At 53.7% G+C, this 230,686-nt stretch carries 187 protein-coding genes, 2 tRNA genes and 4 pseudogenes (2 of these 193 cut by a window edge); 119 read left to right on the forward strand and 74 right to left on the reverse strand.

Annotated elements, in window-relative coordinates; all coding sequences use genetic code 11:
* The 3 genes in view from HV127_RS17530 to HV127_RS17540 are tightly spaced (each overlapping or abutting the next) and all read right to left on the reverse strand, a layout consistent with a single transcriptional unit that may run on beyond the window.
* Positions 1 to 858, reverse strand: the 5' portion of a protein-coding gene (locus HV127_RS17530; RefSeq protein ID WP_182237556.1) for a PTS transporter subunit EIIC. The gene continues 450 nt to the left of window position 1, outside the view; 858 of the gene's 1,308 nt are visible here — the first part of the coding sequence; its start codon is at positions 856 to 858; its stop codon lies off the left edge, out of view.
* The gene (locus HV127_RS17535; RefSeq protein ID WP_182237557.1) at positions 855 to 1,211 is read right to left on the reverse strand and encodes a PTS sugar transporter subunit IIB; all 357 of its coding nucleotides are present in this window, start codon (positions 1,209 to 1,211) and stop codon (positions 855 to 857) included. The genes HV127_RS17530 and HV127_RS17535 overlap by 4 nt, the downstream gene beginning before the upstream one ends.
* Entirely contained in the window at positions 1,183 to 1,539 is a 357-nt protein-coding gene (locus HV127_RS17540; RefSeq protein ID WP_220471424.1) for a PTS lactose/cellobiose transporter subunit IIA, read from the reverse strand. Before HV127_RS17540 ends, HV127_RS17535 begins: the two co-directional genes overlap by 29 nt.
* Before the next feature lie 197 nt (positions 1,540 to 1,736).
* On the opposite strand from HV127_RS17540, the gene HV127_RS17545 reads away from it, so the two are divergent.
* Positions 1,737 to 2,468 carry a GntR family transcriptional regulator gene (locus HV127_RS17545; RefSeq protein ID WP_182237558.1) on the forward strand — a complete coding sequence of 244 codons (732 nt, stop codon included), beginning with the start codon at positions 1,737 to 1,739 and terminating at the stop codon, positions 2,466 to 2,468.
* A 17-nt stretch (positions 2,469 to 2,485) separates the two neighbouring features.
* Here HV127_RS17545 and poxB read toward each other — a convergent pair whose 3' ends face one another.
* Positions 2,486 to 4,204 (reverse strand): ubiquinone-dependent pyruvate dehydrogenase, encoded by a 1,719-nt coding sequence (gene poxB / locus HV127_RS17550; protein WP_182237559.1) that lies wholly within the window; start codon positions 4,202 to 4,204, stop codon positions 2,486 to 2,488.
* Positions 4,205 to 4,355: 151 nt separating this feature from the next.
* Here poxB and HV127_RS17555 point away from each other — a divergent pair, with 151 nt between their 5' ends.
* Positions 4,356 to 4,790: a DoxX family protein gene (locus HV127_RS17555; RefSeq protein WP_182237561.1), complete on the forward strand. Its 435-nt coding sequence runs from the start codon at positions 4,356 to 4,358 to the stop codon at positions 4,788 to 4,790.
* A 515-nt stretch (positions 4,791 to 5,305) separates the two neighbouring features.
* On the opposite strand, the gene hcr is transcribed toward HV127_RS17555, so the two are convergent.
* The 4 genes from hcr to aqpZ form a co-directional block, all read right to left on the reverse strand.
* Entirely contained in the window at positions 5,306 to 6,274 is a 969-nt protein-coding gene (gene hcr, locus HV127_RS17560) for an NADH oxidoreductase (RefSeq protein WP_182237563.1), read from the reverse strand.
* An 11-nt stretch (positions 6,275 to 6,285) separates the two neighbouring features.
* Positions 6,286 to 7,938, reverse strand: a complete 1,653-nt coding sequence (gene hcp / locus HV127_RS17565; RefSeq protein ID WP_182237565.1) for a hydroxylamine reductase — start codon at positions 7,936 to 7,938, stop codon at positions 6,286 to 6,288.
* Positions 7,939 to 8,083: 145 nt separating this feature from the next.
* Positions 8,084 to 8,983: a lysine exporter LysO family protein gene (locus HV127_RS17570; protein ID WP_182237567.1), complete on the reverse strand. Its 900-nt coding sequence runs from the start codon at positions 8,981 to 8,983 to the stop codon at positions 8,084 to 8,086.
* Between the two features lie 115 nt (positions 8,984 to 9,098).
* A complete protein-coding gene (aqpZ, locus tag HV127_RS17575; RefSeq protein WP_181482857.1) occupies positions 9,099 to 9,794 on the reverse strand; it encodes an aquaporin Z in 696 nt (231 codons plus the stop codon).
* A 393-nt stretch (positions 9,795 to 10,187) separates the two neighbouring features.
* Between aqpZ and HV127_RS17580 the strand changes: the two genes are divergently transcribed.
* From HV127_RS17580 to macB, 3 genes are all read left to right on the forward strand, one after another.
* Positions 10,188 to 11,846, forward strand: coding sequence for an ATP-dependent endonuclease (locus HV127_RS17580; protein WP_182237569.1), 1,659 nt, complete (start codon positions 10,188 to 10,190; stop codon positions 11,844 to 11,846).
* 166 nt (positions 11,847 to 12,012) lie between these two features.
* A complete protein-coding gene (macA, locus tag HV127_RS17585; RefSeq protein ID WP_182237571.1) occupies positions 12,013 to 13,128 on the forward strand; it encodes a macrolide transporter subunit MacA in 1,116 nt (371 codons plus the stop codon).
* A complete protein-coding gene (gene macB / locus HV127_RS17590; RefSeq protein WP_182237573.1) occupies positions 13,125 to 15,071 on the forward strand; it encodes a macrolide ABC transporter ATP-binding protein/permease MacB in 1,947 nt (648 codons plus the stop codon). Before macA ends, macB begins: the two co-directional genes overlap by 4 nt.
* A gap of 68 nt (positions 15,072 to 15,139) precedes the next feature.
* Here macB and cspD read toward each other — a convergent pair whose 3' ends face one another.
* Positions 15,140 to 15,370: a cold shock-like protein CspD gene (gene cspD / locus HV127_RS17595; protein WP_110275216.1), complete on the reverse strand. Its 231-nt coding sequence runs from the start codon at positions 15,368 to 15,370 to the stop codon at positions 15,140 to 15,142.
* A gap of 324 nt (positions 15,371 to 15,694) precedes the next feature.
* Here cspD and clpS point away from each other — a divergent pair, with 324 nt between their 5' ends.
* Together clpS and clpA are read left to right on the forward strand one after the other, a co-directional pair.
* The gene (gene clpS, locus HV127_RS17600; RefSeq protein ID WP_112214662.1) at positions 15,695 to 16,012 is read left to right on the forward strand and encodes an ATP-dependent Clp protease adapter ClpS; all 318 of its coding nucleotides are present in this window, start codon (positions 15,695 to 15,697) and stop codon (positions 16,010 to 16,012) included.
* A 31-nt stretch (positions 16,013 to 16,043) separates the two neighbouring features.
* Positions 16,044 to 18,326: an ATP-dependent Clp protease ATP-binding subunit ClpA gene (clpA, locus tag HV127_RS17605; RefSeq protein WP_181482853.1), complete on the forward strand. Its 2,283-nt coding sequence runs from the start codon at positions 16,044 to 16,046 to the stop codon at positions 18,324 to 18,326.
* A gap of 94 nt (positions 18,327 to 18,420) precedes the next feature.
* Here clpA and HV127_RS17610 read toward each other — a convergent pair whose 3' ends face one another.
* The 6 genes from HV127_RS17610 to trxB all read right to left on the reverse strand — a co-directional run bounded on the left by HV127_RS17610 (position 18,421) and on the right by trxB (position 25,192).
* Positions 18,421 to 19,218 (reverse strand): ATP-grasp domain-containing protein, encoded by a 798-nt coding sequence (locus HV127_RS17610; protein ID WP_182237575.1) that lies wholly within the window; start codon positions 19,216 to 19,218, stop codon positions 18,421 to 18,423.
* Between the two features lie 162 nt (positions 19,219 to 19,380).
* A complete protein-coding gene (infA, locus tag HV127_RS17615) occupies positions 19,381 to 19,599 on the reverse strand; it encodes a translation initiation factor IF-1 (RefSeq protein WP_002211347.1) in 219 nt (72 codons plus the stop codon).
* Positions 19,600 to 19,877: 278 nt separating this feature from the next.
* Complete coding sequence (aat, locus tag HV127_RS17620; protein WP_182237577.1) at positions 19,878 to 20,582, reverse strand: leucyl/phenylalanyl-tRNA--protein transferase; 705 nt, start codon at positions 20,580 to 20,582, stop codon at positions 19,878 to 19,880.
* A 38-nt stretch (positions 20,583 to 20,620) separates the two neighbouring features.
* Positions 20,621 to 22,342: a cysteine/glutathione ABC transporter ATP-binding protein/permease CydC gene (gene cydC, locus HV127_RS17625; protein ID WP_182237579.1), complete on the reverse strand. Its 1,722-nt coding sequence runs from the start codon at positions 22,340 to 22,342 to the stop codon at positions 20,621 to 20,623.
* Positions 22,343 to 24,109, reverse strand: a complete 1,767-nt coding sequence (cydD, locus tag HV127_RS17630; RefSeq protein WP_182237581.1) for a cysteine/glutathione ABC transporter permease/ATP-binding protein CydD — start codon at positions 24,107 to 24,109, stop codon at positions 22,343 to 22,345.
* A gap of 114 nt (positions 24,110 to 24,223) precedes the next feature.
* Positions 24,224 to 25,192 carry a thioredoxin-disulfide reductase gene (gene trxB, locus HV127_RS17635; RefSeq protein WP_182237584.1) on the reverse strand — a complete coding sequence of 323 codons (969 nt, stop codon included), beginning with the start codon at positions 25,190 to 25,192 and terminating at the stop codon, positions 24,224 to 24,226.
* Between the two features lie 530 nt (positions 25,193 to 25,722).
* Between trxB and lrp the strand changes: the two genes are divergently transcribed.
* The 9 genes from lrp (at position 25,723) to HV127_RS17680 (ending at position 39,525) form a co-directional block, all read left to right on the forward strand.
* Positions 25,723 to 26,217, forward strand: coding sequence for a leucine-responsive transcriptional regulator Lrp (gene lrp / locus HV127_RS17640; protein WP_002439523.1), 495 nt, complete (start codon positions 25,723 to 25,725; stop codon positions 26,215 to 26,217).
* A gap of 135 nt (positions 26,218 to 26,352) precedes the next feature.
* Complete coding sequence (gene ftsK / locus HV127_RS17645) at positions 26,353 to 30,492, forward strand: DNA translocase FtsK (protein WP_182237586.1); 4,140 nt, start codon at positions 26,353 to 26,355, stop codon at positions 30,490 to 30,492.
* Positions 30,493 to 30,626: 134 nt separating this feature from the next.
* Positions 30,627 to 31,238, forward strand: coding sequence for an outer membrane lipoprotein chaperone LolA (lolA, locus tag HV127_RS17650; RefSeq protein WP_110275200.1), 612 nt, complete (start codon positions 30,627 to 30,629; stop codon positions 31,236 to 31,238).
* An 8-nt stretch (positions 31,239 to 31,246) separates the two neighbouring features.
* Positions 31,247 to 32,590: a replication-associated recombination protein RarA gene (rarA, locus tag HV127_RS17655; RefSeq protein ID WP_182237588.1), complete on the forward strand. Its 1,344-nt coding sequence runs from the start codon at positions 31,247 to 31,249 to the stop codon at positions 32,588 to 32,590.
* An 89-nt stretch (positions 32,591 to 32,679) separates the two neighbouring features.
* Entirely contained in the window at positions 32,680 to 33,972 is a 1,293-nt protein-coding gene (serS, locus tag HV127_RS17660) for a serine--tRNA ligase (RefSeq protein ID WP_182237590.1), read from the forward strand.
* Between the two features lie 199 nt (positions 33,973 to 34,171).
* Entirely contained in the window at positions 34,172 to 36,610 is a 2,439-nt protein-coding gene (dmsA, locus tag HV127_RS17665) for a dimethylsulfoxide reductase subunit A (RefSeq protein ID WP_182237592.1), read from the forward strand.
* A gap of 10 nt (positions 36,611 to 36,620) precedes the next feature.
* Entirely contained in the window at positions 36,621 to 37,238 is a 618-nt protein-coding gene (locus tag HV127_RS17670; protein ID WP_182237594.1) for a DMSO/selenate family reductase complex B subunit, read from the forward strand.
* Position 37,239: 1 nt separating this feature from the next.
* Complete coding sequence (locus tag HV127_RS17675; RefSeq protein WP_182237596.1) at positions 37,240 to 38,103, forward strand: dimethyl sulfoxide reductase anchor subunit family protein; 864 nt, start codon at positions 37,240 to 37,242, stop codon at positions 38,101 to 38,103.
* Between the two features lie 273 nt (positions 38,104 to 38,376).
* Entirely contained in the window at positions 38,377 to 39,525 is a 1,149-nt protein-coding gene (locus HV127_RS17680) for an MFS transporter (RefSeq protein ID WP_112214648.1), read from the forward strand.
* 32 nt (positions 39,526 to 39,557) lie between these two features.
* Here the strand turns inward: HV127_RS17680 and HV127_RS17685 are convergent, their stop codons facing one another.
* Genes HV127_RS17685 through HV127_RS17705 form a run of 5 tightly spaced genes read right to left on the reverse strand, consistent with a single transcriptional unit; the run spans position 39,558 to position 43,333 of the window.
* Positions 39,558 to 39,998, reverse strand: a complete 441-nt coding sequence (locus HV127_RS17685; protein WP_182237598.1) for a PTS sugar transporter subunit IIA — start codon at positions 39,996 to 39,998, stop codon at positions 39,558 to 39,560.
* A 55-nt stretch (positions 39,999 to 40,053) separates the two neighbouring features.
* Entirely contained in the window at positions 40,054 to 40,965 is a 912-nt protein-coding gene (locus HV127_RS17690) for a transketolase C-terminal domain-containing protein (RefSeq protein ID WP_182237600.1), read from the reverse strand.
* Positions 40,965 to 41,762: a transketolase gene (locus HV127_RS17695; protein WP_182237602.1), complete on the reverse strand. Its 798-nt coding sequence runs from the start codon at positions 41,760 to 41,762 to the stop codon at positions 40,965 to 40,967. The genes HV127_RS17690 and HV127_RS17695 overlap by 1 nt, the downstream gene beginning before the upstream one ends.
* A gap of 12 nt (positions 41,763 to 41,774) precedes the next feature.
* The gene (locus HV127_RS17700) at positions 41,775 to 43,040 is read right to left on the reverse strand and encodes a PTS ascorbate transporter subunit IIC (protein WP_182237604.1); all 1,266 of its coding nucleotides are present in this window, start codon (positions 43,038 to 43,040) and stop codon (positions 41,775 to 41,777) included.
* A gap of 17 nt (positions 43,041 to 43,057) precedes the next feature.
* A complete protein-coding gene (locus HV127_RS17705) occupies positions 43,058 to 43,333 on the reverse strand; it encodes a PTS sugar transporter subunit IIB (protein WP_181482836.1) in 276 nt (91 codons plus the stop codon).
* A gap of 122 nt (positions 43,334 to 43,455) precedes the next feature.
* On the opposite strand from HV127_RS17705, the gene HV127_RS17710 reads away from it, so the two are divergent.
* Positions 43,456 to 44,304, forward strand: coding sequence for a MurR/RpiR family transcriptional regulator (locus HV127_RS17710; protein ID WP_182237606.1), 849 nt, complete (start codon positions 43,456 to 43,458; stop codon positions 44,302 to 44,304).
* Positions 44,305 to 44,360: 56 nt separating this feature from the next.
* Here the strand turns inward: HV127_RS17710 and pflA are convergent, their stop codons facing one another.
* From pflA to ycaO, 4 genes are all read right to left on the reverse strand, one after another.
* Complete coding sequence (pflA, locus tag HV127_RS17715; RefSeq protein ID WP_110275174.1) at positions 44,361 to 45,101, reverse strand: pyruvate formate lyase 1-activating protein; 741 nt, start codon at positions 45,099 to 45,101, stop codon at positions 44,361 to 44,363.
* 193 nt (positions 45,102 to 45,294) lie between these two features.
* Positions 45,295 to 47,577, reverse strand: a complete 2,283-nt coding sequence (pflB, locus tag HV127_RS17720) for a formate C-acetyltransferase (protein WP_182237608.1) — start codon at positions 47,575 to 47,577, stop codon at positions 45,295 to 45,297.
* A 51-nt stretch (positions 47,578 to 47,628) separates the two neighbouring features.
* Positions 47,629 to 48,486, reverse strand: coding sequence for a formate transporter FocA (gene focA / locus HV127_RS17725; protein WP_110275170.1), 858 nt, complete (start codon positions 48,484 to 48,486; stop codon positions 47,629 to 47,631).
* A 384-nt stretch (positions 48,487 to 48,870) separates the two neighbouring features.
* Positions 48,871 to 50,631 (reverse strand): 30S ribosomal protein S12 methylthiotransferase accessory factor YcaO, encoded by a 1,761-nt coding sequence (ycaO, locus tag HV127_RS17730; protein WP_182237610.1) that lies wholly within the window; start codon positions 50,629 to 50,631, stop codon positions 48,871 to 48,873.
* Between the two features lie 114 nt (positions 50,632 to 50,745).
* Between ycaO and HV127_RS17735 the strand changes: the two genes are divergently transcribed.
* The 14 genes from HV127_RS17735 (at position 50,746) to HV127_RS17800 (ending at position 66,604) form a co-directional block, all read left to right on the forward strand.
* A complete protein-coding gene (locus HV127_RS17735; RefSeq protein ID WP_182237612.1) occupies positions 50,746 to 51,438 on the forward strand; it encodes a DUF421 domain-containing protein in 693 nt (230 codons plus the stop codon).
* Positions 51,439 to 51,625: 187 nt separating this feature from the next.
* On the forward strand, positions 51,626 to 52,714 hold the full coding sequence (serC, locus tag HV127_RS17740) for a 3-phosphoserine/phosphohydroxythreonine transaminase (RefSeq protein WP_112214638.1): 1,089 nt from the start codon (positions 51,626 to 51,628) through the stop codon (positions 52,712 to 52,714).
* 72 nt (positions 52,715 to 52,786) lie between these two features.
* Positions 52,787 to 54,070 (forward strand): 3-phosphoshikimate 1-carboxyvinyltransferase, encoded by a 1,284-nt coding sequence (aroA, locus tag HV127_RS17745; RefSeq protein ID WP_182237614.1) that lies wholly within the window; start codon positions 52,787 to 52,789, stop codon positions 54,068 to 54,070.
* Positions 54,071 to 54,215: 145 nt separating this feature from the next.
* Positions 54,216 to 54,983, forward strand: coding sequence for a M48 family metallopeptidase (locus HV127_RS17750; RefSeq protein ID WP_182237616.1), 768 nt, complete (start codon positions 54,216 to 54,218; stop codon positions 54,981 to 54,983).
* A gap of 171 nt (positions 54,984 to 55,154) precedes the next feature.
* A complete protein-coding gene (gene cmk / locus HV127_RS17755) occupies positions 55,155 to 55,838 on the forward strand; it encodes a (d)CMP kinase (protein WP_182237618.1) in 684 nt (227 codons plus the stop codon).
* A 136-nt stretch (positions 55,839 to 55,974) separates the two neighbouring features.
* Complete coding sequence (gene rpsA / locus HV127_RS17760) at positions 55,975 to 57,648, forward strand: 30S ribosomal protein S1 (RefSeq protein ID WP_110275160.1); 1,674 nt, start codon at positions 55,975 to 55,977, stop codon at positions 57,646 to 57,648.
* 150 nt (positions 57,649 to 57,798) lie between these two features.
* Positions 57,799 to 58,086 carry an integration host factor subunit beta gene (gene ihfB, locus HV127_RS17765; RefSeq protein ID WP_004100704.1) on the forward strand — a complete coding sequence of 96 codons (288 nt, stop codon included), beginning with the start codon at positions 57,799 to 57,801 and terminating at the stop codon, positions 58,084 to 58,086.
* A 206-nt stretch (positions 58,087 to 58,292) separates the two neighbouring features.
* Positions 58,293 to 60,548, forward strand: a complete 2,256-nt coding sequence (locus HV127_RS17770; protein WP_182237620.1) for a ComEC family protein — start codon at positions 58,293 to 58,295, stop codon at positions 60,546 to 60,548.
* Positions 60,549 to 60,593: 45 nt separating this feature from the next.
* Positions 60,594 to 62,342 carry a lipid A ABC transporter ATP-binding protein/permease MsbA gene (gene msbA / locus HV127_RS17775; protein WP_110275156.1) on the forward strand — a complete coding sequence of 583 codons (1,749 nt, stop codon included), beginning with the start codon at positions 60,594 to 60,596 and terminating at the stop codon, positions 62,340 to 62,342.
* Entirely contained in the window at positions 62,339 to 63,319 is a 981-nt protein-coding gene (lpxK, locus tag HV127_RS17780; protein ID WP_182237622.1) for a tetraacyldisaccharide 4'-kinase, read from the forward strand. Before msbA ends, lpxK begins: the two co-directional genes overlap by 4 nt.
* A gap of 43 nt (positions 63,320 to 63,362) precedes the next feature.
* A complete protein-coding gene (locus HV127_RS17785; protein WP_182237624.1) occupies positions 63,363 to 64,592 on the forward strand; it encodes a winged helix-turn-helix domain-containing protein in 1,230 nt (409 codons plus the stop codon).
* 52 nt (positions 64,593 to 64,644) lie between these two features.
* The gene (ycaR, locus tag HV127_RS17790) at positions 64,645 to 64,827 is read left to right on the forward strand and encodes a protein YcaR (protein WP_110275150.1); all 183 of its coding nucleotides are present in this window, start codon (positions 64,645 to 64,647) and stop codon (positions 64,825 to 64,827) included.
* Positions 64,824 to 65,570, forward strand: coding sequence for a 3-deoxy-manno-octulosonate cytidylyltransferase (kdsB, locus tag HV127_RS17795; protein ID WP_182237626.1), 747 nt, complete (start codon positions 64,824 to 64,826; stop codon positions 65,568 to 65,570). Before ycaR ends, kdsB begins: the two co-directional genes overlap by 4 nt.
* A 140-nt stretch (positions 65,571 to 65,710) precedes the next feature.
* On the forward strand, positions 65,711 to 66,604 hold the full coding sequence (locus tag HV127_RS17800; protein ID WP_182237628.1) for a YcbJ family phosphotransferase: 894 nt from the start codon (positions 65,711 to 65,713) through the stop codon (positions 66,602 to 66,604).
* Here the strand turns inward: HV127_RS17800 and elyC are convergent.
* Complete coding sequence (gene elyC, locus HV127_RS17805) at positions 66,581 to 67,360, reverse strand: envelope biogenesis factor ElyC (RefSeq protein WP_182237630.1); 780 nt, start codon at positions 67,358 to 67,360, stop codon at positions 66,581 to 66,583. The genes HV127_RS17800 and elyC overlap by 24 nt on opposite strands.
* A 120-nt stretch (positions 67,361 to 67,480) precedes the next feature.
* On the opposite strand from elyC, the pseudogene cmoM reads away from it, so the two are divergent.
* The 7 genes and pseudogenes from cmoM (at position 67,481) to HV127_RS17840 (ending at position 78,209) form a co-directional block, all read left to right on the forward strand.
* Positions 67,481 to 68,267, forward strand: a pseudogene (gene cmoM, locus HV127_RS17810) (tRNA uridine 5-oxyacetic acid(34) methyltransferase CmoM).
* Complete coding sequence (gene mukF, locus HV127_RS17815; protein ID WP_182237632.1) at positions 68,264 to 69,586, forward strand: chromosome partition protein MukF; 1,323 nt, start codon at positions 68,264 to 68,266, stop codon at positions 69,584 to 69,586. The pseudogene cmoM and the gene mukF overlap by 4 nt, the downstream one beginning before the upstream one ends.
* The gene (gene mukE, locus HV127_RS17820; protein WP_110275138.1) at positions 69,567 to 70,271 is read left to right on the forward strand and encodes a chromosome partition protein MukE; all 705 of its coding nucleotides are present in this window, start codon (positions 69,567 to 69,569) and stop codon (positions 70,269 to 70,271) included. The genes mukF and mukE overlap by 20 nt, the downstream gene beginning before the upstream one ends.
* Complete coding sequence (gene mukB, locus HV127_RS17825) at positions 70,271 to 74,719, forward strand: chromosome partition protein MukB (protein ID WP_182237634.1); 4,449 nt, start codon at positions 70,271 to 70,273, stop codon at positions 74,717 to 74,719. Before mukE ends, mukB begins: the two co-directional genes overlap by 1 nt.
* Positions 74,720 to 74,902: 183 nt before the next feature.
* Entirely contained in the window at positions 74,903 to 76,696 is a 1,794-nt protein-coding gene (gene ldtD / locus HV127_RS17830) for a L,D-transpeptidase (RefSeq protein WP_182237636.1), read from the forward strand.
* A gap of 300 nt (positions 76,697 to 76,996) precedes the next feature.
* Positions 76,997 to 77,548 carry a YcbK family protein gene (locus tag HV127_RS17835; RefSeq protein ID WP_110275398.1) on the forward strand — a complete coding sequence of 184 codons (552 nt, stop codon included), beginning with the start codon at positions 76,997 to 76,999 and terminating at the stop codon, positions 77,546 to 77,548.
* A gap of 13 nt (positions 77,549 to 77,561) precedes the next feature.
* Positions 77,562 to 78,209 carry an MBL fold metallo-hydrolase gene (locus tag HV127_RS17840; RefSeq protein WP_110275134.1) on the forward strand — a complete coding sequence of 216 codons (648 nt, stop codon included), beginning with the start codon at positions 77,562 to 77,564 and terminating at the stop codon, positions 78,207 to 78,209.
* A gap of 65 nt (positions 78,210 to 78,274) precedes the next feature.
* On the opposite strand, the gene HV127_RS17845 is transcribed toward HV127_RS17840, so the two are convergent.
* Both HV127_RS17845 and HV127_RS17850 read right to left on the reverse strand, forming a co-directional pair.
* Complete coding sequence (locus HV127_RS17845) at positions 78,275 to 79,465, reverse strand: amino acid aminotransferase (RefSeq protein ID WP_182237638.1); 1,191 nt, start codon at positions 79,463 to 79,465, stop codon at positions 78,275 to 78,277.
* A 187-nt stretch (positions 79,466 to 79,652) separates the two neighbouring features.
* A complete protein-coding gene (locus HV127_RS17850) occupies positions 79,653 to 80,735 on the reverse strand; it encodes a porin (RefSeq protein ID WP_275944520.1) in 1,083 nt (360 codons plus the stop codon).
* A gap of 756 nt (positions 80,736 to 81,491) precedes the next feature.
* Between HV127_RS17850 and HV127_RS17855 the strand changes: the two genes are divergently transcribed.
* From HV127_RS17855 to ptsP (HV127_RS17875), 5 genes are read left to right on the forward strand one after another with little or no spacing between them, the layout of a single operon-like run.
* Positions 81,492 to 81,818 carry a PTS fructose transporter subunit IIB gene (locus HV127_RS17855; protein WP_112214623.1) on the forward strand — a complete coding sequence of 109 codons (327 nt, stop codon included), beginning with the start codon at positions 81,492 to 81,494 and terminating at the stop codon, positions 81,816 to 81,818.
* A 20-nt stretch (positions 81,819 to 81,838) separates the two neighbouring features.
* The gene (locus tag HV127_RS17860; RefSeq protein WP_182237640.1) at positions 81,839 to 83,086 is read left to right on the forward strand and encodes a PTS fructose transporter subunit IIC; all 1,248 of its coding nucleotides are present in this window, start codon (positions 81,839 to 81,841) and stop codon (positions 83,084 to 83,086) included.
* A gap of 18 nt (positions 83,087 to 83,104) precedes the next feature.
* A complete protein-coding gene (ypdF, locus tag HV127_RS17865; protein WP_182237643.1) occupies positions 83,105 to 84,187 on the forward strand; it encodes an aminopeptidase in 1,083 nt (360 codons plus the stop codon).
* Complete coding sequence (gene ypdE, locus HV127_RS17870; protein ID WP_182237645.1) at positions 84,187 to 85,224, forward strand: aminopeptidase; 1,038 nt, start codon at positions 84,187 to 84,189, stop codon at positions 85,222 to 85,224. Before ypdF ends, ypdE begins: the two co-directional genes overlap by 1 nt.
* 26 nt (positions 85,225 to 85,250) lie before the next feature.
* Positions 85,251 to 87,746, forward strand: coding sequence for a phosphoenolpyruvate--protein phosphotransferase (ptsP, locus tag HV127_RS17875; protein WP_182237647.1), 2,496 nt, complete (start codon positions 85,251 to 85,253; stop codon positions 87,744 to 87,746).
* Positions 87,747 to 87,762: 16 nt separating this feature from the next.
* On the opposite strand, the gene HV127_RS17880 is transcribed toward ptsP (HV127_RS17875), so the two are convergent.
* The 3 genes from HV127_RS17880 to HV127_RS17890 form a co-directional block, all read right to left on the reverse strand.
* Positions 87,763 to 88,617, reverse strand: a complete 855-nt coding sequence (locus HV127_RS17880) for an AraC family transcriptional regulator (protein WP_112214618.1) — start codon at positions 88,615 to 88,617, stop codon at positions 87,763 to 87,765.
* A gap of 158 nt (positions 88,618 to 88,775) precedes the next feature.
* Positions 88,776 to 90,176 carry an asparagine--tRNA ligase gene (asnS, locus tag HV127_RS17885; protein WP_182237649.1) on the reverse strand — a complete coding sequence of 467 codons (1,401 nt, stop codon included), beginning with the start codon at positions 90,174 to 90,176 and terminating at the stop codon, positions 88,776 to 88,778.
* Positions 90,177 to 90,349: 173 nt separating this feature from the next.
* Positions 90,350 to 90,811 carry an Lrp/AsnC family transcriptional regulator gene (locus HV127_RS17890; RefSeq protein WP_112214730.1) on the reverse strand — a complete coding sequence of 154 codons (462 nt, stop codon included), beginning with the start codon at positions 90,809 to 90,811 and terminating at the stop codon, positions 90,350 to 90,352.
* Between the two features lie 339 nt (positions 90,812 to 91,150).
* Between HV127_RS17890 and dpaL the strand changes: the two genes are divergently transcribed.
* The 4 genes from dpaL (at position 91,151) to HV127_RS17910 (ending at position 96,208) form a co-directional block, all read left to right on the forward strand.
* Entirely contained in the window at positions 91,151 to 92,362 is a 1,212-nt protein-coding gene (gene dpaL / locus HV127_RS17895) for a diaminopropionate ammonia-lyase (protein WP_228727532.1), read from the forward strand.
* A 115-nt stretch (positions 92,363 to 92,477) separates the two neighbouring features.
* Positions 92,478 to 93,767, forward strand: coding sequence for an aromatic amino acid transport family protein (locus HV127_RS17900; RefSeq protein WP_182237651.1), 1,290 nt, complete (start codon positions 92,478 to 92,480; stop codon positions 93,765 to 93,767).
* A gap of 26 nt (positions 93,768 to 93,793) precedes the next feature.
* On the forward strand, positions 93,794 to 95,032 hold the full coding sequence (locus tag HV127_RS17905) for a Zn-dependent hydrolase (RefSeq protein ID WP_182237653.1): 1,239 nt from the start codon (positions 93,794 to 93,796) through the stop codon (positions 95,030 to 95,032).
* Between the two features lie 12 nt (positions 95,033 to 95,044).
* Positions 95,045 to 96,208 (forward strand): M20 aminoacylase family protein, encoded by a 1,164-nt coding sequence (locus HV127_RS17910; protein WP_182237655.1) that lies wholly within the window; start codon positions 95,045 to 95,047, stop codon positions 96,206 to 96,208.
* Between the two features lie 234 nt (positions 96,209 to 96,442).
* Here HV127_RS17910 and pncB read toward each other — a convergent pair whose 3' ends face one another.
* Complete coding sequence (pncB, locus tag HV127_RS17915; protein ID WP_182237657.1) at positions 96,443 to 97,645, reverse strand: nicotinate phosphoribosyltransferase; 1,203 nt, start codon at positions 97,643 to 97,645, stop codon at positions 96,443 to 96,445.
* Between the two features lie 328 nt (positions 97,646 to 97,973).
* Between pncB and pepN the strand changes: the two genes are divergently transcribed.
* Entirely contained in the window at positions 97,974 to 100,589 is a 2,616-nt protein-coding gene (gene pepN, locus HV127_RS17920) for an aminopeptidase N (protein WP_182237659.1), read from the forward strand.
* A 65-nt stretch (positions 100,590 to 100,654) separates the two neighbouring features.
* On the opposite strand, the gene ssuB is transcribed toward pepN, so the two are convergent.
* The 3 genes from ssuB to ssuE are packed head-to-tail and all read right to left on the reverse strand — an operon-like array spanning position 100,655 to position 102,834.
* The gene (gene ssuB / locus HV127_RS17925; RefSeq protein WP_112214613.1) at positions 100,655 to 101,428 is read right to left on the reverse strand and encodes an aliphatic sulfonates ABC transporter ATP-binding protein; all 774 of its coding nucleotides are present in this window, start codon (positions 101,426 to 101,428) and stop codon (positions 100,655 to 100,657) included.
* On the reverse strand, positions 101,425 to 102,216 hold the full coding sequence (gene ssuC / locus HV127_RS17930; RefSeq protein ID WP_182237662.1) for an aliphatic sulfonate ABC transporter permease SsuC: 792 nt from the start codon (positions 102,214 to 102,216) through the stop codon (positions 101,425 to 101,427). The genes ssuB and ssuC overlap by 4 nt, the downstream gene beginning before the upstream one ends.
* 42 nt (positions 102,217 to 102,258) lie before the next feature.
* On the reverse strand, positions 102,259 to 102,834 hold the full coding sequence (gene ssuE, locus HV127_RS17935; protein WP_112214611.1) for an NADPH-dependent FMN reductase: 576 nt from the start codon (positions 102,832 to 102,834) through the stop codon (positions 102,259 to 102,261).
* Between the two features lie 248 nt (positions 102,835 to 103,082).
* On the opposite strand from ssuE, the gene pyrD reads away from it, so the two are divergent.
* Positions 103,083 to 104,093, forward strand: a complete 1,011-nt coding sequence (pyrD, locus tag HV127_RS17940) for a quinone-dependent dihydroorotate dehydrogenase (RefSeq protein ID WP_182237665.1) — start codon at positions 103,083 to 103,085, stop codon at positions 104,091 to 104,093.
* Positions 104,094 to 104,260: 167 nt separating this feature from the next.
* Positions 104,261 to 104,803, forward strand: a complete 543-nt coding sequence (gene zapC / locus HV127_RS17945) for a cell division protein ZapC (protein WP_112214609.1) — start codon at positions 104,261 to 104,263, stop codon at positions 104,801 to 104,803.
* Here zapC and HV127_RS17950 read toward each other — a convergent pair.
* Positions 104,800 to 105,909 (reverse strand): YcbX family protein, encoded by a 1,110-nt coding sequence (locus tag HV127_RS17950; RefSeq protein ID WP_182237667.1) that lies wholly within the window; start codon positions 105,907 to 105,909, stop codon positions 104,800 to 104,802. The genes zapC and HV127_RS17950 overlap by 4 nt on opposite strands.
* Before the next feature lie 98 nt (positions 105,910 to 106,007).
* Here HV127_RS17950 and rlmKL point away from each other — a divergent pair, with 98 nt between their 5' ends.
* The 6 genes from rlmKL (at position 106,008) to rmf (ending at position 113,931) form a co-directional block, all read left to right on the forward strand.
* On the forward strand, positions 106,008 to 108,113 hold the full coding sequence (gene rlmKL, locus HV127_RS17955; RefSeq protein ID WP_181482804.1) for a bifunctional 23S rRNA (guanine(2069)-N(7))-methyltransferase RlmK/23S rRNA (guanine(2445)-N(2))-methyltransferase RlmL: 2,106 nt from the start codon (positions 106,008 to 106,010) through the stop codon (positions 108,111 to 108,113).
* Positions 108,114 to 108,125: 12 nt separating this feature from the next.
* A complete protein-coding gene (locus tag HV127_RS17960; RefSeq protein ID WP_112214606.1) occupies positions 108,126 to 110,033 on the forward strand; it encodes an ABC transporter ATP-binding protein in 1,908 nt (635 codons plus the stop codon).
* Between the two features lie 14 nt (positions 110,034 to 110,047).
* Positions 110,048 to 111,316 (forward strand): membrane integrity-associated transporter subunit PqiA, encoded by a 1,269-nt coding sequence (gene pqiA, locus HV127_RS17965; RefSeq protein ID WP_182237669.1) that lies wholly within the window; start codon positions 110,048 to 110,050, stop codon positions 111,314 to 111,316.
* Complete coding sequence (gene pqiB / locus HV127_RS17970; protein ID WP_182237671.1) at positions 111,306 to 112,943, forward strand: intermembrane transport protein PqiB; 1,638 nt, start codon at positions 111,306 to 111,308, stop codon at positions 112,941 to 112,943. Before pqiA ends, pqiB begins: the two co-directional genes overlap by 11 nt.
* Positions 112,943 to 113,506 carry a membrane integrity-associated transporter subunit PqiC gene (gene pqiC, locus HV127_RS17975; RefSeq protein ID WP_181482801.1) on the forward strand — a complete coding sequence of 188 codons (564 nt, stop codon included), beginning with the start codon at positions 112,943 to 112,945 and terminating at the stop codon, positions 113,504 to 113,506. Before pqiB ends, pqiC begins: the two co-directional genes overlap by 1 nt.
* A 257-nt stretch (positions 113,507 to 113,763) precedes the next feature.
* Positions 113,764 to 113,931 carry a ribosome modulation factor gene (rmf, locus tag HV127_RS17980; protein ID WP_110275088.1) on the forward strand — a complete coding sequence of 56 codons (168 nt, stop codon included), beginning with the start codon at positions 113,764 to 113,766 and terminating at the stop codon, positions 113,929 to 113,931.
* A 65-nt stretch (positions 113,932 to 113,996) separates the two neighbouring features.
* Here the strand turns inward: rmf and fabA are convergent, their stop codons facing one another.
* Positions 113,997 to 114,515, reverse strand: a complete 519-nt coding sequence (gene fabA, locus HV127_RS17985) for a bifunctional 3-hydroxydecanoyl-ACP dehydratase/trans-2-decenoyl-ACP isomerase (RefSeq protein ID WP_100685616.1) — start codon at positions 114,513 to 114,515, stop codon at positions 113,997 to 113,999.
* A 69-nt stretch (positions 114,516 to 114,584) separates the two neighbouring features.
* Positions 114,585 to 116,342 (reverse strand): Lon protease family protein, encoded by a 1,758-nt coding sequence (locus HV127_RS17990; RefSeq protein WP_182237672.1) that lies wholly within the window; start codon positions 116,340 to 116,342, stop codon positions 114,585 to 114,587.
* A gap of 185 nt (positions 116,343 to 116,527) precedes the next feature.
* Here HV127_RS17990 and matP point away from each other — a divergent pair, with 185 nt between their 5' ends.
* Positions 116,528 to 116,980, forward strand: a complete 453-nt coding sequence (gene matP / locus HV127_RS17995; protein ID WP_110275084.1) for a macrodomain Ter protein MatP — start codon at positions 116,528 to 116,530, stop codon at positions 116,978 to 116,980.
* Between the two features lie 114 nt (positions 116,981 to 117,094).
* Here matP and ompA read toward each other — a convergent pair whose 3' ends face one another.
* Together ompA and sulA are read right to left on the reverse strand one after the other, a co-directional pair.
* Positions 117,095 to 118,165 (reverse strand): porin OmpA, encoded by a 1,071-nt coding sequence (gene ompA, locus HV127_RS18000; RefSeq protein WP_182237673.1) that lies wholly within the window; start codon positions 118,163 to 118,165, stop codon positions 117,095 to 117,097.
* Between the two features lie 353 nt (positions 118,166 to 118,518).
* Positions 118,519 to 119,028 (reverse strand): SOS-induced cell division inhibitor SulA, encoded by a 510-nt coding sequence (sulA, locus tag HV127_RS18005; RefSeq protein WP_182237674.1) that lies wholly within the window; start codon positions 119,026 to 119,028, stop codon positions 118,519 to 118,521.
* A 472-nt stretch (positions 119,029 to 119,500) separates the two neighbouring features.
* Here sulA and HV127_RS18010 point away from each other — a divergent pair, with 472 nt between their 5' ends.
* A complete protein-coding gene (locus tag HV127_RS18010) occupies positions 119,501 to 120,124 on the forward strand; it encodes a TfoX/Sxy family DNA transformation protein (RefSeq protein WP_182237675.1) in 624 nt (207 codons plus the stop codon).
* On the opposite strand, the gene yccS is transcribed toward HV127_RS18010, so the two are convergent.
* On the reverse strand, positions 120,112 to 122,247 hold the full coding sequence (yccS, locus tag HV127_RS18015) for a YccS family putative transporter (RefSeq protein WP_182237677.1): 2,136 nt from the start codon (positions 122,245 to 122,247) through the stop codon (positions 120,112 to 120,114). The genes HV127_RS18010 and yccS overlap by 13 nt on opposite strands.
* A 17-nt stretch (positions 122,248 to 122,264) precedes the next feature.
* Complete coding sequence (locus HV127_RS18020; RefSeq protein WP_110275078.1) at positions 122,265 to 122,711, reverse strand: YccF domain-containing protein; 447 nt, start codon at positions 122,709 to 122,711, stop codon at positions 122,265 to 122,267.
* A 122-nt stretch (positions 122,712 to 122,833) separates the two neighbouring features.
* Between HV127_RS18020 and helD the strand changes: the two genes are divergently transcribed.
* A complete protein-coding gene (gene helD, locus HV127_RS18025) occupies positions 122,834 to 124,888 on the forward strand; it encodes a DNA helicase IV (protein WP_182237679.1) in 2,055 nt (684 codons plus the stop codon).
* 28 nt (positions 124,889 to 124,916) lie between these two features.
* Here the strand turns inward: helD and mgsA are convergent, their stop codons facing one another.
* A complete protein-coding gene (gene mgsA, locus HV127_RS18030) occupies positions 124,917 to 125,375 on the reverse strand; it encodes a methylglyoxal synthase (RefSeq protein ID WP_112214596.1) in 459 nt (152 codons plus the stop codon).
* Between the two features lie 155 nt (positions 125,376 to 125,530).
* Between mgsA and HV127_RS18035 the strand changes: the two genes are divergently transcribed.
* The 9 genes and pseudogenes from HV127_RS18035 (at position 125,531) to HV127_RS18070 (ending at position 146,824) form a co-directional block, all read left to right on the forward strand.
* Complete coding sequence (locus HV127_RS18035) at positions 125,531 to 125,944, forward strand: CoA-binding protein (RefSeq protein WP_014228669.1); 414 nt, start codon at positions 125,531 to 125,533, stop codon at positions 125,942 to 125,944.
* Between the two features lie 701 nt (positions 125,945 to 126,645).
* Positions 126,646 to 130,236 (forward strand): Ig-like domain-containing protein, encoded by a 3,591-nt coding sequence (locus HV127_RS32025; protein ID WP_275944521.1) that lies wholly within the window; start codon positions 126,646 to 126,648, stop codon positions 130,234 to 130,236.
* 10 nt (positions 130,237 to 130,246) lie between these two features.
* A pseudogene (locus HV127_RS32030) lies at positions 130,247 to 134,315 on the forward strand (hypothetical protein); the annotation flags it as partial.
* 375 nt (positions 134,316 to 134,690) lie between these two features.
* Positions 134,691 to 137,573 (forward strand): type I secretion C-terminal target domain-containing protein, encoded by a 2,883-nt coding sequence (locus HV127_RS18045; protein WP_228727474.1) that lies wholly within the window; start codon positions 134,691 to 134,693, stop codon positions 137,571 to 137,573.
* Positions 137,574 to 137,743: 170 nt separating this feature from the next.
* Complete coding sequence (locus HV127_RS18050; RefSeq protein WP_182237680.1) at positions 137,744 to 139,180, forward strand: TolC family outer membrane protein; 1,437 nt, start codon at positions 137,744 to 137,746, stop codon at positions 139,178 to 139,180.
* Positions 139,177 to 141,324, forward strand: a complete 2,148-nt coding sequence (locus HV127_RS18055) for a type I secretion system permease/ATPase (RefSeq protein ID WP_182237681.1) — start codon at positions 139,177 to 139,179, stop codon at positions 141,322 to 141,324. Before HV127_RS18050 ends, HV127_RS18055 begins: the two co-directional genes overlap by 4 nt.
* On the forward strand, positions 141,321 to 142,541 hold the full coding sequence (locus HV127_RS18060) for an HlyD family efflux transporter periplasmic adaptor subunit (RefSeq protein WP_182237682.1): 1,221 nt from the start codon (positions 141,321 to 141,323) through the stop codon (positions 142,539 to 142,541). Before HV127_RS18055 ends, HV127_RS18060 begins: the two co-directional genes overlap by 4 nt.
* A 188-nt stretch (positions 142,542 to 142,729) precedes the next feature.
* Positions 142,730 to 145,861, forward strand: a complete 3,132-nt coding sequence (locus tag HV127_RS18065) for a glycosyltransferase (RefSeq protein WP_182237683.1) — start codon at positions 142,730 to 142,732, stop codon at positions 145,859 to 145,861.
* 30 nt (positions 145,862 to 145,891) lie between these two features.
* Entirely contained in the window at positions 145,892 to 146,824 is a 933-nt protein-coding gene (locus HV127_RS18070) for a peptidase (protein ID WP_182237684.1), read from the forward strand.
* Positions 146,825 to 146,859: 35 nt separating this feature from the next.
* On the opposite strand, the gene hspQ is transcribed toward HV127_RS18070, so the two are convergent.
* A complete protein-coding gene (gene hspQ, locus HV127_RS18075) occupies positions 146,860 to 147,177 on the reverse strand; it encodes a heat shock protein HspQ (protein ID WP_182237686.1) in 318 nt (105 codons plus the stop codon).
* Positions 147,178 to 147,433: 256 nt separating this feature from the next.
* Positions 147,434 to 148,636, reverse strand: a complete 1,203-nt coding sequence (gene rlmI / locus HV127_RS18080) for a 23S rRNA (cytosine(1962)-C(5))-methyltransferase RlmI (protein WP_182237688.1) — start codon at positions 148,634 to 148,636, stop codon at positions 147,434 to 147,436.
* A 190-nt stretch (positions 148,637 to 148,826) separates the two neighbouring features.
* Here rlmI and HV127_RS18085 point away from each other — a divergent pair, with 190 nt between their 5' ends.
* Genes HV127_RS18085 through yccX form a run of 3 tightly spaced genes read left to right on the forward strand, consistent with a single transcriptional unit; the run spans position 148,827 to position 150,523 of the window.
* Positions 148,827 to 149,381 carry a YbhB/YbcL family Raf kinase inhibitor-like protein gene (locus HV127_RS18085; RefSeq protein ID WP_182237690.1) on the forward strand — a complete coding sequence of 185 codons (555 nt, stop codon included), beginning with the start codon at positions 148,827 to 148,829 and terminating at the stop codon, positions 149,379 to 149,381.
* Between the two features lie 20 nt (positions 149,382 to 149,401).
* The gene (locus HV127_RS18090) at positions 149,402 to 150,190 is read left to right on the forward strand and encodes an AraC family transcriptional regulator (RefSeq protein ID WP_182237692.1); all 789 of its coding nucleotides are present in this window, start codon (positions 149,402 to 149,404) and stop codon (positions 150,188 to 150,190) included.
* 51 nt (positions 150,191 to 150,241) lie between these two features.
* Entirely contained in the window at positions 150,242 to 150,523 is a 282-nt protein-coding gene (yccX, locus tag HV127_RS18095) for an acylphosphatase (RefSeq protein WP_182237694.1), read from the forward strand.
* Here yccX and tusE read toward each other — a convergent pair.
* Positions 150,520 to 150,849, reverse strand: coding sequence for a sulfurtransferase TusE (tusE, locus tag HV127_RS18100; protein ID WP_182237696.1), 330 nt, complete (start codon positions 150,847 to 150,849; stop codon positions 150,520 to 150,522). The genes yccX and tusE overlap by 4 nt on opposite strands.
* A gap of 88 nt (positions 150,850 to 150,937) precedes the next feature.
* Complete coding sequence (yccA, locus tag HV127_RS18105; protein WP_112215297.1) at positions 150,938 to 151,597, reverse strand: FtsH protease modulator YccA; 660 nt, start codon at positions 151,595 to 151,597, stop codon at positions 150,938 to 150,940.
* Positions 151,598 to 151,864: 267 nt separating this feature from the next.
* Between yccA and HV127_RS18110 the strand changes: the two genes are divergently transcribed.
* Positions 151,865 to 153,493, forward strand: a complete 1,629-nt coding sequence (locus HV127_RS18110) for an ABC transporter substrate-binding protein (RefSeq protein ID WP_182237698.1) — start codon at positions 151,865 to 151,867, stop codon at positions 153,491 to 153,493.
* 141 nt (positions 153,494 to 153,634) lie between these two features.
* Positions 153,635 to 153,722 (forward strand) — tRNA-Ser (locus HV127_RS18115).
* A 274-nt stretch (positions 153,723 to 153,996) separates the two neighbouring features.
* On the opposite strand, the gene HV127_RS18120 is transcribed toward HV127_RS18115, so the two are convergent.
* Positions 153,997 to 154,896, reverse strand: coding sequence for a LysR family transcriptional regulator (locus HV127_RS18120; RefSeq protein ID WP_182237700.1), 900 nt, complete (start codon positions 154,894 to 154,896; stop codon positions 153,997 to 153,999).
* Between the two features lie 143 nt (positions 154,897 to 155,039).
* Between HV127_RS18120 and HV127_RS18125 the strand changes: the two genes are divergently transcribed.
* The 4 genes from HV127_RS18125 to HV127_RS18140 all read left to right on the forward strand — a co-directional run bounded on the left by HV127_RS18125 (position 155,040) and on the right by HV127_RS18140 (position 158,905).
* Entirely contained in the window at positions 155,040 to 155,498 is a 459-nt protein-coding gene (locus HV127_RS18125) for a cupin domain-containing protein (protein WP_182237701.1), read from the forward strand.
* Positions 155,499 to 155,927: 429 nt separating this feature from the next.
* Positions 155,928 to 157,136, forward strand: a complete 1,209-nt coding sequence (locus tag HV127_RS18130) for an MFS transporter (protein WP_182237702.1) — start codon at positions 155,928 to 155,930, stop codon at positions 157,134 to 157,136.
* 231 nt (positions 157,137 to 157,367) lie between these two features.
* Positions 157,368 to 158,411 carry an alpha/beta hydrolase gene (locus tag HV127_RS18135; RefSeq protein ID WP_182237703.1) on the forward strand — a complete coding sequence of 348 codons (1,044 nt, stop codon included), beginning with the start codon at positions 157,368 to 157,370 and terminating at the stop codon, positions 158,409 to 158,411.
* A 65-nt stretch (positions 158,412 to 158,476) separates the two neighbouring features.
* Positions 158,477 to 158,905, forward strand: coding sequence for a cyclophilin-like fold protein (locus HV127_RS18140; protein WP_182237704.1), 429 nt, complete (start codon positions 158,477 to 158,479; stop codon positions 158,903 to 158,905).
* 24 nt (positions 158,906 to 158,929) lie between these two features.
* Here the strand turns inward: HV127_RS18140 and HV127_RS18145 are convergent, their stop codons facing one another.
* Positions 158,930 to 159,814 (reverse strand): LysR family transcriptional regulator, encoded by an 885-nt coding sequence (locus tag HV127_RS18145; RefSeq protein WP_182237705.1) that lies wholly within the window; start codon positions 159,812 to 159,814, stop codon positions 158,930 to 158,932.
* 255 nt (positions 159,815 to 160,069) lie between these two features.
* Here HV127_RS18145 and HV127_RS18150 point away from each other — a divergent pair, with 255 nt between their 5' ends.
* Together HV127_RS18150 and HV127_RS18155 are read left to right on the forward strand one after the other, a co-directional pair.
* A complete protein-coding gene (locus tag HV127_RS18150; protein ID WP_182237706.1) occupies positions 160,070 to 161,128 on the forward strand; it encodes an alpha/beta hydrolase in 1,059 nt (352 codons plus the stop codon).
* Between the two features lie 141 nt (positions 161,129 to 161,269).
* Positions 161,270 to 162,397 (forward strand): MFS transporter, encoded by a 1,128-nt coding sequence (locus HV127_RS18155; RefSeq protein WP_182240716.1) that lies wholly within the window; start codon positions 161,270 to 161,272, stop codon positions 162,395 to 162,397.
* Positions 162,398 to 162,442: 45 nt separating this feature from the next.
* On the opposite strand, the gene HV127_RS18160 is transcribed toward HV127_RS18155, so the two are convergent.
* Positions 162,443 to 163,093 carry a DUF4405 domain-containing protein gene (locus HV127_RS18160; RefSeq protein ID WP_182240718.1) on the reverse strand — a complete coding sequence of 217 codons (651 nt, stop codon included), beginning with the start codon at positions 163,091 to 163,093 and terminating at the stop codon, positions 162,443 to 162,445.
* A 47-nt stretch (positions 163,094 to 163,140) separates the two neighbouring features.
* Entirely contained in the window at positions 163,141 to 163,791 is a 651-nt protein-coding gene (locus HV127_RS18165) for a flavodoxin (protein ID WP_182237708.1), read from the reverse strand.
* Between the two features lie 137 nt (positions 163,792 to 163,928).
* On the opposite strand from HV127_RS18165, the gene HV127_RS18170 reads away from it, so the two are divergent.
* From HV127_RS18170 to HV127_RS18185, 4 genes are all read left to right on the forward strand, one after another.
* Positions 163,929 to 164,897 (forward strand): IS5 family transposase, encoded by a 969-nt coding sequence (locus tag HV127_RS18170; RefSeq protein WP_182237710.1) that lies wholly within the window; start codon positions 163,929 to 163,931, stop codon positions 164,895 to 164,897.
* Positions 164,898 to 164,973: 76 nt separating this feature from the next.
* Positions 164,974 to 165,864, forward strand: coding sequence for a DctP family TRAP transporter solute-binding subunit (locus tag HV127_RS18175; RefSeq protein ID WP_182237712.1), 891 nt, complete (start codon positions 164,974 to 164,976; stop codon positions 165,862 to 165,864).
* Between the two features lie 59 nt (positions 165,865 to 165,923).
* Positions 165,924 to 167,138, forward strand: coding sequence for a citrate synthase family protein (locus tag HV127_RS18180; protein WP_182237715.1), 1,215 nt, complete (start codon positions 165,924 to 165,926; stop codon positions 167,136 to 167,138).
* Positions 167,139 to 167,301: 163 nt separating this feature from the next.
* Positions 167,302 to 168,330, forward strand: a complete 1,029-nt coding sequence (locus HV127_RS18185; protein ID WP_182237717.1) for an LLM class flavin-dependent oxidoreductase — start codon at positions 167,302 to 167,304, stop codon at positions 168,328 to 168,330.
* Between the two features lie 51 nt (positions 168,331 to 168,381).
* Here HV127_RS18185 and HV127_RS18190 read toward each other — a convergent pair whose 3' ends face one another.
* On the reverse strand, positions 168,382 to 168,717 hold the full coding sequence (locus HV127_RS18190) for a gamma-glutamylcyclotransferase family protein (RefSeq protein WP_182237719.1): 336 nt from the start codon (positions 168,715 to 168,717) through the stop codon (positions 168,382 to 168,384).
* Positions 168,718 to 168,998: 281 nt separating this feature from the next.
* Between HV127_RS18190 and HV127_RS18195 the strand changes: the two genes are divergently transcribed.
* The 12 genes from HV127_RS18195 to HV127_RS18250 all read left to right on the forward strand — a co-directional run bounded on the left by HV127_RS18195 (position 168,999) and on the right by HV127_RS18250 (position 182,584).
* A tRNA-Thr gene (locus HV127_RS18195) sits at positions 168,999 to 169,074 on the forward strand.
* Positions 169,075 to 169,577: 503 nt separating this feature from the next.
* Positions 169,578 to 170,525 (forward strand): transcriptional regulator LeuO, encoded by a 948-nt coding sequence (leuO, locus tag HV127_RS18200; protein WP_182237720.1) that lies wholly within the window; start codon positions 169,578 to 169,580, stop codon positions 170,523 to 170,525.
* Positions 170,526 to 171,227: 702 nt separating this feature from the next.
* On the forward strand, positions 171,228 to 171,809 hold the full coding sequence (locus HV127_RS18205; protein ID WP_182237721.1) for a hypothetical protein: 582 nt from the start codon (positions 171,228 to 171,230) through the stop codon (positions 171,807 to 171,809).
* A gap of 127 nt (positions 171,810 to 171,936) precedes the next feature.
* Positions 171,937 to 172,485, forward strand: coding sequence for a fimbrial protein (locus tag HV127_RS18210; protein WP_182237722.1), 549 nt, complete (start codon positions 171,937 to 171,939; stop codon positions 172,483 to 172,485).
* 53 nt (positions 172,486 to 172,538) lie between these two features.
* Positions 172,539 to 173,297: a fimbria/pilus periplasmic chaperone gene (locus HV127_RS18215; protein WP_182237723.1), complete on the forward strand. Its 759-nt coding sequence runs from the start codon at positions 172,539 to 172,541 to the stop codon at positions 173,295 to 173,297.
* Positions 173,278 to 175,869 carry a fimbrial outer membrane usher protein gene (locus HV127_RS18220; protein ID WP_228727475.1) on the forward strand — a complete coding sequence of 864 codons (2,592 nt, stop codon included), beginning with the start codon at positions 173,278 to 173,280 and terminating at the stop codon, positions 175,867 to 175,869. Before HV127_RS18215 ends, HV127_RS18220 begins: the two co-directional genes overlap by 20 nt.
* Positions 175,870 to 175,875: 6 nt before the next feature.
* A complete protein-coding gene (gene stbD / locus HV127_RS18225; protein WP_182237724.1) occupies positions 175,876 to 177,216 on the forward strand; it encodes a fimbrial usher protein StbD in 1,341 nt (446 codons plus the stop codon).
* The gene (locus tag HV127_RS18230) at positions 177,182 to 177,931 is read left to right on the forward strand and encodes a fimbria/pilus periplasmic chaperone (RefSeq protein ID WP_182237725.1); all 750 of its coding nucleotides are present in this window, start codon (positions 177,182 to 177,184) and stop codon (positions 177,929 to 177,931) included. Before stbD ends, HV127_RS18230 begins: the two co-directional genes overlap by 35 nt.
* Positions 177,932 to 178,022: 91 nt before the next feature.
* Positions 178,023 to 178,520, forward strand: coding sequence for a hypothetical protein (locus HV127_RS18235; RefSeq protein WP_182237726.1), 498 nt, complete (start codon positions 178,023 to 178,025; stop codon positions 178,518 to 178,520).
* Positions 178,521 to 178,939: 419 nt separating this feature from the next.
* Positions 178,940 to 179,956: an iron ABC transporter substrate-binding protein gene (locus tag HV127_RS18240; RefSeq protein WP_182237727.1), complete on the forward strand. Its 1,017-nt coding sequence runs from the start codon at positions 178,940 to 178,942 to the stop codon at positions 179,954 to 179,956.
* 23 nt (positions 179,957 to 179,979) lie between these two features.
* The gene (locus HV127_RS18245; RefSeq protein WP_182237728.1) at positions 179,980 to 181,554 is read left to right on the forward strand and encodes an iron ABC transporter permease; all 1,575 of its coding nucleotides are present in this window, start codon (positions 179,980 to 179,982) and stop codon (positions 181,552 to 181,554) included.
* A gap of 1 nt (position 181,555) precedes the next feature.
* A complete protein-coding gene (locus tag HV127_RS18250) occupies positions 181,556 to 182,584 on the forward strand; it encodes an ABC transporter ATP-binding protein (protein ID WP_182240723.1) in 1,029 nt (342 codons plus the stop codon).
* A gap of 10 nt (positions 182,585 to 182,594) precedes the next feature.
* On the opposite strand, the gene HV127_RS18255 is transcribed toward HV127_RS18250, so the two are convergent.
* Positions 182,595 to 183,563 (reverse strand): PDR/VanB family oxidoreductase, encoded by a 969-nt coding sequence (locus HV127_RS18255; RefSeq protein WP_182237730.1) that lies wholly within the window; start codon positions 183,561 to 183,563, stop codon positions 182,595 to 182,597.
* A 13-nt stretch (positions 183,564 to 183,576) separates the two neighbouring features.
* Positions 183,577 to 184,614 (reverse strand): molybdenum cofactor-independent xanthine hydroxylase subunit HpxD, encoded by a 1,038-nt coding sequence (hpxD, locus tag HV127_RS18260; RefSeq protein WP_182237731.1) that lies wholly within the window; start codon positions 184,612 to 184,614, stop codon positions 183,577 to 183,579.
* Between the two features lie 124 nt (positions 184,615 to 184,738).
* On the opposite strand from hpxD, the gene hpxR reads away from it, so the two are divergent.
* A complete protein-coding gene (gene hpxR / locus HV127_RS18265; protein WP_182237733.1) occupies positions 184,739 to 185,662 on the forward strand; it encodes a LysR family hpxDE operon transcriptional regulator HpxR in 924 nt (307 codons plus the stop codon).
* 217 nt (positions 185,663 to 185,879) lie between these two features.
* On the opposite strand, the gene hpxO is transcribed toward hpxR, so the two are convergent.
* Positions 185,880 to 187,034, reverse strand: a complete 1,155-nt coding sequence (gene hpxO / locus HV127_RS18270) for an FAD-dependent urate hydroxylase HpxO (RefSeq protein WP_182237735.1) — start codon at positions 187,032 to 187,034, stop codon at positions 185,880 to 185,882.
* A 242-nt stretch (positions 187,035 to 187,276) separates the two neighbouring features.
* On the opposite strand from hpxO, the gene uraD reads away from it, so the two are divergent.
* A complete protein-coding gene (uraD, locus tag HV127_RS18275; RefSeq protein ID WP_182237737.1) occupies positions 187,277 to 187,777 on the forward strand; it encodes a 2-oxo-4-hydroxy-4-carboxy-5-ureidoimidazoline decarboxylase in 501 nt (166 codons plus the stop codon).
* Entirely contained in the window at positions 187,774 to 188,100 is a 327-nt protein-coding gene (uraH, locus tag HV127_RS18280; RefSeq protein ID WP_182237739.1) for a hydroxyisourate hydrolase, read from the forward strand. Before uraD ends, uraH begins: the two co-directional genes overlap by 4 nt.
* A 69-nt stretch (positions 188,101 to 188,169) precedes the next feature.
* On the opposite strand, the gene guaD is transcribed toward uraH, so the two are convergent.
* Positions 188,170 to 189,489, reverse strand: a complete 1,320-nt coding sequence (gene guaD, locus HV127_RS18285) for a guanine deaminase (RefSeq protein WP_182237741.1) — start codon at positions 189,487 to 189,489, stop codon at positions 188,170 to 188,172.
* A 110-nt stretch (positions 189,490 to 189,599) separates the two neighbouring features.
* Positions 189,600 to 191,087 (reverse strand): NCS1 family nucleobase:cation symporter-1, encoded by a 1,488-nt coding sequence (locus HV127_RS18290; protein WP_182237743.1) that lies wholly within the window; start codon positions 191,085 to 191,087, stop codon positions 189,600 to 189,602.
* A gap of 144 nt (positions 191,088 to 191,231) precedes the next feature.
* Here HV127_RS18290 and HV127_RS18295 point away from each other — a divergent pair, with 144 nt between their 5' ends.
* The 3 genes and pseudogenes from HV127_RS18295 to HV127_RS18305 all read left to right on the forward strand — a co-directional run bounded on the left by HV127_RS18295 (position 191,232) and on the right by HV127_RS18305 (position 193,599).
* Complete coding sequence (locus HV127_RS18295) at positions 191,232 to 191,948, forward strand: GntR family transcriptional regulator (RefSeq protein ID WP_112215239.1); 717 nt, start codon at positions 191,232 to 191,234, stop codon at positions 191,946 to 191,948.
* Positions 191,948 to 192,097 (forward strand): annotated as a pseudogene (locus HV127_RS18300) (Asp/Glu racemase); the annotation flags it as partial. The gene HV127_RS18295 and the pseudogene HV127_RS18300, both read left to right, overlap by 1 nt.
* Before the next feature lie 98 nt (positions 192,098 to 192,195).
* Positions 192,196 to 193,599, forward strand: coding sequence for an ISNCY-like element ISKpn21 family transposase (locus tag HV127_RS18305; RefSeq protein WP_001567368.1), 1,404 nt, complete (start codon positions 192,196 to 192,198; stop codon positions 193,597 to 193,599).
* Between the two features lie 28 nt (positions 193,600 to 193,627).
* Here HV127_RS18305 and HV127_RS18310 read toward each other — a convergent pair whose 3' ends face one another.
* Positions 193,628 to 194,260, reverse strand: coding sequence for a hypothetical protein (locus tag HV127_RS18310; RefSeq protein WP_001567369.1), 633 nt, complete (start codon positions 194,258 to 194,260; stop codon positions 193,628 to 193,630).
* 99 nt (positions 194,261 to 194,359) lie between these two features.
* On the opposite strand from HV127_RS18310, the pseudogene HV127_RS18315 reads away from it, so the two are divergent.
* Positions 194,360 to 195,139 (forward strand): annotated as a pseudogene (locus HV127_RS18315) (aspartate/glutamate racemase family protein); the annotation flags it as partial.
* Entirely contained in the window at positions 195,024 to 195,923 is a 900-nt protein-coding gene (puuE, locus tag HV127_RS18320) for an allantoinase PuuE (RefSeq protein WP_228727533.1), read from the forward strand. The pseudogene HV127_RS18315 and the gene puuE, both read left to right, overlap by 116 nt.
* A 180-nt stretch (positions 195,924 to 196,103) precedes the next feature.
* On the opposite strand, the gene hpxZ is transcribed toward puuE, so the two are convergent.
* Genes hpxZ through hpxW form a run of 4 tightly spaced genes read right to left on the reverse strand, consistent with a single transcriptional unit; the run spans position 196,104 to position 199,662 of the window.
* The gene (gene hpxZ / locus HV127_RS18325; protein WP_182237748.1) at positions 196,104 to 196,490 is read right to left on the reverse strand and encodes an oxalurate catabolism protein HpxZ; all 387 of its coding nucleotides are present in this window, start codon (positions 196,488 to 196,490) and stop codon (positions 196,104 to 196,106) included.
* Positions 196,487 to 197,884: an AtzE family amidohydrolase gene (locus HV127_RS18330; protein WP_182237750.1), complete on the reverse strand. Its 1,398-nt coding sequence runs from the start codon at positions 197,882 to 197,884 to the stop codon at positions 196,487 to 196,489. Before HV127_RS18330 ends, hpxZ begins: the two co-directional genes overlap by 4 nt.
* Positions 197,881 to 198,069 (reverse strand): oxalurate catabolism protein HpxX, encoded by a 189-nt coding sequence (gene hpxX, locus HV127_RS18335; RefSeq protein WP_142512370.1) that lies wholly within the window; start codon positions 198,067 to 198,069, stop codon positions 197,881 to 197,883. Before hpxX ends, HV127_RS18330 begins: the two co-directional genes overlap by 4 nt.
* 9 nt (positions 198,070 to 198,078) lie before the next feature.
* Complete coding sequence (hpxW, locus tag HV127_RS18340; RefSeq protein WP_182237752.1) at positions 198,079 to 199,662, reverse strand: oxamate amidohydrolase; 1,584 nt, start codon at positions 199,660 to 199,662, stop codon at positions 198,079 to 198,081.
* A gap of 168 nt (positions 199,663 to 199,830) precedes the next feature.
* Here hpxW and hpxU point away from each other — a divergent pair, with 168 nt between their 5' ends.
* The 8 genes from hpxU (at position 199,831) to HV127_RS18380 (ending at position 207,680) form a co-directional block, all read left to right on the forward strand.
* Entirely contained in the window at positions 199,831 to 200,670 is an 840-nt protein-coding gene (hpxU, locus tag HV127_RS18345; protein WP_182237754.1) for a MurR/RpiR family transcriptional regulator HpxU, read from the forward strand.
* A gap of 214 nt (positions 200,671 to 200,884) precedes the next feature.
* Positions 200,885 to 201,670, forward strand: coding sequence for a transporter substrate-binding domain-containing protein (locus HV127_RS18350; protein ID WP_139541124.1), 786 nt, complete (start codon positions 200,885 to 200,887; stop codon positions 201,668 to 201,670).
* Between the two features lie 9 nt (positions 201,671 to 201,679).
* On the forward strand, positions 201,680 to 202,345 hold the full coding sequence (locus HV127_RS18355; RefSeq protein ID WP_182237756.1) for an amino acid ABC transporter permease: 666 nt from the start codon (positions 201,680 to 201,682) through the stop codon (positions 202,343 to 202,345).
* Complete coding sequence (locus HV127_RS18360) at positions 202,345 to 203,001, forward strand: amino acid ABC transporter permease (protein ID WP_180349658.1); 657 nt, start codon at positions 202,345 to 202,347, stop codon at positions 202,999 to 203,001. Before HV127_RS18355 ends, HV127_RS18360 begins: the two co-directional genes overlap by 1 nt.
* On the forward strand, positions 202,982 to 203,722 hold the full coding sequence (locus tag HV127_RS18365; protein WP_004100907.1) for an amino acid ABC transporter ATP-binding protein: 741 nt from the start codon (positions 202,982 to 202,984) through the stop codon (positions 203,720 to 203,722). The genes HV127_RS18360 and HV127_RS18365 overlap by 20 nt, the downstream gene beginning before the upstream one ends.
* Before the next feature lie 10 nt (positions 203,723 to 203,732).
* Positions 203,733 to 204,974, forward strand: a complete 1,242-nt coding sequence (locus HV127_RS18370; protein WP_139541125.1) for an alanine--glyoxylate aminotransferase family protein — start codon at positions 203,733 to 203,735, stop codon at positions 204,972 to 204,974.
* Positions 204,971 to 206,221 (forward strand): allantoate amidohydrolase, encoded by a 1,251-nt coding sequence (gene hpxK / locus HV127_RS18375; RefSeq protein ID WP_139541126.1) that lies wholly within the window; start codon positions 204,971 to 204,973, stop codon positions 206,219 to 206,221. The genes HV127_RS18370 and hpxK overlap by 4 nt, the downstream gene beginning before the upstream one ends.
* 556 nt (positions 206,222 to 206,777) lie before the next feature.
* Entirely contained in the window at positions 206,778 to 207,680 is a 903-nt protein-coding gene (locus HV127_RS18380; protein ID WP_182237758.1) for a GGDEF domain-containing protein, read from the forward strand.
* Positions 207,681 to 207,691: 11 nt separating this feature from the next.
* Here HV127_RS18380 and HV127_RS18385 read toward each other — a convergent pair whose 3' ends face one another.
* A complete protein-coding gene (locus HV127_RS18385; protein WP_182237760.1) occupies positions 207,692 to 208,525 on the reverse strand; it encodes an AraC family transcriptional regulator in 834 nt (277 codons plus the stop codon).
* Between the two features lie 253 nt (positions 208,526 to 208,778).
* Between HV127_RS18385 and HV127_RS18390 the strand changes: the two genes are divergently transcribed.
* Positions 208,779 to 209,546 carry a phytanoyl-CoA dioxygenase family protein gene (locus HV127_RS18390; RefSeq protein ID WP_182237762.1) on the forward strand — a complete coding sequence of 256 codons (768 nt, stop codon included), beginning with the start codon at positions 208,779 to 208,781 and terminating at the stop codon, positions 209,544 to 209,546.
* 123 nt (positions 209,547 to 209,669) lie between these two features.
* Here the strand turns inward: HV127_RS18390 and HV127_RS18395 are convergent, their stop codons facing one another.
* The 5 genes from HV127_RS18395 to HV127_RS18415 are packed head-to-tail and all read right to left on the reverse strand — an operon-like array spanning position 209,670 to position 214,634.
* Entirely contained in the window at positions 209,670 to 210,011 is a 342-nt protein-coding gene (locus HV127_RS18395; protein ID WP_110277185.1) for a PTS fructose-like transporter subunit IIB, read from the reverse strand.
* Between the two features lie 15 nt (positions 210,012 to 210,026).
* On the reverse strand, positions 210,027 to 210,902 hold the full coding sequence (locus tag HV127_RS18400) for a [formate-C-acetyltransferase]-activating enzyme (protein WP_182237764.1): 876 nt from the start codon (positions 210,900 to 210,902) through the stop codon (positions 210,027 to 210,029).
* Complete coding sequence (locus HV127_RS18405; protein ID WP_182237766.1) at positions 210,868 to 213,165, reverse strand: formate C-acetyltransferase; 2,298 nt, start codon at positions 213,163 to 213,165, stop codon at positions 210,868 to 210,870. Before HV127_RS18405 ends, HV127_RS18400 begins: the two co-directional genes overlap by 35 nt.
* 51 nt (positions 213,166 to 213,216) lie before the next feature.
* Positions 213,217 to 213,537, reverse strand: a complete 321-nt coding sequence (locus HV127_RS18410) for a PTS fructose-like transporter subunit IIB (protein ID WP_004100938.1) — start codon at positions 213,535 to 213,537, stop codon at positions 213,217 to 213,219.
* Between the two features lie 20 nt (positions 213,538 to 213,557).
* Entirely contained in the window at positions 213,558 to 214,634 is a 1,077-nt protein-coding gene (locus HV127_RS18415; protein ID WP_182237768.1) for a PTS fructose transporter subunit EIIC, read from the reverse strand.
* A gap of 306 nt (positions 214,635 to 214,940) precedes the next feature.
* On the opposite strand from HV127_RS18415, the gene ptsP (HV127_RS18420) reads away from it, so the two are divergent.
* The gene (ptsP, locus tag HV127_RS18420; RefSeq protein ID WP_182237770.1) at positions 214,941 to 217,442 is read left to right on the forward strand and encodes a phosphoenolpyruvate--protein phosphotransferase; all 2,502 of its coding nucleotides are present in this window, start codon (positions 214,941 to 214,943) and stop codon (positions 217,440 to 217,442) included.
* Between the two features lie 508 nt (positions 217,443 to 217,950).
* Here the strand turns inward: ptsP (HV127_RS18420) and HV127_RS18425 are convergent.
* On the reverse strand, positions 217,951 to 219,036 hold the full coding sequence (locus HV127_RS18425) for a tartrate dehydrogenase (protein ID WP_182237772.1): 1,086 nt from the start codon (positions 219,034 to 219,036) through the stop codon (positions 217,951 to 217,953).
* Positions 219,037 to 219,118: 82 nt separating this feature from the next.
* On the opposite strand from HV127_RS18425, the gene HV127_RS18430 reads away from it, so the two are divergent.
* The gene (locus HV127_RS18430; protein ID WP_182237774.1) at positions 219,119 to 220,096 is read left to right on the forward strand and encodes a LysR substrate-binding domain-containing protein; all 978 of its coding nucleotides are present in this window, start codon (positions 219,119 to 219,121) and stop codon (positions 220,094 to 220,096) included.
* Here HV127_RS18430 and HV127_RS18435 read toward each other — a convergent pair.
* The 4 genes from HV127_RS18435 to puuD form a co-directional block, all read right to left on the reverse strand.
* Complete coding sequence (locus HV127_RS18435) at positions 220,093 to 221,373, reverse strand: FAD-binding oxidoreductase (RefSeq protein ID WP_182237776.1); 1,281 nt, start codon at positions 221,371 to 221,373, stop codon at positions 220,093 to 220,095. The two genes, HV127_RS18430 and HV127_RS18435, sit on opposite strands and share 4 nt — an antisense overlap.
* Before the next feature lie 2 nt (positions 221,374 to 221,375).
* A complete protein-coding gene (gene puuC, locus HV127_RS18440) occupies positions 221,376 to 222,863 on the reverse strand; it encodes an aldehyde dehydrogenase PuuC (RefSeq protein WP_182240725.1) in 1,488 nt (495 codons plus the stop codon).
* Positions 222,864 to 223,106: 243 nt separating this feature from the next.
* Positions 223,107 to 223,664, reverse strand: coding sequence for an HTH-type transcriptional regulator PuuR (gene puuR / locus HV127_RS18445; RefSeq protein ID WP_004849766.1), 558 nt, complete (start codon positions 223,662 to 223,664; stop codon positions 223,107 to 223,109).
* Between the two features lie 25 nt (positions 223,665 to 223,689).
* A complete protein-coding gene (puuD, locus tag HV127_RS18450) occupies positions 223,690 to 224,442 on the reverse strand; it encodes a gamma-glutamyl-gamma-aminobutyrate hydrolase (RefSeq protein ID WP_167492790.1) in 753 nt (250 codons plus the stop codon).
* A 225-nt stretch (positions 224,443 to 224,667) separates the two neighbouring features.
* Here puuD and HV127_RS18455 point away from each other — a divergent pair, with 225 nt between their 5' ends.
* Both HV127_RS18455 and HV127_RS18460 read left to right on the forward strand, forming a co-directional pair.
* A complete protein-coding gene (locus HV127_RS18455; protein WP_181482739.1) occupies positions 224,668 to 226,086 on the forward strand; it encodes a glutamine synthetase family protein in 1,419 nt (472 codons plus the stop codon).
* A 354-nt stretch (positions 226,087 to 226,440) separates the two neighbouring features.
* Positions 226,441 to 227,832 carry an APC family permease gene (locus HV127_RS18460; protein ID WP_182237778.1) on the forward strand — a complete coding sequence of 464 codons (1,392 nt, stop codon included), beginning with the start codon at positions 226,441 to 226,443 and terminating at the stop codon, positions 227,830 to 227,832.
* A gap of 122 nt (positions 227,833 to 227,954) precedes the next feature.
* On the opposite strand, the gene HV127_RS18465 is transcribed toward HV127_RS18460, so the two are convergent.
* Entirely contained in the window at positions 227,955 to 228,077 is a 123-nt protein-coding gene (locus HV127_RS18465; protein ID WP_110277171.1) for a small membrane protein, read from the reverse strand.
* 272 nt (positions 228,078 to 228,349) lie between these two features.
* Between HV127_RS18465 and HV127_RS18470 the strand changes: the two genes are divergently transcribed.
* Complete coding sequence (locus tag HV127_RS18470; RefSeq protein ID WP_110277170.1) at positions 228,350 to 228,574, forward strand: hypothetical protein; 225 nt, start codon at positions 228,350 to 228,352, stop codon at positions 228,572 to 228,574.
* Between the two features lie 15 nt (positions 228,575 to 228,589).
* Here the strand turns inward: HV127_RS18470 and HV127_RS18475 are convergent, their stop codons facing one another.
* A complete protein-coding gene (locus HV127_RS18475) occupies positions 228,590 to 229,339 on the reverse strand; it encodes an SDR family oxidoreductase (RefSeq protein WP_182237780.1) in 750 nt (249 codons plus the stop codon).
* A gap of 101 nt (positions 229,340 to 229,440) precedes the next feature.
* On the opposite strand from HV127_RS18475, the gene HV127_RS18480 reads away from it, so the two are divergent.
* On the forward strand, positions 229,441 to 229,800 hold the full coding sequence (locus HV127_RS18480) for a helix-turn-helix domain-containing protein (protein WP_182237782.1): 360 nt from the start codon (positions 229,441 to 229,443) through the stop codon (positions 229,798 to 229,800).
* 100 nt (positions 229,801 to 229,900) lie between these two features.
* On the forward strand, positions 229,901 to 230,686 hold the 5' portion of the coding sequence (gene agp / locus HV127_RS18485) for a bifunctional glucose-1-phosphatase/inositol phosphatase (RefSeq protein WP_182237783.1). It continues 462 nt past the right edge of the window; 786 of the gene's 1,248 nt are visible here — the first part of the coding sequence; it begins with the start codon at positions 229,901 to 229,903; the stop codon falls past the right edge of the window.

Genomic DNA, 230,686 nt, shown 5'->3' on the forward strand with positions numbered 1-230,686 from the left:
GCCGAGGAAATAATCCCAGAAATTCGGCGCAAACACGTGTGGGATCGGCGCGCCCGCGGCGAATGCAGCCGCATTTTCAGACAGGTACTGGGTCATAAAGGGCAGAACCACGCCGACGATAATGGCGTAGCCGTTCAGGCCGATAAACCAGAAAATCATCTCCAGAAACGAGATCAGAAAGACGGCCTGCGGGGTATCGATGCTGTTGAAGGCCGGGGCCAGCAGGCTCATCAGCACCTGCGGCAGGATCAACCCTCCGGACAGATTAGCGACCACCCCATGCACTACGGTGGCGGCGATCAGCGAAACCAGCAGTGGGATAATCGATTCAAATGTTTGTGCGATACCTGCGGGCAGGCCGTTGATGCGAATGGTGATGCGCTTGCGAATAAATAGCGCCATTAGCTCAACGGTGCCGAGTGAGGCGATCAGCGCGACGAATAGTCCTCGTGAATCGAGGTAATCCGTCACCATTTTGCCATCGACGATGCTCACGTTCAGCATCAGGGTCGCCATCATCGAACCGGTGATCGCGGGCAGGATTGGGACCTGCATTTGCTGGGCGTGGTGCCACGCTACCGAGGCGGCACAATAAATAGACAGCAGGCCAAAGGTAAACTGAAAAGGGAGGCTAATCAGGTCGTTGTAATGGTTGAACCACAGGCGAACGGCACTATCCTGAGGGAACATGCCGCCAATCCCCATTAACATCAGCGAGATGGAGCCGACCATTAATACCGCCATCAGCGCGATCATGCCATTTTTGATGGAGGAGATATGCCGCTGGCGTTCTATCCGGGCCGCTATCGGCGTTAACCAGTGCTCCAGCCAGGTGATAAAGGTGTTTGCCCGGCTCATGCGTTTATCTCCTGACCCAGGCGCAGCAGAATGGCGGTTTTCAGAATATTGCCGCCGTTTACAGTGCCGTAATCCCGGACGTCGATAACCCCAATCGGCCGCTGGTGTTCACGGCAAATCGCTTCCAGTTCCGCCAGGCGGTGTTTGATTTGCGGCCCCAGCAGCACGACGTCAAACTCGCTGATTTTCTCGACCAATAATCCGGCCGGATGGGCCTCAATATTGATCTTAATGGCGCGTAACTTTTCGCTATCGGCGGCAATAGCGCGCATTTTACTCACCATGACGCCGGTAGACGCGCCCAGGTTACAAACCAGCAGAATATTAAGATGCGTTAACGTTGAAAGATTCATCGCGGGCTCCGTTTAGGTGCTGATAGATTTCGATAAATTCCTGGAAAAGGGTGTGTGCCAGCAGGGCATTCATGAGCGAATCCTGTGCGTGGGCGAGTAGAGTGGAATAGCTTGCGCAGGCACCTTCGCTTTCGGCGACCAGTAAACGCGTATGCGAATTGTGGCCTTCATTCAGGCTTGCGTTGGCCTCCTGCATCAAGCGGGTGGCTTCAGAAAACTGCTGTGCCTTGCTGCACGCCAGCGCCTGATGCATTTTGCTAAGCGCATCACCGGCGCAGGCAATAATCTGGAAACTGATCTCTTCGGTATCAATGGTCGAGGTATTCACGGTGCCTCCTGTATTGCGGTATTTGTTCAAACATTCAAACATCCGAATGTTTGAACAAGATAGAGAATCGGGTATACTGGCGTCCATAGGCTTGATCACATTTTCATCAAAAAGTGGGTGTTAATTCAGCATGAGATGAGTGTGGATCTCTGGCATAACGAAATTCGATAATTAAGACGTGTGGGCGGGAGAGAAACGTGGACGAACTGGAAAGTGCTAACCCATTGTATGTTCAAATAGCTCTGGATCTGAAAGGACGGATAGAACGTGGGGAGTTTAGAGTGGGCGACATGCTGCCCAGCGAAGGTGAGCTGGTGGGGCAGTATAGCGGCGGGCGGGCGACACTGCGGGCGGCCGTAGAGATGCTGGCGGAAAGAGGGTATGTGGTAAAAAAACAGGGGGTCGGGACGCGAGTCACCTGTCCGCCGATTGAAGCCCGACGTCATCAGCCGCTGAGTTTTTCGGAGAATATGGCCCAGCATAGCCTGAAAGCCAGTACCTCTATCCTCACGTTCACGCAGCAGTTGGCGAATGCCGAACAGCAGCAAAAGCTGCATCTTTCGGCCAGTGATTTAGTGATATTTATGGTGCGTCTGCGCTTTACTAATAGTCTTCCTGCGCTGTATGAAGAGACCTGTCTGCCGTTGGCGCTGTTTCCAGATTTACAACGTGAGGAAGTGGAAACGATGGGACTGTATAACGTGCTGGGAGAACGATTTTACTTGCTGAGCATCGCGGCGCAGGAGAGCTATTTCCCCTGCCTGCCGGAGGCGGATATGGCGAAGAAGCTGGATATCCCTTCCGGCCAGCCCTGCATGCGCGTTGAGCGTCTGGCATCCCGGCGCAAAGATAACGTTCCGTTTGAATTTACGCGAGGATGGGCCAATAGCGAGCGCTACCCGCTGACGTTTCGTTTCGTCAGTGGATAAACGCCCGCAGCCGCGAGTTAACGCAGCCAGTTGGTTTTCGCCAGATCGAGTACTTCGTCGCCGCGTCCGCTGATAATCGCCCGAAGCATATACAGGCTGAAACCTTTGGCCTGCTCCAGCTTGATTTGCGGCGGGATCGCCAGCTCTTCTTTGGCGACGACCACATCCACCAGCACCGGGCCGTCGGTGCTGAAGGCGGTTTGCAGCGCTTCGTCAACGTCCGCCGCGTTTTCTACGCGAATGCCTTTGATACCGCAGGCTTCGGCGATGCGGGCAAAGTTGGTGTCGTGCAGCTCGGTACCATCGGTGAGATAGCCTCCGGCTTTCATCTCCATGGCCACGAAGCCGAGAATGCTGTTATTGAAAATGATAATTTTCACTGGCAGCTTCATCTGCGCCAGCGAGAGAAAATCCCCCATCAGCATACTAAAGCCGCCATCGCCGCACATCGCGACCACCTGACGTTCCGGAGCCGTGGCTTTCGCACCGATGGCCTGCGGCATGGCGTTGGCCATTGATCCATGGTTGAACGAACCCAGCAGGCGGCGTTTACCGTTCATCTTCAGATAACGTGCGGCCCAGACGGTCGGCGTACCGACGTCGCAGGTAAAAATGGCGTCGTCGTCGGCAAAGTGGCTAATCTGTTGCGCCAGGTACTGCGGGTGGATGGTTTTCTCGCTGGGTTTCGCCAGATCATCAAGCCCTTTACGCGCATCGCGATAGTGTTCCAGCGCCTTATCGAGGAACTTGCGGTCTGTTTTCTCTTCCAGATGCGGTAGTAGCGCCCTGAGGGTGGATTTAATATCGCCAACCAGCGCCATATCGACTTTGCTATGCGCGCCAATACTGCCCGGATTAATGTCGATCTGAATGATTTTGGCGTCCGTCGGATAGAAGGCGCGATAGGGGAATTGGGTGCCGAGCAGCACCAGAGTATCGGCGTTCATCATGGTGTGGAAACCGGAGGAGAAGCCGATCAGCCCGGTCATGCCGACATCGTAGGGGTTGTCGTATTCCACATGCTCTTTCCCGCGCAGGGCGTGGACGATGGGGGCTTTTAGCTTGGCGGCGAACTCCACCAGCTCTTTATGCGCGCCGGCGCAGCCGCTGCCGCACATCAGGGCGATATTGCTTGAGTAGCGCAGCAACTGGGCCAGCTTTTTGAGTTCTTCTTCCTGCGGGATCACTTCTGGCAGCGGCGCGTGATACCAGTGGCTACTGGCGCTTTCCGGCGCGGCTTTTAGCGCCACGTCGCCAGGCAGCACCACGACTGATACCCCGCGGTTAATTACCGCTTTGCGCATGGCGATAGCCAGCACCTGCGGGATTTGCTCCGGGGAGGAGACCAGTTCGCAGTAGTGGCTGCATTCGCGGAATAACTCCTGTGGGTGGGTTTCCTGGAAATAACCGCTGCCGATTTCGCTGGATGGAATATGGGCGGCGATAGCCAGCACCGGAACGTGATTGCGATGGCAGTCGAAAAGACCGTTAATCAGGTGCAGGTTGCCCGGCCCGCAGGAACCGGCGCACACCGCCAGCTCGCCGGTCAGCTGTGCTTCCGCTCCGGCGGCGAAGGCGGCAACTTCTTCATGGCGCGTGGGCATCCAGTCAATGGTTCCCATCCGGTTCAGGCTGTCGCTTAAACCATTGAGAGAATCTCCGGTAACGCCCCAAATACGCTTAACGCCAGCCTGTTCAAGAGTTTTAGCAATATATGCCGCCACGGTCTGTTTCATGGTTCTCCATCTCCTTTTTGTGATAACGCTTACAAGCTTAGATGAATCTGGCCGTTACGCCCGCTGCTGCCCCTCATTTTCAGCTGGTTTCATTAGGCGAAAATTCCGATAATGTGTGTACACATAAAGTGGTAAACAGGAATCATTTCAAATGGTTAAATCGCTGTTAAATTCAGTTAATAAAATGCTATCCCATGACGACTTCGGCAAACTCTTGTTACGACTTGCCGTCGGCGGGCTGATGCTGTTTCACGGGTTGCATAAGTTATTTGATGGCGTAGGGGGAATCAGCAATATGCTGGTGGCAAAAGGATTGCCGGGTTTTATCGCTTATGGCGTATTAGTGGGCGAGGTGGTTGCACCTTGTCTGTTGATTCTGGGAATTCTGACGCGTCCGGCGGCGCTGGTGCTGGCGTTTACAATGGTCGTCGCCTGGCTGATGGTCGGGACAGGCAAAACCTTCGCGCTGGACGCGGTAGGGGCCTGGGCCATTGAAAGTCTGGTCTATTTCTTTATCGGCGCGCTGGCGGTGGCGTTTCTGGGCGCGGGGCGTTACGCCGTGGCAGGAAATTCGGCCTGGCGGTAGGTTCGATCGAGTCTTTTCCATCACCCTGGCTGCGTCTCGTATGCCAGGGTTTTTATTTATGCTCCCTCAGACCCTCTTTTTGAACGGCTTTATAAGTTATTGATTTTTAACTCTTGTTTGAAGGCGTTTAGAAAAAGGGGGAAAAGGGGTTTTTATTGATTATTGTTTTATTAAACAATAAGGTAGAAGAGTCTGGTTGGAGTTCACTGCCGTACAGGCAGCTTAGAAACGTTGAGTTTCGGGAGCCGCGGTTTTGACGTTGTTCACTGCCGTACAGGCAGCATTAGCCAATGCAATGACAAACCATTGTGCTCGCATCATTGCCGGATGGCGGCTAGCGCCTTATCCGGCCTACAAAAACAAGCAATATCAAAATATTATGCATTACCTGTAGGCCCGTGCAAGCGAAGCGCCGCCGGGCAATTTCAAAAGGGCGCACAGGTGTTAGTCGTTTAGAAGGGAAAATGCTACCCGACGGTTCGCCGGGTAGCATGGGCTATTGTTAACGTGAAGAATCAAGCCAGGACTAAATCGCCCTGCGGGTGACAGGAGCAGGCCAGCACATAGCCATCGGCAACTTCCGCATCGGTCAGCGTCATGGTGCTGCTGACCGTATACTCGCCGGAAACAACTTTCGTTTTGCAGCAGCCGCAAACGCCCGCGCGACAGGCAACGGTCACCGGAACCTTATTACTCTCCAGCGCATCCAGCAGCGTGGTACCAACCGGCGCGTAGAACTCTTTCGCTGGCTGAAGCTTGGTGAACTTCAGGCCGCTGGTGGCGGCTTCGGCTACTGGCGTAAAGAACTGCTCTTTAAAGAAGCGCGTCACGCCAAGCGCTTTCACTTCTTTTTCGACCAGGTCCATATACGGTGCCGGGCCGCAGGTCATTACGGTACGTGAGGTTAAATCCGGCACGCTTTGCAGTAGCTCAGTGGTTAGTCGACCGGGAACAAAGCCGTGGGTTGCGTTGTTTTCCGCCACCAGAGTGACCGGATACTGACGCCATTCGTCGGCAAAAATCACATCCTGCGGCGAACGCACGTTGAAGATCACCTGGACATCGGCCTGTGGGCGGTACTTCGCCAACCAGCGGCGCATTGACATAATCGGCGTTACGCCGCAGCCGGCAGCCAGCATCAGGAACTTGTCTTCTGCTTTATCCTCACAGGTGAATTCACCCATCGCATCAGACAGCCAGATATAGTCGCCGCGCTTCACGTCTCGGGTTAGCCACTGCGAACCGGCACCCTCGTCAATCCGGCGAACGGTCAGCGTAATGTACTCGCTAACGCCCGGCGTTGAAGAGAGGGTGTAAGCACGCAGGGTTTCCGCCGAGTTACGCACGCTGACCAGCGCATACTGTCCGGCACGATACGGGTAGTAATCGTGGCACAGTAACGAAATTGTCCAGACGTCCGGCGTCTCCTGGTGAACGTGATGGACCTGCATCCGCCATGGGCACTGATTGGTTGGCAAAGTCATGCTAATACTCCTTATGCGCTCAGCAACTGCTTCATGTCTTCTTCAACGGTGGTCACGGAACGCAGACCAAATTTCTCGTTGAGAACTGCCAGCAGGTCCGGAGTGAAGAAGCCAGGCGCAGTCGGGCCGGTGACGATGTTTTTTACGCCCAGGGACAGCAGGGTCAGCAGAATCACGATTGCCTTCTGCTCAAACCAGGAGAGCACCAGAGACAGCGGTAGGTCATTTACGCCGCAGCCCAGTTTTTCCGCCAGGGTGACCGCCAGGATTATGGCCGAATAAGCATCGTTACACTGACCGGCATCCACCAGACGCGGCAGGCCTTCGATGTCGCCGAAATCCAGTTTGTTGAAACGGTATTTACCGCAGGCCAGGGTCAGGATCAGGCAGTCGTCCGGTACGCTGGTGGCGAAGTCGGTGAAGTAATTACGTTCACCGCGCGCGCCGTCGCAACCGCCGACGAGGAAGATATGACGCAGTTTTTCGCGGCTGACCAGGTCAATCAGGGTATCAGCAGCGCCCAGCAGAGTTTGACGGCCGAAACCGACGGTAATCAGGTGCGGAATTTCGCTATACGGGAAGCCCGCCATCTGCTGCGCCTGGGTGATAACCGGCGCGAAGTCATCGCCTTCCAGGTGGCTTACGTCCGGCCAGCCGACGATGCTGCGGGTCCAGATACGGTCATCGTACGCGCCAACGGTTGGGTCGATGATGCAGTTAGAGGTCATCACGATAGGGCCCGGGAAGCGGGCGAATTCCACCTGCTGGTTCTGCCAGCCGCTGCCGTAGTTACCAATCAGATGTTTGAATTTACGCAGCTCCGGGTAACCGTGCGCTGGCAGCATTTCGCCGTGGGTGTAGACGTTAACGCCGGTGCCTTCGGTTTGTACCAACAGGTTGTACAAGTCTTTCAGGTCGTGACCAGAGATCAGGATGCATTTACCTTCGGTCGCTTTGACGTTGACCTGAGTTGGTGTCGGGTGGCCGTATTTGGTGGTTTCACCCGCGTCCAGAATGCTCATCACTTTGAAGTTCATCTGGCCGATTTCCATTGAGCACTCCAGCAGAGCGTTCATATCGGAAGGCCAGGTGCCCAGCCACGCCATAATCTTGTGGTACTGGGCGTAGATATCGTTGTCGTACTGCCCGAGAACGTGCGCGTGCTCCATGTAAGCTGCCGCGCCTTTCAGGCCGTACAGGCACAGCAGGCGCAGGCCGAGAATGTTCTCGCCAATCGCCGCTTTGTCTTTATTCGGGGTAAATTCTGCCGCCTGACGCTGCAGGTCGCCCAGATCGTCGCTGACCAGATGCAGGTCGGCCATCGGGTTGGTGACCACGGCGTTGGTATCAATGTTTAGACACTGAGCTTTAAGCGCGTCGCGCATGGCAATAGCTTCACGAGCGTAGCCAACGATACGCGGGGAGTCGAAGTTAACGTTGGTTAGCGTGGAGAAGAAGGCACGCGGCGCAAAGTTATCAATTTCATGATCGATGATGCCGTATTCACGAGCTTTAACCGCCCATGCGGACAGGCCTTGCAGAGAAGCAATCAGCAGATCCTGCAGATCGGACGTTTCGGCTGTTTTCCCGCACATACCCTGCGCGTAAGAGCAGCCGTTCCCTGCCGGGGTACGGATGGTTTGTTCACATTGCACACAAAACATGGTCACACCTTTTTTAAAGTTATATTTAATATACATGTTTAAGGTTATGCCCGAGCGAGCGTAGAGAAAAGGTATTTCTGATACAACTTACAGGGATATTGATTTAGCGCAAAATTGGCGGTAGAGACCTACCGCCAGAGGAGTATTAAGCGGAGAACAATGCCATCAAAATTGGCACCAGCAGGCTGAGGATAAAGCCGTGAACAATCGCCGCCGGGACGATTTCCACGCCGCCGGAACGCTGTAATACCGGCAACGTAAAGTCCATTGACGTCGCGCCGCACAGACCTAATGCTGTTGAACGACTACGGCGCACGAGGCCGGGAATAAGCATAATGGCCAGCAGTTCTCGGGCGAGATCGTTAAAGAATGCGGCACTGCCAATTACCGGCCCGTAGGATTCGGTCAGCAGGATCCCGGAGAGGGAATACCAGCCGAATCCGGAAGCCATTGCCAGACCAGTTTTCAGCGGCAGATCGAGAATAAAAGCGTTGATGACGCCGCCCAATAATGAGCTGACCATCACCACTACCGCGACAATCATGCCGCGACGATTAAGCACAATTTGCCGCAGCGTCATTCCATTATTTCGTAGCTGAATGCCGATGAGGAATAAAAGGAAGATCAGCGTATATTCGCTGGCCTCGGTGGCGTGTTGTAAAAAAGACAGGCCGCTCAGACCAACGAGGAAACCAACCAGCACAACGCCGCACAGTTGAAGGGATTCCAGAGCCATGGCGATACGCGAGGGTAATTTTTCCTGGCGATGCTTATTTTGCCACGGCATTTTCTGCTCCAGCCACATCAGGGCTGCAATATTGCACAGCATAATAATGACCACGCTGACCGCTGCATAATGCAGGATCGCCAGCAGGTTGCTGGCCAGATTATCGAGAAAGGCGAGGCTAATCCCCATGAAAAAGAGGATAACGTAGACAATCCAGCTTAGAAGTCGTGTGATAAGTTTAAGGGCGGACGGCTGATGGAGAGGAATAAGGTAGCCTACGACCAACGGCAGTAGAATGATGAGTAATCCCGAAAACATGAACGACATGGTCCTTGCAGAATGAAAATAGCGTCACTGACACTACCCAAATCCCCGGACTGAGTAAAGTAGTCGAAAGAAAGAAAGGCCCGACAATGCCGGGCCTGGGGGGAAATTAATTGCGTTTTTCCAGCAGGGTGCGATAGAGCACGCCGCCGAGAATGCCGCCAATAATCGGCATGACCCAGAATAACCACAGCTGCTGCAATGCCCAACCGCCCTGGAAAATAGCCACCGCGGTGCTACGCGCCGGGTTAACGGAGGTATTGGTAACTGGAATACTGATCAGGTGAATTAAGGTCAGCGCCAGACCAATAGCGATAGGTGCAAATCCAGCCGGTGCATTTTTATCTGTCGCGCCGTGAATAACCAGCAAGAAACCGCAGGTCAGGACAATCTCAATAACAATGGCGGAAAGCATTGAGAAACCGCCAGGAGAATGTTCGCCGTAACCGTTAGACGCGAATCCGCTGGCGGCGGCGTCAAAGCCGGCCTTACCGCTGGCGACAACATACAGAATAGCAGCGGCGATAATACCGCCGACAACCTGGGCGATAATATAACCAATAACGTCTTTGGCCGGAAAACGACCACCGGCCCATAACCCTAAAGTCACCGCTGGGTTAAAGTGCCCGCCGGAAATATGACCGACGGCATACGCCATGGTTAAAACGGTCAAACCGAAGGCCAGTGCGACACCGGCAAAACCAATTCCCAGCTCTGGGAATGCTGCAGCCAAAACAGCGCTACCGCAACCACCGAATACCAGCCAGAATGTACCAAAGCATTCTGCTGCTAATTTTCTAAACATAACCACCTCAATAAAAAACATAAACAAGCACGAACTATCGTGCCGGCCTTTATTTATCGACACAAAGAATCACGATTAAAATAAAGCGTCGCTATTCTAGGGACGATTGCCATCCGGGGACTAGTTAAATAAATTGATGTAATTTGATTTAGAACAAGGTGATGGTATTCCTTTTGCCATGATGAATTCTTAAAAGTGTAGAGCAAAAATGATTAAAATAACGGTTTTTAATGATGAATTATTTTCTGAAATAAGTGACATCTGCAGAATCACATTCTGAATTCTTACGCCGGGGAGATGGAGTCCCCAGACGCTCCGGGAGTGTCATGTTCCCGCTTGCCTCGCTATACTGCTGATAACTGAAGGAGAAAGTGATCACAGAGCGGAGGATATATGCATCTTGAGCGCGTCGAAATTGTCGGTTTTCGCGGTATCAATCGCTTATCGTTGATGCTTGAGCAAAACAACGTACTGATTGGCGAAAACGCATGGGGTAAATCGAGCCTGCTGGATGCTCTGACGCTGCTTTTGTCGCCGGAGTTTGATCTCTACCATTTTGTCCGCGAGGATTTTTGGTTTCCGCCCGGAGATGTTCAGGGGCGCGAGCGTCACCTGCATATCATTCTGACTTTCCGTGAAAATGAACCTGGTCGCCACCGTGTTCGGCGCTATCGCCCTCTAAGCGACTGCTGGGTACCCTGCGATGATGGCTACCAGCGGGTTTTCTATCGCCTGGAAGGGGAGCTTGCCGATGACGATAGCGTCATGACCCTGCGTAGCTTTATTAACGGCGAAGGGGAAGCGCTGGATCTGGAAGATATCGATGAGCTGGCCCGTCACCTGGTACGACTGATGCCGGTGCTGCGCCTGCGTGACGCGCGTTTTATGCGGCGGATCCATAACGACACCGTACCGCATTCGCCGCAGATTGAGATTACCGCTCGCCAGCTTGATTTTCTCTCTCGTGAACTGGTTCATCATCCGCAAAATTTAACCGATGGCCAGATACGTCAGGGCCTCTCGGCGATGGTGCAGTTGCTGGAACACTATTTCGCCGAGCAAAGCAGCGCGCAATCGCGTAACCGTCTGATGCGTCGCCATTCACATGATGAACAGCGCAGCTGGCGCTATCTGGATATTATTAACCGCATGATCGACAAACCTGGTGGCCGCAGCCATCGGGTGATTTTGCTGGGTTTGTTTTCTACCCTATTGCAGGCCAAAGGCACGGTAAGGCTCGATCGCGATGCGCGACCGCTGCTGTTGGTTGAGGACCCTGAAACCCGTTTGCATCCCATCATGCTGTCCGTCGCCTGGCATTTGCTGAACTTGCTACCGTTGCAGCGAATAACTACCACTAATTCCGGCGAACTGCTGTCGCTAACGCCCGTCGAGCACGTTTGTCGTCTGGTGCGAGAATCCTCCCGGGTATCCGCCTGGCGGCTTGGCCCTGGCGGAATGAATGCCGAAGACAGTCGGCGCATCGCGTTTCATATCCGTTTTAATCGTTCCTCGTCGCTATTTGCCCGCTGCTGGCTGCTGGTAGAAGGGGAGACGGAAACCTGGGTTATCAACGAGCTGGCCCGCCAGTGTGGTCATCACTTTGATGCGGAAGGTGTCAAGGTCATTGAGTTTGCCCAGTCTGGGTTAAAACCGCTAATCAAATTCGCCCGGCGAATGGGAATTGAGTGGCATGTATTGGTAGATGGTGATGAAGCTGGGAAGAAATATGCCGCGACGGTTCGTGGGCTGCTGAACGACGACAGGACTCTTGAGCGCGATCATTTGACGACGTTACCGGCGATGGATATGGAGCATTTTATGTATCGCCAGGGGTTCGATAGCGTTTATCACCGGGTGGCGCAGTTGCCGATGAATATTCCTATGAACATGCGGCGGGTGATAACCAAAGCTATTCATCGTTCGTCAAAACCAGATCTGGCGATTGAAGTGGCAATGGAGGCCGGGCGTCGTGGCGTTGATGCCATTCCTGCGCTGCTGAAAAAAATGTTCTCTCGCGTGCTGTGGCTGGCTCGCGGGCGGGCAGATTAATCTGTTTTATCGGTGCCGGGCACCCGTCCGGCACTCCCTTCTTCTTACCTTTGCTTCAACTCCAGTTAAACAAAAATTAAGCACAGCTAAAAATGAGAGTTATGTTGTTTGCAGGTTTCGATAGAATCGTCGTCTGGATCTGCGGGTTAAAACATCGGGAATTTTTATGAAATTAAATGGAAAGCGCAGGAAAGTCTGGTGGCTGCTGGCGATAGTCGTGCTGGCCCTCGCCGTCTGGGGATGGCGAATACTGAATGCGCCGTTGCCGCAGTATCAAACGCTGGTAGTGCGTAAAGGCGACCTGCAGCAGAGCGTACTGGCGACGGGTAAGCTGGATGCGTTACAAAAAGTGGACGTTGGCGCGCAGGTGAGTGGGCAGCTACAAACGCTGCGCGTCGAGATTGGTGACAAGGTGAAAAAAGATCAACTGCTGGGGGTTATCGACCCGGAGCAGGCGCAAAACCAGATTAAAGAAGTTGAGGCGACGCTGATGGAGCTGCGGGCGCAACTGAATCAGGCGCGAGCTGAACGTAAGCTCTCTGAAGTCACTCTGGGCCGCCAGCAGCAGCTGGCGCAACGGCAGCTGGTTTCACGCCAGGACCTGGATACTGCGGCGACTGATTTAGCGGTAAAAGAGGCGCAAATCGGCACGATTGAAGCGCAAATTCAGCGCAATCAGGCAACGCTGGATACAGCGAAAACTAACCTCGACTACACAAAAATTCTGGCACCCATGTCCGGGGAAGTGACGCAAATCACTACCCTACAAGGGCAGACGGTTATCGCCGCCCAGCAGGCGCCGAATATTTTGACTCTCGCAGACCTCAGCACCATGCTGGTGAAAGCGCAGGTTTCCGAAGCGGATGTGATTCATCTTAAGCCAGGACAAAAGGCCTGGTTTACCGTGCTGGGCGACCCGCTCACTCGCTATGAAGGAACGCTGAAGGATATTCTTCCGACCCCGGAAAAGGTCAATGACGCCATTTTCTATTATGCCCGTTTCGAAGTGCCGAACCCGCAGGGTATTCTGCGCCTGGAGATGACCGCTCAGGTGCATATCCAGCTCTCTGAAGTGAAAAACGTGATCACGATTCCACTGAGTGCGCTAGGCGATGCCATCGGCGATAACCGCTACCACGTGCGTCTGCTGCGAAACGGCGAAGCCAAAGAGCGTGAAATCGTCATTGATGCGCGTAATGACACCGATGTGGCGGTGGTAAAAGGGCTGGAAGAGGGCGATGAAGTGATTATCGGCGAAGGCGCGACTGGAGCGGTGAAATGACGGCGCTGCTGGAGCTGCGTGATATCCGCCGCAGCTATCCATCCGGGGGAGGCAGCGTCGATGTGCTAAAAGGCATCACGTTGAGCATTGCCGCCGGAGAGATGGTGGCGATCGTCGGAGCATCCGGGTCTGGTAAATCCACGCTGATGAATATTCTGGGCTGTCTGGATAAGCCCACCAGCGGCACTTACCAGGTGGCGGGGACGGATGTCGCCCGTCTTAACGGCGATGAGCTGGCGCGTCTGCGGCGGGAACATTTTGGTTTTATCTTCCAGCGTTATCATCTGTTATCACATCTGACTGCGGCACAGAACGTGGAGGTCCCGGCAGTCTATGCCGGAGCGGAGCGTAAAGCGCGCCTTGCCCGGGCTCATGAGCTGCTGGTGCGGCTGGGGCTTGGCGACAGGGCCGAATATCAGCCTTCGCAGCTTTCCGGTGGCCAGCAGCAGCGAGTGAGTATTGCTCGCGCCTTAATGAACGGCGGCGAAGTGATCCTGGCGGATGAACCTACCGGCGCCCTGGACAGTCGTTCAGGTGAAGAAGTCATGGGGATCCTTCACCAGCTGAAAGCGCAGGGACATACGGTGATTATCGTCACCCATGACCCGCAGGTGGCGGCGCAGGCGGAGCGGGTTATCGAAATCCACGATGGCGAAATCGTGCGTAATCCTCCCGCCCTGAGTTCCGCGCAAAGCGGCGTGCTGCGCCAGCGCACAGCGGCTGAGCCTTCGGCATGGCGTCAGTTCAGCAGCGGCTTTCGTGAGGCGCTGGTGATGGCCTGGCGGGCGATGGCGGCGAATAAAATGCGCACCCTGCTGACGATGCTCGGGATCATCATCGGCATTGCGTCAGTCGTGTCAATTGTGGTGGTGGGCGATGCGGCCAAGCAGATGGTGCTGGCGGATATTCGCGCTATTGGCACGAATACCATCGATGTTTATCCCGGCAAGGATTTCGGTGATGACGATCCCCGCTATCAGCAAGCGCTGAAGTACGATGACCTGCTGGCGATTCAGAAACAGCCGTGGGTCAGTTCGGCGACGCCGGCGGTATCAAAAAGCCTACGCCTGCGGGCGAACAATATTGACGTCGCCGCCAGCGCAGAGGGCGTGGGGGCGCAATATTTTAACGTCTACGGCATGACCTTTAGCGAAGGTAACACTTTCAATGAGCTACAGTTAAATAGCCGCGCGCAGGTGGTGGTGCTTGATAGTAATGCGCGTCGACAGCTGTTTCCGCATAAAGCTCAGGTGGTTGGTGAAGTCATTCTGGTGGGCAATATGCCCGCGACGGTGATTGGCGTCGCAGCAGAAAAACAGTCGATGTTTGGCAGCAGTAAAATTTTGCGCGTTTGGTTGCCCTATACCACAATGGCTGGCCGGGTCATGGGGCAGTCGTGGCTAAACTCAATCACCGTGCGCCTGCGGGATGGTTATGACAGCACGATTGCCGAGCAGCAGTTATTGCGTTTACTGGAACTCCGCCACGGCAAAAAAGATGTCTTCACCTGGAATATGGACAACATCTTGAAAACCGCAGAACGGACCACACATACATTACAGCTGTTTCTGACGCTGGTGGCGGTGATTGCGCTGGTGGTCGGCGGGATTGGCGTGATGAACATCATGCTGGTCTCGGTGACTGAACGCACGAGAGAAATTGGCATCCGTATGGCGGTCGGGGCGCGAGCCAGCGATGTGCTGCAACAATTTTTGATTGAGGCGGTGCTGGTTTGCCTGGTCGGCGGCGCGCTGGGCGTGACGCTATCATTGCTGATAGCCTTTGTGCTGCAACTGTTTTTACCCGGCTGGGAGATTGGTTTCTCACCGCTGGCGTTATTAACCGCATTTTTATGTTCAACGCTGACCGGGGTTTTATTTGGCTGGCTACCGGCGCGCAACGCCGCGCGACTGGATCCTGTTGATGCGCTGGCCCGCGAGTAGTGATAAAAAAATGCCAGTCAGAAGGACTGGCATTTTACTGGCGGGATGTACACAATGAAGCAAAAGAGTTATGCGGCCGTTTCCGTTTCTTCTACTTCTACAGGGACAATCACGCTGGCGTGATTACCTTTTGGCCCCTGGTGAACATCAAACCGAACGGCTTGTCCGGCTTTTAGCGTTCTGTAACCATCCATCTGGATGGTGGAGTAATGGGCGAAAATGTCTTCGCCGCCGCCCTCAGGGCAAATAAAACCGAACCCTTTGGCATTGTTGAACCACTTAACAGTACCCATTTCCATACTTCGACATCCTTCGTAAATCTTATAAGTAAGATGGAATGAACCGGTAGTGGAGTGGCGAGTTGTTCATTTGCTCGCCAACTCTCGCCACTACAATTTAGAGAAATCAGGAAATGCGTCAAGCAATTGACGATGGGGAACGGTGAAAAATGCGTCAAAATTTGAAGCAGTTAACGCTATTGCCGGGGAATGTGACAGACATCGCGGATGGAAGTAATAGATGATAGTTATCTATGATCTATTGTAGATTTGTGATGTGCATAGCCTCTGGTCATCGACAGGCGGCCGCCTGTTGGCAACAGCAACCGATGATGAACACTGACGATGAGTAAGAGAGACTGGTTAGACTTCGATCAGCTAGTAGAGGACGAAGTTAAAGATGCGCTTAAACCGCCATCTATGTATAAAGTGATATTGGTCAATGATGACTACACTCCAATGGAGTTTGTTATTGACGTGTTACAAAAATTCTTTTCTTATGATGTTGAACGTGCAACGCAACTGATGCTTACAGTTCACTATCAAGGTAAAGCGATTTGCGGCGTGTTTACCGCAGAAGTCGCGGAAACCAAAGTTGCGATGGTGAGCGAATACGCGAGGGAGAACGAGCATCCGTTGTTGTGTACGCTAGAAAAAGCCTGAATTCAGGCAACGAAAATTGGGGGAGGTGCCTATGCTCAATCAAGAACTGGAACTCAGTTTAAACATGGCTTTCGCCAGAGCGCGCGAGCACCGTCATGAGTTCATGACCGTCGAGCACTTGTTGCTGGCGCTGCTTAGCAACCCTTCGGCCCGCGAAGCGCTTGAAGCGTGTTCCGTGGACCTGGTCGCGCTGCGTCAGGAACTTGAAGCCTTCATCGAACAGACCACACCCGTTCTGCCTGCAACGGAAGAAGAGCGCGATACTCAGCCGACGCTGAGCTTCCAGCGCGTGTTGCAGCGTGCCGTTTTCCATGTTCAGTCTTCTGGTCGTAGCGAAGTCACCGGCGCCAATGTGCTGGTTGCGATTTTCAGCGAACAGGAATCCCAGGCGGCATACCTGCTGCGTAAACATGAAGTCAGCCGACTTGATGTGGTGAACTTCATCTCTCACGGTACGCGTAAAGACGAGCCGAGCCAGTCTTCCGATAACAGCGGAAGTCAGCCCAGCAGCAGCGAAGAGCAAGCAGGCGGGGAGGATCGTATGGAAAACTTCACCACCAACCTCAATCAGCTTGCCCGCGTTGGCGGTATCGACCCGCTGATCGGTCGCGAGAAAGAGCTGGAACGCGCTATTCAGGTACTGTGCCGTCGTCGTAAAAACAACCCGCTGCTGGTGGGGGAATCCGGTGTCGGTAAAACCGCCATTGCTGAAGGGCTTGCCTGGCGTATCGTGCAGGGCGACGTACCGGAAGTGATGGCTGATTGCACTATCTACTCGCTGGATATCGGCTCACTGCTGGCTGGCACCAAATACCGCGGCGATTTTGAAAAACGTTTCAAAGCGCTGCTTAAACAGCTGGAACAAGATACCAGCAGCATTCTGTTCATTGATGAAATCCACACCATTATCGGTGCAGGCGCCGCTTCTGGCGGGCAGGTCGATGCCGCTAACCTGATTAAGCCGCTGCTCTCCAGCGGTAAAATTCGGGTTATGGGGTCGACGACCTACCAGGAGTTCAGCAATATCTTTGAAAAAGATCGCGCGCTGGCGCGTCGTTTCCAGAAAATTGATATTACCGAACCTTCCGTGGAAGAGACGGTGCAGATTATCAACGGCCTGAAGCCGAAGTACGAAGCGCACCACGACGTGCGTTATACCGCGAAAGCGGTGCGTGCGGCGGTCGAGCTGGCGGTGAAATATATTAACGATCGTCATCTGCCGGATAAGGCAATTGACGTGATTGACGAAGCCGGTGCGCGTGCGCGCTTAATGCCGGTCAGCAAGCGTAAAAAAACGGTCAACGTGGCGGATATCGAATCCGTAGTCGCGCGCATTGCGCGTATTCCTGAGAAGAGCGTTTCCCGCAGCGATCGCGATACGCTGAAAAACCTCAGCGATCGTCTGAAAATGCTGGTCTTTGGCCAGGATAAGGCGATTGAAGCGTTAACCGAAGCCATCAAGATGGCGCGCGCCGGGCTGGGTCATGATCATAAACCTGTTGGTTCTTTCCTGTTTGCCGGGCCGACCGGGGTTGGGAAAACCGAGGTGACCGTGCAGTTGGCGAAGTCGCTGGGTATTGAACTGCTGCGGTTTGATATGTCCGAATATATGGAACGTCACACCGTCAGCCGTTTAATCGGTGCGCCTCCGGGCTACGTTGGTTTCGATCAGGGCGGGCTGCTGACCGATGCGGTTATCAAACATCCGCACGCGGTGCTGCTGCTTGATGAAATCGAAAAAGCGCACCCTGACGTCTTTAACCTGCTGCTGCAGGTAATGGACAATGGTACGCTGACCGATAATAACGGCCGCAAAGCGGATTTCCGCAACGTGGTGCTGGTGATGACCACCAACGCCGGGGTGCGTGAAACCGAGCGTAAATCCATTGGCCTTATCCATCAGGACAACAGTCCGGATGCGATGGATGAGATCAAGAAGATCTTTACGCCGGAGTTCCGCAACCGTCTCGACAACATTATCTGGTTCGATCATCTGTCTACGACGGTTATTCATCAGGTGGTGGATAAGTTTATCGTCGAGCTGCAGGTTCAACTGGATCAGAAAGGCGTGTCTTTGGAAGTCAGCCAGGAAGCTCGCGATTGGCTGGCAGAGAAAGGCTACGACCGGGCCATGGGCGCGCGTCCAATGGCGCGGGTGATTCAGGACAACCTGAAGAAACCGCTGGCCAACGAGCTGCTGTTTGGCTCACTGGTTGACGGCGGTCAGGTGACCGTTGAGCTGGATAAAGAGAAAAATGCGTTGACCTACGAGTTCCAGAGTGCGCAGAAGCACAAACCGGAAGCGGCGCATTAATATGCTCTTGTGTTAAATACGGGAAACCGGCCTCAGGGCCGGTTTTTTGCTATTGTCGTCTACTACCGCTCTGGCGCACACGGTTATATACTTTTTATCCTGCTACATAGCCACTGAGCATTTTCACAAAACGCTCAACGGGCCAATCTTTAATATCCGATACTTGCCCATCGCCAATCTCGACAAGTCTTAGAGCCCCGGACTCATCGTGGATAACATCGATTGAATAAAAAGGGCTGCTAATACGAGCTGCGATCTCAGTGACCTCCGTTGGAATATCGTCATCTGGCGAATGGACTTGCCCATGGAGGACAAAAAAACGTTTCTCGCTTTTAGTATCAAATTGCTCCACTCGTCGCAGACAGATACCTCCCTCTATTTCCCCCCGATACTGCTTTAGCAAGCCGATGATTTCGCGAATTTCTTGTGAGTTTCGGGCGATTGAACCACGAGAGGTGGTTAGCGACTTAACGTAGTCCTTCACAAAGTAAGCAGGCCAGTGCCTTTCACTGGTTAGCGCGTCAAAGTCAGCATCGGGGTGAGTCACAATGGTTTCCGGCGTCACGTCCCGACAACTCTCATACCATCCCGGTAAATGGTGGCAGCGCAGATACTCCTGGCTTGAGGTTAACAAGCGGGAGCCTTTCTTATCTACCGCACGTGATAAGCCTTCGTATTCATCCTGACGCAGCATCCATCCGCGCCATAAGACCGGAGTATTGGCCAGGAAGTGCGATGAGAAGCGATATTCCCCCAGCGCTGCGGCCTCTGAGGAGAGCAGGAGGCAGTGGATATTACTCTGGCAAGCATAGGTATATTCGGTTAAGAATGTTTCATCAGGCTGTGACGGATGAAGCATATCGTTGGGGTAGATGATTTGCAGCGCGCTCATGTGCGTATCCTTTCTCACTAAGGCAATATGGCCATAATCCACACTCATTCTATGGGCATAAGGATACGACAGTCAAAACCGGGAAGAAGAGGGAATAGCAGAAATGAAAAGGCCGGGAAATATCCCGGCCTTCAGCATCTGGCGCCTTAGGGGCGAAAACGATCAGCGACTACGGAAGACAATGCGGCCTTTGCTCAGGTCGTACGGGGTTAGCTCAACAGTCACTTTGTCGCCCGTCAGAATGCGGATGTAGTTTTTACGCATTTTACCGGAAATATGCGCAGTTACCACGTGACCGTTTTCCAGTTCTACGCGGAACATTGTGTTAGGCAACGTGTCAAGTACGGTGCCCTGCATTTCAATATTGTCTTCTTTGGCCATCTAGTCCTCTGGGGTATCACTACCGTAGTTTTGAACCGGCAAGATAATGCCGAAGTTCAGCAAGTAAGTAAAGTTTTACGTCAAATCGCCGAAGTAGTTTTGGCGTATTGCCCGGAATTCACGCGGATAAACCGCATGACAGGCGCAAACGTAAAGGGGAGTGACAGAACGATGGGCGTTATCTGACTCTTATTATTCCCAAACGGCGGCGGGGCAACAGGCAGAAGCTACTCTACCGCGCAATTATACCATCCCAACAAAAAATGTGCTGAAAACATTTATACTTCGCCCGTAAATAGCATCCGAGGCACCCAAAATCGCTCTGGAAGACGATAAGTTCGCAGTACAGAGAGATAATCCAGATAATCGCGGCGGGGAATTTCTACCGCGCCCAACGATGCCGTATGATTATTGAGCACCTGGCAATCAATTAATTTTCCGCCTTCCTGCATAAACGCCTGGCTAAATACCAGCAGCGCGGTTTTAGAGGCATTTTCCGCACGACTAAACATCGACTCACCGCAAAAGAGTGCACCCTGCGCTACGCCATACATACCGCCGACCAGCTCATCTCCTTGCCATACTTCAATAGAGTGGGCATGGCCTAGCTCATGAAGCTGGTGATAGGCCTGAACAATAGCGGGCGTTATCCATGTCCCCTCATCGCGATGGTCGGCGCAGCCTTCAATCACCTGCCCAAAAGCGTGATTCAGAGTGACACGATACGGTGAGCGCTGGTGAAAGCGCTTCATGCTGCGGCTGAGGTGAAATTTCTCCGGCCACAGTACCGCACGAGGGTCTGGCGACCACCATAAAATGGGATCGCCGGGCGAAAACCAGGGAAAAATACCGCGCTGATAGGCCATAAGTAAACGCGCCGGGCTGAGATCGCCGCCTAGCGCTAATAAGCCATTGGGTTCGCGCAGTGCGCCTTCCGGCGAAGGGAAGGCGATGGAATGATGAGAGAGCTGAACCAGCCGCATTTTTACCTCAACACATCAGGCGATGATTCAATAGTAGCCTACAGGCGCTGCTTAAACTGGTAGTAACGCCCCTGTTCAGCCAGCAGTTCTGCGTGACTACCTTGCTCAATAATTTTGCCGTTGTCCATGACTATTATCTGATTAAAACGCGCCAATCCGCGCAGTCGGTGGGTAACCATCAACACGGTTTTGTCACGCATCACTTCGGCCAGTAAATCAAGGATTTGGCTTTCTGTCGTCGCGTCGAGGCCTTCGGTTGGTTCGTCAAGCAGCATGAGCGGCGCATCATGTAACAGGGCCCTGGCGATAGCCAGCCTGCGCAATTCGCCGCCGGAAAGTTGACGTCCGCCTTCACCCAGCCAGCTATTGAGGCCGCTGTCTTCCAGTAATTTCCCCAGGCCAACGCGCTCCAGCGTTTCTGAAAGCTGTGCATCGCTGGACTGCGGCGATGCCAGCAGCAGGTTGTCACGCAGCGTGGCGCTAAACAGATGCACGCGCTGCGGCACGACGCTCATTGCCTGACGCAACGTTGTCTCATCAAGCTGAGTTAGCGGCTGATGGTTGAGTAAAATTTCACCCTGAGCCGGATCCCAGGCGCGGGTCAGTAGCTGTAATAGAGTCGATTTACCGCAGCCGGTGCGGCCCAGAATGGCGATATGCTCCCCGGCCTTGACCTGCAGTGAAACATTATCCAGCGCAGGGGAGGGTTGCTGTGGATAGCTGAAGGTGACCTGATTTAAGGTTAACGCGACCTGCTCCAGCTTCTGACCTTCACCTTGCGTAAAGGTCACTTCCGGCTCTTGCTCGGTAATTTGCGTGATGCGTTTTGCCGAGGCGATAACCTGTCCCATATGCTGAAATGCACCGGTTACTGGCGCTAACGCTTCGAATGCCGCCAGCGCACAGAAGACAAACAAGGCAATTAGCGCGCCAGGCTGAGTATTACCGCCGACGCCCGCCGAGGCGAGCCATAGCATAGCGATGATCGCAATACCGCCAATCAGCAGCATTAACGCCTGGGAGAGTGCGGTAAGTTCTGCCTGGCGACGCTGTGCATCCTGCCAGCGGACTTCGGTTTTCTCCATCTGCTCCCGGTAGCGATCGCTGGCATTGAACAGCATCAGTTCAGCCTGGCCTTGAAGCCATGCAGTGAGCTGCTGTCGATACTGGCCACGCAGCTGGGTCATACTTTCACCTGCGGGTTTACCGGCGCGATAGAACAGCGGTGGCAGTACCAGTAGGGTGAGCAGCATAATGCCGCCGAGGGTCAGGGCCAGCGGCACATCCAGTACGCTCAGACCCGCAGTTACCACCAGGATCACCACCAGGGCTCCCACCAGCGGCGATATCACACGCAAATAGAGATGGTCCAGAGTATCGACGTCGGCAACGACCCGGTTGAGTAGTTCGCCCTGACGAAAACGAGCCAGTCCGGCGGGGGAGAGCGGCAGAAGCTTACTGAAGGTAAATACGCGCAGATGCTGGAGAACACGGAAGGTGGCGTCGTGGCTGACCAGACGCTCGAAGTAGCGTCCTGCGGTACGAATAATAGCCGCGCCGCGTACACCAGCGGCAGGCAGCATATAGTTAAAACTGTAGATGCCTGCCACGCCGACAACGGCGGATGCCGACAGGAACCAGCCTGAGAGCGTCAGCAAACCAATGCTGGCCAGCAGCGTAACGATCGCCAGTACAACGCCGAGCATCAGCAGCCATTTGTGCCGTTTGTAGAGCGCCAGGTAAGGCAATAATGCGCGCATTTAAATCTCCTCCTGACGGTGAGCGAGCAGGGTAGCAAAAGGGCCACCTGCGGTTGCCAACTGCGAATAACGGCCCTGCTCGACAATTTGGCCATCCTGCATAACCCAGATGGCGTCCCAATTTGCCAGGCCTTCCAGTTGATGGGTCACCATCAACGTGGTTTGTTGGGTTGAGGCATTGGTGAGGGCCTGCATCACTCGCTGTTCGCTATGCGCATCAAGGCTGGCGGCGGGTTCATCCAGCAGCAGCATACGGCAAGGAACCAGCAGCGCGCGCGCAACGGCGACACGCTGGGCCTGCCCAACAGACAAACGACCGGCCTGATCGCCGACAGAAGTATTAATGCCCTGGGGCAGGAGAGAGACAAATTCGCTGACCCAGGCCTTATCCAGCGCCAGTTGAAGCTGGGCCTCTGTGGCTTCGGGCCATGCCAACAGAACGTTTTCGCGCAGCGTTGCAGCGGGTAACTGTGGGTTTTGTCCAACCCAGCTCAGAAGGCGCCGCCAGCGGTCGGCGTCCAGAGTATGTAGCTCAACGCCATTGACTTTGAGAGACCCCTCATAGGGAAGAAAACCAGTCAAGGTATTGAGAAGAGAACTTTTGCCGGAGCCGCTCTGACCAACCAGGACCACGCGCTCACCTGCGCGCAATGAAAAGTTCAGCGGCCCGGCCAGCACTTTACCTTCAGGCGATTTAATAACCAGATCGCGCGCTTCAAGGCTCACCATTTCATTGTCGCTCAATACTTTTTCACCACGCTCGGCCTGTGCCAGCGGTGCTTCCATAAAGGTTTTCAGGCTATCCGCAGCGCCAATGGCCTGGGCTTTTGCGTGATAGAAAGTGCCTAAATCGCGCAGCGGCTGGAAAAACTCCGGGGCCAAAATTAACGCCAGAAAGCCGGACATTAAGGTCACGCCGACGCCGTAATGGCCAAAATTGAGCTCCCCAAGGTAGGAGAAACCAAAGTAGACAGCGACGAGAGCGATAGAGAGCGAGGTGAAAAACTCCAGAACGCCGGAAGAGAGAAAGGCCAGACGCAGTACTTCCATCGTCCGTTGGCGGAAATCCTGGGAGGCTTCACGAATATTGTCCGTTTCTGCTTCGCCGCGATGAAAAATTCGCAGCGTTTCCATCCCTCGCAGGCGGTCGAGGAAATGGCCGCTTAATCGCGCCAGAGCAAGGAAGTTACGCCGATTGGCATCAGCCGCCCCCATTCCCACCAGCGCCATAAACAGCGGAATAAGCGGCGCGGTACCCAGCAGAATGAGCGCCGCAGCCCAGTTAATCGGGAAAATGGTGATGACAATTAATAACGGCACGCAGGCTGCCAGCGTCATCTGTGGCAAATAACGCGCGTAGTAGTCATGCATATCGTCAATTTGTTCAAGAATCAGCGTGGCCCAACTTCCCGCGGGTTTGCCCTGAATCCATGCCGGGCCTGCTTGCTGCAGACGATCCAGAACCTGGCGGCGGATCTCAACGCGGATGTGTTGTCCTGTTTGAAAGCCGACTCGTTCGCGTAGCCATACCACCCAGGCGCGAAGCACGATGGTCAGCGCTAGCAACGTAAAGGGCAGCAACAGCGCCGTGGCGGGGATATTTTCCATGATCATACGATGGAGTATCCGCGCGAGGAACCAGGCCTGGGCAACGATCAGCAGACCGCTAATGACACCGAGTGCACGGGAAATCATCAACCAGCGACGGGAGATAATACTTTGATCTTTTAACCAACGGGTTAACTCTTGTTGACGGGTTTTATTCATTGCGCGCTTAGCAGGTGTAGTTATGAGTTTTTTGGGCTCGGCAATGTTACAACGGGGCAAAAATAAAGGCGACTTTTCGTCGCCTTCTTTACCTTTGTTACTGACTTGTAAAGATTATTTACAAGCGTCGGCTAAACCATCCAGATAACGCTCGGCATCCAGCGCGGCCATACAGCCTGTACCGGCTGAAGTAATGGCCTGACGATAGATATGATCCATCACGTCACCGGCAGCGAAGACGCCCGGAATACTGGTCTGGGTTGCATTACCGTGGATACCGGACTGAACTTTGATGTAGCCGTTTTCCAGCTCCAGTTGACCTGCAAAAATCGCTGTGTTCGGACTGTGGCCGATAGCGACAAATAGCCCCGCGACTTCCAGCGATTCAACATTGTCAGTATTCTGCGTATCGCGCAGGCGAAGACCGCTCACGCCCATCTGATCGCCCGTTACCTCTTCCAGCGTACGGTGGGTATGCAGCACGATATTGCCACTTGCCACTTTATCCATCAGGCGCTTGATAAGGATTTTTTCCGCACGGAAGCCGTCACGGCGGTGGATCAGGTGGACTTCGGAAGCGATGTTAGACAGATACAGCGCTTCTTCTACTGCGGTATTGCCGCCGCCGATAACGGCAACTTTCTGGTTGCGATAGAAGAAGCCGTCGCAGGTGGCGCAGGCGGAAACGCCGCGACCTTTAAAGGCTTCTTCGGATGGCAGTCCCAGATAGCGCGCGGACGCACCGGTAGCGATAATCAGCGCATCGCAGGTATATTCGCCGCTGTCACCCACCAGGCGGAATGGACGGTTTTGCAGATCGACGCTGTTGATATGATCGAAAATAATTTCGGTCTCAAACTTGGTGGCGTGTTCGTGCATGCGCTCCATCAGCAGCGGTCCGGTCAGATCGCTTGGATCACCAGGCCAGTTTTCCACTTCCGTCGTGGTGGTCAGCTGACCGCCTTTTTCCATTCCGGTAATCAGTACCGGCTGAAGATTTGCGCGCGCTGCGTAGACCGCAGCGGTATATCCCGCAGGTCCAGAACCAAGAATAAGCAGTTTACTGTGTTTGGCCGTGCCCATGAGAACCCCATAATTTATTGGCATACATGTGCTGGATTGTAGGGAATTTGTTGTCGTAAAAAAAGAGCGCAGCGGTTTTGTTAACGATATGTGCAATAGAAGCTGCCGATGAATTGGCGATTTAACGAACGAAGAATATAACTAATTCTACTGTCAGCGGGACAATTATAAGAGGAAAACATGAGAATCAACGGGGGAGGATAATGAATATCTGGCATCTTGTACTAAAAATCGATGTTTTGCTTTGACAATCCCCTGTGCTTTTGCGAAAACATTCATGGAAGAAGAAAAGCAGTGTTTCGCGTGTGGCGAATTTTCATGCACGCAAATGCCATTTTTATCCGGGTCAGCGAAATCTACGCATGGTGTGGACAGACGCCATGCGTGATGTCGGTGGCTGCCTTCAGGCAACGGACTTCTCACGTACCCCTGGGTTACCCAATGTCGTACGGGTAATAACAGGATGGACTCTGGCAGTGAAGGCCAGGGTCAGAACAGGAGTAGGGAAGGAATACAGAGAGACAATAATAATGGTAGATAGCAAGAAGCGCCCTGGCAAAGATCTCGACCGCATCGATCGTAATATTTTGAATGAATTGCAAAAAGACGGGCGTATTTCCAACGTCGAGCTTTCTAAACGGGTGGGACTTTCTCCGACGCCTTGCCTTGAGCGTGTGCGTCGACTGGAAAGACAGGGTTTTATTCAGGGCTATACAGCGCTGCTCAACCCGCATTATCTGGATGCATCACTTCTGGTATTTGTTGAGATTACTCTGAATCGTGGCGCGCCGGATGTGTTTGAGCAATTTAACTCCGCTGTGCAAAAACTTGAAGAAATTCAAGAGTGTCATCTGGTATCCGGAGATTTCGACTATCTGTTGAAAACCCGCGTACCGGATATGTCAGCGTATCGTAAGTTACTGGGCGAGACCTTGCTGCGCCTACCGGGCGTAAATGACACCCGTACCTACGTGGTAATGGAAGAAGTCAAGCAAAGTAATCGTCTGGTAATCAAGACGCGCTAACACGGAACAGGTGCAAAATCGACGTAGTTTGATTACACTCCTGTTAATCCATACAGCAACAGTGCCGGGGAGACCCGGCACTGTTGTCCGTTTTAGCTGCAGGCAGGAAACAGCCTGATACCTGGAGAGCCTTTCTTGAGCCAGGAATACACTGAAGACAAAGAAGTCAAATTTACAAAGCTTAGTAGTGGGCGTCGACTCCTTGAGGCGTTACTCATTCTTTGCTCCCTTTTTGCCATCTGGTTGATGGCGGCCTTACTCAGCTTTAATCCCTCGGATCCGAGCTGGTCACAAACTGCATGGCACGAACCTATCCATAACATAGGTGGAATACCAGGCGCCTGGCTTGCCGATACGCTATTTTTCATTTTTGGCGTAATGGCATACACCATCCCGGTCATCATCATCGGTGGCTGCTGGTTTGCATGGCGTCATCAGGAAAACGACGAATATATTGACTACTTCGCCGTGTCATTACGCTTGATTGGTGCATTAGCACTGATCCTCACCTCGTGTGGGCTGGCGGCCATTAATGCTGATGATATCTGGTATTTCGCCTCTGGTGGCGTGATTGGTAGTCTGCTGAGCACCACGCTAAAGCCGTTGCTCCACAGCAGCGGTGGGACGATCGCGCTGCTATGTATCTGGGCGGCTGGTCTGACGCTGTTTACCGGCTGGTCCTGGGTTAGCATCGCTGAAAAGCTAGGCGGCGCGATCCTTTCGGTATTAACTTTCGCCAGCAACCGTACCCGTCGCGACGATACCTGGGTCGATGAAGGGGAATATGAAGATGATGAAGATGAATATGAAGACGATGATTCTGCGAAACCGCAAGAGTCGCGTCGTGCACGAATTTTACGTAGCGCTTTAGCACGCCGTCAGCGCCTGGCTGAGAAGTTTTCCAACCCGATGGGGCGCAAGACCGATGCGGCGTTGTTCTCCGGCAGGCGTATGGATGATGCCGAAGAAGACGTTCAGTACAGCGCTAGCGGCGCACCCGTGGCGGCTGAAGACGTACTTTTCTCTGGATCCAGCGCTGCGCGTCCGGCGGATGCTGATGATGTACTATTTTCTGGCGCTAGCGCGGCACGGCCGGGTGATTTTGACCCATACGATCCGCTGCTGAATGGCCACAGCGTTGCCGACCCGGTTGCAACCGCTGCATTGGCAACCAGCGCGCCGCAAGCGTGGGCTGAGCCAGTGGCAGGACATGAGGCCCAGCCAACGTATCAATCCGAACCTGCTTACCAGCCGCAGCATGCATATCAGCCGGAACAGGCCCCGATGCAGCAGCCAGCTTATCAGCCTGAACCCGCTTACCAGCCGCAGAACGTGTATCAGCCGGAACAGGCCCCGATGCAGCAGCCAGCTTATCAGCCTGAACCCGCTTACCAGCCGCAGAACGTGTATCAGCCGGAACAGGCCCCGATGCAGCAGCCAGCTTATCAGTCGGAGCCCGCTTACCAGCCGCAGCAGGCGTATCAGCCGGAACAGGCCCCGATGCAGCAGCCAGCTTATCAGCCTGAGCCCGCTTACCAGCCGCAGCATGCATATCAGCCGGAACAGGCCCCGATGCAGCAGCCAGCTTATCAGTCGGAGCCCGCTTACCAGCCGCAGCAGGCGTATCAGCCTGAACAGGCCCCGATGCAGCAGCCAGCTTATCAGCCTGAGCCGTACGCTCCCGCTCCTGTCGTGGAGCCTGAGGCCCCGCAAGAGGAAGTGAAGCCGCAGCGTCCGCCTATGTATTACTTTGAAGAGGTTGAAGAGAAGCGCGCGCGTGAACGTGAACAGCTTGCCGCGTGGTATCAGCCCATTCCAGAGCCTGTTAGCCCGGTAGCGACAAAACCGATCGCGCCGCCAACGCCATCGCCGGTTGATGCCGCAGTAGTCAGCACGCTGGCTGCAGGCGTCCATCAGGCAACTGGCGCAGGTGCCGCTAGCGCTGTGGTGGCTTCCGCCGCATCTGCGGCGTCCAGCGCTGCGCCGTTATTTAGCCCCGTATCTGGTGGTCCTCGCGTGCAGGTAAAAGAGGGCATAGGTCCGAAATTGCCGCGCCCAAATCGTGTTCGTGTGCCAACGCGTCGTGAGCTCGCCTCCTATGGCATTAAACTGCCATCGCAACGAATGGCTGAGGAACGTGCTCGTCAGGCTGAGCACCAGCACTACGATGATGAGCCATTAACCGATGAAGAAGTTGCTGAACTTGAGCAGGGTGAACTGGCGCGTCAGTTTGCCGCCTCTCAAAACCAGCGTTATAGCGAAACCTACGGTGCTGACGTTGCAGATGAAGTAGAGGATGATGAAGATTCTGTCGCTGAGGCCGAACTCGCTCGTCAGTTTGCTGCGACTCAGCAGCAGCGCTATGCAAGCGAACAACCACCGGGTTCTCATCCGTTCTCTCCGGCAGATTATGAATTTTCGCCGATGAAAGCGTTAGTTGATGATACGCCGAGCGAGCCGATGTTCACGCCGATGCCGGAAGTGCAACAGCCTGCTCATCAGTATCAGCAGCCAATCCAGCATCAGCAGCCTGTACATCATGCGACACATCCGCAGATGCCTCAGCAACAGATGCCGCCTCAGCCTGTGCAGCAGCAGGTTTATCAGCCGGTTCAACAGCAACCGGTACAGCATCCGCAAATGGCTCCTCAGATGACGCAGGTTCCAGGTGGTTATCCGCAGCAGCCTGCGCCTCAGAGTCATGTGGCGCAACAGCCAGTACCACAGCCGCAGGAAAGTCTGATTCATCCGCTGTTGATGCGTAATGGCGATAGCCGTCCGCTACAAAAACCGACTACGCTACTGCCGTCTTTAGATCTGCTGACGCCGCCGCCGTCTGAAGTTGAGCCAGTCGATACTTTCGCGCTGGAGCAAATGGCGCGGCTGGTCGAAGCGCGTCTGGCTGATTTCCGCATCAAAGCCGATGTGGTGAACTACTCGCCAGGCCCGGTTATCACCCGCTTTGAGCTGAATCTGGCTCCTGGGGTGAAAGCAGCGCGAATTTCCAACTTGTCGCGAGATTTGGCGCGTTCGCTGTCTACCGCCGCTGTGCGCGTCGTGGAAGTTATTCCAGGCAAGCCTTATGTGGGTCTGGAACTGCCGAACAAAAAGCGTCAGACCGTTTACCTGCGCGAAGTGCTGGATTGTGCGAAATTCCGCGACAATCCTTCGCCGCTGACCGTTGTTCTGGGTAAAGATATTGCAGGCGAACCGGTTACCGCTGATTTGGCAAAAATGCCGCACCTGCTGGTCGCCGGTACCACCGGTTCCGGTAAATCGGTCGGGGTCAACGCCATGATCCTCAGCATGCTCTATAAAGCGCAGCCGGAAGATGTGAAATTCATCATGATCGACCCGAAAATGCTAGAGCTGTCGGTTTATGAAGGGATCCCGCATCTGTTGACGGAAGTCGTTACGGATATGAAAGATGCAGCCAACGCATTGCGCTGGAGCGTTAATGAGATGGAACGTCGTTATAAGCTCATGTCTGCTCTGGGCGTGCGTAACCTGGCGGGCTACAACGAGAAAATTGCTGAAGCCGCACGCATGGGACGGCCAATTCCCGATCCGTACTGGAAACCCGGCGATAGCATGGATGCCACCCATCCGGTGCTGAAAAAAGAGCCTTACATTGTGGTTCTGGTCGATGAATTTGCTGACCTGATGATGACCGTCGGCAAGAAAGTAGAAGAGCTGATTGCTCGTCTGGCGCAGAAGGCGCGTGCCGCAGGGATTCATCTGGTACTGGCGACCCAGCGCCCTTCGGTTGACGTTATTACCGGCCTTATCAAAGCGAACATTCCGACGCGTATTGCCTTTACCGTGTCGAGTAAAATTGACTCGCGCACCATCCTTGACCAGGGCGGAGCGGAATCACTGCTGGGGATGGGCGATATGCTCTATTCGGCGCCAAACTCGACGATCCCAGTGCGTGTTCATGGTGCCTTTGTTCGCGACGAGGAAGTGCATGCTGTGGTTCAGGACTGGAAAGCTCGTGGACGTCCGCAGTATGTTGATGGAATTACCTCCGATAGCGAGAGCGAAGGCAGCGGCGGTGGCTACGAGGGCGGCGAAGAGCTTGATCCGCTATTCGATCAGGCCGTCAACTTTGTAACCGAAAAACGCAAAGCCTCTATTTCCGGGGTGCAGCGTCAGTTCCGCATCGGCTATAACCGTGCTGCGCGTATCATCGAACAGATGGAAGCTCAGGGCATTGTTAGCGAACAAGGTCATAATGGTAACCGTGAAGTGCTGGCTCCGCCGCCTTTCGAGTAACGGCAAAGTTGGGTAAATAAGTGAAAATCAGCCTGTTCTGCTGTTACGCCGCCGTTGGCGGTCCTACATTAGGAGCAGAAGAGGCTCCCGCGTCGGGAGTGACGCACATTAAGGACGCACATTAAGGAATAACAATGAAAAAACTCGCAATCACCTGTGCATTACTGTCCGGTTTTGTCGTAAGCCAGGTATGGGCGGATGCCGCCAGCGATTTAAAAAGCCGCCTTGATAAAGTGAGCAGTTTCCACTCCAGCTTCACGCAGAAAGTGACCGATGGTAGCGGCAATGCCGTGCAGGACGGGCAGGGTGACCTGTGGGTCAAGCGCCCAAATCTATTCAACTGGCATATGACTCAGCCGGATGAAAGCGTGCTGGTTTCTGATGGTAAAACCCTGTGGTTCTACAACCCATTTGTCGAGCAGGCTACCGCCACCTGGCTGAAAGACGCCACCAGCAACACGCCGTTTATGCTGATTGCCCGTAACCAGTCCAGCGACTGGCAGAACTACAACATCAAACAGAATGGTGATGATTTTGTTCTGACGCCGAAAAACGGCAGTGGTAACCTGAAGCAGTTCACCATCAACGTCGGCCGTGACGGTACGATTCATCAGTTCAGCGCCGTGGAACAGGACGATCAACGCAGCAGCTATCAGCTGAAATCGCAACAAAATGGTGCTATCGACGCATCTAAGTTCACCTTTACGCCGCCGCAAGGGGTTACGGTGGACGATCAACGTAAGTAGAGGCGAATGTGGGCAATCTGTCGCTCGATTTTTCCGACAACGCATTTCAACCACTGGCCGCCCGTATGCGGCCAGAAAATTTAGCACAGTACATTGGCCAGCAGCATCTGCTGGCAACCGGTAAGCCGTTGCCGAGGGCAATTGAAGCCGGTCATCTGCACTCCATGATCCTGTGGGGACCGCCGGGTACCGGAAAAACTACGCTGGCTGAGGTCATTGCCCGCTATGCCAGCGCCGACGTAGAACGCATCTCGGCAGTGACCTCCGGCGTGAAAGAGATCCGTGAGGCCATTGAGCGGGCGCGTCAAAACCGCAACGCAGGCCGCCGCACGATCCTGTTTGTCGACGAAGTTCACCGTTTCAATAAAAGTCAGCAGGATGCCTTTCTGCCGCATATTGAAGACGGGACCATCACCTTTATCGGCGCGACAACGGAAAACCCTTCCTTTGAACTCAACTCTGCACTGCTATCTCGCGCACGTGTTTATTTGCTGAAATCGTTAACCAGCGATGATATTGAGCAGGTGCTTCACCAGGCAATGAGCGACAAGACGCGCGGCTACGGCGGGCAAAATATCGTTCTGCCGGACGAGACGCGCAAGGCCATTGCCGATCTGGTAAACGGTGATGCGCGCCGGGCGCTGAATACTCTGGAAATGATGGCCGATATGGCCGAAACCGATGCTTCCGGTAATCGAGTGCTGAACGTTGAGTTGTTGACAGAAATTGCCGGAGAACGCAGCGCGCGGTTTGATAATAAAGGCGACCGTTTCTACGATTTAATCTCCGCACTACACAAATCGGTTCGCGGGAGCGCACCGGACGCGGCCCTGTACTGGTATGCGCGAATTATTACTGCCGGTGGCGATCCGCTGTATGTGGCTCGGCGCTGTCTGGCGATTGCTTCGGAAGACGTCGGCAATGCCGACCCGCGGGCGATGCAGGTCGCCATTTCCGCCTGGGACTGCTTCACCCGCGTCGGCCCTGCTGAAGGCGAGCGGGCGATTGCGCAGGCGATTGTCTATCTTGCCTGCGCGCCAAAAAGCAACGCGGTTTACACGGCATTTAAAGCGGCGATGGCTGATGCTCGCGAGCGTCCTGACTATGATGTACCGGTGCATTTGCGTAATGCACCAACCAAACTGATGAAAGAAATGGGCTACGGGCAAGAGTATCGCTATGCGCACGATGAACCCAATGCTTATGCCGCGGGAGAGCAGTATTTCCCGCAGGAAATGGCACAAACACGCTATTATCAGCCGACAAACCGGGGCCTGGAAGGCAAAATAGGCGAAAAGCTCGCCTGGTTAACCGAACAGGATCAAAATAGCCCGATAAAACGCTACCGATAATTGGGGCGTTGCGGTAAGGTTGTCACAATATTTCCGTGGTCGCATCTGCGGCCATTTTTCTTTATTAATTCGATAAGCACAGGATAAGCATGCTCGATCCCAATCTGCTGCGTACCGAGCCAGACGCAGTCGCAGAAAAACTGGCACGCCGGGGCTATAAGCTGGATGTAGATAAACTTCGCGCTCTGGAAGAGCGTCGTAAAGTTCTGCAGGTTCAAACTGAAAACCTGCAGGCGGAGCGCAACTCCCGATCGAAATCCATAGGCCAGGCGAAAGCGCGTGGGGAAGATATCGAGCCATTACGCCTGGAAGTGAATAAGCTCGGTGAACAGCTCGATGCTGCGAAGGCCGAACTGGATACACTACTGGCGGAAATCCGTGATATCGCGCTGACTATCCCTAATATCCCGCACGACGATGTTCCGGCCGGTCGCGATGAAAACGATAACGTTGAAGTTAGCCGCTGGGGTACGCCGCGTGAGTTTGATTTTGACGTTCGCGATCACGTGACGCTGGGCGAAATGCACGGAGGCCTGGACTTTGCCGCCGCCGTGAAGCTGACCGGTTCCCGTTTTGTGGTGATGAAAGGCCAACTGGCTCGCCTGCATCGCGCGCTGGCGCAGTTTATGCTGGACCTGCACACTGAACAGCACGGCTATAGTGAAAACTATGTTCCGTATCTGGTTAACCAGGAGACGCTGTACGGTACGGGTCAGTTGCCGAAATTCGCCGGTGATCTGTTCCACACTCGTCCGCTGGAAGAAGAAGCGGACAGCAGCAACTACGCGCTGATCCCGACGGCGGAAGTCCCGCTGACCAACCTGGTTCGTGATGAGATCATCGACGAAGACGATCTGCCGATCAAAATGACCGCGCATACGCCATGCTTCCGCTCCGAAGCGGGCTCCTACGGTCGTGACACTCGCGGCCTGATCCGTATGCACCAGTTTGACAAAGTTGAAATGGTACAGATCGTGCGTCCGGAAGATTCAATGGTGGCGCTGGAAGAAATGACCGGGCATGCGGAAAAAGTTCTGCAATTACTGGGTCTGCCGTATCGTAAAGTGGCTTTGTGCACTGGTGATATGGGCTTTAGTGCATGCAAAACCTACGATCTGGAAGTGTGGGTTCCGGCGCAGAACACCTACCGCGAAATTTCTTCCTGCTCCAACGTCGGGGATTTCCAGGCGCGTCGCATGCAGGCTCGCTGCCGCAGCAAGTCTGATAAGAAAACTCGCCTGGTGCACACGCTGAACGGCTCTGGCCTGGCGGTCGGACGCACGCTGGTCGCCCTGATGGAGAACTATCAGCAGACTGATGGCCGCATTGAGATCCCGGAAATTCTGCGCCCGTATATGCGCGGCCTCGAATTCATCGGCTGATTTTCGATAATCGTCCTAAAAGCGCCTTCAGGCGCTTTTTTTTTACCCCCTTCTTGATACCGGGCAATAATCGCCTCAGTGAATACGAAGATACTCCCTTTGGATTAACCAGTATAAAAAACTAATAAAGGCTAATTTAGTTATATATTAATCTATATAGCGGTTTTCAGTTAATTGTGAGCAACCAAAGCGAGTATCTATGAAAACCAAAACCCCCGATGCTTTACTGGCTGCCGAGGTGAGCCGGCGTGGTTTAATGAAAACCACGGCGATTGGCGGGCTGGCGATGGCCAGTAGCGCTTTTACCTTACCCTTCGCGCGCATTGCCTGTGCTGCGGACACCCAAATTCCTGTTAGCGAAACGGTCACCTGGAGCGCCTGTACGGTTAACTGTGGTAGCCGCTGTCCGCTGCGTATGCATGTGGTTGATGGCGAAATCAAATATGTCGAGACCGATAATCTCGGCGATGATAACTATGATGGTCTGCACCAGGTTCGCGCCTGTCTGCGCGGTCGCTCGATGCGTCGGCGCGTCTATAATCCCGATCGCCTGAAATATCCGATGAAGCGCGTTGGCAAACGTGGTGAAGGTAAGTTTGAGCGCATCAGTTGGGAGGAAGCGTTCGATACTATTGCCAGCAATATGCAGCGCTTGATTAAAGACTACGGTAACGAATCGATCTATCTGAACTACGGTACCGGAACACTGGGTGGTACCTTGACGCGTTCCTGGCCACCGGGGAAAACCCTGATTGCCCGCCTGATGAACTGCTGCGGCGGTTATCTCAATCATTACGGCGACTACTCTACCGCACAAATTGCCGCGGGCCTGAATTACACCTACGGCGGCTGGGCTGATGGCAATAGCCCTTCGGATATCGAAAACAGTAAGCTAGTGGTGCTGTTTGGCAACAACCCCGGTGAAACCCGAATGAGCGGCGGCGGGGTGACCTACTACCTGGAGCAGGCGCGAGAGAAATCTAATGCCCGGCTGATCATTATCGATCCTCGCTACACCGATACCGGCGCCGGACGTGAAGACGAGTGGATCCCCATCCGACCTGGTACTGATGCCGCACTGATTTCCGCGCTAGCGTGGGTGATGATTAGCGAAAATCTCGTTGATCAGCCTTTCCTGGATAAGTACTGCGTAGGCTATGACGAGAAAACGTTGCCGGAAGGTGCGCCAGCCAATGGCCACTATAAGGCCTATATTCTCGGTCAGGGCAAAGATGGTATTGCGAAAACCCCTGAGTGGGCGTCGACGATTACCGGCATCCCGCAGGCGCGTATTGTGCAACTGGCGCGTGAGATTGCTGGTGCCAAGCCTGCCTACATTTCTCAGGGCTGGGGCCCGCAGCGTCACGCCAACGGTGAGCTGGTTTCCCGTGCAATCTCTATGCTGGCAATTTTGACGGGCAACGTAGGGATCAACGGCGGGAATACCGGTGCACGTGAAGGTTCATATTCGCTGCCATTTGAGCGCATGCCAACGCTGAACAACCCGATCGAGACCAGCATTTCCATGTTTATGTGGACCGATGCTATTGAACGCGGGACCGAAATGACCGCGCTGCGCGACGGCGTGCGCGGCAAAGATAAGCTCGATGTGCCCATCAAAATGGTCTGGAACTATGCCGGTAACTGCCTGGTTAACCAGCACTCAGAAATTAACCGTACCCATGAGATCCTGCAGGATGACAAAAAGTGCGAGATGATCGTGGTCATCGATTGCCATATGACCTCGTCGGCGAAATATGCCGATATTCTGCTGCCGGATTGTACGGCTTCGGAACAGATGGATTTTGCCCTGGATGCTTCCTGCGGCAACATGTCTTACGTTATTTTTGCCGACCAGGCGATCAAACCTCGCTTTGAGTGCAAGACCATCTACGACATGACGACGGAACTGGCAAAACGCATGGGCGTTGAGCAACAGTTTACGCAAGGGCGTACTCAGGAAGAGTGGTTACGTCATCTCTATGAGCAATCCCGTAAAGCGATTCCTGAGCTATTGCCGTTTGATGAATTCCGTAAACAAGGAATGTTCAAACAGCGCGATCCTGAAGGGCATCACGTAGCCTACAAGGCTTTCCGCGAGGATCCAGTGGCTAACCCGTTAACCACTCCGTCAGGGAAAATAGAGATTTACTCTGCACAGCTAGCGGAGATTGCTGCGACCTGGGAGCTAAAAGAAGAAGACGTTATCGATCCGCTGCCGATCTATAGCCCAGGGTTCGAAAACTATAACGATCCTTTGACTAAAAATTATCCGCTACAACTTACCGGTTTCCACTACAAAGCGCGCACCCACTCAACCTACGGCAACGTTGATGTACTGCAAGCCGCTTGCCGTCAGGAGATGTGGATTAACCCACTCGATGCGAAGAAACGCGGGATCGCCAATGGCGAACGTATCCGCATTTTCAACGACCGTGGTGAAGTGCATATCGAAGCTAAAGTGACACCGCGAATGATGCCTGGCGTTGTCGCGTTGGGAGAGGGGGCCTGGTACAACCCGGATGCAGGTCGCGTGGATCAGGCGGGCAGCATTAACGTGCTGACCACCCAACGCCCATCGCCGCTGGCGAAAGGCAACCCATCGCATACCAACCTTGTCCAGGTTGAAAAGCTGTAAGGAGTGACCGATGACAACTCAATATGGATTTTTTATTGATTCCGCCCGTTGCACCGGTTGCAAAACCTGCGAACTGGCTTGTAAAGACTACAAAAATCTCACGCCGGATGTGAGCTTCCGCCGCATTTACGAATACGCCGGTGGCGACTGGCAGGAAGATAACGGCGTCTGGCAGCAAAACGTTTTTGCCTACTATCTCTCTATCGCCTGTAACCATTGTGAGGATCCGGCCTGTACCAAGGTTTGTCCAAGCGGTGCGATGCACAAGCGTGAAGATGGCTTTGTGGTGGTGGATGAAGATGTGTGTATTGGCTGTCGCTATTGCCATATGGCCTGTCCGTACGGTGCGCCACAGTACAATGTGGCGAAAGGGCATATGACCAAGTGTGATGGTTGCCATGAACGCGTAGCGGAAGGCAAAAAACCGATCTGCGTGGAATCTTGTCCGCTGCGCGCGCTCGATTTTGGCCCTATTGAAGAACTGCGTAAAAAACACGGTCAGTTGGCTGCTGTTGCGCCGCTACCTGCCGCGCATTTCACTAAGCCGAGCATTGTAATAAAACCTAACGCCAACAGCCGTCCGTGTGGTGATACCACCGGCTATCTGGCCAACCCGAAGGAGGTGTGAAATGGGGAGTGGATGGCATGAATGGCCGTTGATGATTTTCACGGTCTTTGGTCAATGCGTTGTGGGGGGCTTTATTGTGCTGGCCCTTGCGCTAATGAAGGGTGACCTTTCGCAAGAGCAGCAGCAGCGAGTGGTGTGGAGCATGTTCGGCCTGTGGGTGCTGATGGGGATTGGCTTTATTGCCTCGACCCTGCATCTGGGGTCGCCGATGCGTGCTTTTAATTCGTTGAACCGCGTGGGGGCTTCGTCGCTCAGTAATGAAATCGCCAGCGGGGCGCTGTTCTTTGCCGTTGGTGGTATTGGCTGGCTGTTAGCGGTGGTCAATAAGCTACCATCGGGACTGCGTAGCCTCTGGCTGGTTATTACTATGGTGCTGGGGGTCATCTTCGTCTGGATGATGGTTCGCGTGTATAACACCATTGATACGGTGCCTACCTGGTACACTGTCTGGACGCCGCTTAGCTTCTTCCTGACGCTGTTTATCGGCGGCCCACTGCTGGGGTATCTGCTGTTGCGCGTTGCAGGCGTTGATGGTTGGGCGATGCGTCTGCTACCTGCAGTGACTCTGCTGGCGCTGGTGGTTAGCGTGACCGTTGTGCTGATGCAGGGGAGCGAGCTGGCCACCATTCATAGCTCTATTCAGCAGGCCTCGGCGCTGGTGCCGGATTACGGCTCGCTGATGGCCTGGCGTGTCGTTGCGCTGGTGCTGGCGCTGGTATGCTGGATTACTCCACAGCTCAAAGGTTATCAGCCTGCCTTACCGCTGCTGGGTCTGGCATTTGTGCTGGTTCTGGTGGGTGAGATGATTGGCCGCGGCGTCTTCTATGGTCTGCATATGACCGTTGGGATGGCTATCGCCAGTTAATAATCTTTATCGCGCCAGAAATAAGTACTCTGGCGCGATAAAAAGTGCTGCTGATTCATGAAATATTTCTACTGACATTCCCGCCTCTTTTTTCTAATAAATTAATAAAAACAATGGAATAATATAAATAACCATTCTGTTGTCGAACCGCTGGATAAAAAACTTCTATCGTTCGCCCGCAAACCGCGTCAGGCCTGACTTCAGGTGGATTGACAATGTTTACAGCAGTGGCATGATGCGCACGAAATCTGAACTCCATCACGGTTTATACCCATGACCATCTACACCCGGCCAGTGCAAATGTTGCTCTGTGGCCTGCTTTTATTGACCCTGGCAATAGCGGTTTTAAATACGCTCGTCCCGCTTTGGCTCGCCCATGAAAATATGCCTACCTGGCAGGTTGGGATGGTGGGATCGTCCTATTTCACTGGCAACCTGGTGGGAACGCTGTTGGCCGGATGGGTGATTAAGCGTCTGGGTTTTAACCGTAGCTATTATCTGGCATCGATGATTTTTGCCGTTGGCTGCGTGGGTCTTGGTATCACTATTGGCTTCTGGACGTGGTTTAGCTGGCGTTTCATCGCGGGCGTGGGCTGCGCGATGATTTGGGTGGTAGTTGAGAGCGCGCTGGTCTGTAGCGGCACCTCACGTAGCCGTGGTCGCCTGCTGGCGGCGTATATGATGATTTATTATGTCGGCACGGTGCTGGGCCAATTAATGGTCAGCAAACTGCCGACGGATTTGATGAGCGTACTACCGTGGGTGACTGCGCTGGCCCTTGCGGGCATTCTGCCGCTGCTGTTCACCCGCGTGGCAAATCAAGCTGATGAGCAACATGAACCCGCACGTATCTGGCCAATGTTAAGGCTGCGCCAGGCGCGTCACGGAGTTAACGGCTGCATTATCTCCGGCATAGTCCTCGGTTCATTGTACGGACTGATGCCGCTATGGCTGAACCATAAGGGCGTCAGCGATTCGGGCATCGGCTTTTGGATGGCGGTGATGGTAAGCGCGGGTATTGTTGGGCAGTGGCCCATTGGTCGACTGGCCGATCGCTATGGCCGCCTGATGGTCCTGCGTGTCCAGGTTTTTGTGGTGATTCTGGGCTGTCTGGCTATGCTAAGCCAAGCCGCAATGGCGCCTGCGCTGTTCGTGCTTGGCGCTTCCGGCTTCACGCTCTACCCAGTCGCTATGGCCTGGGCTTGTGAAAAAGTGGAACGTCATCAGCTGGTGGCGATGAACCAGGCGCTGTTGATGAGCTACACCGTTGGTAGCCTGCTTGGTCCGACGCTTACCGCCATGCTGATGCAAAATTTCTCAGACAATCTGCTGTTTATCATGATTGCCAGCGTCTCCTTTATCTACCTTCTGACGCTGCTGCGCAAAGCCGGACATCATCCGACCCCGGTGGCGCACGCCTGATTCAAGCAATAGTCAGGGGATACATCCCCTGACTATTGGTGAGAAGCGATAAGCGCCGCAAACTGGGCCCTATCCTGAACCGTAGTGAATTGTTGTAGCCTGTCCCCCTCATCCAGCCAGCACACTAACCGCTGGATCGTTTGAATATGCTGTTCGCTATCCGCTGCCGCCAGCACCACTATCAGCCGTATACCGGGATAGCCGGGAAATTCAACGCCTTCTTCGCAACAAAGCAACGAAAGTACACTGCTCTGGCTTAACACGCCTTCTTGCGGACGCGCGTGCGGTAGCGCAAATTCCGGGCTGAGTATGTACCAGGGACCGTGTTGTTCCGTGGCACTGATAATTGCCTGAGCATAACTTTCGGTGATTTTTCCTTGCTGTTCGAGAGGACGGCAGGCGAGATGAATGGCATTGCGCCAGTCCAGACCGCTACTGGCATACTGACAGGCGGAAAATAACGCATTTTCCATATTGGACCTCTTTAATAACGGAGCCGATCGGCAATGCGATCGGCTTGCGTGACGGTTAACGAAGTGCGTTCAACAGCGCCTCGCCCGAGATACCATATTTCGCTTTCAGTTGCCTGCTATTACCCGATTCAGTAAACGTATCCTGCGTCCCCAGTCGTGCAAGACGGGCAGAGTGAGCCGCCTGCGCCATGGTTTCAGCAATCAACCCACCGAGACCGCCGTTGACGCTGTGATTTTCCAGTGTGGCGATGAGCGGGCAGTCTTCGACCAGCTGATAAAATGCCTGCTGATTGAAAGGCTTGAGCGTAGCCACATGAATTAGCTTGCCCTTTTTGCCGCTGGCGAGCAGTTTTTCGTAGCCGTCGGTAGCCTGCTCGAGCACGGTTCCTTCGAAGATAATGGCGAAATCGTTGCCGCTGTCGGCGATGGCGGCGATATCGGTCACCCGCGGGATCGCGCTCTTATCGCGAACCGGCATCGGCTCTCGCGCGACGCGGATATAGACTGGCCCATTAATTTTCGCGGCTTGTTCAAAGGCTTCGGCAATTTCTTCGGCATCAGCAGGCGTCAGAATAGTCAAGCCAGGCAGTACGCGGGTTAACGCCAGATCTTCCAGCGCGTGATGCGATGCGCCGTCCGGGCCATCATCCATGCCGGGATGGCTGCCGACGAGCTTGATATTCGCTTTGGCATAGCAGGCCTGCCGCAGCTGAGTCCAGGCGGTTCCGGTTACGAACATCGCAAAGTTGACATAGAAGGGCATAAAGCCCTCCAGCGCCTGACCGACCGCAAAGCTCATAGCGGAACCTTCCGCAATGCCCATTTCGAAAAAGGCTTCAGGGTAGATTGCCTGAAACTGGTCGGTACGCGTTGAGCTGGCTAAGTCGCTGTCAATGGCAACGACAGGATAGCCTTTTTCTTTCAGGGCAATCAGGGCATTACCGATCTCATCACGGGGTGCTTTCATCACTGTAACTCCTCCATTGCCTGCTGATACTGTTCTTTACTTGGGGTTTTTGAGTGCCAGTCGCCGTTGTTTTCCATGTAGCTGACGCCGGAACCTTTCGTGGTGTGTGCCACGATGGCAATTGGCTTGCCTTTCAGATGGCGGGATAACATCAGGGTGTCGGCCACCTGATGCATATCATTGCCGTTATGAAGCTCAAGTACGTGCCAGCCAAAGCCGCGGATTTTATCCGCCAGCGGTTCGAGGTTAACGATTTCGTTGACCGGATCGTGAGAAGAGAAGCCGTTGTAGTCGATAATGGCAACCAGGTTATCCATCTTCATATGCCCGGCCTGCTGCAAGGTTTCCCAGATTTGCCCCTCATGCATTTCGCCATCGCCAATAATGGCAAATACTCGATGGGGATCGTCGTGCCGTTTTTTTGCCGCTGCCATACCGAAAGCAATGGATAGCCCCTGACCCAACAGGCCGGTCGTTGCATCGACATCCGGCAGCGATTTTATGCTGGGGTGCCCCTGCAGACGTGAGTTAATCTGGCGGAACGTACTAAACTCGCTGCGATCGATTTTTCCTTTTTGGTACAGCATGGCGTACTGCGCAGCGACGGCATGCCCTTTGCTCATCACCACTCGCGAACGTGGAGAGGCTGTCAGATCGACTTCTTGATAATAGAGCCAGGTCAGAATGTCGATGATCGATAACGCTCCGCCTGGATGACCGATTCCGGACTCGTAAATCATGGTGACTATCTCGCGGCGAGCGGCGAGCGCATGAGATTTCAGTTCATCAATGTTCATGTTTTTTCCTTCTTATGGCAGCATTTTACCGATGTAGTACACAACCAGGCCCAGGGCAACGAAGTCGGTTTCCGGGAAGCTGGTGCCTGACAGACCCACGGACTCCATAATCGGGTAAATCAGCGCAGGGCCAATGCCGATGAGGATCCCGGTGACGAAGCTTCCCGCAATCGCACCTTTCCAGCCGCCAGAGGCATTACCAAATACCGCAGCGGTGGCACCGATGAAGAAATAAGGAATGGCTACGGGGATAATGACGGTTTGCCCCAAAATCGCGAGAAAGCCCATCACTACCAGCCCGCCAACAAACGAAGAGATAAATCCCAGAACCGTGGCGGTGGGGGCATACGGGAAGACCACTGGACAGTCGAGCGCGGGTTTGGCGTTAGGAATAAACTTCTCCGAGATCCCCAGGAAGGCCGGGACAATCTCTGACAGCAGCAGACGTACGCCGGTAATAATGATGTACAGCGACGCGGTGAAGGTCAGCGACTGGAAGAGGGGATAAACCAGCCAATGCATTCCACCTGCTGCAGCGGTTACCGCCTCTTTCCCGGCAGCGAGTGCGGCGATGTAGTAGAAAATACTCACCGAGATCGACACAGCGACGATGTAATCCTTAAAGATCCCCAACCAGCCGGGAAGGTTCAGCTTTTCGGTGGATTGTTTAGGATCGCCGACCTTTGAACCGATCCAGCCGGATGCGGCGTAAGCCAGAGTCACGTAGTGCCCCATCGCGATTTCATCGTTACCGGTGATCTTTCGCATCCAGGGTTGCGCAATCGCCGGATAAAGACAGGCCGCCAGACCTAATAAAACGGAGCCGACAATAATGGTCGTCATGTCGCTATAGCCGAGCGCTTTCAGCGTGACGGTAAGCAGCGCGGAGAGATAAAGGTTATGTTGTCCGGTAAGAAAGATGTATTTAAACGGCGTGACGCGTGCAAAGAACAGGTTCCAGCCAAAGCCGATCACCATGATAAGCGACACGCACATTGCGAATTTGGTTTGCGCCAGCCCGGTTAGTGCTTCCGCGAGCGGCATAACACCTTTTAAACCAAATCCATCGCTAAATAACGTCTGAAAATTACCCAGAGAGGTCACCGCGAGCCCGGCACCACCGGCGAACACCAAAAAGCCGACGATAGTTTTGAAGGTGCCGGAAAGGACTTTTTCAATCGGCTTACGTTGGATTAACAAGCCGATTAATGCGATAAAGCCAACTAAAAGTGGGGTTACGCCCAGAATGTCGAATACAATAAATCTGAGGAGATCCATATTGCCTCCGGGAGAGGTTAGTTGCTTTGAACGACGCGAGTGAGGGCAGATTCCATTTCTTCACTATTCATCAGATCGGTAATGCCGATAGCTCTGAATCCGGCTGCTTCGACTTCATCGGTGAGATCGCGCATAGTGATGACGAAATCAATGTCTCGCCAGGTCCTCAGACCCGAAAGGACATCGTGTTCCAGATCGATATCCCAGCCATGTTTGTCGATAATTTTTTGGGCTTTGATTTTGAGCATTAACGAGCTACCCATACCGGTACGACAGACTATGAGACCTTTCATGAGATGTTCTCCTGTTTGTAAAAATAATTATTTTTATTTATTTGTATGAGATAATAATTATTATCTTTACCGCAGGACGAAAGATGTGACTGTGTTTGCATTTTGAGCAAATAAGGCAAAAAATGAGCCAGATAGACAATAACTTGTTGATAAGCATAAGAAATGGAGCTTCGGGGCTAAGCCCGATACTGGAGAAAGTCGGCCGCTTTATTACGGAAAATCCTGATTTTGTGATGCGTCACACGATTTCAGAACTGGCTGACTCCATTGATACCAGTGAGGGGAGTATCACCCGTTTTTGTCGGGCTTTCGGCTTTAAAGGCTTTTCGGATTTCAGAACGGCGCTGGCGATGGAGCAGGGTGCTGCACGCTCAGAAGACAATGGCAATGAAGAGATCGCCCCAGTACTGGCGAGCATCCGCGACAGTAATGCCATTGTTGATAATCAGGAGCTGAAAGCCGCCGCAGACTGGCTTAATTCGCTGAACAACATTGCTATTTATGCTGTAGGTACGGCGGTGCCGGTCGCGTTGTTCCTGCAAACGAATTTAATCAATATGGGTAAAGCGGCAAGTTTTGTCGATCGCTCTTATCCGGCGGCGATGCCGCTGCTGGCTGATAATCAAAAAATCGGCATTATTGTCATTCATACCGAGCAGGCATCGGCGGACATGATGCAGGCCCTGTCTCTGGCAAAACAGCAGGGGGTTAAAATATTATCGCTAACGCGTGGGACGTTTACGCCGTTAGCCCGCCTGTCTGACTGGAACCTTCAGGCAGCCGTTGCTTTGCAAGGGGAAGGGGAATCGGGGTTTGCCGAAATAGCGGGCGCGATGATGGTGGCTGATCGGATCCTGAGCGCGCTGGAAGAACAGGATGAGCGCTATGCCGAATACCGCAAAGCGCACCAGAAACGTATTTTCTCGATTGAGAGCGTGGCGAATAAGCTGTCGGAATATTTTATGTCCTGACGCCAGTCACTTGCAAAATCCCCAGGTAATTCAAGGTTTACCGGGGGATATTTTGTTTAGTACATCACCTTATGACCGTACTGCTCAAGGATACCCTTCACGCGCTCCATGGTCTCTTTCTTCGGCGGATGAACGCCATCTAGCTTGTACTCTTCGCCCATTGCGACCCATTTATGCTTGCCCAGCTCGTGATACGGCAGCAGCTCGATTTTTTCGACATTGCCCATATCGCGGGTAAACTCGCCCAGACGATGAGCGGAGTCGTCGTCGTCCGACCAGCCCGGAACCACAACGTAGCGGATCCAGACGTTAATGTTTTTATTAGATAGATAGCGCGCAAACTCCAGCGTACGGTGGTTAGAAACACCAACCAGGTTCTGGTGGATTTCGTCGTTCATCTGTTTGAGATCGAGCATCACCAGGTCGGTCACTTCCAACAGTTCATCAATAACCGGGTCGTAGCGGCGCACAAAACCGTTGGTGTCGAGACAAGTATGAATGCCTTCTTTCCTACAGGCGCGGAACCAGTCGCGAACGAATTCAGCCTGCAAAATAGCTTCGCCGCCGGATGCCGTCACTCCGCCTCCGGAAGCGTTCATGAAGTGGCGATAGGTCACCACTTCTTTCATGAGCTCTTCAACGGTGATTTCTTTACCGCCGTGGGTATCCCAGGTATCACGGTTATGACAATACAGGCAGCGCATCAGGCAGCCCTGGAAGAAGGTGATAAAACGGATCCCCGGGCCATCGACGGTGCCACAGGATTCAAAGGAGTGAATGCGACCAATAGTTGACATTGCAGTGATATCTCCAGATTCGGCCCGTTCGGGGCCTGTGGATGCACAGCTCAAACCGGCTGTGTTAAGTCTGTTTTGGCGGTTATCCATTGAGTATAGACAGCAGACAAAAGAGACTATGGCAGAGAGGAGTGCTAAAAAGGCCCCACTTGCGTGGAGCCTTTATTGTACGCGTTTTCAGTCAGACAGGGAATTACATGGTCTGAGTGAAGGTACGAGTGATAACGTCCTGCTGTTGTTCTTTAGTCAGGGAGTTAAAACGTACTGCGTAGCCAGATACACGAATGGTCAGCTGCGGATATTTTTCCGGGTTTTCCATCGCGTCGAGCAGCATTTCGCGGTTCATGACGTTGACGTTCAGATGCTGACCGCCTTCGATGGAAGCTTCGTGGTGGAAGTAACCATCCATCAGGCCTGCCAGGTTAGTTTTACGAACTTCGTCGTCTTTACCCAGCGCGTTCGGAACGATAGAGAAGGTATAGGAGATACCATCTTTCGCGTAAGCAAACGGCAGTTTAGCAACGGAGGTCAGAGAGGCAACAGCACCTTTCTGGTCACGGCCGTGCATCGGGTTAGCACCTGGTCCGAACGGAGCGCCGGCGCGACGACCGTCAGGGGTGTTACCGGTTTTCTTACCATACACAACGTTAGAGGTGATGGTCAGAACTGACTGAGTCGGGATAGCGTTACGGTACATGGTCAGTTTCTGAATTTTCTTCATGAAACGTTCAACCAGGTCAACCGCCATGTCATCTACGCGAGGGTCGTTGTTACCAAACTGCGGGTATTCGCCTTCGATTTCGAAGTCAACAGCCAGACCGTTTTCATCACGAACCGGTTTAACTTTCGCATATTTGATTGCAGACAGGGAGTCAGCAGCAACGGACAGGCCAGCGATACCACATGCCATGGTGCGGATAACATCACGGTCGTGCAGCGCCATCAGAGAAGCTTCGTAGCTGTACTTGTCATGCATGTAATGGATGATGTTCAGCGCAGTGACGTACTGTTTTGCCAGCCAATCCATAAAGTGATCCATACGATCCATCACTTCATCAAAGTTCAGAAGATCGCCTTTGATCGGTTCAGATTTAGGACCAACCTGCATTTTCAGTTTTTCATCAACGCCGCCGTTGATTGCGTACAGCATGGTTTTCGCCAGGTTTGCACGAGCACCGAAGAACTGCATTTGCTTACCAACAACCATTGGGCTTACACAACAAGCGATAGCGTAGTCATCGTTGTTGAAGTCCGGACGCATCAGGTCATCGTTCTCATACTGCAGAGAAGAGGTATCGATGGACACTTTAGCAGCGTATTTTTTGAAGCTCAGCGGCAGTTTTTCAGACCACAGGATAGTGATGTTCGGCTCCGGAGACGGCCCCATAGTGTACAGGGTGTTCAGGAAGCGGAAGCTGTTCTTGGTTACCAGCGTACGGCCATCAACGCCCATACCACCGATAGATTCAGTTGCCCAAATCGGGTCACCGGAGAACAGTTCATCATATTCAGGAGTACGCAGGAAACGAACCATACGCAGTTTCATGACCAGGTGGTCAATCATTTCCTGAGCGTCTTGTTCGGTGATTTTACCTGCTTTCAGGTCACGTTCGATGAAGATATCCAGGAAGCTGGAAGTACGACCGAAGGACATTGCCGCGCCGTTCTGAGATTTAACGGCAGCCAGGTAACCGAAGTAGGTCCACTGGATTGCTTCCTGAGCAGTTTTTGCCGGAGCAGAGATATCGCAGCCATATTTTGCTGCCATTTCTTTGATCTGACCCAGTGCACGGTGCTGTTCAGAGATTTCTTCACGCAGACGAATAGTTGCTTCCAGATTTACGCCATTTTCCAGATCGGATTGCAGAGACAGGAACTGCGCGTATTTGTCTTTCATCAGGAAGTCGATACCGTACAGCGCAACGCGACGGTAGTCACCGATGATACGACCACGACCGTAGGCATCCGGCAGACCGGTCAGAACGCCAGATTTACGGCAGTTCAGGATGTCTTTGGTGTAAACATCGAATACGCCCTGGTTATGGGTTTTGCGGTATTCGGTGAAGATTTTTTTCAGCATTGGGTCCAGCTCGCGATCGTACGCTTTGCAAGAACCTTCAACCATTTTAATGCCGCCGAACGGGATAATCGCACGTTTCAACGGAGCTTCAGTCTGCAGACCAACGATTTTCTCGAGAGCTTTCTCGATGTAGCCAGCGTCATGAGAAGTGATGGTGGATGCAAGGGAAGTGTCAAAATCAACAGGCGCGTGAGTGCGGTTTTCCTGTTTAACACCTTCCATTACGTTGTCCCATAGCTTGGTGGTCGCGTCAGTTGCGCCAGCCAGGAAGGACTCGTCACCTTCGTACGGGGTATAGTTTTTCTGGATAAAGTCGCGGACGTTGACTTCTTTCTGCCAGTCACCTTTCGCAAAACCTTCCCAGGCTGTAGCTAACTTTTCATTAAGCTCGGACATGTAACACCTACCTTCTTAAGTGGATTTTTTATTTACTGCCTGAAACAACCCTTAGTGATGGTCGTCGCCACGCAGGTAAATGACCCAGTATGTCAACCCAACCAGCAGACCACCGCCGATGATGTTCCCGATAGTTACCGGAATCAGGTTATCAGTGATGAAGTTCATGACGGTTAAGTGAGAGAAACTTTCCGGAGTTGAACCGACCGCGGTCCAGAATTCCGGGCTTGCAAAGTCGCGGATTATGATGCCCATCGGGATCATAAACATATTAGCGATACTGTGCTCGAATCCGCTGGCAACAAACATTGCCACCGGTAAAACCATGATCATGGCTTTATCCATCAGGCTACGGCCGGAGTAACTCATCCATACCGCAAGGCAGACCATCAGGTTTGCCAGGATACCCAGGCACACGGCTTCAATAAAAGTATGGTGCATTTTGTGGTCGGCGGTTTGCAGGACGTTAAGTCCCCATTGACCGTTGGCGGTCATATATTCGCCTGAAAGCCACATCAATAACACAAACAGTAAGCAGCCGATCAGGTTACCAACATAGACGTTGAGCCAGTTTTTTGCCAGTTGACCCCATGTAATTCGTCCGCTGGCTTTCGCCACGACGATAAGTACGGTTGAGGTAAACAGGTCGGCACCGCAAATGACGCAGAGAATCAAACCTAGTGAGAAGCAGACGCCCCCAATCAGTTTGGCAACACCGAAAGGCATCCCAGCGGCACCGGTTGTTGCCGTAATATAGAAAACAAAAGCGATAGAGATGAAGACACCAGCGGTAATAGCCAGATAAAACGTCTTTATCGGATGCTTTGTCGCTTTATAGACACCCGCTTCTTCGGCAACTTTCGCCATTGCAGCAGGGAGTAAAAGATCAAAAGGGTTGTCAGCTTTCACACTAACTCTCTCTTTATGTAAGTTGGCGGTGAGATACTAACAAAGCATTATAGAAGGGAATTTGATGTAGATCATATCCTACCGGAACTATAGGCCTTTTTAGTGTATGGTTTTGGCTTTGAATGCGTATAACCTATTGTTTTTTATGTGAAAAATAAATTTTAAATTTTGCAAATTATGTTGATATTTTCATTTTTGCCCTCTGTAGCGGTTAATTAAAATGGGGTATTTTTATTAAAACTAACAATATTCTCAGCGATTATTCGTTATTTTTTACTATTAATTAACTTTGTTGCCACAAATAATCGAGGGCTTGCGAAAAACGTAAAAAAACGGGGTCACAACTGACCCCGTGATGCTGACATTCTGATAGATAAAGAGGCGTTATTTAACCCAGAATTCTGCTTTTGCGCGCTGCAACTTTTCATAGGCCTTCAGTAAAGACTGATGAGCCGGGAAAGCCAGCAGATCGCTGTCTACGGTCTGCAAACCGTAGAAAGGAGCTTCGCCGCTAAGCGCGGCGCTGGCGGCTTCTACTGCTTCAACGCCGTACATACGCACAAAGGCGTTCAGGTATTGCAGCGGCTGGCGCTCTTCTTCCTGGCTGAGCAACAGTAGCGTTTGCAGGCAACGGTAGTAATTAGCGCGTTCAGCGCTAAATATTGAAGCATTGAACTCCATGGTCCATTCGGTCCAGATCAAGGCTTGCTCAATATCACCGCCCGCCAGCGCCAGCATCGCTTTTAACTCACCAATGCGTAGCGTGTACCAACCATTATCTTTGCCAGTCGCCAGGCCAAGCAGCTCGCGAACGCGGGTGAAATCATCAAGGCCTTCATCGTCCATTTGTTCGATAAGCGCCAGATAATCTTCTTTTTCCCACTCGCTTCCCGGCAGGGAAAGAATAGTTTCCCGCAGGTGTGCACCCATGCTGTTGTTCGCCAGCCAGAGATCTTCCGCCGGGTAGATATCGGACATGCCCGGAACGATGATTCGGCAAGCGTAGACGCTCAGGTGTTCGTAATCGGCGATATAAACTTCTTTATCTTCTTGTTTGAAGATAGCCATCAGGGTGGCGAACTCTTCATCCGTCGTTCCGGAGAAGCTCCAGTCCACGAATGGGTAGTCGGCATCCTGCTTAAACATATCCCAGGAGATCAGACCGCTGGAATCGATAAAGTGAGTCTCAAGATTGGCGTGTTCGGCAACTTCTTCATCATCGAAGGTCGGCGGCGTAAAGACGTCGAGATCTTTCAGGCTGCGGCCTTGCAGTAACTCGGTAACGGTACGTTCCAGCGCGACGCCGAAATCAGGGTGCGCGCCGAAAGACGCAAAACAAGTTCCGTTAGCCGGGTTAAACAGCACAACGCAGATAACCGGATATTTGCCGCCCAGTGAACCGTCATAAGCGAAAATCGGGAAACCTTCGGCTTCCAGTTTATTAATCGACTCCACAACGCCCGGATAACGCGCCATCACCTCCGCCGGAATTTCCGGCAGGCTGATGCTTTCAGCAATAATGCGATTTTTAATATGACGTTCAAATACTTCTGACAGGCCTTGAACGCGGGCTTCGTTACGGGTGTTGCCCGCAGACATGCCATTCGAAACGTACAGGTTGCCAATGATATTCATCGGAATATAAATCGTCTCGCCGTCAGACTGGCGAGTGAACGGCAGACCGCACACGCCGCGATCGTCATTACCTGATTGCAGATCCACCAGCATGCTGGCAGTTAACTGATCGTCAGGATCGTAGAACGCACGCAGGCGGGCATCTAGCAAGCCTTCCGGCACTTCATCATCGTCGGTTAGCGGGAACCATTTTTCATTCGGATAGTGAACGAAAGGGCCGTTAGCGATGGTGTCGCCCAGCCAGAAATCGGCGAAGAAGTAGTTAGTGGAGAGACGCTCGAAGTATTCCCCCAACGCGGAAGCCAGCGCGGCTTTTTTGGTTGCGCCCTTACCGTTGGTGAAACACAAGGCGCACTCTTTATCGCGGATGTGCACTGACCAGACGTGCGGTACCGGGTTGAGCCATGAGGCCTCTTCAATATCAAATCCGAGGTCGAGCAATTTTTTCTGGAAGCGGGCGATGGAATCTTCCAGGGCGGCATCTTTGCCGGTAATAAATGTTTGAGTCATGGCAATCACTTTTATCGTACGTAAAGCGCGCAATCATACGGGTTTTAGATGACAGGTGCTATCTCCATCGTCTGGCTATGCTTATGTCACTCGATAACTGTTCAGGCGTTAACCATGAAGACTTTTGATTGGCATCGTATGGCACTGGATAAGGTGCCAGTGGAATTTCTTGCCGAGGTGGCGTTACGTAGCCTCTATACCTTCGTGCTGGTATTTATTTTCCTTAAAATCACCGGGCGGCGCGGCGTTCGACAGATGTCGTTGTTTGAAGTACTGATTATTCTGACCCTCGGCTCGGCGGCGGGTGATGTCGCATTCTATGATGATGTCCCCATGCTGCCAGTGCTGGCCGTTTTTATCACCCTGGCGCTCCTGTACCGGCTAGTCATGTGGCTGATGGGGCACAGTGAAAAGCTGGAGGATTTACTCGAAGGTAAGCCGATTGTGGTGGTGGAAAACGGTGAGCTGGCGTGGGAAAAACTCCAGGCGGAAAACATGACCGAATTTGAGTTTTTTATGGAGCTTCGCACCAACGGCGTGGAGCAACTGGGGCAGGTACGGCTGGCTATTCTGGAAACCAACGGACAAATTAGCCTTTATTACTACCCGGATCCGGATGTTAAAGCCGGACTTTCTATTCTACCTTCACGCTTTACTGAGCGTTTTACTACCGTTCCGCAGGATGATGAGTACGCCTGCGTCCGCTGTAGTGCAATCCTTACGCTTCGTGCCGGGGATAAGCAATTATGCCCGCGCTGTGCAAATGCAGAATGGTCGAAGGTCAGTCGAGCAAAAAGAGTCACCTGACAGCAATTATGTCGGTTATATGACGTCAAGCTGGCAGATTCTTTTGTGTGAGCGAGGCCGCATTTTGCCACTGTTCAGTTTTAGCCGTTGCGGTACGTGTCACTGAATGATAAAACCGATAGCCACAGGAATAACTTATGCCCGCGACGGTTCGCGGGCAAATAACATAGCAACGTGGTGAGGGTAAATGGCTCAGGTCTATAACTTCAGTTCGGGCCCGGCAATGCTGCCGGCGGAAGTACTCAAACTGGCGCAGCAGGAGCTGTGCGACTGGAACGGTTTGGGGACGTCGGTGATGGAAATCAGCCACCGTGGGAAAGAGTTCATTAAGGTGGCTGAAGAGGCGGAACAGGATTTTCGCTCCCTGCTCAATATTCCTTCCAACTACAAAGTTTTATTCTGTCATGGCGGCGGCCGCGGGCAGTTTGCTGGCATCCCGCTGAACCTGCTTGGCGATAAAACCGTTGCCGACTACGTTGATGCTGGTTACTGGGCCGCCAGCGCGGTTAAAGAAGCGCATAAATACTGTAATCCGAACGTAATCGACGCCAAAATCACCGTTGACGGCCTGCGCGCGGTTAAACCAATGAGCGAATGGCAACTGACGCCTGGCGCTGCGTACCTGCACTACTGCCCGAATGAAACCATTGATGGAATTGCCATCGAAGAAGCGCCGAACTTTGCTGACGATGTGATAGTCACGGCGGATTTATCTTCGACTATTTTATCTCGTGAAATCGACGTTAGCCGTTATGGCGTGATCTACGCTGGTGCGCAGAAAAACATCGGTCCGGCCGGTTTGACGCTGATTATTGTTCGCGAAGATCTGCTGGGTAAAGCCAACGTAGCCTGCCCGTCGATTCTTGACTATTCCATCCTGGCTGAGAATGACTCGATGTTCAACACGCCGCCGACATTTGCCTGGTATCTGTCAGGCCTGGTGTTTAAGTGGCTGAAAGAGCAGGGCGGCGTCGCCGTGATGGATAAAATTAACCAGCAAAAAGCCGACTTATTATATGGCGTGATTGATCGCAGTGGTTTCTATCGCAATGACGTTGCTGTGGCGAACCGCTCTCGCATGAACGTGCCGTTCCAACTGGCGGATAGCGCTCTTGACAAGTTGTTCCTTGAAGAGTCTTTTGCAGCCGGTCTGCATGCGTTGAAAGGTCACCGCGTCGTGGGCGGCATGCGAGCCTCCATTTATAATGCGATGCCGTTGGCCGGTGTGAAGGCGCTAACTGACTTTATGCAGGACTTCGAACGCCGTCACGGTTAATCGTTGCCTTGTTTTTCATCCCCGCAGCCAGCCTGCGGGGTTTTTATTCTGTTTGTTTGAGAGTTGAGTTTAATGGAATCCCTGACGTTACAACCCATCGCACGTGTAGATGGCACTATTAACCTGCCCGGGTCCAAAAGTGTCTCCAATCGTGCCTTGCTGCTGGCGGCATTAGCTGATGGCACTACGGTGCTGACCAATTTGCTGGACAGCGACGATGTACGCCACATGCTGAATGCCCTCAACACCCTGGGAGTTCATTATACCCTGTCCTCCGATCGTACTCGTTGCGAAGTGACAGGTAACGGGGGCCCACTACAGTCTGACCAGGCGCTGGAACTGTTCCTCGGTAACGCCGGGACCGCAATGCGCCCGCTGGCGGCGGCGTTATGCCTGGGTAGCAATAATATTGTGCTGACCGGTGAGCCGCGAATGAAAGAGCGTCCGATTGGCCACCTGGTTGATGCGCTGCGTCAGGGCGGCGCGCAAATCGATTATCTGGAGCAGGAAAACTATCCGCCTCTGCGTCTGCGCGGTGGTTTCAACGGTGGTCATGTTGAAGTTGACGGCAGCGTTTCCAGCCAGTTCCTCACTGCGCTGTTGATGACCGCGCCGTTGGCTCCGCAGGATACCGTTATTACTATTAAAGGCGAGTTGGTTTCTAAACCTTACATTGATATCACGCTCAACCTGATGAAGACGTTTGGCGTTGAGGTTGAAAACCAGTCTTATCAGCGTTTTGTGGTACGCGGCAATCAGCAGTATCAATCACCAGGCGACTATCTGGTTGAGGGGGACGCCTCTTCGGCATCCTATTTCCTCGCTGCTGGCGCGATTAAGGGCGGTACGGTGAAAGTGACCGGTATCGGTCGTAACAGCGTGCAGGGCGATATTCGTTTCGCCGATGTGCTGGAGAAAATGGGCGCAACCGTTACCTGGGGGGACGATTTTATTGCCTGTACTCATGGCGAGCTGAACGCCATTGATATGGACATGAATCATATCCCGGATGCTGCGATGACTATCGCCACTGCCGCGTTGTTTGCGAAAGGTACCACCACGCTGCGCAACATTTATAACTGGCGTGTCAAAGAGACCGACCGCCTGTTTGCTATGGCAACAGAGCTGCGTAAAGTGGGCGCTGAAGTTGAAGAGGGTGAGGATTACATCCGCATCACGCCACCTGCGAAGCTGCAGTTTGCAGACATCGGTACCTATAACGACCACCGCATGGCGATGTGTTTTTCGTTGGTGGCGCTTTCCGATACCCCAGTCACGATCCTCGATCCGAAGTGTACGGCGAAAACTTTCCCGGATTACTTTGAGCAACTGGCGCGTATCAGCACACTGGCTTGAATGACGCAAGTCCTATAAAAACGCCGGCCAGGAGGTCGGCGTTTTTTTTACGTGCTTGTCGGCAGATAAACTAAATGCTAGCCTTGATTGCTTGTAAATATATGATTTATAAGCAATTAATATGAAAAATCAATGGATGATTGATATGAGAAATACAAAATTAATGCTGGCTTTAGCTGTTTCTGCCACGTTGTTGGCAGGTTGTAAAAATATGCAAGGTGTGGATACCAACGCCCTGGTCAATTCCGGGATGACGGCCTACAAAGCAGCGACCCTCTCTGACGCTGAAGTCAAAACACTTTCCGATGATGCCTGTAAGCAAATGGATGGCGAAAATCAACTGGCGGGCTCTTCAAGCAAGTACACCAAACGCCTGAATAAAATTGCCAAAGCGTTAGGCAATAATATCGATGGCACCCCGGTGAACTACAAAGTTTACGTGACATCAGACGTGAATGCCTGGGCAATGGCTAACGGCTGCGTGCGCGTCTATAGCGGTCTGATGGACATGATGACCGATAATGAAGTCGAAGGCGTACTGGGCCATGAACTGGGTCACGTTGCGCTGGGTCACTCGCGTAAAGCGATGCAAACCGCTTATGCAACTATCGCCGCGCGTGATGCTGTTTCAGCAACTGGTGGAGCGGCTGCGAGTTTGTCTAAATCTCAGTTGGGTGATATCGCCGAGGGAATGATTAACTCAGCCTTCTCCCGTTCTCAGGAATCGGATGCCGATGATTTCTCTTACGACCTGATGAAAAAACGTAAGATCAGCACCCAAGGCCTGGTGGGAAGCTTCGACAAACTGGCCAGCCTTGACGCCGGACATAGTAAATCTTTGTTCGATTCACACCCGCCTTCAGCTGAACGTGCGCAGCATATTCGCGACCGCATCGCCGCTGATAAAAAGTAAAACTTCGCCCCAATTCGGGCTGATGCTCCATCAGCCCGCTATAATTGCGTAATTCTTCTGCATTCCATTTCCTGTTGTCCGTAATTTGCAAGCAACACTCACTTTCCGTCGTATAGATGCGTATAATGCGCGGCGTTTATATATTTATGCGCCTTGCTGAAGGAGAAAAAGATGACGGTAGCTGTTCCGGTAATCACCATTGATGGGCCTGGCGGTGCGGGTAAGGGCACATTGTGCAAGGCAATGGCGGAAACGCTGGGCTGGCATCTGCTGGATTCTGGGGCGATTTATCGTGTTCTGGCTCTGGCGGCATTGCATCACCACGTAGATGTTGAATCTGAAGACGCGCTGGTTCCACTGGCCGCGCATCTGGATGTGCGTTTTGTTTCTACTAACGGTAGCCTGGAAGTGGTTCTTGAAGGCGAGGATGTTAGTGCTGAAATTCGCACTCAGGAAGTGGCCAATACGGCATCAAAAGTGGCCGCTTTCCCACGCGTAAGAGAAGCATTGCTGCGCCGTCAGCGCGCCTTCCGCGATCTCCCCGGCCTGATTGCCGACGGGCGTGATATGGGGACCGTAGTGTTCCCTGATGCGCCGGTGAAAATTTTCCTTGATGCCTCAGCGGAAGAACGTGCTCAGCGCCGCATGCTCCAGTTGCAGGAGAAGGGCTTTAGTGTTAACTTTGATCGCCTTTTATCCGAGATAAAAGAACGCGATGACCGCGATCGTAATCGCACAGTGGCGCCGCTTGTCCCGGCAGCCGATGCTTTAGTTCTTGATTCCACAGAACTAAACATTGAGCAAGTGATTGAAAAAGCGCTACAATATGCGCGCGAAAAACTGGCAGTCGCTTAATTGTTCATCGGTGAAGCGCAATAGCCTCCGAATTTTAGCAGTACCCCCGCAGCAATGGAGTGTTAGCGGGTATGTTAAACAACCCCATCCGGCATGGAGCCAGGTGGACGTTAAATATGAAACCTGAAGATTAAACATGACAGAATCTTTTGCTCAACTATTTGAAGAATCCTTAAAAACAATCGAAACCCGTCCGGGTTCCATCGTTCGTGGTGTTGTTGTTGCTATCGACAAAGATATCGTACTGGTTGACGCCGGTCTGAAATCTGAGTCTGCCATTCCGGCAGAGCAGTTCAAAAACGCCCAGGGCGAGCTGGAAATCCAGGTTGGTGACGAAGTTGACGTTGCTCTGGATGCAGTAGAAGACGGCTTCGGTGAAACCCTGCTGTCCCGTGAAAAAGCTAAACGTCACGAAGCTTGGATCACGCTGGAAAAAGCTTACGAAGAAGCTGAAACTGTAGTCGGTGTTATCAACGGCAAAGTTAAAGGTGGCTTCACTGTTGAGCTGAATGGTATTCGTGCGTTCCTGCCAGGCTCCCTGGTAGACGTTCGTCCGGTGCGCGACACGCTGCACCTGGAAGGCAAAGAGCTTGAATTCAAAGTCATCAAGCTGGACCAGAAACGTAACAACGTTGTTGTTTCTCGTCGTGCCGTTATCGAGTCCGAAAACAGCGCAGAACGCGATCAGCTGCTGGAAAACCTGCAGGAAGGCATGGAAGTCAAAGGTATCGTTAAGAACCTCACTGACTACGGTGCATTCGTTGATCTGGGTGGCGTTGACGGCCTGCTGCACATCACCGATATGGCATGGAAACGCGTTAAGCATCCGAGCGAAATCGTAAACGTTGGCGACGAAATCACTGTTAAAGTGCTGAAGTTCGACCGCGAGCGTACTCGTGTATCTCTGGGCCTGAAACAGCTGGGCGAAGATCCATGGGTAGCTATCGCTAAGCGTTATCCGGAAGGTACCAAACTGACTGGTCGCGTGACCAACCTGACCGACTACGGCTGCTTCGTTGAAATCGAAGAAGGCGTTGAAGGCCTGGTTCACGTTTCCGAAATGGATTGGACCAACAAAAACATCCACCCATCCAAAGTTGTTAACGTTGGTGACGTAGTGGAAGTTATGGTTCTGGATATCGACGAAGAACGTCGTCGTATCTCCCTGGGCCTGAAGCAGTGCAAAAACAACCCATGGCAGCAGTTCGCGGAAACCCACAACAAGGGCGACCGTGTTGAAGGTAAAATCAAGTCTATCACTGACTTCGGTATCTTCATCGGCCTGGACGGCGGCATCGACGGCCTGGTTCACCTGTCTGACATCTCCTGGAACGTTGCAGGCGAAGAAGCAGTACGTGAATACAAAAAAGGCGACGAAATCGCAGCAGTTGTTCTGCAGGTTGACGCAGAACGTGAGCGTATCTCTCTGGGCGTTAAACAGCTCGCAGAAGATCCGTTCAACAACTGGGTTGCACTGAACAAGAAAGGCGCAATCGTAAACGGTAAAGTGACTGCAGTTGACGCTAAAGGCGCAACCGTAGAACTGGCTGACGGCGTTGAAGGTTACCTGCGCGCTTCTGAAGCTTCACGTGACCGCGTTGAAGATGCAACTCTGGTTCTGAGCGTAGGCGACGACGTTGAAGCTAAATTCACTGGCGTCGATCGTAAGAACCGTGCAATCAGCCTGTCTGTTCGTGCTAAAGACGAAGCTGATGAGAAAGATGCTATCGCTACTGTTAACAAACAGGAAGAAGCAGGTTTCTCTAACAACGCAATGGCTGAAGCTTTCAAAGCAGCTAAAGGCGAGTAATCTTAGTCTTTCGGGTTACAACAACCTGAATTATGACGAGTTTACTTGACAGATTGCAGGATTCGTCCTGTAATCAAGCACAAAGGGCGGCTACGGCCGCCCTTGTTTAAGCTGTTAGATAACTTTGCCTTGAAGGAAACCGGAGGAATAATGACCAAGTCAGAATTGATAGAAAGACTTGCCAGCCAGCAATCTCACATTCCTGCGAAAGCAGTAGAAGATGCTGTTAAAGAAATGCTGGAGCATATGGCCTCAACGCTTGCTCAAGGTGAGCGCATTGAAATCCGCGGTTTCGGCAGCTTCTCTTTGCATTATCGAGCACCCCGCACCGGGCGTAATCCAAAAACTGGCGATAAAGTTGAACTGGAAGGTAAGTACGTTCCACACTTTAAACCAGGTAAAGAATTACGTGACCGCGCCAATATTTACGAAGAGTAAGTTTCGCTGAGCGGCGACAACATACTTAAACGTTGAAAAAGCACCTTCGGGTGCTTTTTTTTGTACTTTCTCCATCTCTCCTCGCAAAACACAGGTCGTTTTCTGGTAACAGAGTAAATTCACTGGAAAGCACCATACAACTCATCTACGCCGTGTGAGACATATCTTCTATTTGGCGCGACACTTCTGCCGACAAGGAGGTGTCAATGCGTTTACCACAACTCGCTGGCTGTGTGATTGTCGGTATCTTACCGCTGCTCTGGTTACCCGTTTTGCCCGGACGCTTTGTTGTCTGGGGACTCATTGCCCTTGCATTACTTATTGCGCAATGCCGTCACGGCACTGCGCAATATGTCGCGTTGATAATGTTGTTCCTGGTTTGGGGGATACTCAGTGCCCGACAGGTGTTATGGCCAACCGAAACATTACTAGACAGAAATCGACAGGTTGAAATTGAACTTACCGCAACCGATGGACAGACAGCCCATCTGGGAAAGATCGTTCGTCTGGATGGGCGGCGGCTATTTCCCGCTCCTGGAGTGAGTCTCTACGGCAACTATCTACCTGAAACACCCTGCGCGGGTCAGGTCTGGGCAATGACGCTTCGCGCTCGCCCGGTTCACGGACAACTCAACGATGGCGGATTTGATAGTCAACGCTATGCCTTGTCGCAGCATCGCCCGCTGACTGGACGATTTCTTACCGCCGAAGCCCGGGACAGACGCTGTAGTTTGCGGGCACGCTATCTGGCATCGCTAAACCAAACACTTGATACATTACCATGGCGGTCGGTGATACTAGGATTAGGCATGGGAGAGCGTCTGGCCGTTCCTCGTGAGATTAAGACTTTGATGCAGGAAACCGGCACGTCGCATCTGATGGCGATTTCGGGTTTACATATTGCGCTGGGGGCTTCGCTTGGTTGGTTATTACTGAGAGGGCTGCAGTTCTTTCTCCCATGCCGCTGGCTTAGCTGGCGGGCACCGTTGCTTATTGGCCTGGGATGCGCCATCTTCTACTCCTGGCTGACGGGTATGCAACCGCCTGCATTGCGTACCTGCGCCGCATTAGCCGTCGGCTGCTGGCTCCGGTTATCCGGTAAACGCTGGTCGCCGTGGCAAATATGGTGTTGCTGCCTTGGCGCGATTTTGTTCGCTGACCCGTTAGCTGTTTTATCCGAAAGCCTGTGGTTATCAGCGTTTGCCGTCGCTGCGTTGATATTCTGGTACCAGTTGGCGCCGATTTCACTTCGTGAAAGGCATTGGTTGCTACGTCAGATACTTGCGCTGTGTCATTTGCAGATTGGATTGATGTTCTTACTTATCCCCATCCAAATTGCTCTCTTTCATGGCATCAGTATGACTTCCATCATCGCCAATCTGATTGCTGTGCCCTTGGTTACCTTCGTTGTTGTCCCGCTGATTCTGGTAGCAATGCTGTTGCATCTTTGCGGGCCGATATTTGTAGAGATGGCCTTGTGGCAACTGACGGACCGGATTCTGGCCGCGTTATTCTGGTCATTACGCCAGCTGCCACCCGGTTGGTTGGGCCTGGATGTTCGCTGGCTTGGCGTAAGCATAATACCCTGGCTGGCATTGATAGCCTGGCGCTTTCATGCCTGGCGGACGCTACCTGCGCTTTGTTTAGGGTGCCTTGTGTTATTGAGTCGGCCTTTTGGGCGTAATACCGACGCTAATGAATGGCGAGTGACGATGTTGGATGTGGGGCAGGGGCTGGCTATGGTTATTGAACGTCAGGGAGCGGCGCTTCTCTATGATACCGGGCTGGCGTGGCCTGACGGTGATAGTGGTCAGCAAATTATTATCCCCTGGTTGCGTTGGCATCATTTGCAACCGGAGGGGATCATTCTGAGCCATGAACATCTCGATCATCGCGGTGGATTGAATTCGATACAGAAAGCATGGCCGCAACTATGGGTTCGTAGCCCGTTGGGCTGGGCGGGGTATTTAGCCTGTCAGCGCGGTGAAACCTGGCAATGGAGAGGGTTAACTTTTCGTGCTCTGTGGCCACTGCCGGGAGCGACAAAGCAGGGAAATAATCGTTCCTGCGTAGTGCGAATTGATGACGGCAAGCACAGTATTCTGCTTACGGGTGATATCGAAACCCCTGCGGAAATGGCGATGATCAGCCACTATTGGCAGCATCTTGCGTCTACACTTATCCAGGTTCCGCATCACGGTAGCAATACCTCGTCAGGGACAGCTTTACTTCAGAGCGTGGGAGGCGAAGCGGCGCTTGCCTCAGCTTCACGCTTTAACGCATGGCGGATGCCCTCCAGTAAAGTGATTCAGCGTTATCGGAACCTGGGTTATCAATGGTTCGATACCCCGCACCAGGGGCAAATTACGGTTGTTTTTTCCACAGATAGTTGGCAAATCCATGGCTTACGGGATCAAGTTTTACCTCGTTGGTATCATCAGTGGTTTGGCGGGAAGGCGTAGAACGGGTAGAATATGCGGCTATTTCAACACAAGCTGGTTTATTGAATGCAGAACGATAAAGATCTCTCCACGTGGCAGACCTTCCGCCGACTCTGGCCGATTATAGCGCCGTTTAAACCCGGGCTAATCGTTGCGGCAGTGGCGCTAGTGCTTAACGCGGCTAGTGATACCTTCATGCTATCGCTTCTTAAACCGTTATTGGATGATGGTTTTGGTAAAACGGATCGCTCAGTGCTGATATGGATGCCGCTGGTGGTTATCGGGCTGATGATTCTGCGCGGTGTTACCAGCTACGTTTCGAGCTATTGTATCTCATGGGTCTCAGGCAAAGTCGTTATGACTATGCGCCGCCGTTTATTCAGCCACATGATGGGAATGCCGGTCTCCTTCTTTGACAAACAGTCCACCGGTACGTTGTTATCTCGTATTACCTATGATTCCGAACAGGTCGCATCCTCTTCTTCCAGCGCGCTGATCACTGTCGTGCGTGAAGGAGCATCGATTATCGGCCTGTTTATCATGATGTTCTATTACAGCTGGCAGCTCTCGGTGATTCTTATCGTGCTCGCGCCGATTGTGTCGATCGCTATCCGCGTGGTGTCGAAGCGTTTTCGTAACATCAGTAAGAATATGCAGAACACGATGGGCCAGGTGACGACCAGCGCAGAGCAAATGCTGAAAGGGCATAAAGAAGTGCTGATGTTTGGTGGTCAGAAGGTGGAAACCAAGCGTTTTGATAAGGTCAGTAACAAGATGCGTCTGCAAGGGATGAAAATGGTCTCTGCGTCCTCTATTTCGGATCCGATCATTCAGCTGATAGCCTCTCTGGCGCTGGCTTTTGTGCTTTATGCTGCGAGCTTCCCGAGCGTAATGGAGACGCTGACTGCCGGTACCATCACCGTTGTCTTCTCCTCAATGATTGCTTTAATGCGTCCTTTAAAGTCGCTAACTAACGTCAATGCCCAGTTCCAGCGTGGGATGGCGGCGTGCCAGACGCTTTTCGCTATCCTTGATTCCGAGCAGGAGAAAGACGAAGGCAAGCTGGAGATCGCGCGCGCGAAGGGCAATCTGGAATTTAAAAACGTCACCTTCAGATACCCAGGACGCGAAGTTGCTGCGCTGCGCAATATCGACCTGAACATACCCGAAGGGAAAACTGTGGCGCTGGTTGGGCGTTCAGGTTCAGGTAAATCGACTATCGCCAGCCTTATCACGCGTTTCTACGATGTCGATGAAGGCCAGATATTGCTGGACGGTCATGACCTGCGCGAGTACACGCTGACTTCCCTGCGCGATCAGGTTGCGCTGGTGTCGCAAAATGTCCACCTCTTTAACGATACGGTGGCAAATAACATTGCCTATGCGCGTACTGAAGAGTACAGCCGTGAGCAGATTGAAGAAGCGGCACGCATGGCTTACGCCATGGACTTTATTAACAAAATGGATAATGGCCTCGATACGATTATCGGTGAAAACGGCGTGATGCTCTCCGGCGGACAGCGCCAGCGTATTGCTATCGCGCGCGCGCTGCTGCGTAACAGCCCGATTCTGATTCTCGACGAAGCCACATCGGCGCTGGATACTGAATCCGAACGTGCTATCCAGGCTGCGCTGGACGAACTGCAGAAAAACCGCACCTCTCTGGTTATCGCTCACCGCCTGTCGACGATTGAGCAAGCTGACGAGATCGTGGTGGTGGAAGATGGCCAAATCGTTGAGCGCGGTAGCCATACCGATCTGCTGGAGCATAAGGGCGTTTACGCTCAACTGCATAAGATGCAATTCGGCGCATGATTGCTCGCATCTGGTCCGGTGAATCGCCTTTATGGTGGTTGTTGCTGCCGCTCTCCTGGCTATATGGCCTGGTGAGCGGGTTAATACGGCTTAGCTATAAGCTGGGATGGCGCAAAGCCTGGCGAGCGCCGGTCCCGATCGTGGTGGTGGGAAACCTGACCGCCGGCGGTAATGGTAAAACGCCGGTTGTGATCTGGCTGGTGGAGCAGCTCCAGCAGCGCGGCATTCGCGTTGGCGTTGTTTCTCGCGGCTACGGCGGTAAAGCGGCAAGCTATCCGCTCGTGTTGAATACTGATACCGGTACTGTTGAAGCAGGCGATGAGCCGGTACTGATTCGCCAGCGTACCGGTGCACCAGTTGCCGTCTCTCCATCTCGTAGCGATGCGGTTCAGGCTTTACTGGCAGCAAACGATCTGCAGATTATCGTCACTGATGATGGTCTACAGCACTACAAGCTGGCGCGTGATAAAGAAATCGTGGTGATAGACGGCGTGCGCCGTTTTGGCAACGGCTGGTGGCTGCCCGCCGGACCGATGCGCGAGCGTGCCTCACGTTTACACAGCGTGGATGCGATTATCGTTAATGGCGGCGTGGCCCGACCGGGAGAGATCCCGATGCAGCTCCGTCCTGGACTGGCGGTGAATCTGCTGACTGGCGAACGTCGAAACGTCGCGGCATTCGACAATGTGGTGGCGATGGCAGGAATCGGTCACCCGCCGCGTTTTTTTGCCACGCTTAAGAGCTGTGGCGTGCAGCCAGTGAAAACGGTGGCCTTAGCCGATCATCAGGCATTGAATCAAAGCGACGTCGCTGCCCTGGCGACGTCACAGCAAACCCTGCTGATGACCGAAAAAGACGCGGTCAAATGCCGGGAGTTTGCGCAAGCTAACTGGTGGTATTTACCCGTCGACGCCATAATGGCTGATGAACGCGCACAGCGGCTGCTCACGGACTTAGTTACGCTGGCGCAACGTTAGTTTTGCCATACCGTTGCGCTGGAGCCCTTAATGGAGAACCTGCATGTCGGTATTGTCCCTCTCGCTTAAAGAAGCCCGCCATCTCCATCTTGCCGCGCAGGGGCTGCTGAAAAAGCCCAGCCGTCGCGCGCGACCCGAAGATATTTTGCAGACTATCCAGCAGATGTCTTTACTGCAAATCGACACCATTAACGTTGTCGCCCGTAGCCCATACCTGGTGCTTTTTAGCCGCCTCGGTCACTATCAACAGGGCTGGCTGGATGAGGCGCTACGCACTGGTGAACTGATGGAGTACTGGGCTCATGAGGCCTGCTTTTTACCGCGTAGTGACTTTTCGCTGGTGCGTCACCGCATGCTGACGCCGGATAAAATGGGCTGGAAGTATCATAAAGAGTGGATGGAAGAACATGCCGAGAGCATTCAGGAATTACTGAATCATATCGCTGAAAACGGCCCGGTCCGCTCAGCAGATTTCGAGCATCCGCGCAAAGGCACCAGCGGCTGGTGGGAGTGGAAACCGCATAAACGTCACCTTGAAGGTTTATTTACCGCTGGTGAAGTTATGGTTGTCGAACGGCGCAATTTTCAGCGGGTTTATGACCTGATGCATCGGGTAATGCCGCACTGGAATGATGAGCGGGATGGGCTTTCGCAAGAGCAGGCAGAAGACATTATGTTGCGCAACAGCGCCCGTAGCCTGGGGATTTTTCGCCCGCAGTGGCTGGCGGATTATTATCGCTTGCGCCAACCCTCGCTACCTGGTTTGCTGGCGAAATGGCAGGAAGAAGGGCTGGTGGTACCGGTGAATGTAGAAGCGCTGGGTGAAATGTGGCTCCATCGCGATGCGCTAGCGCAACGGGAGTCAGCACCTGGCGGCAGACTGTCTGCCAGCCATAGCGCCGTACTTTCGCCTTTCGATCCGGTCGTATGGGATCGTAAACGGGCTGAACAGCTGTTTAACTTTAGCTATCGGCTGGAGTGCTACACGCCCGCACCGAAGCGCCAGTTCGGCTATTTTGTTTTACCGCTTCTGCACCAGGGAAAGCTGGTGGGGCGGATGGATAGCAAAATGCATCGCAAAACCGGGATACTGGAAATTTTCTCACTATGGCTGGAGGATGGCGTCAAGCTGACATCGGGGCTGGAGAAGGGATTAAAACGGGCGATTGATGATTTCGCCCGCTGGCAGGACGCGACGCAGGTGGCCTGCGGGCAGCTGCCGGCGGAGCTCTTTACCGTGCAACGGCAGGGTTGGGAAATTGACGCCGCCTGAGCCTGCGTGTGGTATGCTTCTGCGGAATCTATTCGGTCCATCTGGAGGAATCATGGATCATCGTTTACTTGAAATTATCGCCTGTCCGGTTTGTAACGGTAAGCTGTATTACAGCCAGGATAAGCAAGAACTGATCTGCAAACTTGATAGCCTGGCTTTCCCGCTGCGAGACGGCATTCCTGTACTGTTAGAAACTGAAGCCCGTCCGCTTGCCGTAGAAGAGAGCCAGTCATGAGCTTCGTGGTTATCATTCCCGCGCGTTTTGCTTCGACTCGCCTGCCGGGAAAACCGCTCCAGGATATCAATGGCAAACCGATGATTGTCCATGTGCTGGAGCGTGCACGTGAGTCCGGGGCCGACCGTATCATCGTTGCTACCGACCATCCGGACGTTGCCCGTGCGGTTGAAGCTGCCGGTGGTGAAGTATGTATGACGCGTGAAGATCATCAATCCGGTACCGAGCGCCTTGCCGAGGTGGTCGAGAAATGCGCCTTTGGTGACGACACTATCATCGTTAACATTCAGGGCGATGAGCCGATGATTCCGCCGGCGATAGTGCGTCAGGTCGCTGAAAATCTGGCCGCCAGCACCAGCGGTATGGCAACCTTAGCGGTACCAATCCATGATTCCGAAGAAGCATTCAATCCGAATGCGGTGAAGGTCGTGATGGACGCTGCGGGCTACGCGCTCTATTTCTCCCGCGCCACCATCCCGTGGGATCGCGATCGTTTTGCTCAATCCCGCGAAACTATCGGCGACTCTCTGCTGCGCCATATCGGTATTTACGGCTATCGCGCCGGTTTCATTCGTCGCTACGTCAGCTGGGCGCCAAGTCCGCTGGAGCAGATTGAAATGCTGGAGCAGCTGCGTGTGCTATGGTACGGCGAAAAAATCCATGTTGCGGTGGCTGAAGTGGTTCCAGGTACGGGCGTTGATACGCCGGAAGATCTGGAACGCGTTCGCGCGGAGTTGCGTTAATCTTTTCATCCCCTCCGTCTGGAGGGGATATATTCAGGCCGTTTTTCCATACTTTTTGCGGCAATTTTGATCTTACCCGATGACAACCCCGTAGCAGACGCTCATTATGAAACCGGTAGTATTCATAGGGGTAATCTGAAATGGAACAGTTGCGTACCGAACTGAGCCATCTGCTTGGTGAAAAACTAAGCCGCGTGGAGTGCGTCAGCGAAAAGCCTTCGTCGGCGCTGTGGTCGCTATATGATGCTCAAGGAAACCCAATGCCGCTGCTGGCGCGAAGTTTTACGACGCCGGGTATAGCGCGTCAGCTGGCGTGGAAAATCTCGACTCTGGCGCGTAGTGGAACCGTACGCATGCCGGTTGTCTATGGCGTGATGACGCATGAAGAGCAACCTGGGCCCGATGTCCTGCTGATTGAACGACTGCGTGGCGTTTCCGTTGAGGCACCCACCCGTACCCCGGAACGCTGGGAACAATTGCAGGAGCAAATCGTTGAAGCGCTACTGGCCTGGCATCGGCAGGATAGCGGTGGTTGCGTAGGGATGGTTGATAGCACTCAGGAAAACCTCTGGCCGCACTGGTATCGCCAACGGATCGAGGTGTTATGGAGCACGCTGAATCTCTATCAGGATACCGGCCTGACCATGCAGGACAAGCGTATTTTGTTCCGTACTCGCGAATGCCTTGCAGATCTGTTTAAAGACTTTAATGATAACTGTGTTCTGGTGCACGGTAGCTTTACGCTGCGCAGCATGCTGAAAGATGCGCGTAGCGATCAGCTGCTGGCGATGGTGGGGCCGGGCATGATGCTGTGGGCTCCGCGTGAATTTGAGTTATTTCGTCTGGCCGATGGTGGGCAAGGAGAGCAGCTATTGTGGCACTATCTGCGTCGTGCGCCGGTAGCTGAGGCTTTTCTCTGGCGGCGCTGGTTGTATCTGTTGTGGGATGAAGTGGAAAACCTGGTGAATACCGGGCGCTTTGATCGCGCCCGTTTCGACCTTGCGGCAAAATCAATTTTGCCCTGGCTCGCCTGAGGATCCTTTTAACCACTGCCAGATGCGGCCTAACGTTTCGTAGCCAACCCGATCGCTATGCATCAGCCACACGGGGGACGGAATTGCGCGTTCCCACGGATTGAGTGGTGACTCGATCGCCAACTGGTTGGCGGGGGCGGGTAAAGGGTTCAGTCCGGCCTGACGAAAGAAAATCATCGCTCGCGGCAGGTGTGAGGCGGAGGTCACCAGCAGGAATGGGGCATCGCTAATCGCTTCTTTCACCGCCGCGGCCTCTTCTTCAGTATCTTTGGGTTTATCCAGCACGATAATTTCGCTGCGCGGTATGCCCAGACTCTCTGCAACTCTGGCGCTGGTTTCTGCGGAACTCATCGGGTTAGTTTTTGCTCTCCCGCCAGTAAAGATCAATTTTGCACCCGGGTTTGCATACCACAGGCGGATCCCCTCCGCTAACCGCGGCAAGCTATTGCTGATGAGGTTTGAACTGGGAGCCCACTCAGGGTTCCACGTGTAGCCTCCGCCGAGCACAACCACGTACTGCACGCGCTCTTCGCCGCGCCACGTCGGGTATTTATCCTCAATAGGTTTGAGCAAACTGTCGGCCACGGGTTGCAGGCTAAGAAGCAACAACAGTAGCCAGCCGAGGCTCACGCAGAGCTTGCCGGTGCGTTGGAAACGGCTAAACCACAGCAACGCTATCCCCAGGGCGATAAGCAATAACAAGAGGGGGAGCGGGAGCATCATGCCGCCTAAAAACTTTTTCAGCGTAAAAAGCATGCCGGATGGTTCCTTTTTAACCATATAACCAAAGATATGCCCGGATCTTATAACAGATCGCTCCATTCTCCGCGCGGGTATGACAAAATAGCGGCTTTGTGTTGGCGTGTGGAGTCATCCGTGAAGGATCGTAATTTCGATGATATTGCTGATAAGCTCTCGCGCAATATCTACGGTACCACCAAGGGCCAGCTGCGGCAGGCGATCCTCTGGCAGGATCTGCAACCGCTGCTCAGCCAGATGGGGCCGGGACCACTGCGGGTTCTTGACGCGGGCGGCGGCGAAGGGCAAACGGCAATCAAAGTGGCGGAAATGGGCCACCATGTCACATTATGCGATCTTTCCGGCGAAATGGTGGCTCGTGCCCGACAGGCTGCTACCGATAAAGGTGTGATCGACAACATGCATTTTGTACAATGCGCAGCTCAGGATATTGAGCAGCATTTGGAAAGTCCTGTCGATCTGATACTGTTTCATGCGGTGCTGGAATGGGTAGCCGAGCCGCAGGCGATGCTGCGTACGCTGTGGTCAATGTTACGTCCCGGCGGCGCGTTGTCGCTCATGTTCTACAATGCTAACGGTCTATTGATGCGCAATATCGTTGTCGGAAATTTAGACTATGTGCAATTAGGTATGCCGAAAAAGAAAAAACGCACGCTATCGCCGGATTACCCGCGCGATCCGCAGCAGGTTTATGGCTGGCTGGAAGAAATTGGCTGGCAGATTACCGGTAAGACCGGCGTGCGAGTGTTTCATGATTATCTGCGTGAAAAACGCCAACAGCACGACAAGTTTGCGGCGCTACTGGAGCTGGAAACGCGCTACTGTCGCCAGGAGCCGTATATCAGCCTGGGTCGTTACATTCATGTCACCGCGCTTAAGCCGCAGATGCAAGGATAAACTATGAGTGAATTTTCCCAGACAGTCCCCGAACTGGTTGCCTGGGCCAGGAAAAATGATTTTTCTATTTCGCTGCCGGTCGACAGACTCTCTTTCCTGCTGGCGATTGCCACGCTGAACGGTGAGCGGATGGAAGGGGAAATGACCGAGGGAGAACTGGTGGACGCGTTCCGCCACGTCAGTGATGCGTTTGAGCAGACCAGCGAAACCATCAGCCAGCGTGCCAATAATGCCATTAATGATATGGTGCGCCAGCGTCTGCTGAACCGCTTTACCAGCGAAATTACCGAAGGCAATGCCATTTATCGCCTGACGCCTTTAGGCATCGGCATTACCGATTACTATATTCGCCAGCGTGAGTTCTCCACCCTGCGTCTGTCGATGCAGCTATCGATCGTTGCCGGTGAGCTAAAGCGTGCCGCTGACTCTGCAGAAGAGGGGGGCGATGAGTTCCACTGGCACCGTAATGTGTTCGCACCGCTGAAATACTCGGTAGCGGAAATTTTCGACAGTATCGATCTCACCCAACGAATCATGGACGAACAGCAGCAGTTGGTGAAAGACGACATTGCTCAGCTGTTGAACAAAGACTGGCGGGCGGCGATTTCCAGCTGTGAACTGTTGCTGTCGGAAACCTCCGGTACTCTGCGTGAACTGCAGGATACGCTGGATGCAGCCGGCGATAAGCTGCAGGCAAACCTGCTGCGCATTCAGGATTCGACCATGGCCCGCGACGATCTTAACTTCGTCGATCGCCTGGTTTTCGATCTGCAAAGCAAGCTGGACCGTATCGTCAGTTGGGGCCAACAGGCTATTGACCTGTGGATTGGCTACGATCGCCACGTGCACAAGTTTATCCGTACCGCGATTGATATGGATAAGAACCGCGTCTTCGCTCAGCGCCTGCGTCAGTCGGTTCAGACCTACTTTGATTCACCGTGGGCACTCACTCATGCTAGCGCCGATCGCCTGCTTGATATGCGTGATGAAGAGATGGCGCTGCATGATGAAGAGGTAACCGGGGAACTTCCTGCGGATCTTGAGTACGAAGAGTTTAACGAAATTCGCGAGCAGCTTGCGGCGCTCATCGAATCTCAACTGGCGATTTATAAAGATAAAGGCCTGCCGCTGGATCTCGGTCTGGTGGTACGCGAATATCTGGCGCAGTATCCGCGCGCGCGCCACTTTGACGTTGCGCGAATCGTTGTCGACCAGGCGGTACGTTTGGGCGTAGCGCAAGCAGATTTCACCGGACTGCCAGCCAAATGGCAGCCGATTAATGATTACGGAGCCAAGGTACAGGCGCATGTCATCGACAAATATTGAACAAGTGATGCCGGTTAAACTGGCGCAAGCGTTGGCTAATCCGTTATTCCCGGCGCTGGATAGCGCCCTGCGCGCGGGCCGTCACGTCGGTCTCGACGAGCTGGATAATCACGCCTTTTTAATGGATTTTCAGGATTACCTGGAAGAGTTTTATGCTCGCTATAACGTTGAGCTGATTCGCGCGCCGGAGGGGTTTTTCTATCTGCGCCCGCGTTCCACCACGCTTATCCCGCGATCGGTGCTCTCCGAGCTGGATATGATGGTGGGTAAAATTCTTTGCTACCTCTACCTGAGCCCGGAACGTCTGGCGAATGAAGGTATCTTCACCCAGCAGGAGCTTTATGATGAGCTGCTGACTCTGGCGGATGAAGCGAAACTGCTGAAGCTGGTGAATAACCGCTCCACAGGTTCCGACCTTGACCGTCAGAAACTGCAGGAAAAAATGCGCGCCTCGCTTAACCGTCTGCGCCGTCTTGGCATGGTGTGGTTTATGGGCCATGACAGCAGCAAATTCCGCATCACTGAATCGGTCTTCCGCTTCGGGGCTGACGTACGTGCTGGAGACGATCCACGCGAAGCGCAGCTGCGCATGATCCGCGACGGCGAAGCCATGGCGCTGGAAAATCGCCTGCAGCTCAATGATGAGAATGAAGAGAATCAGCCGGATAGCGGGGAGGAAGAGTAATGATTGAACGCGGTAAATTTCGCTCGCTGACGCTGGTTAACTGGAACGGTTTTTTTGCCCGTACTTTTGATCTCGATGAACTGGTGACCACGCTTTCGGGCGGTAACGGTGCCGGTAAATCCACAACCATGGCGGCTTTCGTTACGGCGCTGATCCCGGACCTTACGCTGCTGCACTTCCGTAACACCACGGAAGCCGGGGCCACCAGCGGTTCGCGCGACAAAGGTCTGCACGGTAAGCTGCGCGCCGGGGTTTGTTACTCAGTGCTGGACGTTATCAACTCTCGTCACCAGCGCGTGGTGGTTGGGGTTCGTCTACAGCAGGTCGCTGGTCGCGATCGTAAAGTCGATATCAAACCTTTTGCGATTCAGGGCCTGCCGACCTCCATTCAGCCGACTCAGTTGCTAACTGAAACCCTTAACGAACGCCAGGCGCGTGTCGTTACGCTCAACGAGCTGAAAGATAAACTCGAAGCGATGGAAGGGGTGCAGTTCAAGCAGTTCAATTCTATCACCGAATATCACTCGCTGATGTTTGACCTGGGCGTGGTGGCTCGTCGCCTGCGTTCGGCCTCGGACCGTAGCAAATACTATCGCCTGATCGAAGCCTCTCTGTACGGCGGGATTTCGAGCACCATTACCCGTTCGCTGCGCGACTACCTGCTGCCGGAAAACAGCGGCGTACGTAAAGCGTTCCAGGATATGGAAGCGGCGCTGCGCGAAAACCGCATGACGCTGGAAGCGATTCGCGTCACGCAGTCTGACCGCGATCTGTTCAAACATCTGATCAGCGAAGCCACCAACTACGTGGCGGCTGACTATATGCGTCACGCCAACGAGCGACGCATTCATCTCGACAAAGCGCTGGAATACCGCCGGGATCTGTTTACTTCCCGCGCCCAGCTTGCCGCCGAGCAGTACAAGCACGTCGATATGGCGCGCGAACTGCAGGAACATAACGGGGCGGAAGGCGATCTGGAAGCCGATTACCAGGCTGCCAGCGACCACCTGAACCTGGTGCAAACCGCTCTGCGCCAGCAGGAAAAAATCGAGCGCTATGAAGCGGATCTTGATGAGCTGCAGATTCGCCTCGAAGAACAAAATGAAGTGGTGGCGGAAGCTTCTGACCAGCAGGAAGAGAACGAAGCCCGCGCCGAAGCCGCAGAGCTGGAAGTGGATGAGCTGAAAAACCAGCTGGCCGACTACCAGCAGGCGCTGGATGTGCAGCAGACTCGTGCGATTCAGTATAACCAGGCGCTGCAGGCGCTGGAGCGGGCAAAAGCCCTCTGCCATCTGCCGGACTTAACCCCGGAAAGCGCCGACGAGTGGCTGGAAACCTTCCAGGCGAAAGAGCAGGAAGCGACGGAGAAAATGCTGTCGCTGGACCAGAAAATGAGCGTGGCGCAAACCGCGCACAGCCAGTTCGAGCAGGCGTATCAGCTGGTGGCATCGATCAACGGCCCGCTGGCGCGTAACGAGGCCTGGGACGTAGCACGCGAACTGCTGCGCGATGGCGTCAATCAGCGGCATCAGGCTGAGCAGGCCCACGGGCTGCGCAGTCGCCTGACTGAGCTTGAACAGCGCCTGCGTGAGCAGCAGGATGCCGAGCGCCAGCTGACCGAGTTCTGCAAACGTCAGGGCAAACGCTACGATATCGACGAGCTGGAAGCCCTGCATCAGGAATTGGAAGCCCGTATTGCTTCGTTGTCTGACAGCGTCTCTTCCGCCAGTGAACGGCGCATGACCCTGCGTCAGGAACTGGAGCAGCTGCAATCGCGCACCCAGACTCTGATGCGCCGCGCGCCAATCTGGCTGGCAGCGCAGAACAGCCTCAACCAGCTTTGCGAGCAGAGCGGTGAGCAGTTTGAATCAAGCCAGGACGTCACTGAATATCTCCAGCAGTTGCTGGAGCGTGAACGCGAGGCCATCGTCGAGCGTGACGAAGTCGGTGCCCGCAAGCGCGCTATCGACGATGAAATTGAGCGTCTCAGTCAGCCGGGCGGCTCTGAAGATCAGCGCCTGAATGCGCTAGCCGAGCGTTTCGGCGGCGTGCTGCTGTCAGAAATCTATGATGACGTTAGCCTCGACGATGCGCCGTATTACTCCGCGCTATACGGACCGTCCCGCCACGCGATTGTGGTACCGGACCTGTCGCGCATTGCTGAACAGCTGGAAGGGCTGGAAGATTGTCCGGAAGATCTCTATCTGATCGAGGGGGATCCGCAGTCGTTTGATGACAGCGTATTCAGCGTCGATGAGCTGGAAAAAGCGGTTGTCGTTAAGATTGCCGATCGCCAGTGGCGCTATTCACGCTTCCCGACGCTGCCGCTGTTTGGCCGCGCCGCGCGCGAAAGTCGCGTTGAAACGCTGCACGCTGAGCGTGAAGGTCTGTCAGAACGTTTTGCGACGCTGTCGTTTGATGTGCAGAAAACTCAGCGTTTGCATCAGGCGTTCAGCCGCTTTATCGGCAACCATCTGGCGGTGGCCTTCGAGGATGATCCGGAAGAAGAAATCCGCAAACTCAATACCCGACGTGGCGAGCTTGAACGCGCGCTGAGCGCGCATGAGAGCGATAACCAGCAGAATCGGGTACAGTACGAGCAGGCGAAAGAGGGCGTTTCGGCGCTCAACCGTCTGCTACCGCGCCTGAATCTGCTGGCCGACGACTCGCTGGCCGATCGTGTTGATGAAATCCAGGAGCGTCTTGATGAAGCGCAGGAAGCCGCGCGTTTCGTCCAGCAGCATGGAAACCAACTGGCGAAACTGGAGCCGATGGTTTCCGTTCTCCAGAGCGACCCGGAACAGTTTGAACAGTTAAAAGAAGATTACGCGTATTCGCAGCAGACTCAACGCGATGCGCGTCAGCAGGCGTTTGCGCTGACCGAAGTGGTGCAGCGCCGTGCCCACTTTAGCTACTCGGATTCAGCAGAGATGCTGAGTGGAAATAGCGATCTGAACGAGAAGCTGCGTCAGCGTCTTGAGCAGGCGGAAGCGGAACGCGCCCGAACTCGTGAAGCGCTACGTACCCACGCCGCGCAGCTCAACCAGTACAACCAGGTACTGGCGTCGCTGAAGAGCTCGTACGACACCAAAAAAGAGCTGCTCAACGATCTGCATAAAGAATTGCAGGATATCGGCGTACGCGCTGATGCGGGTGCTGAAGAGCGCGCCCGTCTGCGTCGTGACGAGCTGCATGCTCAGCTCAGCAACAACCGTTCGCGGCGTAATCAGCTCGAGAAAGCGTTGACCTTCTGCGAAGCAGAAATGGATAACCTGACCCGCAAGCTGCGTAAGCTGGAGCGCGATTACTGCGAAATGCGCGAACAGGTGGTGAGCGCCAAAGCGGGCTGGTGCGCGGTGATGCGCCTGGTGAAAGACAACGGCGTAGAACGTCGTCTGCATCGCCGTGAGCTGGCTTACCTTTCTGCTGACGAGCTGCGTTCAATGTCGGATAAGGCGCTCGGAGCGCTGCGTCTGGCGGTATCGGATAACGAGCATCTACGCGATGTACTGCGTGTTTCTGAAGATCCGAAGCGCCCGGAACGTAAAATTCAGTTCTTCGTCGCCGTCTATCAGCATCTGCGCGAGCGTATCCGCCAGGACATCATCCGTACCGACGATCCGGTCGAAGCGATTGAGCAGATGGAGATTGAACTCAGCCGTCTGACGGAAGAGCTGACCAACCGTGAGCAGAAGCTGGCCATCAGCTCCCGTAGCGTGGCCAATATCATCCGCAAGACCATCCAGCGCGAGCAGAACCGTATTCGTATGCTCAACCAGGGGCTGCAGAGCGTCTCCTTCGGTCAGGTCAACAGCGTGCGTCTGAACGTCAATGTACGGGAGACCCACTCGACGCTGCTGGACGTGTTGTCTGAGCAGCACGAGCAGCATCAGGACCTGTTTAACAGCAACCGTCTGACCTTCTCGGAAGCGTTGGCGAAGCTGTATCAGCGCCTGAACCCGCAGATAGATATGGGCCAGCGCACGCCGCAAACCATTGGCGAGGAGCTGCTCGATTACCGTAACTATCTGGAGATGGAAGTCGAAGTTAACCGTGGTTCTGACGGCTGGCTGCGTGCGGAATCCGGGGCGTTGTCAACTGGTGAGGCTATCGGTACCGGGATGTCGATTCTGGTGATGGTGGTGCAAAGCTGGGAAGATGAATCCCTGCGCCTGCGCGGCAAAGATATCTCGCCGTGTCGTCTGCTGTTCCTTGATGAAGCGGCGCGTCTGGATGCCCGTTCTATCGCCACGCTGTTCGAGCTGTGCGATCGTCTGGAAATGCAGTTGATTATCGCGGCACCTGAAAATATCAGCCCGGAAAAAGGGACGACTTACAAACTGGTGCGTAAAGTGGTGAATAACCACGAGCATGTGCATGTCGTTGGGCTGCGTGGCTTTGCCCCACAGCTACCTGAAACGCTGCCGGGAACGGCTGATGCTTCGTAGGTCTATTCGGTGACCAGTCAAAGGGCGGCATGATGTCGCCCTTTTTGTTATCCGTTCCTGTATTTTAGGATTGTATAATCTTTTAACTTCTTTACATTTGGGAAGGCAAAAGCGTTTTCGTCTTCATATACTGAAAGTGAGCCCCAATTTTGCGGGCGGCAATGTGTTAACAGGGGGCAAGGGATGTTGCTAAAGAAATGGTATGGTCGTCAATTGTCGGTGCTCAGCCTGAGCCTGGCTTTTGCATTTGCTCCACTGTTCAATGTCCAGGCCGAAGAGCCTGAAGTTGTACCAACAGACAGCTCTGCAACTATCGGAGAGCTCTCTTCTGCGCTGGGCCAGAGCGAAGGCCAATCTGCGGCGGTCGCCAAAATGGCCGGTGAGCAGGCGCTTCCCGCCGATGCGGCGATAAAAAGCCGTGCCGATATTCAGGCCGTTCTGCCGTCCGGTTATCAGCCGGTATTTATGAATCCACTGGTATCGCTGTATGCGGCCAGGGACATGAAACCGATGTGGGATAATCGTGAGGCGGTGCAGGCGTTTCAACAACAACTGGCTGAAGTCGCTATCGCCGGTTTTCAACCGCAGTTCACTAAATGGGTAGAGCTGCTGACCGACCCGGCGGTCAACGGCCTGGCGCGTGATGTTGTCTTATCAGATGCCATGATGGGTTATTTGCATTTTATTAGCGGTATTCCGACACAGGGGAATCGCTGGCTGTATGGCACAAAACCGTACACGATGTCGACGCCGCCGCTATCAGTCATTAACCTGTGGCAACAGGCTCTGGATAACGGTTCGCTACCGCAGTTTATCGCCGGTCTTTCGCCACAGCATCCGCAGTATGCCGCTATGCACCAGGCGCTATTAGCCCAGGTTGCCGATTCGCGTCCATGGCCGCAGCTCACCAGTAAGGCATCGCTGCGTCCTGGAGAGTGGAGCAACGATGCAGGCGCGCTGCGTGAAATTTTACAGCGCACTGGCATGCTGGATGATTCTGCCAAAATTGCTTTGCCTGGCGATGATGTTGTTAGCCCATCCGCTGAGAAAACGGCCAAAAGCAGCGGTCGCGGCGTTTACGATCGGCAATTAGTTGAAGGTGTTAAGCGCTTCCAGGCGTGGCAAGGTTTAGGGGCTGATGGGGTCATTGGCCCGGCAACTCGTGATTGGCTTAATGTTTCACCAGCGCAGCGTGCAGGCGTGCTGGCGTTGAATATTCAGCGTTTGCGCTTGCTGCCAGGCAACTTGTCGACCGGAATTATGGTCAATATCCCGGCGTTTTCGCTGGTCTACTACCAGGATGGCAGCCAGGTGCTGGCATCGCGGGTTATCGTTGGCCGTCCGGATCGCAAAACGCCGATGATGAGCAGCGCGCTGAACAACGTGGTGGTTAACCCGCCGTGGAATGTGCCGCCGACGCTGGCGCGTAAAGATATTCTGCCGAAGGTGCGCAATAATCCAGGCTATCTTGAGCAGCATGGTTATACGCTTATGCGCGGCTGGAACAGTAAAGAAGCGATTGATCCGTGGCAGGTTGATTGGGAGACCATAACGGCATCGAATTTACCGTTCCGCTTCCAGCAAGCACCTGGTGCGCGTAATTCGCTGGGGCGTTATAAATTTAATATGCCGAGTTCGGATGCTATCTATTTGCACGATACGCCGAACCATAATCTGTTCCAGAGAGACGGTCGAGCGTTGAGCTCCGGATGCGTGCGCGTTAATAAAGCTTCCGAGCTGGCGAATATGCTGCTGCAGGATGCTGGCTGGAACGATGCGCGAATTTCAGATGCGCTCAAGCAGGGCAATACCCGCTACGTGAATATTCGCCAGAATATCCCGGTGAATCTCTATTATTTGACCGCCTTTGTTGGTACGGATGGACGTACACAATATCGAACAGATATTTACAATTACGATCTCACCGCGCGATCCAGCGCACAAATCCTGCCTAAAGCTGAACAATTAATCAGATAAATGAAGTAGTTCAACGGATTCGGTTGTCCTATCTTTGTGTGAAAACGGGCCTTGTTGTCTGCAAGGCCCGAGTTTACTGGGGTTGGGCTACCTTGACGTTGGCAATAATGCCCGGTAAGGTGCCTTTCGTGCGCCAGAAGTGCATATACATATAATCCTGCAAATGCGTGTGGCGGTAAGCAGCAAATTCTCTGTGGCTGATATTTATTGGCTGTCAGGGAGGTGAGCGCGTGCTGGCGGCTAACAGGCGGATTGCGGGAAAAGTATATTACGATTCATTTACCTGTAGACCTGATTATCATGGACAAATTTGACGCTAATCGCCGCAAACTGCTGGCGTTAGGTGGAGCTGCGCTCGGTGCTGCTGCCATTCTGCCTGCGCCGGCATTTGCCACCCTCTCGACCCCCCGACCGCGTATTTTGACGCTGAACAACCTGCATACTGGTGAATCACTCAAGGCGGAGTTTTTCGATGGCAGAGGCTATATTCAGGATGAATTAGCAAGACTTAATCATTTTTTCCGCGACTACCGCGCGAATAAAATTAAATCCATCGATCCTGGTTTGTTCGATCAACTCTATCGCTTGCAGGGATTAATTGGCACCAACAAGCCTGTCCAGCTCATCTCTGGTTATCGTTCCCTCGATACTAATGATGAACTTCGGGCACGAAGCCGTGGTGTGGCGAAGCATAGCTACCACACTAAGGGCCAGGCTATGGATTTTCATATTGAAGGCATTTCGTTAAGCAATGTTCGCAAAGCGGCGTTATCTATGCGCACAGGTGGTGTAGGATATTACCCACGTAGCAACTTTGTGCATATTGATACCGGGCCGGTACGGCACTGGTAACGAAAGGAGCATCATGAACTATCGTATTATTCCGGTTACCGCGTTCGCGCAGAACTGTTCTTTGATCTGGTGTGAACAAACCCGGCTGGCGGCTCTGGTCGATCCTGGCGGTGACGCTGAGCGAATCAAACAGGAAGTGACGGCGGCAGGTGTTAGCCTGATGCAGATCCTGCTCACTCACGGTCATCTCGATCACGTAGGCGCCGCGGCGGAACTGGCACAACATTACGGCGTGCCGATTATCGGTCCGGAAAAAGAAGATGAGTTCTGGCTGGAAGGATTACCCGCGCAAAGCCGGATGTTTGGTCTGGATGAGTGCCAGCCGCTACAACCGGATCGCTGGTTGAATGAGGGCGATGTGGTTAGCGTGGGGAATATTTCCCTGCAGGTGTTGCATTGCCCAGGCCACACCCCCGGGCACGTGGTCTTCTTTGACGATGCTTCCAGACTACTGATTTCTGGTGATGTGATTTTCAAAGGCGGAGTAGGGCGTAGCGACTTCCCGCGCGGCGATCATAATCAGTTGATCGAGGCGATAAAACGCAAATTATTGCCGCTGGGCGATGACGTGTCGTTTATTCCCGGTCACGGTCCTATGTCGACTCTGGGCTATGAGCGCCTGCATAATCCTTTTCTGCAGGATGAAATGCCGGTCTGGTAATGATGCCGGATTGAAGGATGTAAAAAAGGCCGCAGATGCGGCCTTTTGTTTTTTTTAAGACAAGGTTAGAGCACGGCAACAATCGCTTCGCACAGCGGGGCCATGTTGTCCGGTGTCATACCGGCGACGTTAATACGCCCGGATGCCACGGCGTAAATCGCGAACTCTTCACGCAGACGCAGAACCTGCTCTTTGGTCAGGCCGCTGAACGAGAACATCCCGTTCTGCTGAATGATGAAGGAGAAATCGCGGCTCGCGCCTTTCTCTTGCAGGGTATTTACGAACAGCAGACGCATGCGCTGAATACGCTGGCGCATATCGGTTAGCTCTTGTTCCCAGATAGCGCGCAGCGCGTCATTGCTGAGAATCGTCGCCACTATCGAAGCACCGTGAGCCGGTGGGTTAGAGTAGTTAGCGCGAATAACGGACTTCATCTGGCTGAAAGCACGGTCTACCGTTTCCTGGTCAGCAGCAACCAGCGTACAGGCGCCAACGCGTTCATTGTACAGGCCGAAGTTCTTCGAGTAGGAGCTCGCAACCAGCAGCTCTTTATGCAGCGCGGCAAACGCACGCAGGCCTTCAGCATCTTCTTCCAGACCACGAGCAAAACCCTGATAGGCGAAGTCAAACAGCGGCAGCCAGCCTTTCTCTACGGACAGCTGCGCCAGCTGTTGCCACTGCTCCAGCGTTGGATCGATACCGGTTGGGTTGTGGCAGCAGCCGTGGAACAGTACGACATCGCCCGCCTGCGCTTCGTTCAGGCTGACCAGCAGACCGTCGAAGTCGAGACGGTGGTTAGCCGCATCGTAGTAAGCGTATTCGCAAACTTCCAGCCCGGCTGAGTTAAACACACTTTTGTGGTTCGGCCAGCTAGGGTTGCTCACCCAAATGCGTTTAGCATCGGTATTCTTCGCCAGGAAGTCTGCGGCAACGCGCAGGCCACCGGTACCGCCTGGAGTCTGGGCGGTACGCGCGCGTTTATCATTAATAATCGCGCTTCCTTTGCCAAACAGGAGCTCCTGGGTGCAACGACCAAATTCTGGAATACCGTCGATGCCCAGATAATTCTTGGTGGTTTCATTTTCCAGCAGATATTGCTCTGCTTTTTTCACGCTGGTCAGGACTGGTGTCTTACCTGTTTCATCTTTATAAACACCAATTCCAAGGTTAATTTTTGTTGGGCGGTCATCGGCACGAAATAGATCGGCCAGGCCCAAAATAGGGTCGGCGGGGGCGGCAGTAATTTTCTCAAACATGACGAGGTTCCATTGTGATTACTGAAGGGAAATCCGCTATCAGGGTAACGGGAGATTTACAAATTGCCAACCGTTTGCGACTAAAAGCGAGAAGGTTTTCAAAAGTTACGATCTTCATCTTAGGAACGCAGAAAAGCAGGACCGAAGTCCTGCTTTTTAGGCATATCACGAAGGGGTGTACTGCTGATTAGAACTGGTAAACGATACCCACTGCAGCCTGGTCGTCGGTAGCAACGCCAGCAGCTTTGGTGTAGTCGTTGTCGTCCAGCTGGTTGAATTTATACGCAGCGTAAACGTTCATGTTCTTGTTGAAGTAGTACCAGGTACCCACTTCGACGTATTTAACCAGGTCAGCATCGCCGCCGGAGAAGCCAGCGCGAGAGCGCAGGTCTTTACCTTTAGTCTGGACGTAACCGATGGACGGACGCAGACCGAAGTCGAACTGATACTGAACAACAGCTTCGAAGTTCTGAGTTTTACCCGCGAAGTAGTTACCATCGCTGCTTTCCGGAGTCATGTTGTAAGTCTGGGAGTACATAACTGCAGCGTAGACGTTGTTCGCGTCGTACTTAGCGGAGGTTGCCCATGCTTCAGCTTTATTGCCGTTTTTATCAGCTTTCTGATCGCCAGTACGGCTGGAGTTAGCGTAGCCTGCGGACAGCGCAACGCCGTTGTCAAACGCGTAAGTAGCCGCGGTGCTGAAGCCGTCGCCATTTTGTTTCTTAACGTCGCGGTCTTTGTTTTTACCCTGATACTGCAGCGCGAAGCTCAGGCCATCAACCAGGCCGAAGAAGTCAGAGTTACGGTAAGTTGCCACGCCGTTAGTACGGGCAGTCATAAAGTTGTCGGTGTAGCTCCAGCCGTCGCCGCCCCATTCAACCAGCATATCGGTTGCAGCTTCAACGTCGTAGATAGCGCCGTAGTTACGACCGTAGTCGAATGAACCGTATTCACCTGCTTTTAAGCCTGCGAAAGCCAGACGAGTTTTTGTGGTCTGTTTACCTTCAACATTGGACGCATCCATGTTGTATTCCCACTGGCCATAACCGATCAGCTGTTCGTTGATTTGGGTTTCGCCTTTCAGGCCGATACGGGCGTAGGTGGTGTCGTCGCTGCTGGTGTCACCGTTAGTGGTCCAGACGTGCTCGCCAACCATTTTTCCGTAAAAGTCCAGTTTGTTGCCGTTTTTGTTATAGATTTCTGCAGCGTTAGCTGCACCGGCTACCAGCAGGGCAGGAATTACCGCTGCCAGAATTTTGCGCTTCATCATTATTTATTACCCTCATTTATATTTTTATATGAACACTTGCCACTGCCGCCAATAAGTTCTGTCAATAAAAATTTACGGAACTATTGATGATAGTTTGGTGTCTGGAGGCATCTTTCCATCCAGAACAACGTTTCGCTAGCCGGAAAATGCTACCAATGTCGCATATGAGTAACCAAAGGAAACTGTGTGTAACTAAATGTGTATTTAAGGGAACTTTGTGAACTCAATCAACATTCCGCTCTGATTTACCGATAAAACTCACTCTTCATATATATCTATATGAATTAATTATGATTAATTTAGATAAGAGAGCATTCATGCATTTTCTGTCACTATTTTGCTTCTTTTTTATTCAGTTCCTGTCTTTGCAAGTTGTGCGGCTGCTGGTTGAAAAATGAGCAAAATAATCAGCCGGTTTGGCAATTTATGAACATAAGGTGCGGTTTTTGTGTCCGCAGGGTATCGAAATAGTGCGTAACATAAATGTGACTAAACAAGGTTGATGTTTAAGTTTCCTGACAAAAGAGGTTGCGGCTCCGTAGTGACGTAGGGTTTCACGGACATAATTTTATGCTGCTGGTGAGTCCGGTAAGACCGCAAGCCGGCGCATTTTTCGTCTTAGAATCGCCAATCCGACTCTCGTCACAATTCCGAATGACGGGATTATTTGTCCAGTAAAAGCATTATTTCTCTGATAACAACGATCGCTTCCCCGCAGCCATAATTTCTCTCGTTAACTATCACGAGGAGCTTGAAATGAGTAAAAAATTGATTGCAGTCTGCGCATGCCCGATGGGGCTGGCCCATACCTTTATGGCGGCGCAGGCGCTGGAAGAAGCGGCGATTGAAGCCGGATATGAAGTGAAAATTGAAACCCAGGGGGCGGATGGTATTCAAAACCGCCTGACGGCGCAGGATATCGCCGAAGCGACGTTAATTATCCATTCTGTCGCCGTAACACCAGAAGACAACGAGCGCTTTGAGACCCGCGACGTCTATGAAATCACGCTACAGGATGCGATCAAAAATGCCGCCGGAATCATTAAAGAAATTGAAGAGATGCTTGCCGCAGAACAACAATAATTGTCGACAGGGATACACGTATGGCCATTAAAAAACGCAGTGCAACCGTTGTGCCTGGCGCATCAGGGGCGGCCGCGGTTATAAAAAATCCTCAGGCCTCCCGCAACAGCTTCTGGGGCGAATTACCGCAGCATGTGATGTCGGGAATTTCGCGCATGGTACCGACGTTAATTATGGGTGGGGTGATCCTCGCCTTTTCCCAATTGATTGCCTATAGCTGGCTGAAAATTCCCGCTGACATCGGCATTATGGATGCGCTTAACAGCGGTAAATTCGACGGTTTTAACCTTTCATTACTCAAGTTTGCGTGGCTATCGCAATCTTTCGGCGGTGTGCTGTTTGGCTTTGCTATTCCGATGTTTGCTGCCTTTGTCGCTAACTCCATCGGCGGCAAGCTGGCGTTTCCTGCGGGGTTTATCGGCGGCCTGATGTCCACCCAGCCCACGCAACTGCTCAATTTTGACCCGACAAGCCTGCAATGGGTGACGAGCGCACCTGTGCCATCAACCTTCATTGGTGCGCTGATTATTTCGGTTGTCGCCGGGTATCTGGTGAAGTGGATGAACCAAAAAATCCAGCTTCCCGGTTTCCTGCTGGCGTTCAAAACTACCTTTTTACTGCCCATTCTCTCCGCAGTTTTCGTCATGCTGGCGATGTATTACGTGATTACGCCGTTCGGCGGCTGGATCAACGGCGGCATTCGCGCGCTGCTGACGGCGGCGGGAGAGAAGGGCACGTTGATGTACGCGATGGGAATTTCGGCGGCAACGGCTATCGACCTCGGCGGCCCAATCAACAAAGCGGCGGGATTTGTGGCGTTCAGCTTCACCACCGATCACGTGCTGCCGGTGACCGCGCGTTCTATCGCTATCGTTATTCCGCCAATTGGTCTGGGGCTGGCGACGATAATCGATCGTCGCTTAACGGGCAAACGCTTGTTTAGCGCCCAGCTCTATCCGCAAGGTAAAACGGCAATGTTCCTCGCCTTTATGGGGATCAGCGAAGGGGCGATTCCGTTCGCGCTGGAAAGCCCGATCACCGCTATTCCGTCGTATATGGTGGGTGCGATTGTGGGCTCGACCACTGCGGTATGGCTGGGGGCGGTGCAGTGGTTCCCGGAATCGGCTATCTGGGCATGGCCGCTGGTCAGCAATCTCGGCGTTTATATGGCGGGGATCCTGTTGGGGGCGGTGATTACGGCGCTGATGGTCGTCTTCTTACGCAATATGATGTACCGCAGAGGCAAGTTGCTGATCGAAAGCCTCTAATTTTAATGGATTGCCATCATGACCTTACTTGCATCACTGCGCGAATGGCTAGAGGCGCAGCAACTGGATGCGGTGCTGATTTCGTCGCGACAGAATAAGCAGCCGCATCTGGGGATCTCCAGTAGTTCTGGGTTTGTGTTTGTCAGCCGCCAAAGTGCGCATATCCTGGTCGATTCCCGCTACTACGCTGACGTCGAGGCTCGCGTCAGCGGTTATCAACTTCACTTGCTCGGCGGCGAGCAGACGATGACGACCGTCGTGAACCCGCTCATCGATGCCGAAAAACTGAAATCGGTGGGATTTGAAGGTGAGCAGGTTAGCTGGGAAACGGCGCGCGCATGGCAGGAGGCATTATCGGTCAGGCTGGTGAGCGCCCCTCTCGATACGCTAAGACGGATTAAAACGGTGGAAGAAATCGCCTGCATTCGAGAAGCCTGTCGGATTGCTGATGTGAGTGTGGAACATATCCGCCGCTTTATTCAGCCAGGTCTGCGTGAGAGGGAGATAGCCGCCGAGCTGGAGTGGTTTATGCGGATGCAAGGGGCGGAAAAAGCCTCATTCGATACCATCGTCGCCAGCGGCTGGCGCGGTGCGCTACCGCATGGGAAAGCCAGCGACAAGCGCGTTGAGGCAGGGGAGTTTATCACCCTGGATTTCGGGGCGCAGTATCGTGGCTATTGCTCTGATATGACGCGCACTTTTTTGCTGCCCGGAGCAGGCGTGGCGCAAGAGAACCCGCTTTGGCCTGTCTATCAGATTGTGCTTGAGGCCCAGCTCGCGGCGGTAGCGGCGATTCGTCCGGGCGTGCGCTGTTGCGAGGTGGACGCCGCCGCGCGTCAGGTTATATCCGCAGCGGGCTATGGTGACTATTTTGGCCACAATACCGGACACGCCATTGGAATTGAGGTGCATGAAGACCCGCGTTTTTCACCAGCGGATACCACGGTGCTGGAAGCTGGCATGCTGCTGACCGTCGAGCCTGGTATTTATCTTCCAGAACAGGGCGGCGTGCGCATTGAAGATGTAGTGCTGGTGACGCCAGACGGTGCCGAGGTGCTCTACGCCATGCCAAAAACCGTGTTACTGACAGGAGTCGCGTAATGGATTTATCGCTATTGAAAGCGCTGAGCGAGGCGGATGCAATTGCCTCCTCGGAGCAGGAGGTGCGCCAGATTTTACTGGCGGAAGCGGAGAGCCTACATAAAGAGGTGCGTTTCGATGGTTTGGGATCGGTGCTGATCCGCCTGAATCAATCGGACGGTCCAAAAGTGATGATCTGCGCGCACATGGATGAAGTGGGATTTATCGTGCGCAGCATCTCGGCTGAAGGGGCGATTGACGTGCTGCCGGTGGGCAACGTGCGAACGGCGGCGCGTCAGCTCCAGCCGGTGCGAATCACCACTCGTAAGGGTGGCAAAATCCCCGGGTTGCTTGACGGTGAACGTAGCGGGAATGAGGTTGGCGCACTGCGCGTCGATATCGGCGCTCGCTCTTATGATGAGGTTATTCAGGCGGGGGTTTATCCCGGAGATCGGGTGACCTTCGACTCTGCACTTCAGGAACTGCCGCATCAGCGGGTGATGGGTAAAGCCTTTGACGACCGGCTGGGATGCTATCTGTTAATCAGCCTGCTGCGCGAATGGCATGCAACGGAGCTGCCCGCGGAAATCTGGCTGGTAGCCAGTTCCAGCGAAGAAGTTGGGTTGCGCGGTGGACAAACGGTGGCCCGTGCGGTCGCACCGGATGTTGCCATTGTGCTGGACACCGCCTGCTGGGCTAAAAACTTCGATTATGGCGCAGCAAACCATCGACAAATTGGCAAGGGACCGATGCTGGTGCTTGCCGACAAATCGTTAATTGCGCCGCCTAAACTGACCGCCTGGGTAGAGAGCGTCGCCGCAGAGATCAACGTGCCGCTTCAACTGGATATGTTCAGCAATGGCGGAACGGATGGCGGGGCGGTTCATCTGAGCGGAACCGGGATCCCGACGGTGGTGATAGGGCCGGCCACTCGTCATGGACACTGTGCCGTATCAATTGCCGATTGCCGGGACATTAACTGGACGCACCAACTTTTATCGGCCCTTATTACTCGTCTTACGCGCGAGACGGTGGCTCATTTGCAGGATTTCAGATGATTTCCTCGCGCTAATCAGGAGCGGTTATGTTAACGATTCAATTTCTCTGCCCGTTGCCAAACGGTCTGCACGCGCGCCCCGCGTGGGAGCTGAAAGAGCAGTGTGGCCAGTGGCAAAGCGACATCACGTTTATCAATCATCGCCACAACGCGCGGGCGGATGCGAAAAGCTCGCTGGCGCTGATTGGTACCGGTACGTTGTTTAATGACAGCTGTAGCTTGAGCATTAACGGCAGCGATGAAGAGCAGGCCAGAAGATCGCTGGAGGATTATCTTCAGCACCGCTTTATTGACAGCGACAGCGTCCAGCCGACGGCAGCCGAACTGGAGGCGCACCCGCTGCCGCGTTCCCTGACTCGTCTAAACCCGGACGTTCTGTACGGTACGGTGCTGGCAACCGGCGTTGGCTCGGGTGAGCTTGTTTTGTGGCAGAGCGATAGCCTGGACTGCTTTCGGGCGATCCCGGCGAATGCGCAAGATAACACCCGGCTGGAACATAGTCTGGCGACGCTTGCGGAACAGCTTAATCAACAGCTGCGTGAACGTGACGGTGAGAGTAAAACCATTCTCAGCGCGCATCTGTCGCTTATTCAGGATGATGAGTTTGCGGGCAACATTCGCCGCCTGATGGTTGAACAGCAAAAGGGGCTGGGCGCGGCGATTATTGCCAATATGGAGGAGGTGTGCGACAAGCTCTCGGCATCTGCCAGCGACTACCTGCGCGAACGGGTGAGCGATATCCGTGATATCAGCGAACAGCTACTGCATATCACCTGGCCCGAGCGGCGTCCGCGCAATGCGCTGGTCTTGAATCAGCCGACGATCCTTGTGGCAGAAGACCTGACGCCAAGCCAGTTTTTGAGCCTTGATTTACAGCATCTGTCCGGGATGATTCTGGAGAAAACCGGGCGCACCTCGCATACTCTGATTCTGGCTCGCGCCTCTGCCATCCCGGTGCTGAGCGGATTGCCGCTGGAGGCTATCGGGCGTTATGCCGGTAAGCCTGCGGTGCTGGATGCCCAGTGCGGCGTGCTGGCTATTAATCCGGATGCCGCCGTCAGTGGTTATTATGCGGTCGCCCAAAATCTGGCGGGTAAGCGTCAGCAGCGCCAGGCGCGAGATGCCGCCCAGCCTGGACTGTCGCGAGATAATCAGCGTATTGATATCGCGGCGAACATTGGCACTGCGCTGGAGGCCCCAGGCGCATTTGTTAACGGCGCTGAAGGTATCGGTCTGTTTCGTACAGAAATGCTGTTTATGGACCGCGACAGCGCCCCGGACGAACAGGAGCAGTTTGAGGCCTACCAGCAGGTATTGCTGGCGGCCGGTGAGAAAACGGTGATTTTTCGCACTATGGATATTGGTGGTGATAAAAATATACCCTATCTCAAGATCCCACAGGAGGATAACCCGTTCCTTGGCTATCGCGCGGTGCGTATTTACCCTGAGTTCGCCGGATTGTTTCGTACCCAACTTCGCGCTGTCCTGCGGGCGGCCACGTTTGGCAACGCGCAGTTGATGATCCCAATGGTCCACAGCCTCGATCAGATTTTATGGGTCAAGAGCGAGCTGCAAAAAGCGATAGCAGAGCTGAAAACAGAAGGCTTACGCCACGTAGAGGCTCTTGCGCTGGGCATCATGGTTGAAGTGCCTTCGGTTTGCTACATCATCGATCACTTCTGCGATGAGGTGGATTTCTTCAGCATCGGCTCGAACGATATGACGCAATATTTGTACGCCGTCGATCGTAATAATCCGCGCGTCTCAACGCTGTATAATCCGATTACGCCCTCATTCCTGCGTATGCTACAACAGATTATCCGCGTGGCGCATCAGCATGGAAAATGGGTTGGTATATGCGGCGAGCTGGGCGGTGAACGCCGCTATTTGCCGTTGCTTCTCGGGCTGGAGCTGGATGAGCTCAGTATGAGCAGTCCGCGTATTCCGGCAGTGAAAAGCCAGCTGCGTCAGCTCGATAGCCAGGCCTGCCGGGAGCTGGCGTTGCGGGCGTGCGAATGTCGCAGTGCGCAGGAGATCGAGGAATTGCTCAATCAGTTCGCGCCGCAAGACGATGTCCGTCCACTACTGGCGCGGGAAAATATCTTCGTCGGCGAAGCGCTCACCAACAAAGAGCAGGTCATTCAGTTCCTGTGCGGTAACCTCGGCGTTAACGGGCGTACCGAACATCCGTTTGAGCTGGAAGAGGATGTCTGGCAGCGTGAGGAGATTGTCACTACGGCGGTCGGGTTTGGCGTGGCGATACCGCATACAAAATCACAGTGGATTCGCCACTCCAGCATCAGCATTGCTCGCCTCACTCAGCCCATCGACTGGCAGTCAGAAATGGGAGAGGTGGAGCTGGTCATTATGTTGACGCTCGGTGCTGACGAAGGTATTAACCATGTGAAGGTCTTTTCGCAGCTGGCGCGCAAACTGGTGAATAAAAACTTCCGTCAGTCGCTGTTCGCTGCTGAAAATGCCGAAAGTATTTTGGCGCTGCTGGAAGCGGAGTTGACGTTCTGATACTCAAACATCGGCTTTACTGAAACCGAGCGCAGTAATCCCCCGGCGTCAGGCCAAACTGGCGCCGGAAAAGCCGGCTAAAATAGTCGCTGTCGTGATATCCGCACCGCTGCGCCACTTCGCTGATCGGCAGATGATACTTCTGTAGAATAATACGCGCTCTGGACATTCGTACCCAACGGACATATTCCACAAAACTCATCGTTCCATGCTGAGCAAAAAGCTTAGATAGATGGTTTGGCGTGATATTGAAAAACTGCGCCACGCTTTCGCGGCTTAGCGGCTGGGCATAGTTATCCTGCACCCAGTTACACATGCTGTGATAGAGAAATTCCGAACGCGGGCGATGCGTATCAGGACGCGCATTCACCACGCCCCGGCACAGATGCAACAGGCTGAGCACCAGCGGTTGAATGATATCCTGGAGCTGAGGGGAGCGGCTGAGGTGAGTTAGCGCAGTAAGCATGGCCTCACCTTCGCCGCGCTGCGGGTGCGGCAGCTCAATACGGCGCACCGGGCGCAATAGAGACGCAGTGCGGTTATCGTAAAACGACAAGCCCAGCCAGGCCGGAGCAAACACCAGACTTAGCAGCATCACGGGTTTATCGCTGATGGGCAGGTTGGCCGCTCGGGCGGGAATAAACAACATTTCGCCTTCGGTGAGGCTGTGCTGCTGTTTCTCCAGTTGATTGCCGTATTCGCCGCGCAGGACGATATCAAGGCGTGGAAGCTCAATGCACAAGCTCCCCGTTGGCAGCGATACGGGCTGGGTGGCAAACCACACGCGGCCAAGGCGCTGCGGGTTAAGTACAAGGCCGCTGAAGAGATCGGCAAAAAATTGTTGATCTGCTGGTAAGCCTGGTTCTTTCATTGCCCGCTCTCATATGATAACTGCATTAATTATTTGAACTTTTTCACTTTACTCCCACCATGTGAAATTTCAAATTGCAGAATTTTACGTTTATCGATACGGGATGCATCAACGAAAAAGGCCAGCTTGCGCTGGCCTTTGGCTGTCATGAAGATAAATCAGAATGTTGCGTTACGCGGGGTACGTGGGAACGGGATAACATCACGCACGTTCTGCACGCCGGTTACGTAAGCGATCAGGCGCTCGAAGCCCAGACCGAAGCCTGAGTGCGGCACGGTGCCGTAACGACGCAGGTCGCGATACCACCAGTAGTCTTCTTTATTAAGACCCATTTCCGCCATACGCGCGTCAAGCACGTCCAGACGCTCTTCACGCTGTGAGCCGCCGATGATTTCGCCGATGCCCGGAGCCAGGACGTCCATGGCGGCAACGGTTTTACCATCTTCGTTAAGACGCATGTAGAACGCCTTGATCTCTTTCGGATAGTTTTTGACAACCACCGGCGCTTTAAAGTGCTCTTCAGCAAGATAGCGTTCGTGCTCGGAGGAGAGATCCACGCCCCAGTACACCGGGTTCTCAAACTGCTTACCGCAGTTTTCCAGGATGGTGACCGCGTCAGTGTAATCGACCTGTGCGAAATCAGCGGAAACGAAACGCTGCAGACGATCGACCGCGTCTTTATCCACACGCTCGGCAAAGAACTGCATGTCGTCAGCGCGCTCGGTCAGCACCGCCTGGAAAACGTACTTCAGCATCGCTTCCGCCAGACCTGCAACATCGTTCAGGTTAGCAAAGGCGACTTCCGGCTCCAGCATCCAGAACTCTGCCAGGTGGCGGGTGGTATTAGAGTTTTCCGCACGGAAAGTCGGGCCGAAGGTGTAGATTTTTGACAGCGCACAGGCATAGGTTTCGCCGTTCAGCTGGCCGGAAACGGTCAGGAAGGCTTCTTTGCCGAAGAAATCTTTGTCGTAATCAACTTTGCCCTGATCGTTGCGCGGCAGGTTTTCCAGGTCCAGCGTCGAAACGCGGAACATCTCGCCAGCGCCTTCGGTATCGGAAGCAGTAATCAGCGGGGTGGAAACCCAGAAGAATCCCTGCTCGTCAAAGAAACGGTGCAGCGCCTGTGCCAGCGTGTGACGCACGCGGGCAACCGCGCCAATCAGGTTAGTACGCGGGCGCAGGTGAGCGACTTCACGCAGGTACTCGATGCTGTGGCGTTTTGCCGCCATCGGGTAGGTATCCGGGTCTTCAACCCAGCCGGTGACTTCAACATTGCTGGCCTGAATTTCGAAGCTCTGGCCCTGGCCCTGAGAGGCCACGACTTTACCGGTGACGATGACCGAGCAACCGGTGGTCAGGCGCAGCACTTCCTGATTGTAATTGGGAAGAGAATTACTGATGACGGCCTGTACAGGATCAAAGCAGGAACCGTCATAGACGGCGAGGAAAGAAAAGCCAGCTTTAGAATCTCGGCGGGTACGCACCCATCCGCGCACGGTGACTTCGCTGTCAACGGCAACGCGGCCCTGGAGTACGTCGGCTACAGGCACAACGCTCATAATAGTCTCTCTTTATAGTCCAATAGAAAAATCTGTATCCCCCTTCAGTGGGGGGATATCTATGTTACCTGTCATCTTCCATCAGACAAGCAGATTTCGCACGAGAAGGGGGAGTTTTAGTAAATAAATGGCGAGAGCGCTTTAATTTCTCACTCTTACGATTGGCGAGGAAGTCATTCAATCATCACCGTCATCTCTTGCTTGGCGTTTTGCATCGAAACGATGGTTCTGAACGACTTAATATTTCCCGAGGCGAAAAAAAGATCACGAGTCAGAACCTCATATTCCGCCATGTCGCGGACGTTAACTACCAGCAGAAAATCAAAATCTCCCGTGACATAGTAAACCTGCTGAACCTGTGGGCAGTTAACAAACCTTTGTTTGTCCTCCTCTAATAAGTCGAGCCGTTCATTTTCAATGGTCACCTGCACCATGATGGTGATAGGGCGACCCACTTTGCTGGCATCCACTATGCTGACGTTAGTTTTAACCACACCCGCTTCTTCCAGCGCAGCAATACGTCGATTGACCGCTGAAGGAGAAAGGCTGACGAGATCGGCAATTTCTCGCTGCGAGAGCCGGTTGCTATGCTGCAAATGTTGCAGAATTTTTTTATCCCAGGCGTCGAGTTTCATAACCGCGTTACCCTCAATTATTGTGAGATACATCACCTCATGCAATTTTGTTGCGTCTCAACCCTTATTAAGGGTGAATATTGCGCATTAAGAGGCAATTTTGCGTCATTTAATTGCCTTGCGCAGTGTACCATCTTGATGAGTGAGGGAAAGAGGTGAATGAATGATTTTATCTTTGCTTCTTATTATCCACATTGCATTGCAGATTATTTTGTAATGTCTGTAACTGGACGTCTTTTTTGTTATGCGAAACCTTTTTCTTTTTTATTCTCAGAGCAGGGTTGCGCTATAAAGATGTTGCCAGCGGCTTATGAACATGGAGATGAAGGTATATTTATGATGGATGTTATTAAGTGCCAATTAAATCCACGAAGAAAAATATATGGCGAGGGCGTCAACCTTAGCTTGTTGAATGAATCTGTTGGCCATGAGGTTCTGGCGTTTCATCAGAAATTTCCGGACTATTGTGTCACCCCTTTACGTAGTTTACCGCATCTTAGTCAACGTTTAGGGCTTAGCTCAATTCACGTGAAAGATGAATCTCAGCGTTTTGGTCTTAATGCATTTAAAGGTTTGGGTGGCTCTTATGCGGTTGGAAAATATCTGGCAGAAAAATTAGGCCAGAATATTAATACACTATCGTTTTCTTCATTAAATTCTCCTGAAATTAAGGCAAGGATAAAAAATATCGTTTTTGTTACGGCTACCGATGGCAATCATGGTCGTGGGGTTGCATGGGCAGCAGAACAGCTGGGACTGCAGGCGGTAGTGTATATGCCAAAAGGCTCATCGCTTATCCGTGCGCAGAATATTCGCCACCATGGTGCCGAATGTTCGATAACCGATCTTAACTACGACGATACCGTCCGTCTGGCCAATAAAATGGCACAAGAAAAAGGTTGGGTATTGTTGCAGGATACCGCCTGGCAGGGATATGAACAGATCCCTACCTGGATAATGCAGGGTTATATGACTCTGGCTATTGAGGCCTGGGAGCAACTCACGAAAAGTGGATCACCACTGCCAACGCATCTTATTTTACAGGCTGGGGTCGGTTCTTTTGCTGGCAGCATCATGGGCTACTTCCTTGAGAAAATGAAAACCCGAGCGCCCAAAATCATTATCGTTGAACCACATAAAGCAAACTGTCTTTACCGTTCCTCCGTCGTTAATGATGGACAACCACATAGCGTGGGCGGCGATATGGCAACGCTGATGGCGGGGCTGGCCTGTGGCGAACCCAATATCACCAGTTGGCCGATGATTCGCGATTACGCATCCTGTTTTATCTCTGCTGACGATAGCTTAGCGGCTAACGGGATGCGTATTCTGGCTTCTCCTCGCCCGGGAACTGATACTCCTTTTATATCAGGGGAGTCGGGCGCTATTGGTACTGGACTTATTTATGAATTAATGAGCCGTGAAGACTATAGGGGGATTATCGAAGCTTTGCAGCTTAATACGGACTCTCATGTTTTGCTAATTAGTACAGAAGGTGATACCTCTCCGGATATCTATGAGGATATTGTCTGGTTCGGTCGTAACGGTTGAAGCAGCAGCCGTAGTTGATAAAAGGGCCATTTTCCTACCCTACAGGCCCTAATAAAAACGTTCTGGTAATAAATAAAATATGCCATAAGGCATAATAAATAAGAGAACACTATCGATGAAAAATAATACGGCTCCGATAAGTAATGAATTAATAGATCCGAAAAAATGGCATGGTGAGGATACCATTTGGGTATTGGGGTTATTTGGCACAGCAATCGGTGCCGGGGTGCTTTTCTTACCCATTAATGCTGGGATAGGCGGCTTTTGGCCACTGCTTATTGTATTTGCACTAGCTTTTCCCATTACCTATTTAGCACACCGTGGACTGGCTCGCTTTATTTACTCATCCACTACACCCGAAAGTACTATAACTGATGTCATTGGTGAGCATTTTGGCTTACGGGCTGGTAAGATTTTTACCATTATCTATTTTTTCGCCATTTATACCATTCTGATTATGTATGCGGTGGCGATAACCAATACCGCGCAGAGTTTTATAACCCATCAGTTAGGTCTGTCGGAACCGCCTCGAGCGCTGGTCTCCCTGGTGTTAATACTTGGGCTGATGTTTATTGTTCGCCTCGGACAGCGGCTGATTATGCGAGTGATGAGTGCTCTGGTATATCCCTTTATCGCTTCGCTGATTTTTATGGCGCTCTTTCTTATTCCGCACTGGAACGGTGCAATTTTTGACAGTGTGGACCTAAGTTCCACAACCACCGGGCAAGGTGTTCTACTGACGTTATGGATGACTTTCCCGGTACTGGTCATGTCGTTTAACCACTATCCGATTATTTCACCCATGGTGGTTCGCCAGAAACAACTTTATGGTGTTGCCGCCGCCGATGCTAAATGCGGACAGATCCAGCGTCGTGGGATTTTGCTGATGGTGGGTGTGGTACTGTTTTTTGTTCTAAGCTGCGTTTTAAGCCTGTCGCCACAGCAACTGGCTGAAGCAAAAGTGCAAAACCTGTCGATTCTTTCTTATCTCGCCAACCATTTTGATACCCCGGTTATTGCCTGGCTGTCGCCGATAATCGCCTTCGTAGCGATTACCAAATCATTTTTAGGCCACTATATCGGTGCTTATGAATCCCTGCGTGACATGATTATCGAAGCCGCAGCAAGCAGAGATAAGAAGCCGGGAATCAAAACGGTTAATGCTGCAATCTTCGTTTTCATGATTCTGACCTGCTGGTTTGCCGCTTATAAAAATCCCAGCATCCTTGGCATTATCGAGAGCATCAGCGGCCCTACCGGTGCGGCAATCCTGCTACTGCTGCCGATGTACGCCATTCACAAATTGCCGGTACTCGCTCCCTACAGAGGCAAAATCAGCAATGTCTTTGTCACCGTTATCGGCCTGATTACCGTCTCGGCCATTTTTTATGGAATGGCCCGCTAACCACACGTTAACCGAGAGATATTTATATGAGTCAGCATCTGGAAATAAACGGCCAACGGTTTGTCGATTCACTCTTTGAGTTGGGCCAGCATGGCGCGCTGGAAGGTGGGGGCGTATGCCGGTTGGCGGCGACGCCGGAAGATAAAGCAGGAAGAGATTTTGTTGTCGATAAAATGCAGGCGCTGGGATTAAGCGTGAAAATTGATGCAATTGGTAACGTCACCGGTATTTACGCCGGGCAGCAGGAGTTGCCGATGGTAATGATGGGCTCACACATCGACACCGTGGGAACCGGAGGATTATACGATGGCAATTATGGCGTAATGGCCGGGCTTGAGGTCATCACGACGCTGAAGGAGGCGGGTATCCGCCCGCTGCGACCGCTTGCCGTCACTTTTTTTACCAATGAAGAAGGGGTTCGCTTTCAGCCAGACATGATGGGAAGCGTGGTCTTCGCCGGCGAATATCCGCTGGAAACTGCTTTGGCAGCGAAAGACCTGGACGGTATTACGCTTGATGAGTCCCTGATCGCGATAGGCTATAAGGGCGACCTTGCGCCGGGCGATATGGTGGTTGATAGCTATATTGAGCTGCATATTGAACAAGGGCCGATTCTGGATAAAGAAGGAACGGATATCGGCGTCGTCACCGGCGTTCAGGGAATTTCATGGCATGAATTTACGCTGACGGGTGTTTCCAACCACGCAGGAACTACGCCGATGGCAATGCGCCATGATGCCGGACTTGCTGCTGCGAAGATTGCCGTGTTTGCCCGAGAACTGGCACAGAAGTTTGCGGGGGACCAAGTGTCTACCGTTGGGCATATGACCTTCAAACCCAACCTTATCAATGTTATCCCCAATCACGTGGTGATGTCAGTGGACTTACGCAATACCGATAATGAGGAATTAAAGCGTGCGGAAAGGCAACTGCTGAGTTTTGTTGAAAAAACGGCGCAAGAAGAGGGCATAAGTATTACCACGCGCTCTTTGGTGCGATTTAATCCGGTCATTTTTGCTGATGAAATCGTTGATGCTGTTGAAAAAGAGGCGCAGATGCAGGGGCTAAGCCACCGTCGATTGCCGAGCGGAGCAGGGCACGACGCGCAGTTTATGGCTTCTGTCTGCCCGGCTGGGATGATCTTTGTGCCATGCGTTGGCGGCATCAGTCATAACGTTAAAGAACATACCGAATCTCATGATCTTATCGCCGGAGCAAATGTGCTGTTACAGGTGGTGCTCAAACGTGCCGAAAGATCCCTTTGAAAGGAGCTAAAAATGAATCAGGAACAGTTAAAACAGCAGCTTATTGCATGGCGTCATCACTTGCATGCACATCCGGAAAGCGCTTTTGAAGAGTTCAAAACGTCGGCGTTTATCGCTGAAAAGCTTGAACAAATGGGTATTGAAGTACACAGAGATATCGGTCAAACCGGGTTGGTCGGCATTTTAAAATGCGGCGATGGCGACGGTGTTATCGCTATCAGGGCCGATATTGATTCCATTCAGCTTACCGAGCAGGGCGATGTATCCTACCGTTCACTCAGATCTGAAAGAATGCATGGCTGCGGTCACGATGGTCATACCTGTATCGCGCTGGGGGCGGCGCAGCTATTGCTGCAACGGAAAAACTTTAACGGCACAGTGTGTTTTGTCTTCCAGCCTGCGGAAGAACCGGGCTACGGTGCCAGAGCGATGATAGATGATGGGCTTCTGGAAAAATTTGGTATTCAGGAAATTTACGGTCTGCACAATATGCCGGGGATGAAAGCCGGGACCATTGCGACACGCGTCGGTGGAATCATGGCCAGTGAAGACAATTTTGTTATTCGCATTAAAGGGCAGGGTTCGCATGCCGCGCGTCCGCATATGAGCAAAGACCCGCTGGTTATCGCTGCAGAAATTATTCTTGCGCTACAAACCATTGTCTCCCGGAATATGGATCCCAACGTTCCGGCAGTAGTTTCTTGTACCGAACTGCATACCGACGGCATTCGTAACGCAATACCAACTCATGTTGAAATTAAAGGCGATACCCGTAGCTATTCTCCACAGGTGCAGAAACTACTGGAGGAGCGGATGCGTACTATTAGCGAGGCAATTTGTGCTATGCACGGTGCGCAATGTGAGTTTTCTTATACCCATGAATTTGCGCCGACGGTTAACTGGCAGTCCTGCGTGGACGTGGCGGTTAATGCAGCCAGAGGGGTAGTAGGGGAAAAAAATGTCGATGGTAATGTACAGCAAATGATGATTTCTGAAGATTTTGGCGCTTTTTTGCAGGCGATACCCGGGTGCTTTGTCTTTTTAGGCAATGGCGATGAGTCAGATGCTAAAGGAAATATTCCGTTGCATAACGCCTGTTACGATTTTAATGATGAGATTTTACTAACCGGTGCGGAATATTTTGCCGAAGTTATCCGAACCCGTTTGCCGCAATAAACCGCAATTAATAACAAATACGAGACTGATGACAAACCTGCTTTAGCTATGGTGTTCGCATTTCTGCCGGGTGGCGGCTAACGCCTTACCCGGCCTACAAAAACCATAATGTCATCAGGTTATGAGTTTTCCGTCGGCCCGTGCAAGCGAAGCGCCGCCTGGCAATTCCAGAAAAGCTCACTTTGTCAGTAATCTGATACGTCCGCAGTTGCGGATGTATTTTCCTTTTTGAACTTAACTGGCTTTTTTAATCGGCGGCAGGTCAAACGCCTTGCGCAGCGCGCGCACGAACGCTTTATCGTGACAAATGGTTTTCCCCGGACTGTCGGAAAGTTTCGCCACCGGCTTACCGTTGCACTCCACTAACTTGATAACGATATTCAGCGGCTTAACCTGCGGAATATCGCAGGTCAGACGGGTACCGATACCAAAGCTCAGATTCACCCGCGATGAGAAGTGGCGATATAAGTCGACCGCTTTCGTCTGGTCGAGATTATCGGAAAACACCAACACTTTACTTAGCGGGTCAATGCCCAGTTTTTGGTAGTGGGCAATTGCTTTCTCGCCCCATTCAACCGGATCTCCGGAATCATGGCGTAGTCCCTGATAGCGGGTCGCAAATTCCGGGCCGAAATCACGCAGGAAAGCATCCATTGTAATGCAGTCGGTCAGGGCGATACCCAACTGGTCAGGATACTCTTCCAGCCAGGCGGCGAGAGCGGCGCGTTGGCTACTGGCAAGATTTGGGCTGATTTGCTGATGCGCCTGGAACCATTCATGCGCCTGGGTTCCCATCGGCGTCAGGTCCAGACGACGCGCCAGATCGTAGTTGCTGGTGCCGACAAACCATGTCTCCTGCTGCAAGCGCTTAACAATGGCCTGCTGCACTTCGCGCGAAAATCGGCGGCGGGTACCGAAATCCATCAGGCGGAAGCCGGACATATCAATATCCGCGGTGAAATGGTTGAAATCGATAAGCTTTTGCTCGAGGGTTTCCAGCGCTAAATCAACGCTAATTTCAGGTGAACGATAATGATGGACCAGCTCGCTTATCACCGCCAGCAGCGGAACTTCCCACATGATAACTTCACGCCATGGGCCTGAGAGGCGAATATTGAGCTTACCGTTATCATTAGTGACGGAAACCTGGCGCGGGTCATAGCGGAAGTCGCGCAGCCAGTCGAGGTAGTCTTGCGAAAAGAAGGGCAGGCTCGACAACCAGTGATATTCATCGTCCTGTAACTTCAGGCCGCGCATCGTCTCAACCTGTTCGCGAATCGCATCGGCATAGATGCCGAGCAAATCGTCCCCACGGCAGCGGAACTCTGCCGCGACCTGTACATCATTGTAGCGGTGGAAGACAGCCTGCTGCATGTGCAGCTTGTAGGCATCCGTATCAAGCAGCGAGTGCAGTACAGGAGAAGTGAATTGGGTCATGGTGCGCAGTAGCATCCTCTCACTGGAGCGTTTCCATCAAAACCAAAGCGGTAAAAGGAGCCGAAGTATACCTGTAATACCCGACTCTGTCCCGCGGCGACGGCTGATGACGACGCTGACGGTCATTTGCGAGGCCTAGTTTAATATATTGAACACGCATCACACCACAAGCTTTGCGCCTGGTCGAGTGCATTTCGTGCCTCTCATGTTATCAAAATGTAGCAATTTTCATGTTTGGCATTGAAAAGATGAAGATTCTGCATAGCGAGATTTGCGCAACAGGAATAGACTGAGTCGACACTTTACAGGACACGCTAAAGGTTTTTTTATGACACAACAGCCCCAAGCCAAATACCGCCACGACTACCGTGCGCCGGATTATCTGATTAGCGATATTGATTTGACCTTTGACCTGGATGCCGCGAAAACCGTTGTTACGGCTGAGAGCAAGGTCTCCCGCCACGCGGCTACGTCTGATGTGCCATTGCGTCTGGATGGCGAAGACCTGACGTTGGTCTCTCTGCTGGTTGATGGCCAACCGTGGAGCGACTACAAGGAAGAAAATAACCAGCTGGTAATTTGCGGGTTGCCGGAACATTTCACCCTGACCATCGTCAACGAAATTAGCCCGGCGGCCAATACCGCGCTGGAAGGGCTGTATCAGTCGGGTGAAGCGCTGTGTACCCAGTGCGAAGCGGAAGGTTTCCGCCATATTACCTGGTATCTGGACCGCCCGGACGTTCTGGCGCGCTTCACCACCAAAATCATCGCCGATAAAACAAAATATCCGTTCCTGCTCTCTAACGGTAACCGCGTGGCTCAGGGCGAGCTGGAAAACGGTCGCCACTGGATTCAGTGGCAGGATCCGTTCCCGAAACCGTGCTACCTGTTTGCGCTGGTGGCTGGTGATTTCGATGTCCTGCGCGATACCTTCAAAACCCGCTCCGGGCGCGAAGTGGCGCTGGAACTGTACGTTGACCGCGGCAACCTTGACCGCGCCCCGTGGGCGATGACCTCGCTGCAAAACTCCATGAAGTGGGACGAAACGCGCTTTGGTCTCGAGTATGACCTCGACATCTATATGATTGTCGCCGTCGACTTCTTTAACATGGGGGCGATGGAGAACAAAGGGCTTAACGTCTTTAACTCCAAATACGTGCTGGCGCGTACCGATACCGCGACCGATAAAGACTATCTGGATATCGAACGCGTTATTGGCCATGAATATTTCCATAACTGGACCGGCAACCGCGTGACCTGCCGCGACTGGTTCCAGCTCAGCCTGAAAGAAGGCCTGACCGTTTTCCGCGATCAGGAGTTCAGCTCTGACCTTGGCTCGCGAGCGGTTAACCGCATCAATAATGTGCGCACCATGCGCGGTATGCAGTTCGCTGAAGACGCCAGCCCGATGGCGCATCCGATCCGCCCGGATATGGTTATCGAAATGAACAACTTCTACACCCTGACGGTGTATGAGAAGGGTGCGGAAGTGATTCGTATGCTGCACACTCTGCTGGGTGAAGAGAATTTCCAGAAAGGGATGCAGCTGTACTTTGAACGCCACGACGGCAGCGCCGCCACCTGCGACGATTTTGTTCAGGCGATGGAGGATGCTTCCAATGTTGACCTGTCCCACTTCCGCCGCTGGTATAGCCAGTCCGGTACGCCGATTGTCGCCGTTCATGACGATTACAACCCGGAAACGGAACAGTACACGCTGACCATCAGCCAGCGCACGCCGCCGACGTCTGAACAGGCAGAGAAGCTGCCGCTGCACATTCCGTTCGACATTGAACTTTATGATAACGAAGGAAAAGTGATTCCGTTGCAGAAAGGCGGTCATCCGGTACATCACGTGCTGAATGTGACCCAGGCGGAGCAGACCTTTGTTTTCGATAACGTTTACTTCCAGCCGGTACCCGCGCTGCTTTGTGAATTCTCTGCGCCAGTGAAACTGGAGTACAAGTGGAGCGATCAGCAGCTCACTTTCCTGATGCGCCACGCGCGTAACGATTTCTCCCGTTGGGATGCGGCACAGAGCCTGTTGGCGACTTATATCAAGCTCAACGTTAACCGCCATCAGCAGGGACAACCGCTGTCGTTGCCTGTCCACGTTGCCGATGCATTCCGGGCAATTCTGCTGGATGAGAAGATCGATCCGGCGCTGGCGGCAGAGATTTTGACCCTGCCTTCAGCCAACGAAATCGCCGAGCTGTTCGCGACTATTGACCCGATCGCTATCTCGGCGGTGCGCGAGGCGCTCACCCGTACGTTGGCGAAAGAGCTGGCAGACGAGTTCCTGGTGATTTACAACGCCAATAAGCTCGACAGCTATCGCGTTGAACATGCCGATATCGGCAAGCGCGCTCTGCGTAATACCTGTCTGCGTTATCTGGCGTTTGGCGATGCGGAGCTGGCGGATAAGCTGGTTACCGCGCAGTATCATCATGCCGACAACATGACCGATGCGCTGGCAGCGCTGTCGGCGGCAGTCGCGGCTCAGCTGCCGTGCCGCGATGCCCTGATGCAGGAGTATGACGACAAATGGCACCAGGACGGCCTGGTGATGGACAAATGGTTTATCCTGCAGTCCACCAGCCCGGCGGATAACGTGCTGGAGACGGTACGTAGCTTGCTGAATCATCGTTCATTTAGTCTGAGCAACCCGAACCGCATCCGTTCGCTGATTGGTGCTTTTGCCGGCAGCAACCCGGCGGCATTCCACGCTGAAGACGGTAGCGGCTATCAGTTCCTGGTTGAGATGCTGACTGAACTGAACAGCCGCAATCCGCAGGTTGCCTCACGTCTGATTGAGCCGTTGATTCGCCTGAAACGCTATGATGAGAAGCGTCAGGCGCTGATGCGCGCGGCGCTGGAGCAGTTGAAAGGCCTGGAGAATCTTTCCGGGGATCTGTTCGAGAAAATCAGCAAAGCGCTGGCGTAACGCCAGCGCGAGTCCAAACCTGTAGCCCCGCGAAGCACAGTGCGAGCGGGGAAACGTCGCAGTCGTTAACCGTGACTCACTAAGCGCGGCGAGGATTCACTCTTGCCGCGCTGCATCACCCGATTCAATACTTCCGCTTCCAGTTCGGCCAGCTTCGCTGAGCCTGTGCGTCTGGGCCGAGGAATATCTACCAGCAGATCCAGGCCAATTTTCCCTTCTTCAATTAGCAAAACGCGATCGGCCATGGCCACCGCCTCGCTGACGTCATGGGTCACCAGCAGGACGGTAAATCCATGCTCCTGCCACAGCGAAACGATCAGATCCTGCATTTCCAGGCGAGTTAACGCGTCCAGCGCACCCAGCGGCTCATCAAGCAGTAATAATCCAGGGCGATGAATTAACGCACGGGCCAGCGCCACACGCTGTTTCTGCCCGCCGGAAAGCGCCGCAGGCCATTCACTGGCGCGATCCTCCAGACCGACGCTCGCCAGCGCCTTAAGCGCAGCCTCACGCCACTGGCCTTTCAGCCCGAGGCCAACATTGTCGATAACCGTTTTCCACGGCAGCAGGCGCGAATCCTGGAACATCATGCGGGTATCGTCCTGAATCTGCGCCAGTGGCGTTGAGCCTGCCAGCAGCTGACCGCCATTGGGCTTTTCCAGCCCGGCCAGCAACCGCAGCAGGGTACTCTTACCACCACCGCTGCGCCCAACCACCGCGACGAATTGCCCGGTGGGAATATGAAGATCGAGTTCATTCAGGATCGTGTTGCTACCATAACGCTTGCTCACGCCGTTAAGCAGCAGCGGGATCCCCGGATTAAGACGCGCAGTCGTCATGCGTTAGCCTCCTGAAGGTGATAAGCCGGATTCCAGCGCAGCCAGACGCGTTCCAGAAGCTGGGCGCTGAAGTCGGCCAGTTTGCCGAGAATGGCATAAAGAATAATGGCAACCACCACGACATCGGTTTGCAGAAACTCTCGGGCGTTCATCGCCAGGTAGCCGATACCGGCGTTAGCAGAGATAGTTTCGGCAACAATCAGCGTTAACCACATCAGGCCAAGCGCAAAGCGAATGCCGACCATAATAGAGGGGAGTGCGCCGGGGAGGATCACATGACGGAACAGAGCAACGCCGGATAAACCGTAGCTACGGGCCATCTCGACCAGTCCTCTGTCGATGTTGCGGATCCCGTGCCAGGTATTGATATAAATTGGGAACATCGTCCCCAGCGCCACGAGGAAGATTTTGGCGCTCTCATCGATACCGAACCACAAGATAACCAGCGGGATCAGCGCAAGATGCGGCACATTACGCAGCATCTGAATGGAGGTATCCAGCAGGCGTTCACCCCAGCGCGACAGGCCGCTGATTAATCCCAGAACCAGGCCAATGGATCCACCGATGCTGAAACCAATCAATGCTCGCCATGAGCTTATCGCCAGATGTTGCCAAAGTTCACCGCTGGCGGAGAGCGTCCAGAAAGCCTTCAGTACCCCTTCCGGCGACGGCAAAATGCGGGTGGATAGCCAGCCCATCGAAGAGGCGAATTGCCAGATAATCACGCTGCCCACCGGCAGAAGCCAGGGGGCCACGCGTATCAGGAATTTTTGCGAAAGGGTCGCCATGATGTGTTCCTTTTATTTCCGTGTGAGCGTCAACGTTAGCCTTTAAACATGCTCTACCCGTTGCAAGCTTTTCAGCGCCGGAGCCCGGCTACTGGGGCGATGAAGTGCCTGCCAGAAGGTTTCCAACGCCAGGTCGAGTCGACCTTGCAGGTTTGGGGTAAATTGCGGTTTATGTTGATAATCTGTCACCTGACTATCATCAGCAAAGACGCCATGAAGGATCTCCTGGGCTTTCAACGCATTGAGTACCGGTTTTAAGGCGTAATCGACCGCCAGCATATGCGCGATAGTCCCGCCAGTAGCCAGCGGCAGAACGATTTTGCCTTCCAGCGCACGCTCTGGCAGCAGGTCGAGTAGCGTCTTCAACGCGCCGGAAAAAGAGGCTTTATAAACCGGGGTGGCGATAATCAGCCCGTCCGCACCAGCAAGCTGTTCATTCAGCGCATGCAGAGCGGGGTTATCAAAGCGTGCGTAGAGCAGGTCTTCCGGGGCAAAATTTTGCAGATGCCAGTGGCAGACTTCGATATCCGCAGCGGAGAGTGTCTCTCTGGCGTATTCCAGAAGCGCGCTGGAGCGGGAAGGGTAACGCGGGCTACCCGCAAGTGTTATGACTCGCATACTCTCTCCTTATAACTAAATATTTTCATTTATCTATAATTGATAACATTTAGCTGCAGTGTGACAGAGCGCTTTTATTTCCCTAAATGATTTATCCAGCGTTGAATTGTCAGAAAGTGCATAAAGAGGGAGATAAAAGTAAACGTTTGCGTCTGAGATGCGATTTTTTGTCGCAGGTCAATTCCCTTTCCGGGGTGGATCGCACATAATACGCCCCCGGTTTGCACACCGGGAATCCAGGAGAGTTCATGTACTACCCCTTCGTTCGTAAAGCCCTTTTTCAGCTCGATCCTGAGCGCGCTCATGAAGTAACCTTTCAACAACTACGCCGTGTTTCAGGCACACCGCTGGAAATGTTGGTTCGCCAGAAGGTACCGACAAAGCCGGTAACCTGCATGGGGCTCACATTTAAGAATCCGCTGGGTCTGGCCGCCGGGCTGGATAAAAATGGCGAGTGCATTGATGCGCTCGGCGCAATGGGTTTTGGCTCAATTGAAATTGGTACCGTGACGCCGCGTCCGCAGCCGGGCAACGATAAGCCGAGGATCTTCCGTCTGGTCGATGCCGAAGGTTTGATCAACCGAATGGGCTTTAATAACCACGGCGTTGATAACCTGGTTGAGAACGTGAAAAAGGCCCATTTTGACGGGATCCTGGGGATTAACATTGGTAAAAATAAAGATACCCCAGTTGAACAAGGCAAAGATGATTATCTGATTTGTATGGATAAAATCTATGCCTACGCCGGATATATCGCCATTAATATCTCTTCGCCGAATACCCCTGGCCTGCGTACTTTGCAATACGGTGATGCGCTGGATGATTTACTTTCCGGTATTAAAAATAAGCAACGCGAACTGCAAGAGAAGCACCAGAAATATGTCCCCGTGGCGGTGAAGATCGCGCCGGATCTTTCTGTTGAGGAATTGATCCAGGTTGCCGATAGTCTGGTTCGGCATAATATTGATGGGGTGATTGCGACTAATACCACGTTGGATCGGTCGCTGGTTCAGGGCATGAAAAATTGCGACGAAACTGGCGGGCTTAGCGGTCGTCCTTTACAGCTGAAGAGTACAGAAATTATCCGTATGCTTTCAGCGGAATTACAGGGCCGCCTGCCCATTATCGGAGTTGGTGGTATTGACTCGGTGATTGCAGCGCGTGAAAAGATTGCTGCGGGCGCTACATTGGTGCAGATTTATTCCGGATTTATTTTTAAAGGTCCGCCACTGATTAAAGAAATTGTTACCCATATCTAATCTTTTCCCTTCTTATATCCTACCAGGGCTTTATTTATAGCCCTGGTTGTTTTATATTCCTTCATTGTTGCTTATTTAGACATTTTAGTCTTTTCTTAATTTTGGAAATATTCTGTAGCAGTTTACCTGTTAATTACAGATGGAAGTGATAGAGGACGGGGGAAGAAATGCGGATTAAACCTGACGATAATTGGCGTTGGTATTACGATGAAGAGCACGATCGTATGATGCTCGATTTGGCTAATGGCATGTTATTTCGTTCACGTTTCGCACGCCGAATGCTGACCCCCGACGCCTTTGCTCCGTCCGGATTTTGCGTCGATGATGCCGCGCTTTATTTTTCATTTGAAGAAAAATGCCGCGACCTTGAATTATCAAAAGAGCAGCGCGCTGAATTAGTATTGAATGCGCTGGTCGCTATTCGCTTTCTCAAGCCGCAGATGCCGAAAAGCTGGCATTTCACTACCCATGAAGAGTGCTGGCAGCCCGGCGGCGGCGATGCTGCCAGCGCCTGGCTTAGCGATACCGGGCAGCAGGTGAATCTGTTGGTGGTTGAAGCTGGTGAAAACGCGGCATTATGTCTTTTAGCGCAGCCCGGCCTGACGCTTGCCGGGCGGGTTATGCAGCTTGGCGACGTGATTAAAATCATGAATGACCGGTTGCAGCCAGCGCCGGGTGCAGCCAGCTACAGCCTGGGCCAGGCAGTTTAAGGCGCTAGCCGTAGTGCGGTTTTTGGCACGCAACTGCAGCACAGAATGGTGCCATCTGTACCAATCGCATTTTTCTTCAGCGCACTAACTTCTCCTTCTTCCAGTCGGATGCGGCAGCTGCCGCAAATGCCCGCCCGGCAGGAATAAGGAACGCGGATCCCCTGTTGCTCCAACTGCTCCAGCAAAATTTGCTGATTGTTGCCGGTAAAACTTAACCCTTGCCACTCAATCTCTACCGTTGCGTCCTGTTGAGCATCGGGCATCCGCGTATCGTCGCTATCGCCGGCGCCGTAGGCTTTTGCCGGTCCTCGGGCCAGTACTTCCAATTCATCACCTACGCGGATCACGCCGCTATTACGGGCGATTATATTCTGACCGAAATCGACATCACCGTTATCCAGCGCAGTGCGAAAACCTTGCAGTGTGGTTAAGGGTTCACCAGAAGGGTGCTTTTGTCCGCGTTCCGGGCTGACGGTCGTAAACACGCAGCGGCTGCACGGTTTTGCCACATCAAAAACAACCTCGCCGATACGTACGACTTTCCAGGTATCTTCCTCCCAGGCCGTCGCGCCAGTGACCAGCATATTCGGGCGAAATTGTTCTATGCTTACGCTGGCTGGGCAGCGATTTTGTAAATCGCGCAGGGAGGCTTCATTCGCTAAAAGGTAGGGAAAACCATCGGCGAAGGAGAGGGGAACGGCATCATGGCGTTTCACCCGACGGCTGAGTTGTGGCCCCAGCCAGCGAAGCTGAACGCTACGATTAAAGAAGCCGCTTAACCACTGGTTAACTGACGCCGGCGCAACCAGGGCAGTAAAATGGTTGCCCCAGACTTCAGTTGGTTCTTGCTGCGGGGCGAAATCGCTGAAGAGCACCATCGCGCTGCTGCCGTCCGGGGCCGTCAGATGGAGGCCATCGTGGAGCGGAGCGGGGATAAACTTAACCATTTGTGGAAACTGACGAGCGGTAATGAAGGTGCCATCGGTTTCCGTCACCATAAATATACGATCGAAGGCCAGACCACTGATGCCTGCGTAGGCGTGACTCACGCCAATTCCCCGCATCGATTTAACGGGATGAATAAAAAGTCGCGAAAGCGTTACCATACGCTGCCCCTGGGTTCAAAAATAAGCCTTTAACTTTATGACATAGGGCACATATTGGCTATAATGCGCACCAATTTTCTTTTAGTAAAAGTGACGATATGAATTCTCTGTTTGCCAGTACGGCTCGTGGGCTTGAAGAGCTGTTAAAAACTGAACTGGAAGGGCTTGGCGCGGTGGACTGCCAGGTAGTCCAGGGCGGGGTCCATTTTCAGGGAGATACGCGCCTGCTGTATCAAAGCCTGATGTGGAGTCGGCTGGCTTCGCGGATCATGCTGCCGCTGGGTCAGTGCAGCGTGTATAGCGATCTGGACCTTTACCTCGGCGTACAGGCCATTCCATGGACGGAGATTTTCACCCCAGACGCCACTTTCGCCGTGCACTTTAGCGGGCTTAACGAAGAGATTCGTAACAGTCAGTACGGCGCATTGAAGGTCAAAGATGCCATTGTTGATAGCTTTACGCGTAAGAATCTGCCGCGTCCTAATGTCGATCGTGAAAGCCCCGATCTGCGCATCAACGTCTGGCTGAATAAAGAAACCGCACATATTTCTTTAGATCTTAGCGGCGAGGGTTTGCATCTGCGCGGCTACCGCGATGGCACCGGTATGGCGCCGATCAAAGAGAGCCTGGCTGCGGCTATCGTGATGCGTTCAGGTTGGGCTCCGGGGACACCGCTGCTTGATCCGATGTGCGGCTCCGGCACGCTGCTGATTGAAGCTGCTATGCTGGCAACCGACCGTGCGCCGGGTTTACACCGCGGTCATTGGGGCTTTGGCGGCTGGGCGCAGCACGATGATGCTATCTGGAAAGAGGTGAAAGCCGAAGCGCAAACCCGCGCCCGTCAGGGTCTGGCGGCGTATGAATCCCGTTTCTACGGTTCTGACATTGATGCGCGGGTGATTGAACGTGCGCGCAGCAACGCCCGTCGTGCTGGCATTGGCGAACTGGTGACGTTCGAGGTTAAAGATGTTGCCAAACTGGACAATCCGCTGCCGAAAGGGCCTTACGGTACGGTTATCAGTAACCCGCCATACGGCGAGCGTCTGGAGAGCGAACCGGCGCTGATTGCTCTGCATAGCCTGCTGGGCCGGATCATGAAAAATCAGTTCGGCGGTTGGAACCTCTCTTTGTTCAGCGCCTCGCCTGATCTGCTCAGCTGTTTGCAATTACGCGCTGATAAGCAGTTCAAAGCCAAAAACGGCCCGCTAGACTGTGTGCAGAAGAACTATCATCTCGCCGAAAGCGAGGGCGGAAAAACCGCGACGCTGGCGGAAGATTTCGCCAACCGTCTGCGTAAGAACCTGAAAAAATATGAGAAGTGGGCACGTCAGGAAGGTATCGAGTGCTATCGCCTTTATGATGCCGACCTCCCGGAATATAACGTAGCCATTGACCGCTACGGCGAGTGGGTGGTGGTGCAGGAGTATGCTCCGCCGAAAACCGTGGACGCACACAAAGCGCGTCAGCGTCTGTTTGATATTATCGCCGCCACGATTGCCGTGCTGGGGATTGCACCGAATAAGCTGGTGCTAAAAACCCGTGAACGGCAGAAAGGGAAAAACCAGTATCAGAAAATGGCTGAGAAGGGTGATTTCCTTGAAGTGCAGGAGTATAACGCGCGTCTGTGGGTCAATCTGACCGACTACCTGGATACTGGCCTGTTCCTTGACCACCGCATTGCTCGTCGCATGCTGGGTGAGATGAGCAAAGGCAAGGACTTCCTCAATCTTTTCGCCTACACCGGCAGCGCGAGCGTACATGCAGGCCTCGGCGGCGCGCGCTCTACCACGACGGTCGATATGTCGCGCACTTATCTCGAATGGGCGGAGCGCAACCTGCGCCTCAACGGCTTAACCGGTCGCGCGCATCGTTTGATGCAGGCCGATGTACTGGGCTGGCTACGTGAGAGCACCGAACAGTTTGATCTGATCTTCATTGATCCGCCGACCTTCTCTAACTCTAAGCGCATGGAAGACGCGTTTGACGTACAGCGCGACCATCTGCGTCTGATGACCGATCTAAAACGTCTTCTGCGTAAAGGCGGCACGATTATGTTCTCGAACAACAAACGCGGTTTCCGTATGGATCATGACGGGTTAGCGCAACTGGGCCTGAAGGCGCAGGAGATTACGCAAAAAACGCAATCTCAAGATTTTGCCCGCAACCGTCAGATTCACAACTGCTGGCTGATCACCTCAGCCTGAAAGGAATAAAGAATGTCATTAATTAGTATGCACGGCGCCTGGCTTTCATTCAGCGATGCGCCGCTGCTGGATAATGCTGAACTGCATATCGAAGATAACGAACGCGTGTGCCTGGTAGGGCGTAACGGTGCGGGTAAATCGACTCTGATGAAGATCCTCAACCGTGAACAGGGTCTTGATGACGGGCGCATTATTTATGAGCTGGATCTGGTTGTCGCGCGTCTGCAGCAGGATCCGCCGCGTAACATTACCGGAACCGTTTACGACTTCGTTGCGGAAGGGATTGCCGAACAGGCGGCCTACCTCAAAGGCTATCATGATGCTTCACAACTGGTGATGACCGACCCGAGCGACAAGAACTTAAACGAACTGGCACGCTTTCAGGAGCAGCTTGATAATTTAGGGCTCTGGCAGCTGGATAGCCGTATTAATGAAGTGCTTGAGCAGCTCAATCTGGATCCTAACGCCGAGCTCTCCTCGCTCTCCGGTGGCTGGCTGCGTAAGGCGGCCCTGGGGCGCGCACTGGTCAGCGGGCCGCGCGTGCTGCTGCTGGATGAACCGACTAACCACCTCGATATCGAAACTATCGACTGGCTGGAAGGTTTCCTGAAGATGTTCAAAGGCACCATTATTTTTATCTCGCACGACCGTTCCTTTATTCGCAATATGGCGACGCGGATTGTCGATCTCGATCGCGGTAAGCTGGTGACCTATCCAGGCAATTACGATCAATATTTGTTAGATAAAGAAGAAGCGCTGCGCGTTGAAGACCTACAGAATGCTGAATTCGACCGCAAGCTGGCGCAGGAAGAAGTCTGGATCCGTCAGGGGATTAAAGCCCGTCGTACCCGTAATGAAGGGCGCGTGCGCGCATTGAAAGCGATGCGCCGCGAACGCGGTGAGCGTCGTGAAGTGATGGGTAGTGCGAAGATGCAGGTCGAAGAGGCCGCGCGTTCGGGCAAAATTGTCTTCGAAATGGAGAACGTTAACTACCAGGTTGATGGCAAGGTGCTGGTGAAGGATTTTACCGCCCAGATCCAGCGCGGTGATAAGATTGCGCTGATTGGTCCGAACGGCTGTGGTAAAACCACGCTGTTGAAACTGATGCTCGGCCAGCTGAAGGCAGATAGCGGGCGTATCCACGTGGGTACCAAGCTGGAAGTTGCCTATTTCGACCAACACCGTGCAGAGCTTGACCCGGACAAAACGGTGATGGACAACCTGGCGGAAGGCAAACAGGAAGTGATGGTAAACGGCAAACCGCGCCATGTACTGGGCTACCTGCAGGACTTTATGTTCCATCCAAAACGCGCCATGACGCCAGTGCGTGCACTGTCCGGCGGTGAGCGTAACCGTCTGCTGCTGGCGCGCCTGTTCCTCAAGCCCAGTAACCTGTTGATCCTCGATGAACCGACAAACGATCTGGATGTCGAAACCCTGGAACTGTTGGAAGAGTTAGTCGACGGCTATCAGGGCACCGTGATGCTGGTCAGCCACGACCGTCAGTTTGTTGATAACACCGTAACCGAGTGCTGGATCTTTGAAGGGGAAGGGAGAATTGGTCAATATGTTGGCGGTTATCACGATGCCCGAGGTCAGCAATCTCAGTATCTGGCACAAAAGCAGTCAGTTGCCAAAAAAACGGTAGAAGTTGCTCAACCGAAAGCAGAAAGTGTCAAACGCGCGGCCAGCAAACTAAGCTATAACCTGCAGCGCGAACTGGAACAACTGCCGCAGAAACTGGAAGAGCTTGAGGCCCAATTGCAGACTCTGCAGGAGCAGGTTGCCGATCCTTCTTTCTTTGGTCAGTCGCATGATCATACGCAGCAGGTGCTGGCGCAGATGAGCGAAGCGGAGCAGGCGCTGGAAACTGCCTTCGAACGCTGGGAATATCTTGAAGGATTAAAAAACGGCGCATAAGCTGAGGAGTTTTCATGTGCGATCATCATCATGCTGCGCGGCATATTCTGTGCCGACAATGTGATCTGCTGGTGGCTTTGCCGCAGCTGGAGCATCGCCAGAAAGCTGCGTGTCCGCGCTGCGGAACGACATTGACGACTTCGTGGGACGCGCCTCGGCAGCGTCCCACTGCCTATGCGCTGGTCGCATTGTTTATGCTGCTGCTGGCAAACCTGTTTCCTTTCATCTACATGAAGGTCGGTGGCATCAGTAGCGAAATTGAGCTGCTGGAAATCCCTAATGTTCTTTTTACCGAGGATTACGCCAGCCTTGGCACCTTCTTTTTACTCTTTGTGCAACTGGTGCCGGCTTTCTGCCTTATCACCATCCTGCTGCTGGTAAACCGTGTACGCATTCCTTCCGGCCTAAAAGCATTTCTGGCACGGATCCTGTTTCACCTCAAAACCTGGGGAATGGCGGAAATCTTCCTCGCCGGAGTCCTGGTCAGCTTTGTTAAGCTGATGGCCTACGGTGATATTGGTATCGGTTTAAGCTTTATTCCCTGGTGTATGTTTTGCGTATTGCAGCTACGCACATTCCAGTGCGTGGACCGCCGTTGGCTGTGGGACGACATTGCGCCAATGCCGTTGATTAAACAGCCATTGAAAGTCGGTGTTTCCGGCCTTCGCCAGGGACTGCGTTCATGCTCATGCTGTACGGCAGTTTTACCCGTTGACGAAGCCGTATGCCCGCGCTGTCATACCAAAGGAACCGCTCGACGTAAAAACAGTCTGCAATGGACGCTGGCGCTGCTGATGACGTCGATAATCCTCTATATGCCAGCCAATATTCTGCCGATCATGATTACCGATCTGCTGGGCGATAAAATGCCCTCCACCATTATGGCGGGGGTGATCCTGCTGTGGAGCGAGGGATCATATCCGGTGGCGATGGTGATATTTATCGCCAGCATTATGGTGCCAACGTTAAAAATGATCGCTATTGGCTGGCTGTGCTGGAATGCCAGCGGCAAAGGATCGCGTGACTCTGAGCGCATGCACCTGATTTATGAAGTTGTCGAATTCGTCGGCCGCTGGTCGATGATCGATGTTTTTGTCATCGCAGTCCTCTCAGCTCTGGTGCGCATCGGCGGATTGATGAATATCTATCCGGCGATCGGAGCGGTGATGTTTGCGCTGGTCGTTGTTATGACAATGTTCTCGGCCATGACGTTTGACCCTCGTTTGTTGTGGGACCGTGAGCCAGATCCAAGCCATGAGGAAAGACTGCAGCATGGAAAATAAGAGCGGAGAAGCGAAAGTGCAAAAGGTGAAGAACTGGTCACCGGTGTGGATCTTCCCAATAGTCACGGCGCTTATCGGCGCATGGATTCTATTTTATCACTATAGCCATCAGGGGCCGGAGGTGACGTTAATCACCACCAATGCTGAAGGTATTGAAGGGGGTAAAACCCGAATTAAAAGCCGTAGCGTTGATGTTGGCGTGATAGAAAGCGCAACGCTGACTGATGACCTGACTCACGTAGAAATTAAAGCCCGGCTGAATTCAGGCATGGAAAAATTGCTACATAAGGATTCGGTTTTTTGGGTGGTCAAACCGCAGGTCGGGCGTGAAGGAATTAGCGGGCTAGGCACGTTATTATCCGGTGCTTATATCGAATTGCAGCCTGGCTCTAAAGGCTCTGTGCCTGCGCAATATCCGCTGCTGGATTCACCCCCTTTGGCTTCCCCTGACGCTAAAGGCATTCGCATTTTACTGGAAAGCAGTAAAGCGGGTCAGCTTTCTCCTGGCGATCCGGTGCTCTTTCGGGGTTATCGCGTCGGTTCAGTCGAAACCAGCACCTTTGATGCGCAAAAACGCAATATCACCTACCAGCTGTTTATCAGCGCGCCAAACGATCGTCTGGTGACCAACAACGTGCGTTTCTGGAAAGACAGCGGTATCGCGGTGGATCTTACCGCTGCGGGTATGCGTGTTGAAATGGGATCGCTGTCAACTCTGTTTGGCGGCGGCGTCAGCTTTGATATTCCTGAGGGGTTACCGTTAGGAGAGCCGGTAGCGAATAAAACCGAATATCACCTTTTCGACGATCAACGAAGCATTCAGGATTCGGTCTTTACCCAGCATATCGACTACGTGATGTTCTTTAAAGATTCTATCCGCGGCCTGCAGCCTGGCGCACCGGTTGAGTTTCGCGGTATTCGCCTCGGAACCGTAGGTAAAGTGCCGTTCTTTATCCCTGGGCTGAAACAGAATCTAAACGACGATTACCGCATCCCGGTTGAAGTGCGAATTGAACCAGAACGTTTGATCACTCAGTTAGGCGGCGATCCAGACATTCGCAAGCATATCGATGATCTGATGAATCGTGGGCTGCGTGGTTCCCTCAAAACGGGCAATTTGGTAACCGGTGCGCTGTATATCGATCTCGACTTCTATCCGAAAGCGCCTGCGCGCGGCAAGATTCAGGAGTTTGGTGGTTATCCGATCATACCGACTGTGAGCGGTGGCCTGGCGCAGATCCAGCAGCGTCTGATGGATGCCCTGGATAAGATTAACAATCTGCCGATTAATCCTCTGCTGGAGCAGGCAACCAGTACGCTGGCGCAAAGCGAGAAGACCATGCAGCACGTGCAAACGACGCTGGATAGCCTGAATAAGATAACTTCAAGCCAGTCCATGCAGCAGCTGCCGGGCGATATGCAGAGCACATTGCGTGAACTGAATCGTAGTATGCAAGGCTTCCAGCCGGGCTCTGCGGCATACAATAAGATGGTGGCGGATATGCAGCGCCTGGATCAGGTTCTTCGTGAATTGCAACCGGTACTGAAAACGCTCAACGACAAGAGCAATGCGCTGGTATTTGAGGCGAAGGATAAAAAAGATCCGCAGCCAAAGGGAGCGAAATAATGAAAAGATGGCTAATAGCGGCGGCAGTATGCGCGCTGACCGCGTGCAGCAGTGGTGGTGAGAGCAAAACGTACTACCAGCTTCCGGTGGTACAGAGTGGCGCACAAAGCGCCGCTCACCAAAGCAAAAATTTGCTGTGGGTTGAACAAGTCAGCATTCCTGATTATTTGGCGGGTAATGGCGTGGTTTACCAGACCACTGACGTCCAGTATGTGATCGCCAATAACAATCTGTGGGCGAGCCCGCTCGATCAGCAACTGCGTACCACGCTGGTGGCGAATCTTAGCAACCAGCTGCCGGGCTGGGTGGTGGCCTCTCAGCCTTTAGGGAGCGAGCAGGATACGCTAAACGTGTCCGTTAGCGGATTTCACGGTCGTTACGATGGCCGGGTGATCGTTAGCGGTGAGTGGTTGTTGAAGCATCAGGGGCAGCTGATTAAGCGTCCGTTCAACATTGAGCTTAAGCAACAGCAGGATGGTTATGACGCAATGGTTAAAACCCTCGCTCAGGCCTGGACTCAGGAAGCGACTGCAATTGCCAGCGAGTTGAATCGCCTGCCATAAGCAAAATTAATAAAAGTAAAAAGCCGCTGCGGGTAACAAAATCGCAGCGGCTTTTTTATTTGTCTCATCAGCTTGTTAACTTGTGCCGGTTCACATTTTTTGTACAAATGAACTTTCATGTAGCTCACAAATATGACAATGGCGTGAATTTTGCGCATTGACGCTGTCTCTGATTCGCGGTATTCGTTAACCGTGGTTGCGTATTTAGTGACCATTGTTTTCTTTTCCACCAGATCAAAGAATGAGGGAAACGAGGCATGAAGAGACAAAAACGAGATCGCCTGGAACGGGCACATCAACGTGGATATCAAGCCGGTATTACCGGAAGATCGAAAGAAATGTGTCCTTATCAGACCTTGAATCAAAGGTCCTGGTGGCTAGGAGGCTGGCGAGAAGCCATGGAGGACAGGGTGCAAATTGCCTGACTGTCTCTTTAAAAATGAAGCCTCCGCTGTGCGGGGGCTTCGCCTTTTAAAGTGTCACTGTTTTATCAGAACGCAGAGGTGTCCTGGAATAAACCCACTTTCAGATCGGTTGCGGTGTAGATCAGACGATCGTCAACCAGTACTTCACCATCCGCCAGGCCCATAATCAAACGACGGTTTATCACGCGTTTGAAATGAATGCGGTAGGTCACTTTCTTAGCCGTTGGCAGTACCTGGCCGGTGAGTTTAACTTCACCTACGCCTAACGCACGCCCTTTACCCTCGCCGCCTAACCAGCCCAGGTAGAAGCCAACCAGTTGCCACATGGCATCCAGGCCCAGGCAGCCAGGCATAACCGGATCGCCAATGAAGTGGCAACCGAAGAACCACAGGTCAGGGTTAATATCGAGTTCTGCCTCAACATAACCTTTATCGTAGTTACCACCGGTTTCGGTCATCTTGATGACGCGGTCCATCATCAGCATATTTGGCGCTGGTAACTGTGGGCCTTTAGCGCCAAACAGTTCCCCACGGCCAGAGGCAAGAAGATCTTCTTTTGTATAGGATTCGCGTTTATCTACCATGTTTTCAGTAAGCCTTATTTTGAGTTCGGGACGCAGGATAGCTAACACGTGTACGCTGAACAAGTCCGATCAGTTAGAACCTGAACCGCCTAACCAGCGCAGCGGCCACGGAAAGCGATGGCGACCTTCTTGTTGTGTCGCCTGTGCAATCCGCTCCTGGATGGTTTGCCGTAAAGTTTGTCCTTCTCCATCCCACAATAGTTGGGTCAGAAGGGATAATGCTTCAGTGACGTCATCAATGGCCCAGATAAAGAACTGTTCCTCAGCAACGGCTTGTTGTAGCTCCTTTGCCAAACTCAGATGACGGACGTTGGCGGCTGGAATAATGACGCCCTGTTTACCGGTTAAACCACGCTGCTGGCATATAGCAAAGAAACCTTCAATTTTCTCATTGAGTCCACCAACAGGTTGTACACGACCAAACTGATCGACAGAGCCGGTGATAGCAATACTCTGGTTAATGGGAACATTGGCCAGCGAACTGATTAATGCGCACAGTTCAGCCATGGAGGCGCTATCGCCATCCACTTCACTGTAGGATTGCTCAAAGGTTAACGAGGCGGTGAAGGGGAGTTGTTGATCAAGCTCCAGCTCAGCCATCAAAAACGCCTGCATGATCATCATGCCTTTCGCATGGATATTGCCACCCAACTCAGCCTTGCGTTCGACGTCAATAAACTCACCATCGCCAATGTGAACAACGCAGCTAATGCGAGACGGTTCGCCGAATGCGCGCGGATGGCCTGGGAATTCAATAACCGATAGCGCGTTGATTTGGCCGATGCATTCGCCTTCGGTCTCAATGAGGATTTGCTCTTGTAGGATTTCGTCCTGAATCCGCTCCGCGAGATAGCCTTCGCGCCACTCACGACGTTCCAGCATGGTTTGCATCTCTTCGGCGCTAATCTCTTCACCTTCACAGAAGGCCGCCGCCTCCTTAAGCTGGCGCGCAATCCATAGCAAACACAGCGGTAGGGTAGCCTGATCGCCAGTGTAACGTGCACCTTCCTGAATCAACAGCGGCCAGGTTTCGGCAGCTAACCCAGGTAGTTCGAGTTGGTGTGCGTTTTGCCAGACCCACTGACACCATTGTTTCAGGGTGTCGGCATCGACAATTTGTAAATTGTCTTCGTATTCGCTGTAAATAGCCTGGGCAGAAAGCTCGGGTTCCATCTCCTGGAAATCTGCTAGTGATTCCCGCTCGCCAACCAGAATGACTTTCAGGTTGAGTGGCATTGAGGGGATGCTAACCGGAAGAGGGCGGGACTCATCGATTGACAGCCAGTCAAAACGCTGGCGGGTAATCATATTTTTTAGCCGCATCCACAGCAGGGGCTGAGCCAGCAATGCGCGCAGGGAGATGATCAATACACCACCGTTGGCACGATGAACCAGACCTGGTTGCAGGCTAATTTCACCATTAAACTGGCGTACGCAGCCAAAGAGTTGCTCTGCTTCTACCCAGTCGGCTGCTTCAACCGGCGCGATGCTCGCGAAATTATCTTCTGCGGCTTGTGCCGGGATGCTGGTGATGTTTCCACCATCAATCTGATAACGTACGCCATAAAGCGGTTCAGATGGTTGATGTAAAGTACGAGTTTCGTTCGCCAACCATTGCAGATACTCTGGCTCTTCTGGTGCTTTAACCAGCATGAACGGCGAAATGGCTGGAGTCACCAGAAGTTGCTCCAGGGCATAGAATAAGCGGGGTTGCAGTTCGCCAGAGAGAGATGCCTCTGCTTGTGCTAAGTCGGCTTGTGCAAACAGCGCCTGATAACTTTCCGTATCAGGAGCGAGGTCGTTTCGGGTAAGTTTCGTAATGGTCAAAGTCGCTGTTTTTTAGTCAGATGTAAAACGCGCGATTATACATTATGCGGCGTCTGAGCACACGAGTGATTGCGTTGGTCGCAGTGATAACGAATCTACCCACATCACGAAAGATGATTTATTCTCAGCAGATCAAGAAAAAACTGATATCCTGAAAAGAGTTACACGGTCACATTGAGATCGCAATGAAATATCAACAACTGGAAAATCTTGAAAGCGGTTGGAAATGGACATATCTGGTAAAAAAGTGCCGGGAAGGTGAACCGATAACCCGCTACATTGAAGCCAGCGCTGCACAAGCTGCGGTCGATGTCTTACTCACGCTCGAAAATGAACCTGTTCTGGTGAATACCTGGATTGAGCAGCATATGAATCCAGAGTTAGCGAACCGTATGAAGCAGACTATACGCGCACGTCGCAAGCGACATTTTAACGCGGAGCATCAGCATACTCGTAAAAAATCTATCGATCTGGAGTTCATGGTCTGGCAGCGGCTGGCAGGTCTGGCACAAAGGCGGGGTATGACCCTGTCGGAAACGATCGTACAGCTGATTGAGGATGCTGAACATAAAGAAAAATATGCCAGTAAAATGTCCAGTTTGAAGCATGACTTGCAAGTGTTGCTGGGTAAAGAGTAGCCATTAAATTAAGAACTAAAGTGAGTGTTGGTATTCCGCTGGTTTGTTGCTTTAAACATGAATTTAATACAAAAAAAACCCCGCATCAGCGGGGTTTTTTATTAACGCGATAACTTAAGCCTGTGGCTGAGTTACTACGTCTTTGTAGCCTTTAACTTCGATCTCTACGCGACGATCTGGACCCAGGCAGTCGATCAGAGCTGCACGAGCTTTCACGTTGTCACAGGTGTTGCCAGTAACCGGGTTGGATTCACCCATACCACGAGCGGAGATTTTGCTAGACGGGATACCTTTAGACACCAGGTAATCAACAACGGACTGAGCACGTTTCTCAGACAGCTGCTGGTTGTAGGCATCAGAACCGATACGGTCAGTGTAGCCCAGAACAACCGCGGAACCGTCTTTCGGATCCATGTTGCTCAGCTGGGTGTACAGCTGATCCAGAGCCTGCTGGCCTTCCGGTTTCAGGGTAGATTTGTTGAAGTTGAACAGAACGTCAGACTTCAGGGTGAAGTGCTTGGTAGTCACTTCAGGAGCCGGGGCCGGGGCCGGAGCTACAACCGGAGCAACATCTTCCTGACCGAAGCGGTAGGAAACACCTAAGCTCAGCATGCCGTTATCAGGACGGGTACCAACGGTGCCTGCGTCGCCGATGTTGTTAACCCACTGGTATTCCAGACGGGTTGCGATGTCACGAGTAACAGCCCACTCTAAGCCGCCCGCGAATACTGGGGAAACGCCAGTGTCGTGTTCGCTGCGAGAAACGCCGTTAGAAGCGTAGTTGCCTTTAGCGTCTGCACGCCAAACCATACCACCCAGACGGGTATAGATATCCAGATCGTCAGTGATCGGATAACCCAGTTTAGCAGTCAGCTGAACGCCCTGAGCTTTGAAAGCACCGTTATCAACGCTGCCTTTGTAAGCCATACGGCCCAGCCAGTCGTAACCCATTTCGAAGCCGAGGTACGGGTTAACCTGGTAGCCACCAAACGCGCCAGCACCCAGTTGATCGTTACGAACCGGACCGTTGTTGCCTTTGAAACCGTTACCGTAGAAACCGGTGTCGTGATACTGGGACCAGCCCAGTTTAGCACCTGCATACCAGGTGTTATCTTTCGGAGCGGCCTGCGCTACGGTAGCGAAGCCAGCCAGTGCCACTGCAATCGCGATAGCTGTCTTTTTCATTTTTTGCGCCTCATTATCATCCAAAATTCGCCATGAAGGTACAAAAGACCTCACGGTTAAATCCTTCACCCGGGGCGTGACTTGTTGTTAACTATGCTGATACATGCAGCGAAAGCCGATCACCCCTGGCGATGTAAAGTCTACAACTTAGTTAGAAACTTACAAGTGTGAACTCCGTCAGGCATATGAAAAAAAAGGGTTGTGTACCCAATGTTTAACAACGTAGGGTTGAATTTCATATGGCAAAAAAAGTCGCGAGACCGCATCAGACAGGCATTTTAACAAAAACGGGCATTAAAAAATTAAGCCATCCACCAGGGCAAAAAAAATTCCAGGATTAATCCTAAATTCATTTAATGATACACGTTTGAGTGAATTTTTAGCCCAGAAAGTTGTCTGCCTGGCTGACCAGTATTCCTCACTGGACGCATGATGAACCCCATTGCATGACCCTCTTGCGCAGCGACAACCAGTCGTTCATGTTCTTCAACTGTGAGTTCATCTGACAACCAGCCAATCACAACACTATAATTACCGGTACGCAGTGCGCGGATCATGGATTCTAGTGTGTTGTTGGGCGACATTTGGCTGATCTGCATCACCTTTGATAACGGTAAACCTGAGGACTGTACCCATTCGCGGCTCAGTTTCTGCTGAGGCGTTAGCCACAGCTGCCAGCGCGATTGCTGACCAAGTTGCTGTAATAGAGGAAGCAATAATAGTTGCGTCATCATGGGTTGATCTTCGCGATAGACAATTTCACTGATCAGCCCATTGGTTGGGTGTTCGACTGCGTCATGAGCGTGACGGCGTACTGAAGTAGAAGTCAGTGGTGAACGATTTGCGTGAGCTGAAGTAAACATAGTCTATCCCGCCTGTGGGTTACTGTATGTATGTACAGTATATGCGACAGGTAAAAAGATCAACCACATTTTCTCTTCTGTTGACTGAAATCTGTACTTCATTTTTCCCCTTCAGATCGGCAGATTGGCGAGTATGACTTGATGTCGGTATGCATATGATGTGAATTCATGGTTGAAAACATTTTAACTTGAGTGAATTTTTCTCCCCTGTAAGAGTGTTATCCGTTTTGGATGTACTACCGATGCTAAGTATTCTGGTTTCTTTTGTTATTAATATTTATCAAATACTTTACCTTTCGGCATTTTGACTTCATTGAGCGATATTTTTTTGAAAGCGGCTCGCAAAAACATAAGTTGGTTAAAATGAAGACATAATTCATCTTGCCGCATCAAGAGAAGTCACTTATTTTCTTAATTAGCGGATCCGTTAACGAAACTATTTTTTATTTACATGATTAACAAAGGAATAATCATGAAGAAATTTCCAGGTCTACGGATTCAACAGTTCCGGAAGTGCTTGTCATCATTAGGAAAAATAAGTTGTCGGCCTTTATTTGGCGGCTATAGTCTGGCGATAGATAATACCGTTTTTGCTATGGTTGCTGAGGGGGAAATTTATCTTAGGGTTTGTGAGCAGAGTGCGGAGTATCGCGTTGAACATAAAACCCCTCTTTTGATAATGCGAAAGAATGGTCGACCAGCTGCACTGAAATATTATCATATAGATGAAGCGCTTTGGCGTGACAGCAATATGCTTTTCCAGCTATCAGTTTTTTCATTTCAGACCGCACGTAATGAAAAGCAAAAGCAGAAAAGCTCAGGGAGATTAAAAAATTTGCCAAATATTAGTTTCCACATGGAGCTGCAGTTGATTAATTCAGGCATTCCTGATGAAAAAACGTTGCGCGAAATTGGAGCGAAAAAAGCCTGGCTGAGGCTATTAAGATTGAATAAAGCGCTAACGGTCAATGTGCTTTATTCGTTAGCTGGGGCAATCAATGGTGTGCATGCCGCCACACTCCCGATGCAACTGCGTCAGGACCTCGAAGAGTGGGCGGTAGAACAGCAACGAGAGATAGAGACTTACTCAGGTTGAACCTCGACCTGTCGCTGTAGCCGACATATTTCTGGCAGCAGCGCCAGCAGTAATCCAATTTGCTGGAGCACCAAAGGCTCTTTGCTGTCAGCTCGAGGATCAAGGTGCTGGATCCGGGTCTGCAAGCTTGCCAAAGCTTGCTGTACCCGCAGTTCATCAGAGGGTGTATGGTGCAGCGCATCATCAACATAGCAAACGGCATCGTCCAGCAGCGCCAGAATATCCGGTGTTGTCAGTTTTTCCCGATGGGCACCCAACGCTGAAATATAGCTGGTAAAAGTATGGTTCAGACACAGTAAGCGGAATGCGGTTTCTCGCATCGCTGAGTCAGCTCTGGGTTCAGTGGACAAATTTGAGACTACTGATGCCAGTTCACCGTCTCGGTTATGCGCCGCACGCCGTGCGATACGATAAGCCAGGCGGTTGTCACGTCCCTGATGATATTGCTCAAGAATGGCATCCAGATATCGGCAGTTGGCGTTGATTGCCTGTTCGAGGACTCGCGGTAAATTGCGAAATTTCCAGTCGGGCCAAATAAAACTTACGGCCGCCCAGGCGATCGCACAACCGATCAATGTGTCAAATATACGTGGTAAGGCGACTTCAAAGCCTTCACCCAGCAGGTTAAAGCACAACAGGACCAGCAGGGTAATAAACATCGTTGCGTGGGCGTATTGTACGTTGCGAAAAGCAAAGAACAGCACGCCAGTCAGAACAATCAGAAGTAGCTGGCCTTCTACTGAAGGTACCAGGAGCAGGATCGGGAGTCCTATCGCAACCCCAACCAGCGTACCGATTATTCTTAACGCCAGCCGGTGGCGCGTGGCGTTGTAGTTTGGCTGGCAAACAAACAGGCTGGTCAGCAATATCCAGTAGCCGTGGTTCAGCCCGGTAAGCTGAATAAAGGCGTAGCCCGCGCACAGGACTAACGACATCCGAACCGCGTGACGGAATAGAGCTGACTCCGGTGACATGTTATTGCGCAAACGTAGCCAGATATCGCTAAAACCGTTAGGTTGATCGTCAGCGAGCAGATTTTCAGTATTGTTATTGGTCTGTACGGTAGTCTGTACGGATTCAATGGTCGCCAACTGGGCATCTATCGCTCGCAGGTTATTGAGCAAAAAGCCGAGCGCTTTAAGCTGTTCCGTAGGTGCTCCGCTAGCCCGTACGCGATCGAGTGCGGCATCAAGATGCATAAATGCCCGTTCAAAGTGGGCATCGTGTTGATAGGGTTCGCGTAGCAGGATAGCGCGTGAGAGTTTTTGGCATGCCTGCGCCTGCATAGACAACATACGCTGAAAGCGAAACATCACGTCGCTATAGCGAAAGTGGTCGCGCAACGTTTGGTACTGAATATGCGATGAGCTGGCGCGTTCGTGAATATCCTGAGCCACGAAGTAATACTGCAAAGTGCGGCGGGTACCGCGCTGGCCGCGATCGCCGCGTAGACGAGTCAGCAGAGAGACTTTGGTCTGATTCAGCGTGGTAACTAGCTGGCCGTTGGCTATTGCCAGATCGTACAGCGGCGCCTGGCTTTCATCTTCGATATCCGGATCAAACAGCCGCGATTTAAGCTCCAGATAGTGAGCCAACTGCTCGTAACTGCGGGCCAGATTGTCCTGAAGAGGGCGGATAGGGAAGATAAGATGTCCGGCTAGGGTAAGTAAGTTATACCAGACCGCACCGGCTAACAAAAACAACGGCTGGAGGTACCAATGGCTGTAAAGCGTTACGCCCAGCATGGTATAGATAGCAATTAATAAAGCACCAAAGGCGATTGTTGCATAGCGTTGTCCTAATCCACCGAGCAAAATAAAGCCTATAGTGGAGAGGGTCAGGCCAATCGCAAACAGCCAGGGCCAGGGAAAGAGAAGCTCCACCGATGCCGAAGCGATAAAGAAGCACACCAGAGTGATGGCCAGATTGCGCAGACGTCCTGTCAGGCGGTCATCAAGGTCAGTCAACGCCGCAGCCACTACTCCGAGTGTTAAGGGAATAGTCAGTTTTACTTCACCAATCCACCATGGAAATGCAGTCGTGCCGCAGAGTGCGATAAAGATCCTGATGTTATATAACCAGGCGCTGTTCCAGGTATAGCGGCGTAGCAGGGGGCTAAGCATTTCTTTGTTCCATCCAATTACTGAAAGCGGCGACGGGCATTGGCTTCACGCGCGGCGCGGGCGGTCTCAACAGAAACGACTCGACGGCCCACTGGCCACAAGGCAATTGCGGCGATTTTAAAATTGGCGATACCGACCGGGATGCCGATGATGGTCACACATTGTGCAATACCACAGAAGATATGCATCAGACATAACCACCAGCCAAAGAAAATAAACCATAATATATTCAGTAGCGTACCGCCCGCGTTCAACAGGCTATTCTTTCCTTGAGGTTCAAGTTCATCAACATGAATCGCTTCATTTCCGTATGGCAGCAAAGAGAGCTTGGTAATCTCCCAGCAGGAACGCGTGAGCGGTAGTGTAAAGATCAAAATGATACTCACCAGTGTTGCCAGCAGCCAGCCGAGCGTGGTGGCGAAACCGCCAAGGATAAAGTTTAAAATATTCAGAATGGTACGCATAAACCCTCTGTTTAATCCTGTGGATAATAAGACCCGCCCATTGTAGCGTTTTTTACGCTGGAGCACTCGGCCACTGGCGGTTAAACTTAAAAACAACCAACCTGATTGAAATTCGACATTATATGGAACTTAAAGCGACAACATTAGGCAAACGCATGGCGCAGCATCCTTATGACAGGGTGCAACTCCTCAATGCCGGAGTAAAGGTTTCCGGCGACAGCCATGAGTATCTTATACCTTTCAATCAGTTATTGTCGGTTCATTGCAAGCGCGGACTGGTATGGGGCGAACTGGAATTTGTCCTGCCAGATGATAAAGTTGTGCGTTTGCATGGCACCGAATGGAACGACACGCAGCGTTTTTATCATCATCTGAATACTCTCTGGCAGCAGTGGAGCGCGGAAATGAGCGACATTGCTGCCGATCTACTTCGCCAGCAGTTGGCAGAAGTGGCGCGTTCAAGCGCTGAGGGTAAATGGCTAACTCGCCAGCAGGTGACTGATATTCAGAGTAAAATCCGAAGTGCGCTAAGTGGATTACCAATGCCGACCGGTCGCCTTGAGGCTTTCGATAACTGCCGTGAACTGTGGCGGCAGTGCCTGGGCTGGCTGAGTGATACGGAAAAGGCCAGGCTCGCTCATAATCAGGCATTTACTGAATCGATGCTGGAACAGTACCGTGGCTTTTTTGCGAGCGTGGAATCATCGCCACTGAACCCGGCGCAAGCCCGTGCGGTGGTGAACGGTGAGCGATCGTTATTAGTTCTGGCCGGTGCCGGAAGCGGTAAGACCTCCGTTTTGGTGGCGCGTGCGGGCTGGTTACTGACGCGTGGCGAAGCCGCAGCCGACCAGATCCTGCTGTTGGCATTTGGTCGCCAGGCGGCACAGGAGATGGATGAACGTATCCGTGAGCGTTTGAGCACAGAAGAGATATCCGCTCGTACTTTTCACTCCCTGGCCCTGCATATTATTCAGCAAGGCAGTAAAAAAGTGCCAACGATCAGTAAGCTGGAAAGCGATACCGCTACCCGACAAAAGCTATTAGTGCAGAGCTGGCAGCAGCAGTGTCAGGAGAAAAAAGCGCAGGCGAAAGGTTGGCGGTTGTGGCTGGAAGAGGAGATGGACTGGCAGATTCCGGAAGGGGATTTCTGGCAGGACAAAAAGCTCCAGCGTCGGGTGGCGAGTCGCCTCGACCGTTGGGTCAGCTTGATGCGAATGCACGGAGGATCGCAGGCCGAGATGATTGCGGGGGCGCCGGAAGAGGTGCGCGATCTCTTTGGCAAACGGGTCAAGCTGATGGCACCGTTGCTCAAAGCGTGGAAAACGGCGTTAAAAGATGAGAATGCCGTCGATTTTTCCGGCCTGATTCATCAGGCGATTAATATTCTTGATAAAGGGCGGTTTGTCAGTCCATGGAAACATATTTTGGTTGATGAGTTTCAGGATATCTCTCCGCAGCGTGCATCATTGTTGGCAGCGTTGCGTCGGCAAAATACGCAGACCACGCTATTTGCCGTCGGCGATGACTGGCAGGCTATCTATCGTTTCAGCGGCGCTCAACTTTCCCTGACGACGGCCTTTAATCACTATTTTGGTGAAGGTGACTGTTGCGCGCTGGATACCACCTACCGCTTTAATGGCCGGATAGGCGAAGTAGCCAACGAGTTTATTCAGCAAAATCCACACCAGTTAACCAAACCGTTAAATAGCCTGGTCGCAGGGGATAAAAAGGCAGTGACATTATTGGCCGAGGACAAACTCGACGAGTTGCTGGATAAACTGAGCGGCTATGTCAAACGCGAACAGCGAATTTTGCTGCTGGCCCGTTACCATCATTTGAAACCTACGGCGTTGGAGAAAGCCGCAACACGCTGGCCGCACCTGCAGCTTGATTTTATGACTATCCATGCCAGCAAAGGGCAACAGGCGGATTACGTTATTGTTTTGGGGCTTCAGGATGGGGATGATGCATTTCCGGCACCGGCGCGTGAATCGATAATGGAGCAGGCATTGTTACCGCAACCGGAAGATTTTCCTGATGCCGAAGAACGACGTTTGCTGTACGTCGCAATCACCCGTGCTCGTTTACGCGTTTGGCTGCTATTTAACAAACAACAACCTTCACCGTTTGTCGAAATGTTAGAGGCGCTGGATGTACCAATAGCGAGAAAACCATAACAACTGGCGGCCTGGCCGCCAGCGCGGTTTATTTCAGACGATCGGCGAGATAGCGCTGATAATCCGGGATCAGAATATCAACAGGATCGCTGAAGTGTGGAGACTGAATAATAAAGTCAGCGGTAGAAGCATTGGTAGCGACCGGGATGTTCCATACCGTTGCCAGACGTAATAGGGCTTTAACATCCGGGTCGTGCGGCACCGCATTCAGCGGGTCCCAGAAGAAAATTAGCACATCTATTTTACCTTCCGAAATCAGTGCGCCCACCTGCTGGTCGCCGCCCATTGGACCACTCAGAAGTGCCTGAACCTCAAGCCCGGTTGCGCGGGCTACGAGGTTACCGGTCGTGCCGGTTGCTGATAGCGTATGTTGAGCCAGCAGTTGCTGGTGGCGCCCAACCCATTTCATCAGCATATCTTTACAGTGATCGTGAGCAACCAGCGCGATATGTTTGCGCGCGGGTAATGTACGTATTGTCAGTTCCATTATTTCATTCCACATTTTGGCCTGCAGACAGATTACTGGAAGTGGCTGCTGCTGCAAGCGCCAGGGTGAAAAAATTTGATGTATCTGTAGGTTAGAGTGGATGGCTGGTTCAGCCGGATTAGCATACACTTGGGCTAAATAGCAGGAGGATGAAGATGAAAGAGAACGATATTGCAGGAATTCTGACCTCGACTCGGACCATTGCGCTGGTGGGCGCGAGTGACAAACCTGACCGTCCAAGCTACCGGGTGATGAAATATCTTCTGGAGCAGGGGTACCACGTCATCCCAGTTTCCCCCAAGGTTGCGGGCACTACGCTACTGGGGCAAAAAGGATATGCAACGCTTGCCGATGTGCCGGAAAAAGTAGACATGGTCGATGTTTTCCGCAATTCGGAAGCGGCGTGGGGCGTTGCGCAGGAGGCCGTGGCTATTGGGGCGAAAACGCTGTGGTTGCAGTTGGGCGTTATAAATGAGCAGGCCGCGGTTCTGGCGCGTGATGCCGGGCTTAATGTGGTGATGGATCGCTGTCCGGCAATTGAGATCCCACGACTAGGATTAGCCAGATAAATCCAAAGCCGCGCAAGGCGGCAATGCTGAGCAGTTAAGGAACGGTTGACCGAGTTTAACTGCGGCACAATAACGGCTTCCATGAAAGGGAGCCGTTTTCTTTACCGATATTTATTAAGTTATTTATGGTAAGTGTTTTAATTAAAACTACATCGAAACGTTTCTTTATTTTAAAGTAAAACGAACGCCAGTCTGAATTTTACTTTTACGCGTTGTCTTCCCGTTTTTAACTGGCAAGTTTTGTCTCTTTTTCTTTCCTTATTCTTAAAATTTCCTCCGCCAGGCGATTTATTTTTCTTAATAAATCACTGTGAATATAGGGATTATCTGTTATGATTTTTTTTTAAACTTTAAAAAAACTGTTGCTTTTTATCTATTATTTACATGACTAATATCACAGATATTTTTGAATCAGTGATTAAATGGATGTTTCTCAATATGAGAAATGTATTATTCATGATTTTATCTTTATTGTAATAACCGTGAGTAACCGTTTTTATTATGGTCATTATTAACATCTCAAAATGTAAGTATATTATTTTAATTGTATGTAAAATAACGTTTTTATTTTATTTCAGGATGTAATTTTCTTATTTTGTCATGCCCTTGCGGGACTCCAGGAACTGGTATATCTAATAAGATGCATTATTAAGAATTATCTCATATCTCTGACTGCGTCTTCATCTCAAGGGTGCAACCTGATGAAAAATATAAATGTGACAGTGAAAGAAACGGGTGTCGAACGCACCGTTGATGGCAATCTAGTTAATCTAAATACGCAGTCAGTGGTTCTCCTGCATGTCAAGCGTGAAGAAATTAGTTCATATGCCCGGCAAGGTAATGATCTTGTTCTAAAACTCCATAACGGTGACACCGTTACAATTAAAAACTTTTTCGTTGTGGATGAGCATGGACAGCACAGTGACCTGGTTCTTATGGACGATGAGACGGGCGCATTATGGTGGCTGGAGGGCGCTGGTACTGATGGTGCCCATTATTCACTGATTAGCGATCTTTCAGAAGTCATTGCTACCGGTGGTGCAGGGCAAAGCATTGCCGGCTGGGCCATGGCGGGTGCGGCTCTACTGGGCATTGCGGCGATGTTTGCCGGTACTTCAAATAAAGATCACCACTCCTCAATTTCTCCTGATGATTCAGATTCTGATAGTGACTCAGATAGCGACAGTGATGCGGATTCGGATAGTGACTCCGATGCCGATAGCGATGCGGATTCTGACAGCGACTCGGACTCCGACAGTGACTCTGATGCCGACAGCGATGCGGACTCTGACAGCGACTCGGACTCCGACAGCGACTCGGATTCAGACAGCGATTCGGACTCTGACAGTGACTCGGATTCCGACAGCGACTCTGACAGCGATGCAGATTCGGATAGCGACTCAGATACAGAATTACCTACCGCGGCCCAGAACATAACGGTCAATGACAATGTGGGGCCTATCACCGGCGTGCTGCATTCCGGTGATGTCACCGATGATACGACCCCGGAGATTAAAGGGACGGCGGAAGCTGGCACCACGATAACGATTTATGACGGTGATACCGTACTAGGTTCTGTCGTTGTAGGTGAAGATGGGCACTGGAGTTTCACTTTGCCGGAACTGAGCGAGGGTACTCACAGCCTGAGCGCTACGGTGACCGATAAAGCCGGAAACGTCAGCGAGCGTTCGCCAGCCTTTGTGCTGACGATAGACACAACTGCGCCGGATGCCAGCGATCTTCAGGTAACCGACGATGTTAACCAGCACACCGGTCCGCTGGTCAGCGGGGATCTGACCAACGACGCCACGCCGACCCTGAGCGGCACGGCGGAAGCGGGCAGTACAGTCACAATTTACGACGGCGATACCGTGCTGGGCACCGTGATTGCGGGCGAAGACGGTCACTGGAGCTATACCCCGGCAGCGCTGGGGGATGGTGCGCACAGCCTGAGCACCACGGTGACGGATAAAGCCGGGAACACCAGCGGGCACTCGCCAGCCTTTGAGCTGACGGTGGACACGGAGGTGGCCCCGGTCAGCGATCTGGTGGTGACCGACGACGTTAATCAGCACACCGGCCCGCTGAGCAGCGGGGACCTGACCAACGACGCCACGCCGACCCTGAGCGGCACGGCGGAAGCGGGTTCCACGGTAACGATCTACGATGGCGACACCGTGCTGGGCACGGTCGTGGCAGGTGAGGACGGTCACTGGAGCTATACCCCGGCAGCGCTGGGGGACGGTGCCCACAGCCTGAGCACCACGGTGACCGATAAGGCCGGGAACACCAGCGGGCACTCGCCAGCCTTTGAGCTGACGGTGGACACGGAGGTGGTCCCGGTCAGCGATCTTGTGGTGACCGACGACGTTAACCAGCACACCGGCCCGCTGAGCAGCGGGGATCTGACCAACGACGCGACACCGACCCTAAGCGGCACGGCGGAAGCGGGTTCCACGGTAACGATCTACGATGGCGATACCGTGCTGGGCACGGTCGTAGCAGGTGAGGACGGCCACTGGAGTTTTACCCCGGCAGCGCTGGGGGACGGTGCCCATAGCCTGAGCACCACGGTGACGGATAAAGCCGGGAACACCAGCGGGCACTCTCCGGCCTTTGAGCTGACGGTGGACACGGAGGTGGCTCCGGTCAGCGATCTGCAGGTGTTTGATAATGCAGGCGAAGAAACAGGTATTCTGAACAATGGCAACGTCACTGATGATGACACGCCAACGTTGAGCGGCACGGCAGAAGCCGGTAGTACAGTCACAATTTACGACGGCGATACCGTGCTGGGTACCGTGATTGCGGGCGAAGACGGCCACTGGAGCTTTACCCCGGATGCGCTGAGTGAGGGCACTCACAATTTGAGCACCACGGTGACCGATCTGGCCGGGAACGTGAGTGAGCGTTCTCCGATATTTGAATTGATAGTCGATCTCAGTGATGACTCGGATGCTGATGCTGACAGCGACTCCGATAGCGATTCCGATTCGGACAGCGATGCAGACTCTGACAGCGATGCGGATTCTGACAGTGACTCCGACTCTGACAGCGATTCGGATTCTGACAGTGACTCGGATTCTGACAGCGACTCGGATTCCGACAGCGACTCCGACTCCGATAGTGACTCGGATTCTGACAGTGACTCGGATTCGGACAGCGATTCCGACTCTGACAGCGATTCGGATTCTGACAGTGACTCGGATTCTGACAGCGACTCGGATTCCGACAGCGACTCCGATAGTGACTCGGATTCTGACAGTGACTCGGATTCGGACAGCGATTCCGACTCTGACAGTGATTCGGATTCGGACAGCGACTCGGACTCTGACAGTGACTCGGATAGCGACAGCGATTCTGATTCCGACAGCGACTCGGACTCTGACAGCGACTCCGATTCCGACAGTGACTCGGATTCAGATAGCGACTCGGATTCCGACAGCGATTCGGACTCTGACAGTGACTCGGATTCGGACAGCGATTCTGACTCTGACAGCGATTCCGACGCCGACAGTGACTCGGATTCTGACAGCGATTCGGACTCTGACAGTGACTCGGATTCTGACAGCGATTCCGACTCCGACAGCGACTCGGATTCAGACAGCGATTCGGACTCTGACAGCGACTCGGATTCTGACAGCGATTCCGACTCCGACAGCGACTCGGATTCTGACAGCGATTCGGACTCTGACAGCGATTCGGATTCTGACAGCGACTCGGACTCTGACAGTGATTCGGATTCCGACAGTGACTCGGATTCGGACAGCGATTCTGACTCTGACAGTGACTCGGATTCGGACAGCGACTCGGACTCTGACAGTGATTCGGATTCCGACAGTGACTCGGATTCGGACAGCGATTCTGACTCTGACAGCGACTCGGATTCAGACAGCGACTCGGATTCCGACAGTGACTCGGATTCGGACAGCGACTCGGACTCTGACAGTGACTCGGATTCGGACAGCGATTCTGACTCTGACAGTGACTCGGATTCAGACAGCGATTCCGACTCTGACAGCGACTCGGACTCCGACAGTGACTCCGACTCGGACAGTGATTCGGATTCGGACAGCGATTCTGACTCTGACAGTGACTCGGATTCAGACAGCGATTCCGACTCTGACAGCGACTCGGACTCCGACAGTGACTCCGACTCGGACAGCGATTCGGATTCGGACAGTGATTCGGATTCGGACAGCGATTCGGATTCGGACAGTGATTCGGATTCGGACAGTGATTCGGATTCGACAGTGATTCGGATTCTGACAGTGACTCGGATTCGATTCTGACTCTGACAGTGACTCGGATTCGGACAGCGACTCGGACTCTGACAGTGATTCGGATTCCGACAGTGACTCGGATTCGGACAGCGATTCTGACTCTGACAGCGACTCGGATTCAGACAGCGACTCGGATTCCGACAGTGACTCGGATTCGGACAGCGACTCGGACTCTGACAGTGACTCGGATTCGGACAGCGATTCTGACTCTGACAGTGACTCGGATTCAGACAGCGATTCGGACTCTGACAGCGACTCGGACTCTGACAGCGACTCGGATTCGGACAGTGATTCGGATTCGGACAGCGATTCGGACTCTGACAGCGACTCGGATTCTGACAGCGACTCGGACTCTGACAGCGACTCGGACTCGACAGTGACTCGGACTCGGACAGCGATTCGGATCGACAGTGATTCGGACTCGGACAGCGATTCGGACTCGACAGTGACTCGGATTCGGACAGCGATTCTCGACTCTGACAGCGACTCGGACTCGACAGTGACGGACTTCGGACAGCGATTCGATTCGACAGTGATTCGGATTCGGACAGCGATTCGGATTCGGACAGTGATTCGGATTCGGACAGTGATTCGGATTCGGACAGTGATTCGGATTCGACAGCGATGACACAGTGATTCGGATTCGGACAGCGATTCGGATTCTGACAGTGACTCGGATTCGGACAGCGATTCTGACTCGGACAGCGACTCGGATTCGGACAGCGATTCTGACTCTGACAGCGATTCGGATTCGGACAGCGATTCGGACTCTGACAGCGACTCGGACTCTGACAGCGACTCGGATTCCGACAGTGACTCGGATTCGGACAGCGATTCTGACTCTGACAGCGACTCGGATTCCGACAGCGACTCGGATTCTGACAGCGACTCGGACTCTGACAGCGACTCGGATTCCGACAGTGACTCGGATTCCGACAGTGACTCCGACTCTGACAGCGACTCGGATAGCGACAGCGATTCGGATTCTGACAGCGATTCGACTCTGACAGCGACTCGGACTCCGACAGCGACTCGGATTCTGACACAGCGACTCGGACTCTGACAGCGACTCGGACAGCGACTCGGACTCTGACAGTGACTCGGATTCGGACAGCGATTCGGACTCTGACAGCGACTCGGACTCCGACAGCGATTCGGATTCTGACAGCGACTCGGATTCCGACAGCGACTCGGACTCGGACAGCGACTCGGATAGCGACAGCGATTCGGATTCGGACAGCGACTCGGACTCTGACAGCGATTCCGACTCCGACAGCGATGCGGACTCTGACAGTGACTCGGATTCGGACAGCGATTCTGACTCTGACAGCGACTCGGACTCTGACAGCGATTCGGACTCCGACAGCGATTCGGATTCGGACAGCGATTCGGACTCCGACAGCGATTCGGATTCGGACAGCGACTCGGATTCGGACAGCGATTCGACAGCGACTCGGACTCGGATTCGACAGCGACTCGGATTCTGACAGCGATTCGGACTCCGACAGCGACTCGGATTCGGACAGCGATTCGGACTCTGACAGCGACTCGGATTCGGACAGCGATTCGGACTCTGACAGCGACTCGGATCGGCGATTCGGACTCTGACAGCGACTCGATGATTCTCAGCGATTCTCTGACAGCGACTCGGATTCGGACAGCGACTCGGACTCCGACAGCGATTCGGATTCGGACAGCGATTCGGACTCCGACAGCGATTCGGATTCGGACAGCGATTCTGACTCTGACAGCGACTCGGATTCTGACAGCGACTCGGACTCTGACAGTGACTCGGATTCGGACAGCGATTCTGATTCCGACAGTGACTCGGATTCGGACAGCGATTCTGATTCTGACAGTGACTCGGATTCCGACAGCGACTCGGACTCGGACAGCGATTCCGATTCTGACAGCGATCGACTGACTCGGATTCCGACAGCGACTCGGACTCGGACAGCGATTCCGATTCTGACAGCGACTCCGATTCGGACAGCGACTCGGATTCTGACAGTGATTCAGACTCTGACAGTGATTCGGATTCTGACAGTGATTCGGATTCTGACAGTGACTCGGATTCGACAGCGATTCGGACTCCGACAGCGACTCGGATTCGGACAGCGACTCGGATTCGCGACAGCGATTCGGACTCTGACAGCGACTCGGATTCGGACAGCGATTCGGATTCGGACAGCGATTCTGACTCTGACAGCGACTCGGACTCTGACAGTGACTCGGATTCCGACAGCGACTCGGACTCTGACAGTGACTCGGATTCTGACAGCGACTCGGATTCGGACAGCGATTCGGATTCAGACAGCGATTCTGACTCTGACAGTGACTCGGATTCGGACAGCGATTCGGATTCGGACAGTGATTCGGATTCGGACAGCGATGCGGATTCTGACAGTGACTCGGATTCTGACAGTGATTCGGATTCGGACAGCGATGCGGATTCTGACAGCGATTCTGATTCCGACAGTGACTCGGATTCTGACAGCGATTCTGACTCTGACAGCGACTCGGATTCAGACAGCGACTCGGACAGCGACTCGGATTCAGACAGCGACTCGGACTCGGACAGCGATTCCGATTCCGACAGTGACTCGGATTCGGACAGCGATTCGGATTCTGACAGCGACTCGGATTCTGACAGCGACTCGGATTCTGACAGTGACTCGGATTCGGACAGCGATTCGGACTCCGACAGCGACTCGGATAGCGACAGCGACTCGGATTCGGACAGCGATTCGGATTCGGACAGCGATTCTGACTCTGACAGCGATTCTGACTCTGATAGTGATTCGGATTCGGACAGTGATTCTGACTCTGACAGCGACTCGGACTCGGACAGCGATTCGGACTCTGACAGCGACTCGGATTCCGATAGCGACTCGGACTCTGACAGCGATTCTGATTCTGACAGCGATTCGGACTCCGACAGCGATTCGGACTCTGACAGTGACTCGGATAGCGACAGTGATTCCGACGCCGACAGCGACTCGGACTCCGACAGTGACTCCGACTCTGACAGCGACTCGGATTCGGACAGCGATTCCGACGCCGATAGTGACTCGGACTCTGACAGCGACTCGGATTCGGACAGCGATTCGGATTCTGACAGTGACTCCGACTCTGACAGCGATTCGGATTCTGACAGCGACTCGGATTCTGACAGTGACTCGGATTCGGACAGCGATGCGGACTCTGACAGCGACTCGGATTCGGACAGCGACTCTGATTCTGACAGTGACTCGGATTCTGACAGCGATTCCGATTCGGACAGCGATGCGGACTCGGACAGCGACTCGGATTCTGACAGCGATGCGGATTCCGACAGCGACTCGGACTCTGACAGTGATGCCGATTCCGACAGCGATTCCGACTCGGACAGTGACTCGGATTCGGACAGCGATTCTGACTCGGACAGTGACTCGGATTCGGACAGCGATTCTGACTCGGATTCTGACAGTGATTCCGACTCTGACAGCGATTCTGACTCTGACAGTGACTCGGATTCCGACAGCGATTCTGATTCGGACAGCGACTCGGATTCCGATAGCGACTCGGACTCGGACAGCGACTCGGATTCTGACAGCGACTCCGACTCTGATAGTGACTCGGATTCTGACAGCGATTCGGACTCCGACAGCGATTCGGACTCTGACAGCGATTCGGACTCTGACAGTGATTCGGATTCGGACAGCGATGCGGACTCTGACAGCGATTCTGACTCTGACAGCGATTCGGATTCGGACAGCGACTCGGACTCTGACAGCGATTCGGATTCGGACAGTGACTCGGACTCTGACAGCGATTCTGATTCCGACAGCGACTCGGACTCTGACAGCGATTCTGATTCCGACAGCGACTCGGACTCTGACAGCGATTCTGATTCCGACAGCGACTCGGACTCTGACAGCGATTCTGATTCCGACAGCGACTCGGACTCTGACAGCGATTCTGATTCCGACAGCGACTCGGATTCTGACAGTGACTCGGATTCTGACAGCGACTCGGACTCGGACAGCGACTCGGATTCTGACAGCGACTCCGATTCAGACAGTGACTCGGATAGCGACAGCGATTCCGACTCTGACAGCGACTCGGATTCTGACAGCGACTCCGATTCAGACAGTGACTCGGATAGCGACAGCGATTCCGACTCTGACAGCGACTCGGATTCTGACAGCGACTCGGACTCTGACAGCGACTCGGATTCTGACAGTGATTCCGACTCTGACAGTGACTCGGATTCGGACAGCGATTCTGACTCTGACAGCGACTCCGATTCCGACAGTGACTCGGATTCTGACAGCGATTCCGACTCCGACAGCGATTCGGACTCCGACAGCGATTCTGATTCCGACAGTGATTCGGATTCTGACAGCGACTCGGATTCGGATAGTGATTCGGATTCAGACAGCGATGTCGAGGCTATCCCAGATAGCAACAGCCCGGACGTTGTGGCACTGGAAGGTAACCTGAACAGTTACGGCGGCACCAGCGGCCAACTGGTTGGCGTGACGTTACTCAGCTCCGTGGATGTCTCACTGCTGTCGGGTAGTAACTTCCGCTTCAGCGTTGGCTCTGGAACCGTCGAAGATATGACGGTATCGGTGAGCGGTAACTCGCTGTTAACGGTTAGCGGATTACTGACCACGATCGTCAACCTGCTGGGGGCTGGAAACACGCTGAACGCCGATCTCTCGGTCGTGAATACCGCTACCGGTGAAGTGGTAGCGATTGCGGCAAATAGCGTGTCTATCTCGGCGAGCCTGATTGGCGGACTCACCTATAGCGGCACGGCGTCGTTCGCGAACCTGCCGGCAGGCGATTACACCATGGTCATCTCTTCGCCGAATAGTACCGGCACCCTGGTATCGCTGATAAACGCGCTGGCTGCGGCTCAGGTGGCAACCTTCGTCAACGTTGATGTGACGGACTCCGTAGGCTACAGCGTTGGGGCCATTGAAGGCAATGTGCTGGATACCACATCCAGCGGGGATATGGCGGACAGCGGCAGCGGAATCACGGTCACAAGTGCAGTCTCTGATTCGGTTCAGGGGTCAACTGCCGTGACGGTCACCAGCGGTGGTGTGAATGTGGCAGGCGCTTACGGCGTGCTGACGATTCACTCTGATGGTAGCTATAGCTACCAGTTGACCAAAGGTGGAGCTGCCATCGGTAAATCGGATGTCTTTAGCTACACCATTACTGATGCCGGGGGCCATACCTCCACAACATCGTTGACTATCAACATTGGTGGAAATATCGAGCCGGCGCAGGCCAATCCGGATACGCAGGATACGGATCTGACTGCGACGTTCGACACGCTCAATGGAGAAAGTGGCACTATCGGGCAGCTTGTCGGGGTTTCGCTGCTTGGTTCGGTCAGCGTATCTGCCCTCAATGGTAATAGCTTTGATTTTGATGTGGCCGCTGGTTCGAATGAAAAAGTGCAGCTTGCTGTTTCAGGAAGTGCCGGGCTCAGTGTGGCGGCGATCCTGAGCCTGCTGGGCGGCGCCTCGTCCTTTACGGCGGATCTCTCTATCGTCGATAAGACTACCGGATTGGTTGTTGAAGTGCTGTCGAATGCGGTCAGCATTAATGCGAGCGGTATTAACCTGGTCTATAGCGGAGGCGGCTGGACTTCCATGTTGCCTACAGGCTCCTACACGGCAATTGTCTCTTCACCATCGACAACAGGGATCCTGAAATCACTGCTGGACCTGAACCTGGGGACCTATGTCAACGTATCGGTCGCTGATTCTCAGGGGTATCACACGGATAGCCTTGCGGGTAACGTGCTGCAAAGCGACGTTGGTGGTGACGTTGCGGATACCGGGGTGAATATTAAGGTGGCGAGCGTAACGGCTACTTCGGTTAACGGATCCGAACCCGTGTCGGTAAGCAGCAGCGGAACGACGATAGCGGGCGCATGGGGATCGTTGACCATCCATAGCGACGGTAGCTATACCTATCAGCCTTATGGCGGTGTGAATAGCGTCGGTAAATCGGAGGTCTTTACCTACACCATCACCGATAGTTTGGGCCACACGGCGAGCACCACGCTGACGATCGATATTGACAGCCCGGCGTCGCTGGCGGTGAATGATGTGGTTGCGCTGAATGTCGCTACGGCGCTGGCAACGTCTGTTCCGGCTAGCATCAACGCGGCGAATCTGGCCTCTTCCGGAGCTTCAGGGACGGGGTCGACGAAGACTATCAACTTTAGCGTTGCTGCAGGGCATGAGCAGGATAATACGTCTCTGGCGCTGAGTTTGTCGGGCAAAACGAACAGTGGGTTAGCGAGCGGCACAATAACTTTCGCAGGCACGGTGATCCTCTATCATCTGGTTGATAATGGTAGCGGCGGTACAACCAGCGTGGAAGTCTGGCGGGATACGTATTCAAAAGGGGTATTCTCCCTCCTGGGGGCGACGAGTTCAGACAGCGTGACACTCTCTGTCGGTAGCCTGGCGGAAGGGAACTATACATTGAGCCTGCAAAATAACGTGACAGCGGGAACTGCTTCCACTTATACCCTCGGAGGTGCGGTAACGGGGGTAGTGATTGATACTGTCACTCACTACACGGTGGCAGGAACCAACGTTAGCGGGAACATCCAGAACGGAAACAACTCAGGCGGTACGGAGGATTTCCATGGCGTACTGTATGCCTCATACACCGTCGCCGGACATACTTCCACTGGCAGCGCCGAATCCTGGACCTTCAACAGTAACGGCAGTATCACCACCAGCAACGGTAGTGCAGTAAGCGGAACCAGCGTCACAATTTTCGGTGATTATGGCAATCTGACGATGGCGAATAACGGCTCTTATACCTACAGTCTGAAGGCAGGTATGGATGTCTCGACGATAACGCATAAGGAGGTCTTTGCGTACACGGTGAACGACAGCAATGGCGTTTCGTCCGGGGCGACACTGACCATCGATCTGCATCCGCAGATTACCGGCAGCATTAATGGCGATGATATCCACAGTACCGCTTATAACGATACCTTCACCATGGGGGTCGGGGCCGATACGGTGGTTTACAACCTGTTGGCTGATGACAATACCGGCGGCAACGGCAGCGATACCTGGAAGGACTTCTCGGTAGCGCAAGGGGACCACATAGATGTATCGGCGCTGCTGGTCGGCTGGGATGGAAACAGTAGTAGCCTGGGCAACTATGTCACTCTGAGCTACGTCGGCAGTAATACGGTGGTATCAATCGACCGCGACGGTGGGGCTGGCAACCATCAATCAACAACCTTAATTACGCTGGAAGGGGTACATATCAATACGCTCAACGAGCTGCTTGATACCAATAACTCCAACTAAGGCGTGTTACACCGATGACAGCACAGGGAAGTGCTGTCGAGGTTATTTTATCGCGGAGGAATGAATTCGGGCAGTGAACCGGGAAATAGCAGACTACTATTAAATAAAAACAATGATGCGGAAATCATAATATCCGTTTTTCAGTGCGTGCTTTCTGAAGGGTAAATTTGATGCGCCTATTTAAACAAAAAGGGATTGTCATAACCTGCGGCTATGCCGCCTTATTTATTTCACTCAATCCTGCATTTGTGGTGAATGCAGAAAGCTCATATTTAATGCCGAATGATATTAGTAGCCAGCGCTTAACCGATAGCCAGCAGATAGCGGGGTACAATGAAGAGATTATTAATAACCAAACCCGAATATCCGGCCCGCTTGATATTAAAAAAGCGGTGAAAAATGCAGTCAACTGGCATCCATCTATTACTCAGGAGGTGAGCAAGCTCCAGGAAATGGCGCAAAAAGTAGATGTGGCGAAGGCCAAATATTACCCGCAAATTAGTGCGGGTATGAATAATGGTTATACAAACTCTTATTCTGATGCCGGATATACACCATCACTGGTGGTATCGGTATCGCAAATGCTCTACGACTTCGGCAAAGTTTCCAGTTCGGTCAGAGCCGCAGATTCCGGCGTGGCCCAACAGCAGGCCACTGTCATGCTGAATATCGATCAGGTTGCTCATGATACCGCCGGGGCGGTGGTGCAGGTGCAGGGCTACCAAAAGCTGGTTGATATCGCAAAAGCACAGGTCGATTCGCTTAAACAGATTGGCGACCTTATTCGTCAGCGCAACGATGCGGGCGCGTCTTCGTTATCGGATGTTGTGCAAACCGATACCCGCGTGGAAGGGGCGCAATCTACGCTCTTGCAATATAAGGCGGCACTCGAACGCTGGAAAGCCACGCTAGCGACCTATATCGGCATCGGCGGGATCGCCACGGTAACGGATGAGGTGCCTCCGGGGATGGATGCCGCTTGTGCGGTATCCAAAATTGATTATCGTTCTGTTCCCGCAGTATTAGCCGCGCTGGCTCAGGCAGGCCAGGCTCAGGCGCAGTTGGATAACGCCAACGCGCAAATGCTGCCGACCATCTCCCTTGAACCTGAGGTCACGCACTACCTCAACGACAATTACGCCAACAGCGCGGCGCTCAATAAAACGCAATATTCCGCCTGGGTTAAGGTTCAGATGCCTATCTATCAGGGCGGGGCGATGACCGCCTCCCGCGACGCTGCCCAGCAAGGCCTGGCGGCGGCTAATGCGGCGATTAGAACTGCGCAACTGGACGCCAGCCAGAAACTGAACGCCTCTCGCGATGAAGCCGTTAACCTTGCCCAATCGCTGGGTATTCAGAAACGCCAGCAGCAGCTAGGGGAGCAAACCCGGGCGCTGTACCAGGATCAATATCTCCAGCTGGGTTCGCGCCCGCTGCTGGATCTGCTCAACGTCGATCAGGAAATTTACCAGGCCAGATTTAGCCAGGTCCTGACGGAATCGCAACTGCGCTCCCTTGAACTGGACTGCCTGTTTAGTACCGGCAAGATGCGCACGGTGTTCGCGCTGGAAAATCAAAATATCCAGGGCGTGGAGATCCGCCCATGACCACTCAAAATGAACGCGAAGGGGTGCCGCATTTGCTCGATTGGGCCAATGCCATCGCCTTTATCGCTAACCACTACCGGCAAAGCTTTTCACCCGGAACGCTGCATGCCGCCGCCGAGTGGGCAACGCAGAAGACCCTGCCGGAGGCGCTCCGGCATCTGGCGCGCCATGCCGGGCTAAACTGCCAGTTTTTATCCGCCACCGACCAGCGAATGTCGGCCTGGCGTCTGCCGCTGGTCATTCAGCTTCGCGATGGGCAGATTGCGGTTATTGAAAGCTTTGACGTGAACAATGCGGTCGGAGTGCGGTTTGTGAAAGAGCTTTCGCTGCTCAGCTATTGCCCGCTGGAAACCCTGCTGCCGGAAATAGAACAAACAATTGCTTTTCGCCCGTCGGCGCCGGAAAAGGACATTCGCAGCGAAAGCTATTTGACCCGCTTCCAGCCGGACTGGTTGCGCAAGATCGTTCTGAAAGATATTCGCCCCTATATGCATGTGATGCTGGCTTCGTTCGCCATTAACGTCCTGGCGCTGAGCGGCATTCTTTTTTCGATGCAGGTTTATGACCGGGTGATCCCGGCGCAATCTTATCCCACCTTATATGTCTTGTTCAGCGGCGTGGTACTGGCGGCGATATTTGCCTTTGCGTTGAAGATCATGCGCGGGCACGTGACGGATCTGCTCGGTAAACGTGGGGATATTCGCGTATCGGACCGGGTTTTCGGTCACGCGTTACGCCTGAAAAACAACGCGGTGCCGCGCTCGACAGGGAGCTTTATTTCGCAGATCCGCGAACTTGAGCAGGTGCGCGAAATGATGACCTCAACGATGATGACTATCGTGGCGGACCTGCCGTTCTTTTTACTCTTCCAGGTGGTGCTGTTTATTGTCTCGCCGTGGCTGAGCTGGATTGCGCCGGTAGCGACGCTCCTGATGATCCTTCCTGGCCTGTTATTGCAGCGTAAGCTCGCCGCGCTGGCAAATAAGAACCAACACGAAAACACCTTACGTAACGCTATTCTGGTGGAAAGTATTCAGGGCCTGCAGGATATCAAAATGATGCAGGCGGAAAGTCGCTTTTTGCATCAGTGGAACAGCTATATCGCCATTACCGCCGAGTCCGGTGTCAAAACGCGCAAGCTGACTCACGGCCTGGTGAGCTGGGGAATGTCGGTACAAAACCTGCTCTATGCCGTGGTGGTGGTGGTCGGTGCGCCGCTGGTGATCAGCGGCGATATCACCACCGGGGCGATGGTGGCGGCATCGATGTTATCGACCCGCATGGTGGCGCCGATGACCGCGTTGTGTGGCGTGCTTGCCCGCTGGCAGCAGGTGAAAACGGCGAAAGCCAGCCTCGACAATCTGATGGCGCTACCGGTGGAGGGCGGCCAGGACGAACCCCGCGTTCATCGCGCTGTGCTGCACGGCAACTACGAGTTTCGTCAGGCGGAATTTCGCTATGGCCTTAACGACGCCACTGTCCCCCTGCGCATTAACCAATTATCAATTAAAGCCGGAGAGAAAATCGCCATTCTCGGGCGTATCGGTGCCGGTAAATCAACCTTGTTACAGGCGATGATGGGCAACGTCGAGCTGGCTTCCGGCGAGCTGCGCCTGGATGACCTGAGCCTGCCGCAGATCGATCTTGCGGATATTCGCCGCAACGCCACCTTGTTGACTCAGGAAGCGCGTCTGTTCCACGGCACGCTGCGTGAAAACCTGATGCTTGGACGCCCGGCAGCGACCGATGATGAAATCTTCTCGCTGTTGACTTTGTGCGGCGCGCTGGAGTTTGTGCGCAAACTGCCCCTTGGTCTTGAACACGTCATTATGGAGGGCGGGCTGGGGCTTTCCGGCGGTCAGCGGCAGTCACTGCTGCTCGCAAGAACGCTGCTGCGCGACCCGAACATCATCCTGCTCGATGAACCGACCTCGTTTTTTGACGAGCGCACGGAAAAAGCCTTTGTGGATCAGTTGGCGCAATGGGCCGGAGAGAGAACGATGATTATCGCCACCCATAAAGCCGCAGTCCTTAATATTGTTGATCGGATTCTGGTTATTCAGGACGGACAGCTGGCGCTGGATAAACCGAAAGCAACCGTTTTTGAACAAGAGAAAGCTCGCGCTCAGGTGGTGAACATATGAATAAGCCGGGCAATGTTGTATTACCAGCGCTGACTGATAACGACCCGGTCGCGCTGCTGCCGGATAGCGAAGAAGATGAAGCGAAGATCGTCAAATCGCGTCGGTTAATTTTGGTATTGGCAATGATGCTACTTGTCGGTGGCGTCTGGGCATGGTTCGCGGTGCTGGACGAAGTCTCCACGGGCACCGGCAAAGTGATCCCCAGCTCCCGCGAGCAGGTGATACAGACTCTCGATGGCGGCATTTTAACCGAGCTGAACGTGCGAGAAGGTAGCAAGGTTAAAGCCGGGCAGGTAGTGGCTCGTCTTGACCCGACCCGCAGCGAATCAAACGTCGGCGAAAGCCAGGCGAAGTACCGCGCTTCGCTGGCCGCCAGCATTCGCTTAACCGCTGAGGTTAACAACCAGCCGCTGGTGTTTCCCGACACGCTGAAAGCCTGGCCTGCGCTGTTGGCGGAAGAGACTCGCCTGTACCATAGCCGTAAGGATCAGCTGATCAAATCCACGCGTCAACTGGATGAATCGCTGAAGCTGGTCAATAGCGAACTGGCCATTACCGAGAAGCTGGCGAAAACCGGAGCGGCGAGCAATGTTGAAGTGCTGCGCCTGCGCCAGCAGGTGGCGGATATTGGCTTTAAAAAAATCGATATCAATACGCGCTATTTTGTTGACGCTCGTGAACAGCTATCAAAAGCCAATGCCGACATCGCCAGCCTGGCGGAAGTGATTAAAGGCCGCGCCGATTCGGTCACCCGCTTAACGGTGCGTTCGCCGGTGCAGGGGATTGTTAAAAATATCAAGGTCAACACCATTGGTGGGGTTATTGCGCCCAACGGTGAGTTAATGGAAATTGTCCCCATTGACGGACGTTTATTAATTGAAGCACGGATCTCACCGCGCGATATCGCGTTTATTCATCCTGATCAGCAGGCGCTGGTAAAAATTACCGCTTATGATTATGCCATCTACGGTGCGCTGGAAGGTGTGGTGGAAACAATCTCACCGGACACGACCCAGGATGAGGCTAAACCGGATATTTACTACTATCGGGTGTTTATTCGCACCGATCACGATTACCTGGAAAATAAACACGGCAAACGCTTTTTAATTGGTCCAGGGATGATTGCCACCGTCGATATTAAGACCGGTGAAAAAACGGTGATGGATTATCTGGTTAAACCGTTTAATCGGGCAAAAGAAGCTCTAAGGGAACGCTAATAGGATTGCTGACGGAACCACTCGGTCAGGGCGACGAGTCCAGGCGATATTGGTTTTCGTAGGTCGAGTAAGGCGTAAGCCGCCACCCGACAATAATGTGGCGCAATATCCAAAACGGATTTGTCGGCAGTCACTAATAATAATTTTTTAAACATGCAATGCAGTTTTGAATATACGGAGAGGGAAAGATGGCGCTAAGCGATTTACTACAACATGCCTGCTTTCAGGCCAAAAAATTAACATCCGCCGCATTGCCCTCTGATTATCCGGCATGGGTTATCTTCTTTAGCGTCAGCGATGGCAAAGAGCGCGCGCATGTGCACATAGCGACAGGAACCAGCTTCGATCTCGCCTGGCTGGCAGGGGCTCGAGCCTTGCAAGCGTGGCGTAAGAAACAAGACAACGAGCCGCAATGGCTGCGCGTCGACGTGGTGGACAGCGTTGAAAAGCTGAGCTGGCAATCGCTCAGTGAAAAATTCCTCATTACCAAGCGCAACTATTTCCGCTTCGGCCTCGCGTTTGACCCGCAGTTTAGCTGCGCAATGCTCGAACAAGAGATTGCCGGAAACGCGCTGCTTTATGATGGTGATAACGGCGTGGTCGCGCCGAATAGCGTTAATCTGCAAAACTACGCCCAGCGGCGGTTTAAGCAAGAGCTCAACTGGCCAGAAGACCCACAGCAGCCTTTCTGGCGTTTCAAAACTCAGGGTGTCTTCTGCGATCGCTTTGGCGCAAAAGTGATTGAACATGACGGGCGGGGCTCCGGCTATCGCACGATTGGTGAAAACTGGCAGGATGAGTGCCTGGGCGAGGTGATTAAAAAAGGCACCGATTATTTAGCCCGCCAGGTAAAGAAAGACGGCCTCTATCATTACGGCTGGTTTCCCTGTTTCGACCGGCCAGTTCGCTCTTATAACGCGCTGCGCCATGCCAGTTCCACCTATTCGCTGATTGAAGGCTGGGAGGCCACGCGCCAGCCCGCGGTACGTGAGGCGATAGACCGGGCGATTGCGTATCTGGTGAGTCACCTGATTGAAGTCCGCACGCTGGACGATGGCCGCGAGGCCGCATTTCTGTGCGACATTGGCGACGAGATCAAACTCGGCGGCAACGCCGTCAGCATTCTGGCGCTGGTGAAGTACACCGAAGTCACTGGGGACAAGCAATATCTGCCGCTGATGGCGCAACTCGCGACCGGGCTTGCGTTTATGCAGGATCCGCTCAGCGGCGAGTTTGTCCATGTACTGAACAGCAAAGATCTGTCGCTGAAAGCCAAATTCCGCATCATCTATTACGATGGTGAAGCCGCTTTTGCCTTAATGCGCCTGTACGGCCTGACCAAAGAAGCACAGTGGCTGGAGATGGTGGAAAAAGCTTTCGCCTACTTCATTAAAAATAAACACTGGCAGCATCACGATCATTGGCTGAGCTACTGCGTCAACGAGTTGACCCGCTTTCGCCCGGAAGAGAAGTACTTTCGCTTTGGCCTGAGCAACGTGCGCGATCATCTTGATTTCGTGCTCCATCGCGTCACGACCTATCCTACGCTGCTTGAACTCATGATGGCGGCGTCTGAAATGGTGACCCGGCTGGATGCGTCGCCGGAGCATCGGCATTTGCTGAATGATTTTGACCAGCAGAAGTTCTGGCAGGCGCTGGAAACCCGTGCCCGCTATCTGTTGAACGGCTTTTTCTGGCCCGAACTGGCGATGTTCTTTAAAAATCCCGCGCGGATCGTTAACAGCTTCTTTATTCGCCACCACAGCTATCGCGTGCGAATTGATGATGTGGAGCACTATCTTTCCGGTTTTATTGCTTATCAGAAATATCATTTAGCGGCAAAAAAGCCGCCGCTCCAGCAGGACGACGCATTGCAGTCGAATAACGCGACCCCTGTTTTCCTGCTGGAGATGCTGCGCGATGTTGGCAATGGTATCGAAGTGGCGGCTATGCGCCGGGCGAAACTGTTTACCGAACATCTGCGCACCGTACCGTGGCTAATTACCACGACGTGGGATCCCGCGTTACCGAAAACGGTAAAAGCGCTGAAAGCTCGCGGCGCGCTACCCGAAGAGGTGTCGGTTTATAATATTTATCAGTGGCTAAGTGACTGCCGGGAGATGAAGATACTCACCGCGCTGGCACCGTTAGCGGGTAATATTGAACTCAGGCACGCTGTAAATCCCGATGCGGATCTGCCAGTGGGTAAAAACAATTATCTGCAGCGCCCTCAGGGAAATATCATTGAGGATTATCTTGATTGCGCGGGGAATATTCTTTTGCGCAAATGCTATGACGAGAAAAAAGCCAATGTGCAGTTAAGCTATCTTGAAATTGCCCTGGCGAACGGTGAAATGAAACGCTTTGCGCAAGAGGAAGCATTTTTCTCCTGGATGCTGGAAACCATGCTGGCGGGAAGAGGGAGCTGGCACTTTATTGTCGATAAGAATAAAACGTGGAAAAACTTTGTCTGCTCGCGCCCAGCCCAGCGTATGACGTGCTCGCTGAGCGCTATCATTCACTCTCATCACCAGTTGTCCAACGGTGAGCTGAAAAGCTCGTACCGGCATATTTTGCAACAACCGGACCTTGTGGATACGCTAATTATCTTGACCGATGAACAGTGGCAAGACTTGCAACAAGAAGGATTCCCGCACAAGCAAATGGCGGTGATTCCAAACCACCTGGATAACAGCAATATCCCTGCGGCCCCACAGAAAATTCCTTCACAAACGGTGATCTACCTGGCGCGCTATTCAGCGGAGAAACAGCATACCTTGCTGTTGAGCGCATTTCGCCAGGTTGTGGCGGCGATCCCTGGCGCGCAGTTGCATACCTATGGCGTTGGGCCGCTGCGGCGCAACTTAAGTGCACAGGTGGCGGAGTGGGGGCTTGAGCAGGCGATCCATATTAACGGCTTTACGTCGGATATCGCCCTGGCGCATAAAACGGCCTGCTGCACGGTGCTTTGCTCGACCCAGGAGGGGCAGTCTATTTCTGCCGTTGAAGCGATGGCCTACGGCACGCCGCTGATTAGTTTTGCGATTAAATACGGTCCGCGCGATATCCTGCAGGATATGCAGGCCGGGATTCTGGTGCCCTGCGGTGATGAAGACGCTTTGGCGGCGGCGTTGATAAAAGTCATCTCCGACAAAGCGTTGCAGCAAAGTATGCAGCAAGCTGCGCTGAGTAACGCTCAGCGCTATTACGCCAGCGCCATTGCCAGGCGCTGGGCGGCATGGCAGGAGGCAAGCGAGCGGTTGATCGTTGATGATGAGGAACCGTTGGTCGGAACTGGTCGGGCGGCTAACGTTGGATAGCCGTGCTCTTCGGTTTCGTTCGGAGGCGCGATGAGGCGAATCATCGCGCTGCTGCTGGCATCCTGCTGCTGCTCGCCGCTTGCGGCCCGCGATGTGCTGCAGGTTTCCCGCTGCGTGCCCGGTGCTTTGCTCCACGAGCATCGACTGGAAAAAGTGCACGTAGTGGATGACTTTCATATTTACTACAGCCTGCAGGGTAAGGATGCCCTGCAATATCCGCAGGATAGCCTCGGGGGAGGCGTGCCGGATGTGATAACGGATATCGGAAGCCAGCTCCAGGCGGCGCAATATCTTTATACTACGCTGCTGGGGTTACATTCACCGCTGCAGCAGAAGATCTACGCCCAGGCCCGGCAGATTAATATCTACCTGCTGACTCTCCCAAAAGGCAACGGTCTGGCCTTCGATCGCGTAGCGGCGGAAACCATGAACGATGGCACTCTGCTTCCCTGCGGATTAAAAATTGTGCTTAACGCTGCGCTACAGCCCGCACGTAACGTTACTCCTGCCCACGAGCTTTTCCATTTGTACCAGTACGGCTACGCGGTGTTTAAACAAAAATGGTATCTGGAAGGGATGGCGCGCTGGATGGAAAATGCGTTCAGGCCCGCAGAAAAAAGAATCGCGCCGTTAGCTGAACTTCCTGCTTGCGAGAGTAACTTTTCTCGTGGCTATAATGCGGCGGCCTTCTGGGCTAGCTACGCACAGCACGCTTTCCCGGCGATAATCTTGCCGAATAAGGTGCTGGCATATCGCTATGTTGATGGCAGCCCGGTGTTTAAAATCCAGTCGCTGCCAGGGGGAGAGATGCTGCGGCCATTTTTTCAACAGTTAGCGCAAAGCAGCGCAGGTATTTCCCGCGAAATGAAGCTGGCTAATACCCGCTGGACTGAGAAACAGCAGCGGGACGAACAGTTCAACAGTCTGATTTGCCAGGCGCTGGTAAATACCGTCATAAAATGACAGGCAATAAAAGACCCGCAGCGCGGGTTTTTAGATCAGTTACGCAGTCTTGGCGCCTGAAGCTGCTGACGAATCGTTCTGGCCAGTTCATCCATTGAGGGTTGTTCAGGGTGTTCGTCGCTGGGTTCGCTGCTTAGCTGCGCTTCCGCAAGGTAAGTGTGAATCGGTTGCCCATCATCGTCTTCCATAACCACGTGATACCATGGGGCCATGCGCAGTTCGTCGTTAGCGGCGATTTCGTCCTCTTCCGGCTCCGTGAGCGAGTACTCAGGATCGACATCCACAATGACGCCCAGGTAACCCAGGAGCGTGTGGCGAACCTGTTGGCCGATACCGAATTTGCTGGCTATCATAAGCACCTCCTGGGAAACGTGATTACCCGCTATACCTGTCATACTTCAAGCTGCATGTGCGTTGGCTTTCCTCGCTCACCCCAGTCACTTACTTGAGTAAGCTCCTGGGGATGTAACGCGGGACATCCTTGTCCCTCACCAGAGGCAGCCTTCGGCTGTTCAAATTCGTTCCCGACGAATTTGTCCCTGCGTCGCCGTCTTCCTGCAACTCGAATTATTTAGGGTATAAATGCGGGCAGATTCTCCACTTTTCAACTTACATGATGCGACAGGCAACCCCTTTCAGATACAGCCCTTCCGGGTAGGTTGCAATCACCGGGTGATCGGCAGCCTGACGGAACTGCTCTATAAATTGTACATCACGCCCGGCATCCAGGGCGGCATCGGCGATGATTTTCTGAAATAAATCGGTGGTCATCAGGCCGGAGCAGGAGAAGGTCAGCAGCACGCCGCCGGGGTTCAACAACTGGATCGCCAGCATGTTGATGTCTTTATAGCCGCGGCAGGCGCCCATCAGCTGGCTTTTGTTTTCAACGAACTTCGGCGGGTCCATCACAATAACATCGAACTTTTCGCCTTGATCGCGATATTTACGCAGCAGCTTGAAGACGTCATCACGGACAAATTCCGCTTTCGATAGATCCAGCTTATTCAGCTCAACGTTCTGTTTTGCGACGTCCAGCGCTTCCTGTGAGGTGTCAACGCTGACCACCTGACTGCAGCCGCCCATCAACGCGGAAATGGCAAAACCACCGGTATAGGAGAAGCAGTTCAGCACGCGCTTATCCGCAACATAACGACGCGTCGCCAGACGGCTGTCGCGCTGGTCGAGGTAATAACCGGTTTTGTGACCACCCTGAATATCCACCAACAGCTGCATACCATGTTCGGTAATTGGCAGCAGGGCAGGCGGCAGTTCGCCGACGACCGGCCCCTGCGCCAGATCCAAACCCTCTTTTTTGCGCACCGCGACGTCGCTGCGATCGTAGATAGAGCAGTTCGGGAACAGCGTTTGCAGCGCGCTAACGATAGGCGCACGCTGATATTCCGCACCGGCGCTCAGCAGCTGCAGAACAAAAAAGTCGCCAAAACGGTCGATAGTCACGCCCGGCAGGCCGTCGGATTCACCGGCAATCAGACGATAACTATCAAGGCCGTCGCGGGCCGCCAGCCACTCGCGCCAGGTCTGCGCCTGTTGCAGGCGACGTTCGAAGAAGGCGTTGTCGATGGTTTCATCGCGATCAAAGCTCCAGACGCGGGCGCGGATCTGTGAAGAAGGTGAGAACGCCCCGCGGGCCAGCCATTTTCCCTGCGAATCAACGATATCGATGGTTTCACCGGAGCGGGCTTTACCTTCCATCCGGGCGACAGCACCGGAGAAAATCCATGGATGGCGACGCAGCAGGGATTTCTCGCGTCCTTTGGTTAACACTAAGCGGGGGAAAACGGAATCTGTCATGGGGCTACCTTTAAGCAACAGGGATGTCGGCACCGAAAAATGGCGCGTAGGTTAGCACAAGTGGCCGATGCAAGCACCATTCCACCGGTATTGACAGGTGAGCGTTTCGGCACAAAACACAGGCGCTTTGGCACAATAAAAATCACGCCAGGATCTTACAGTGTTTTCCTCACGCATGGAGGAAAACACAATGAAAACAGAATTAAAATTAGCGGCCGCGATAATAGCTATGATGAGCGGCGTGGCGACTGCCGCCCCCTTTAGCGTCAGCAGTGCGGATATGCGCGAAGGCGCGACTCTGGCGCAGGCGCACTGGTTTGGCGGCTTTGGCTGCTCAGGCGGAAATATCTCACCGCAAATCGCCTGGAAAAATGCGCCTGCGGGCACCCGCAGTTTTGCAGTGACCGCTTACGACCCGGATGCGCCAACCGGCAGCGGCTGGTGGCACTGGACGGTCGTCAATATCGCCGAACAGGTGGCGAGTTTGCCCGCTGGCGCTGGCGACAAAAATAACGCTAAACTGCCTGCTGGGGCGGTACAAGGGCGTAATGACTTTGGTTATGCAGGTTTTGGCGGCGCGTGTCCGCCTGCCGGAGACAAACCTCATCGCTATCGCTTTACGGTGTGGGCGCTTGATACGCCGACATTACCCATTGATGCCCAGGCTAGCGGGGCGTTAGTCGGTTTTATGTTGCATAGCCACGTAATCGCCAGCGCGGAATTAACAGCGATGGCCGGGCGATAAACAAAAATAAGGGCAGCCTGATGCGGAGTATCAATTTTCAGCATAATGCTTTAACGGCGGCGGAAATCACCACCCGGCGATTATGCAAGCTGCATCGCGTCACGCTGTTTTCACCTGCGCTCTGTCGGGTAAATCGTGGCAGTAAGGTGATTGTGCAGGGCGTCAGCCAGATGCTGGCGACCCCGCAGCAGCTGATTATTCTGCCTGCCGATGTTGAGCTTGAAGTGATCAATCAGCCGGAAAATGGGCTATTTTGCTCCGATCTTCTTTCATTAACTCCGGAACTGCTGGCGGATTTTAAGGCTCTCTATATGAACGAGCCGCAGGCCGGGCGTCTGACATCGCTGTGCGCGCCGCTGGCCCCTGAACTGACGTTTATGTGGCAGAACGTCCTGCAGGCGGTACGCGGAGGGCTTTCCGCCCAGTTACAGCATCATCAGGCAATGGGATTGCTGTTGGCGCTGTATCAGGCAGGATACGCCGGACCCTTGCTCAACGAGCGGCAGCAGGATTTAACCGGTCAGGTCAGGCAAATTATCATGCTGTCGCCAGCCGAGACGTGGAGTGTGGCGAAAGTCGCTAAAATGCTGTTTCTGGGCGAATCGACGCTGCGCCGCCGCCTGCAACAGGAGTCACGGAGCTTCCGCCAGATAGTGGAAGAGGTGCGTATGGCCTACGCGCTGGGGCAATTACAGTCGACGTCGCGGCCCATTGGTGAAATTGCGCTAAACAGCGGCTACCTGTGCGGATCGCGTTTTACCGCCCGTTTTCGCCAGCACTATGGCGTATTGCCCAAGCATGTCCGCTGAAAGAATTTGCTATCCTCAGTATTGAGTCATTAGCCGAAAAGGAGAGGGAACATGGCAACGATTTGCACGATGGCGTGGGTATACGGTTCCGTTCAGGGTGTCGGCTTTCGCTATTCAACCCAGCGTGAGGCGCTACGGCTCGGGCTAACGGGTTATGCGCGTAATCTTGATGACGGTGGCGTAGAGGTTCTCGCCTGTGGCGAATCTCAGCAGGTGGATAAGTTAATTGACTGGCTGAAGGCCGGTGGGCCACGCAGCGCGCGGGTCGACAGAGTGCTGACAGAACCCCATCAACCCACCAGAGAGTGGCAAAAATTCGCCATTCTGTATTAGATGCATTTGACCGGTTTGGGCAGCCCGGCAATCTTTGTCGCCTGCTTAGCCGGGCCTTTCGGGAACAGACGGTAAAGGTAGCGGCTGTTGCCTTTCTCTTCGCCGAACTTATTCGCCATCGCTTTCACCAACATACGAATGGCCGGTGAAGTATTGAACTCCAGGTAAAAGTCGCGCACAAAGCGCACCACTTCCCAATGCTCGGCGGACAGGGTAATCCCTTCCTGCTCAGCGATAACTATCGCCATCGCTTCATTCCACTGGGTGGTATCTTTCAGATAACCGTCGTTATCGGTCTCAATTTCATTGTCTTCAAAGATAAACATAATTTTTCACATACCGCTGAAACTGGCGGCAGTGTAGCAAAAAATAAGGCCCCGCATAAGCGGGGCCTCGGAACTGCCGGGGAGAAGGTTAGTCTCTGCTGGCGAAGCCAAGGATGCTCAGCAAGCTGACGAAGATGTTGTACAGCGAGACGTACAGGCTAACGGTCGCACGGATGTAGTTGGTTTCACCGCCGCGGATGATGTTGCTGGTCTCAAACAGGATGGCGCCTGAAGAAATCAGGATAAACACCGCGCTGATCGCCAGGTGCAGAGCCGGCAACTGCAGGAAAATGTTGGCGACCATACCGATAAGTACGACCACCACGCCCGCCATCAGCATCCCGCCAAGGAAGGACATATCTTTGCGCGTGGTCAGCACGTAGGCCGAGCAGCAGAAGAACACCAGCGCGGTACCGCCCAGCGCCAGACCAATCAAATCGCCCATGCCCGCAGACAGGTAAGCGTTAAGCATTGGCCCCAGGATATAACCCAGGAAGCCAGTAAAGGCGAACGCCGACAGAATGCCGACAGGCTTATTCGCCGTTTTATAGGTCAGGAACATCAGGCCATACATACCGACCAGCGTCAAAATCAGACCCGGAGAAGGTAGCATTAGCACCGTGCTGGCCGTCGCCGTAATGGCGGAGAATGCCAGCGTCAGGCTAAGCAGGAAATAGGTGTTTCGCAGAACTTTGTGCGTGCTGAGCAGCGATGAACGGTCACGCGACGATGTAATTATACGATCCATGAGTCACTCTCTTATGACAGATGTAATTAATAACCAAGCATAAAAAAAGCAGAGCTGAAGCCATAGTGCTTTTACCCATCTTTACTTAGCCCTGAACGGCTTTATATAGCATATTATTCCGTAAAATATCACGTGAATAGCATGTTCGTATGTTCAGTTTGAAGAATTAGATCTAAATCTGATAAGTAACTGAAAAATATTGTGTTATCGCCATTCTGCGACTAAGTCTGGAGAGGGTACAAACCAAACGTAATAAAGGCAAGGGATATGAAATCACAAAAATATAATCACATCACACGTGTGCTACTGGCGGTCGGCCTGTTCTCAATGGCAATCCCGGCGCAGGCCGCCCAGGTGCCGCCGGGAACGGTATTGGCAGAGAAGCAGGAATTAGTCAGAAATAACGGTAGCGAGCCATCATCGCTGGATCCGCATAAAGTCGAAAGTGACGTTGAGTTTAATATCCTCAGCGATCTCTTTGAAGGATTGGTCAGCGTTTCACCGGCGGGGGAGATCCAGCCTCGACTGGCGGAAAAATGGGAAAATAAGGATAACACCGTCTGGACATTTCATTTACGTCCAGGCGTAACCTGGTCCGACGGTTCGGCAATCACCGCGCAGGATGTTGTCTGGAGCTGGCAGCGCCTGGTCTCACCGCTTACCGCTTCCCCTTATGCGAGTTATCCTGGCAACATTCATATCGTCAACGCTGCGGAGATCGCGCGGGGGCAAAAAACGCCCGAGACGCTGGGGGTGAAAGCCATTGATGACACGACTCTTGAGGTAACTTTGAATCAGCCGAATGCGGCGTTCCTGGCAATGCTGGCACACCCTTCGATGGTTCCACTCGATAAAGTGCTCATCGCGCGTTATGGCGATAAGTGGACTAAGCCGGAGCATATGGTGACCAGCGGTCCCTATAAGCTCTCAACCTGGGTAGTGAATGAGCGCATTGTGGCCGAGCGCAATCCGCGCTACTGGGACAATGCGCATACCGTTATCAATAAGGTGACATATTTGCCGATAAGCTCCGAAGCTGCCGATGTGAACCGCTATAAAGCTGGTGAGATCGACATAGTGTATACCGTGCCGATTAACCAGTTTGCTCAGCTTAAAAAAACCATGGGCGATCAACTGAATGTTTCGCCGCAGCTGGCAACCTACTATTACGAGTTTAATACCACCCGTCCGCCGTTTAACGATCCCCGTGTACGTCGCGCGCTGAATATGGCGCTCGACAAAGATATTATCGCCGAGAAAGTGCTGGGGCAGGGACAGCGTCCGGCGTGGCTTATCAGTCAGCCGGAAGTTGGTGGAGTCAAACTGCAAAACCCGGAGTACGCCAGCTGGCCGCGCGATAAACGTATTGCCGAGGCGAAAAAGCTACTGAATGAGGCGGGCTATAATGAGGCTCATCCACTGATGTTTAATCTGCTCTACAACACTTCGGAATCGCACCAGAGAATTGCCATTGCTGCCAGTTCGATGTGGAAAAAGAATCTTGGCGTTGAGGTCAAGCTGCAAAACCAGGAGTGGAAGACCATGCTCGATACCATGCATACGCATAATTTTGACGCTGTGCGCTATTCGTGGATTGCCGATTATGATGACGCGGCGACTTTCCTTAATAACTTCCGTACTGGCGATAGTGAAAACACTACTCAATACAGCAATCCTGCCTACGATGAGGCGCTGCATAATGCGGCCAAAGCGGCTGATGCGGCGACCCGAGGTAAGTTCTACCAGCAGGCCGAGGATATGTTGGGGCAGGATGTACCTGCCGTTCCGGTTTATCACTACGTGCGTACACACTTGGTGAAGCCGTGGGTGGGTGGGTTCACGCCTGACAAGCTGGGGTATTACTACACCAAAGATATGTACATCAAAAAACACTAACGATGAGAGGGTGGTTTGCGCTGAAATTCTGCGCAAACCGCCTGAATTTCAGGCGAATAGCACGATTTTGTTTATTTTTAAGGCGGTTGAATAAAATCGTGCTTTACAGCCCGAACGGAGGTGTTTATAGTGCGCCTCATTGGAAGCGTGGCCGAGCGGTTGAAGGCACCGGTCTTGAAAACCGGCGACCCGAAAGGGTTCTAGAGTTCGAATCTCTACGCTTCCGCCAAATCTAAACCCCAAGCTATTATTTAGCTTGGGTTTTTTCGTTTTATACGGTTTCTGATGTGCTGTTCCCAGCTTTGAGCCATCGTGTCTCACTCAATGCTGCTGCGGATGTTACAGATGATGATCATCATGACTGTTTTGGTGGTTCGAGCAGGTAGCTGCCGCAATGATGTTTTCATCTTTTGTTGATGGCTCACGGCGGCAGCGTATAAGAGCGGACATTCAAATATCGGATTAAATACATCGTTAAATAACAGCGAGAGATCTTTCTAAAGCTATTTGCGGGTTGAGTAGCGCAATTCATCGACCAGCAGGCTAAACGCCGGCGTCGGCTGACGGTGACTCGGATAGTAAAGATGGTAACCGGAGTAGGGTTCACACCATTCTTCAAGAACGCGAACAAGCCTCCCGCAAGCGACATAAGGTTCAAGCTGGGCTTCTGGCAGGTACGCCAGTCCTCGCCCCTCAAGTGCCGCTCTCAGTATCATACTTCCGGTGTTAAAGACCAGCTGGCCGTCAACCCGTACATTTAGCTCTCGTCCATCTTTCTCAAACTCCCACGCATAAAGCCCACCATGCCCGGAAAGACGCAGATTTATACAGCTATGATCCGTGAGTTCCTGCGGAGTTACTGGAGCTGCCCTGTTACTGAAATATTCAGGCGATCCTGCCACCGCCATCCGCATATCAGGCGCAATACGAACCGCAATCATGTCTTTGGCAATGGTTTCCCCGGGGCGTACGCCGGCATCAAAACGATCTCTTACGATATCCGTCAGGCCATAATCCGTCAGGATTTCGACTTTAATATCGGGATAGTTTTTAACCAGGCGCGCCACCGCTGGCCAAAGCACCGACTCTGCGGCATATTCCGTAGCCGTAAGACGTATGGTACCAGCTGGCTTATCCCGTAATTCGCTCAGCACCATCAGTTGGCGCTGGATATCCTCGAGATGTGGCCCGATGGAGGCCATTAACCGCTCTCCGGCTTCTGTCGGCACGACCCGACGCGTCGTTCGGTTGAGTAACCGAAGCCCCAACTGAGCCTCAAGTCCGCGAACCGTCTGGCTTAGCGCGGACTGTGAAACGCCCAGCCGCTTTGCCGCTCGCGTAAAGTTTTGCTCTCTGGCAACCACCATAAATGCAGCGAGGTCATTCAGGTTCTGTTCGGACATTAAGAAGCTCTCCTTATAATTTCAATCTCATTTTAGCCTCTAATCACTTAATAAGTCCTTCGATATACTACTTTCGTTCACTAAATAACCATGCGTATCTTTTGAAGCAAGCAGATCATTATCAGCAACCAGCGAGGCTAAAGATGAAAGCAATTATTGCAGCAGCGGCCATGTCCGTTTTGGGGGCAGCGCAGGTTTGCGCTGAAAGTATTGAGATCCGTCGTAACGGCCAGACCCCTTCTGTCGTCGGCAAGGCAGATAACTTTTCAGGCCATGCGGTTGTCAGCCCGTTATTACCGCCTAACGAGTCGACGCGAGCCAGTCTGGGCCAGGTGGATTTCGCCCCGGGCGCGCGCACCGCGTGGCATACCCATCCCGCCGGGCAACTGCTGATCGTCACAACAGGCAAAGGGTGGGTTCAGGAAGAGGGTAAGGTTCGCCAGGATATTGCCCCGGGTGATGTCATCTGGATCCCTGCTACGGTCCGCCACTGGCATGGCGCCACGTCGACGTCCCCCATGAGTCACCTGGCCATGACGTATAGGGTGGAGGGTAAAAACGTGGACTGGCAGGAGCTTGTCTCTGACGAGCAATATCATTAACCCTGAAGGTCACGCTGCGTCTAAACAGGGCAATGGATCGTCGCATTGGTAATCAGCCAGCCTGATGACGTGGACGTTAACGAAATATTTTCCCGGCCGATAGCTCAGATTTATTAACCTCCGACAGGCGCGCCCGATTTTCCGGGGGTTAATACCATCTGGAAATAAGAAAAGCAGTCCTGATTAACAGCATTTTTGCACACGGGAAATTCTTACTGGAATTTCCTGAGGGCTACATCGTGCCCGAAAAATAAAAAACACCTATACCCGTCATACTTCAAGTTGCATGTGCGTTGGCTTTCCTCGCTCGCCCCAGTCACTTACTTCAGTAAGCTCCTGGAGACTCACTGCGTCGCCGCCTTCCTGCAACTCGAATTATTTAGGGTCTATGCGACATTCCGTTCATTAAAAGGTAAATGGCTGATTTATATGTCTGTAAAACATTATCACAATGCCTCCAGCGCTTCGGTCGTCGCAACGCTGATGCCAGTAATGGCCGCAGTCCTGGTCGGCTTTATCATTATCGGCGTGGCGCTGCCCGTCCTGCCGCTACATGTCAAAAATGACCTGGGTTTCGCAACGTTTATCGTGGGCCTGGTCGCCGGAGCACAGTTCGCGGCATCGCTTATTTCCCGCGTGTGGGCCGGGAGCTATTCCGACAGGCGCGGCGCCAAAAAAGGCGTGGTAGTCGGACTCATCGCCGCTGCCGTATCAGGGGGGATATACCAGGTGTCGCTCTGGCTGGTCGGTATTCCGCTACTGTCGGTAGCCGTCTTGCTTGCCGGGCGTGCGATCCTTGGTGGGGCGGAAAGTTTCATCATTACCGGCGCAGTGGCGTGGGGGTTGGCTCTGGTGGACAAAGAGCATGCTGGCAAGGTCATCGCCTGGATGGGCACCGCGATGTTTGCCGCTATGGCGCTCGGCGGGCCTGTTGGCTCACTGCTTTATGACGCGTTTGGCTTTGAGGCGATCGCACTTCTGACGCTGTTGCTTCCGTTGCTGGTGCTGATATATCTAGCACGCATGCCCGCAGTGGCACCTCATCAGCATGCAGCACAGGCTTCCTTTGGCTCAGTCATGCATGCGGTGTGGTTACCCGGCCTGGGCGCCGCGCTGGCCAGCACGGGCTACTGCGCTATTCTGGCCTTCAGTTCTCTTTATTACAGTGCTATGCACTGGCAGCCCGTCTGGATGGCGTTTACCGCCTTTGGCGTTGCGCTGATTATTGCCCGAACGGTTGCCGGACATCTGCCGGATCGTTTTGGCGGGGCGCGTATCGCTTTGATTTTTGTCCTCGTCCAGACCGCCGGAATGTTGCTGATTTGGCTTGCCAGTACTTCGCTAGTTGCCTCTGTAGGGGCCGCATTTGCAGGTTTCGGCTACTCATTGGTCTATCCGGGACTCGGTATTGAAGCCATTAGCGGCTCAAGCCCTCATAACCGGGGCATGGTCATGGGGATCTACACGGCATTCCTCGACGTGGCGATGGCTGTCGGCAGTCCCGCCCTTGGCTGGGTTGGCGGGCGTCTGGGGGTTAATGCCATATTCCTGACCGGCGCGCTGGTTGTGCTCTCCACGGCGGTTGTTGCATACCTGCTGATGAAACGCTCTGCATTAGCTAAACGAAAACCGGCCTGAAAAGGCTTAGAGCCTATCCCATTAGGGCTATCTCGCTTGCCATTTTGAACCTGGGCAGTGCTCAGAATCCTCACGTACTACGTGTACGCTCCGGTTCTTCCGCGCTGTCCGTGCTCAAACTGTCTGCGCCAATAACGCCTACTGGGATAGGCTCAGTTGTCCGAAGATTTATTCTTCCTCGGATATACCACTCCGTTTGTATTAACACCTTTGATTAATTCAGGAGATACCATGAAACAACATGCCAAAGGGAAATTAAAAACGCTGGCCGCACTGGCAATATTAGGCGTGACTCTAGGGATGGGAACCACCGTAGCCGCGGCTGCGGATATGTCCCATGGAGCAGACAATTTCTATAAAAGCGATAAAGTGAATTCGGCAACCGTTAAATTCAAAAATATTTATGGTATGGAAGTCACCGGCACGTTGTTTACCCCCCAAAATATGGATGCAGGGAAGAAATATAATGCCCTGATTGTTGGCCATCCTTTTGCCGCAGTAAGGCAGCAGGCTGCGAATCTCTATGCCACGAAAATGGCGGAAGCCGGTTTTGTCACTCTGTCTTTTGATCAGTCCTTCTGGGGAGAAAGTGCCGGCTCTCCGCGTGGGGCCGTGCTGCCTGATGTTTATGCTGAAAACTTCAGCGCCGCCGTTGATTTCCTGGGGACGCGCCCCTTTGTGGATCGGGACAACATTGGCGTGATTGGCATCTGCGGTAGCGGTGGTTTTGCCATCGCGGCGACAAAGGTGGATCCGCGTATTAAGGCTCTCGCCACCGTCAGCATGTACGATATGGGCGAATATTTCCGCACTGGTTTGAACCATGAGCGAACTGTGGAAATGAGAAACAGAGACCTGGCCGCCGCAGCTGAACAGCGTTACAAGACGTTTGAAACCGGTCAGCCCGTTTACGGGCCGGGGCAAAACGATCCGGTCTTTATTGAAGGTAAAGAGTCTAATGACTTTTATCAGACGGAGCGCGGAAAAGTGGCATCTAACGATCGCCGGTCTACCCCTGCGACTTACGCTAAATTTATGAACTTCCATCCGTTTATTGACATCGAGTCCATATCACCACGCCCGATACTGTTTGTTGTTGGTGACTCTGCGCCTTCCCGAACCTATACCGACACGGCATATAAGATGGCGGCAGAGCCGAAAGCGCTCGTGGAGATCAAAGGGGCTAACCGTATTGATTTGTATGACCGCGTTGAGTTGATACCGTGGGATAAGCTGGTCTCATTCTTTAATACCAATCTGAATTCCAATAAATAACATCTTATTTAAACGGCACAGCTTTTCGTGCCGTTATCACTAACAATATAAAAATGGAGAATTTTATGATTAAACCTATTTTGCTTGCTCTGGTTTCACTGACCGCCGTGTCATTCTCGTCAATAGCTTCTGAGGCTGAGGGTATTAAGGTGAAAATCACTGCTGGAGACCAGATAATGACGGCAACATTTTATGATAATGCAACCACCCGGGCGCTGGTTTCCCGATTCCCGCTGACGCTGCCGATGGAAGATTTATACAACCGGGAGATGTGTTATCGCTTCCCCGACGCTTTACCGGCCAATGAACAGCAAACCAGCGGATATGAAGTGGGTGATATCGTCTACTGGGCGCCTCGCCACAGCTTTGTCATCATGTATGAACAAAACAATGAACGAATCAGCCATCTTCAGAAGGTTGGACGTATTCACTCTGGTGTAGGGCTTTTCAGGCGTACTGGCAACACTGATGTGACATTCGAAATTGCAAACTAACGCGCAATTTACTACCGCGAACGGTTAGATTTTCAGGGTATCAATAACGATACGCAGGGCGGGGGACACGTTGCGATGAGGATAATAAAGAAACAACCCCTCCATTCTTACGCTGTAACGCTGCAACACCCTGATAAGCTTACCTTGCTCCAAATCATCAGCAACCAGCTCGACAGGGATATAGGCCAGCCCCAGACCCAGCCGGGCGGCTTCTGCTTCCATATAGCTGTCAGATAAGGCCCATTGCCCTTCAGGTCGATGAGTGATTTTTTTATCATCCTGGTTGAGTTCCCATTGGTATAGGCTTCCGTCGGCAAACTGATAGGCGATACAGGGGTGCGTCTTTAAATCCGCCGGGGTTTGCGGAAAGCCGTAGCGCCGAAAATGCTCAGGGGTACCTACAATGGCCATTTCCATATCGGGCGTAATGCGTACTGCAACCATACCCTGGCCCACTTCGGGTCCCAGACGGATGCCCGCGTCGAATCTTTCCTCGATAATATCGACGAACCGGCTCTCATTCATCAGCTCAAGCCTGATATCAGGATAGCGCTGTTTAAATACCGAAAGCTTTGGCAGCAGGCATTTATCAATAGCGTGCTGGCTGGCATTGATACGGACCGTGCCGGAGGGCGTTTCACGATAGTGCGCCAGCGTGGCAAGCCCAAGGTCTAATGTATCAAACCCCGACTCTGTCTTCTGGTAGAGCTGCTCTCCGGCTTGCGTCAGCGACAGCTTGCGCGTGGTACGCACCAGAAGCTGGACACCCAATCTCTCTTCAAGCTCACGAACAGATCGACTAATCCCTGATTGAGCAAGCCCAAGCCGTTGCGCCGCAGCGGTAAAACTACCTTCTCTTACCACCTGCATAAACAGATAAAGCTCGTTGTAGTTCTCTCTTTTCGCCATTGATTATCACTCGCCATACACAGCATTAATTTATAACAATATGGTATTAATCTTAGCAGCTATAGCCCTCTAATCAGCACTAATTCTGCTAACTATAATGAGCCCATCTAAACAAAGCGCAGCAGCGTTGTCCGTAAGAAACCTGTATCTCTCTCTTGTTTTTCATGGGGATTTTTCATGAATGCTATCGCCCGAACGCTAAAAACCGCTATGCCTGCCATGCTGCTATTCGCATCATTAAGTGGAGTAACGACAATGAGTTATGCCGATTCAAATAATCCAAATACCCCCGTTTCCATGATCGAAAAATGGGATAAGACCTTCGCCGAGAGCAATAAAGTCGATCACCGTAAGGTCTCGTTTCAGAACCGATATGGCATCACGTTAGTGGGCGATCTTTATCTTCCAAAAGATCGGGGCGATCGCAAGCTGGCGGCGATTGCCGTCAGTGGGCCTTTTGGCGCGGTGAAGGAGCAATCCAGCGGTCTGTATGCGCAGACTCTGGCAGAGCAGGGGTTTGTTACGCTGGCTTTTGATCCGTCTTATACGGGGGAAAGCGGCGGTTATCCACGTAACGTCGCTTCACCGGATATCAACACAGAAGATTTCAGCGCGGCGGTGGATTTCTTAGGATTACAAAAAGAGGTGGATCGCAATCGTATCGGGCTGCTCGGTATTTGCGGCTGGGGCGGCATGGCGTTAAATGACGCCGCGATGGACACCCGCGTCAAAGCGGTGGCCACCAGCGTGATGTACGACATGAGCCGGGCAATGGGTCATGGCGTGGGCGATGGCAAAGACCGTTATTCAACCACTGACCGCCATGCTGTACTGCAGTATCTGAATGAACAGCGCTGGAAAGATGCGGAAAGTGGGACGTTCGCACACGCTGGCCATGATGTTAACGTCGACAGCAACGGTAAGGCCAGCGCGGGCGAACGTATCCTGCCTGAGGTGTTACCGGCGGATCCTCATCCGATAGTGAAAGAGTTCTTTGATTACTACCGCATGCCGCGCGGTTTCCACGCGCGTTCCGTTAACTCGACCGGGGCGTGGACGGCAACGATGCCGCTGTCGTTTATGAATATGCCGCTGCTGAGCTACGCCAGTGAAATCACCATTCCGACGCTTATTGTGACCGGTGAAAAAGCGCATTCACGCTATTTTGCTGAAGATGCTTACAAGGCCGTCGGTAGCAAAGACAAAGAGCTGGTGGTGGTTCCGGGCGCAAACCATGTGGACCTGTACGATAACGTTGCTGGAAAAATACCTTTCGCGAAGTTTGAACAGTTTTTCAAAACCAACCTGAAATAAACCCCGTTATTGAATTAATGAAAGGCCACCTGTCTACACGGGTGGCTTTAATTCTTATCATCATGAAAGCTGAATATGTCGACATTAAATCAAACAACATCGCAGAATAATCAGCACGCGTATTGGGGCGGTATTTTTGCCATGACTCTGTGCGTCTTTGTTTTGATTGCATCGGAATTTATGCCCGTTAGCCTGCTCACCCCTATCGCCCGAGATTTGGGCGTGACGGAGGGGCTGGCAGGTCAGGGGATTGCCATCTCCGGCGCGCTGGCGGTCCTGACCAGCCTGACTATTTCGACGCTTGCCGGAAATGTGAACCGCAAATACCTGCTGATGGGGATGACGGTGCTGATGGCAATATCGGGGATTATTATCGCACTGGCCTCCAGTTATCTTGTGTATATGGCAGGCCGGGCCCTGATTGGCATTGCGATTGGTGGATTCTGGTCGATGTCAGCGGCAACGGCGATTCGCCTGGTGCCACAGCATCAGGTCGCGCGTGCACTAGGTATTTTCAATGGAGGCAATGCGCTGGCGACGGTAGTGGCAGCGCCGTTGGGGAGCTATTTGGGGGCAACCATCGGATGGCGAGGCGCTTTTTTATGCCTGGTTCCCGTAGCTGTTGTGGCCCTTATCTGGCAGTGTTTAAGTCTGCCGGGTATGAACGGCAATAAAAGCACTGCATCACGTGGATCCGTATTCCGCCTGTTCAGTCGTCCTGTTGTCTCCATTGGCATGCTAGCCTGTGGCCTGTTCTTTATGGGGCAGTTTGCCTTATTTACCTACGTGCGCCCGTTCCTGGAGACGGTGACGCGGGTCGATACCTCCGGCTTGTCCCTGATTCTGCTGGTTATCGGAGTGGCGGGTTTTATTGGCACGCTGATTGTCTCGACGTTCCTCAATGCGAAATTCTACCCCACGCTGATGGCTATTCCTGGGTTGATGGCCGTTATTGCCATCGCCCTGATTCTGACCGGACACAGTATCTGGATTGTCGCCCTGCTGTTAGGCCTCTGGGGGATGTTGGCAACCGCCGTGCCAACAGGGTGGTGGACATGGATTGCCCGCACGCTTCCCGATGATGCAGAAGCGGGAGGCGGACTGATGGTCGCGGTAATTCAGCTCTCTATTGCTCTTGGCTCAACCGCAGGTGGCATGGTGTTTGACCACCTTGGTTGGCAGAGCGCTTTTGCAATGAGTAGCATGTTGCTCCTGACCGCCGTCGTGCTGACATTTTTCACCTCACGCCAGAGAGCCAGCGCGCCTTAGTCAAATCGCCTACAACCGAACGGTAATACTCGTTCGGCTGTATCGCTATTTCTCAGAGTCAGCCCGAGTTATTCTGAAAATAAACAGCCATAGCAGGAATCGAGTGGTCAGGGAAAATAAGATAATGATGGATAAATAGCCCGCATAAAAAGCGAAGGCAGACTCATCGTAATCGAAAAAAGAAAAATCAACCTGCATCAGCAAATACGATAGATAGTCTCCGTTTAGAAAACAGTAGGCTCCGTGTAGCGCGACGATGAAAAAAATAACCGGCATGGTGACATTCGCGAAACCAGAGCTTTCAGTAATATGCATGATGCGACAGAAAAACGTCGCCAGCATTTTCCAGTGCAAGCCGATATGTATGGCGAGAATGAGCATGCCCCAGTGTACTGCCGTCATATGGGCCTTCCTGACCCATATTTGCGGATGATGAAACGGTAGGTCAGGAAGCAGGTGACGTGAGAGCATCATCCCGGAAACAAGCGCTGTCAGGATAATCACCAACGTCGCCACGTTAATGGTTCTGTTAATGAAGACCATCCCGGTAGGGAGCTTCGGCGACAGCGACCACAATCGATGCTTGTTGAGATATAAATGCAGAAAAATGGTCAGCGTAAAGAGAAGCCCCGCCCATTCATGCAATATTTCACCGTGAAGATGAAATCCCATAAGCACAAGCAGTAACAAAGCCATCAGCGCATCCAGCATGACCTGAAACAGATAGACTCTTTTCATCTTGATTAAGGTTGCGGATGGACTTGTTTAACCCATTGTTCGACTTGTTGCGGTATGTCGGGGCGTGCAATATCGCTGCGCGATATAGTGAGGGCGCGAGTGATTAATTTCGCCTGTGGCTGCATGCGGGCTATTTCGCGCAGGGAATCCGCTAACCGACTCCCTCCATGAGTGGTAAAGAGAACGATATTTTTGCCAGAAAAGTCATTTTGCTCGAAGAGGGTATAGATCACCATGGGCATGGTGTACCACCAGATAGGATAACCGACGTAAATCGTGTCGTAATTATTGAGGTCAGGAAGCGGTGTTTTTAACGCAGGTCTGGCTTTGGATTGTTGTTCCTTTTCGGCAGCACGCAGCAGCGCATCGTGCTGGCGGGGGTAGGGTTCTGCAGTTTCAATGCGGAACAGGTCGCCCTGAGTCTGCTTCTCGATGAGCTGCGCAACGTACTGAGTGCTGCCGGTCTCCGGCGTCAGCTTTTGCAATACGCTGGCACCGGAAAATCCATCCACTGCGTTAGCGGCCATCTCCTCCGGCTGAGAGAAATAGACAATCAACGTCCGGGACGGCACGGTAATATTCTCCGATGCGAAAGCGGCCGACCCCGTCAGCCCGATGACCATCATCGTCAGAAATGCGCTAATTACTGCTCTCATTATGTTTATTCCCTCAATCAGCAAACGTCAGGTACTTAACGTTATTCTGGCGTAAGCCACCTGTCGTCAGGCTGACGGTCTTCTGACAATTTTGTCAGTCGGCGCGGCTTTGTTGAATAAATCGAACTTTTGCTGAGTTGAAGGCTCAGATCACGCATCTTCCCGACAACGCAGACCGTTCCGTGGCAAAGCAAAAGTTCAAAATCACCAACTGGCCCACCTACAATAAAGCCCTCATCAACCGTGGCTCCATAACTTTCTGGCTGGATGATAAAGCTATTCAGGCCTGGTATGAGTCAGCAACACCTTCTTCACGAGGCAGACCTCAGCGCTATTCTGATCTCGCCATCACCACCGTTCTGGTCATTAAACGCGTGTTCAGGTTGACCCTGCGGGCTGCACAGGGTTTTATTGATTCCATTTTTACACTGATGAATGTTCCGTTGCGCTGCCCGGATTACACCAGTGTCAGCAAGCGCGCAAAGTCGGTTAATGTCAGTTTCAAAACGTTCACCCGGGGTGAAATCGCGCATCTGGTGATTGATTCCACCGGGCTGAAGGTCTTTGGTGAAGGCGAATGGAAAGTCAAAAAACATGGCCAGGAACGCCGTCGTATATGGCGAAAGTTGCATCTCGCCGTTGACAGTAAAACACATGAAATCATCTGCGCTGACCTGTCGCTGAACAATGTGACGGACTCAGAAGCCTTCCCGGGTCTTATCCGGCAGACTCACAGAAAAATCAGGGCAGCATCGGCAGACGGCGCTTACGACACCCGGCTCTGTCACGATGAACTGCGGCGTAAGAAAATCAGCGCGCTTATCCCACCCCGAAAAGGTGCGGGGTACTGGCCCGGTGAATATGCAGACCGTAACCGTGCAGTGGCTAATCAGCGAATGACCGGGAGTAATGCGCGGTGGAAATGGACAACAGATTACAACCGTCGCTCGATAGCGGAAACGGCGATGTACCGGGTAAAACAGCTGTTCGGGGGTTCACTGACGCTGCGTGACTACGATGGTCAGGTTGCGGAGGCTATGGCCCTGGTACGAGCGCTGAACAAAATGACGAAAGCAGGTATGCCTGAAAGCGTGCGTATTGCCTGAAAACACAACCCGCTACGGGGGAGACTTACCCGAAATCTGATTTATTCAACAAAGCCGCATTGGTCTTGAGGGTTCAATGGCGAGCTCTCAGGGCGTGGGTATCAAGGAAATGGTGCGAATTGCCAGCCAATTATCGCAGGGAAGCATAACGTTTGAGCTTTATCCCGACGCTAAGCTTGGTAACGGCCCGAAAATGATCGAAATGGTTCAGCAGGGCGAACTCGATATCTTTCTCGGCGGTGCGGGGTATTTCGCTTCACTCGACGGGCGGATCAATATTTTTGATATTCCTTATCTCTTCGAAAACGTTGAACAGGCCTACCAGATAATGGATAGCGAACTCGGGCGTGAAATGCTCGATGTGCTGGATAATAACGATCTGAAAGGATTGAGTTTTTGGGAGAACGGTATCCGTTCATTTACCAACAACGTTAAGCCCATCAATCATCCCGATGATTTTAAGGGATTGAAGATTCGCACGATGCCAGGCAATCAGGTTCATGAGGCGCTATGGCAAGGCGTCGGTATCGCTACGCTACCGCTTCCGTCAGGGGCTATCTATGCGGCGATTCAGGAAGGGAGAATCAATAGCCAGGAGCATCCGGTTTCGGTTATTTACGCACGAAAATTGTATGAAGTGCAGAACTACCTCTCGCTAACACGCCATATGTATGGCCCTCTGATTCAGGTGATGAACCACGCCAGATTCACTTCCCTTGAGAAGCAGGAACAAGATATTTTGCTCAGCGCTTCTTTGGCCGGTGCGGTGGCAACGCGCAATTTTTCTAATGAAAATGAAGCGATGTTCCTTGAAGAGATGAAGCGTGCGGGATTGCGGGTTAATGAGGTCGATGCCAAAGCGTTCAGAGAAGTGATGAAACCGGCTATCGAGCATGAGTTTATTGCGAAAAACGGTGATGAGTGGTTGAAGAAGATAAATGCTATGCTGGCAGGCAACGGTAGATAAGGACGGCAGCATCCCGCTTACCCGAAATCTTATGCGACAGGTATTTGATGCAACCAAAGATGAAGTTAGCGCTCTGGCTCACGCTGGACGAGGTTCAGGAGTTTCTCGGCGTCCGTCCGCAAACCATATATGCCTATGTGAGCCGGGGGCTCATCTCATCGCACCCGGACCCCGAGAACACGCGGCGTAGTCTGTATAGCGCGGAAAACATCCATAACCTGAAACAGAAAAAACAGCAGGGAAGAAAGCGTGAAACCCTCGCCGTTAACACCCTGTTTGGTACCGAGCCGAGTATTCCCACCGCCATCTCAACTTTTGCGAAAGGTCATTTGTACTATCGCGGAAAAAACGTCATTTCGTTCTCTGAGAGCGCAACGCTGGAGGACACGGCGCGTTTGCTGTGGAACGCTGAAATCACCAGCGGGTTTTCGGTCCCCACCCGCGATTATCCTCTCACTCCTCCTGAGCGGTCGCATGCGTTTATCGCGCTGGCCTCGGCAACGGCGTCGGGCCATTCGACTCATGCGCGAACGCTTAAGGTTCTTCATGCTGAAGCCGCGACGCTGGTGGGACACCTGGCAGCGACGTTTGGTGCGGTAAATCATCCCGAAATGTTGATTCACCAGCGTCTGGCGATGGGGTGGGGAGTGGAACAAGAGGTGGCGGACATCTTTCGCCGGGCAATGGTGCTGCTGGCCGATCATGAATTGACCAGTTCCGCGTTCTCATCGCGAATCGCGGCTTCCAACGGCGCATCGTTACCCGCCTGTCTACTTACCGGGCTGGCGACGTTTACCGGGCCATTACACGGTGATGCAACCCAGCGCGTTAAGGCGCTTTTTGATGAGGTTGAGCACTCCAGTGCCGATCGAGTGGTTAACCGCTATCTCACCTCGGCGATCCCTATCCCGGGGTTCGGGCATCATCTTTATCCCGATGGCGATCCGCGCGCAGTGGCGTTGCTGGAAGCGTTCGAGCCGCCGGAGGAGATCGCGAAATTTATTGAAAAGGTGATTACCCTAACCGGGCTGCTGCCCAATATTGATGTTGTCCTTGCTGCCCTGGTGACCCGTTATCGTCTTCTGGGCGATGCGGCGTTTGCGCTGTTTTCAATCGCCCGAAGCGTCGGTTTACTGGCGCATGCGATGGAGCAAATCAACACCGGCAAGGTGATTCGACCACGTGGACGATACGTGGGGCCTGAGTTAGAGTCAGCAAGCGATGCATCATCTTTGGCTGGTGCCGGGAAAGGGTGCCACTTTTCTCGCCAGTAAGCGGGACCATCAATTTATTTGATGCATTCTGTTAAACAAACGATATTTATTCTCACCTGGTAATGCGTAGAGTAGAGGAATTACACGGCAGAAATCGGCTTTTTCCACTTGATACGACGCTCGGCCTGCCTGTCACTCCCCTGAAAACCAGGATGAACATGTCATGAAAAAGATCGGTTTTTTGTCATTTGGTCACTGGACGCCGTCGCCGCAGTCAGCAACCCGTTCGGCTGCTGACGCGCTGCTGCAATCCATCGATCTGGCCGTTGCTGCCGAAGAGTTGGGCGCAGACGGCGCCTATTTTAGGGTGCATCACTTTGCCCGTCAGCTTGCTTCTCCTTTTCCGCTGCTGGCCGCAATAGGCGCGAAGACTAAGCGTATTGAAATCGGCACCGGCGTTATCGATATGCGCTATGAAAACCCGCTCTATATGGCCGAGGATGCGGGCGCGGCGGATCTGATCGCCGGCGGACGTTTACAGTTGGGGATCAGTCGGGGCTCCCCGGAGCAGGTCATTGATGGCTGGCGCTATTTTGGTTACGTCCCTGCTGAAGGGGAAAACGAATCTGACATGGCGCGCCGCCACACCGAAGTGCTGTTGGATGTGCTGCGTGGAGAAGGCTTTGCCAAACCCAATCCGCAGCCCATGTTTCCAAATCCGCCGGGCCTGCTGCGCCCTGAGCCTCACTCCGCAGGGCTACGTGAACGAATCTGGTGGGGGGCGGGCTCAAATGCAACCGCTGAATGGGCGGCAAAACTGGGGATGAACCTGCAAAGCTCGACGCTGAAAAACGATGAAACAGGTGAGCCGTTTCATATTCAGCAGGCAAAGCAGATCCGCGCATATCGTGAGGCCTGGGCACAGGCGGGGCATACGCATACGCCGCGAGTTTCGGTTAGTCGGAGTATTTTTGCACTGATGGACGATCGCGATCGGGCATATTTTGGCTCAAGCCGTGATACCAGCGATCAGGTCGGTTTCCTTGACGAGAAAACCCGGGCCATTTTTGGCCGCAGCTACGCCGCGGAACCGGACAAGCTGATCGAACAGCTGAAACAGGATGAAGCGATCGCCGAAGCGGATACGTTACTACTGACCGTGCCGAATCAACTGGGTGTGGATTACAACGTACATGTTATTGAATCCATTTTGAAACATGTTGCTCCGGCAATGGGCTGGCGCGACGCGTAAAGCTGAAATAAATAACGCCCCGCAGGCTTTACGTGATGTGGGGCGAAACGTTTATGGCTTAGCCCGGGGCTGTAGCTGATAGACCCACGCGGTCACGCGCTGACCATCATGGATAGTGACTTCAACGGCAATGCGATCGTAACCCTCTTCGAATTCATCCAGCATTGGCCAGTGGTCGTTAAGGTTATCGGACTGGAACAGATAGCCCTCGACCCGCGGCCCACGGCTATCAAGCACGATCCCCGGAAAATCTGCCGCCGCTCCCCAGCCACGTTCAAAAAAAGTGCCCGTTACGTAACCTGGTAGCCACTCTCCGCCAATATCTTGCAGAATATGGGCATTAACGTGACCCGGGCGTAGGGTGCCGTAGACAAATAAGCGTTCCATAAACTCTCCAACTGATAACTGAAAACCCAGGGGGCTCAAAAAGGACTGGGGGCCAAATGGCCATGGTTACAGCAATTTATATCAGATAGCGGAGCGCTTTCAGATTTTTCTCTTTAGATATTATTTACATGACTGATGATTCTGGGTATGATGCGCGCCGCTAATGAGTATTAACCCTTTCGGGAATTTACTCATTACATATAACCGCCATTAGCTCATCTGGAAGAGCGAACGACATACGTTGTAGGGAACGGGGTTCGAGGCCTCGATGGCGGCCCAATGCCGACTTAGCTCAGTAGGTAGAGCAACTGACTTGTAATCAGTAGGTCACCAGTTCGATTCCGGTAGTCGGCACCATTCATTATCCATTCTGCATAGATGCTTAGTTTTAAGCCTCTGACTATCCCGCCGTGGCTGCATAAGACAAACAGCAAAAAATCTCTATTTCAACAATTTCTGCAAAATTCACCACTACGATCTACATATTGAATTCGTATAAATCATGCGATTACTCTGTGAATAATCGTGGTTGAGAATTTACTTATTAGGATTTAGTCGCGTACTTTTCAGAAATTTCACCACTTTTTATATGGTATTATCCTTTGTTCAAGGAGTGAACGAAGGGAAAAATAATGCTGCACCGTTATGCCGTTTTCTCCAGAAAACATAATACGCTTCATATTGTTATGCTTTTTTCCATATTAATAATAAGTTTCATACATTTGAGCGTACTGCTGGAAACAGATAACACATGGCTGTTTTGGCCGATGATGATTTATCTACCCATTTTTTTTCTTTGGCGGAAAGTCTCCGTGTTACGAAGCAGGATCGCTGATTAATGTGCTGGTGGAGTTGCCTACATGAATGAAAACACAACATCAAAACCAACCTCTGAACAGAAAGTTATTCAACCTGTATTACGAAAAGTCGACCTCAATCTATTGACTATTTTTGATACCGTCATGCAGGAACAAAGCTTAACCAAAGCGGCGCAAACGCTGGGGATGTCTCAGCCTGCGGTCAGCAGCGCGGTTTCTCGGCTAAAAGTACTGTTTAAAGACGAACTGTTTGTCCGCAACGGCCGTGGGATTAAACCGACAGACCGTGCATTTCAGCTTTTCATTTCGGTGCGCCGCGCGCTGCAGCTGGTGCAAAATGAACTGCCCGATACCCTTTTTGACCCGCTGGACTGTGAACGTATTTATAATTTGTGCGTTTGTAGCCCGCTGGATAACTATCTGACCCCGCTGATATTTAATAAGATTAGTGAGATCGCGCCAAGGGTAAGTCTGTCGTTTAAATCCTCGTTGAGCCAACAGGTCACGAACCAGCTGCGCTATCAGGAAGTTGAGTTTGTTCTTGATTACAACAAGTTTAACCATCCTGAATTCACCAGCATCCCGTTGTTTAACGATGAAATGGTGCTAGTGGCCCGCCGAAATCATCCGCGCATTTCAGGACCGCTGACCGAACAGGAAATTTATCAGGAACAGCATGCCTCCGTGGCGTTGGATCGCTACGCGTCGTTCAGCCACCCCTGGTATAGCTCGGAAGAGCAGCAGGCCTGCGTTGCTTTTCACGGTAATGCGATGGTCAGCGTACTGAGCGTCGTGTCACAAACTAATATGGTCGCCATTGCCCCAGAATGGTTAGCCAGGGAATTTGAAGAACAATTTGAACTGCAACTGCTGACTTTGCCATTAGAAATGAGCAGCCGCACCTGCTATCTCTCATGGCACGAAACTGCCGGTCAGGACAGAAGCCATCGCTGGATGGCGGAATTGTTGATTAAAATTTGCCAGCGTTAAGTTTATCCGCTGCGGATTTTTCATTTATACAACCCGGTCAGATACCGGGTTTTATTTTTTTCTCCGCATCGATGGCGGTCGGACATGAAGAATCATCCTGTCCTTAAACTATCTGCATGCATCTCAAGAAAAATTTTCTGATATTTAATGATGATGACTAATTAACAGGCATCAGGAATACGCTGTTTCTGTTATCCAGGATAAATCCACGCTTTTTCAACTTCCAGGAATTCTCAGGTTTTTTTCTTCTCGAAACGTGATTTAAGTCACGTTTATATTTTAAGAGAAAACCTTCTATTTTGATGTCGTTTAACCATTCGCGAGTTATGTTTTTTATCTTGAGATATAATGAAAAATTATGTTTCAACTGTTATTGTCAAGATTTATTAATGTATTTTCAACTAAAACCACAATGTCTAAAAGACGTGAAGAGCATGGCGCTTCTGGCTATCGATGATGAGTGGGGTTATCGTCAGGATAAAGAATAAAAAATAGTGCTAATGATTACATTTAGTATTCATATGCCAGATGTAATAGAATAAACCAATAGGTTGTGGTTATTGATTGATTTCAATCCATTGCTTCTAACGATTATGAACTTCATGTTTTTTCAGTATAAATTTAATCGCAGAAAACATAAGAATATTCTCTGGCCATGGAGTGGCCATGTATTCTTATGCTCGAAAAATCAAGGAGGGATGAATGAGGTGTTATCTTATTTCTGATGATAACTATTTTCTTTTAGGGGCCGAGGAGACGCTTAGAAATAATAATATTGTTGCAGAAGCTATTAGTATCAATAATCCACCACCTTACTATCAACTTCATACGTTGAAGCACAACGATATTGTTGTTGTTGCCGTGGAGGATGTATTCGCCCGCAGACAGTTAATTGAAACGGCAATTGGGGTTCCAGGGCGGATAGTTTTTATGCCATCGTTAACTAATGTCGTTGAGACATTCCGGGAGTTGCCGTGGATTCTGCCGATGAAAACAGGGCTCCGTCGTTTTATTCAGGTTCTTGAAATGTTGATGGCTAAGCTATTGCTTCCAAAGTATGTAAATCATGAGCATTTAATGATTATGGACAGTATTTGCCGTCCTGAATTGCTGGCCAGTATTCAGTTAACGAAAAAAATGACGGTGAAAAGTTTATCTCAACGTAAACGGCGGTTACTAAAACGATATGGTTTAAGTGACTCCAATTGTTATGGCGATTTTTTATGCCGGGATATTCTGTCAATAAGAAAAAAATATTTAGATAAAAATAATAACACCAGATAACCCTTTATCTCTATGACGAGGATAAATCCATTCCTGCATGATGCGGTTATCACCGCAGCAGCAAGTGCTGGAATACGCCTGCTTAGTCAGGTCAGCATCATCACAACCTAATGAAAATGGAGTTTTTATGAAAACTAAACGCGCGTTACTCTCTATTGCATTATCTGCCTTTATTTTTTCCGCCAGCTCCATGGCGGCATCTGATAATACCATCACGTTCCTGGGGGAGGTAACCGATCAAACTTGTTCAGTCTCGGTAAATGGCGCAACAGCATCGCCTATTGTTCTGTTACCAACCGTATCGATTGCCGATCTGACGACGAACACTACCGCCGGCGCGACAACGTTTGATATCGGCGTCAGCGATTGTGCGCCTTCATCTACCGGCGTCACTATTGCTTCAGTATTTGTGGGTAATAACGTTGGACCAACGGGCAATCTGGCCAACACGATTGATGGTAGCGCTGGCGACGTAGAAATCCAGGTAATGAACCTGGATGACAGTAACCCACAGCCTATTGATTTCAGCAATGTCTTTAATGGTGCTGATGATTTATCGCTGGACCCGAATGAAACATCCGCTACCGCTACTTATACCGCGCAATATTACTCATCCGGCGCGCCTGCAGCCGGTACGGTTAAAGCATCAATGCAGTACGCTATTTCCTATCCGTAACGCTAAGCAAGGGCGGAGTCATATCCGCCCAATCTCATCTTAGGGAATGCCAGATGAATATAAATAACTATGGACTGCTTTTTTACTCTTTTATCTTTTTGTTTATTTCTGCGGGGTACGGCCTGCAGGCAAACGCCAGCGTGGTGATGAGCGGTACCCGTATTATTTATAATGCGGCAGATAAGTCCAGAGATATCCAGTTAAAAAATAGAGATGGTTTTCCTTATGTCGTAACCACATGGTTTGATAACGGCAACGTTGATGATGGTCCGGAGAAATCCGCGACGGTCCCATTTCTGGCCACTCCCCCGGTTTTTCGTATTCAGGCCAATGAAGGACAGATTATTCGTCTGGTATCAACGCAAGTACAATCACTTCCTAAGGACCGGGAATCCTTATTCTATTTTAATTTTATGCAGGTGCCGCCCTCTAACATTGGTGAGGCACAAAATGAATCATCAAAACAAAACGGTATATTGATCCTGCTACGCAACCGGGTCAAATTATTTTATCGCCCTTCAGGATTATCCGGAAACCCGCAAAAAGTACTTGAAAATATTAAGGTCGCCAGGACGACTAAAGGAAATAAAACGGGCGTCACGATAACCAATAATCAGCCTTACCATATTACTGTTGCTGCCTTGACCCCTTCTGGTACCTCAAGCATATGGCAGCGCGAAAACGACATGATTGCGCCATTTAGCCATGAAACCTTTTTCTTTTCTGGCGGGAGAATATCGGAGGCCAGCGGTATACGAATCTCATTGATTAACGACCAGGGAGCCAGAATCAGTGAACATTTCTCGTTCTGATATTCTCCGTCTCCTGAGTCACGCGTTCATACCGGGTAAGTTGAATACGCTCGCGATAGCGACGTTATTATCTCCACCTCTGCTGGCTGAATACTATTTTGATCCGGCCTTATTACAAGGGTCACGTTATGGCGCAGGCCTGGATCTGGCGCGTTTCAGCGAAGCGGGAAACGGTTTGTCAGGCGGGGAATATGTGCTGGATATCTACCTGAATGGACAACTGATTCGCGCAAAACAGCCTCTCACTGTGGGAACGGCTCCCGAGTCTGCGCGTCTTGAACCCTGTTTATCGCAGGACATTATCGCGATCAGCGCTATTCGCCTGAACCCACAGACCCGTGCTTCTGAGGCCCATTGCTTATTTTTAAGCGAACTCGGGCCCACGGTAAACTGGGAGGTCAGTCTACCAAAGCTCCGCCTGAATTTGGTCGTCCCCCAGGCCGGGCTGTATCACACGCCGCGCGGCTATATCCCCGTCTCTGAATGGGATGCGGGGGCGACGGCGCTTTATCTGCGGCACAATACCAATTTTTCGCATAGCGAAAACACACAGGCGCATTTTCGCTATAACTACCTCTGGAGCAATATTAATAGCGGATTGAATCTTGGACTCTGGCAGCTCCGCCATCAGGGGAACCTGCGCTATGTGGACAACAGCCTCTCAGGTTCACAGTATAAGTACAATCCCGTCAAAACATGGGTCCAGCGACCGCTCCCGCAGTTGAATAGTCTTATCTCTATTGGCGATAACTACACCAGTTCCAGCATGTTCGGTAGCCTGTCGTTCAATGGCATTAAGTTAGGCACCGACCAGCGTATGTGGCCGCAGGGTAAGCGTGGCTATGCGCCGGAAGTCCGCGGCGTAGCCGCCACCTCAGCTCGCGTCGTGGTGCGTCAGCAGGGAAGGGTGATTTACGAAACAACCGTATCTCCCGGCGCTTTTGTCATTAACGATCTGTTCAGCACTCGTGGTCAGGGCGACCTTAACGTTGATGTTGTCGAAGCAAACGGTCAGATTTCTACTTTTACCGTACCTTACTCAGCGGTTCCTGACTCGGTTCGCCCCGGCAACTGGAGCTACGAACTGTCAACGGGATATGTCCGTCACTACTACAACGTGGAAAATACTTTTTTCGAAGGCGTCCTGCAGCACGGTATTAATAATTATCTCACCGGCAACATTGGTGGCCGTATTGCTGACAAATATGCTGCGGGTTTATTCGGCGGCGTGGTGGCGACATCCATGGGTGCCTTCGGTCTTAACGCCGTATATTCCAATGCGCGAGTTGAGCAAGATGACCGTCAGCAGGGCTGGCGAGCTGAAGCCAGCTACAGCAAAACGTTTACTACCGGCACGAACTTATCGCTGGCTGCCTATCGCTATTCCACCAGAGGCTACCGTGATTTGCAGGATGTACTGGGGGTCAGAAAGCAGAATAAAGGTCACGATATTTACACCTCCGATACGCTTAACCAGCGCAGCAACTTTTCCGCCACTATCAGTCAGCAGATGGGGGAGTGGGGAATGCTCAATCTCAGCGGGAGCACGGCGGATTATTATCACGATACGTCAAGGCTGACCCAGCTTCAGCTTGGTTACAGCAAAAGCTGGCGCGGCGTTAGCTTTAATTTCAATGCCTCCCGCCAGCGCAGTACGCGCTCAAACCGTTATAACACCAGCGTCAACGACGCGGATTATGACGCCAGTACCCAACGTAAATACACCGAGAATGTGTTCTCCCTGGGGGTCTCCATTCCACTGGACTTTGGTTCCAGCCGCTCTCAACTAAATTTCGACATGAACCGCAGCCGCGACACGCGCTCCGCCATGGTGGGGGTAAGTGGAACCGCAGGAGAGAAAAGTACTTTCTCGTACTCAACTTACGCTGGTATCGATAGCCATGATAATGACGGTGGCAGCACCACTTTCGGCGGCAACGTCGAACGGCGAACATCCTTTGGTGCTTTGCGCGCGTCGGCATCGAAAGGAGACGGGTACCGGCAGTATGGAATAGGTACCTCCGGAACCGTGGTACTGCATAGCGGCGGCGTGACCGCAGGTCCTTATACCAGCGAAACATTTGCACTAGTCGAGGCATCCGGTGCCAGAGGCGCCGTTGTGCGCAACGGTCAGGGGGCGACAGTGGATCGCTTTGGCTACGCGCTGCTGCCTTCCGTGACGCCATATCGTTACAACAGTGTCAGCCTGGAGAGCCAGGAGATGAATGCCGATGCTGAGCTTCAGGGCGGCAGTCAGCGCGTGGCTCCTTACGCCGGGGCTATCGCACACGTGAAGTTCGATACCATCAGCGGCAAGCCGGCCCTTATCAATACTTCCCTGAAAAATGGTGAGCTGCCGCCGATGGGAGCGGACGTGATGAACAGCGACGGCGATGTTATCGGCATGGTCGGTCAGGGAGGACAAATTTATGCCCGGCTGGCACCGCTATCCGGGATGCTTGTTGTGAAGTGGGGTGAAAACAAAGGCCAGCAGTGCCGGGTACGTTACCAACTGCCGGGGCAGGCGGATATGCTGCTCTATCAACTGACGCTGCCCTGCCATCAGGAGTAATTGAGAATGATGAAATATGCACTGATTATTTCCAGCGCTCTGCTGGCGACGACGTCAACGAGAGCAGCCTGTGTGAAAGTCACTAGTGTTAATGCGCTTTCTCAGCAAGCCGTTGATGCAGGCTATACCGCCGCCAGCTGGATTGGCGTAGGCGATACTGATGTTCAGGGCAATTTGGGGCTACCGGGTATTATCTCGCTTAGTAAAGGCAGCGGATTTCAGCCGGAAGGGACGCTATTGGGCAGCTCTATTTCCAGTTTTGTCCCCAATGGACGAACCGCAGGCATCAGCGCAAACCAAATTATGTTTCGTTGCGATATCTCCGATATTGGCGCGGTATACGAGTATTACGCCACGAATGGCGACGATCCCTGGGGAGGCAATGTTGCGGTACCGGGGATAGAAGGCGCCTATTACACCTACGTCAAGAACGTCGGCGTCAGGCTGACTAATTTAAAAACGGGAGAATACTATTCGCGTTACTGGAAAAGCCGCGTTATCCCCGAAAACGAAATGTATAACGACGGGACCTACATTTATATTCCGGCCAGCGCGTTTAGCGACGTCCAGATAGAGCTATTTAAGGTTGATGCTGCCGCGAGAGGGGCCGATGGATCCAATCGTTACGGCTATATCTACCCCGGGCCTGCGGGTTACATCGCTTTTCACGGTGGAGGGATGAGCCCTGCCCTGTATGACAACGCGGATAGCGCTTCAATCTATAGTGGCTGGTCTGGCGGCTCCGCCTCCCATTGGCCTGGCGGCTGGTCGCTTACTAAGCAGACGATGTTCACCAGAGGCGCGGCATGTCGGATCAGCGATTATCCCGCCACTGTCGCAATTCCTACGATGAGTATCGCCGAGCTCAACAATAATGGCCGCAGCCAGGCGGCGTTCAACGTCAGCGTCGAGTGTGAGAATGGCGCAGTCTCCGGAACTCAGACCTCTACAGCTACGGCAGCGTATGTGGCTATGGGATTTATGATTAATAACGCTACCGCAGCCAGAGCCGCGAACGAGCTAGGGCTAACGACGGGGGCAGGGGCCTATACCTGGCTGCTGGACAATAACTACGGAACCAACGGCGTTGCATCCGGCGTCGGAATTCGTATTTACAGTGACAAATTAGCTGGTCAGCCGTTGAACCTTTTACCCGCTCTTAGTGCGATAGGCACGGGGCACGATGGCGGCTGGTACGGGTATCAGGAGCTAACCGACTCAATCTCTTCTGACACCACTGATTTGTACTCGGGAAATTTTACCGCCTCTTTGGAAGCCATAACTAATGAAACAGTCACTTCAGGATCCGTTTATGCACAGCTTCAAGTGGTGGTCAGTTTTCAGTAGCGGGTCTGCAATAGGTACGTTGCTGTTGTTGCTTCTGATGAACGGACAACCCGCGTTGGCCGTTGTCAATACCGAGGTCACCCGGGTGATATTCAATGCCGGGGAGAGCAGCGCTTCTCTGGCGTTAGCCAACACCGAGAAGCACCCCACGCTGGTGCAGGTCTGGGCAGATAACGGGAATTTGCAGGCTTCGCCTGACAGCAACAGCACGCCAATCGTTGTGCTACCGCCTGTTTTCAGAATGCGCCCCGCAGAGATCCGTTCGCTGAAATTACTGCTCGTCGACCGGGAAAAACTTGCCCAGGATCGCGAAGCGCTGTTCTGGTTGAATATCTACCAGATCCCGCCAATGAACGATGGCGAGCGGCACCAAACGCATAAAGTTGTACTGCCGCTGCGTATCCGCATGAAAGTCTTTGTGCGTCCGCAGGGGGTGGGTTCGCTAAAGGAAAAAGAGGGTGAGCGATTGTCCTTTGCTTTTCACTCATCAGCCCGGCAATTAACGATTGATAACCCGACGCCGTGGCATATGACGATTGGAAAACTACAATGCGCTGGCTATCGAAGTGGGGTAATAATGGTCGCGCCTAAAACCCGAACCCCAATAACTCTGCAGGGGGCGGGCGGTGACTGCCGCACCGTCAGCTATGAATTGCTTAATGATGATGGCAACCCTTGGGAATATCGCGAGCGTATTGTTGACTCTCTATTTTGAGATTGAATGTCGAATATAGCCTATTATTATCCAGCGGGGCTGATGCCTGAACCAAGAGACGATGCGGATGTACAGAAAAATGAAGTGCGCAATGGCGACTGCCGCTTTGTTTGCCTCGGCGACGCTCGTGCAGGCGGATGAAATCAATCTCTATTCAGTTAATACCGGCTCATGGATTTATCATTTGTCGAACAACCACGGGCAGTACACTGAAGGTTTTGATAACCAGTTTGCCTCCGTTGAGCGCAAGTTCTCTGAGGACTCAAAGTACAGCCTGCTGGCCGGGACGATGAAAAACAGCTTTGACGACCGCTGCATTGCGCTTGGCGTGCGCCGCGACTGGGTATCCTTCGGCAACGGTTGGGTATTTAAGGGCATTTACGGCTACGTGGGTGAATTCTTCTTCGATGCTTTTGAGCACTGCGGTGACCATGGTTCTTATAAGGATTTTAAAGATGCCACCGGGATTGGTTTTTCTCCCTATATTTATCATGGTTTTCAGTACAACTTTACCGATTACTTTGGCATTGAAACCGGGATTATTATCCCGTCCGTTTTTGTCGTCAGCATACAGTGGAGTTTTCGCTAATTAAGCGTGTATTCTGTATCACGCCATTGCGATGATGATCATGTTTTTAATTAATGGCTGTAAAAAGTTAAGTCATCTTAAGGTTATTTTAATGTTCATTATTTCCATTCTTTTTTAAAAGAATTTTCCCACCCTCAAGTATCCGCATTCAGTATATTTCACTCTTTTTATTAGATAGTAATTGTTTTCATTATCATTAACATTTCACTGTGTTTTAATCCTTTCCGCCGGCTGGTTAGTTTAATTTGCCCACATATACTAAGAGCCTACCCCATTAGGCTACTTTATTTGCCATTTTGGCCCTGGGCAGTGCTCACAATCCTCACGTACTACGTGTACGCTCCGGTTGTTCCGCGCTGTCCGTGTCCAAACTGACTACAACAATTACGCCTACTGGGATAGGCTCTAAGGATTAGCTTATGCGTTTTCGCTTATCGTTTTATTGCACCGCTGCGTTGCTTGCTTCTTCTGCATTTCTTGCCCCGCAGGTTATGGCTGCTGACAGCAGCGAGGGAATTGTCGTCTATAACGCGCAGCATGAAAATCTGGTTAAGTCATGGGTGGATGGCTTTACTAAAGAGACGGGAATTAAAGTGACGCTGCGTAACGGCGGCGATAGCGAGCTGGGGAATCAGCTGGTGCAGGAGGGGTCTGCCTCCCCGGCGGATGTCTTCCTGACGGAAAACTCTCCGGCGATGGTGCTGGTGGATAACGCGAAGCTGTTTGCAGCGCTGGCGCCTGAAACTCTCAAGCAGGTTGCGCCGGAATATCGCCCTGAACATGGACGCTGGATTGGCATTGCCGCCCGCAGTACCGTATTCGTCTATAACCCGGCAAAAATCAGTGAAGCGCAGCTGCCAAAATCGCTGATGGATCTGGCGCAGCCGGAGTGGAAAGGCCGCTGGGGCGCTTCGCCATCGGGCGCAGATTTCCAGGCTATCGTCAGTGCGATGTTGGCGCTGAAGGGGGAGCAGGCTACGCTCGAATGGCTCAAAGCGATGAAAACCAATTTCGTGGCCTACAAAGGCAACAGCACGGTGATGAAGGCGGTGAATGCCGGTCAGATTGATGGCGGCGTTATCTACCATTACTACCGCTTTGTCGATCAGGCGAAAACCGGCGAGAACAGCAACAACACCCGTCTCTACTACTTTAAAAACCAGGACCCGGGCGCTTTTGTCAGCATTTCCGGCGGTGGCGTTCTGGCTTCCAGCAAACATCAGGAACAGGCGCAGGCCTTTATCAAGTGGATAACCGGCAAGCAGGGCCAGGAAGAGCTGCGTACCAACAACGCCTTTGAATATGCCGTGGGCGTTAACGCCGCATCCAACACAAAATTGACGCCGCTGAAAGACCTGGATGCGCCGAAGGTTGAGCCGTCTTCACTGAACAGCAAAAAAGTGGTCGATTTGATGACCCAGGCTGGCCTGCTGTAATCGCCAGATAAAGTGAATACGCCATGTCTTCTCTGAGTTTCGCGCTCGGGAAAAAAGCACAACGCCTGCCCGAGCGCAGGCGTCCTGCCTTTCCGATGATCGCTTTAGCTATTCTGTTTTCCCTGATGGCGCTGCTGCCGCTGGGATTTGTCGTTGCCGTAGGCATTGAAACCGGTTGGCAGACTATCAAAACGCTGGTATTTCGCCCGCGCGTCGGTGAGCTGCTGAGTAATACCCTGTGGCTTATTGCGCTGACGCTACCGCTTTGCATTGCGCTGGGCGTTGCTCTGGCCTGGTTCACGGAGCGGACCTTGCTGGCCGGGCGGCGAGTCTGGTCGGTGCTGTCGGTTGCGCCGCTGGCGATCCCGGCCTTCGTGCAAAGCTACGCCTGGGTCAGCGCGGTGCCCTCATTGCACGGTCTTTCCGCCGGGGTGTTCCTTTCGCTGCTGGCCTATTACCCGTTTATCTATATGCCGGTTGCCGCGGTATTGCGCCGTCTGGATCCCACGCTGGAAGATGTCGCCGCCTCATTAGGCTCGCCGCCGTGGCGCGTCTTTTTCCGCGTGGTTTTGCCGCAGCTCAGGCTGGCGATATGCGGCGGCGCGCTGCTGGTGGCGCTGCACCTGCTGGCGGAGTACGGCCTGTTTGCGATGGTCCGCTTTGATACCTTCACGACCGCTATTTACGACCAGTTCCAGTCGACCTTCAGCGGCCCGGCGGCGAATATGCTGGCCGGGGTGCTGGCGCTCTGCTGTCTGGCCATTCTACTGCTGGAAGGGGCATCGCGGGGCAAAGCGCGCTATGCCAGAATTGGGTCAGGAGCCGCGCGCGAACAAAAACGCTGGCGGCTGAGCCTGCGGGTGGCGATCCCTCTACAGCTCGCGCTGCTGGCGCTGGTTATTCTGGCGCTGGGCGTTCCGCTGATGGTGCTCTGCCGCTGGCTATGGCTGGGCGGAATGGCGAGCTGGATGAACGCCGACCTTTGGCACTCTCTGCGGCAAACGCTATTTCTTGGCGCGGTGGGCGCTCTCCTCACCACCGCCTGCGCGGTCCCCATCGCCTGGCTGGGCGTTCGCTACCCGCAGCGTCTTTTTCGCCTGCTGGAGGGGTGTAACTACGTGACCAGCTCTCTGCCCGGCATCGTTACGGCGCTGGCGCTGGTGACGGTCACCATTCACTACGCGCGACCCATCTATCAAACTGAAGTCACGCTGTTCCTGGCATACCTGCTGATGTTTATGCCCAGAGCGCTTATCAACCTGCGCGCCGGGATCGCTCAGGCCCCGGTCGAGCTGGAAAACGTCGCCCGCAGTTTAGGCCGCAGCCCCGGTCGGGCGCTGTGGAGCGTGACGATGCGCCTGGCGGCGCCGGGCGCGGCGGCGGGGGCGGCGCTGGTATTCCTCGGTATCACTAATGAACTGACCGCCACGCTGCTGCTTTCTCCGCTCGGTACCCGCACGCTCTCAACCGGCTTCTGGGCCTTAACCAGCGAGATTGATTATGTCGCCGCCGCGCCTTACGCGATGCTGATGATTCTGCTGTCGCTGCCGCTGACCGGTATTCTCTATGTACAGTCGAAAAAAATCGCAGGCCTGTAAAATGCTCGAACTCTCCTCAATCTCAAAATCTTTTGCCGGTACGCGCGTGCTCGATGGCCTGAATCTGACGGTGGCCGCAGGCAGCCGGACGGCGATTGTCGGCCCCTCCGGCTCCGGTAAAACTACGCTGCTGCGGATCCTCGCGGGCTTCGAAACCCCGGACAGCGGGCGCATCGTGTTGCAGGGGCGAACGCTGTTTACGCAGGGGACATTTATCCCGGCCCACCTGCGTGGGGTGGGCTTTGTTCCGCAGGAAGGCGCGCTGTTCCCCCATCTTAACGTTGCGGACAATATTGCCTGGGGTCTGGACGGCAGTCGTCAGGAGAAATACCTGCGGGTGGCGGCGCTGATGGATATGGTGTCGCTGGATAGCCAGCTATCGAACCACTGGCCGCATGAAATCTCCGGCGGTCAGCAGCAGCGCGTCGCTCTGGCGCGCGCGCTGGCCCAGCGGCCCGCGCTGATGCTGCTGGATGAACCTTTCTCGGCCCTCGATACCGGGCTGCGTGCGACCACGCGTAAAGCCACGGCGGACCTCCTGGAACAGGCTGGGGTCGCATCGATCCTGGTGACCCACGATCAGAACGAGGCGCTCTCCTTTGCCAGCCAGGTTGCGGTGATGCGTCAGGGGCGTTTTGCTCAGGTCGGGACACCGTTTGAGGTCTACAGCCATCCCGTTGATGAAGAGACCGCGCTATTTCTCGGCGATGCGCTGATGCTGCCTGCCGAGCTTCGCGGCGGACGCGCGAGCTGCGCGATTGGCGAAGTATTCACCGACAATCCTGATGCCGTCGGACAGGGGCGGGTGATGCTGCGCCCGGAACAATTAGTTATTTCCTCCTGCCCGGCAGATAAAAAGCCTCTGACCATCCGCGACGTCGATTTTACCGGCCACCTGTCAACGTTAACCCTGACGATTCCCGGTCAACATGAACCGCTGATCGTCAAAACCGTCAGCCAGCACGGCTGGAGAGTGGGGGCGGCGGTGCGAATCGACGTCGTGGGCAAGGCGCGAGTCTTTGTTGGTTAACGTCGCAAAGTCATAAATCAATGCACAGATTTGCCGACCGACTGCGCGAGCAGCACAGGGCAATCTGCTGCGCGCTGGCGGATTTCTCCGCCTCCGACTGCACGGTGTCGCGATGATCGACAACCCCGTCGATGACCGGCGTCAGGCAGGCACCGCAAATCCCCATTTCACAGGAGAGCGGGACGGCGACGCCGTTCTCCTGGAGTACCTGAGCAATGGTTTTATCCGGGGGTACCGGCCACTGTTCGCCCGATGATGCCAGCGTCACGTTAAAGGTTTCTCCCTCCTGAGCACCGGCTGGCATTACGATGGGCTGAAAGGCTTCGCTATGGATCAGAGCTTCGGTCCAGCCTTTTTCCCGCGCCACCCGACGCGCGGTGGCCATAAAACCCTCTGGCCCGCAGAGATATATCGGATGCCCGTTATGCGCATCCTTCAGCGCTGCGGCCAAGTTGTGCCGGGCGCTATCCTCTTCGCAAGAGCTATGAATCACCACGCTTTCTGCGCTGAACCGCTGCTGCAGCTCGCGTACAAACGCCCCCTGTTGGCGGTTTTTCAGATAATAATGCAGCGTAAACGGTACGCCCTCTGCGCCCAGCCTGAGCGCCATCGCATACAGTGGCGTAATCCCAATCCCGGCGGCCAGCAGCGTCACCCGTTCCGCCGCGTGTAAATGAAACAGGTTTCGCGGGTAGGAAATCAGCAGCGTCTGGCCGGGACGCAGTTGCTGATGAATATAGCGCGAGCCGCCGCGGGATGTTTTCTCCAGCGCTACGCAAATCAGGTATCCGTCATCGGGACTTTCAGGGCCGGTAAGCGAATACTGGCGGATAATCCCGCAGGGCAGATGTACATCAATATGCGCGCCGGGCTGCCAGCCGGGGAGCGGTTGACCGTTCTGCGCTACCAGCCTGACGGCGAGGCTTTGACTCCCCTGACGCCAGAGACCGTCAACGATAACCTCTATTATATCGCTCATGATGATTCTCCACTCAGACGAGGAAAAAGTCGCCGAAGCCCATTTTCTTCAGCCCGCGCCGATAGGCGATAGAGCTGCGATCGGCGGGGATATGCGCTTCGAGGGTTAAATCCAGCGGTAATCTTTCCGGGCGCTGGGTCTCCACCATCAGGCGATCTTCCTCAAAGACGCGCAGGTTAAACGCGTGGACATCTTCCACCGGCACGTGAAGGTCGAAATTGCGTGCGATGGGTGCGAACATCCGGGTTATCCGCGAGGAAACCGGTGAGGCGGCGTTCATAATTACCAGCCTGGCGTCACCGGGGAAATGAATCGTCAGGGTGGCGGTAAACGGCAGATGCATCTCGTAACGGCGCAGCCACTGGAAGCCTTCCGGCGCGCGAAATTCGGAGCTGGCGGGATAGTTGCCGACCGAACTCCAGTAATCGGCGATAAAACCAAACGCCGTTTCCTGCGGATTGTAGTTCGGTACCACCTGATTATCCGGGTCGGCGAAGGTATCGGTATGGATCCACGCAAAATGGGCGACATCAAGAAAGCCCTCTACCTGGCGGCCCGCAAAGCCGTTGACTTCAAATGCCGGACAGTTAATTTGCTGGAAGCCGTCGTCGTGCCAGTGCGGCATCACCGGCAGCGGCAGGGGATTTTCCGGGTCGAAGGCCAGGCAGGTCCAGATCAGACCATAGCGCTCCTCCACCGCAAAAGAGGTGAGGTTAAGCTTTGCCGGTACCGGCTGGTCAGGACTGGAAGGGATGCGGTTGCAGCGGCCATCTTCGCCGAAGCGCAGGCCATGGTAAGGGCAGACGATCCCTTCCTCATCATGAAAACCGAGCGTCAGCGGCACGCCGCGATGGGGGCAGACGTCGCGAGCGACCACCACCTGGCCCTTAATTCGATAGATAACCAGCTGCTCATCAAGCAGGACGGCTTTCACCGGCGCGGGGCCGATATCGCAGGCGCGGGCGACCGGGTGCCAGCATTTTGCCAGGCGCAGCCAGTCTTCAGGCTCAAAGGTGCAATGGGCGGGTGGGGTGGGTTGTTGTCTGTTCATGGCTTCTCTTCCTGCTCACAAAAACATTTGTTTAATTGTTGTGGGTTTATTGTTGCCATATTAGGGTGTTGACATCCATCGCCATTAATTCAGTTAGCTGTTGCAAAAAAGAGAACAGGTACCCATGAGCCCATTTTCGCGTTTTGCTCTCTATTTTGCCGAAGTAGCCCGCAGCGGCAGCCTGCGGCGGGCGGCGGAAAAACTGCATATTTCCGCCTCGGCGATTAACCGGCAAATTTTGCAGGCGGAAGAAGCCTTCGGCACGCCGCTGTTTGAGCGCCTGCCGGAAGGGCTGCGCATGACCACCGCCGGAGAGTTGCTGTACAACGACCTGTTGCGCTGGCAAAAGGAGTTTCATCTGACGCGGCAGAAGTTTGATGAGCTGCAGGGGCTGAAGCGCGGTACCGTTAGCGTTGGTATGGTGCAGGCGCTGGCGGAAGGGTGCTTTGCCGCCGCGCTGGCGGAGATCATCGCCAGCTGGCAGTGGCTGGAGCTGAATTTGCAGGTAGCGGATAGCCACACCGTCAGTCAGAAAGTGCGGCAAGCGGATCTCGATTTCGGCCTGATTCTGGACCCCGAAGGCCAGGCCGGGCTAAGCGTGCTGGCCTTTGCAGAGCTGGAGATGGGCGTGGTGATGCGCCCGGATCGTCCCCAGGCGCATGCTGCGATGCTCTCATTGGGTGAGCTAAGCGAGGAGCGGCATATTCTTCCCGGCGCGCCGCTGATCGTTCATGAGCGGGTTGCGATGCTCTATCGGCATTATGATTTTTCCCCGGCGAACAGCATCAGCTGCAACGATATCCGGCTGATTAAGTCGCTGGTGCTCAAAGGCAGCGGCGTGACCATCCTCAGCCGCCTGGACGTGCTGGATGAGGTAAAAAGCGGGCTGTTGGCGTTTGTCCCGCTACGCAACAAGCTGCTGAGACCGTTGACTCTGGCCCTGTGCACGGCCCCTTCACGCCAGCTTTCCCGCCCGGCGCAAATGGCGATTCAGAAACTCACTGCGGTGATGGAGGAGATGCAAATTCCGTCCTCTGCGAACGAGTAGCCCGGCCTGAAATCCTCCCCGGTGGTGCTGCGCTTACCGGGGCTACGGGTTCACCGCCGTCTGCGGGCTGGTAGCCCGGACAGGCGCAACGCGCCGCCTCCGGGAATGTGCCTAACCTGAAATTTCCTGCAACCTGTTTCCCCGGTGGCGCTGCGGCTTCCCGGGCTACGGGTTTATTGCCGTCTGCAACCCGGGAAGGGAGCTGATGCCAACATCTTTACCCTAACGGGCCGCCCTGAATGGTTTCGCACAGGCCGTTGATAATCCGCTCGCCGGTCTCGGTTTGCAGCTCCTGGTACCAGGCTTGCGTCTGCGCCATATCTTTGCCATGGGTCACATCACAACGTTTACGCGCTTTTAGCACCAGGTCGCGAACCCGGTCGCGGCGCAGCGCTTCATATTGCTGCAATACCCCGGCAATATCGTGGCTCTGGCGGAACAGATCTCCCAGCACCACCGCATCTTCCATCGCCGCGCAGCCGCCCTGACCGATATCCGGGGTGGTGCTGTGCCCGGCGTCGCCCAGCAGGGCGACCTTACCGCGGACCAGCTTATCAAACGGCTCAATATCATGGATTTCAATCCGGTTGGTGGTCTGCGGATCGAGAGCGGCAATCAGCTTCTGCACCTGCGGCGCCCAATCGCTGAAATAACGGCTGAGATCCGCGCGCAACGTGTTGCGATCCTCAGCAAGCCCTGCCGGAAGCGGAACATCAAAGAAAAAGTAAAACCGCCCATCAGAAACCGGCATCAGCGACACGCGTTTGCCCTCGCCGACAAAGGTCGTCCACTGATTACCCGGCGCAATCACCTCATCGATTTCTACCAGACCATTCCAGTTAACGTAGCCCGCGTAGCGCCGCTCCGGGCTAAAGCCGAGGACGTAAGGGCGCAGCGCTGAATGGCTACCGTCGGCGGCAATTAAAAAATCCCCCTCAGCCATCGACCTGTCGGTAAACCAGACGCGAACGCCGTCGGCGTGTTCTTCGCAGCGGGTGACCCGTTTACCAAACTGCACGGCATCGCGCCCCCAGAAGTCGAGCATTTCTCGCTGTAGCTCGGCGCGGGACACCGGGCAGGGACGACCTCCGGTGCGTTCCACCAGCGGAGCAAGGCTGAACTGGGTAAGGTTCTCTCCCTGCAGGTAATCCTTGTAAGCCAGAAAATGCATCGGGCCGCCGTAGTTCTCGATAATCTCGCCCATGCCTAAATGCTGCATACACTTCACGCCGTTGGGCCAGATAGAGATAGCCGCGCCCACCGGCTTAATTTCTTTAACTGCTTCAAACACTTCGCAGTCTATGCCTGCATTTTTCAGCGCCACCGCCGCGCTCAGGCCGCCAATTCCGCCGCCGATAACTAATGCTTTCATTTACTTCTCCTTTGCCTGGGTCGTTATTGACTTGAGCAATTTGCGTACCACCCTGCTGAACGGCGATATTTACGGCAAAGGGCGACGTAAATGCGCCAAAGTAGTGCGTTTTGCCACCGCGAGTGCCTTTTTATGAATCAAAAATTGCTAATTGAGTTATGGGGAATCTATTGTTTCATGTGGGGGAGGTTTGGCGTGATTTATGCAGGGTTCAGGTTGTGAGTGAGGCTAAAGGAGCCACTATGATTTCTCTGGAACGCTTTAATCAGCTCAATCAAGACGGTGCTCGCGCTGTGCTTCAGCCCTGCGTAGCGCTTCCAATCTGGTCAGCGTCGCTGATACAGGCACGACCATTTGCGAATTTTGCCGTGCTGCTCAGCACCGCGCAGCAGTTGATGCAGGAGTGGGGGGAAGCGGAATTGAACGAGGCGCTGAGCGCTCATCCGCGCATCGGCGAGAAGCCCTCAGGGCAAGAGGCGCATGCGGCGCTCTCCCGTCAGGAACAAGGGAGCGTTAACGATCGCGATGCCCGGCTGAGCCAGGCGCTGAAAGAGGGCAATGCCCGCTACGAAGCGCGGTTTGGTAGGGTCTTTTTGATTCGCGCCAAAGGGCGCAGCGGGGATGAGATCTTAGCGATGCTGTCGCGTCGTTTGCGTAATAGCGATAGCGAAGAAGTACAGGATGCGTTAGCGCAGCTGCGCGAAATCACCTTATTAAGACTGGAAGGAGTTATTGACGAATGAGCACGTTAAGCACCCATATTCTGGATATCTCAACCGGCCGCCCGGCGCAGGGCGTTAAGGTTGTGCTGGAGCGAGAAGGGGCGCGGATTGCCAGCGGCGTGACCGATAGTCATGGCCGCATTGGCGAACTGGGGGCCGGGCCGCTGGCGGTGGGGTCTTACCGGCTGATTGCCGAAATTGGCGAATGGTTTTCCGCCAGCGGGCGCGAGACGCTGTATCTGAACGCGCAGATTGATTTTGCCATCCGCGAGGCGGCGGACGACCATTTTCATCTACCGTTTTTAATCGCTCCCGGCGGCTGGTCGACCTATCGCGGCAGCTAAATTCCCCCGGAGGTGGCGCTGTAGTTTGGTAGCCCGGGTAAGGCGCTTGCGCCGCGACCCGGGAAAAAGCTACTCCGCTATTGCATCACCCCATACGCGCTCGCCGTTCACCCACGTCTCGCTGATATTACGCTCATCGCCCAGGGTCATCAGGACGAACAGCTGCTCATAGATATCTTTGCAACGCCCGTTGCGTAAGCGCTGAAGCGGCGTGACCGCCGGATCGATAACCACAAAATCGGCTTCTTTTCCAGGCTGGAAATTACCAATCTTCTCATCGAGACGCAGGGCGCGCGCGCCGCCGAGAGTGGCATGGTAGAACGCTTCGCTGGCGCGCAGGCGATAGCTTTGCAACTGGCTCACTTTATACGCCTCGCCGAGAGTGCGCAGCATACTGAACGTCGTGCCTGCGCCAACATCGCTACCGATACCCATCCGCACCTTTTTCTGCCAGCAGGTCGGCAAACGAAACAGTCCGCTGCCGAGAAACAGGTTTGAGGTCGGGCAAAAGGCCAGCGCCGAACCGGTATCGTGCAGGCACTGCCACTCTGCATCCGCTAGATGAATACCGTGGGCGAATACGCTGCGCTCGCCGGTCAACCGATAGTGATGGTAAACATCAAGATAGTGCTCATGTTCCGGCCACAGGCTTTTCACCCAAGCGACTTCGTTGAGGTTTTCGCTCAGGTGGGTATGCAGCCAGGTATCGGGAAACTCTTCCCGCAGCTGCTGCACCGCCGCCAGCAGCTCCGGCGTCGAGGTTGGCGCGAAGCGTGGCGTAATGGCGTAGCCAAGGCGGCCGCGCTGGTGCCAGCGCTGGATCAGCTCGCGAGTTTGTCGGTAGCTTTGCTCTGCGCTTTCGCTCAGATAATCCGGCGCGTGGCGGTCCATCATCACTTTCCCGGCGAGCAGGCGCATATTCAGCCGTAGCGCTTCGCTAAACAGCGCATCGACCGATTGCGGATGCAAAGTGCAAAATACCAGCGCGGTGGTGGTGCCGTGACTCAGCAACTGGTTAACGAAAAATTGCGCGATCTCCGCGGCGTAGTCGGCGTCGGCAAACTGGCTCTCCACCGGAAACGTGTAGGTAGTGAGCCACTCCAGTAGCTGCTCGCCGAATGCGCCAATCATTTCGGTCTGCGGATAGTGCACGTGGGCATCGACAAAGCCGGGGAGCAGCAGCTTACCGCGCAGGTCGCGATAGCCCTTCAGCGGATGCAAATATTGTTCGCCCTCCTGCCAGGGCAGCAGCGCCTGAATGCACCCGTCCCGGAGAAACAAAATACCATCCTCCAGATAGCGCGCGTGGCGGGCGATATCGTCAGCGCTATCGGCAACAGCGGCGATATCGAAAAATGCGCCGCGAACTGCGGCATGGTAGTCCATCATCTTGGCTGCCTTGTGGATTAGCGAAAGGATAGGTTAATTGAGCAAGATTGATGCCAGTTTGCGCAGGAGGAGAACCGCCGCGACAGGATGCCGCGGCGGGGGAAGGAGAATCACTCTTTCTGGGCGAGGGGGCTAAAACCGGCAGTGGCGCCGACCCGTTCATCGCGGGCAATCCAGCGATAGGCCGCGCCGCTCAGGAATACGCCGATAAACCAGCTAAAGTTAGCCACTTCGTGCAGGGCTGGAATAAAGCTGATGATCAGACCAATAGCGACGGAGGGCACCAGCGCGGCGATAGCTTTCGGGTTAAAGCCGTTGCGGTACCAGTACTGGCCTTTTGGCGTGTCGTCGAACAGGTCGTTGACCGAAACCTGCCCGCGCTTAATGATGTAGAAATCGACGATCAGGATACCGAACAGCGGGCCGATAAACGCCCCCAGCACGTCGAGGGTATAGTGGATAAGCTCCGGTGAGTTAAACAGGTTCCACGGCGTCAGCAGAATTGACCCGACGGCGGCAATCATCCCTCCGGTACGGAAGCTGATTTTCTGCGGCGAGCAGTTTGAGAAATCGAATGCCGGAGAGACAAAGTTAGCCACGATATTAATCCCGATGGTGGCGGTGATCATGGTCAGCAGGCCAATGGCGACCGCCAGATCGTTGCCCACGCGGCTGACGGTTTCAATCGGGTCGGTGATCATGCGGCCAAACAGCGACTGGGTGCCGGAAACAATCACTACGGTCACGATAGAGAACAGCAGGAAGTTGAACGGCAGGCCCCAGCGGTTGCCGCGGCGGATCTCGCCCATGCTTTTACCGTAGCGCGAGAAATCACCAAAGTTGAGCAGCGGGCCGGAGAAGTAGGAGACCACCAGCGCGGTGGCGGTGATCATCTGCCAGGTTTGCTCCCCGGCGCTCAGCGATTTGCTGGCGAGGGTAAAGGAGATCCCGTCAAAACCGGTTTTGTATACAATCCATCCCGCTAACGCCAGCATCACTACGTAGACCGCCGGACCGGCAATATCGATAAAGCGCTTAATGGCGCTCATCCCGTGCCAGAACACCATTGCCTGCAGTAGCCACATGGTGGCGAAGCACAGCCAGCCCAGATGCGACAGGCCAAGGAAGCTGGCTTCGGTGAGCGTCGACAGCGACGGAAAGAATTTCAGCAGCACCAGCATCAGCGCGTTGGCCGCCAGATAGGTTTGAATACCGTACCACGCGAAGGCGATAAGTCCGCGGATCACCGCCGGAATATTGGCCCCGAAGACGCCAAACGCCTGACGACAAATCACCGCGTAGGGGACACCTGCCATCTGGCTGGGCTTCGCCACCAGATTCGCGCACAGCTGAACGATACAAATCCCCACCAGCAGGCACAGCAGCACCTGCCAGCTTGCCAGGCCAAGAGTAAAGAAGCTCGCGGCAACCACATAACCCCCCATGCTGTGCACATCCGACATCCAGAAAGAAAAGATGTTGTACCAGCTCCAGTTCTGGTCGCGCGTCGGCGCCAGATCCTCATTGCAAAGTCGTGGGCTGTATCCAGCGTGGGGATCAGCGGCCTTAACCTGGTGCGTATTTTGTGTATTTGGCATGAAACCTGCTCCTGTAAATGAAAACCCGTTTAAATGGATTGCAGAGGCTGTTGCAGGATTCAGGCCAAAATAGTTAATTTTGTATGCAAGAATTTATTTTTATGTATACGATTTGGCATTAAAAAGTAAAAATCGGAGTGGTTAATGAACAACCAACATCGCCTGCAGGCCGCGCCAGAGCTGCATGACAAAGACGAATCAATCTATCAGGCGCTGATGACCGCTATCGTTGAGCATCAGCTGCCGCCGGGAAGTAAACTGCCGGAAGAGGCCCTGGCGGAGGTGTTTGGCGTGAGCCGCACGGGGATCAGAAAAGTGCTGCAACGGCTCGCCACTGTGCAAATGGTCACTTTGACGCCCAAACGTGGTGCACAGGTCGCCAGTCCGACGGTAGAAGAAGCGCAGGAGATCTTTCGCACTCGCGCGTTGCTGGAGGTGGCGAATTTGCCGGATGTGCTGGCGCGCTGCCAGCCGCCGCATCTGGCGGCGCTGGAAACCATTACCCGTCAGGAGCAGCTGGCGCACGAAAGCTATAACGGCCCGGCGGCGATCCGCTACTCCGCCGAGTTTCATATCCAGCTACAGGCGATTTCCGGCAATCAAGTGCTCACCGAGATGGTGACCCGCCTGAGCCAGCGCTCTTCATTAGTTATCGCGGCGTGGGGATCGCCTTGGCGTCAGGGCTGCCGCTGTGACGATCATGAACAGCTTATTCAGCTATTACGCGACAAAGCGCTGCAGCCTCTGAGCGATGCGCTAACGCACCATTTTGAACATATCGTCGCCAGCCTCTGCTTTGAGCGTTCTGGCGTGACCTTACCTGATTTTGCCCGGCTATTTGCCGATTATAAGGAGCCGTAATGGCCGCTATTTGTATACAAGTGATAAATCCCAATACCAGCCCCGGGATGACGGAAACCATCGGTGCCGCCGCGCGGGCGGTTGCCGCGCCGGGAACCGAAATTCTGGCGGTCTGCCCGAGCGAGGGCGTGCCGTCAATTGAGGGGCATTTGTAATGGCTCAATAGTAATGTCCGCCTGTGGCTCAATTCAGATGTCCGCGCTATGGTAAGCTTCACTGGTCCGTTTAAACTACCGGGAGGCATATCATGAGCGCAGAAAGCTCAGGAGTGTTTACTTTGAAAGAGATCAACCGGATCAAGATTATACAGGACGTCATTGAACGTCGCATCACAACGCGCCGTGCGGCCGAGCACCTCGGTATCAGCGACAGGCAATGCCGCAGACTTCTTGCCCGTTACCGTGAAGGCGGACCGCTTGGTATGGCCAGCAGACGATGTGGCATGCGTGGTAACCGCCAGTTGCCACCCGGGCTCGCAGATCAGGCTCTGGAACTGATCAAGACGCGTTATGCTGATTTCGGTCCGACTCTGGCGCGTGAAAAGCTCGAAGAACTCCACGGACTGTTTCTTGGCAAAGAAACTGTCCGGCGCATCATGGTGCGGGCTGGCTTATGGGTTCCCCGTAAACAACGTGCCGCAAGGATCCCTCAACCACGGTACCGGCGTCCGTGTACTGGTGAGCTGATACAAATAGATGGCTGTGATCACGACTGGTTTGAAGGCCGTGGCCCGGCCTGCACCGCGCTGGTCTATGTTGATGATGCAACCAGCAAACTGATGGAACTGTTGTTTGTTAAATCGGAGTCCACGTTTTCTTACTTCGAAGCCACGCGGCGCTATATCGATAAGCATGGTAAACCGCTGGCACTGTACAGCGATAAAGCCGGTGTTTTTCGTGTTAACAATAAACACGCCACAGGCGGAGACGGGCATACTCAGTTTGGGCGAGCCATGCATGAACTGAACATCCAGACTATCTGTGCAGAAACCAGTCCCGCCAAAGGGCGTGTAGAACGAGCTCACCTCACTTTACAGGATCGTCTGGTCAAAGAGCTGCGGTTACAGGGCATTTGTTCAATGGAGGCTGCAAATGACTTCGCTGAGGCCTATATGGCTGACTATAACCGCCGTTTTGGCAAAGTACCGCGACATGATTTTGACGTACACCGTGCTGTAGAACATGATGAGGACCTGGGGCTTATTTTCACTGTTCGTGAAAAACGTAAAGTCTCAAAATCGTTGACGATACAATATGATAAAATGTTGTACCTGATTGAAGACAGCGAACTGAGTCGCCGTGCAATAGGTAAATATATCGATGTGTATCACTATCCTGATGGCAGAAAAGAGCTGCGCCTGAACGGTACGCTACTTCCCTACTCTACCTACGACCGACTGTCAGAAATCGACCAGGGCGCGATTGTCGATAACAAGCGTCTTGGCCGAACCCTGGAGTTTATCAGTCTGGTGCAGAGCAAGCGGGATAACACGCGCTCTCAGTCAATTCCCGCTGGAGATGGCCCTTCCCGACGACGGCCAAAGCAGGAAGGGAAGAAATCCCAGCGCTCACTGGATAATGATGACATGCTCGAAGCACTCAAACAGCTTCAGTCACGTTCAGAGGACATTTTTGGTAAAAGAGCCCGCTGATGGTACTCACTGGCCGGACAGTGGTTGCTCACCAGTTGATATTGTCCGGCCAGACCCATGATGTATTATTCATTTCGTTCAGCATCTTTATGTCCTGCTTTTCACGGGCATACTTACCCCATAATGAATGAAAAGAACGAACAATACTGATTAACTGCTTTTTTCTTTGCTCCGGAGATAGGCTGATAAAATAGCAGCACCTGCTGTCAATATTATCCTCAATGAAATTAAAATCAGAGTCTGATGCATATTTTACTGTTAGCATAATATCATTCGACGTTGTTCTCTCAGACTCTGTTAATGCTGATTCTATCAGGTATTCAAAGGCATACATGACAGACAGCTGGTTTTTGTCTGTCTGAATATAACCCATTGAGTTTCTGAGTATTGAGGACTGTACCAGGACCAGAGGCCATAAAAGCTCAACACCATAAAGCTTATATGTATCATGTTGATCATACTGATGTTGCTCAACACGACGATTACCTTCCCGTGCTTTACGAATATCATAGGCAAGGGATAACATAAATCCGTCTTTAACTTTAATCAGTGGGCTTTCATCCACGATGTAATGAATGAGTTCATGTAATTCATTCAGGGCTTCTGAATCTCCCCACAGTATAAAACCTGCATTGTTCGGCGTTAACTCGTATCGAAGCATGGGCTCAATCATCCTGTTGTTTCAGTCGGAGGAAAGTCTATCAGTAAAGAGAATGAGAGATCAAAGTGGTCATTTTAATTGAGCTGGATAACGGACATTTCAATTGAGCCTTGACAGCATTTTGATGAAGCCATTGCCGCCGTCGGCGTGCTCGAGCAGATTAAAGCCGGTCGTCAACTGGGGGTGGATGGTCACGTGATTGCCTGCTTCGGCGACCCGGGTCTGCTGGCAGCGCGCGAGCTAGCGCAAGGGCCGGTGGTGGGGATTGCGGAAGCGGCGATGCATATGGCGACGCTGGTCGCCACCCGTTTCTCCATCGTGACCACGCTACCGCGCACCTTAATTATCGCTCGTCATCTCCTGCATCAGTATGGTTTTCACGACCACTGCGCCGCGCTGCACGCGATTGATTTACCGGTGCTGGCGCTGGAAGACGGCAGCGGTCTGGCCCAGGAGAAGGTGCGCGCGCGTTGTATTCAGGCGCTAAAGGAGGATGGCTGCGGGGCTATCGTGCTGGGCTGCGGCGGGATGGCGACGATCGCTCAGGAGCTGACTCGCGAGCTGCGCGTGCCGGTAATTGATGGCGTCAGCGCGGCGGTCAAAATGGTTGAGTCGCTGGTGGCGTTAGGTCTGTCTACCAGCAAGCACGGCGATCTGGCCTTTCCCGAAGCTAAGGCGTTGAGCGGCAAATTTCAGGCATTAAATCCATTTTAAATTGAAGAGGTGGCAGATGGCATTTTGGGCAGACGATTATCCGCGCGACCTGCGCGGCTACGGCGGGCAGCCGCCGCATGCGCAGTGGCCGAACAACGCGCGGGTTGCCGTGCAGTTTGTTTTGAACTACGAAGAAGGTTCGGAAAACCATGTGCTGCACGGTGATGCCGGTTCCGAACAGTTTCTGTCCGACATTATCGGTGCTGCCAGCTATCCTGACCGCCATATGTCGATGGATTCATTATATGAGTACGGCAGCCGTGCGGGTTTCTGGCGCATCCATAATGAGTTCAGCAAGCGTGGACTGCCGCTGACCGTGTTCGGCGTCGCCATGGCGCTGGTGCGTCATCCCGAGGTGGTCGAGGCGATTAAAGCGGCGAACTATGACGTGGTTAGCCACGGCTGGCGCTGGATCCATTACCAGAATATGCCCATTGAGCAGGAGCGGGAGCATCTGAATAAAGCGGTGCAGGTGTTAACCGATCTGTTTGGCAAACCGCCCACCGGCTGGTACACCGGGCGCGATAGCCCCAATACCCGCCAATTGGTGGTTGAACACGGCGGTTTTGATTATGACAGCGATTATTACGGCGACGATTTGCCGTTCTGGAGCGAAGTGGCGTGCAGCGACGGTACGCGTAAGCCGCATCTGATCGTGCCTTATACCCTCGACGCCAACGATATGCGCTTCGCCACTGCCCAAGGGTTCAATACCGCCGAGCAGTTTTACACCTATCTGAAAGACAGCTTCGATGTGCTGTATGAAGAGGGGGCCAGCGCGCCGAAGATGATGTCCATCGGCATGCACTGCCGCCTGCTTGGGCGTCCGGGCCGCTTCCGTGCCCTGCAGCGTTTCCTTGATTATGTTCAGCAGCACGACCAGGTTTGGGTCTGTACCCGTCAGCAGATTGCCGACCACTGGCGCGAATTTCATCCGTTTGGTGGGTAACGTTGTTCCCCGGGTCGCAGGTGCTAGTGAACCCCGTGGTTAAGGTAAGTACGGGCACGGAATGCTCCCTCTCGCTTTGAGGGTGATATCCCCGGAGACGGCGCGTTGCGCCTGTCCGGGCTACCGGATCACAGTATTTAGCCCGGGAAGCCGTGGCGCCACCGGGAAATGCACAAGGATTTAACTCATCAAACTGACCTGGGCGGCGACGATGCGCCAGCCAAAGGGGAAACGCACCCAGGTTTGCTGCTGGCGGCCAATGCGCTCGCTGCCTTCGCGGGTGAATTCCGTGCTGCACACCGCGTAATCTTCACCGAAAGTGGTGATGGTGGTGTGTCGCAGTTCGCGCTGCAAACCGGCGGCAGGACGGGCGGCGCGGAAGGCGCGAATTTCATCGATGCCGTATAAATTTTCCCCGGCTCCCAGCCGCACCGTGCGCTTATCGTGCCAGAACAGCTCATCCAGCACCGCAATATCATTGCTCACCAGCGCCTCCTCATAGCGGTAAAACGCCGCCGTTACCTCGGCGAGGACGAGCGGGCGGTTAATATGCTCTTGCGTCATCATGCAGCTATCTCCGCAGGTCGGGCATCGGTCATGCCCATCTCTTCCAGCGCCCGCGCCACGCGCAGGCAGGCTTGTTCGTTAAACGGCGCGGCAATTAATTGCAGACCAATCGGCTGCCCGCTCGCCGTGCGCAGCGGTACCGTGGTCACCGGTAAACCCAGGAAAGAGATAGGTTGGGTCAGCATTCCCATACTGGCGCGAATGGGTAGCGGCTGGCCGTTGATCTCCATCGTCTGCGCGCCGATGAGCGTGGCGCTGCAAGGCGTCGCCGGGGCGATCAGCACATCGGCGTGGGCGAACAGGGCTTTAAATGCCAGCTGCGCGTGGCGGCGGAAGCGCTGGGCCTGGAGATACCAGGACGCTGGAATCATCGCCCCTGCCAGCAGGCGCTCGCGGGAGTTTGGCTCAAAACGTTCAGGTTCGCGGCGCAGGGCGGGCAGGTACTGATTTCCCCCCTCAGAGGCACTCATAATAAACGCCGCCGACCGGGCCAGTTCGGCCTCCGGGAAGATCAGCTCTTCATGCGCCCCAAGCGCCTGGGCTACGCGGGCGACAGCGGTACGCGCATCACTATCGCACCAGGTTGAAAAATAGCCGCCGAGGGTGGCGCAGCGCAGGCCTTCCAGGCCCCGCGGCAGCAGATTCGCCGTGCGCTCGCTGGCCTTGTCAGCCTGAAAACCATCGGCGGGATCGCGGCCCTGTAGCGCGTCATAAACCGCTGAAAGGTCGCAAACGCTGCGGGCAAACGGGCCGATGTGGTCAAGGCTGGCGACGAACGGATGGCTACCGGAGCGCGACAAGCGGCCAAAGGTTGGCTTCAGGCCAAATATCCCGCACAGCGAGGCCGGGACGCGAATAGAGCCGTTGGTATCGCTCCCCAGCGAAAAATGCACCAGCCCGGCGGCCACCGCTGCCGCCGATCCGCCTGAAGAACCTCCGGCGATCCGCGAAAGATCGTGCGGGTTATGCGTCGCCCCGTAGTGGCTATTTTCGGTGGTAAAACCGTAGGCGTAGGCATCCATATTCAGCATGCCGGATAGCAGCGCGCCCGCGCTATGCAGCTGGCGTACCGCCCAACTATCGGCAGTCGCCGCAGGACGGTCGCTCAGCAGCTGCGCTCCGGCAAGGGTCGTGTGTCCGGCGACATCAAACAGATTTTTCACCGCATAGGGAACGCCAGCCAGCGCGGGCAGAGGCTTTTTTTCCCGCCGCAGGGTGTCGATATTCTCCGCCTCTGCCAGCATTCGCTTTTCGCTGACGTGGGTCCAGGCGTTGATTTGCGGGTTAACGCGGGCGATGTTCTCCAGCGTATGGCGGGCAATCTCTTTGGCGCTGAGTTCACCGCTGGTCAGCGCGCGCTGTATTTCGTGAATCGTCATTTCATTGAGCTTCATGCTTTATACACTCCGGCAATTTCGATGCGCTCGTCGAGGGGAAAGGCCAGCAGCGGCCCGGCCATCGCCGCAATGCGGCTGAACTGCACTCTGAGCTCTGCGCGGCGTTCTTCGTCCAGCTCCAGCGCCAGCAACTGTTCCATTTGTGTGAGATAAGCGTCCCATTCATTGTGCGGTGTGTTCATTATCTGCTCCTAATATCCGGCGGCGGAGCCGTTGCTGCGCGGATCGCTGGCCCCCTCAAACAGGCCATTGGGGTGGCGAACAATTGCCCCGGCGTGGCCCATGGCTTCGCTAAAATCGGCCAGAACTTCAACGTCGTGCCCCAGCTCGCGCAGTTGGGCGATGCTTTCAGCGCTGAAGCGGCCCTCCAGCTTGAGTGAGTCAGAGGTTTGTCCCCAGGTGCGCCCCAGCAGCCAGCGCGGCCGGGTGATGCTCTCCTGCAGTGGCGCATTTTGCATTACGTAGCGGGTGAAGATGGCGGCCTGGGTTTGCGGCTGGCCGTCGCCGCCCATCGAGCCATAAACCATCACCCGGCCATCGTTTAGCCGTGCGGCGGCGGGATTCAGGGTATGGAACGGTTGCTTACCGGGGGCCAGCGCCAGCAGGTGGCTCGGGTCAAGGCTGAACGACGCTCCACGGTTCTGCCAGACGATCCCGCTATCCGGCAGCACCACGCCGCTGCCGAACTCGTGGTAGAGGCTCTGGATAAAGGAAACCGCAAGGCCGTTTTTATCGATTACGCCCATCCACACCGTATCGCCCGGACCTTTGCCTGCGCCCCACGGAGCGGCCTGCTGGTCGTTGATTTTATCCGCCAGCGGCTGTAGCGCGGTGGGTTCCAGCAGGCTTTGAATATCGACATCCAGGTGGCGCGGGTCGGTGATATGCGCGTCGCGCAGACCGAAGGCCAGCTTGGTCGCCTCAACAATGCGGTGGACGGTCATCGCCTCGTCGGCCTCGGCCATCGCCAGCCGGTCGGTAATGCCGAGAATGGCCAGCGAAACCAGCCCCTGAGTCGGCGGCGCGAGGTTCCACAGTTCGCCGTGCTGATGAGCGAGCCTCAATGGCTGCGGACGGCGGGCGCGATGCTGCTGCAGGTCGCTGAGGGTCACCGGCAGCCCGTACTTTTCCGTGCCGCGAGCCAGATGCTCCGCCAGGGGCCCACGATAGAAGCTGTCTAATCCTTCCTCTGTTAAACGACGCAAGGTGTTCGCCAATGCCGGTTGTAAAAAGCGGCTGCCGGCTTTCGGCGGCTGGCCGTCGACCAGATACGTTTCGGCAAAGCCGGGCTGGTCGCGCAGCTCGCTGAATTTACCGGCGGTTGCGCTGGCCTGCGAGGCGGTGACCGGGATGCCGTTTGCCGCGTAGCCGATGGCGTCCTCCAGCAGGCGCGCCAGCGGCAGCTCTCTTGCGGTTAAATCGCGCGAAATCTTCAGCGCTTCATCCCAGCCGCTAACGGTTCCCGCCACGGTCAGCGCTGCCTGCGGGCCACGATGGGGAATGTGCGCCAGCCCGGCATAGGCCTGCGGCGTTGCCCGCGAACCCGCCGCGCCGCTGGCGTCGATGGCAATGGGGTCGCCCTCGGGCGGGACGATAAGCCAGAAACCATCGCCACCGAGTCCGTTCATATGCGGGTAAACCACGGCAATCGTCGCGGCGGCGGCGACCATGGCTTCGATCGCGCTTCCCCGTTCGCGCAGAACCGCCAGCGCGCTTTGGCTGGCCAGATGATGGGGGGCGACCGCCATCCCATGGGCGGCAACATGACTTTGCATGGAGTGTCCTCAATTAACAGAATCGTTTGCTGAGGGTTGCAAAAGCTGTTCCATGTCTGAACGTAAAGTTTCAACCGCTGCCGACACCGCGCATTTTTTGCGGAACTGGCATGCATTATGAAAGCGGATACGGTTATGATGCGGTGAAACGAAAGTTACAGAGGTCTTATGCAACAGCTTGATGAACGACTAAAAGAGCAGTACGCGTCTTTATCGCCCCAGGAGCAGCGGGTGGCGGATTTTATTTTCGATCATTTTGATGACCTGATTAGTTACAACAGCGCAGAGCTGGCACAGCTTAGCGGCGTATCGAAGGCCACGGTCAGCCGTCTGTTCAAGCGTCTGGGCTATGAGAAATATAAAGATATGCGCGATGAGCTGCGCACGCTGCGCCAGAGCGGCATGCCGCTGACCGACAACCGCGATGCGGTGCAGGGCAATACGCTGCTGGCGCGCCATTATAAACAGGAGATGGCGAACCTGACCCAGTGGGTCAACGCGCTGGATGTGCAGCAGTTCGCCGAGGCGATTCAGGCGCTGGTTGCCGCCCGGCGTATTGTTATTGTCGGCATGCGCAATGCTTATCCTGCGGCGCTGCACCTGCGCCAGCAGCTATTACAGGCGCGTGGGCAGGTGCAAATATTGCCGCAGCCGGGGCAAAGCTTAAGCGAAGAGCTGGTGGATTTAACCGCCGAGGATCTGGTGGTGGTGATGGCGTTTCGCCGCCGCCCGCGAATCATTCGCCCACTGTTGCAGCAGCTACAGAGCAGCGGGATCCCGGTTCTGCTGATGTGCGAGCCGCAGGCTCATGGCCTGTTTCCGCTCGCGCGCTGGCAGCTCTGCGCGCCGCTGGATAGCGTATCGGCCTACGACAGCTACGCCTCGGTCAACAGCCTGATCAATCTGCTGGCGAACGCTTTCCTGCATGAAATCCTCGATAAAGGGCGTCCGCGCATTCACGACATAGCGACCCTTTACCAACAACTGGACGAACTTGAACAACGATAATGGGGCGCCAGCGTGGTGCTTTGCATAGTTTCGGTGCACTAAAATAACGAGGAGACGCACCTCCGTTTCCTCTTAATTCATCTCTTTCTCTTTTATTCCCTGCGGTTAACTGAATTTTGGTGAATAGCTTAACGCTGAGATTTATCTGGCACATTAGTTGCAAAAGTGACTTTAAAGAATCTTTTGTTTCATGCTAACGTAACGGGTAAACATCATGAAGAAACTGTTGATCGCACTGGCCGGGGCCGCTTGTCTGTTAACCAACCTGTCGGCGGCGAAGGCTGACCAGCTCCAGGATATTGAAAAACGCGGCGTTATCCGCATTGCGGTGCCGCAGGATTTCCCGCCGTTTGGCTCGGTGGGTACCGACCTTCAGCCGCAGGGCTACGACATCGACATGGCGCGCTACCTCGCCAAAGAGATGAAACTCAAATTGCAGCTGGTGCCGGTCACCAGCGCCAACCGCGTACCTTATCTGCAAACCGATAAGGTGGATCTGGTGATTTCCAGCCTCGGTAAAAACGCCGAACGCGAGAAGGTGATTGATTTTAGCCGCGCCTACGCGCCGTTCTTCCTCGGCGTGTTTGGCCCAAAAGGCGCTGAGCTGAAAGACCCGGCGGCGCTGAGCGGGAAAAGCGTTGGCGTGACCCGCGGCGCGGTGGAAGACATGGTGCTGACCAGCGTAGCGCCGAAAGAGGCGCAGATTAAGCGCTACGAAGATAACAACACCACGCTGTCGGCGTATCTTTCCGGCCAGGTGCAGTATGTGGCGACCGGCAACCTGGTGGTGGCGGCTATCTCGCGGCAGAACGCGGATAAAGCGCCGGTGCCGAGCTTTATGCTGAAAGATTCGCCGTGCTTTATCGGGCTGAAAAAGAATGAACCGGCGCTGAAAGCGAAAGTGGATGCGCTGATTGAGCAAGGCGTCAAAGACGGCACGCTGAACGATTTGTCTGAAAAGTGGCTGAAAGCGCCGCTGCCTGCCAACCTTGGCGCGTAAGGCCCGGGCATGACGGAGCAACTTCATTTTTCTGAGCTCTGGCCGCACTGGCCGGAGCTGCTGGCGGGGCTGTGGGTGACCATTCAGCTGACGGTGCTGGCGACCATCGGCGGCCTGACGATAGGCATTTTGGGCGCGGCTATCCGCAGCGGGCGCACCTCGTGGTTCAGCCGAATTTGGGGCGGGTATGTCGAACTGATTCGCAACACGCCGTTTGTGGTTCAGCTATTTTTTATCGTCTTCGGCTTACCGAATCTGGGGCTAAAGATGACGGCGGGCGAGGCCGCGCTGCTGGCGATGGTGGTGAACCTCGGGGCCTACAGTACCGAGATCGTGCGCGCCGGAATTCAGGTGACGCCGAAAGGGCAGTGGGAGGCAGGGCGCGTGCTGGGATTGACCCGAACGCAGACCTTTATTCAGGTGATTTTGCCGCCCGCGCTACAGCGTATTTATCCGGCGCTGGTTAGCCAGTGCATTATCGTGATGCTCGGTTCATCGGTGGTGTCGCAGGTCTCTTATGAAGAGCTGACCTTCGCCGCCAACCTGATTCAGTCGCGCACCTTCCTCAGCTTTGAGGTGTATCTGGTGACGACGGGCATTTATTTAGTGCTGTCGATAACGATGCGCCAGTTGCTGATGGCGACAGGGCGTAAATGGCTGGGGGTGCAGGCATGATGACCACCTTTACCGATTGGGATATTGTCCGCAATCTGCTGCTCGCCGGGCGCTGGACGGTGCTGCTGTCGCTGGTGGCGTTTATCGGCGGTGCGCTGGTCACTCTGCCGTTATTGCTGCTGCGTATGACCGGTGGACGCCAGGTCAAACGTCTGATCCGCGGCTATATCGAGCTGTTTCAGGGAACGCCGCTGCTGATGCAGCTGTTTCTGGCTTTTTTCGGCGTGGCGCTGTTCGGCATTGACGTTTCGGCATGGACCGCGGCGTCGCTGGCGCTAACGTTTTACACCAGCGCCTTTTTGCTCGATATCTGGTTTGGCAGCATTCGCGCTCTACCAAAAGGGCAGTGGGAAGCTTCGCGCTGTCTGGGGTTGAGCTTTGGTCAGACTCTATTTCGGGTGGTAGCCCCGCAGGCGCTGCGGATCGCTATCGCCCCGACGGTGGGTTTTGCCGTCCAGGTGATTAAGGGCACGGCGCTGGCGTCGATTATCGGCTTCGTCGAGCTGACGAAAGCGGGAACGATGCTGACCAACGTGACGTATCAGCCGTTTAAAGTCTTTGCGCTGGTGGCGCTGGGCTACTTCATTCTGTGTTACCCGCTGTCCCGCTACAGCCGTTATCTGGAGAACAAATTCAATGCCTCTCATCACCATTAATCAGATGCAGAAGTATTACGGCGATAACCACGTGCTCAAGGGTGTCGATCTGGATATCGATATGGGCGAAGTTATCTCGATTATCGGCCGCAGCGGGTCCGGCAAAAGCACGCTGCTGCGTTGCATTAATGGTCTTGAAGGCTATCAGGACGGCAGCATTAAGCTCGGCGGGATGACCATTACCGACCGCGATTCCCAGGCGCGGGAAATCAGCCGTTCTATCGGCATGGTGTTCCAGAACTTTAACCTGTTCCCGCATATGACGGCGCTGGAAAACGTTATGCTGGCACCGCGCCGGGTACTGAAAAAGAGCGCCGCCGAGTGCCGCGAACTGGCCCAGCGGATGCTGGAGAAAGTCGGGCTTGGCGACCGGCTTGATTACTACCCGTCCAGTCTTTCCGGCGGCCAGCAGCAGCGCGTGGCGATTGCCCGGGCGCTGGCGATGTCGCCAAAAGTTTTACTCTGTGACGAGATAACCTCGGCGCTGGACCCGGAGCTGGTTGGCGAAGTGCTCAAAGTGCTGGAGCAGCTGGCAGCGGAGGGAATGACGCTGATTCTCGTGACCCATGAAATGAATTTTGCCCGCGAAGTGGGCGACCGCGTAGTGTTTATGCATCAGGGACGGGTCTGGGAGCAGGGCGACAGCAAAACGCTGTTTGCCAACCCGCAGACCAGCGAGCTGAAGCAGTTTATTTCATCCGTGCGCGGCCTCAATCAATAAGGACTTAAAGATGGATATCACTCAGTTTTCGCAAATCAACCCGCCGTCGCGCCTGCTGATGGGGCCTGGCCCGATTAACGCCGACCCGCGCGTGCTGCGCGCCATGTCGAGCCAGCTTATTGGCCAGTATGACCCGGCGATGACCCACTATATGAATGAGGTCATGGCGCTGTACCGTGGCGTATTTCGGACCGAAAACCGCTGGACGATGCTGGTGGACGGAACCTCTCGGGCGGGGATTGAGGCGATTCTGATTTCGGCTATTCGTCCCGGCGACAAGGTACTGGTGCCGGTATTTGGTCGCTTTGGTCATCTGCTGTGTGAAATCGCCCGCCGCTGCCGGGCGGAAGTACACACCATTGAAGTGCCGTGGGGTGAGGTGTTTACCCCGGATCAGGTTGAAGATGCCATCAAACGCGTGCGCCCGCGTCTGCTGCTAACGGTACAGGGCGATACCTCCACCACCATGCTGCAGCCGCTGGCGGAGCTGGGGGAAATCTGCCGCCGCTACGACGTGCTGTTTTACACCGACGCCACCGCCTCGCTGGGCGGTAACCCGCTGGAAACCGATGCCTGGCAGCTGGATGCGGTGTCGGCGGGGATGCAAAAATGCCTCGGCGGCCCGTCCGGCACCTCGCCGGTGACGCTCAGCGCGCGCATGGAAGAGGCCATTCGCCGCCGTAAATGCGTGGAAGAGGGGATCCGTACCGATGCCCATCGCGACGGTGACGAAGAGATGATCTACTCCAACTACTTCGACCTTGGCATGGTTATGGATTACTGGGGGCCGGAGCGCCTGAACCACCATACCGAAGCCACTTCGGCGCTGTTTGCTGCCCGCGAATGCGCGCGTCTGATCCTGCAGGAAGGTCTGGATAACGGTATCGCCCGCCATAAATTGCACGGTGACGCGCTGGTAAAAGGCATCCAGGCGATGGGGCTGGAGACCTTCGGCGATCTGAAACATAAGATGAACAACGTGCTGGGGGTGGTGATCCCGCAGGGGATCAACGGCGACCAGGCGCGCAAGCTGATGCTGGAAGATTTCGGCATTGAAATCGGTACCTCGTTTGGCCCGCTGCACGGCAAAGTGTGGCGTATCGGCACCATGGGCTACAACGCGCGTAAGGATTGCGTGATGACCACCCTCAGCGCGCTGGAGTCGGTGCTCAACTATCTCAAATTCTCGACCACTCAGGGCGCAGCGATGCAGGCGGCGTGGGATCACTATCGCAGCGAGAGCGCGCAATGAGTCAAACAACACGCCAGCAGGCGGAGATGCAGCAGGCCGCAGCGCGGGTCATGGCCCGTGCCGATGAGCTGGCCGCAATCAGCGAAACGCCGGAGGGATTGACCCGGGTTTATTTGTCGCCCCAGCATCTGCAGGCCAACCAGCAGGCGGCGCTATGGATGACCCAGGCCGGAATGACCGTCTGGCAGGACAGCGTCGGCAATATTTGCGGGCGCTACGAAGGGGAACAGGAAGGCGCGCCGGCTATCCTGCTGGGGTCGCACCTTGATACCGTGCGCAATGCCGGGCGCTACGATGGCATGCTCGGCGTACTGACGGCGATTGAGGTGGTGCACAGCTTGCACCGGCAGGGGCGGCGGCTGAAAAAGGCTATCGAGATTGTCGGTTTTTGCGATGAAGAGGGGACGCGGTTTGGCATTACGCTGCTTGGCAGCCGCGGGCTGACCGGTACCTGGCCTGAGAGCTGGCTGGCGCAGACCGATGCCGATGGCGTCAGCGTGGCGCAAGCGATGGTGCTGGCCGGGCTGGATCCGGCGCGTATTCACCTTGCTGCCCGCAGCCAGGAGGAGATTGCCGCCTATCTGGAGTTGCATATCGAGCAGGGGCCGTGTCTGGAGCAGGAAGGTCTGGCGCTGGGCGTGGTGGAGGCTATCAACGGCGCACGCCGCCTGAACTGCTGCTTTACCGGCGAGGCAGGGCACGCCGGGACGGTGCCGATGAGTCATCGCAAAGATGCGCTGGCCGCCGCCGCCGAGTGGATGGTGCTGGTCGAGACCCTGACCCGCGAGCAGGGTGGGAATCTGGTTGCTACGGTAGGGACGCTGCGCTGCGCCCCTGGCGCGGTTAACGTGATCCCCGGCGAAGTGACGCTGACCCTCGATATTCGCGGGCCGAACGACCAGCCGCTCGATGCGCTGTTGAGCAGGCTACTCGCGAGTGCGCAGGAAATTGCCGCTCGTCGCCAGCTGCAATTCAGCGCCGAAGAGTTTTACCGCATTGCCGCCACCGCCTGCGATAGCGAATTGCAGCGGGTATTAAGCGAGGCGGTGCAGGAGGTGCAGGGGCGTTCAGTTAGCCTGCCGAGCGGCGCCGGGCATGATGCCATCGCTATCGCCGAACGCTGGCCGTCAGCGATGCTGTTTGTGCGCTGCAAAGGCGGCATCAGCCACCACCCCGCCGAGTCGGTTACCGCCGACGATGTGGCGCTGGCGATAGACGCATACTCGCGCGCGGTGTTGAAGCTGTAAACGGATCCCGGAGGCGATGCTGCGCATCTGTCTGGGCTACTCGATCGCAGACGGTTATAAACCTGTAGCCCGGTTAAGCGCAGCGCGAGCCGGGGATAGCTTCAGCGCTGCGTCTCCCTCCTGTGCTCTTGCAATTAAGACACTCGCAGCCATCTGACCGATCACTCTTTGGTTTTGAAAGGGGCCTGATGCAATAACAATCTCAAATTAAATGTTTGATAGGGTGAATCTCAGATGCCCTCCTGCAAACATCACTTCGATAATAATTTCATATAATCCCAACCCACCAAACCTGGAAACCACCTCCCACAGTCCAAAAAAGTCCTCCCCAACCCGCACCGATAGCTAAATCCCTATCAGGAGAACCCTATACCATCCGCGGCACTGACTTCGTCGCCATGGACTGGTAGTACGTTGGAAAAATTCCGCGGGGTCAGTCCACTCTCTCTTTCGCTGATATCCCCCATTTACGGGCAATGCGCCTTTAAAGTTCGCTCGAACACCGTTGGCTGGTATGCTTAACACATGGTAAGCCACGTTGTTGAGAGACCTACCCATGCCTGAACGCGAAAAAAATATCAATATTCAACCACTCTCCGCTATTTCCCGAACGCATTTTCTTCCCGCACTGCTGACGATCGTTGCCGTATCCGGCCTGTGTGCATTTGTATCGCCGCCGCTGGGGCCCTGGAGCGTGATTTTGTCTAACCCTGGAATGTATATCGACCTCCTGGCGCTGCTTTTTCTGCTGTTTATATTGTGGAGTTCAACCAAAGTACGCATGAACCACGTGGCGGTTAACTGGGTACGCTACGGACTGCTGCTGTGGATTGCCGGGGGAACGTTTGACCTGATGGACGAAATCTTCCGCCAGCCGCGCTGGATGGGCTACTACTGTGAAGACCTCTTGCGCCTGTCCGGGATGCTGCTGACCGCTATCGGGATCTACAAAATCATCGAGCGTATTAATCTTCTGTACGTCGATGCGCGTTCTCAATCGCTGAAGGATGAGCTGACCCAGTTGCCAAACCGCCGCTTCTTTATCGACACCATCCGTGAGAAAGAGGGGCATCCGCTGGCGTTAATGATTGTCGATATCGATTTCTTTAAGAAAATCAATGACACCTACGGCCATCTGGTGGGCGATGAAGTATTGTTTGCCCTCGGTAAGCAGCTGGCGAAGCTCACCAGCGATAAGGTGTTGCCATCGAGGATCGGCGGAGAAGAGTTCGCCATTATTGTTGATGGCCTGTCGGCGCAGGAAGTTGATGAACTGGCGCAGTCAATTTTGCAAAATGCCCGCGCAATCCTGATTAATCACGATAATCCGCTGTCGATCAGCATTGGCGTGGGCCTGCGCAAACAGGATGAACCGCAGAATGAGTTTATTAAAAAGGTCGATGACGCGCTCTACAAGGCGAAAAATAGCGGTCGCGGGCGCGTGGAGTGGGCCGCATAGCGCGGCCTGAGTTATCCCTGCTGCGCGCTGCGGCAGTGACGGCGATATTCGGAAGGCGAGCGCTCGGTATAGCGTTTAAACACCCGGCAGAAATAGTTGCTGTCGACGAATCCGCAGTTATGGGCGATCTCTTTTACTTTCAGATCGTAGCCGCGCAGCAGCTTTTTCGCTTTCTCCAGGCGCACGCTGGTGAGGAATTCGTTGAAGCCGACGGAACCTGATTTCTGGAAAATATGCGAAAGATAGTTAGGCGTGATATGAAAGCGTTTCGCTACCGACTCGCGGGTCAGGGGTTGGCTGAGATGCTCTTCCAGATAATCCTGCACTGCCATAAACAGATCGCGGCTACGGCTGACCCGCATCTCCAGGCCAACCAGTTGCTCAAGGCAGTGGCTCAAGAGCGCAGAGACCACCAGCCTGGCGGTCACCGGGTCAGGCTGTAAGCAGATTTCATTAAGCGACAGTAGCAGGTAGGAGCCCACGCGTGGCCCGAGGCGAGCGACGTTCTGCTTTTCCGTTCGCAGCTGTTTGCCATCCCAGTATTGAACGCAAAACCCGAGCTTCTGGCGGCCAAACAGGATGCTTAGCGTTGATGCCGGTCCGGTCCATTCCGGCTGGGTCCATTTCCCCGCCTGGACGTAAAGCACCTGCGAGGTGGATAGCATCGTCTCCGACAGCGGCAAGCCATTTTCCTTCAGTTCACCCTCCAGCACGATTTCCAGCCGCGGAAAAGGCACTTTAAACGCCAGCGCAGGCTCGGAGATATCCGGCTCGGGAAACCTGACGTGCAGATTATCCTTCTGATTTACTAAGCGATTTAAAATGTCTGCCAGATCGTCAATCATCCCGTGGACCTTAGAATAGAGCTATTATCCTGTTGATTATAATCTATTTTATCAGCAGTGATTTGTCCTGTATCAGACTACCCCGGTATTGACCGCCCTGGCGAGTCTCAGGTCGTGACTGGATTTTGATAGCCATCACACTTTTCCCTACCGCGTACGCTTGTCCAGTTTTTCGTAGTTTTGGCCTCATGTATTCCCGGTCGGCACAGATTAGAGTTTGTTTTGTGTTATCGATAAGTTAAGGAATATAAATATGGAACAACAATCTGCGGTTTATCTGGAAGCGCTGGGGGCGAACGTTGCGCTGACCCCGGAAATGAAACAGGAACTGGATACCCTGGGCTACACCGTCGTGCATAACGTGGCGGACCCGGAGTGGCTGGAGGCAATGCGTACGCTTATCGATGCTATCGTCGAGAAAGAGGGTGATAACCTCGCGATTGAGCACCATCAGGAGGCGACGGCAACGCGGATTGCCAATCTGATTAATAAAGGAGTGGTTTGGGAGAAAGTCTGGTCCCATCCGCTGGTCCTTTCTGCCTGTCAGTATATTTTTCAGGGCGATTTTAAAGTCTCCAGCCTGAACGCGCGGGAAGCGCTGTTTAACGGTGGCCATCAGCCGCTGCATGCGGACTGGAAAAAGCCGCGTCCGGATTTCCCGAAAGTGCATCTGGTTAATGCTATCTGGGCTATTGATGATCTAAGTGCGGAAAACGGCGCACCGCGCATTATTCCTGGAACGCACCACCGACCTGAGCTGCCGGAAGAGGTATTGGATAATCCAGAGCTGACGCATCCTGATGAGGTGGTGTTTGCCGCGCCAGCGGGTAGCGTAATGATTTACAACGCCCATGCCTGGCACGGCGGGACGCGCAACCGTATCGGCAGCAGAAGGCGCGTATTGCACAGTTTGTATATCGACCGCGAAGATACCGCACAGCAGGATCAGCAGCGTTGGCTGACGCCGGAAACCGCCAGCCGCCTGACGCCTGCGCAGAAATGGCTGCTGGGTGTGGAGTAAATCTGAAGTTGTTGAGCACGTTGTTCCCGGAGGCGGTGCTGTGCACCTGTCCGGGCTACAGAATCGCTGAGCACCGATAGCCCGGACTGGCGCGTTAAGCGCCGCCTCCGGGATTTGCCTCACTCAAGGGATCTCAATATAGACCACCGGCTTTTTCATAATGCATTTCACCGCCTCGACAATCTGCTGCGGCTGCAACAAGAAGGTTTTGATGCTGGTCTTAATGGTGCGGATGCCGCTAAAGCGTTTGGCATCGTCAATCTCAATATCCGTCACCAGCAGAACGACATCGACATGGGCAATATCGTCCGCCGTGATTTTGTTCTCAACCCCCAACGCTCCTTGCGTTTCAATTTTGATATTCCATTTCTCATGGTGGCCGACCTTTTCCAGGCGCTCGGCTGCCATATAAGTGTGAGCGACACCGCTTACGCAGGCCGTTACGGCAACGATATTGAAATCCATAGCATCCTCCAGGCGTTATCCGCCGATGGTCACGCTAAAACCAGCCTGTTCAGCCAGCGTCTTGAATGGTTGAATCTCAGATTCTTCAGGTGCTTTAATCATCGACATCGACCATGTTTTTCCCAGTAAGTGATATTTTGGTTCGCCGTATTGATGGAACGGTAGAAGATGAATTTCGGGCAGCTTAAACGGGGCCAAAAACGCCAGGATCTGGCGGAAATTCTCTTCATCAAGCGTAAAACCCGGAATTAACGGCACCCGAGGAATGATGTGAATATTGGCTTCCACCAGGCGGGTGAAGTTATCCAGCACCCGTGGCATATTCATCAATAGCTGCCCTCGGGCCTGCGCTTCATCCATAATTTTAAGATCAAATAAGACTTCATCACACTCTTTCGCCAGCGGGAAAAAACGGCTGAACGCGGTATCGCCAGCCGTTTCAATCGCGGTTCTGATCCCCCACTCGCGTAAACGGCGCAGAAGACGAGTGGCAAACTCGGCCTGCATCAGCACTTCGCCTCCCGATAGGGTGACGCCGCCGCCGGAGGCGCGGAAGAAGACCTCGTCTTTTAGCACTTCCTTCAGCAGATTATCCAGCGTGACGTCGCGACCAATTTGCTCCCATGCGCCGGAAGGGCACTCGACAACATCCTGCTGGCAGCGGGAACAGTGCAGGCATTTGCTCTCCCGGCGTACGGTCTGGATTTTCGGCGAGATCGACTCCGGGTTGGCGCACCACGGACAAGTATGCGGGCAGCCTTTAAAAAAAACGACGGTGCGGATCCCCTGACCGTCATTCAAAGAGTAGCGCTGGATGTTAAAAATGCGCGCCTTATCGGCGCGCGTTTCCATCACCTCACAGCTGATGCGCGGTGCGGCGGATAATGTCATCCTGAATCTCCTGCGACAGCTCGACAAAGAAGGCGCTGTAGCCCGCGACGCGTACCACCAGACCGGCAAAATCCTGCGGTCGCTGCTGGGCTTCGCGCAGCGTGTCGGCGTTGACCACGTTGAACTGAATATGCTGCAGCTTCAGCTTGGTGAACGCTTGTAAAAAATCGGCCAGCTTGTTCAGGCCACTGTCTCCGGCAAGCGTCGCCGGGGTGAATTTGACGTTCAGCAGCGTGCCGTTGGACAGCAGATAGTTATCCAGCTTGCTCACCGATTTGAGCACTGCGGTCGGGCCCTGAGAATCCTGGCCGACCATCGGCGACAGCCCGCCGTCCGCCAGCTGTTCCCCGGCCAGACGCCCGTCCGGGGTCGCGCCAACCACTGAACCCAGCGGCACGTGGGCGGATACGGTATATGAACCCGGCGTGAAGTGGCCGCCGCGCGGGTTCTGATACTGCTCAACTTCTTTGCAGTAGAAGCGCAGCAGGTCGGCGCTGATGTTATCCACTTCGTCGATATCGTTGCCGTATTTCTCAAAGCGGTTGATCAGACGTGCGCGGATTTTCTCGCCTTCCGGCGTCTGGAAGTTGGCTTTTAGCACCGCCATAAGCTCGGCAAAGCTTAGGCGTTTTTGCTCAAACACCATCCCTTTTAGCGCGTGCAGCGAGTCGCTGAGGTTGGCGATGCCGATGCCCTGGACTCCGGAGAAGTTATAGCGCGCGCCGCCTTCGGTAATATCTTTGCCATGCTGCACGCAATCTTCAATAAAAGAAGAGAGCAGGGGAACCGGTGCCCAGTCGCGGTGGCCAATATCGCAAATATTGCTGCCCTCGACCATCAGACGAATGTAGTAGCGTGTCTTGTCGCGGATCTGGTCAATCAGTCCGTCCCAGGTGATGTCTGGATTGCTTTCGTTCTCCAGCATCACGATTTCCATCACCTTCAGCAGGTTGAACATCGCGATATCGTGCAGGCCGTAGGTGCGCCCCGGGATCGACAGCTCAACGCAGCCGACTACCGAGTAATCCCGCGCGTCTTCCAGCGACACGCCGCGGTTGAGAAACGCCGGGATCACCACTTCATCATTAAAGATTTGCGGAATGCCGGTGCCGAGGCGAATGGTCTCTGCGGTTTTGCGCAGGAAAGGGCGGTCAATCAATTCATTGACCCGCACGCCGAGGTTCGGCTGCGGCAGGCGCACGTTCTGATAGGCGTCGAGGGACAAAAACGACAGAATATTCACCGCGCTGCGCCCGGTCTCGGTCAGGCCGCCGAGCAGGGCCGTGTAGCCGGTCGGGAAGCCCGCGAAGTAGCGTGCGCTGCTGGTGGAGCGCAGCAGAACGATATCGTTGCACTTCACCCACAGCGATTCCAGCAGCTCTTTGAGGAACTGCGGGTCCTGGCCGCGATTCAGCGACGCCTGATAATACGGCAGCATGTACTGGTCAAAGCGCCCCAGCGAAATGGAGCTGGCGTTGGATTCATATTGCAAAATGATATTCATATACCAGAAGAGCTGGCTGGCCTGCCAGAAATCCTCCGGGCGATGCACCGCGTTATGGCGGGAAATTTCGGCGATAGTTTCCAGCTCTTTACGCCGCTGTTCATCAACGCAGCTGGCGGCCATTTCATCGGCCAGCGCCGCATAGCGCAGAATATGGCGCTGAGAGGCTTCCAGCAGGATCAGCACCGCCTGATAGAAGCTGTTTTGCGGATGTTGTTTGTTTACCGCTTTAAGCTCCGCCACCAGCGCGGAAAGGCCATTTTCCAGCAGGCGAGGGTAGTCAATAATGATGTGCCCCTGGCCCTTATCGGTCTGGTTAACGCTAAAAATCTGCGTGCTGACGGCGGTTTTCACTTCATCCGTCATCTGGCTGTTGATGAAGTCCTTCATCGAGCGATTTTCCCAGTACGGGAACAGCTCTTCACGATAGATACGTTTGTCTTCTTCGCTAATGTTGAAGCGGTCCTGCGGGCGGGTCGGGAATTGATCCAGCTCTTTGAGCAGCCAGTAGGGGTCCATCTCCGGGGAGACAATCCCGGCGCGCGGTTTAATCGTCCGGTTACCGGCGATCAGTTCATCATCACGAATCGAAATCTGTACGTGGTCGAGGACCCATTCGGTCGCTTTCGCCCGGCGGATCATCACCGGCTCCCCCTCCGTCTGCTTATGGCTGGCGGTATAGAGCAGGGCGCGCTCGAGGGAGATCTCGCGCGGGTTAGCGAACAAACGGTCTTTTAAACGTTGAGTGCGATTGGTCATGATAAACTCCATGTTATTTTGCGGGGCGCAGACCGCGCCCCGCGATTTTATTCAGGCATTCTGAGAAAGGTGGCTGTCGATTTTGTTCATAATGGCTTCGGCGCGCTTAACGGCGTCGCTGATGTTGACGCGCACGATGGTTTTCCCGGCAAAACGCTCTTCGAACTTGATGCCGATATCTTTGGTCAGGATAACCATGTCGGCGCTGGCGACGTCTTCTGCCGTCAGTTCATTCTCAATGCCGATGGAGCCCTGAGTCTCGACTTTGACCTGCCAGCCCTTGGCTTTAGCTGCGCTTTCCAGCGACTCGGCGGCCATATAGGTATGTGCGACGCCAGACGGGCAAGCGGTAACGGCGATAATTTTGGTCATAAAATATTCCTTCCAGTTTTTCAGTTAATTTCGAAATCAAGATCCATCTCGTCATCAGCATTGGCGTCTGACGTCTTCTTCTTGGCAAGGGCTTTGAACAGGATGACGCAGGCTGCGCTAACGATGGCGCCAACCGCGAGACCCGCGATAAAGCCGAATTTACCTTCAACGACCGGCAGAACGATCAGTCCACCCCAACCGGCGTAGCACTGCGCGCCGAGCAGCGCGGCGGTCACACAGCCGGCGGCGGCGCCAATCATGTTGGCCGGGATCACGCGCAGCGGGTCGGCGGCGGCGAAAGGAATCGCGCCTTCGGTGACGCCAACGCATCCCATGACCAGCGCAGCTTTACCGGTTTCGCGCTCTTCAGCGGAGAAGTATTTACGGCCAATCAGCGTTGCCAGCCCCATGCCCAGCGGCGGTACGGCGATGCCAACGGCGGCAATCGCGACGACGCTGTAAACACCTTGCGAAACGCAAATCAACATAAAGGCGTAGGCAACTTTGTTTACTGGCCCGCCCATATCGAAAGCCAGCATCAGGCCCATAATGATCGCCAGCACGACGATGCTGCCTTCGCGCATCCCTTGCAGCCAGCCGGTTAAGCTGGCGGTCAGCGCGCCGATTGGTTCACCGAGGCCCCACATCATGATCCCGGCGGTAATAAAGGTGCCGATAATCGGGATAACAAAGATAGGCATCACCGAGCGCAGGACTTTGTGCACCGGGATTTTCTTCAGGTAGTAGACCACCAGGCCGCCGATCATCCCGGCAATCAGCGCGCCGAAGAAACCGGCGCCAAAGCTGTTGCCAACCCAGGCACCAATCGCGCAGGGGGCCAGCGCCGCGCGGTCGGCAATGGAGTAGCCGATATAGGCCGCCAGGAACGGCACCATTAACGTCAGACCGGCCACGCCGATATCAAACAGTTTTTTCAGATTAGGATCGGTGGCAACATCGGGCACCGCGCCCTTGCCGTACAACATGACGGAGACGGCCAGCAATATTCCTCCGGACACGACAAAGGGGATCATATGTGAAACCCCGGTCATGAGGTGCTGGCGTGTATTTTTTAGTATTTGCACCAGTTCGTTCATTGTTTTCTCCTGAGCCTGTGCGGCTCGTGACTGAGTTGATGCATCAACCTTAGAAAAAGGGCGGCTTATAAAACAGTAGAGAAAAAGTGCATTTACTGGATATTTGTAAGGCGAAAAGAAAATTGCGATCCACCTCAAATCTTAGTCCTGTGGGGTTTTTAAGCTATTTGGCTGGCGTATTTGTGATGTCGAGCATAAAAAAGATCCGTGCATACAAATATCCAGTAATTACCAGTTTTGTCGCGTAGTGGCTGGCGGATTCTTTCTTTACTTTTGAGGCAATAACGTATTTTCAGGAGGAAGGCGATGGCTCTGGTAATTGAATTCATATGTGATTTGCCCAACGGCGTACATGCGCGTCCGGCAAGCCTGGTAGAAACGCTGTGTAATACTTTTTCGTCTTCGGTCGAATGGTTGAATACCCGCAGCGAAGGGCGCGGGAATGCGAAAAGTGCGCTGGCGATTATTGGTACCAACACCATTAAGGGTGATAGCTGTCAGCTGATCATCAGCGGTCAGGATGAGCAGCAAGCGTTTGACGCGCTGTCGGCCTTTATCACCGACGAATTTCCGCACTGCGATGCGCCGTTGCCGACCGTCGATCAAATGGACGTTCAGCCGGTTCCGGAATCACTCTCTCGTCTCAACCCCACCTTGTTTCATGCGTTGCCGGTTTGCGCCGGGAGCGCGGGCGGACGGCTCACGCATCTTAAATCGCTGGATCTGCGCGATTTAGGCACGCTGCCGGCGGCGGGAAATATTGAACAAGAGCAGGCGTCGCTGGATAAAGGGTTGATGCTGCTGGTGAAAAATATTGAGTTCCGTCTGCTGGATAACGACGGCACCGCCAGCGCGATCCTTGAAGCGCATCGTTCTTTAGCGACCGATGCCTCGCTGCGCCAGCATCTGCTTGGCGGCCTGCTGACCGGCCTGAGCTGTGCTGAAGCCGTGGTGGCGACCAGCGAACATTTCTGCGCCCAGTTCAGCGCCTCCGGCAATAGCTATTTGCAGGAGCGCGTGCTGGACGTTCGCGACGTCTGCTTCCAGCTGCTACAGCATATCTACGGCGAATCTCGCTTCCCGGTGCCGGGCAAGCTGACGGAAGAGTCTATCTGTCTGGCTGATGAATTAACCCCCAGCCAGTTCCTCGAACTGGATAAAACGCTGCTCAAAGGGCTGCTGCTGCGCAGCGGTGGAACCACTTCGCACACGGTGATCCTCGCGCGCTCATTTAATATTCCGACCCTGGTGGGTGTCGATATGGATGCGCTGCTGCCGTGGGTTGATCAACAGGTGCAGATTGACGGCAACGCCGGTTTGGTGGTGGTGAAACCCGATGAAGCCGTAGCGCGCTACTATCAGCAGGAAGCGTGGGTGCAGGAGCAAATTCGCCGCCAGCAGCAGACCTGGCTGGATAAAGAAGGGCGCACGGAAGACGGTATTCGTCTGGAAGTGGCGGCGAACATTGCCCACTCGGTAGAGGCGATGTCGGCATTTAACAACGGCGCGCAGTCGGTAGGGCTGTTCCGCACCGAAATGCTCTATATGGACCGCCCGAGCGCGCCGTCGGAAAATGAACTTTACAACATCTTCTGCCAGGCGCTGGAACCGGCCAACGGACGCAGCATTATTATTCGCACCATGGATATTGGCGGCGACAAGCCGGTGGCCTATCTCAATATCCCGGCAGAGAACAACCCGTTCCTCGGCTATCGCGCGGTGCGTATTTACGAAGAGTATCAGGCGCTGTTCCGTACCCAGCTGCGGGCAATTCTGCGCGCTTCGGCGCACGGTTCGCTGAAAATCATGATCCCGATGATTTCATCAATGGAAGAGATTCTATGGGTCAAAGAGCAGCTGGCGGATGCTAAACAATCGCTGCGCAGCGAACATATTCCGTTTGATGAGAAAATCCCGCTGGGCATTATGCTCGAAGTACCTTCGGTGATGTTTATTATCGACCAGTGCTGCGAAGAGATTGATTTCTTTAGTATCGGCAGTAACGACCTGACCCAGTATCTGCTGGCGGTGGATCGCGATAACGCTAAGGTAACGCGTCACTACAATAGCCTCAATCCGGCATTCTTACGCGCGCTGGATTATGCGGTTCAGGCGGTGCATCGCCAGGGGAAATGGATTGGCCTGTGCGGCGAACTGGGAGCTAAAGGCTCGGTGCTGCCGCTGCTGGTAGGGCTGGGGCTGGATGAGCTAAGCATGAGCGCGCCGTCGATTCCGGCGACCAAAGCGCGTCTGGCGCAGCTTGATAGCCGCGCCTGCCGTCAGCTGCTTAATCAGGCGATGCAGTGCCGCACTTCACTTGAAGTCGAGCATCTGCTGGCCCAGTTCCGCATGACCCAGCAGGACGCGCCGCTGATTAGTGCCCAGTGCATTACGCTGAACAGCGACTGGCGTAGCAAAGAAGAAGTGATTAAGGGCATGACCGATAACCTGCTGCTGGCTGGGCGCTGCCGCTACCCGCGCAAGCTGGAGGCCGACCTGTGGGCCCGCGAAGCAGTGTTCTCTACCGGGTTAGGGTTTAGCTTCGCCATTCCGCACAGCAAATCGGAGCATATTGAGCAGTCAACCATCAGCGTCGCTCGTCTGGCGCAGCCGGTAGTCTGGGGCGACGATGAGGCGCAGTTTGTCATTATGCTCACGCTGAACAAGCACTCAGCTGGCGATCAGCATATGCGTATTTTCTCGCGTCTGGCGCGGCGCATTATGCATGAGGAGTTCCGCAAGGCGCTGGTGACAGCTGAGAGCAGCGAGGCGATTGCGACGCTGTTGCAGCACGAGCTGGAGCTGTAGTTCGGACTGGAAAATCTCCCCGGTGGCGCTGCGCTTACCGGGGCTACGGTTCGACATCGTCTGCGGTTTTGTAGCCCGGACAGGCGCGTCAAGGGCCGCCTCCGGGGAAAATCCCCGGTAGCGACAAATATCTTTCTGAAACAACAGAACTCGCAGCGATGCCCTGGCGCCCGCTGAAATCGGCGAACCGAAGGTCGGAAGACAAGGGCTGGCCGCCAGGGATGGCGGACAGAGGCGAATCGAGACAGTGATGTCGAGTTGAGCCGACCGCAGGCTGAGGACCGGGAGGTGAGCGCAGTGCGCAGCACCGATTTCTTTGCGGGACCGTGGGGATTGTAAAGGGGGAGACGGTTTTCTCCCCCTTTACCCGTTCACGTACCACGGTGAGACATTTTCTGCGGGATAGCGGTGAACGGAACCCCTGCACGCTTTCCCGGAGGCGGCGCGTTGCGCCTGTCCGGGCTACCATTCCCCGGAGGCGGCGCTGGCACGCCTGTCCGGGCTACTTTTATCCGGCAATGGCCTGACAAATCGCTTCGCCCACCTGCTGGGTGGAAGCGGTGCCTTTCATATCCGGCGTTTTCGGCCCGCTGGCGATGGTCTGCTCAATCGCCGCCAGAATGCCGTCATGAGCGGCCTGATAGCGTTCATCCCCGTTGCCGAGGAAATCGAGCATCATCGCCCCGGCCCAGATGGTAGCGATAGGGTTGGCGATATTTTTGCCGTAGATATCCGGCGCTGAACCGTGGACCGCCTCAAACAGCGACGGGAAGGTTCGATCCGGATTGAGATTCGCCGATGGGGCAATCCCGATGGTGCCGGTACAGGCCGGGCCGAGATCGGAGAGGATATCGCCGAACAGGTTTGAGCCGACGACCACGTCAAAACGCTCCGGCTGCAGCACAAAGCGGGCGCACAGAATATCAATATGCTGCTTATCCCACTTCACCTCCGGGTAGTGCTGCGCCATCGCCTCCACGCGTTCATCCCAGAAAGGCATACTGATGGCGAGGCCGTTGGATTTGGTTGCTGAAGTTAACGTTTTGCGCGGGCGGCTTTGCGCCAGCTCAAAGGCGTAGCGCAGGATCCGGTCCACGCCGCGGCGGGTAAACACCGACTCCTGAATCACCACTTCATGCTCGGTTCCCGGATTCACATGTCCGCCGAGGGCGGAATACTCGCCTTCGGTATTCTCGCGTACCACGTAAAAATCGATATCGCCCGGCTGCTTACCTGCCAGCGGGCAGGGAACGCCGGGAAACAGGCGCACCGGGCGCAGGTTGACGTACTGGTCAAATTCGCGGCGGAACTTCAGCAGCGAACCCCAAAGCGAAATGTGATCCGGCACGATATCCGGCCAGCCGACCGCGCCGAAGTAGATAGCATCAAACTCTTGCAACTGTGCGTGCCAGTCATCGGGCATCATTTTGCCGTGTTGCGCATAGTAATCGCAGCTGGCCCACTCAAAATGCTCAAAGCTTAACGCCATTCCCCAGCGTTCAGCGGCAGCCTGCAGTACGCGAACGCCCTCAGGCAGCACTTCTTTTCCGATGCCATCGCCGGGGATGGCGGCAATACGTAAGGTTTTATTCATCGTTGTTCTCAGTTTGCGGTAAGGGAAATTGACTTCACCTCTATCCTATAATTGACTGATTCATAATTAATCCCGTCAACTGGTGAAACATAAAACACGAATCATGAATAATCTGCCGCTGCTGAACGATTTACGCGTCTTTATGCTGGTCGCCCGCCGCGCCGGTTTTGCCGCCGCCGCTGAAGAACTGGGCGTTTCTCCGGCTTTTGTCAGCAAGCGGGTGTCGTTGCTTGAGCAGACGCTCAATGTCCAACTGCTGCACCGGACCACCCGGCGGGTCGCCATTACCGAGGAGGGCGAACGCATTTACGAATGGGGGCAGCGCATTTTGCAGGATGTCGACCAGATGATGGACGAGCTGTCCGATGTGCGGCAGGTGCCGCAGGGGACGCTGCGCATTATCAGCAGCTTCGGCTTTGGCCGTCAGGTTGTCGCCCCGGCGCTGTCCGAGCTGGCCCGCCGGTATCCGCAGCTGGAGATCCGTTTTGACGTCGCCGACCGGCTGGTGGATTTGGCCAACGAGGGAGTTGATCTGGATATTCGCGTCGGCGACGATATTGCCCCCAATCTGATTGCCCGTCAGCTTGCGACTAACCACCGTATTCTCTGCGCCTCGCCGGAATTTGTGGCTCGTCATTCGCGCCCAAAGCAGCTTAGCGATCTCGCCGCGCTGCCTTGCCTGGTGATTAAAGAGCGCGACCGGCCCTTTGGCGTCTGGCAACTGCACAGTAAAGAGGGCGAACACGCGATTAAAGTGACCGGGCCACTGTCGTCAAACCACGGCGAGATCGTTCATCAATGGTGCCTGGACGGGCAGGGGATCGCGCTGCGTTCCTGGTGGGACGTGCGTGAAAATATCGCCAGCGGCAATCTGCTGCACCTGCTGCCGGAGTACTATCAGCCCGCTAATATCTGGGCGGTCTATGTGTCGCGGCTGGCGACCTCAGCGAAGATTCGCACCACCGTAGAGTTTTTGCGTCACTACTTCCAGCAGCGCTTCCCTCAGCAGTACGTCGAGGTGAAATTGCCGACGGCGGGTGCCGTCGGCCGAGGGGATTAAACGCCGAGTCTGTCGCGCAGGCTGTAGTAGGCCGCGCCCATCGCGGTAAACGGAATGCGCAGGCTGCGCCCGCCGGGGAACGGGTAGTGCGGCAGCTTAGCGAAGGCGTCAAAGCGTTCGGCGTCGCCACGGAGCAGCTCTGAAATCAGTCTTCCGGCGAGGTGGGTACAGGTGACGCCGTGGCCGCTGTAGCCCTGCATATAGTAGATATTGTTATCGAGACGACCAAACTGCGGCATCCGCGAGAGGGTCAGCAGGAAGTTGCCGGTCCAGCGGTAGTCGATTTTCACCCCTTGCAGCTGTGGGAAGGTTTTCAGCAGCTTTGGCATTATCAGCCGCTCTACGTCGTCCGGGTCGCGTGCGCCGTACACCACGCCGCCGCCGTACAGCAGGCGGTTATCGGCGGTCAGACGATAGTAATCCAGCAGATAGTTACAATCTTCCACGCAGTAGTTTTTCGGGATCAACGAACGTGCCAGATCCTCAGACAGCGGTGCAGTAGTGACGATCTGGGTGCCGCATGGCATGCTGCGCTTCGCCAGCTCCGGTTCGACTTTATCGCCGAGATAGGCGTTACCGGCGACAATCACGTAGCGGGCGGTAACCTGACCGCGTTCGGTGGTCACCACCGCCGGGCTGGTGTGCTGAATACGGGTGACCGGCGATTGCTCGTAAACCCGACCGCCTTTCAGCCTAATCGCGTCCGCTTCGCCGATCGCCAGATTCAGCGGATGGATATGGCCGCCGCTATGGTCCAGCAGCGCGCCCGCGTAGCGATCGCTGTCTACTTCGCGACGAATAGCGCTGGCATCCAGCAGCTCCAGTTGCGTATTGCCGTAGCGCTCCCAGTTCTCTTTCTGCTCTTCGAGCGTCTCCAGCTGTTTATGATTCAGCGCGACAAACAGGCCGCCGGGGCGATAGTCGCACTGGATTTGATAGCGCTGGATGCGCTCGCGGATAATATCGCCGCCTTCAAACATCATGCTGCCGAGCATTTTCGCCGCGTCCGGGCCGTAGGTTTTCTCGATAACGTCGATATCGCGGCTGTAGGAGTTAACCAACTGACCGCCGTTGCGCCCGCTGGCGCCGAAGCCGATGCGCGCGCCTTCCAGCAGCACCACGTCGTAGCCCATTTCGGCTAAATGCAGCGCTGAGGAGAGTCCGGTATAGCCGCCGCCGACGACGCAGACGTCGCAGCTTATCGATTCGTCCAGCGTTGGAAACGGTTCATAGCGATTGGCGCTGGCGGCGTAATAGCTGGTGGTATGTTCGGTCATGATTAAGCCTCCAGGGCAATCCAGATAGTTTTCAGTTCGGTGAATTTTTCCATTGCGTGCAGAGATTTATCGCGTCCGTTGCCACTCTGTTTGTAGCCGCCAAAAGGCACGGTCATATCGCCATCGTTATAGTTATTCACGAAGACGGAGCCGGCTTTCAGGCGGCGGCTGACGCGATGGGCGCGGGAAAGATCGCGGGTCCAGACCGCTGCGCCGAGGCCGTAGCGGCTGTCGTTAGCAAGCTTCACGGCCTGCTCTTCGGTTTTAAAACGGGTCACCACCAGCACCGGGCCGAAGATCTCTTCCTGACTGAGAGGAGATGCGGGGTCGACGTCGACAAAAATGGTCGGGCCGACTGCTGCGGGCCATGGATTTTTGCGCCCGTCCAGCAGCAGCGTGCTGTGTGCTTCCCCGGCGCGAATAAAGCTGTGGACGCTGTCGGCGTGGCTGTTGTCGATAAGCATGCCCATAGTGGTATTCGGGTCGAGCGGGTTGCCCGGTTGCCAGCCTTTTGCCTGCTCTTTTAACAGCTCGAGAAACTTATCGGCGATGCTCTCTTCGAGTAGCAGGCGGGTTCCGGCAATACAGACCTGGCCCTGGTTATAGAAGATGCCGCCGGCGGTGGTATTGACCGCTTTTTGCAGGTCCGGACAGTCGGCAAAGACGATATTGGCGCTTTTGCCGCCCGCCTCCAGCCAGACGCGCTTCATATTGCTGTCGCCTGCATCTTTCAGCAACTGCTTGCCGGTGCGGGTAGAGCCGGTGAAGGTGATGACTTCAACATCCGGATGCAGCGCCAGCGCCTGACCAGCTTCATGGCCGAAACCGCTCACCACGTTGAGCACCCCGTCCGGCAGCCCGGCCTCTTTCGCCAGGCCCGCCAGACGCAGAGCGGTAAGCGGGGATTTTTCGGAAGGTTTGAGAACCACGCTGTTTCCGGCGGCCAGCGCCGGGCCAAGCTTCCAGCAGGCCAGCAGCAGCGGGAAGTTCCACGGTACTACCGCCGCAATCACGCCAATCGGTTCGCGAACGATCATCGCCAGTTCGTTGATACCGGTAGGCGCGACTTCGCCATACACTTTATCAATGGCTTCGGCGTACCAGCGAATCGCACGGGCGGCGCCGGGAATATCATCGCGCAGGCTGTGGCGAATCGGTTTGCCGGTATCCAGGGTTTCCAGCAGGGCTAGCTCTTCACGGTGAGCTTCCATTAGATCGGCGAATTTACTTAGCACTGCTTTGCGTTGAGAAGGGGATGCCTGCGACCAGTCGCCGTTCTCGAATACGCTGCGGGCGGCCTGCACCGCACGATCCACGTCGGCTTTTTTGCCGCGAGCCACTTCGGCGAGCGTCTGCTGCGCGGCAGGATCATTGGTTTCAAAAACGCTATTATCGGCGGCGGCGCTGTATTCACCGTTAATAAATAAGCGCGTCTCAATCACGAGCGTTTTTGCTTTTTCTTGCCAGTAAGCCAAGTTGTGAAAATCCATCATGACTCCTTAATAACGTAATCGGGAAAATATAAAATTTGATTATTTCTGACCCTCAGGGCGCAGGGCGTCCCCGGGATTGAGTACCGTTTAAATTGCCTATTAACAGGCATGAATTATCTGGGGCCAGCGGAATAAGTCTTTCCGCATTGCGCAAGGTGATCTGCGTTTTCTTCGCGCCGCCGGAATTAAGCTCCGACGGCGCAGGCCTGAAGAAAGCCTGAAAAATCTCAGGCTAAAAAATCAGAATGTGGTGGGGGTATGGGCACTGATAATTCGACAGATGCCTGCCGAGGTGTTGCTGAAGCTATGCGGTATGCCGGTGTTAATGGCATAGCTTTGCCCAGCCACCAGGTGATACGCCTGACCGTTAATGGTCAACACGACTTCACCCTCCAGTATGGTGCCTATCTCCTCGCCCTGATGCTTGATCCTCTCCCCGGTTGTGGTTCCAGGCTGATACGTTTCAAAAATCATCGCCAGCGTGCGGTTCGGATTTCCATTATGAACCAGCTTCATCGACACCCCCTGACTGCCGATTTCAATCAGATCGTCCTGATTGATAACCACCTGCGGTTCAGCCGGTTTTTCTGGTTCAGAAAAGAATTCCGAGAGCGACAGCCCATAGACTTTCAGCAGCTTTTGCAGCGTGCTGATGGCAGGACTGACTTTGTCCTGTTCTATGGTGCTGATGGCACTATGTGTTAACCCAGACAGTTCGGCGGCACGACGCTGTGAGAGACCCAATTGCTGGCGGATCTCTGACAAACGTTTCCCTGGCGCCAGTCCGTCATCGCTCATATTTGCATTTCCTTAACGGTAGTGGTCAGAGTCGCTGTTTTTCAGCGATATGGTTCTGACAGGCGGTGATAAAACCTTCAAACAACATCCGCGACAGGGCGTATTCGCTACTGTTCCATTCAGGATGCCACTGCACGCCAAGAGCGAAAGGATGGTCATAAACGCTAACCGCTTCCGCCAGCCCGTCCGAAGAACGAGCCTCCACGCGCAGCCGTGGACCCAGTGTTTTTGCTCCCTGTCCGTGTAACGAGTTGACCCAGAACGTGTTGCAGCCCGGTATTAACTGAGAAAGTAAACCTCCTTCCTGAACCTGGACTTCATGTGAGGGCGCATATTGCTGTTCTACAGGAAGTTCAGGATCTTCGCGGTGCTCAAGCAGTTCAGGCTGCTCGAACAGACGACGATACAGAGTCCCGCCGGTGGCGACAACCAGTTCCTGTAACCCACGGCAGATGGCGAAAATGGGGATGCGCCTTTCGAGCGCGGCGTTGATCAGCGCCATGCTCAGAAGATCACGCCCGGGATCGGCGTCAGGCTCATCGCCGTTTTCACCATAAAGGTGCGGCTGCACGTTGCTCGGGCTGCCAGGCAGATAAATGCCATCCAGTTTAGGCAGTAACGTAGAAAGCAGGTCCGGTTCCGCTAACGCGTGCGGTAGGGCAATGGGTAACCCTCCGGCGTGAACAATCGCATTCAGGTACTTCTCTTGCAGAGTTTGGGTCTGGTGACCCTTAAGCCTGTTCCGACACATCACCACGCCAATAACTGGCTTGTACATTATATTTTCCATGATCGCCCTCACAAAGTGGACTAAATTATGACCGGATTAGCGGGTAAAACGGCCATTTCGTTCAATATTTTCTCAATCTAGCAGTGGAAATAGCCATTTGCAAACTTAATTTAACATTTGACAAACAATTTGTTTGCATACACATTCGAATGGTGGACATTATATTTAACAGTGCTTTTTCAGGGTCCGAAACTAAAACAACGGCGGTGAATCATGGAAACCAATATCGTAGAAGTTGAGAATTTTGTTCAGCAGTCGGAAGAGAGACGGGTAAGCGCATTCACTCATGAAGTGAGGCGCTACCTCGAGCGTTACCCGAATACGCAATACGTCGATGTCTTGTTGACCGACCTGAACGGCTGTTTCCGCGGCAAGCGTATTCCAGTCTCCAGCCTGAGTAAGCTGGAGAAAGGGTGCTATTTCCCGGCTTCGGTGTTCGCGATGGACATCCTTGGCAACGTAGTGGAAGAAGCGGGTCTCGGCCAGGAGATGGGCGAGCCGGATTGCACCTGCGTGCCGGTGCTGGGTACCTTAACGCCCTCGGCGGCGGACCCGGAATATATCGGTCAGGTGCTGTTGACCATGGTTGATGAAGATGGCGCTCCCTTTGACGTTGAGCCGCGGAACGTTCTGAACCGACTCTGGCAGCAGCTACGCCAGCGCGGACTGTTCCCCGTGGTAGCGGTAGAGCTGGAGTTCTATTTACTTGACCGCAAGCGCGATGCCGAAGGCTACCTGCAGCCGCCGTGCGCGCCGGGGACAGGCGATCGCAATACCCAGAGCCAGGTTTACTCCGTTGATAACCTCAACCACTTTGCCGATGTCCTTAACGATATTGATGAAATCGCCCAGCTTCAGCTGATCCCGGCCGACGGCGCGGTGGCGGAAGCCTCTCCTGGTCAGTTTGAAATCAACCTGCATCATACCGATAACGTGCTGGACGCCTGCGATGACGCGTTGGCGCTAAAACGCCTCGTGCGTTTGATGGCCGAGAAGCATAAGATGCACGCCACTTTTATGGCGAAACCCTATGAAGAGCACGCCGGTAGCGGGATGCATATCCATATCAGCATGCAGAACAACAAAGGCGAGAACGTGCTGGCGGAAGCTGATGGCGAAGATTCCGCGATGTTAAAACGTGCGCTCGCCGGGATGATTGACCTGATGCCGGCCTCGATGGCGCTGCTGGCGCCGAACGTGAACTCGTATCGCCGCTTCCAGCCGGGAATGTACGTGCCGACCCAGGCGTCGTGGGGGCATAACAACCGGACGGTGGCGCTGCGTATTCCGTGCGGCGATCGCCATAACCATCGCGTGGAGTATCGCGTGGCCGGGGCGGATGCCAACCCGTATCTGGTGATGGCGGCGATTTTTGCCGGTATTTTGCACGGTCTGGATAACACGCTGCCGCTACAGGAAGAGGTGGAAGGCAACGGTCTGGAGCAAGATGGCCTGCCGTTCCCGATTCGCCAGAGCGATGCGCTGTGGGAGTTTATGCAAAACGATCATCTGCGCGAGCGGCTTGGCGAGCGTTTCTGTCATGTTTATCACGCCTGTAAACATGACGAACTACTGCAGTTTGAGCGTCTGATTACCGAAACTGAAATTGAGTGGATGTTGAAAAACGCCTGATTGCCGCCCCGCAAGGGGCATCTTAGTTTTACCACAAGTAGCATCATACGGCCTGAGCGGAGCCTGGTCGGACGTTTGTGCTGGGAGCCCAGCCATTTCCCGGATGCCGCGTTAAGGAGCGCAGGCGGCAACGGGCTTCAGTTAACGACACAGTGTGTGACGAGGAAAGTGAGATGATGCAGATGTTCAAATATCCGCAGGGAGAAGGGGGCCGTCATGGCCGCATGGAGTGCGCAGCCACCGCCGCTGGTCGGTTCTTTTTACCTTCTGATTTGCCATTAACCCCGTTGCGAAGTTGGTTTGTTTTCCGGTCATTACGACCGCAAACCCAGGTTTGCAGCGGGGGAAATGACAATGGCTATTAACACCTCTCTTGACAACGCTCCTGAAAAGGGCAAACCCGGGCTGCGCAAATCGCTCAAGCTGTGGCAGGTAGTGATGATGGGTCTGGCCTACCTGACCCCGATGACGGTGTTTGATACCTTCGGAATTGTTTCCGGCATCAGCAACGGCCACGTACCGGCTTCCTATCTGCTGGCGCTGGCGGGTGTGCTGTTTACCGCCATTAGCTACGGCAAGCTGGTGCGCCAGTTTCCGCAGGCGGGATCGGCTTACACCTATGCACAGAAGTCGATCAGCCCGCATGTTGGTTTTATGGTTGGCTGGTCGTCGCTGCTGGATTATCTGTTCCTGCCGATGATCAACGTTTTGCTGGCGAAGATTTATCTCTCCGCGCTGTTTCCGGAAGTACCGCCCTGGGTGTGGGTGGTGACGTTTGTGGCGATCCTCACCGCGGCGAACCTGAAAAGCGTCAACCTGGTGGCGAACTTCAACACTCTGTTCGTGCTGGTGCAGATCTCGATTATGGTGGTCTTTATCGTGCTGGTGGTGCAGGGGCTGCATAAAGGGGAAGGGGTCGGTACCGTCTGGTCGCTCCAGCCGTTTATTAGCCAGAATGCGCACTTGATCCCGATTATTACCGGGGCGACGATAGTCTGTTTTTCATTCCTTGGTTTTGATGCGGTGACTACCCTTTCCGAAGAAACACCGGACGCCGCGCGGGTGATCCCGAAGGCGATTTTCCTTACCGCCGTCTACGGAGGGGTGATATTTATCGCTGCATCGTTCTTTATGCAGCTCTTTTTCCCCGATATTAGCCGTTTTAAAGACCCGGATGCGGCGCTGCCGGAAATTGCTCTGTACGTTGGCGGCAAGCTGTTCCAGTCGATTTTCCTGTGCACGACGTTTGTTAATACCCTGGCATCAGGACTGGCTTCGCACGCCAGTGTCTCACGGCTGCTGTATGTGATGGGCCGCGATAACGTTTTCCCGGAGCGCATTTTTGGCTACGTCCACCCGAAATGGCGCACCCCGGCGCTGAACGTCATTATGGTCGGGATTGTTGCGCTGTCGGCGCTGTTCTTCGATCTGGTCACCGCCACGGCGCTGATTAATTTCGGCGCGCTGGTGGCATTCACCTTCGTTAATTTGTCGGTGTACAACCACTTCTGGCGGCGTAAAGGCTACAACAAAACGTGGAAAGATCGTTTTCACTATCTGCTGTTGCCGATGGTTGGTGCGCTGACGGTAGGGGTATTGTGGGTGAATCTGGAGGCGACATCGCTGACGCTCGGTCTGGTGTGGGCGGGCCTGGGTTTACTCTATCTGACTTATCTCACCCGCCGATTCCGCAAACCGCCGCCGCAGTTTGATGGAGCCAAAGCGGAACAGGCCTGGGAATCGTAACGATTTTTTACGCCGACACAAAGGCAGGCGAGCAAGCCTGCCTTCTTTTTTGTCATTATCGTTTGAAATCAGGCGGGCCGGTAAAAATAGTAGGGGCAGAAGGTAAGAATAGTGAGGATGTATTATTTCTTTTTCTTATGAATTGGTAGTTGTCCAGCGCGTCGATCCTTGATATAGGACACCAGGCTGTAGAGGGCTACCCCCAGCAAAACTACCGCGACGATAAAGAGCAGGATACCTGACATAGATTAACCTAATGTTATGTTTAACATGAAGAAAAAATACCGTGATATCGAGATAATAGCATCGGGATATTTCTTAAAGATGACCCGATGAGTCAGACAACAATGGACTGCCAGTAAAGCTATTAACTTATTATTTACATGAATAAATGTGAAGTGTAAAGCATTGGGGTGGTTAAAAAGTAAACTGAGTTACACACCTTTAAGCGAATTTACAGACGCGAGTCCGGCAGGCTGCTAATCTTGGCCCGCTTAAATATGGGTGAGAGTAATAAATGGGTAATAAGCATATCGTCGGTCTTGTTGGGCTGGCGCTGGTGGTGACTTCCTTTAGTAGCCTGGCTGATTCCGATCGCCAGTCAATTCGTGAACGTATTGTCGATCAGGTTTTAAAACCCTGCGAAGGTAAAAAGGCGGGAGATAAAGTACTGATAATCGACCATCGCGGTGGTGAGCATGAAGCCATCTGTACGCTGGCGGCGGTGCCGCTACCGGAGTAACGGCCGCTGCGAAAGTTATAGATTCCCCGTGCCGCCATCGACCAACAGTTCTGTCCCGACAACATAGCTGGATTCATCCGAGGCCAGGAACAACGCGGCTTTCGCCAGCTCCTGCGCTGTGCCCATTCGGCCCAGCGGAACCAGATGCTCGATCTCCGCCTGTAGGCTTTCGAGCGCCTCGGCGCTGAGCCCCAGTTTATCCAGCGCCGGAGTCCGTACCGGGCCAGGGCTCAGGCCGTTAACGCGGATCCCCCGCGACAGCAGCTCGCCGGACAGCGTACGCGCCAGTGATAGCAGACCGGCTTTACTGGCGGCATAAGCGCTGCTGGTCGGCAAGCCGATATGGACGCTTACCGAACCGCACAGAATGACCGACGCCGGGTTTGCCAGCAGCGGCAGCAGCGCCTGTAGCAAGAAAAAGGGGCCTTTCAGATTGATGTTCATCAGCCGATCCCAGCGCTCTTCATTCCATTCGCCGAGCTCGCCATGGGTTACGTCTCCGGCGTTGATAAACACCGCATCAAGCCGTGACCATCGGCTGTTCAGCGTTTCCGCCAGCTGACGTTGCCCGCCGATATCCCCTGCATCGGCGGTAATAACCCACGCCTTCTCACCCAGTATCGTCCGCGCCTGTTCAAGTACGACGGGGTTGCGCCCGGTGACCGCAACATGGGCTCCTTCAGAGAGAAATTCCTGCGCGGTGGCAAGACCGATGCCGCTGGTACCGCCGGTAATCAAGGTAAATTTTCCTGCTAAACGTCCCATATTTTCACTCCTCTTGCGTGACTGGAAAAATCACTATAAGTACATTAGTATCCAAAGGGTACCAGGTACCAATTGGGTACTAATGAACAAAAAGGTGTGCTATGGCGGAAATCGCGGCGCGGGCAACGCAAAAAAATTTGCCGCAAGAATCTTGTCCCATGACCGACTTCGTCAATATGATTGCCGGGAAATGGGCGATTCCGATCCTCTATCGGTTGATTGTGCTTAACGTGCCGGTGCGCTTCAGCGAACTGCTGCGCGCGGTATCGCCGATTACGCAAAAAGAACTCACCCGCCAACTGCGCCTGTTTGAGCAGCGCGGGCTGGTGTCGCGCCACGTCTATGCGGAGATTCCACCACGGGTTGAATATCAGATAACCGACCTGGGGCTGTCAATGCGCAGCGCGCTGCAACCGCTGGCGGAGTGGATGCGGCAGAACGGGCATCAGTTAAAACGCTAGAAAAATCGTCTTGTTAGCGAGTTTGCGAGCCATTGCCCGGAAAAATGTCATAAATTTGTCACAATTAAGGCGATGATAATCACTGACTGAGGGTTAAGGGATGAGAAAAAGTCTACTCGCCGCCGCCGTGGCAGGCGTTGTACTACTGTCCGCAGGCGTCCAGGCGCAGGAACAGACCGCACCGGAAGGGTACCAGCTGCAACAGGTGCTGATCATGAGTCGTCATAACCTGCGCGCGCCGTTGGCGAACAACGGCAGCGTACTGGAGCAGTCAACGCCGAAGTCCTGGCCGGAGTGGGATGTACCCGGCGGCCAGTTGACCACCAAGGGTGGGGTGCTGGAAGTTTATATGGGGCACTATATGCGCGAATGGCTGGCGCAGCAGGGGCTGGTAACCAGCGGCGAGTGCCCGCCGGAGAACGCGGTTTATGCGTATGCAAATAGTCTGCAACGCACCGTCGCCACCGCGCAGTTCTTTATAACCGGCGCGTTTCCCGGCTGCGGCGTAACGGTGCATCATCAGGAAAAAATGGGCACCATGGACCCAACCTTCAACCCGGTGATCACTGATGATTCCGCCGCCTTCAGCGAAAAGGCCGTGCAGGCGATGGAAAAAGAGCGGCAGGGAATGCAGTTGGGCGAAAGCTATAAGCTGCTGGAGGAGATGACGGATTATCGCAATTCGCCTTCCTGCAAAGAGAAACAGCAGTGCTCGCTGAGCGATGGTAAAGATACCTTTAGCGCCAAATATCAGCAGGAGCCGGGCGTATCCGGGCCGTTGAAGGTCGGCAACTCGCTGGTTGACGCCTTTACGCTGCAATACTACGAAGGTTTCCCCAAAGATCAGGTGGCGTGGGGGGAAATCAAAAGCGATAAGCAGTGGCAG

The organism is Klebsiella sp. RHBSTW-00215, assembly GCF_014103785.1.
GTDB lineage: Bacteria > Pseudomonadota > Gammaproteobacteria > Enterobacterales > Enterobacteriaceae > Klebsiella.

What these genes read in the sequence shown, in the direction of transcription:
- HV127_RS17535 (WP_182237557.1), bottom strand. Translation starts at nt 1,211, where the DNA reads ATGAATCTTTCAACGTTAACGCATCTTAATATTCTGCTGGTTTGTAAC.
- poxB (WP_182237559.1), bottom strand. Translation starts at nt 4,204, where the DNA reads ATGAAACAGACCGTGGCGGCATATATTGCTAAAACTCTTGAACAGGCT.
- HV127_RS17555 (WP_182237561.1), top strand. Translation starts at nt 4,356, where the DNA reads ATGGTTAAATCGCTGTTAAATTCAGTTAATAAAATGCTATCCCATGAC.
- hcr (WP_182237563.1), bottom strand. Translation starts at nt 6,274, where the DNA reads ATGACTTTGCCAACCAATCAGTGCCCATGGCGGATGCAGGTCCATCAC.
- hcp (WP_182237565.1), bottom strand. Translation starts at nt 7,938, where the DNA reads ATGTTTTGTGTGCAATGTGAACAAACCATCCGTACCCCGGCAGGGAAC.
- HV127_RS17570 (WP_182237567.1), bottom strand. Translation starts at nt 8,983, where the DNA reads ATGTTTTCGGGATTACTCATCATTCTACTGCCGTTGGTCGTAGGCTAC.
- aqpZ (WP_181482857.1), bottom strand. Translation starts at nt 9,794, where the DNA reads ATGTTTAGAAAATTAGCAGCAGAATGCTTTGGTACATTCTGGCTGGTA.
- HV127_RS17580 (WP_182237569.1), top strand. Translation starts at nt 10,188, where the DNA reads ATGCATCTTGAGCGCGTCGAAATTGTCGGTTTTCGCGGTATCAATCGC.
- macA (WP_182237571.1), top strand. Translation starts at nt 12,013, where the DNA reads ATGAAATTAAATGGAAAGCGCAGGAAAGTCTGGTGGCTGCTGGCGATA.
- macB (WP_182237573.1), top strand. Translation starts at nt 13,125, where the DNA reads ATGACGGCGCTGCTGGAGCTGCGTGATATCCGCCGCAGCTATCCATCC.
- cspD (WP_110275216.1), bottom strand. Translation starts at nt 15,370, where the DNA reads ATGGAAATGGGTACTGTTAAGTGGTTCAACAATGCCAAAGGGTTCGGT.
- clpS (WP_112214662.1), top strand. Translation starts at nt 15,695, where the DNA reads ATGAGTAAGAGAGACTGGTTAGACTTCGATCAGCTAGTAGAGGACGAA.
- clpA (WP_181482853.1), top strand. Translation starts at nt 16,044, where the DNA reads ATGCTCAATCAAGAACTGGAACTCAGTTTAAACATGGCTTTCGCCAGA.
- HV127_RS17610 (WP_182237575.1), bottom strand. Translation starts at nt 19,218, where the DNA reads ATGAGCGCGCTGCAAATCATCTACCCCAACGATATGCTTCATCCGTCA.
- infA (WP_002211347.1), bottom strand. Translation starts at nt 19,599, where the DNA reads ATGGCCAAAGAAGACAATATTGAAATGCAGGGCACCGTACTTGACACG.
- aat (WP_182237577.1), bottom strand. Translation starts at nt 20,582, where the DNA reads ATGCGGCTGGTTCAGCTCTCTCATCATTCCATCGCCTTCCCTTCGCCG.
- cydC (WP_182237579.1), bottom strand. Translation starts at nt 22,342, where the DNA reads ATGCGCGCATTATTGCCTTACCTGGCGCTCTACAAACGGCACAAATGG.
- cydD (WP_182237581.1), bottom strand. Translation starts at nt 24,109, where the DNA reads ATGAATAAAACCCGTCAACAAGAGTTAACCCGTTGGTTAAAAGATCAA.
- trxB (WP_182237584.1), bottom strand. Translation starts at nt 25,192, where the DNA reads ATGGGCACGGCCAAACACAGTAAACTGCTTATTCTTGGTTCTGGACCT.
- lrp (WP_002439523.1), top strand. Translation starts at nt 25,723, where the DNA reads ATGGTAGATAGCAAGAAGCGCCCTGGCAAAGATCTCGACCGCATCGAT.
- lolA (WP_110275200.1), top strand. Translation starts at nt 30,627, where the DNA reads ATGAAAAAACTCGCAATCACCTGTGCATTACTGTCCGGTTTTGTCGTA.
- serS (WP_182237590.1), top strand. Translation starts at nt 32,680, where the DNA reads ATGCTCGATCCCAATCTGCTGCGTACCGAGCCAGACGCAGTCGCAGAA.
- dmsA (WP_182237592.1), top strand. Translation starts at nt 34,172, where the DNA reads ATGAAAACCAAAACCCCCGATGCTTTACTGGCTGCCGAGGTGAGCCGG.
- HV127_RS17670 (WP_182237594.1), top strand. Translation starts at nt 36,621, where the DNA reads ATGACAACTCAATATGGATTTTTTATTGATTCCGCCCGTTGCACCGGT.
- HV127_RS17675 (WP_182237596.1), top strand. Translation starts at nt 37,240, where the DNA reads ATGGGGAGTGGATGGCATGAATGGCCGTTGATGATTTTCACGGTCTTT.
- HV127_RS17680 (WP_112214648.1), top strand. Translation starts at nt 38,377, where the DNA reads ATGACCATCTACACCCGGCCAGTGCAAATGTTGCTCTGTGGCCTGCTT.
- HV127_RS17685 (WP_182237598.1), bottom strand. Translation starts at nt 39,998, where the DNA reads ATGGAAAATGCGTTATTTTCCGCCTGTCAGTATGCCAGTAGCGGTCTG.
- HV127_RS17690 (WP_182237600.1), bottom strand. Translation starts at nt 40,965, where the DNA reads ATGAAAGCACCCCGTGATGAGATCGGTAATGCCCTGATTGCCCTGAAA.
- HV127_RS17695 (WP_182237602.1), bottom strand. Translation starts at nt 41,762, where the DNA reads ATGAACATTGATGAACTGAAATCTCATGCGCTCGCCGCTCGCCGCGAG.
- HV127_RS17700 (WP_182237604.1), bottom strand. Translation starts at nt 43,040, where the DNA reads ATGGATCTCCTCAGATTTATTGTATTCGACATTCTGGGCGTAACCCCA.
- HV127_RS17705 (WP_181482836.1), bottom strand. Translation starts at nt 43,333, where the DNA reads ATGAAAGGTCTCATAGTCTGTCGTACCGGTATGGGTAGCTCGTTAATG.
- HV127_RS17710 (WP_182237606.1), top strand. Translation starts at nt 43,456, where the DNA reads ATGAGCCAGATAGACAATAACTTGTTGATAAGCATAAGAAATGGAGCT.
- pflA (WP_110275174.1), bottom strand. Translation starts at nt 45,101, where the DNA reads ATGTCAACTATTGGTCGCATTCACTCCTTTGAATCCTGTGGCACCGTC.
- pflB (WP_182237608.1), bottom strand. Translation starts at nt 47,577, where the DNA reads ATGTCCGAGCTTAATGAAAAGTTAGCTACAGCCTGGGAAGGTTTTGCG.
- ycaO (WP_182237610.1), bottom strand. Translation starts at nt 50,631, where the DNA reads ATGACTCAAACATTTATTACCGGCAAAGATGCCGCCCTGGAAGATTCC.
- HV127_RS17735 (WP_182237612.1), top strand. Translation starts at nt 50,746, where the DNA reads ATGAAGACTTTTGATTGGCATCGTATGGCACTGGATAAGGTGCCAGTG.
- serC (WP_112214638.1), top strand. Translation starts at nt 51,626, where the DNA reads ATGGCTCAGGTCTATAACTTCAGTTCGGGCCCGGCAATGCTGCCGGCG.
- aroA (WP_182237614.1), top strand. Translation starts at nt 52,787, where the DNA reads ATGGAATCCCTGACGTTACAACCCATCGCACGTGTAGATGGCACTATT.
- HV127_RS17750 (WP_182237616.1), top strand. Translation starts at nt 54,216, where the DNA reads ATGAGAAATACAAAATTAATGCTGGCTTTAGCTGTTTCTGCCACGTTG.
- cmk (WP_182237618.1), top strand. Translation starts at nt 55,155, where the DNA reads ATGACGGTAGCTGTTCCGGTAATCACCATTGATGGGCCTGGCGGTGCG.
- rpsA (WP_110275160.1), top strand. Translation starts at nt 55,975, where the DNA reads ATGACAGAATCTTTTGCTCAACTATTTGAAGAATCCTTAAAAACAATC.
- ihfB (WP_004100704.1), top strand. Translation starts at nt 57,799, where the DNA reads ATGACCAAGTCAGAATTGATAGAAAGACTTGCCAGCCAGCAATCTCAC.
- HV127_RS17770 (WP_182237620.1), top strand. Translation starts at nt 58,293, where the DNA reads ATGCGTTTACCACAACTCGCTGGCTGTGTGATTGTCGGTATCTTACCG.
- msbA (WP_110275156.1), top strand. Translation starts at nt 60,594, where the DNA reads ATGCAGAACGATAAAGATCTCTCCACGTGGCAGACCTTCCGCCGACTC.
- lpxK (WP_182237622.1), top strand. Translation starts at nt 62,339, where the DNA reads ATGATTGCTCGCATCTGGTCCGGTGAATCGCCTTTATGGTGGTTGTTG.
- HV127_RS17785 (WP_182237624.1), top strand. Translation starts at nt 63,363, where the DNA reads ATGTCGGTATTGTCCCTCTCGCTTAAAGAAGCCCGCCATCTCCATCTT.
- ycaR (WP_110275150.1), top strand. Translation starts at nt 64,645, where the DNA reads ATGGATCATCGTTTACTTGAAATTATCGCCTGTCCGGTTTGTAACGGT.
- kdsB (WP_182237626.1), top strand. Translation starts at nt 64,824, where the DNA reads ATGAGCTTCGTGGTTATCATTCCCGCGCGTTTTGCTTCGACTCGCCTG.
- HV127_RS17800 (WP_182237628.1), top strand. Translation starts at nt 65,711, where the DNA reads ATGGAACAGTTGCGTACCGAACTGAGCCATCTGCTTGGTGAAAAACTA.
- elyC (WP_182237630.1), bottom strand. Translation starts at nt 67,360, where the DNA reads ATGCTTTTTACGCTGAAAAAGTTTTTAGGCGGCATGATGCTCCCGCTC.
- mukF (WP_182237632.1), top strand. Translation starts at nt 68,264, where the DNA reads ATGAGTGAATTTTCCCAGACAGTCCCCGAACTGGTTGCCTGGGCCAGG.
- mukE (WP_110275138.1), top strand. Translation starts at nt 69,567, where the DNA reads ATGTCATCGACAAATATTGAACAAGTGATGCCGGTTAAACTGGCGCAA.
- mukB (WP_182237634.1), top strand. Translation starts at nt 70,271, where the DNA reads ATGATTGAACGCGGTAAATTTCGCTCGCTGACGCTGGTTAACTGGAAC.
- ldtD (WP_182237636.1), top strand. Translation starts at nt 74,903, where the DNA reads ATGTTGCTAAAGAAATGGTATGGTCGTCAATTGTCGGTGCTCAGCCTG.
- HV127_RS17835 (WP_110275398.1), top strand. Translation starts at nt 76,997, where the DNA reads ATGGACAAATTTGACGCTAATCGCCGCAAACTGCTGGCGTTAGGTGGA.
- HV127_RS17840 (WP_110275134.1), top strand. Translation starts at nt 77,562, where the DNA reads ATGAACTATCGTATTATTCCGGTTACCGCGTTCGCGCAGAACTGTTCT.
- HV127_RS17845 (WP_182237638.1), bottom strand. Translation starts at nt 79,465, where the DNA reads ATGTTTGAGAAAATTACTGCCGCCCCCGCCGACCCTATTTTGGGCCTG.
- HV127_RS17850 (WP_275944520.1), bottom strand. Translation starts at nt 80,735, where the DNA reads ATGATGAAGCGCAAAATTCTGGCAGCGGTAATTCCTGCCCTGCTGGTA.
- HV127_RS17855 (WP_112214623.1), top strand. Translation starts at nt 81,492, where the DNA reads ATGAGTAAAAAATTGATTGCAGTCTGCGCATGCCCGATGGGGCTGGCC.
- HV127_RS17860 (WP_182237640.1), top strand. Translation starts at nt 81,839, where the DNA reads ATGGCCATTAAAAAACGCAGTGCAACCGTTGTGCCTGGCGCATCAGGG.
- ypdF (WP_182237643.1), top strand. Translation starts at nt 83,105, where the DNA reads ATGACCTTACTTGCATCACTGCGCGAATGGCTAGAGGCGCAGCAACTG.
- ypdE (WP_182237645.1), top strand. Translation starts at nt 84,187, where the DNA reads ATGGATTTATCGCTATTGAAAGCGCTGAGCGAGGCGGATGCAATTGCC.
- ptsP (WP_182237647.1), top strand. Translation starts at nt 85,251, where the DNA reads ATGTTAACGATTCAATTTCTCTGCCCGTTGCCAAACGGTCTGCACGCG.
- HV127_RS17880 (WP_112214618.1), bottom strand. Translation starts at nt 88,617, where the DNA reads ATGAAAGAACCAGGCTTACCAGCAGATCAACAATTTTTTGCCGATCTC.
- asnS (WP_182237649.1), bottom strand. Translation starts at nt 90,176, where the DNA reads ATGAGCGTTGTGCCTGTAGCCGACGTACTCCAGGGCCGCGTTGCCGTT.
- HV127_RS17890 (WP_112214730.1), bottom strand. Translation starts at nt 90,811, where the DNA reads ATGAAACTCGACGCCTGGGATAAAAAAATTCTGCAACATTTGCAGCAT.
- dpaL (WP_228727532.1), top strand. Translation starts at nt 91,151, where the DNA reads ATGGATGTTATTAAGTGCCAATTAAATCCACGAAGAAAAATATATGGC.
- HV127_RS17900 (WP_182237651.1), top strand. Translation starts at nt 92,478, where the DNA reads ATGAAAAATAATACGGCTCCGATAAGTAATGAATTAATAGATCCGAAA.
- HV127_RS17905 (WP_182237653.1), top strand. Translation starts at nt 93,794, where the DNA reads ATGAGTCAGCATCTGGAAATAAACGGCCAACGGTTTGTCGATTCACTC.
- HV127_RS17910 (WP_182237655.1), top strand. Translation starts at nt 95,045, where the DNA reads ATGAATCAGGAACAGTTAAAACAGCAGCTTATTGCATGGCGTCATCAC.
- pncB (WP_182237657.1), bottom strand. Translation starts at nt 97,645, where the DNA reads ATGACCCAATTCACTTCTCCTGTACTGCACTCGCTGCTTGATACGGAT.
- pepN (WP_182237659.1), top strand. Translation starts at nt 97,974, where the DNA reads ATGACACAACAGCCCCAAGCCAAATACCGCCACGACTACCGTGCGCCG.
- ssuB (WP_112214613.1), bottom strand. Translation starts at nt 101,428, where the DNA reads ATGACGACTGCGCGTCTTAATCCGGGGATCCCGCTGCTGCTTAACGGC.
- ssuC (WP_182237662.1), bottom strand. Translation starts at nt 102,216, where the DNA reads ATGGCGACCCTTTCGCAAAAATTCCTGATACGCGTGGCCCCCTGGCTT.
- ssuE (WP_112214611.1), bottom strand. Translation starts at nt 102,834, where the DNA reads ATGCGAGTCATAACACTTGCGGGTAGCCCGCGTTACCCTTCCCGCTCC.
- pyrD (WP_182237665.1), top strand. Translation starts at nt 103,083, where the DNA reads ATGTACTACCCCTTCGTTCGTAAAGCCCTTTTTCAGCTCGATCCTGAG.
- zapC (WP_112214609.1), top strand. Translation starts at nt 104,261, where the DNA reads ATGCGGATTAAACCTGACGATAATTGGCGTTGGTATTACGATGAAGAG.
- HV127_RS17950 (WP_182237667.1), bottom strand. Translation starts at nt 105,909, where the DNA reads ATGGTAACGCTTTCGCGACTTTTTATTCATCCCGTTAAATCGATGCGG.
- rlmKL (WP_181482804.1), top strand. Translation starts at nt 106,008, where the DNA reads ATGAATTCTCTGTTTGCCAGTACGGCTCGTGGGCTTGAAGAGCTGTTA.
- HV127_RS17960 (WP_112214606.1), top strand. Translation starts at nt 108,126, where the DNA reads ATGTCATTAATTAGTATGCACGGCGCCTGGCTTTCATTCAGCGATGCG.
- pqiA (WP_182237669.1), top strand. Translation starts at nt 110,048, where the DNA reads ATGTGCGATCATCATCATGCTGCGCGGCATATTCTGTGCCGACAATGT.
- pqiB (WP_182237671.1), top strand. Translation starts at nt 111,306, where the DNA reads ATGGAAAATAAGAGCGGAGAAGCGAAAGTGCAAAAGGTGAAGAACTGG.
- pqiC (WP_181482801.1), top strand. Translation starts at nt 112,943, where the DNA reads ATGAAAAGATGGCTAATAGCGGCGGCAGTATGCGCGCTGACCGCGTGC.
- rmf (WP_110275088.1), top strand. Translation starts at nt 113,764, where the DNA reads ATGAAGAGACAAAAACGAGATCGCCTGGAACGGGCACATCAACGTGGA.
- fabA (WP_100685616.1), bottom strand. Translation starts at nt 114,515, where the DNA reads ATGGTAGATAAACGCGAATCCTATACAAAAGAAGATCTTCTTGCCTCT.
- matP (WP_110275084.1), top strand. Translation starts at nt 116,528, where the DNA reads ATGAAATATCAACAACTGGAAAATCTTGAAAGCGGTTGGAAATGGACA.
- ompA (WP_182237673.1), bottom strand. Translation starts at nt 118,165, where the DNA reads ATGAAAAAGACAGCTATCGCGATTGCAGTGGCACTGGCTGGCTTCGCT.
- sulA (WP_182237674.1), bottom strand. Translation starts at nt 119,028, where the DNA reads ATGTTTACTTCAGCTCACGCAAATCGTTCACCACTGACTTCTACTTCA.
- HV127_RS18010 (WP_182237675.1), top strand. Translation starts at nt 119,501, where the DNA reads ATGAAGAAATTTCCAGGTCTACGGATTCAACAGTTCCGGAAGTGCTTG.
- yccS (WP_182237677.1), bottom strand. Translation starts at nt 122,247, where the DNA reads ATGCTTAGCCCCCTGCTACGCCGCTATACCTGGAACAGCGCCTGGTTA.
- HV127_RS18020 (WP_110275078.1), bottom strand. Translation starts at nt 122,711, where the DNA reads ATGCGTACCATTCTGAATATTTTAAACTTTATCCTTGGCGGTTTCGCC.
- helD (WP_182237679.1), top strand. Translation starts at nt 122,834, where the DNA reads ATGGAACTTAAAGCGACAACATTAGGCAAACGCATGGCGCAGCATCCT.
- mgsA (WP_112214596.1), bottom strand. Translation starts at nt 125,375, where the DNA reads ATGGAACTGACAATACGTACATTACCCGCGCGCAAACATATCGCGCTG.
- HV127_RS18035 (WP_014228669.1), top strand. Translation starts at nt 125,531, where the DNA reads ATGAAAGAGAACGATATTGCAGGAATTCTGACCTCGACTCGGACCATT.
- HV127_RS32025 (WP_275944521.1), top strand. Translation starts at nt 126,646, where the DNA reads ATGAAAAATATAAATGTGACAGTGAAAGAAACGGGTGTCGAACGCACC.
- HV127_RS18050 (WP_182237680.1), top strand. Translation starts at nt 137,744, where the DNA reads ATGCGCCTATTTAAACAAAAAGGGATTGTCATAACCTGCGGCTATGCC.
- HV127_RS18055 (WP_182237681.1), top strand. Translation starts at nt 139,177, where the DNA reads ATGACCACTCAAAATGAACGCGAAGGGGTGCCGCATTTGCTCGATTGG.
- HV127_RS18060 (WP_182237682.1), top strand. Translation starts at nt 141,321, where the DNA reads ATGAATAAGCCGGGCAATGTTGTATTACCAGCGCTGACTGATAACGAC.
- HV127_RS18065 (WP_182237683.1), top strand. Translation starts at nt 142,730, where the DNA reads ATGGCGCTAAGCGATTTACTACAACATGCCTGCTTTCAGGCCAAAAAA.
- HV127_RS18070 (WP_182237684.1), top strand. Translation starts at nt 145,892, where the DNA reads ATGAGGCGAATCATCGCGCTGCTGCTGGCATCCTGCTGCTGCTCGCCG.
- hspQ (WP_182237686.1), bottom strand. Translation starts at nt 147,177, where the DNA reads ATGATAGCCAGCAAATTCGGTATCGGCCAACAGGTTCGCCACACGCTC.
- rlmI (WP_182237688.1), bottom strand. Translation starts at nt 148,636, where the DNA reads ATGACAGATTCCGTTTTCCCCCGCTTAGTGTTAACCAAAGGACGCGAG.
- HV127_RS18085 (WP_182237690.1), top strand. Translation starts at nt 148,827, where the DNA reads ATGAAAACAGAATTAAAATTAGCGGCCGCGATAATAGCTATGATGAGC.
- HV127_RS18090 (WP_182237692.1), top strand. Translation starts at nt 149,402, where the DNA reads ATGCGGAGTATCAATTTTCAGCATAATGCTTTAACGGCGGCGGAAATC.
- yccX (WP_182237694.1), top strand. Translation starts at nt 150,242, where the DNA reads ATGGCAACGATTTGCACGATGGCGTGGGTATACGGTTCCGTTCAGGGT.
- tusE (WP_182237696.1), bottom strand. Translation starts at nt 150,849, where the DNA reads ATGTTTATCTTTGAAGACAATGAAATTGAGACCGATAACGACGGTTAT.
- yccA (WP_112215297.1), bottom strand. Translation starts at nt 151,597, where the DNA reads ATGGATCGTATAATTACATCGTCGCGTGACCGTTCATCGCTGCTCAGC.
- HV127_RS18110 (WP_182237698.1), top strand. Translation starts at nt 151,865, where the DNA reads ATGAAATCACAAAAATATAATCACATCACACGTGTGCTACTGGCGGTC.
- HV127_RS18120 (WP_182237700.1), bottom strand. Translation starts at nt 154,896, where the DNA reads ATGTCCGAACAGAACCTGAATGACCTCGCTGCATTTATGGTGGTTGCC.
- HV127_RS18125 (WP_182237701.1), top strand. Translation starts at nt 155,040, where the DNA reads ATGAAAGCAATTATTGCAGCAGCGGCCATGTCCGTTTTGGGGGCAGCG.
- HV127_RS18130 (WP_182237702.1), top strand. Translation starts at nt 155,928, where the DNA reads ATGTCTGTAAAACATTATCACAATGCCTCCAGCGCTTCGGTCGTCGCA.
- HV127_RS18135 (WP_182237703.1), top strand. Translation starts at nt 157,368, where the DNA reads ATGAAACAACATGCCAAAGGGAAATTAAAAACGCTGGCCGCACTGGCA.
- HV127_RS18140 (WP_182237704.1), top strand. Translation starts at nt 158,477, where the DNA reads ATGATTAAACCTATTTTGCTTGCTCTGGTTTCACTGACCGCCGTGTCA.
- HV127_RS18145 (WP_182237705.1), bottom strand. Translation starts at nt 159,814, where the DNA reads ATGGCGAAAAGAGAGAACTACAACGAGCTTTATCTGTTTATGCAGGTG.
- HV127_RS18150 (WP_182237706.1), top strand. Translation starts at nt 160,070, where the DNA reads ATGAGTTATGCCGATTCAAATAATCCAAATACCCCCGTTTCCATGATC.
- HV127_RS18155 (WP_182240716.1), top strand. Translation starts at nt 161,270, where the DNA reads ATGACTCTGTGCGTCTTTGTTTTGATTGCATCGGAATTTATGCCCGTT.
- HV127_RS18160 (WP_182240718.1), bottom strand. Translation starts at nt 163,093, where the DNA reads ATGGCTTTGTTACTGCTTGTGCTTATGGGATTTCATCTTCACGGTGAA.
- HV127_RS18165 (WP_182237708.1), bottom strand. Translation starts at nt 163,791, where the DNA reads ATGAGAGCAGTAATTAGCGCATTTCTGACGATGATGGTCATCGGGCTG.
- HV127_RS18175 (WP_182237712.1), top strand. Translation starts at nt 164,974, where the DNA reads ATGGCGAGCTCTCAGGGCGTGGGTATCAAGGAAATGGTGCGAATTGCC.
- HV127_RS18180 (WP_182237715.1), top strand. Translation starts at nt 165,924, where the DNA reads ATGAAGTTAGCGCTCTGGCTCACGCTGGACGAGGTTCAGGAGTTTCTC.
- HV127_RS18185 (WP_182237717.1), top strand. Translation starts at nt 167,302, where the DNA reads ATGAAAAAGATCGGTTTTTTGTCATTTGGTCACTGGACGCCGTCGCCG.
- HV127_RS18190 (WP_182237719.1), bottom strand. Translation starts at nt 168,717, where the DNA reads ATGGAACGCTTATTTGTCTACGGCACCCTACGCCCGGGTCACGTTAAT.
- leuO (WP_182237720.1), top strand. Translation starts at nt 169,578, where the DNA reads ATGAATGAAAACACAACATCAAAACCAACCTCTGAACAGAAAGTTATT.
- HV127_RS18205 (WP_182237721.1), top strand. Translation starts at nt 171,228, where the DNA reads ATGAGGTGTTATCTTATTTCTGATGATAACTATTTTCTTTTAGGGGCC.
- HV127_RS18210 (WP_182237722.1), top strand. Translation starts at nt 171,937, where the DNA reads ATGAAAACTAAACGCGCGTTACTCTCTATTGCATTATCTGCCTTTATT.
- HV127_RS18215 (WP_182237723.1), top strand. Translation starts at nt 172,539, where the DNA reads ATGAATATAAATAACTATGGACTGCTTTTTTACTCTTTTATCTTTTTG.
- stbD (WP_182237724.1), top strand. Translation starts at nt 175,876, where the DNA reads ATGATGAAATATGCACTGATTATTTCCAGCGCTCTGCTGGCGACGACG.
- HV127_RS18230 (WP_182237725.1), top strand. Translation starts at nt 177,182, where the DNA reads ATGCACAGCTTCAAGTGGTGGTCAGTTTTCAGTAGCGGGTCTGCAATA.
- HV127_RS18235 (WP_182237726.1), top strand. Translation starts at nt 178,023, where the DNA reads ATGGCGACTGCCGCTTTGTTTGCCTCGGCGACGCTCGTGCAGGCGGAT.
- HV127_RS18240 (WP_182237727.1), top strand. Translation starts at nt 178,940, where the DNA reads ATGCGTTTTCGCTTATCGTTTTATTGCACCGCTGCGTTGCTTGCTTCT.
- HV127_RS18245 (WP_182237728.1), top strand. Translation starts at nt 179,980, where the DNA reads ATGTCTTCTCTGAGTTTCGCGCTCGGGAAAAAAGCACAACGCCTGCCC.
- HV127_RS18250 (WP_182240723.1), top strand. Translation starts at nt 181,556, where the DNA reads ATGCTCGAACTCTCCTCAATCTCAAAATCTTTTGCCGGTACGCGCGTG.
- HV127_RS18255 (WP_182237730.1), bottom strand. Translation starts at nt 183,563, where the DNA reads ATGAGCGATATAATAGAGGTTATCGTTGACGGTCTCTGGCGTCAGGGG.
- hpxD (WP_182237731.1), bottom strand. Translation starts at nt 184,614, where the DNA reads ATGAACAGACAACAACCCACCCCACCCGCCCATTGCACCTTTGAGCCT.
- hpxR (WP_182237733.1), top strand. Translation starts at nt 184,739, where the DNA reads ATGAGCCCATTTTCGCGTTTTGCTCTCTATTTTGCCGAAGTAGCCCGC.
- hpxO (WP_182237735.1), bottom strand. Translation starts at nt 187,034, where the DNA reads ATGAAAGCATTAGTTATCGGCGGCGGAATTGGCGGCCTGAGCGCGGCG.
- uraD (WP_182237737.1), top strand. Translation starts at nt 187,277, where the DNA reads ATGATTTCTCTGGAACGCTTTAATCAGCTCAATCAAGACGGTGCTCGC.
- uraH (WP_182237739.1), top strand. Translation starts at nt 187,774, where the DNA reads ATGAGCACGTTAAGCACCCATATTCTGGATATCTCAACCGGCCGCCCG.
- guaD (WP_182237741.1), bottom strand. Translation starts at nt 189,489, where the DNA reads ATGATGGACTACCATGCCGCAGTTCGCGGCGCATTTTTCGATATCGCC.
- HV127_RS18290 (WP_182237743.1), bottom strand. Translation starts at nt 191,087, where the DNA reads ATGCCAAATACACAAAATACGCACCAGGTTAAGGCCGCTGATCCCCAC.
- HV127_RS18295 (WP_112215239.1), top strand. Translation starts at nt 191,232, where the DNA reads ATGAACAACCAACATCGCCTGCAGGCCGCGCCAGAGCTGCATGACAAA.
- HV127_RS18305 (WP_001567368.1), top strand. Translation starts at nt 192,196, where the DNA reads ATGAGCGCAGAAAGCTCAGGAGTGTTTACTTTGAAAGAGATCAACCGG.
- HV127_RS18310 (WP_001567369.1), bottom strand. Translation starts at nt 194,260, where the DNA reads ATGCTTCGATACGAGTTAACGCCGAACAATGCAGGTTTTATACTGTGG.
- hpxZ (WP_182237748.1), bottom strand. Translation starts at nt 196,490, where the DNA reads ATGATGACGCAAGAGCATATTAACCGCCCGCTCGTCCTCGCCGAGGTA.
- HV127_RS18330 (WP_182237750.1), bottom strand. Translation starts at nt 197,884, where the DNA reads ATGAAGCTCAATGAAATGACGATTCACGAAATACAGCGCGCGCTGACC.
- hpxX (WP_142512370.1), bottom strand. Translation starts at nt 198,069, where the DNA reads ATGAACACACCGCACAATGAATGGGACGCTTATCTCACACAAATGGAA.
- hpxW (WP_182237752.1), bottom strand. Translation starts at nt 199,662, where the DNA reads ATGCAAAGTCATGTTGCCGCCCATGGGATGGCGGTCGCCCCCCATCAT.
- hpxU (WP_182237754.1), top strand. Translation starts at nt 199,831, where the DNA reads ATGCAACAGCTTGATGAACGACTAAAAGAGCAGTACGCGTCTTTATCG.
- HV127_RS18350 (WP_139541124.1), top strand. Translation starts at nt 200,885, where the DNA reads ATGAAGAAACTGTTGATCGCACTGGCCGGGGCCGCTTGTCTGTTAACC.
- HV127_RS18355 (WP_182237756.1), top strand. Translation starts at nt 201,680, where the DNA reads ATGACGGAGCAACTTCATTTTTCTGAGCTCTGGCCGCACTGGCCGGAG.
- HV127_RS18360 (WP_180349658.1), top strand. Translation starts at nt 202,345, where the DNA reads ATGACCACCTTTACCGATTGGGATATTGTCCGCAATCTGCTGCTCGCC.
- HV127_RS18365 (WP_004100907.1), top strand. Translation starts at nt 202,982, where the DNA reads ATGCCTCTCATCACCATTAATCAGATGCAGAAGTATTACGGCGATAAC.
- HV127_RS18370 (WP_139541125.1), top strand. Translation starts at nt 203,733, where the DNA reads ATGGATATCACTCAGTTTTCGCAAATCAACCCGCCGTCGCGCCTGCTG.
- hpxK (WP_139541126.1), top strand. Translation starts at nt 204,971, where the DNA reads ATGAGTCAAACAACACGCCAGCAGGCGGAGATGCAGCAGGCCGCAGCG.
- HV127_RS18380 (WP_182237758.1), top strand. Translation starts at nt 206,778, where the DNA reads ATGCCTGAACGCGAAAAAAATATCAATATTCAACCACTCTCCGCTATT.
- HV127_RS18385 (WP_182237760.1), bottom strand. Translation starts at nt 208,525, where the DNA reads ATGATTGACGATCTGGCAGACATTTTAAATCGCTTAGTAAATCAGAAG.
- HV127_RS18390 (WP_182237762.1), top strand. Translation starts at nt 208,779, where the DNA reads ATGGAACAACAATCTGCGGTTTATCTGGAAGCGCTGGGGGCGAACGTT.
- HV127_RS18395 (WP_110277185.1), bottom strand. Translation starts at nt 210,011, where the DNA reads ATGGATTTCAATATCGTTGCCGTAACGGCCTGCGTAAGCGGTGTCGCT.
- HV127_RS18400 (WP_182237764.1), bottom strand. Translation starts at nt 210,902, where the DNA reads ATGACATTATCCGCCGCACCGCGCATCAGCTGTGAGGTGATGGAAACG.
- HV127_RS18405 (WP_182237766.1), bottom strand. Translation starts at nt 213,165, where the DNA reads ATGACCAATCGCACTCAACGTTTAAAAGACCGTTTGTTCGCTAACCCG.
- HV127_RS18410 (WP_004100938.1), bottom strand. Translation starts at nt 213,537, where the DNA reads ATGACCAAAATTATCGCCGTTACCGCTTGCCCGTCTGGCGTCGCACAT.
- HV127_RS18415 (WP_182237768.1), bottom strand. Translation starts at nt 214,634, where the DNA reads ATGAACGAACTGGTGCAAATACTAAAAAATACACGCCAGCACCTCATG.
- ptsP (WP_182237770.1), top strand. Translation starts at nt 214,941, where the DNA reads ATGGCTCTGGTAATTGAATTCATATGTGATTTGCCCAACGGCGTACAT.
- HV127_RS18425 (WP_182237772.1), bottom strand. Translation starts at nt 219,036, where the DNA reads ATGAATAAAACCTTACGTATTGCCGCCATCCCCGGCGATGGCATCGGA.
- HV127_RS18435 (WP_182237776.1), bottom strand. Translation starts at nt 221,373, where the DNA reads ATGACCGAACATACCACCAGCTATTACGCCGCCAGCGCCAATCGCTAT.
- puuC (WP_182240725.1), bottom strand. Translation starts at nt 222,863, where the DNA reads ATGGATTTTCACAACTTGGCTTACTGGCAAGAAAAAGCAAAAACGCTC.
- puuR (WP_004849766.1), bottom strand. Translation starts at nt 223,664, where the DNA reads ATGAGCGATGACGGACTGGCGCCAGGGAAACGTTTGTCAGAGATCCGC.
- puuD (WP_167492790.1), bottom strand. Translation starts at nt 224,442, where the DNA reads ATGTACAAGCCAGTTATTGGCGTGGTGATGTGTCGGAACAGGCTTAAG.
- HV127_RS18455 (WP_181482739.1), top strand. Translation starts at nt 224,668, where the DNA reads ATGGAAACCAATATCGTAGAAGTTGAGAATTTTGTTCAGCAGTCGGAA.
- HV127_RS18460 (WP_182237778.1), top strand. Translation starts at nt 226,441, where the DNA reads ATGGCTATTAACACCTCTCTTGACAACGCTCCTGAAAAGGGCAAACCC.
- HV127_RS18465 (WP_110277171.1), bottom strand. Translation starts at nt 228,077, where the DNA reads ATGTCAGGTATCCTGCTCTTTATCGTCGCGGTAGTTTTGCTGGGGGTA.
- HV127_RS18470 (WP_110277170.1), top strand. Translation starts at nt 228,350, where the DNA reads ATGGGTAATAAGCATATCGTCGGTCTTGTTGGGCTGGCGCTGGTGGTG.
- HV127_RS18475 (WP_182237780.1), bottom strand. Translation starts at nt 229,339, where the DNA reads ATGGGACGTTTAGCAGGAAAATTTACCTTGATTACCGGCGGTACCAGC.
- HV127_RS18480 (WP_182237782.1), top strand. Translation starts at nt 229,441, where the DNA reads ATGGCGGAAATCGCGGCGCGGGCAACGCAAAAAAATTTGCCGCAAGAA.